The 209995-nt window shown below is 72.6% G+C and carries 187 protein-coding genes, 2 tRNA genes and 1 riboswitch; of the genes, 105 read left to right on the forward strand and 84 right to left on the reverse strand.

Annotated elements, in window-relative coordinates:
* Positions 1–511: 511 nt before the first annotated feature.
* From ACFV46_RS14155 to fxsT, 4 genes are read left to right on the forward strand one after another with little or no spacing between them, the layout of a single operon-like run.
* On the forward strand, positions 512–2650 hold the full coding sequence (locus ACFV46_RS14155; protein ID WP_385498335.1) for an FxsB family cyclophane-forming radical SAM/SPASM peptide maturase: 2139 nt from the start codon (positions 512–514) through the stop codon (positions 2648–2650).
* On the forward strand, positions 2647–3480 hold the full coding sequence (locus tag ACFV46_RS14160; protein WP_385498336.1) for an aminoglycoside N(3)-acetyltransferase: 834 nt from the start codon (positions 2647–2649) through the stop codon (positions 3478–3480). Before ACFV46_RS14155 ends, ACFV46_RS14160 begins: the two co-directional genes overlap by 4 nt.
* A 58-nt stretch (positions 3481–3538) precedes the next feature.
* The gene (locus tag ACFV46_RS14165) at positions 3539–4831 is read left to right on the forward strand and encodes a TIR-like protein FxsC (RefSeq protein ID WP_385498337.1); all 1293 of its coding nucleotides are present in this window, start codon (positions 3539–3541) and stop codon (positions 4829–4831) included.
* Positions 4818–8882 (forward strand): FxSxx-COOH system tetratricopeptide repeat protein, encoded by a 4065-nt coding sequence (gene fxsT, locus ACFV46_RS14170; RefSeq protein WP_385498338.1) that lies wholly within the window; start codon positions 4818–4820, stop codon positions 8880–8882. The genes ACFV46_RS14165 and fxsT overlap by 14 nt, the downstream gene beginning before the upstream one ends.
* A 12-nt stretch (positions 8883–8894) precedes the next feature.
* Here fxsT and ACFV46_RS14175 read toward each other — a convergent pair whose 3' ends face one another.
* The 6 genes from ACFV46_RS14175 to ACFV46_RS14200 all read right to left on the reverse strand — a co-directional run bounded on the left by ACFV46_RS14175 (position 8895) and on the right by ACFV46_RS14200 (position 17024).
* Positions 8895–9788 carry an alpha/beta hydrolase gene (locus ACFV46_RS14175; RefSeq protein WP_361924948.1) on the reverse strand — a complete coding sequence of 298 codons (894 nt, stop codon included), beginning with the start codon at positions 9786–9788 and terminating at the stop codon, positions 8895–8897.
* Positions 9789–9911: 123 nt separating this feature from the next.
* Positions 9912–12851 (reverse strand): glycoside hydrolase family 2 TIM barrel-domain containing protein, encoded by a 2940-nt coding sequence (locus ACFV46_RS14180; RefSeq protein WP_385498339.1) that lies wholly within the window; start codon positions 12849–12851, stop codon positions 9912–9914.
* Complete coding sequence (locus ACFV46_RS14185; protein ID WP_361924952.1) at positions 12848–13687, reverse strand: carbohydrate ABC transporter permease; 840 nt, start codon at positions 13685–13687, stop codon at positions 12848–12850. Before ACFV46_RS14185 ends, ACFV46_RS14180 begins: the two co-directional genes overlap by 4 nt.
* Before the next feature lie 12 nt (positions 13688–13699).
* The gene (locus ACFV46_RS14190; protein ID WP_376728663.1) at positions 13700–14659 is read right to left on the reverse strand and encodes a carbohydrate ABC transporter permease; all 960 of its coding nucleotides are present in this window, start codon (positions 14657–14659) and stop codon (positions 13700–13702) included.
* Complete coding sequence (locus ACFV46_RS14195) at positions 14659–15945, reverse strand: ABC transporter substrate-binding protein (RefSeq protein ID WP_385498340.1); 1287 nt, start codon at positions 15943–15945, stop codon at positions 14659–14661. Before ACFV46_RS14195 ends, ACFV46_RS14190 begins: the two co-directional genes overlap by 1 nt.
* A 59-nt stretch (positions 15946–16004) precedes the next feature.
* Positions 16005–17024, reverse strand: coding sequence for a carbohydrate kinase family protein (locus ACFV46_RS14200; protein WP_385498342.1), 1020 nt, complete (start codon positions 17022–17024; stop codon positions 16005–16007).
* A 148-nt stretch (positions 17025–17172) separates the two neighbouring features.
* Between ACFV46_RS14200 and ACFV46_RS14205 the strand changes: the two genes are divergently transcribed.
* Genes ACFV46_RS14205 through ACFV46_RS14215 form a run of 3 tightly spaced genes read left to right on the forward strand, consistent with a single transcriptional unit; the run spans position 17173 to position 22355 of the window.
* Positions 17173–17937 carry a DeoR/GlpR family DNA-binding transcription regulator gene (locus ACFV46_RS14205; protein ID WP_361924960.1) on the forward strand — a complete coding sequence of 255 codons (765 nt, stop codon included), beginning with the start codon at positions 17173–17175 and terminating at the stop codon, positions 17935–17937.
* A complete protein-coding gene (locus tag ACFV46_RS14210; RefSeq protein WP_361924962.1) occupies positions 17934–19274 on the forward strand; it encodes a 6-phospho-beta-glucosidase in 1341 nt (446 codons plus the stop codon). Before ACFV46_RS14205 ends, ACFV46_RS14210 begins: the two co-directional genes overlap by 4 nt.
* Positions 19275–19307: 33 nt before the next feature.
* Positions 19308–22355: an alpha-mannosidase gene (locus ACFV46_RS14215; RefSeq protein ID WP_385498343.1), complete on the forward strand. Its 3048-nt coding sequence runs from the start codon at positions 19308–19310 to the stop codon at positions 22353–22355.
* A 235-nt stretch (positions 22356–22590) separates the two neighbouring features.
* On the opposite strand, the gene ACFV46_RS14220 is transcribed toward ACFV46_RS14215, so the two are convergent.
* A complete protein-coding gene (locus tag ACFV46_RS14220) occupies positions 22591–24279 on the reverse strand; it encodes a carbohydrate binding domain-containing protein (RefSeq protein ID WP_385498344.1) in 1689 nt (562 codons plus the stop codon).
* 201 nt (positions 24280–24480) lie between these two features.
* The gene (locus ACFV46_RS14225) at positions 24481–25608 is read right to left on the reverse strand and encodes an ATP-grasp domain-containing protein (protein ID WP_361924968.1); all 1128 of its coding nucleotides are present in this window, start codon (positions 25606–25608) and stop codon (positions 24481–24483) included.
* Positions 25609–25882: 274 nt separating this feature from the next.
* Between ACFV46_RS14225 and ACFV46_RS14230 the strand changes: the two genes are divergently transcribed.
* Positions 25883–26047: a hypothetical protein gene (locus ACFV46_RS14230; RefSeq protein WP_385498345.1), complete on the forward strand. Its 165-nt coding sequence runs from the start codon at positions 25883–25885 to the stop codon at positions 26045–26047.
* Positions 26044–26718: a 4'-phosphopantetheinyl transferase gene (locus ACFV46_RS14235; protein WP_376728669.1), complete on the forward strand. Its 675-nt coding sequence runs from the start codon at positions 26044–26046 to the stop codon at positions 26716–26718. The genes ACFV46_RS14230 and ACFV46_RS14235 overlap by 4 nt, the downstream gene beginning before the upstream one ends.
* 18 nt (positions 26719–26736) lie before the next feature.
* On the opposite strand, the gene ACFV46_RS14240 is transcribed toward ACFV46_RS14235, so the two are convergent.
* The 3 genes from ACFV46_RS14240 to ACFV46_RS14250 all read right to left on the reverse strand — a co-directional run bounded on the left by ACFV46_RS14240 (position 26737) and on the right by ACFV46_RS14250 (position 28310).
* Complete coding sequence (locus ACFV46_RS14240; protein WP_062665447.1) at positions 26737–26967, reverse strand: hypothetical protein; 231 nt, start codon at positions 26965–26967, stop codon at positions 26737–26739.
* A 129-nt stretch (positions 26968–27096) separates the two neighbouring features.
* The gene (locus ACFV46_RS14245) at positions 27097–27621 is read right to left on the reverse strand and encodes a toxin-antitoxin system, toxin component (protein WP_361924972.1); all 525 of its coding nucleotides are present in this window, start codon (positions 27619–27621) and stop codon (positions 27097–27099) included.
* A 38-nt stretch (positions 27622–27659) separates the two neighbouring features.
* Positions 27660–28310 (reverse strand): helix-turn-helix transcriptional regulator, encoded by a 651-nt coding sequence (locus tag ACFV46_RS14250; protein ID WP_361924974.1) that lies wholly within the window; start codon positions 28308–28310, stop codon positions 27660–27662.
* Between the two features lie 223 nt (positions 28311–28533).
* Here ACFV46_RS14250 and ACFV46_RS14255 point away from each other — a divergent pair, with 223 nt between their 5' ends.
* From ACFV46_RS14255 to ACFV46_RS14315, 13 genes are all read left to right on the forward strand, one after another.
* On the forward strand, positions 28534–29196 hold the full coding sequence (locus ACFV46_RS14255; protein ID WP_361924976.1) for a hypothetical protein: 663 nt from the start codon (positions 28534–28536) through the stop codon (positions 29194–29196).
* Positions 29197–29330: 134 nt separating this feature from the next.
* Positions 29331–30482, forward strand: a complete 1152-nt coding sequence (locus ACFV46_RS14260) for an NAD(P)/FAD-dependent oxidoreductase (RefSeq protein WP_385498347.1) — start codon at positions 29331–29333, stop codon at positions 30480–30482.
* The gene (locus ACFV46_RS14265; RefSeq protein ID WP_385498348.1) at positions 30479–30781 is read left to right on the forward strand and encodes a (2Fe-2S)-binding protein; all 303 of its coding nucleotides are present in this window, start codon (positions 30479–30481) and stop codon (positions 30779–30781) included. Before ACFV46_RS14260 ends, ACFV46_RS14265 begins: the two co-directional genes overlap by 4 nt.
* Positions 30774–32222, forward strand: a complete 1449-nt coding sequence (locus ACFV46_RS14270) for an NAD(P)/FAD-dependent oxidoreductase (RefSeq protein WP_385498349.1) — start codon at positions 30774–30776, stop codon at positions 32220–32222. Before ACFV46_RS14265 ends, ACFV46_RS14270 begins: the two co-directional genes overlap by 8 nt.
* Positions 32219–33115, forward strand: a complete 897-nt coding sequence (locus ACFV46_RS14275) for a dihydrodipicolinate synthase family protein (RefSeq protein ID WP_376728673.1) — start codon at positions 32219–32221, stop codon at positions 33113–33115. The genes ACFV46_RS14270 and ACFV46_RS14275 overlap by 4 nt, the downstream gene beginning before the upstream one ends.
* 6 nt (positions 33116–33121) lie before the next feature.
* Entirely contained in the window at positions 33122–34123 is a 1002-nt protein-coding gene (locus tag ACFV46_RS14280; RefSeq protein ID WP_376728674.1) for a proline racemase family protein, read from the forward strand.
* Between the two features lie 62 nt (positions 34124–34185).
* On the forward strand, positions 34186–34890 hold the full coding sequence (locus ACFV46_RS14285; RefSeq protein WP_361924988.1) for a GntR family transcriptional regulator: 705 nt from the start codon (positions 34186–34188) through the stop codon (positions 34888–34890).
* Between the two features lie 44 nt (positions 34891–34934).
* Positions 34935–35933: a LacI family DNA-binding transcriptional regulator gene (locus tag ACFV46_RS14290; RefSeq protein WP_192806269.1), complete on the forward strand. Its 999-nt coding sequence runs from the start codon at positions 34935–34937 to the stop codon at positions 35931–35933.
* A 143-nt stretch (positions 35934–36076) separates the two neighbouring features.
* On the forward strand, positions 36077–37426 hold the full coding sequence (locus tag ACFV46_RS14295; protein WP_361924990.1) for an extracellular solute-binding protein: 1350 nt from the start codon (positions 36077–36079) through the stop codon (positions 37424–37426).
* A 6-nt stretch (positions 37427–37432) separates the two neighbouring features.
* The gene (locus ACFV46_RS14300) at positions 37433–38389 is read left to right on the forward strand and encodes a carbohydrate ABC transporter permease (protein WP_385498351.1); all 957 of its coding nucleotides are present in this window, start codon (positions 37433–37435) and stop codon (positions 38387–38389) included.
* Positions 38386–39246, forward strand: coding sequence for a carbohydrate ABC transporter permease (locus ACFV46_RS14305; protein ID WP_376728677.1), 861 nt, complete (start codon positions 38386–38388; stop codon positions 39244–39246). The genes ACFV46_RS14300 and ACFV46_RS14305 overlap by 4 nt, the downstream gene beginning before the upstream one ends.
* A gap of 43 nt (positions 39247–39289) precedes the next feature.
* On the forward strand, positions 39290–40891 hold the full coding sequence (locus ACFV46_RS14310; RefSeq protein ID WP_385498352.1) for a glycoside hydrolase family 13 protein: 1602 nt from the start codon (positions 39290–39292) through the stop codon (positions 40889–40891).
* Positions 40892–40937: 46 nt separating this feature from the next.
* On the forward strand, positions 40938–43115 hold the full coding sequence (locus ACFV46_RS14315) for a discoidin domain-containing protein (protein WP_385498354.1): 2178 nt from the start codon (positions 40938–40940) through the stop codon (positions 43113–43115).
* Here the strand turns inward: ACFV46_RS14315 and ACFV46_RS14320 are convergent.
* From ACFV46_RS14320 to ACFV46_RS14350, 7 genes are all read right to left on the reverse strand, one after another.
* Complete coding sequence (locus tag ACFV46_RS14320; protein ID WP_385498355.1) at positions 43084–43908, reverse strand: ABC transporter ATP-binding protein; 825 nt, start codon at positions 43906–43908, stop codon at positions 43084–43086. The two genes, ACFV46_RS14315 and ACFV46_RS14320, sit on opposite strands and share 32 nt — an antisense overlap.
* 20 nt (positions 43909–43928) lie before the next feature.
* Positions 43929–44708 (reverse strand): ABC transporter permease, encoded by a 780-nt coding sequence (locus ACFV46_RS14325; RefSeq protein WP_385498356.1) that lies wholly within the window; start codon positions 44706–44708, stop codon positions 43929–43931.
* Complete coding sequence (locus ACFV46_RS14330) at positions 44705–45478, reverse strand: ABC transporter permease (RefSeq protein WP_376728682.1); 774 nt, start codon at positions 45476–45478, stop codon at positions 44705–44707. Before ACFV46_RS14330 ends, ACFV46_RS14325 begins: the two co-directional genes overlap by 4 nt.
* Before the next feature lie 13 nt (positions 45479–45491).
* Positions 45492–46460 carry an ABC transporter substrate-binding protein gene (locus ACFV46_RS14335; RefSeq protein ID WP_385498357.1) on the reverse strand — a complete coding sequence of 323 codons (969 nt, stop codon included), beginning with the start codon at positions 46458–46460 and terminating at the stop codon, positions 45492–45494.
* Between the two features lie 162 nt (positions 46461–46622).
* On the reverse strand, positions 46623–47561 hold the full coding sequence (locus ACFV46_RS14340) for a PDR/VanB family oxidoreductase (RefSeq protein ID WP_385498358.1): 939 nt from the start codon (positions 47559–47561) through the stop codon (positions 46623–46625).
* Positions 47558–47728, reverse strand: coding sequence for a hypothetical protein (locus ACFV46_RS14345; RefSeq protein ID WP_361925010.1), 171 nt, complete (start codon positions 47726–47728; stop codon positions 47558–47560). The genes ACFV46_RS14340 and ACFV46_RS14345 overlap by 4 nt, the downstream gene beginning before the upstream one ends.
* Positions 47725–48795, reverse strand: coding sequence for a Rieske 2Fe-2S domain-containing protein (locus tag ACFV46_RS14350; RefSeq protein ID WP_385498360.1), 1071 nt, complete (start codon positions 48793–48795; stop codon positions 47725–47727). The genes ACFV46_RS14345 and ACFV46_RS14350 overlap by 4 nt, the downstream gene beginning before the upstream one ends.
* Positions 48796–49105: 310 nt before the next feature.
* On the opposite strand from ACFV46_RS14350, the gene ACFV46_RS14355 reads away from it, so the two are divergent.
* Entirely contained in the window at positions 49106–50515 is a 1410-nt protein-coding gene (locus tag ACFV46_RS14355; RefSeq protein ID WP_385498362.1) for a DEAD/DEAH box helicase, read from the forward strand.
* Between the two features lie 253 nt (positions 50516–50768).
* On the forward strand, positions 50769–52820 hold the full coding sequence (locus ACFV46_RS14360; RefSeq protein WP_385498363.1) for a phosphocholine-specific phospholipase C: 2052 nt from the start codon (positions 50769–50771) through the stop codon (positions 52818–52820).
* An 11-nt stretch (positions 52821–52831) separates the two neighbouring features.
* Here ACFV46_RS14360 and ACFV46_RS14365 read toward each other — a convergent pair whose 3' ends face one another.
* Entirely contained in the window at positions 52832–53788 is a 957-nt protein-coding gene (locus ACFV46_RS14365) for a hypothetical protein (protein ID WP_361925018.1), read from the reverse strand.
* A complete protein-coding gene (locus tag ACFV46_RS14370; RefSeq protein WP_376728689.1) occupies positions 53785–54603 on the reverse strand; it encodes a phosphatase PAP2 family protein in 819 nt (272 codons plus the stop codon). The genes ACFV46_RS14365 and ACFV46_RS14370 overlap by 4 nt, the downstream gene beginning before the upstream one ends.
* Positions 54604–54836: 233 nt before the next feature.
* Here ACFV46_RS14370 and ACFV46_RS14375 point away from each other — a divergent pair, with 233 nt between their 5' ends.
* Positions 54837–55451: a TetR/AcrR family transcriptional regulator C-terminal ligand-binding domain-containing protein gene (locus ACFV46_RS14375; RefSeq protein WP_385498364.1), complete on the forward strand. Its 615-nt coding sequence runs from the start codon at positions 54837–54839 to the stop codon at positions 55449–55451.
* A gap of 147 nt (positions 55452–55598) precedes the next feature.
* On the opposite strand, the gene ACFV46_RS14380 is transcribed toward ACFV46_RS14375, so the two are convergent.
* Positions 55599–56552, reverse strand: a complete 954-nt coding sequence (locus tag ACFV46_RS14380; protein ID WP_361925022.1) for a DUF2510 domain-containing protein — start codon at positions 56550–56552, stop codon at positions 55599–55601.
* 353 nt (positions 56553–56905) lie between these two features.
* Here ACFV46_RS14380 and ACFV46_RS14385 point away from each other — a divergent pair, with 353 nt between their 5' ends.
* Positions 56906–59575 carry an ATP-binding protein gene (locus ACFV46_RS14385; protein ID WP_385498367.1) on the forward strand — a complete coding sequence of 890 codons (2670 nt, stop codon included), beginning with the start codon at positions 56906–56908 and terminating at the stop codon, positions 59573–59575.
* A gap of 7 nt (positions 59576–59582) precedes the next feature.
* On the opposite strand, the gene ACFV46_RS14390 is transcribed toward ACFV46_RS14385, so the two are convergent.
* The 7 genes from ACFV46_RS14390 to ACFV46_RS14420 are packed head-to-tail and all read right to left on the reverse strand — an operon-like array spanning position 59583 to position 65665.
* Positions 59583–60374: an SDR family NAD(P)-dependent oxidoreductase gene (locus ACFV46_RS14390; protein WP_385498368.1), complete on the reverse strand. Its 792-nt coding sequence runs from the start codon at positions 60372–60374 to the stop codon at positions 59583–59585.
* Between the two features lie 45 nt (positions 60375–60419).
* The gene (gene pcaD / locus ACFV46_RS14395; RefSeq protein ID WP_385498369.1) at positions 60420–61553 is read right to left on the reverse strand and encodes a 3-oxoadipate enol-lactonase; all 1134 of its coding nucleotides are present in this window, start codon (positions 61551–61553) and stop codon (positions 60420–60422) included.
* Positions 61550–62848, reverse strand: a complete 1299-nt coding sequence (gene pcaB, locus ACFV46_RS14400) for a 3-carboxy-cis,cis-muconate cycloisomerase (RefSeq protein ID WP_385498371.1) — start codon at positions 62846–62848, stop codon at positions 61550–61552. Before pcaB ends, pcaD begins: the two co-directional genes overlap by 4 nt.
* Positions 62845–63450: a protocatechuate 3,4-dioxygenase subunit alpha gene (gene pcaG, locus ACFV46_RS14405; RefSeq protein ID WP_385498373.1), complete on the reverse strand. Its 606-nt coding sequence runs from the start codon at positions 63448–63450 to the stop codon at positions 62845–62847. The genes pcaB and pcaG overlap by 4 nt, the downstream gene beginning before the upstream one ends.
* Before the next feature lie 3 nt (positions 63451–63453).
* Complete coding sequence (pcaH, locus tag ACFV46_RS14410; RefSeq protein ID WP_385498374.1) at positions 63454–64227, reverse strand: protocatechuate 3,4-dioxygenase subunit beta; 774 nt, start codon at positions 64225–64227, stop codon at positions 63454–63456.
* Positions 64224–64883 carry a CoA transferase subunit B gene (locus ACFV46_RS14415; protein WP_361925035.1) on the reverse strand — a complete coding sequence of 220 codons (660 nt, stop codon included), beginning with the start codon at positions 64881–64883 and terminating at the stop codon, positions 64224–64226. The genes pcaH and ACFV46_RS14415 overlap by 4 nt, the downstream gene beginning before the upstream one ends.
* A complete protein-coding gene (locus tag ACFV46_RS14420) occupies positions 64883–65665 on the reverse strand; it encodes a CoA transferase subunit A (RefSeq protein ID WP_385498375.1) in 783 nt (260 codons plus the stop codon). Before ACFV46_RS14420 ends, ACFV46_RS14415 begins: the two co-directional genes overlap by 1 nt.
* 221 nt (positions 65666–65886) lie before the next feature.
* On the opposite strand from ACFV46_RS14420, the gene ACFV46_RS14425 reads away from it, so the two are divergent.
* Positions 65887–66351, forward strand: a complete 465-nt coding sequence (locus tag ACFV46_RS14425; protein WP_361341619.1) for a MarR family transcriptional regulator — start codon at positions 65887–65889, stop codon at positions 66349–66351.
* A 34-nt stretch (positions 66352–66385) separates the two neighbouring features.
* On the opposite strand, the gene ACFV46_RS14430 is transcribed toward ACFV46_RS14425, so the two are convergent.
* Positions 66386–67351, reverse strand: a complete 966-nt coding sequence (locus ACFV46_RS14430; RefSeq protein ID WP_385498377.1) for a DUF3048 domain-containing protein — start codon at positions 67349–67351, stop codon at positions 66386–66388.
* Positions 67352–67530: 179 nt separating this feature from the next.
* On the opposite strand from ACFV46_RS14430, the gene ACFV46_RS14435 reads away from it, so the two are divergent.
* Positions 67531–68721 (forward strand): zinc-dependent alcohol dehydrogenase, encoded by a 1191-nt coding sequence (locus ACFV46_RS14435; RefSeq protein ID WP_361925041.1) that lies wholly within the window; start codon positions 67531–67533, stop codon positions 68719–68721.
* A 22-nt stretch (positions 68722–68743) separates the two neighbouring features.
* Here ACFV46_RS14435 and ACFV46_RS14440 read toward each other — a convergent pair whose 3' ends face one another.
* Positions 68744–69814, reverse strand: coding sequence for an ATP-dependent DNA ligase (locus ACFV46_RS14440; RefSeq protein WP_385498378.1), 1071 nt, complete (start codon positions 69812–69814; stop codon positions 68744–68746).
* Between the two features lie 74 nt (positions 69815–69888).
* Here ACFV46_RS14440 and ligD point away from each other — a divergent pair, with 74 nt between their 5' ends.
* Positions 69889–70938, forward strand: coding sequence for a non-homologous end-joining DNA ligase (gene ligD / locus ACFV46_RS14445; RefSeq protein WP_385498380.1), 1050 nt, complete (start codon positions 69889–69891; stop codon positions 70936–70938).
* On the opposite strand, the gene ACFV46_RS14450 is transcribed toward ligD, so the two are convergent.
* Entirely contained in the window at positions 70925–73123 is a 2199-nt protein-coding gene (locus tag ACFV46_RS14450) for an OmpL47-type beta-barrel domain-containing protein (protein ID WP_385498382.1), read from the reverse strand. The two genes, ligD and ACFV46_RS14450, sit on opposite strands and share 14 nt — an antisense overlap.
* Positions 73120–75597: a ThuA domain-containing protein gene (locus ACFV46_RS14455; protein ID WP_385498384.1), complete on the reverse strand. Its 2478-nt coding sequence runs from the start codon at positions 75595–75597 to the stop codon at positions 73120–73122. The genes ACFV46_RS14450 and ACFV46_RS14455 overlap by 4 nt, the downstream gene beginning before the upstream one ends.
* 178 nt (positions 75598–75775) lie before the next feature.
* On the opposite strand from ACFV46_RS14455, the gene ACFV46_RS14460 reads away from it, so the two are divergent.
* Both ACFV46_RS14460 and ACFV46_RS14465 read left to right on the forward strand, forming a co-directional pair.
* Positions 75776–76744, forward strand: a complete 969-nt coding sequence (locus ACFV46_RS14460) for a multicopper oxidase domain-containing protein (RefSeq protein WP_385498386.1) — start codon at positions 75776–75778, stop codon at positions 76742–76744.
* A gap of 95 nt (positions 76745–76839) precedes the next feature.
* A complete protein-coding gene (locus ACFV46_RS14465; protein ID WP_376728704.1) occupies positions 76840–77877 on the forward strand; it encodes a LacI family DNA-binding transcriptional regulator in 1038 nt (345 codons plus the stop codon).
* 4 nt (positions 77878–77881) lie between these two features.
* Here ACFV46_RS14465 and ACFV46_RS14470 read toward each other — a convergent pair whose 3' ends face one another.
* A complete protein-coding gene (locus ACFV46_RS14470; protein WP_385498388.1) occupies positions 77882–78673 on the reverse strand; it encodes a VOC family protein in 792 nt (263 codons plus the stop codon).
* Positions 78674–78900: 227 nt separating this feature from the next.
* On the opposite strand from ACFV46_RS14470, the gene ACFV46_RS14475 reads away from it, so the two are divergent.
* Positions 78901–79170 carry a WhiB family transcriptional regulator gene (locus tag ACFV46_RS14475; RefSeq protein ID WP_376728706.1) on the forward strand — a complete coding sequence of 90 codons (270 nt, stop codon included), beginning with the start codon at positions 78901–78903 and terminating at the stop codon, positions 79168–79170.
* 18 nt (positions 79171–79188) lie between these two features.
* On the opposite strand, the gene ACFV46_RS14480 is transcribed toward ACFV46_RS14475, so the two are convergent.
* From ACFV46_RS14480 to ACFV46_RS14495, 4 genes are all read right to left on the reverse strand, one after another.
* Entirely contained in the window at positions 79189–80163 is a 975-nt protein-coding gene (locus ACFV46_RS14480) for an acyl-ACP desaturase (RefSeq protein ID WP_361925057.1), read from the reverse strand.
* Positions 80164–80379: 216 nt separating this feature from the next.
* Positions 80380–81156, reverse strand: a complete 777-nt coding sequence (gene ddaH / locus ACFV46_RS14485) for a dimethylargininase (protein ID WP_385498389.1) — start codon at positions 81154–81156, stop codon at positions 80380–80382.
* A 131-nt stretch (positions 81157–81287) separates the two neighbouring features.
* Entirely contained in the window at positions 81288–82913 is a 1626-nt protein-coding gene (locus tag ACFV46_RS14490; RefSeq protein WP_376728709.1) for an ABC-F family ATP-binding cassette domain-containing protein, read from the reverse strand.
* Positions 82914–83230: 317 nt separating this feature from the next.
* Positions 83231–83647 carry an SsgA family sporulation/cell division regulator gene (locus tag ACFV46_RS14495; RefSeq protein WP_151786867.1) on the reverse strand — a complete coding sequence of 139 codons (417 nt, stop codon included), beginning with the start codon at positions 83645–83647 and terminating at the stop codon, positions 83231–83233.
* A 222-nt stretch (positions 83648–83869) separates the two neighbouring features.
* Between ACFV46_RS14495 and ACFV46_RS14500 the strand changes: the two genes are divergently transcribed.
* The 4 genes from ACFV46_RS14500 (at position 83870) to mmpA (ending at position 86461) form a co-directional block, all read left to right on the forward strand.
* Positions 83870–84985, forward strand: a complete 1116-nt coding sequence (locus tag ACFV46_RS14500; RefSeq protein ID WP_361925063.1) for an oxidoreductase — start codon at positions 83870–83872, stop codon at positions 84983–84985.
* 47 nt (positions 84986–85032) lie between these two features.
* A complete protein-coding gene (locus tag ACFV46_RS14505) occupies positions 85033–85356 on the forward strand; it encodes a plasmid stabilization protein (protein ID WP_361925065.1) in 324 nt (107 codons plus the stop codon).
* 188 nt (positions 85357–85544) lie between these two features.
* Positions 85545–86240, forward strand: a complete 696-nt coding sequence (locus ACFV46_RS14510; protein WP_385498390.1) for an endonuclease V — start codon at positions 85545–85547, stop codon at positions 86238–86240.
* A 74-nt stretch (positions 86241–86314) separates the two neighbouring features.
* Positions 86315–86461, forward strand: coding sequence for a morphogenic membrane protein MmpA (gene mmpA, locus ACFV46_RS14515; protein ID WP_361925069.1), 147 nt, complete (start codon positions 86315–86317; stop codon positions 86459–86461).
* A gap of 10 nt (positions 86462–86471) precedes the next feature.
* Here the strand turns inward: mmpA and ACFV46_RS14520 are convergent, their stop codons facing one another.
* On the reverse strand, positions 86472–87650 hold the full coding sequence (locus ACFV46_RS14520; RefSeq protein WP_385498392.1) for a saccharopine dehydrogenase family protein: 1179 nt from the start codon (positions 87648–87650) through the stop codon (positions 86472–86474).
* A gap of 91 nt (positions 87651–87741) precedes the next feature.
* Here ACFV46_RS14520 and ACFV46_RS14525 point away from each other — a divergent pair, with 91 nt between their 5' ends.
* The 5 genes from ACFV46_RS14525 to ACFV46_RS14545 all read left to right on the forward strand — a co-directional run bounded on the left by ACFV46_RS14525 (position 87742) and on the right by ACFV46_RS14545 (position 94005).
* Complete coding sequence (locus ACFV46_RS14525; RefSeq protein ID WP_385498395.1) at positions 87742–88122, forward strand: MmcQ/YjbR family DNA-binding protein; 381 nt, start codon at positions 87742–87744, stop codon at positions 88120–88122.
* Positions 88123–88251: 129 nt separating this feature from the next.
* A complete protein-coding gene (locus ACFV46_RS14530) occupies positions 88252–89400 on the forward strand; it encodes a CaiB/BaiF CoA-transferase family protein (protein WP_361925075.1) in 1149 nt (382 codons plus the stop codon).
* Positions 89397–90539, forward strand: coding sequence for an acyl-CoA dehydrogenase family protein (locus ACFV46_RS14535; RefSeq protein WP_376728713.1), 1143 nt, complete (start codon positions 89397–89399; stop codon positions 90537–90539). Before ACFV46_RS14530 ends, ACFV46_RS14535 begins: the two co-directional genes overlap by 4 nt.
* Before the next feature lie 25 nt (positions 90540–90564).
* Positions 90565–91779: an acetyl-CoA C-acetyltransferase gene (locus tag ACFV46_RS14540; RefSeq protein WP_385498396.1), complete on the forward strand. Its 1215-nt coding sequence runs from the start codon at positions 90565–90567 to the stop codon at positions 91777–91779.
* A 45-nt stretch (positions 91780–91824) separates the two neighbouring features.
* Positions 91825–94005 (forward strand): 3-hydroxyacyl-CoA dehydrogenase NAD-binding domain-containing protein, encoded by a 2181-nt coding sequence (locus ACFV46_RS14545; RefSeq protein WP_385498397.1) that lies wholly within the window; start codon positions 91825–91827, stop codon positions 94003–94005.
* A gap of 49 nt (positions 94006–94054) precedes the next feature.
* On the opposite strand, the gene ACFV46_RS14550 is transcribed toward ACFV46_RS14545, so the two are convergent.
* Positions 94055–94810 carry a MerR family transcriptional regulator gene (locus tag ACFV46_RS14550; RefSeq protein WP_361925083.1) on the reverse strand — a complete coding sequence of 252 codons (756 nt, stop codon included), beginning with the start codon at positions 94808–94810 and terminating at the stop codon, positions 94055–94057.
* A 218-nt stretch (positions 94811–95028) separates the two neighbouring features.
* Here ACFV46_RS14550 and ACFV46_RS14555 point away from each other — a divergent pair, with 218 nt between their 5' ends.
* The 4 genes from ACFV46_RS14555 (at position 95029) to ACFV46_RS14570 (ending at position 99803) form a co-directional block, all read left to right on the forward strand.
* Positions 95029–96483, forward strand: coding sequence for an amino acid permease (locus ACFV46_RS14555; protein WP_385498398.1), 1455 nt, complete (start codon positions 95029–95031; stop codon positions 96481–96483).
* A gap of 35 nt (positions 96484–96518) precedes the next feature.
* Entirely contained in the window at positions 96519–97463 is a 945-nt protein-coding gene (locus ACFV46_RS14560; RefSeq protein ID WP_385498399.1) for a PfkB family carbohydrate kinase, read from the forward strand.
* A 126-nt stretch (positions 97464–97589) separates the two neighbouring features.
* Entirely contained in the window at positions 97590–98081 is a 492-nt protein-coding gene (locus tag ACFV46_RS14565; protein WP_385498401.1) for a MarR family winged helix-turn-helix transcriptional regulator, read from the forward strand.
* Positions 98082–98231: 150 nt separating this feature from the next.
* A complete protein-coding gene (locus ACFV46_RS14570) occupies positions 98232–99803 on the forward strand; it encodes an MDR family MFS transporter (protein ID WP_385498403.1) in 1572 nt (523 codons plus the stop codon).
* An 80-nt stretch (positions 99804–99883) separates the two neighbouring features.
* Here the strand turns inward: ACFV46_RS14570 and ACFV46_RS14575 are convergent, their stop codons facing one another.
* Positions 99884–101377: a M1 family metallopeptidase gene (locus ACFV46_RS14575; RefSeq protein ID WP_385498404.1), complete on the reverse strand. Its 1494-nt coding sequence runs from the start codon at positions 101375–101377 to the stop codon at positions 99884–99886.
* Positions 101378–101584: 207 nt separating this feature from the next.
* Between ACFV46_RS14575 and ACFV46_RS14580 the strand changes: the two genes are divergently transcribed.
* The 5 genes from ACFV46_RS14580 to ACFV46_RS14600 all read left to right on the forward strand — a co-directional run bounded on the left by ACFV46_RS14580 (position 101585) and on the right by ACFV46_RS14600 (position 109518).
* Positions 101585–103546 (forward strand): Xaa-Pro dipeptidyl-peptidase, encoded by a 1962-nt coding sequence (locus tag ACFV46_RS14580; RefSeq protein WP_385498405.1) that lies wholly within the window; start codon positions 101585–101587, stop codon positions 103544–103546.
* On the forward strand, positions 103543–104802 hold the full coding sequence (locus ACFV46_RS14585) for a M14 family metallocarboxypeptidase (RefSeq protein WP_385498407.1): 1260 nt from the start codon (positions 103543–103545) through the stop codon (positions 104800–104802). Before ACFV46_RS14580 ends, ACFV46_RS14585 begins: the two co-directional genes overlap by 4 nt.
* Positions 104803–104890: 88 nt before the next feature.
* A complete protein-coding gene (locus tag ACFV46_RS14590; protein ID WP_361925097.1) occupies positions 104891–106597 on the forward strand; it encodes a BCCT family transporter in 1707 nt (568 codons plus the stop codon).
* Between the two features lie 198 nt (positions 106598–106795).
* Complete coding sequence (locus ACFV46_RS14595; protein WP_385498409.1) at positions 106796–107818, forward strand: oxidoreductase; 1023 nt, start codon at positions 106796–106798, stop codon at positions 107816–107818.
* 59 nt (positions 107819–107877) lie between these two features.
* The gene (locus ACFV46_RS14600) at positions 107878–109518 is read left to right on the forward strand and encodes an ABC-F family ATP-binding cassette domain-containing protein (protein ID WP_385498411.1); all 1641 of its coding nucleotides are present in this window, start codon (positions 107878–107880) and stop codon (positions 109516–109518) included.
* Between the two features lie 48 nt (positions 109519–109566).
* Here ACFV46_RS14600 and ACFV46_RS14605 read toward each other — a convergent pair whose 3' ends face one another.
* From ACFV46_RS14605 to ACFV46_RS14615, 3 genes are all read right to left on the reverse strand, one after another.
* Entirely contained in the window at positions 109567–111945 is a 2379-nt protein-coding gene (locus ACFV46_RS14605; RefSeq protein WP_385498412.1) for a Tex family protein, read from the reverse strand.
* 101 nt (positions 111946–112046) lie between these two features.
* Positions 112047–112178, reverse strand: a complete 132-nt coding sequence (locus ACFV46_RS14610; protein WP_361925365.1) for an LPFR motif small protein — start codon at positions 112176–112178, stop codon at positions 112047–112049.
* A 115-nt stretch (positions 112179–112293) separates the two neighbouring features.
* Positions 112294–113163 (reverse strand): hypothetical protein, encoded by an 870-nt coding sequence (locus ACFV46_RS14615; RefSeq protein ID WP_385498413.1) that lies wholly within the window; start codon positions 113161–113163, stop codon positions 112294–112296.
* A gap of 113 nt (positions 113164–113276) precedes the next feature.
* Here ACFV46_RS14615 and ACFV46_RS14620 point away from each other — a divergent pair, with 113 nt between their 5' ends.
* Both ACFV46_RS14620 and ACFV46_RS14625 read left to right on the forward strand, forming a co-directional pair.
* Entirely contained in the window at positions 113277–114236 is a 960-nt protein-coding gene (locus ACFV46_RS14620; protein WP_385498414.1) for a GlxA family transcriptional regulator, read from the forward strand.
* A 25-nt stretch (positions 114237–114261) separates the two neighbouring features.
* Positions 114262–114897, forward strand: coding sequence for a DJ-1/PfpI family protein (locus tag ACFV46_RS14625; protein WP_385498417.1), 636 nt, complete (start codon positions 114262–114264; stop codon positions 114895–114897).
* Here the strand turns inward: ACFV46_RS14625 and ACFV46_RS14630 are convergent.
* Positions 114884–115639, reverse strand: a complete 756-nt coding sequence (locus tag ACFV46_RS14630; protein ID WP_385498418.1) for an enoyl-CoA hydratase/isomerase family protein — start codon at positions 115637–115639, stop codon at positions 114884–114886. The genes ACFV46_RS14625 and ACFV46_RS14630 overlap by 14 nt on opposite strands.
* A 280-nt stretch (positions 115640–115919) precedes the next feature.
* On the opposite strand from ACFV46_RS14630, the gene ACFV46_RS14635 reads away from it, so the two are divergent.
* Positions 115920–116435, forward strand: a complete 516-nt coding sequence (locus tag ACFV46_RS14635; protein WP_361925367.1) for an ATP-binding protein — start codon at positions 115920–115922, stop codon at positions 116433–116435.
* Positions 116436–116454: 19 nt separating this feature from the next.
* Here ACFV46_RS14635 and idi read toward each other — a convergent pair whose 3' ends face one another.
* The 3 genes from idi to galE (ACFV46_RS14650) form a co-directional block, all read right to left on the reverse strand.
* Positions 116455–117048 (reverse strand): isopentenyl-diphosphate Delta-isomerase, encoded by a 594-nt coding sequence (gene idi / locus ACFV46_RS14640; protein ID WP_361925113.1) that lies wholly within the window; start codon positions 117046–117048, stop codon positions 116455–116457.
* 127 nt (positions 117049–117175) lie between these two features.
* On the reverse strand, positions 117176–118111 hold the full coding sequence (locus tag ACFV46_RS14645; protein WP_361925115.1) for a cation diffusion facilitator family transporter: 936 nt from the start codon (positions 118109–118111) through the stop codon (positions 117176–117178).
* A gap of 164 nt (positions 118112–118275) precedes the next feature.
* On the reverse strand, positions 118276–119247 hold the full coding sequence (gene galE, locus ACFV46_RS14650; protein WP_385498419.1) for a UDP-glucose 4-epimerase GalE: 972 nt from the start codon (positions 119245–119247) through the stop codon (positions 118276–118278).
* A gap of 281 nt (positions 119248–119528) precedes the next feature.
* Here galE (ACFV46_RS14650) and ACFV46_RS14655 point away from each other — a divergent pair, with 281 nt between their 5' ends.
* The 20 genes from ACFV46_RS14655 (at position 119529) to ACFV46_RS14750 (ending at position 140733) form a co-directional block, all read left to right on the forward strand.
* The gene (locus tag ACFV46_RS14655) at positions 119529–121382 is read left to right on the forward strand and encodes a DUF5941 domain-containing protein (RefSeq protein WP_385498422.1); all 1854 of its coding nucleotides are present in this window, start codon (positions 119529–119531) and stop codon (positions 121380–121382) included.
* Positions 121379–122131, forward strand: a complete 753-nt coding sequence (locus tag ACFV46_RS14660) for a phosphocholine cytidylyltransferase family protein (protein ID WP_361925121.1) — start codon at positions 121379–121381, stop codon at positions 122129–122131. Before ACFV46_RS14655 ends, ACFV46_RS14660 begins: the two co-directional genes overlap by 4 nt.
* Entirely contained in the window at positions 122119–123180 is a 1062-nt protein-coding gene (locus ACFV46_RS14665) for an iron-containing alcohol dehydrogenase family protein (protein ID WP_151786898.1), read from the forward strand. The genes ACFV46_RS14660 and ACFV46_RS14665 overlap by 13 nt, the downstream gene beginning before the upstream one ends.
* Positions 123158–123937, forward strand: coding sequence for a CDP-alcohol phosphatidyltransferase family protein (locus tag ACFV46_RS14670; RefSeq protein ID WP_079034025.1), 780 nt, complete (start codon positions 123158–123160; stop codon positions 123935–123937). Before ACFV46_RS14665 ends, ACFV46_RS14670 begins: the two co-directional genes overlap by 23 nt.
* A gap of 5 nt (positions 123938–123942) precedes the next feature.
* A complete protein-coding gene (locus ACFV46_RS14675) occupies positions 123943–124815 on the forward strand; it encodes a glycosyltransferase family 2 protein (RefSeq protein WP_283288070.1) in 873 nt (290 codons plus the stop codon).
* A gap of 99 nt (positions 124816–124914) precedes the next feature.
* Positions 124915–125844: an ABC transporter permease gene (locus ACFV46_RS14680; protein ID WP_361925125.1), complete on the forward strand. Its 930-nt coding sequence runs from the start codon at positions 124915–124917 to the stop codon at positions 125842–125844.
* Entirely contained in the window at positions 125837–126616 is a 780-nt protein-coding gene (locus ACFV46_RS14685; protein ID WP_151786901.1) for an ABC transporter ATP-binding protein, read from the forward strand. The genes ACFV46_RS14680 and ACFV46_RS14685 overlap by 8 nt, the downstream gene beginning before the upstream one ends.
* A 385-nt stretch (positions 126617–127001) precedes the next feature.
* On the forward strand, positions 127002–127901 hold the full coding sequence (gene hpnC / locus ACFV46_RS14690) for a squalene synthase HpnC (RefSeq protein ID WP_385498424.1): 900 nt from the start codon (positions 127002–127004) through the stop codon (positions 127899–127901).
* A complete protein-coding gene (gene hpnD, locus ACFV46_RS14695) occupies positions 127898–128848 on the forward strand; it encodes a presqualene diphosphate synthase HpnD (protein ID WP_376728732.1) in 951 nt (316 codons plus the stop codon). Before hpnC ends, hpnD begins: the two co-directional genes overlap by 4 nt.
* On the forward strand, positions 128848–128967 hold the full coding sequence (locus tag ACFV46_RS14700; protein WP_361925132.1) for a DUF6380 family protein: 120 nt from the start codon (positions 128848–128850) through the stop codon (positions 128965–128967). Before hpnD ends, ACFV46_RS14700 begins: the two co-directional genes overlap by 1 nt.
* Positions 128964–130391, forward strand: coding sequence for a hydroxysqualene dehydroxylase HpnE (gene hpnE / locus ACFV46_RS14705; RefSeq protein WP_376728733.1), 1428 nt, complete (start codon positions 128964–128966; stop codon positions 130389–130391). The genes ACFV46_RS14700 and hpnE overlap by 4 nt, the downstream gene beginning before the upstream one ends.
* Positions 130392–130462: 71 nt before the next feature.
* Positions 130463–131527 (forward strand): polyprenyl synthetase family protein, encoded by a 1065-nt coding sequence (locus tag ACFV46_RS14710; protein ID WP_361925369.1) that lies wholly within the window; start codon positions 130463–130465, stop codon positions 131525–131527.
* A gap of 143 nt (positions 131528–131670) precedes the next feature.
* Positions 131671–133692: a squalene--hopene cyclase gene (gene shc / locus ACFV46_RS14715; protein ID WP_376728734.1), complete on the forward strand. Its 2022-nt coding sequence runs from the start codon at positions 131671–131673 to the stop codon at positions 133690–133692.
* On the forward strand, positions 133689–134330 hold the full coding sequence (locus ACFV46_RS14720; protein WP_361925138.1) for a 1-hydroxy-2-methyl-2-butenyl 4-diphosphate reductase: 642 nt from the start codon (positions 133689–133691) through the stop codon (positions 134328–134330). Before shc ends, ACFV46_RS14720 begins: the two co-directional genes overlap by 4 nt.
* A gap of 5 nt (positions 134331–134335) precedes the next feature.
* Positions 134336–135358 carry an adenosyl-hopene transferase HpnH gene (gene hpnH / locus ACFV46_RS14725; RefSeq protein WP_055619147.1) on the forward strand — a complete coding sequence of 341 codons (1023 nt, stop codon included), beginning with the start codon at positions 134336–134338 and terminating at the stop codon, positions 135356–135358.
* A gap of 4 nt (positions 135359–135362) precedes the next feature.
* Positions 135363–136538, forward strand: a complete 1176-nt coding sequence (ispG, locus tag ACFV46_RS14730) for a flavodoxin-dependent (E)-4-hydroxy-3-methylbut-2-enyl-diphosphate synthase (RefSeq protein ID WP_361925142.1) — start codon at positions 135363–135365, stop codon at positions 136536–136538.
* A gap of 31 nt (positions 136539–136569) precedes the next feature.
* Positions 136570–138525 (forward strand): 1-deoxy-D-xylulose-5-phosphate synthase, encoded by a 1956-nt coding sequence (dxs, locus tag ACFV46_RS14735; RefSeq protein ID WP_385498427.1) that lies wholly within the window; start codon positions 136570–136572, stop codon positions 138523–138525.
* Positions 138522–139907: an aspartate aminotransferase family protein gene (locus ACFV46_RS14740; protein WP_376728737.1), complete on the forward strand. Its 1386-nt coding sequence runs from the start codon at positions 138522–138524 to the stop codon at positions 139905–139907. Before dxs ends, ACFV46_RS14740 begins: the two co-directional genes overlap by 4 nt.
* Before the next feature lie 74 nt (positions 139908–139981).
* Positions 139982–140614, forward strand: a complete 633-nt coding sequence (locus tag ACFV46_RS14745; protein WP_385498429.1) for a helix-turn-helix domain-containing protein — start codon at positions 139982–139984, stop codon at positions 140612–140614.
* Positions 140611–140733, forward strand: a complete 123-nt coding sequence (locus tag ACFV46_RS14750; RefSeq protein ID WP_151786912.1) for a DUF6126 family protein — start codon at positions 140611–140613, stop codon at positions 140731–140733. Before ACFV46_RS14745 ends, ACFV46_RS14750 begins: the two co-directional genes overlap by 4 nt.
* Before the next feature lie 15 nt (positions 140734–140748).
* Here the strand turns inward: ACFV46_RS14750 and ACFV46_RS14755 are convergent, their stop codons facing one another.
* Positions 140749–141546, reverse strand: coding sequence for a tyrosine-protein phosphatase (locus tag ACFV46_RS14755; RefSeq protein WP_361925150.1), 798 nt, complete (start codon positions 141544–141546; stop codon positions 140749–140751).
* A 465-nt stretch (positions 141547–142011) separates the two neighbouring features.
* Positions 142012–142205, forward strand: a riboswitch (cyclic di-AMP (ydaO/yuaA leader).
* Positions 142206–142209: 4 nt separating this feature from the next.
* Between ACFV46_RS14755 and ACFV46_RS14760 the strand changes: the two genes are divergently transcribed.
* Both ACFV46_RS14760 and ACFV46_RS14765 read left to right on the forward strand, forming a co-directional pair.
* Positions 142210–143115, forward strand: a complete 906-nt coding sequence (locus ACFV46_RS14760; protein WP_385498430.1) for a peptidoglycan DD-metalloendopeptidase family protein — start codon at positions 142210–142212, stop codon at positions 143113–143115.
* Positions 143116–143407: 292 nt separating this feature from the next.
* Positions 143408–144193, forward strand: coding sequence for an SGNH/GDSL hydrolase family protein (locus ACFV46_RS14765; RefSeq protein WP_361925371.1), 786 nt, complete (start codon positions 143408–143410; stop codon positions 144191–144193).
* Between the two features lie 63 nt (positions 144194–144256).
* Here ACFV46_RS14765 and ACFV46_RS14770 read toward each other — a convergent pair whose 3' ends face one another.
* Together ACFV46_RS14770 and ACFV46_RS14775 are read right to left on the reverse strand one after the other, a co-directional pair.
* On the reverse strand, positions 144257–144856 hold the full coding sequence (locus tag ACFV46_RS14770; RefSeq protein ID WP_376728772.1) for a TetR/AcrR family transcriptional regulator: 600 nt from the start codon (positions 144854–144856) through the stop codon (positions 144257–144259).
* Between the two features lie 91 nt (positions 144857–144947).
* Entirely contained in the window at positions 144948–146126 is a 1179-nt protein-coding gene (locus tag ACFV46_RS14775) for a Glu/Leu/Phe/Val dehydrogenase dimerization domain-containing protein (RefSeq protein WP_385498432.1), read from the reverse strand.
* 276 nt (positions 146127–146402) lie between these two features.
* Here ACFV46_RS14775 and ACFV46_RS14780 point away from each other — a divergent pair, with 276 nt between their 5' ends.
* A complete protein-coding gene (locus ACFV46_RS14780) occupies positions 146403–147590 on the forward strand; it encodes an MBL fold metallo-hydrolase (protein ID WP_385498433.1) in 1188 nt (395 codons plus the stop codon).
* A gap of 42 nt (positions 147591–147632) precedes the next feature.
* On the opposite strand, the gene ACFV46_RS14785 is transcribed toward ACFV46_RS14780, so the two are convergent.
* The 3 genes from ACFV46_RS14785 to ACFV46_RS14795 form a co-directional block, all read right to left on the reverse strand.
* On the reverse strand, positions 147633–148748 hold the full coding sequence (locus ACFV46_RS14785; RefSeq protein WP_385498434.1) for an ABC transporter permease: 1116 nt from the start codon (positions 148746–148748) through the stop codon (positions 147633–147635).
* A 286-nt stretch (positions 148749–149034) separates the two neighbouring features.
* A complete protein-coding gene (locus tag ACFV46_RS14790; RefSeq protein WP_376728743.1) occupies positions 149035–149715 on the reverse strand; it encodes a YoaK family protein in 681 nt (226 codons plus the stop codon).
* A 3-nt stretch (positions 149716–149718) separates the two neighbouring features.
* Positions 149719–150096: a cupin domain-containing protein gene (locus ACFV46_RS14795; RefSeq protein WP_385498437.1), complete on the reverse strand. Its 378-nt coding sequence runs from the start codon at positions 150094–150096 to the stop codon at positions 149719–149721.
* A gap of 896 nt (positions 150097–150992) precedes the next feature.
* Here ACFV46_RS14795 and ACFV46_RS14800 point away from each other — a divergent pair.
* From ACFV46_RS14800 to ACFV46_RS14820, 5 genes are all read left to right on the forward strand, one after another.
* Entirely contained in the window at positions 150993–153257 is a 2265-nt protein-coding gene (locus ACFV46_RS14800; RefSeq protein ID WP_385498438.1) for an ATP-binding protein, read from the forward strand.
* A 92-nt stretch (positions 153258–153349) separates the two neighbouring features.
* Positions 153350–153784, forward strand: coding sequence for a roadblock/LC7 domain-containing protein (locus tag ACFV46_RS14805; protein ID WP_062668835.1), 435 nt, complete (start codon positions 153350–153352; stop codon positions 153782–153784).
* Between the two features lie 2 nt (positions 153785–153786).
* On the forward strand, positions 153787–154158 hold the full coding sequence (locus ACFV46_RS14810) for a DUF742 domain-containing protein (RefSeq protein ID WP_055619132.1): 372 nt from the start codon (positions 153787–153789) through the stop codon (positions 154156–154158).
* Complete coding sequence (locus ACFV46_RS14815) at positions 154136–154735, forward strand: ATP/GTP-binding protein (protein WP_385498439.1); 600 nt, start codon at positions 154136–154138, stop codon at positions 154733–154735. The genes ACFV46_RS14810 and ACFV46_RS14815 overlap by 23 nt, the downstream gene beginning before the upstream one ends.
* 61 nt (positions 154736–154796) lie before the next feature.
* Positions 154797–155375 (forward strand): GAF domain-containing protein, encoded by a 579-nt coding sequence (locus ACFV46_RS14820; RefSeq protein WP_385498440.1) that lies wholly within the window; start codon positions 154797–154799, stop codon positions 155373–155375.
* 32 nt (positions 155376–155407) lie between these two features.
* On the opposite strand, the gene ACFV46_RS14825 is transcribed toward ACFV46_RS14820, so the two are convergent.
* Positions 155408–156037, reverse strand: a complete 630-nt coding sequence (locus ACFV46_RS14825) for a GPP34 family phosphoprotein (RefSeq protein ID WP_361925172.1) — start codon at positions 156035–156037, stop codon at positions 155408–155410.
* Positions 156038–156211: 174 nt separating this feature from the next.
* Complete coding sequence (locus tag ACFV46_RS14830) at positions 156212–156502, reverse strand: muconolactone Delta-isomerase family protein (RefSeq protein ID WP_361925174.1); 291 nt, start codon at positions 156500–156502, stop codon at positions 156212–156214.
* A 115-nt stretch (positions 156503–156617) separates the two neighbouring features.
* Here ACFV46_RS14830 and ACFV46_RS14835 point away from each other — a divergent pair, with 115 nt between their 5' ends.
* From ACFV46_RS14835 to ACFV46_RS14885, 11 genes are all read left to right on the forward strand, one after another.
* Entirely contained in the window at positions 156618–157565 is a 948-nt protein-coding gene (locus ACFV46_RS14835) for a LysR family transcriptional regulator (protein WP_361925176.1), read from the forward strand.
* A 134-nt stretch (positions 157566–157699) separates the two neighbouring features.
* Entirely contained in the window at positions 157700–158413 is a 714-nt protein-coding gene (locus ACFV46_RS14840) for an SDR family NAD(P)-dependent oxidoreductase (protein ID WP_385498441.1), read from the forward strand.
* Positions 158414–158446: 33 nt separating this feature from the next.
* On the forward strand, positions 158447–158815 hold the full coding sequence (locus ACFV46_RS14845; protein WP_361925180.1) for an SgcJ/EcaC family oxidoreductase: 369 nt from the start codon (positions 158447–158449) through the stop codon (positions 158813–158815).
* A 166-nt stretch (positions 158816–158981) separates the two neighbouring features.
* Entirely contained in the window at positions 158982–160010 is a 1029-nt protein-coding gene (gene tdh / locus ACFV46_RS14850) for an L-threonine 3-dehydrogenase (RefSeq protein ID WP_385498443.1), read from the forward strand.
* Between the two features lie 50 nt (positions 160011–160060).
* The gene (locus ACFV46_RS14855; protein ID WP_361925184.1) at positions 160061–161254 is read left to right on the forward strand and encodes a glycine C-acetyltransferase; all 1194 of its coding nucleotides are present in this window, start codon (positions 160061–160063) and stop codon (positions 161252–161254) included.
* Positions 161255–161357: 103 nt separating this feature from the next.
* Positions 161358–162257 (forward strand): LysR family transcriptional regulator, encoded by a 900-nt coding sequence (locus ACFV46_RS14860; RefSeq protein ID WP_151786929.1) that lies wholly within the window; start codon positions 161358–161360, stop codon positions 162255–162257.
* Positions 162258–162303: 46 nt separating this feature from the next.
* Complete coding sequence (locus ACFV46_RS14865) at positions 162304–162888, forward strand: helix-turn-helix domain-containing protein (protein WP_385498445.1); 585 nt, start codon at positions 162304–162306, stop codon at positions 162886–162888.
* Positions 162885–163418, forward strand: a complete 534-nt coding sequence (locus ACFV46_RS14870; protein WP_385498446.1) for a GNAT family N-acetyltransferase — start codon at positions 162885–162887, stop codon at positions 163416–163418. The genes ACFV46_RS14865 and ACFV46_RS14870 overlap by 4 nt, the downstream gene beginning before the upstream one ends.
* Before the next feature lie 30 nt (positions 163419–163448).
* Complete coding sequence (locus ACFV46_RS14875; RefSeq protein ID WP_376728749.1) at positions 163449–163808, forward strand: MmcQ/YjbR family DNA-binding protein; 360 nt, start codon at positions 163449–163451, stop codon at positions 163806–163808.
* Positions 163809–163921: 113 nt separating this feature from the next.
* Complete coding sequence (locus ACFV46_RS14880) at positions 163922–165247, forward strand: MFS transporter (RefSeq protein ID WP_376728750.1); 1326 nt, start codon at positions 163922–163924, stop codon at positions 165245–165247.
* An 81-nt stretch (positions 165248–165328) separates the two neighbouring features.
* Positions 165329–165402: transfer RNA gene (locus ACFV46_RS14885), tRNA-Pro, on the forward strand.
* Positions 165403–165474: 72 nt separating this feature from the next.
* Here the strand turns inward: ACFV46_RS14885 and ACFV46_RS14890 are convergent.
* A complete protein-coding gene (locus tag ACFV46_RS14890) occupies positions 165475–167700 on the reverse strand; it encodes an RICIN domain-containing protein (protein WP_385498449.1) in 2226 nt (741 codons plus the stop codon).
* A 185-nt stretch (positions 167701–167885) separates the two neighbouring features.
* Positions 167886–168593: a TetR/AcrR family transcriptional regulator gene (locus ACFV46_RS14895; RefSeq protein ID WP_385498450.1), complete on the reverse strand. Its 708-nt coding sequence runs from the start codon at positions 168591–168593 to the stop codon at positions 167886–167888.
* Positions 168594–168751: 158 nt separating this feature from the next.
* On the opposite strand from ACFV46_RS14895, the gene ACFV46_RS14900 reads away from it, so the two are divergent.
* Complete coding sequence (locus ACFV46_RS14900; RefSeq protein ID WP_361925198.1) at positions 168752–170530, forward strand: glycoside hydrolase family 15 protein; 1779 nt, start codon at positions 168752–168754, stop codon at positions 170528–170530.
* On the opposite strand, the gene galE (ACFV46_RS14905) is transcribed toward ACFV46_RS14900, so the two are convergent.
* From galE (ACFV46_RS14905) to ACFV46_RS14940, 8 genes are all read right to left on the reverse strand, one after another.
* Positions 170469–171551, reverse strand: coding sequence for a UDP-glucose 4-epimerase GalE (gene galE / locus ACFV46_RS14905; RefSeq protein WP_385498451.1), 1083 nt, complete (start codon positions 171549–171551; stop codon positions 170469–170471). The genes ACFV46_RS14900 and galE (ACFV46_RS14905) overlap by 62 nt on opposite strands.
* A gap of 101 nt (positions 171552–171652) precedes the next feature.
* A complete protein-coding gene (locus ACFV46_RS14910) occupies positions 171653–172180 on the reverse strand; it encodes an NUDIX hydrolase family protein (protein WP_062668852.1) in 528 nt (175 codons plus the stop codon).
* 16 nt (positions 172181–172196) lie between these two features.
* Positions 172197–173381, reverse strand: a complete 1185-nt coding sequence (locus tag ACFV46_RS14915; protein ID WP_376728753.1) for an amidohydrolase family protein — start codon at positions 173379–173381, stop codon at positions 172197–172199.
* A 1-nt stretch (position 173382) separates the two neighbouring features.
* A complete protein-coding gene (locus ACFV46_RS14920) occupies positions 173383–174786 on the reverse strand; it encodes a glutamine synthetase (protein ID WP_385498453.1) in 1404 nt (467 codons plus the stop codon).
* Positions 174787–174835: 49 nt separating this feature from the next.
* Positions 174836–175645: an SAM-dependent methyltransferase gene (locus ACFV46_RS14925; RefSeq protein ID WP_385498455.1), complete on the reverse strand. Its 810-nt coding sequence runs from the start codon at positions 175643–175645 to the stop codon at positions 174836–174838.
* Between the two features lie 133 nt (positions 175646–175778).
* On the reverse strand, positions 175779–176660 hold the full coding sequence (locus ACFV46_RS14930) for a PT domain-containing protein (protein ID WP_385498457.1): 882 nt from the start codon (positions 176658–176660) through the stop codon (positions 175779–175781).
* Positions 176661–176765: 105 nt separating this feature from the next.
* A complete protein-coding gene (locus ACFV46_RS14935) occupies positions 176766–177098 on the reverse strand; it encodes a DUF3140 domain-containing protein (protein ID WP_385498458.1) in 333 nt (110 codons plus the stop codon).
* A gap of 28 nt (positions 177099–177126) precedes the next feature.
* The gene (locus ACFV46_RS14940; RefSeq protein WP_385498460.1) at positions 177127–177609 is read right to left on the reverse strand and encodes a Dps family protein; all 483 of its coding nucleotides are present in this window, start codon (positions 177607–177609) and stop codon (positions 177127–177129) included.
* 267 nt (positions 177610–177876) lie between these two features.
* Between ACFV46_RS14940 and ACFV46_RS14945 the strand changes: the two genes are divergently transcribed.
* Both ACFV46_RS14945 and ACFV46_RS14950 read left to right on the forward strand, forming a co-directional pair.
* A complete protein-coding gene (locus tag ACFV46_RS14945) occupies positions 177877–179064 on the forward strand; it encodes a thiolase family protein (RefSeq protein WP_361925213.1) in 1188 nt (395 codons plus the stop codon).
* A gap of 90 nt (positions 179065–179154) precedes the next feature.
* Positions 179155–179928 (forward strand): sulfite exporter TauE/SafE family protein, encoded by a 774-nt coding sequence (locus ACFV46_RS14950; protein ID WP_151786944.1) that lies wholly within the window; start codon positions 179155–179157, stop codon positions 179926–179928.
* A gap of 37 nt (positions 179929–179965) precedes the next feature.
* Here ACFV46_RS14950 and ACFV46_RS14955 read toward each other — a convergent pair whose 3' ends face one another.
* The gene (locus ACFV46_RS14955) at positions 179966–181405 is read right to left on the reverse strand and encodes a hypothetical protein (protein ID WP_385498488.1); all 1440 of its coding nucleotides are present in this window, start codon (positions 181403–181405) and stop codon (positions 179966–179968) included.
* Positions 181406–181624: 219 nt separating this feature from the next.
* Here ACFV46_RS14955 and ACFV46_RS14960 point away from each other — a divergent pair, with 219 nt between their 5' ends.
* Positions 181625–182380 (forward strand): cobalt-precorrin-6A reductase, encoded by a 756-nt coding sequence (locus ACFV46_RS14960; protein WP_385498461.1) that lies wholly within the window; start codon positions 181625–181627, stop codon positions 182378–182380.
* Positions 182381–182383: 3 nt separating this feature from the next.
* Here ACFV46_RS14960 and ACFV46_RS14965 read toward each other — a convergent pair whose 3' ends face one another.
* From ACFV46_RS14965 to ACFV46_RS14975, 3 genes are all read right to left on the reverse strand, one after another.
* Positions 182384–182800: a hypothetical protein gene (locus tag ACFV46_RS14965; protein WP_385498463.1), complete on the reverse strand. Its 417-nt coding sequence runs from the start codon at positions 182798–182800 to the stop codon at positions 182384–182386.
* Positions 182801–182869: 69 nt separating this feature from the next.
* The gene (gene cobF / locus ACFV46_RS14970) at positions 182870–183643 is read right to left on the reverse strand and encodes a precorrin-6A synthase (deacetylating) (protein WP_385498465.1); all 774 of its coding nucleotides are present in this window, start codon (positions 183641–183643) and stop codon (positions 182870–182872) included.
* A gap of 97 nt (positions 183644–183740) precedes the next feature.
* Positions 183741–184265: a DUF309 domain-containing protein gene (locus ACFV46_RS14975; RefSeq protein ID WP_385498467.1), complete on the reverse strand. Its 525-nt coding sequence runs from the start codon at positions 184263–184265 to the stop codon at positions 183741–183743.
* A 115-nt stretch (positions 184266–184380) separates the two neighbouring features.
* Between ACFV46_RS14975 and ACFV46_RS14980 the strand changes: the two genes are divergently transcribed.
* From ACFV46_RS14980 to ACFV46_RS14990, 3 genes are all read left to right on the forward strand, one after another.
* Positions 184381–184454 (forward strand) — tRNA-Pro (locus ACFV46_RS14980).
* A 147-nt stretch (positions 184455–184601) separates the two neighbouring features.
* The gene (locus ACFV46_RS14985; protein WP_361925227.1) at positions 184602–185915 is read left to right on the forward strand and encodes an MFS transporter; all 1314 of its coding nucleotides are present in this window, start codon (positions 184602–184604) and stop codon (positions 185913–185915) included.
* A 71-nt stretch (positions 185916–185986) separates the two neighbouring features.
* On the forward strand, positions 185987–186649 hold the full coding sequence (locus ACFV46_RS14990; protein ID WP_361925229.1) for an NUDIX domain-containing protein: 663 nt from the start codon (positions 185987–185989) through the stop codon (positions 186647–186649).
* A gap of 27 nt (positions 186650–186676) precedes the next feature.
* On the opposite strand, the gene ACFV46_RS14995 is transcribed toward ACFV46_RS14990, so the two are convergent.
* The 8 genes from ACFV46_RS14995 to ACFV46_RS15030 all read right to left on the reverse strand — a co-directional run bounded on the left by ACFV46_RS14995 (position 186677) and on the right by ACFV46_RS15030 (position 195696).
* Positions 186677–188044 (reverse strand): xylan 1,4-beta-xylosidase, encoded by a 1368-nt coding sequence (locus tag ACFV46_RS14995; RefSeq protein WP_385498468.1) that lies wholly within the window; start codon positions 188042–188044, stop codon positions 186677–186679.
* Positions 188045–188064: 20 nt separating this feature from the next.
* Positions 188065–188871: a polysaccharide deacetylase family protein gene (locus ACFV46_RS15000; RefSeq protein ID WP_361925233.1), complete on the reverse strand. Its 807-nt coding sequence runs from the start codon at positions 188869–188871 to the stop codon at positions 188065–188067.
* Positions 188868–189998: a GNAT family N-acetyltransferase gene (locus ACFV46_RS15005; RefSeq protein WP_361925235.1), complete on the reverse strand. Its 1131-nt coding sequence runs from the start codon at positions 189996–189998 to the stop codon at positions 188868–188870. Before ACFV46_RS15005 ends, ACFV46_RS15000 begins: the two co-directional genes overlap by 4 nt.
* 11 nt (positions 189999–190009) lie before the next feature.
* Positions 190010–191074: a glycosyltransferase family 2 protein gene (locus ACFV46_RS15010; protein ID WP_361925237.1), complete on the reverse strand. Its 1065-nt coding sequence runs from the start codon at positions 191072–191074 to the stop codon at positions 190010–190012.
* 1 nt (position 191075) lies between these two features.
* Positions 191076–192512 carry a lipopolysaccharide biosynthesis protein gene (locus ACFV46_RS15015; RefSeq protein WP_385498471.1) on the reverse strand — a complete coding sequence of 479 codons (1437 nt, stop codon included), beginning with the start codon at positions 192510–192512 and terminating at the stop codon, positions 191076–191078.
* Between the two features lie 14 nt (positions 192513–192526).
* Entirely contained in the window at positions 192527–192940 is a 414-nt protein-coding gene (locus tag ACFV46_RS15020) for a hypothetical protein (protein WP_385498472.1), read from the reverse strand.
* Positions 192937–194631, reverse strand: coding sequence for a glycosyltransferase (locus tag ACFV46_RS15025; protein ID WP_385498473.1), 1695 nt, complete (start codon positions 194629–194631; stop codon positions 192937–192939). Before ACFV46_RS15025 ends, ACFV46_RS15020 begins: the two co-directional genes overlap by 4 nt.
* 207 nt (positions 194632–194838) lie before the next feature.
* Complete coding sequence (locus ACFV46_RS15030; protein WP_385498474.1) at positions 194839–195696, reverse strand: glycosyltransferase family 2 protein; 858 nt, start codon at positions 195694–195696, stop codon at positions 194839–194841.
* A gap of 217 nt (positions 195697–195913) precedes the next feature.
* Here ACFV46_RS15030 and ACFV46_RS15035 point away from each other — a divergent pair, with 217 nt between their 5' ends.
* A complete protein-coding gene (locus tag ACFV46_RS15035) occupies positions 195914–196717 on the forward strand; it encodes a DUF427 domain-containing protein (protein WP_385498476.1) in 804 nt (267 codons plus the stop codon).
* Here ACFV46_RS15035 and ACFV46_RS15040 read toward each other — a convergent pair.
* The 6 genes from ACFV46_RS15040 to iolC all read right to left on the reverse strand — a co-directional run bounded on the left by ACFV46_RS15040 (position 196707) and on the right by iolC (position 203764).
* Positions 196707–197492 carry a GntR family transcriptional regulator gene (locus ACFV46_RS15040; protein WP_361925249.1) on the reverse strand — a complete coding sequence of 262 codons (786 nt, stop codon included), beginning with the start codon at positions 197490–197492 and terminating at the stop codon, positions 196707–196709. The two genes, ACFV46_RS15035 and ACFV46_RS15040, sit on opposite strands and share 11 nt — an antisense overlap.
* A 22-nt stretch (positions 197493–197514) precedes the next feature.
* A complete protein-coding gene (locus ACFV46_RS15045) occupies positions 197515–199008 on the reverse strand; it encodes a CoA-acylating methylmalonate-semialdehyde dehydrogenase (protein ID WP_361925251.1) in 1494 nt (497 codons plus the stop codon).
* Between the two features lie 48 nt (positions 199009–199056).
* Complete coding sequence (iolD, locus tag ACFV46_RS15050; protein ID WP_385498478.1) at positions 199057–200931, reverse strand: 3D-(3,5/4)-trihydroxycyclohexane-1,2-dione acylhydrolase (decyclizing); 1875 nt, start codon at positions 200929–200931, stop codon at positions 199057–199059.
* An 8-nt stretch (positions 200932–200939) separates the two neighbouring features.
* Positions 200940–201827: a 5-deoxy-glucuronate isomerase gene (iolB, locus tag ACFV46_RS15055; protein WP_385498491.1), complete on the reverse strand. Its 888-nt coding sequence runs from the start codon at positions 201825–201827 to the stop codon at positions 200940–200942.
* 64 nt (positions 201828–201891) lie between these two features.
* Positions 201892–202770, reverse strand: a complete 879-nt coding sequence (locus tag ACFV46_RS15060; protein ID WP_376728764.1) for a deoxyribose-phosphate aldolase — start codon at positions 202768–202770, stop codon at positions 201892–201894.
* 34 nt (positions 202771–202804) lie between these two features.
* Positions 202805–203764 (reverse strand): 5-dehydro-2-deoxygluconokinase, encoded by a 960-nt coding sequence (gene iolC, locus ACFV46_RS15065; RefSeq protein WP_385498479.1) that lies wholly within the window; start codon positions 203762–203764, stop codon positions 202805–202807.
* A gap of 296 nt (positions 203765–204060) precedes the next feature.
* Here iolC and ACFV46_RS15070 point away from each other — a divergent pair, with 296 nt between their 5' ends.
* Genes ACFV46_RS15070 through ACFV46_RS15090 form a run of 5 tightly spaced genes read left to right on the forward strand, consistent with a single transcriptional unit; the run spans position 204061 to position 209060 of the window.
* Positions 204061–205077: a sugar ABC transporter substrate-binding protein gene (locus ACFV46_RS15070; protein WP_361925259.1), complete on the forward strand. Its 1017-nt coding sequence runs from the start codon at positions 204061–204063 to the stop codon at positions 205075–205077.
* The gene (locus ACFV46_RS15075) at positions 205077–206156 is read left to right on the forward strand and encodes an ABC transporter permease (RefSeq protein WP_361925261.1); all 1080 of its coding nucleotides are present in this window, start codon (positions 205077–205079) and stop codon (positions 206154–206156) included. The genes ACFV46_RS15070 and ACFV46_RS15075 overlap by 1 nt, the downstream gene beginning before the upstream one ends.
* 5 nt (positions 206157–206161) lie before the next feature.
* On the forward strand, positions 206162–207070 hold the full coding sequence (locus ACFV46_RS15080; protein WP_385498480.1) for an ATP-binding cassette domain-containing protein: 909 nt from the start codon (positions 206162–206164) through the stop codon (positions 207068–207070).
* 1 nt (position 207071) lies between these two features.
* Positions 207072–207974: a sugar phosphate isomerase/epimerase gene (locus ACFV46_RS15085; RefSeq protein ID WP_361925265.1), complete on the forward strand. Its 903-nt coding sequence runs from the start codon at positions 207072–207074 to the stop codon at positions 207972–207974.
* Between the two features lie 24 nt (positions 207975–207998).
* On the forward strand, positions 207999–209060 hold the full coding sequence (locus tag ACFV46_RS15090; RefSeq protein ID WP_385498482.1) for a Gfo/Idh/MocA family protein: 1062 nt from the start codon (positions 207999–208001) through the stop codon (positions 209058–209060).
* Here ACFV46_RS15090 and ACFV46_RS15095 read toward each other — a convergent pair.
* Positions 209037–209995, reverse strand: a 959-nt coding sequence (locus ACFV46_RS15095) for a Gfo/Idh/MocA family protein (RefSeq protein ID WP_385498484.1), incomplete at its 5' end; no start/stop codon positions are given. The two genes, ACFV46_RS15090 and ACFV46_RS15095, sit on opposite strands and share 24 nt — an antisense overlap.

The raw sequence follows: 209995 nt of genomic DNA on the forward strand, positions 1-209995 counted from the left end.
GACTGACTGTCCCAAAACCCGGCCCACGGACCCGCGCCGCCGCTAAGCTGGCAGCGGGTGAAGACGGTTCCGGGCGGAGGACGATCGACGGGAAGGCGCGATCGAGACCGGGGGCCGAGCGGGCGACGAGGGTCACAGGTCCGTGCGCTTCAACAGCTGGGGCACTCGATTACCCCGAAACGGTACCGATATCCCTCCAACGGAGGCATGATTTTCGGATCGGCGGGTACATATGCGCCCGCCGCTGTACCGTGCAGACAGAGTGCCCCGACACTCACTTCACCCTACCCTTCTGATCAGGGAATACCGTGACCACTCGCACCAGAGCCACTGTCGGCAGCGAGCCGCGGCCATCGGCCGCCGACGCTCGGACCACCGCGCCGCATCTCGACGCTCCGCACGACCCGAGGAGCGTCCGCGGCGTACGTCGAGCACGCGCGGCCACGCCGGCACGCAAGGGGTCAGGGGTCACCTTCCAGTCGTCCATCTGAGGACAACCACCCATACCGTCATGACCGGTCCGACCGTCCCGCTGGGGCAGCTCGTACTGAAAGTGCACAGCAGATGCGACCTCGCCTGCCGGCACTGCTACATCTACGAGCACGCAGACCAGAGCTGGAGCTCCCGGCCCAAGGTGATCTCACCGGAGACGATCTCCTGGACCGCCCTCCGGCTGGCCGAGCATGCCAAGAAGCACCGACTCGCCTCCGTCCAGGTCATCCTGCACGGGGGCGAGCCGCTGCTCGCGGGCCCCGCCCGCTTACGGGCCGTCTGTGAGGCACTGACCGGCGCACTCGACGGGATCTGCGACCTCGACCTGCGCATCCACACCAACGCCGTCCAGCTGAACCGGCGCCACCTCGAGCTGTTCCTGGAGTACGGCGTCCGGGTCGGCGTCTCCCTCGACGGCGACCGCGCCGCCAACGACCGCCACCGGCTCTACGCCGACGGACGCAGCAGCCACGACAAGGTCCTGCGGGCGCTCGCCCTGCTCGACCAGGACCGGTACCGCCACCTCTACGCCGGCATCCTGTGCACCGTCGACGTCCGCAACGACCCCGGCGCCGTGTACGACGCGCTCGCCGCCCTGCGCCCCCCGCGCATCGACTTCCTCCTGCCCCACGCGACCTGGGACGAGCCGCCCCCACGCCCCGGCGGCGAGGGCACCACCCCGTACGCCGACTGGCTGCTCACCGTGCATGAGCGGTGGACCCGGGCCGGCAGACCGATGCCGGTGCGGCTGTTCGACTCGGTGGTCAGCACCCTCGGCGGCGGACCCGGCCTCACCGAGGCGATGGGGCTGGACGCCGCCGACGTCGTCGTGGTCGAGACCGACGGCACCTACGAACAGGCCGACTCGCTCAAGACCGCCTACGACGGAGCGCCGGCCACCGGCAAGGACGTCTTCCGGCACACCCTCGACGAGGTGGCCCTCCACCCGGGCATCAGCGCCCGGCAGCACGGTCTGGACGACCTGTCCGCACAGTGCAGGGAGTGCCCCGTGGTGCGCTCCTGCGGCGGCGGCCTGTTCGCCCACCGCTACCGGTCCGACGGCACAGGCTTCCAGAACCCGTCCGTGTTCTGCGCCGATCTCGAACAGCTGATCCGGACGATCGACGCGCGCACCGGCGCCGGCGCGACCCGCCCGATCGACGGCTTCGACGCCCTCGCCGACAGCAGTGACGACGCCGCCGGCGTACGGGAGTTGGACCGGGCACGACGGGACGTCACCCGGAGCCTGCTCACCGCCGTCCACGAGGAGATCGGTGCCGACGCCGGCCCCCTCTGGACGGAGCCCTGGCGGCTCGCCGTCGACCTGGGGCGGCGGGACGGTGCGGTGACCGAGGCGCTGCTGTCCCACCCGTACACCCGCGGCTGGGCCGTGCGCTGCCTCGCCGGGGATGCGTCGCCCGCCTACCTGGCCTCCCTCGTCGCGGCCGCGAGCCTGACCGCCCGGCCCGCCGAGGCCGTCCGGGTGCCCGTCCACGACGGCGTGGCGCACCTCCCCGGCCTCGGCACCCTCACTACTCAACGCGAGGTTCAGAGCGTCGAGTTGACAAGCGCGGACCTGGCCGGACCCGGTTGGGAGCCGCTGCGGCGCATCCGCGCCGACGGGCTGGACGTGGCCCTGGACGACACCGACCCTCATCGTGACTGCTACGGCATCCCCGTCGAGGGCCCGCTCACCGATCCGCGGACCGAGGAGTCGTGGCGCCATGTGCTGCCGCAGGCCTGGGCGTTGATCCGCAAGGCCCTGCCGATGGTCGCCGCCGGCATCGAGCGGAGCGTGCGCGTGATCACCCCGCTCGCCGTCCCGCACGACCCGGAACGCTACGTGCCCGGCGGTGGCATCGGTGCCCTCGGCGTCCATCTGCACCCCGGCCCGGAGGCGGTGGCCGTCGAGATCGTGCGCGGCTTCCGGCTCGGTGTGCTGGACGCCCTCCTCGACGTGTGCGACCTCTACGACGAGACGGACACCCGCACCGGCGAGCTGCTCGGCGACACCTTCGCGCGCGCCGCCACCGACGTGCTGCGGGACGACGCGGAGCAGGCAGGCCGCACCCGGCACCAGTGGGAGCTGCTGGCACGGGCGGGTTCACTCACACCGCTCGGCCGACGGTTCGTCGACGGGGTCGGGCGCGGCCTGTGACCGCCTCCTCGCTCGCCAGGGATCTGGTGGACCTGGGCCTGCGGCCCGGGACCACCGTCCTGGCCCACGCCTCCCTGCGCAGGGTGGGCGCGGCGGACGAGGACCTGCTGACCGCGCTGCTGGACGTCCTCGGCCCCCGAGGCACCCTCGTCGTACCGGCGTTCACCGCCGGCAACTCCGACTCCTCCCCGGCGTACCGGGACCGCGTGCGCGGACTGAACGCCGATCAGATCCGGTCGCTCCGGTCACGGATGCCTCCGTTCGACCCCGCGAGCACTCCGTCCGAGGGCGTCGGGCGGCTCGCCGAGGCCGTGCGGCGGTCCGGGGGAGCGGTGCGCAGCACGCACCCGCAGACCTCGTTCGCCGCCCTGGGCGCGCGGGCCCGGGAACTGCTCGCCGGGCACGCGGAGGACTGCCACCTGGGCGAGCGCTCGCCGCTGCGGAGCCTGTACGAGGCGGGCGCCCACGTGCTGCTCCTCGGGGTCGGCTTCGAGGTGTGCAGCGCCTTCCACCTCGCCGAGTACCGCGTCCCCGACCCGCCCCGCCGGACGTACCGCTGTGTGGTCCTGCGCGACGGTGCACGCCGCTGGATCGCCTACGAGGACGTCGCTCTGGACGACGGCGACTTCGGGGTGCTCGGCGCCGACTTCGAGAAGGGCGACGCGGCCCGGCCCGATCCCGTGGTGCGCGGCGGCCGTGTCGGCGAGTCCCACGCCCGGCTGTTCCCGCTCGCACCGGCCGTCGACTTCGCCGCCGTCTGGCTGGCCGGAAATCGATCCCGTCGCGTTCCCACGGACCCGTCACAAAACGGCGCGGTGTTCCTACACTGAGTGTCCACCCCCGCGGGGCCGGGGGAGGGGGACGGGATCGGGGGATCGCGTGGTGCCGATGGAACGACCGGGGGATGCCACCGCCCCCTATTTCTTCCTCAGTTACGCCCGTATGCCGCAGGACGGCTCCGGTTCGGCCAACCCCGATCTGTGGGTCCACCGTCTCTACGACGAACTCTGCGAGCACATCCAGAACATGACGGACCACCGGGGCGCCCCCGGATTCATGGACGGCACGATGCGGGTGGGCCAGATCTGGCCGCAGGAACTGTGCGACTCGCTCGCCCGCTGCCGGGTGTTCGTGCCGCTGTACTCGCCGCGGTACTTCATCAGCACGTGGTGCGGCAGGGAGTGGGCCGCCTTCGGCAGCCGGCCCGCCCGGCACCGCGCGGCCGGACAGCCGGGCGTCCCCAGCGCCGTGGTGCCCGCCCTGTGGTCGCCGGTGCCCGACCACCGGCTGCCCGACGCCGTCAAGGACGTGCAGTACGTCCACCCCGAACTCGGCCAGAGGTACCGCACGTTCGGGCTGTACGGGCTGGCCAAGCTGAGGGCCTTCCGCAACGACTACGAGAAAGCCGTCCTGCATCTGGCCCGCCGCATCGTCGACATCGGCGAGAGCATCGTCGTCGACCACGCCGAACGCATCGAACTCGGCGGAGGGCCGGACGCGTTCGCGGCCACCCCCGCCACCACCTCGACCACCGGCCGCACGCTGCGCATCAGCGTGGCCGCCCCCACCCGCGACCGGCTGCCCGAAGGCCGCAGCCCCGACTGCTACGGCGACTCGGCCGTCGACTGGACGCCCTACCGCCCGGCGTCGGAGCAGCCCCTCGCGCAGGTCGCCGCGGGCATCGCGGAAGGACTCGCGTTCCGGCCCGACATACGCGAGTTCGACCACACCGCGGGGCCGGCCGAGGGACCCGAGGTCGTGCTCCTCGACCGCTGGGTGCTCCGCGACCCCGAACGCCGCGCCGCCCTCGCCGCGTTCGACGCCTCCGACCTGCCGCCGACCGGTCTGGTCGTGCCGTGGAACGAGCACGACCCCGACAGCGACGACGCCGAGCACGAACTCGGCATGGAGGCCGAGGCCACCCTGCCCCGCCGTATCAAGCTGGGCCGGCAGGTGTGCAGACCCGCCGTCCGGGGCGTCCCGGACCAGCATGCCTTCGCCGCCGTGCTGCCCGACGTCGTGCACTGGGTGGAGGGCGAGTACCGCAAGCGGGCCCAGGCCCGGCCGCCGGCCGGACAGGGCACCGAGCGATTCCGGCTGTGCGGCAAGGACCACGCGGACAGCCGACCCCAGGGACACCGCCGGACCGCCGAGGAGGAAGACCGCGATGAGCAGCCTTGACGAACAGGACGGCCGTTCCGGCCGCATCGTCACGTTCTACTCGTACAAAGGCGGCACCGGACGGACGATGGCCCTCGCCAACGTGGCGTGGATCCTGGCCGCCAACGGCAAACGCGTCCTCGCCGTGGACTGGGACCTGGAGGCGCCGGGCCTGCACCGCTTCTTCCACCCGTTCCTCGACCCGGCCACCGTCGGCGCCACCACCGGCGTCATCGACATGCTCAAGGACTACGCCTGGGCCGCCACCGACGACACCGACCCCGGTGGCGCCGACAACCGGCCGCCGGACTGGCACCTGGACTACGCCCGCATCCAGCGTCACGCCGTCTCCCTGGACTGGTCGTTCCCCGAGCCCGGCACCCTCGACCTGGTGTCGGCGGGGCGCCAGGACCGCGACTACTCGGGGCTCGTCAGCACCTTCGACTGGGACCATTTCTACGACGAGCTCGGCGGTGGCCTGTTCTTCGACGCGCTGCGCGAGGACATGCGCCACAACTACGACTACGTCCTCGTCGACAGCCGCACCGGGCTCTCCGACATCGCCGACATCTGCACCGCCCACCTGCCCGACGTACTCGTCGACTGCTTCACCCTCAGCGACCAGAGCATCGACGGCGCGGCCGCCGTCGCCCACGACATCCGCGACCGGTTCCGCAGCCGCCGTATCCGCATCCTGCCCGTCCCCATGCGCATCGACGAGGGCGAGAAGGAGAAGGCGGACGCCGGCCGCGCCCTGGCCCGCGCCAAGTTCGACGGGTTCCCCTCCGGCCTGACCGAGGACGGACTCACCGACTACTGGGGGTCGGTGGAGGTGCCGTACCGGCCGTACTACGCCTACGAGGAGACGCTGGCCACCTTCGGCGACGAGACCGGCAACGCCACCTCGCTGCTGTCCGCGTTCGAGCGGCTCACCGGGGAGATCAGCGGCCAGGCCGTGGTCGCCCTGCCCCGGATGCCGAAGGAACTGCGCGAGACCGTCACCGCGAAGTTCACCCGGCCCCGGCTCACCCTCCCCGTCGACCTCCACCTCAGCTATGTGTCCGAGGACCGGATGTGGGCCGACTGGATCACCTCCCAGCTGTCCCGCGCCGGGTTCAAGGTGTCCCGCCGGTACGTCGGCAGCGAGGGGGACGGCGCCGAGAAGCCCGCCGACCGGACCGTCTTCGTGCTCTCCCCGGCGTTCCAGCGCTCGGCGCGGGCCCGGCAGGTGTGGGACGCGGCCACCGCCGGCGACCTCGCGGGCCGCCGCCAGGTGGTCGCCGTCCGCGTCGGCGACCTGCGGCCCGCCCCCACGTTCGGCGAGCGGCCCGCCATCGACCTCGTGCGCACCAGCGAGAAGGCCGCCGCGTCCGCGCTGCTGAGGGCCCTCGGCAAGCCGCCCCTGCCCGCCGAGCTGACCGACGAGGTGGCGCTCCGGGACGCCCGCTTCCCGGACACCGTGCCGAAGTTCTGGAACGTCTCCCCGCGCAACGCGTCCTTCACCGGCCGCAGCGCGCTGCTGGAGAGGCTTCGCGACGGGCTCGGCAGCAGCACCTCGGGAGGCGCTCCGGCGCCGTACGCCCTCTACGGGCTGGGCGGTGTCGGCAAGACGCAGATCGCGCTGGAGTACGTGCACCGCTTCGCCGCCGACTACGACCTGGTGTGGTGGATCCCCTCCGAGCAGAACGAACTGGTCGTCTCCTCCCTCACCGACCTCGCCCGCCGGCTGGGCCTGCGCGTCGGTGAGGACGCCGCCCAGGCCGCCCTCGAGGTCTGCGACCATCTGCGCCAGTCCTCGGCGCTGCGCTGGCTGCTCGTCTTCGACAACGCCGACGAACCCCAGGAGGTCAGCCGGCACTTCCCCGGCGGCAGCGGCCACGTCCTGGTCACCTCCCGCAACCAGACCTGGCTGCACTTCGGCGAGGCCCTGGAGATCGACCCGTTCCTGCGCGAGGAGAGCGTCGAGCACCTGCTGCGCCGGGCCGCCGACCTCACCACCGAGGAGGCCGACCGGGTGGCCGCGGCCGTCGGCGACCTGCCGCTCGCGCTCGACCAGGCCGGCGCCTGGCTGGCCGAGACCGGCACCCCCGTCGACACCTACCTCGCCGAACTCGAGCACCAGGCGGCCAGAGTGCTGTCCCTCAGCCAGCCCGCGAACTACCCGGAGCCGGTCGGCGCCACCTGGAACGTGTCCATCGAGCGGCTCAAGGAGCGCTCCCCGGCGGCCGTACGCCTGCTCCAGCTGTGCGCCTTCTTCGCGGCCGAACCCATCTCCATGGAGCTGCTGTACGGCGACGAGATGACCAGCGTCCTGTCCGAGCTGGACCCCTCCCTCCAGGAGAAGATGGTGCTCGGCCGGGTGATCCGCGAGATCGGGCGGTTCGCCCTCGCCAAGGTGGACCGGGCGACCGAGTCGATCCAGGTGCACCGGCTGGTGCAGGCGGTGATCCGCTCCCAGCTCACCGCCCGGGAGCAGGAGGACGCCCAGCACGTCGTGCACCGCATCCTGGCGGGCGCCCGGCCGTCCGGCGAGGAACCCATCGACGACCCGAAGAACCAGCCCACCTTCGCCGCGATCTGGCCGCACCTGGAGGCGTCCGAGGCGAGCACCTGCGACGAGCCGAAGACCCGCCAGCTCCTCATCGACCGGGTGCGCTACCTGTGGAAGCGCGGCGACCTCAACGCGGCGCAGTCCTTCGCGGGCTCGCTGCGCACCCTGTGGGAGCAGCAACTGGCCGACAGCCGGGCCAGGATCGCCGGCCTTGAGGCGCGCCACAACGGAGGACCGGCATCCGGGGCGGGCCGCTCCGTCGACCTCCGTGCCCCGCGCACGCTGGCCGAGGAGCGGCGGTACGCGGCGGAACTCCACACCCAGCTGCTCCACCTGCGTTTCCACGTCGCCAACGTCCTGCGCTCCCTGGGCAAGTACGTCGAGGCCGAGGAACTGGGCTCCGACACCCTGACCCAGCAGCGCGCCCTGCTGCTGCCAGGACACCCGCACATCCTGATGACGGCCAGCGGCCTCGCCACCGACCTCGGCAGCATCGGCCGGTTCGAGGAAGCCCTGGAGCTGGCGACCGAGGCGTACGACGGCTTCAAGGAGAACTTCGGCGAGGACCACCCGCGTACCCTCGCGGCCAACAACAACCGCGCGGTGTGCCTGCGGCTGCTCGGCCGTTACACCGAGGCGCGGGACGTCGACCAGGAGATCTACGACCTGCGGCGCAACGACCTCGGCGCCGCGCACCCCCACACGCTGATCAGCATCACCAACCTGGGGCGCGACCTGCGCGAGACCGGCCAGTACGAGCCGTCCATCTCCCTGCTGCGCAGCAGTTTCGAGGCGTACCGGCAGCTGTTCGGCGACCTGCACCCGGAGACCCTGCGCAGCGCCAAGAGCCTCGCCGTGTCGTTGCGCAAGGCGGGGCGGGTGGACGAGGCGCGGGCGCTGACCCAGCAGACACGGGAGCAGTACCGGTTGCGGGACACCCCCGCGACCACGCCCGACGTGCTGGACTGCACCCTGAACTACGCCACCGACCTGTACGCCACCGGGGCGCGCGACGAGGCGCTCTCGCTGGCCCTGGACATCGTGCGCCAGTACCGCACGGCACCCGGCGAGCGGCATCCCGCGACACTCGCCGCCGTCAACAACCTCGGGATCTTCCTGCGGGGTTCCGGTGAGGTGAGCCGGGCTCGGGCGCTGCTGGAGAAGAACCTCGCCACCCTCAGGGAGGTCCTCGGCGACCGGCACCCGCACACACTGGCCTGCGCCGTGAACCTCGCGAACGTGCTGGCGGAGCTGAACGAGCTGAGCGCGACGGAGGAGTTGGAGCGGATGGCGGTGACGGGCTTCCAGCCGACGCTCGGCGACCAGCACCCGGACACCGTCGTGTCCCGCGCCAACCTGGGCGTGACCTTACGGGCCCTGCACCGGGAGCCGGAGGCCGACCAGCTCCGCAAGAGCAGCCTCGAGGAGTTCGGCCGGCTGCTCGGCGAGAACCATCCCCACACGGTCAGCGTCCGGGAGGGCAAGCGCATCCACCGGGACCTGGAGCCGCCGGCCGTGTGACCGGCGGCGTCGTCAGACGGGGTCGGCGGCCAGCCGGGAGCGTCCGCCGACCAGCCAGGTGAACACGTCGGGCAGGACCCGCAGGGACGCGAAGTGCGCCTCCTCCGGATGCAGGACGGCCCGTCCTCCGGGGATGCGCTCGGCCAGCCACCGGGTGTGGCTGGCCGGGGAGAAACCGTCCCGTTCGCCGTGCCACAGCAGCACCGGCACGGTGATGTCCGCCGGGGAGAAGCCCCAGGGCGCGCAGAAGGACAGGGCGTCGTCCACCCAGCCGTCCGCGGAGACGCTGAGAGCCTCCTGGTAGTTGCGCAGCAGCATGGCGCGGATCCCCGCGTCGGAGATCACCCGCAGATCCGACTCGGTGAGCTCCCAGCGGAGTTGTGCCAGGAGCTTGCGGGGATCGGACCGGATGTCGGCGGACCGTTTGCGCAGGCTGTCCGCCAGCTCGTCGGGCCCGTCCTCGGCCTTGGAGTACTCGTTGACGTTGGAGGCGGTCATGCCCGCGAACCAGTCGAGGCCGTCCGCGTCCCGTGGGGCGAGGCTGACCAGGACGGCGGCGCGGGTCACCCGCTCCGGCAGCAGGGCCGCGCAGGCCAGGGCGTGCGGGCCGCCGCCGGAGCGGCCGACCACCGCGAAGCGCTCCACGCCCAGGGCGTCCGCGATGGCGGCGACGTCCTGCGAGACATGCGCGACCCGGCGGCCCGGGAGCCGGTCCGAAGGGCCGTAGCCGGGCCGGTCGTAGGTGATGAGCCGGACCCGCTGGTGGTAGAGCAGCATCGGCCGGGGCGCCGGCCCGAGCCGGCTGCCGGGTGTGCCGTGCAGCAGGAACACGGGCGAGCCGCCGGGATCTCCGCTGATCTCGACGGCTAATCGTCTCCCGTCCCCCGTGTGCACCTCTCTGAGCATGCGCGGCCCCCTCTCGACGCCCCCGCCCGCTGCGGCATGCCGTGTGGTCGTGCATCGGCCATTCCCCATCGTGCCCCAGATCATCCTGGTGCGCGGGTGTTTCCGGCCCGCCGCGAACGGCTCTCAGACCACCCCCAGCGTCCAGCTCCACCGGTGCACCCCGGGCGCCACGAGGTACCCGGGTGACGTGTCGGGCCCGCAGGACGCCGTCCCCAGGCCGCGGTGGGACGCGTCGACGTGGACCACGCAGCCGGGGCGCGGGGCCAGTTCGGCGTGGTGGCGGGCGGTGGTGAGGTCCTCGGCGCGGAAGCGGGTCACCGACACCTGGCGCGGCTCGTCCAGTGTGACCCGCAGAGCGCTTCCACCCCGTCCCGACAGGGTGAAGCGGCGGACCCCGTGCCGGCCGCCGCTCTCCTGCGGGCGCAGGTACGGCGTGAACAACTCGTCCACCAGGCGGGTGTGATGGCCGACCGGGGCTCCGGCCGCCCGGTCGGGGTAGGACTCCCACGGCCCCTGCCCGAACCAGTCCATACGGTCCAGACCGGCGACCGTCTCGAAGACCGTGCCGACCCTCGCCACGTCGTCGAACTCCGGCGGCAGCTCGACCTCTTCGTCGATCCGCACCCCGCCCTCGACGGACGTCAGCACCTGCCGGTGCCGTACGACGGCGGCCCCTGCCGTGCAGACGGCCTCCACCGTGGTCCGGCCGTGCTCCTCGCGGACGGACACGACCGTGCGGACCAGCGCGTCGAGGCCCAGGTCGCGCCAGCGGCGGGCCATACCGCCGATCTCGTCGTTGTCGGTGGGCGCCCGCCACAGGGTGAGCGTGGGGGCCGCCGTCAGCAGGGGGTGGAGGAGCAGGCCCTCGCCGTCCAGCCGTACCGCGCCGCCGCTCACCGGGGGCACCGGCACCGGAGCCGGGCCGCGCAGGCGCACCTGAGGTACGCACAGTTCCGTGCCGGACGGCGCCCAGGGCTGGTCCTCGGCCACCGTCACCCGCAGCGTCAGCCACGCCTCGCCGCCCTCGCGCGGCACCTCGAAGGGCAGTGGTACGGCGGCCGTTCCGCCGGGGCGCAGAGCGGGCAGGTCCGCCGGGGCCCGTAGCGTCGTGCCGTCGGCCAGATCCAGGCGCCACTCGCCCGTCAGCCAGTCCAGGCTCCGGAAGTGCTGGTGGTTGGCGAGGACCACACCCCCGGGCTCCAGACCCTCGATGCGTACCGGCGCCGCGATCTCGCGATGCTCGTACAGGGCCGGCTTGGGGGCCCGGTCCGGGAACACCACGCCGTCCGCGATGAACGCCCCGTCGTGGACGCGCTCGCCGAAGTCGCCGCCGTACGCCCAGCGGTGACCGGGCGGGGCGACGCCGTCGCCCCGGAGGGCGGGGCCGGTGCGTCCGGCCGGTCGTCCGTCGCTCACGCGCTGCAGGATGCCGTGGTCCCAGAACTCCCAGACGAATCCGCCCTGAAGCCCCGGCGTCGCCTCCACGGCCGCCCAGAAGTCGGCGAGCGTGCCGTTGCTGTTGCCCATCGCGTGCGAGTACTCGCACTGGATGAGCGGCCGGGTCTGCCGTCCCGAGAGGGCGTGCGCCACGCACTCCTCGATCGGCGCGTACATCGGGCAGGCGATGTCCGAGGCGTCGTCCGTCGCCGCCCAGTCGAGCTTCGCGGCCCCCTCGTACTGGAGCGGGCGCGTCGGGTCGTGGCGGCGGACCCAGCCGGCCGCCGCGTCGTGATGGGCGCCGTAGTCGGACTCGTTGCCCAGCGACCAGACGATCACCGACGGGTGGTTCTTGTCGCGCAGCACCATGCGCGCGACCCGGTCGACGAAGGCGTTGAGATAGCGCGGGTCGTCGGCGATCTCGTGGGCGTGGTCGTGGGACTCGATGTCGGCCTCGTCGACGACGTAGAAGCCGAGTTCGTCGGCCAGGTCGTACAGCGCGGGGTCGTTCGGGTAGTGGGCGGTGCGGATCGCGTTGAAGCCGAAACGCTTGAGGAGGACCAGGTCGGCGCGCAGGTCCTCGGGGGTCACGGTCCGGCCCGTCAGGGGGTGGAAGTCGTGCCGGTTCACACCCCGGACGAAGATCCGCTCCCCGTTGACCAGCAGGTCCCGGCCCACGATCTCGACGTCCCGGAAGCCGACGCGGTGCCGGGAGGTGTCGGCGACCGTGCCGTCGGCGCGGTGCAGCCGGACGGTCAGGGCGTACAGCTCGGGCGTCTCCGCGGTCCAGGCGCGCACCCCGGGGACGGTGGTCCCCAGCCGGGCCTCGCCGAGGAAGCCGGAGACCCGCTCGTCCTCGGCGTTGGCCGCGTCGAACGCGGCGTCCTGGGCGAGCGGCACACCGTCCAGCTCTCCGGTCAGGTACCAGCCCTCGGGCAGCGGGCCGCGCGCGTTTCGTACCCGGCAGTCGACGCGCAGCTCGCCGCCGCGCCGGGCGCGCACGGTCACGTCGGCCAGGTGCAGCGGGTCCGTGGCGTACAGCAGGACGGAGCGGGTGAGGCCCCCGTGCCACCACTGGTCCTGGTCCTCGATGTGGGAGGCGTCGGACCACTTGACGACGGTCAGCCGGACGGTGGCCCGCCCGCCGGCCCGGACCACCTCGGTCAGGTCGAACTCGGCGGCCAGGTGGGAGTCCTTGGAGACGCCCACGGGACGGCCGTCGACATGGACCAGCAGGACGCTCTCGGCCGCCCCGACCTGGAGCACGATCCGGCGTCCGGCCCAGCCTGCGGGCACGTCCACCTCCCGTTCGTACACGCCGGTCGGGTTGGCGGCGGGGGAGTGCGGCGGGATGTCCGGGAACGGCATCGTGACGTTGGTGTACTGCGGCAGGTCGCCGCTGTCCTGGAGGGTCCAGGCGCCGGGGACGTACGCCTGTGTCCAGGCACCGCCGACCGGCGCGTGGGGAGCCGGCAGCAACTGGAAGCGCCAGTCGCCGTCCAAGGGGATGGCTCCGGAGCGCCGGTCGACGGCGTTCATGGGGAGGCGGTTCCAGGAGGTCAGCTCGGGCGCCTCCCAGGGGCGCAGCGCGATCAGAGGGTCAGGAGAGCCGGGCGAGTAGGTCATCCGCGGACGGCTCCCTTGGCGAGGTCGCCGATGATCTGCCGGGCGCCGATGGCGAAGACGATCAGCAGGGGGATCAGGGCGAGGACCGCGCCGGTCATCACCATGCCGTAGTCGGTGGTGCCGTGCGTGCCGTTGAGCTGGGACAGCGCGACCTGGAGGGTGACGTTGTCGGGGTTGGTCAGGGCGATCAGCGGCCAGGCGTAGTCGTTCCACTGGCCCATGAAGGTGAAGATGCCGAGGAAGGCGAGCCCGGGGCGGACGACCGGGAGCGCGACGTGCCAGTACTGGCGCAGGAAGTTCGCGCCGTCCAGGCGGGAGGCGTCGAGCAGTTCGTCGTGGATGGCGCTGCGCATGTACTGGCGCATCCAGAAGATGCCGAAGGCGTTGGCGGCGGCCGGCACGATCAGCGAGGTCATCGAGCCGATCCAGCCGATCTTCGCCATGATCACGAACTGCGGGATCGCGGCCATCTGGGCCGGGACCATGAAGATCAGCATGAGCAGCGCGAACAGCGCGTTCCGGCCGGGGAAGGCGAACTTCGCGAACACGAAGGCCGCGAGCGAGTCGAGGAACAGCACCAGGAACGTCACGGCCGTCGCGACCAGCAGCGAGTTCGCCATCGACCCGAAGAAGTCGACCGTGTCGAACAGGTGGCGCACGTTCTCCGTGAAGTGCGAGCCGGGCAGCAGCTTCGGCGGGTAGGAGAAGATCTCCGACGAGGTGTGCGTCGACATGATCACGGCCCAGTAGAACGGGAAGGCCGAGAGGAGCACACCGATGATCAGGGAGGCGTGCAGCGCGATGCCCCGGCGTCCGGAGCCCTTGATGGATGCCATGTCGCGGCCTTCCTACTGTTCGCCCCGGCGCTGCACCAGGCGCCAGTTGATGAGGGAGAAGAGGACGACGACCAGGAAGATGCCCCACGCCACGGCGGCGCCGTACCCGAAGTCGTTGTTGTCGAAGGTCTGCTGGAAGAAGTAGAGGACCATCGTCCGGCCGGCGTGGTCCGGGCCGCCCGAGAACGTGGACTCGTTGGCGGTGGTCTGGAGCAGGACCTGTGGTTCGGAGAAGCTCTGCAGTCCGGTGACCGTCGAGACGACGAGCACGAACAGCAGCGTGGGCCGCAGCAGCGGCAGTGTGATCCGGAAGAAGGTCTGCACGGGACCGGCGCCGTCGATCCGGGCCGCCTCGTACAGGTCGCCGGGGATGGTCTGGAGTCCGGCGAGGAAGATGATCGCGTTGTAGCCGGTCCACTGCCAGGTCATCAGGGTGGCGATGGCGACCTTGATGCCCCACGGGGTGTTCAGCCAGGCCACCTGGTCGAGGCCGACCGCCTGCAGCAGGGCGTTCACCAGGCCGAAGTTGGTGGAGAACACCGAGCCGAAGACGATGGCGATCGCGACGACGGACGTGACGTTCGGCAGGAAGTACGCGAACCGGTAGGCGTTCTTGAAGCGGACCGCCGAGTTGAGCATCACGGCCGTCACCATCGCCAGGAAGATCATGGGGAAGGTGGCCAGCGCCCAGATGATCAGGGTGTTCCCGATGGACTGCCAGAAGTCGGCGTCCGTGAACAGGTACTGATACTGCGTCAGCCCCGCCCACTCCATCGAGCCGAGCCCGTCCCAGCGGTGGAACGAGAGATAGAGCGAGAAGCCGACGGGGATCAGGCCGAAGGCGAGGAAGAGCAGATAGAACGGGGAGATCGCGGCGTACAGGTGCCAGTGCCTGCGCCACCCCGCGCGGGGCGGGGCCGTGGCGGGCCGTACCCGGTCCACGGCCGGCGGGGTCTGTTCGGCGACGGCCATCAGAACGCCACCCCCAGGTGCTTGGCGATGCGCCGGCACTTGCCCATGGCGTCCTCCCAGGCTTTCGCGGGGTCCTTGCCGAGGACGCCGACGTTCTTGATCTCGTCCCGGATCGGCTGCCCGAGCGCGATGTCGTAGGGGCTGTTGAAGGCGACGGGGATCTTCTCCGCGGCGGGCCCGAAGACGTCCATGGTGATCTGGCCGCCGAAGAACGGGTCCGGCTCACGCAGCTTCGGCAGCGCGTACGACGCCGGGGTCGACGGGAAGAGACCGGCGTCGACGAACCCCTGCGCCTGGTTGCGGGCGTCGAGCATCCAGCTGATGATCTCGAACGCCCGCTCGGGCTCCCGGCACGCCTTCGTGATCGCCAGGAAGGAGCCGCCGACGTTGGAGGGACCGCCCGGGCAGTCCGCCACCCGCCACCGCCCCTTCGTCTTCGGGTAGGCGAGCTTGAGGTCGCCCGCGGCCCAGGAGGCGTTGAGCTGGCTGGGCAGCTTGCCCTTCTCGGTGGCCGAGATGGAGTCGGGGGTGCCGGCCACGATGTCCGAGACGATGCCGCGCCGCTTGGCCTCCACGGCCCGCTCCCAGCATGCGCGGACATGCGGCCCGTCGCCGATGAACCGCCGGTCCTCGTCGACGAACCGGGTGGTGCCCTGCCCGATGGACATCTCGAAGACGCTGACGACGTCGGTGAGGATGTACGTGCCGGGCAGCCGCTTCCTCAGCCGCTCGCCCGCCGCGAAGAACTTCTCCCAGGTGTCCAGCTCCCGCGAGACGTCGGCGGGCTCGTGGGGCAGTCCCGCCTTCTCGTAGACGGCGGGCTGGTAGTAGTGCACGACCGGGCCGACGTCGATCGGCAGGCCGACGACGCTGCCGTCCGGGGCGACGGCCTGCTGCCACTTCCAGTCCAGATAGCGGCTCTTGAGCTTCTCCGCGCCGAGTGTGCGCAGGTCGACGAACTGGTCGGCGTTCGGAAGGTAGGACGCCATGTCCTCGCCCCGGAGCCCGGCGATGTCCGGGACATGGGCCCGGCCGGCCAGCGTGGTGATGAGCTTGGAGCGGTAGTAGCCGCCGATCTGGATGGCGTCGAGGTCGACGGACCCGCCGTAGCGCGCCTTGGCGTTCTTCACGACCGTGTCGCTCAGGCCGCCGCTCCAGTACCACAGCACCATGTTCCGGCCGGTGGAGCCGGTCGGGACGGCACAGCCGGACGCCAGGCCGCCCAGCGCGGTGGCGGCCGTACCGGCCAGGCCCGCGCGCAGCAGGCCTCTTCGTGAGAGCCGCACAGCTCCCACCGCCTTTCGGATCTGTTCGGGACTTCGCGGGGAGGGGGTGTGGGGGTGGGTCAGTGCCGCGGTGCGGGCGGGGTGACGGGCGGGTACACGACGGGCGGCCCCGGATCGGCCGGGAGCCGGTCCGCGAGGAAGCCGTACGCCCGTCGCACACCGGGGTCGGTCAGGGAGCGCCACCAGCGGTCGACGCCGTACCAGCCGGGGGCGGCGAGCGCCCCGCCGGGGTGCGCGACCGAGAGTCCGGCCGCGAGGACCGCGAACCGCAGGCGCTCCTCGAGCGGCCAGCCGCCGAGCGAGGCGGCGACGAAGCTCGCCCCGAAGACGTCCCCGGCACCCGTCGGGTCGAGGACATCGATGTCGAGGGCGGGTACCTCGGCGTACTCGCCGGTCGTCTGGTCCACGGCCAGCACGCCCCGGCCGCCGCGGGTCACCACGGCGACCGGCACCAGCTCGGCGAGGGCGCGCAGTGCCTCGGACGCGCTGCCGGTGCGGGTGTAGGCCATGGCCTCGGCCTCGTTGGGGAGGAAGGCGTGGCACAGGGCGAGCTGGTCGAGCAGATCGCGGGGCCACCGCCCCGTGGCGTCCCAGCCGACGTCGGCGTACACCTGGGTGCCGTTCGCGGCTGCCTTGGCGAGCCAGGCGCGGGGCTCCGGCTCCAGGTGCACGAGGGCCGTGCGCGCCGGGGGCGGGTCGGCCATCAGTACGTCCTGGCTGTACGGGGGCTCCTGGCCGTGGGTGACCAGGGCGCGGTCGCGGCCGTAGGCCAGGGAGACGGTGACCGGGGTGGGCCAGCCGCCGGCCGTGCGGGACAGCGAGAGGTCGATGCCCTCCTGGCCGGCGAGGACGTCCCGGCAGTACGCGCCGTACAGGTCGTCGCCGAGGACGGTGGCGAGCGAGGTGCGCAGGCCGAAGCGGGCGGCGGCGACCGCGAGGTTGGCGATGCCGCCGGGGCCGCAGCCCATGCCGTCCGTCCAGATCTCCTCGCCGGGGGTGGGCGGTCCGCCCAGCCCGGTGAGGACGAGGTCGTAGAAGAGCAGCCCGGTCAGCAGCACATCGGGCCGGTCGTCGTCCACGGGTGCGTCCTCTCGCTCGGGTCCCGCCGGAGATCGTCAGAACTCTTCACTTCGGTGACCGGAATCGTGCGCCGCTCGACGGGATTGGTCAATACCCGAGCAGAAATGAGCATGGCGATGATTGAAGATGACGAGTACTGTTCACGGCGTGCTGGCAGAACGACGACACCAACTCATCCTGCGGGCCCTGCGCTCCGGCGGGCCCGCGGCCGTCACCGACCTCTCCGAGCAGCTGGGCGTGAGCCCCGCCACGATCAGGCGCGACCTGGTCAAGCTGGAGGAGGACGGACTCCTCACCCGGGTGCACGGCGGCGCCGTGGCCGACGAGGGCGACCAGCCCTTCGCCGAGGTCGCCGAGGTACGGGTGCCCGAGAAGGACGTCATAGCGGCGCACGCCGCCGCGATGGTCGAGGACGGCCAGTCGGTGCTGCTGGACATCGGCACCACGGCCTTCCGGCTGGCCCGGCAGCTGCACGGCCGCCGGCTCACCGTGATCACCAGCAACCTGGTGGTCTACGAGGAACTGGCCGACGACGAGGGCATCGAACTGGTGCTGCTCGGCGGCATGGTGCGCCGCGAGTACCGCTCCCTGGTCGGCTTCCTCACCGAGGACAACCTGCGCCAGCTGCACGCCGACTGGGTCTTCCTCGGCACCAGTGGAGTGCGGCCCGGCGGGCAGGTGATGGACACGACGGTCGTCGAGGTACCGGTGAAACGGGCCATGATCAAGGCCGGCGCCAAGGTCGTCCTGCTCGCGGACGCGGCGAAGTTCCCCGGCCACGGCATGGCCAAGGTGTGCGGTCCCGAGGACCTGGACGTGGTGGTGACGAACGCGCCGGTCGACACGGCGACGCGGACCTCCTTGGAGGAGGCCGGCGTCGAGGTCGTCGTGGCGGGAAAGGTGCAGACGTGAGGCTGACGATTCTGGGCGGCGGAGGTTTCCGCGTACCGCTCGTGTACGGCGCGCTCCTGACGGACCACGCCGAGGGCCGGGTGACCCGGGTCGTGCTGCACGACCTGGACGCCGGCCGGCTCGACGCCGTGACCCGGGTGCTCGCCGAGCAGGCCGCCGGGGTGCCCGACGCCCCCGAGGTCACCGCCACCACCGACCTCGACGAGGCCCTGCGCGGCGCCGACTTCGTGTTCTCCGCGATCCGCGTCGGCGGCCTCCAGGGCCGGGCCGACGACGAACGGGTCGCGCTGGCCGAGGGCGTCCTCGGCCAGGAGACGGTCGGCGCGGGCGGCATCGCCTACGGTCTGCGCACGGTGCCCGTCGCCGAGGACATCGCCCGCCGCGTCGCCAGGCTCGCCCCCGACGCCTGGGTCATCAACTTCACCAATCCCGCCGGACTGGTCACCGAGGCCATGTCCCGCCACCTCGGCGACCGCGTCATCGGCATCTGCGACTCGCCGGTCGGCCTCGGCCGCCGTATCGCCCGCGTGCTCGGCGTGAAGAACCCCGGCGAGGCGTGGATCGACTACGTCGGCCTCAACCACCTCGGCTGGGTGCGCGGTCTGCGCGTCGCCGGCCGGGACGAACTCCCGCGGCTGCTCGCCGACCCCGAACTGCTCGGCTCCTTCGAGGAGGGCAAGCTGTTCGGCACCGACTGGCTGCGCTCCCTCGGCGCCATCCCCAACGAGTACCTGCACTACTACTACTTCAACCGGGAGGCCGTGCGCGCCTACCAGGAGGCCGAGCGGACCCGCGGCGCCTTCCTGCGCGACCAGCAGGCCGGCTTCTACGACCGGATGCGCGACCCGGACGCCCCCGCCCTGGAGATCTGGGACCGCACCCGCGCCGAGCGCGAGGCCACCTACATGTCCGAGAACCGGGAGACCGCCGGCGCGGGCGAGCGCGACGCCGACGACCTGTCCGGTGGCTACGAGAAGGTGGCGCTCGCGCTGATGCGGGCCATCGCCCGCGACGAACGCACCACCCTGATCCTCAACGTCCGCAACCGGCACACCCTGTCGGTGCTCGACACCGACGCCGTCATCGAGGTGCCCTGCCTGGTCGACGCCAACGGCGCCCACCCGGTCGCCGTCGCCCCGCTGCCCGACCACGCCACCGGCCTCGTCTGCTCGGTCAAGGCCGTCGAACGCGAGGTGCTGGCCGCCGCCGAGTCCGGCTCGCGCACCACCGCCGTCAAGGCGTTCGCGCTGCATCCGCTGGTCGACTCGGTCGGCGTGGCCCGCCGGCTGGTCGAGGGCTACACCTCCGTCCACCCCGGTCTCGCCTACCTCACCTGACACCCCCCGTTCTCTGCCTTCCTGGAGACCCCGATGCACGACGAACGCCGCCGGATCGAGGAGCGCGTCGAGCGCGTCCACACCCAGCGCGTCAAGCCCGCGATCTACGCCGCCACCGTTCCGTTCGAGGTCGAGGCCTGGCAGGCCCCGGGCGAGCCGGTCCCCTTCGAGGAGGCGGCCGCCGCCCCCTACACGCCCTTCACGACCGGCACCCCGTGGGGCCCGCCGTGGGGCACCACCTGGTTCCGGATGCGCGGCCGGGTGCCCGCCGAGTGGGCCGGGCGGCGCGTCGAGGCGGTCATCGACCTCGGCTTCGTCGGCGACTGGCCCGGCAACCAGGCCGAGGGCCTCGTGCACCTCGCCGACGGCCGTCCCCTGAAGGCCGTCAACCCGCTCAACCAGTACGTGCCCATCGGCAACCCCGTGGCGGGCGGCGAGGACGTGCACTACCTGGTGGAGGCCGCCTCCAACCCGGACATCCTGGCCGACGGCTTCGCCCGCCCCACCCCGCTCGGCGACGTCCTCACCGCCGGCGACCGGCCCCTCTACACCTTCCGGCGCGCCGACCTCGCCGTCCTGGACGAGCAGGTCTGGCACCTCGACCTCGACCTCGCGGTGCTGCGTGAACTCATGGTGCACCTCGGCGAGCACGAGCCGCGCCGGCACGAGATCCTGCACGCCCTCGACCGCGCCATGGACACCCTCGACCTGGACGACGTCTCCGGCAGCGCCCCCGCCGTCCGCGAGGTGCTCGCGCCGGTCCTCGCCAAGCCCGCCCACGCCAGCGCGCACACCATCTCCGGTGTCGGGCACGCGCACATCGACTCCGCCTGGCTCTGGCCCATCCGCGAAACGAAGCGCAAGACGTCCCGCACCTTCTCCAACGTCACGTCCCTGGCCGACGAGTACGAGGAGTTCGTCTTCGCCTGCTCACAGGCCCAGCAGTACGAGTGGGTGCGCGACCACTACCCGCAGGTGTGGGCCCGTGTCCAGGAGTCCGTGAAGAAGGGCCAGTGGGCTCCGGTCGGCGGCATGTGGGTCGAGGCCGACGGCAACCTGCCCGGCGGCGAGGCCCTGGCCCGCCAGCTGATCCACGGCAAGCGGTTCTTCATCGAGCACTTCGGCGTCGAGACCAAGGGCGTCTGGCTGCCGGACTCCTTCGGCTACACCGCCGCCTACCCGCAACTCGCCAGACTCGCCGGCAACGAGTGGTTCCTGACCCAGAAGATCTCCTGGAACCAGACCAACAAGTTCCCCCACCACACCTTCTGGTGGGAGGGCATCGACGGCACCCGCATCTTCACGCACTTCCCGCCCGTCGACACCTACAACGCCTGCTTCAGCGGCGAGGAGATGGACCGCGCCGTCCGCAACTACCAGGAGAAGGGCGGCGGTACACGCTCCCTCGCCCCGTTCGGCTGGGGCGACGGCGGTGGCGGCCCCACCCGCGAGATCATGGAGCGCGCCCGCCGGCTCGCCGACCTGGAGGGCTCGCCCAAGGTCGTCGTCGAGCACCCCGACGCGTTCTTCGCCAAGGCACGCGCCGAGTACGAGGACGCCCCCGTCTGGAACGGCGAGCTCTACCTGGAGCTGCACCGCGCCACCTACACCTCCCAGGCCCGCACCAAGCAGGGCAACCGGCGCAGCGAACACCTGCTGCGCGAGGCCGAGTTGTGGGCGACGACAGCCGCGCTCCACGCGCCGGGCTACGCCTATCCGTACGAGAGGCTGGACCGGCTCTGGAAGACGGTCCTGCTGCACCAGTTCCACGACATCCTGCCGGGCTCCTCGATCGCCTGGGTGCACCGCGAGGCCGAGGCCGAGTACGCCCGGGTCGCCCGGGAGCTGGAGGAGCTGACCGCCGAGGCGGTGGCCGCGCTCGGCGGCGGGGGCCCCCGCGTCTTCAACACCAGCCCGTTCGACCGCACCGAGGTCGTCCGCACCCCGGACGGCACGCCCGCGTACGTCACCGTCCCCGCGAACGGCAGCGCCCCCCTCGCGGCCGCGGAGCCCGAGGCTCCCGTCACCGTCTCCGGGCGCGTCCTCGACAACGGCCTGGTCCGCGTCGAGCTCGCCGAGGACGGCACTCTGGCCTCGGTGTTCGACCTGCGGGCGAACCGCGAGGTGCTCGCCGGCGCCGGCAACCTGCTGCGCCTGCACACCGACCTGCCCAACTACTGGGACGCCTGGGACATCGACAAGCACTACCGCAACCGCTACCGGGAACTGCGCGCGACCGAGTCGGTCACCGTCGTCGAGGACGGCCCGCTCGTCGGCGCGGTCCGGGTCACCCGCGCCTTCGGCAAGGGCTCCACGATCATCCAGACGATCAGGCTGCGGGCCGGCAGCCCCCGGATCGACTTCGCCACCGAGATCGACTGGCACGAGGCCGAGAAGATCCTCAAGGCGGGCTTCCCGGTGGACATCCGGGCCCCGCACTCCTCCGCCGAGATCCAGTTCGGGCACGTCCAGCGCCCCACCCACACCAACACCACCTGGGAGGCGGCCCGGTTCGAGGTCTCCGGGCACCGCTGGGTGCACCTCGCCGAGCCCGGTTACGGCGTCGCCGTCGTCAACGACTCCACGTACGGCCACGACGTGACCCGCACGGTCCGCGAGGACGGCGGCACGACGACCCGGGTCAGCCTCAGCCTGGTCCGTGCCCCGCGCATCCCCGACCCCGAGGCCGACCAGGGCACCCACCGGCTCACCTACGCGCTGCTGCCCGGCGCGAGCATCGAGGACGCCGTCGCCGAGGGCTACGCCCTCAACCTGCCGCTGCGGGTGGCCGACGCCGCGGGCGCGCCCGAGCCCGTCGTGTCCGTCGACGGCGAGGGGGTGACGGTCGAGGCGGTCAAACTGGCCGACGACCGCTCCGGCGACGTCGTCGTACGCCTCTACGAGTCCCGGGGCGGACGGGCGCGGGCCGTGCTGCGCACCGGATTCCCGCTGGCCGGTGCCGAGATCACCGACCTGCTGGAACGGCCGCTGGAACCGGTCGCCGCGGACGGCGGGGTGCCGGTCTCGCTGCGCCCCTTCCAGGTGCTGACCCTGCGTCTGCGGCGCGCCGAAGGGAGCTGAGAACGCACCTTCGGGCCGGCCGGCCGCCACCCCCGTGACAGCGCCGGCCGACCCGAAGCCCCCGTGCTCCCCCCGTAGGTCCCCCGTGATCCCCCCGTGGTTCCCCCGTACGGACCCCCGTTCGCCTTGCTCAATGGCATGAGCGCGCGGGGGGCCGTCTGATACACCCACGCCGGAAGTTTTTTTCTCCGGCGTGGGTGATCCGCGCGGGCGTTCGGCCGCGCGACGGTTGGACTCAGCCGGTGAAGCCGGCTGTGATCGACGTGAACTGCCAGGTGTTCTGGCTGATGCCGGAGCAGTTGCTCGTCACCCCGCCGCCCGCGCAGGGCCGGTCGCGGTTGACCGACCAGAAGGCGAGCCGGGCGATGTGCTTGGCGTTCGCCCAGTCGCGGATCTGGGTCCAGGTCCCGGGCGAGGTCAGCTCCTGCTGGTCGGACAGCCCGTTCATGCCGGAGATCCCGAGGTGCGCGTAGGCGGTGGCGTCGTCCCAGCCGAACGTGGACCTCAGTTTGGTCTTCAGCCCCTCGGCCGCGTTCACGGTGCTGCCGTACATGTCGGCGCCGCCGCCGAAGTCGAACGGCATGATCGTGAAGACGTCGATGCCCGCGTTCAGCGCCTTGGCCTGCTCGATCAGCCGGTTGCCCCAGTAGTTCGGCCCGGTGGTGGAGGTGCCGAAGGTGATGATCGTCCGCAGACCCGGGTTGTTCGCCTTGACGATCTTCAGGGCGTTCAGGATCCGGTCCTGCACGGTGGCGTTCTCGAACTCGTCGGTGTTCTCGATGTCGACGTCGATCGCCTTCAGCCCGTAGGCGTCGATGACCTTCTGGTAGGCGCCCGCCAGCGCCTCGGCGGTCGAGCAGTTCGGTCCGAGCTTGTTGCCGCTCCAGCCGCCGATCGACGGGACGACGTCACCGCCGGCGGCCCGGATGGAGTTGATGACGCTCTGGTCGTTGCCGCCGGTCAGCGCCCGCTGCCCGTCCCAGGCCGCGTTGCAGCCGCCGGAGGACAGGATGAACGCCAGCGTGTACCACTTGATCCCGGTCGCGCTCATCACCGAGGTCGCGCTCGGCGGATCGCCCCAGCCGAGGTACAGATAGGGCGCGGCCTGCTTGAACCCGGTGCCGCCCCCACCGCCCGCGTCGGTCGTGACCGAGACGGAGTTGGAGGCCGCGGAGACGTTCCCGGCCGCGTCCCGCGCCTTCACCGTGAACGTGTAGGCGGTGCTGGGCGACAGGCCGCCGACCGTGGCGCTCGTCCCGGAGACGCTCAGCACCTGGGTCGTGCCGCGGAAGACGTCGTAGCCGGTCACGCCGACGTTGTCGGTCGAGGCGTTCCAGGCCAGCGACACGCTCGTGGAGGACGTGCCGGTAGAGCGCAGGTTGCCGGGGGCGCTCGGCGCCTGCCCGTCCGAGCCGCCACCACCACCGGGCCCGTCGAGGCTGATGTCGTCGGCCTGGTAGGTGCCCTGCCCGTACCAGCCGTGCACGTACACCGTGGCACTGGTCTGCGAGGCGCCGGTCGTGAAGGTGAGCGACAGCTTGGCGTACGCCGAGGGCGACGAGGTCCAGGTGGAGGCACCGCCGTCCACGCCGAGGTAGACGTAGGAGCCGCGCACCCAGCCGCTGAGGGAGTACGTCGTGTTCGGCTGGACGGCGACGCTCTGCGAGCAGCGGGCGTTGTCGCTCGCGCTCGCCGCCCCGGCCAGCGCCCTGGAGCCGCCGTGCACGGGTGAGGAGACGACGGAGCCGAGGTTGCCGGTGCAGGACCACGGGGAGAGTCCGCCCGACTCGAAGCCGGGGTTGGCGAGGACGTTGGCCGCGTGAGCGGTGCCGGGCAGGGCGACGGCCCCGGCGACCGCGAGGGCCGCCGTGCCGACGAGGGCGAGGACACGGCGTCTGAGCCGTGCGAGAGGTCGGTTGCGCACGTCATCTCCCTGGGAGTGGTGGGGTGTTCGGGAGTGCACAGATGCTGAGAGGTGCGCTGACCAAGTTGGTATGGACCAATTCTCCTGTCAAGGACTGCCGCAGGGATTGGTCCATACCGCTGGTGTTCATGCCGCCGGCGTTCCCACCGCCGGTGTCTTCCTGTCTGTCGCGAGTGCGGCCACCGGGTCCCGCCCGGTGTTCTACAGGGGCAGGGCCGCCCCGGTCCCGACCGAGCCGGGCTGCGCCGGCGCGGGCACCGCCGGAAGCAGGGGCGCCTCCGCCTCGGCGCGCTGCTGCGGGAGCGACACCGGGCGCAGCGGACGCGGACCCGCGACCACCGTGTAGTCCTGCCCCAGGAACGGCGGGGTGACGACGCCCGGGTCGTCGCCGAGCGCCAGCCGCACGGCGAGCCAGGGCACGTTCACGCCGCACAGCGACAGCTGGTGCAGACCGCCCGCCGGGCGGGTGTTGACGTCCATCAGGACCGGGGTGTCGCCGAACATCCGGAACTGGATGTTGGACAGGTGGTGCAGCCCGAAGCCCTCCGCGACCAGCCGCGCCGGCTCCAGCCACTGCTCCTGGAGCGTGAACCCGCGCCGGCGTCCGTTCTTGACGCGGCCGATCGCCAGCCGCACCCGGTTGTCCGGACCGGTGAGGCAGTCCACCGACACCTCCGGCTGCTCCAGGCGCGGCATCACCAGCCAGTCCACCGGCTCCTCGGTCCGCCGCAGCGCGTCCAGGACCAGGTCGAGCTGGACGTAGGGCGTCGGGAAGCCGCTGAGATGCGTCAGCGAGAACGGGGAGCGGGTGATCATCCGGAAGCCGACCCCGCCCGCACCGGACGCGGGCTTGAAGCACGCCCGGTGACCGCCCGCCTCCAACTCCTCGACTGCGGCGAGCAGTTCGTCCGCGTCACGGACCCGGAACCACGGTGGCACCGGCACGCCCACCGCCTGCACGGCCTCGTACGCGACCACCTTGTCCTGGAAGACGGCCACGGCCTCGGGCGGCGGCGCGAGCAGCGCCGTGCCGGCCGCCTCGAACTCCGCGCGGTGCGCGACGATCGCCGCCTGGTGCAGCCGGGGCACGAAGACGTCGATCCCACGGCGCCGGCACTGCGCGAGGGCGTACTCCACGTATCCGGCGGGGGACAGGCCCTCGGGTTCCAGCTCCGCGGTGTCGGCGGCGGCCAGCACGGGGGAGTCGGCGTCCCCGTGCGTCGCATGGATCTCCACCGCCCGGTCGCTGGGATTTCTGCGGAGCTGATCCATGAAGAACACGTTCTCCGCGTACGTGCGGTTGAGCCAGACGCGTACGCGAGAGACCATGCAGGGCCGTCCTTTCGGGGGTTCGCGGGCACGGCGAAGCGGCCCGTGCCCGGGCAGGGGAGGTTGGAGGTACACCGAACCGCCCCTGGCAAAGGGGTTCGAGGCGGTGGTGTCGGGGCGATCATACGACTTTCAAAGGGTGCCGCGTGCAACGTACGTGTTACGGATTTCCCCGCCCCGCACACATGCGCCGGCGGGCCGCACGGCCCGCCCTTGTGGCGGGTGCACGCCCTGTGTTCTCGTGGTGTCCTTCGGGTGATCGGGAGGGGCGAGGGTGACGTCGACGGCCGCGCGGACCGGGCGGCTGCCGGCCGTCAGCGACCCGCACATCGGGTACGACGAGAACCGCGCCCTCTGGGAGGTCATGCGCCCCGGCTCCGGCGACGACTGGCTGCGGCGCGTGCTGCCCCGCCAGGACACGCAGGAGACGGCCCGTTGATCGAGGACCTGCTGACACCGGCCACCGTGAGCGTCGAGGCGTACGGCGACGAGGAGCACCCGCCGCTCTTCCCCGAGGAGGAGGCGGTCGTGGCCCGGGCCGTGCTCAAGCGCCGTCGCGAGTTCGCCGCCGTACGCGCCTGCGCGCGCCGCGCGATGGAGAAGCTCGGGGTGCCCCCGCGTGCCGTGCTGCCCGGGGAACGCGGCGCCCCCGGCTGGCCGCCCGGCCTGATCGGCAGCATGACGCACTGCGACGGGTACGCCGCGGCCGCGCTGGCCCGCGCCGGCGACCTCGCGTCGCTCGGCATCGACGCCGAGACCCACCAGCCGCTTCCGGACGGGGTGCTGGACGCCGTCGCGCTGCCCGCCGAGGCGGAGCGGCTGCGGCTGCTGTCGGCCACGCACCCCTCGGTGCACTTCGACCGGCTCCTGTTCAGCGCCAAGGAGTCCGTCTACAAGGCGTGGTTCCCCCTCACCGGGAAGTGGCTGGACTTCTCCGAGGCCGACATCGACATCCTCGCCGGTGCCGGCGATCCGCGCGACGGCCGGTTCACCGCCCGGCTGCTCGTGCCCGGCCCGCTGGTCGGCGGGCGCCGGCTCGACCGGTTCGAGGGGCGCTGGACGGTCGGGCGGGGGCTGGTGGCGACCGCGGTGAGCGTCCCGCACACCTGAGCCCCCGCGCGGGCGGCGTCAGGGCTCGGCCGGGCACCAGGTGCGCAGCAGATGGAAGAACTCCTCCTCGTGGCCCGTCAGTCCCGCGTCGGCCAGGGCCTGCTCGGCCTCGGCGAGGACGGCGGGCGGCACGACGGGTGGCCGGCCCGGTCCGGAGGCACCGTCGAACGCGGCTCGCACGGTGTGCAGGAGCCGCAGGTAGGCCTGGACGGCGGTGCGCTCGCGGTCGGTCAGTACGGCGGTGGGCATCGGTCGGCTCTCCCCGGGTCGGTGTCGTCGCGCCCCGCACGGCGGGGCGCCACCCACCAGCTTGCCGTCCGCCACTGACAACGGGTCCGGGCCGGCCGTCCGTTCGCCCGGTCGGCGCAGGTCAGGGGGTCACTTCTGCGGACCCAGGTAGCCGAGCGACGCCTCGATGCGGCCCGCGAGATGGTCGCGCCGGCCCCGCGCCGAGGAATCCGCCAGCCAGGCGCGGCACTTGCTGGCCAGCAGCAGGCCGAAGCTCTCGGCCTCCTTCTCCTCCGCCTGGTCGAAGTGGTTGCGGGCGGCGACCTTCAAAACCGCCGAGCGCAGATCCGCCTCGCTGCCGAGCATCCGGGCTGCCACGGAGGCGCCCTCGATGCTGTGGCTGCAGTGGCCGGCCTTCATGTGCCACAGCTCGTGGCCGAGGATCACCAGCTGGTGGTCGGGCGCGGTGCGCTCCTCGATCACCACGAGGTCCTGGTCGGCCATGTCGAGCCACAGCCCGCTCGCGGTGCCCGGCGGGAAGGCGGCCGTACGGAAGTGGACGGGACGGCCCCGGCGTCTGCCCATCGCGTCGCACAGCGCGCCGTACAGCGTCTCGGGCGCCGCGGGTGCGGGAAGCGTCAGCTCCGCGACCAACTCGCCGCACAGGCGGCGCATTTCCCTACCGATGCCCAATGGTCTCCCGTTCCTCCCGGTCACGACTCGGGCCGCTTGACGCTCTCCAGGAGCATGTCCAGCCACTCGGCGACCTTGTCGCGGTGCTGGTCGGTGGGGAGCTGGGCGGCCCGCCAGGCGATGCCGCGCACACCGTGGTCCTGTAGGAGCCGCTCCAGCGGATCCTCGGCGGTCTGGGACGCCTCGCGCTCCGCGAGTCTCTGCAGCAGGTCCTGCTCGGTGCGCTGGAGCGCGCCGGCCAGCGCCTCGGGGTCCTCGGCGGTCAGGAAGCCGGCGTGCACCCGGAAGAAGCGCTGGAGGGCGTCGCAGTGCTCCATGGTGGGCCGCCGGTCGCCGTTGATGAGCGCGCCCGCCTGCTGACGGGACATGCCGGCGCCGTCGGCGATCTCCTGCTGGGTGTACCTGCGGCCGTTCGGTTTCAGGCGGGTGCGGCGCAGGAGGTCGAGCCGCTGGAGGAAACGCGCCTGGACATCCGGCTCGCCCGCGGGCCGGCCGCTCAGCAGGGCCTTGACCACGGACTCCGGGACACCGGAGGCGACGGAGAGCCGGCCGGTGTCGAACACCTCCGTGTGCGGCACGTCGAGCCGGTCGGCGAGCGCGGTGACGCGGGCGACGACGGCGGGCAGCGCGGCCGTCACCGTGGCGCCAGGGCCCTCAAAGCCATCCGTCACCGACAGATCTCCTACGTCTCTCACAGGCTTCTCACAACCTGTTGCCGTGAACTCGACGAAGATTACCGGGTGGTTCGAACGCGCATCCAGGTTCCGCCACAACTGTGGCCAATTTCAGCCGTCAACAGGCACGGAATGCCACGATAGTTGACATGGCTCGGGCGCGGGCACCAGGATCGGTGCGCCGCGTGAAGGCCGCATAGGCAAGAGGGGTGACCTCCCGATGGCATATCAGGCAGGTGGGCAGCGGTCCGTACCGCGGCCCGTCCCCGACCGGCCCGAGGCCCAGGCGTACCTGAGGGACTACGCCGTCCTCGTGGAGGCCGTGCCCTTCCCGTCCGTCGTCGTCGACCACCGCTGGGACGTCGTCCTGGCGAACACCGCTTTCGCGTCACTTTTCAGCGCCGTGGGCCCGCACCCCACCGCGATGCCGCACGACAACCTTCTGCGGTTCGTCCTCTTCCACCCGGACGCCGCCGCCGTCCTCGGCGACCACGAGTCGAGCTGGTGCCTGCCGATGCTGGCCCACCTCGCCGACGCCCTGGAGCGGCACGGCCACGACCACGCGCTCCAGGCCGTCCGGCGGGACATCGCCCAGGACCCCCTCATGGAGGCCGCCTACCGGCAGGGCCTGCCGCACTGGATCCGCGCGGTGGGGGAGCGGGCCGTCGAGGAGGACGGCGCGGTGCGCCCGCTCCACCACCCCGACCCGCGCTGGGGCGCCACCGAGTGCCGGGTGGTCGACGAGACGCCCGCGACCCTGGGGGAGCTGGGGTACACCCGGCTGACGCTGGTGCTGCGCGAGGCGCGCCGCGAGCGGGGCAGGGCGCGCGGGGCGCGTCGTGACGCCTCGTATCTACGCGTGGTGCGTCCGCCCGAGGACTGAACGGGGCACCGTCGGCGTTCAGGTCGCCGACGGCGCCCCGTCAGCACACCCGCCCCGGGGGCGGTTCCCCGCTTGCTCCTCCACGCTGCTTCCGCACTGTTCCGTCCCGCAGTGGTGTGTGACATAGTACTGGCGTGAGCGAGGGACTGACCTGCGACGTCGTGGTCGTGGGAGCCGGGATCACGGGCGCGGCCTGCGCCCTGTACGCCGCACGGGCCGGACTCGACGTGATCCTCGTCGACCGCGGCCCGGTCGCCGGCGGCACCACGGGCGCCGGCGAGGGCAACATCCTCGTCTCCGACAAGGAACCGGGACCCGAGCTGGCCCTCGCACTGCTCTCCGCGCGTCTGTGGCGGGCGCTCGCCGACGAGTTCGGCCCGGCCGTCGAGTACGAGCCGAAGGGCGGCCTCGTCGTGGCGTCCTCCCCGGACGGACTCGCCGCCCTGGAGCGGTTCGCCGCCGCGCAGCGCGCCGCCGGGGTCACCGCCGAACCCGTCACCGGCACCCGCCTGCACGACCTCGAACCCGATCTGGCCCCCGGTCTCCCGGGGGGCGTCCACTACGCGCAGGACAGCCAGGTCATGCCCGCTCTGGCCGCCGCCGTCCTGGCCCGCGCCGCCAAGGCCCGCCTGCTGACCGGCGTCAGCGTCACCGGCGTCCTGCTCACCCGCGCCGGCGCGGTCCGCGGGGTCCGTACCGACCGGGGCGACCTGCACGCCCCGGCCGTCGTCAACGCGGCCGGCACCTGGGGCGGCGACCTCGCCGCGCTCGCGGGCGTGCACCTCCCCGTCCGGCCCCGGCGCGGCTTCGTCCTCGTCACCGAACCCCTGCCGCGCCGGATCCGGCACAAGGTGTACGCCGCCGACTACGTGGCCGACGTGGCCAGCGACTCGGCCGCGCTGCAGACCTCCCCGGTCGTCGAGGGCACGGCCGCGGGCCCCGTGCTGATCGGCGCGAGCCGGGAACGCGTCGGCTTCGACCGGACGTTCTCGCTGCCCGTCGTGCGGGCCCTGGCCGCCGGCGCCACCCGGCTCTTCCCGTTCCTGCGGGACGTCCACGCGATGCGCGCCTACCTCGGCTTCCGCCCCTACACCCCCGACCACCTGCCCGCCGTCGGCCCCGACCCGCGCGTCCCCGGACTGCTCCACGCCTGCGGTCACGAGGGCGCCGGCATCGGACTGGCCCCCGCCACCGGTCACCTCCTCGCCCAGGCCCTGACCGGGCGGACCCCCGATCTCGACCTGACGCCGTTCCGCCCCGACCGCTTCCCCGAGGAGGCCGTGTGAGAACCCCTCTGGACCTCGCCGACGCCCACCCGGGCCCCGCCTTCACGGTGACCCTCGACGGACGGGAGATCCAGGCGCTGCCCGGGCACACCGTCGCCGCCGCCCTCTGGACGGCCGGCGTCACCTCCTGGCGCACCACCCGCGCCGGGGGCCGCCCGCGCGGGGTGTTCTGCGGCATCGGCGTCTGCTTCGACTGCCTGGTCACCGTCAACGACCGCCCCAACCAGCGAGCCTGCCTGGTGCCGTTGCGCCCCGGCGACGCGATCCGCACCCAGGACGGGACGGGCCACGATGCCTGACCGCGCCCCCTCACTCCCGGCCCCGCACCTCGCCGTGGTCGGCGCCGGTCCCGCCGGGCTCGGCGCGGCCCTCGCCGCCGCCGCACGGGGCGTACGGGTCACGCTGCTGGACGCGGCCCCGCAGGCCGGCGGCCAGTTCCACCGGCGGCCCGCCGAAGCGCTCGGTGCCCGCCGGCCCCAGGCGCTGCACCACGCGTGGCGCACGGCGGAGCGACTCAGGAAGGGCCTGGAGGCCCACGTGCGGGCGGGCCGGATACGGCACCTGACGGAGCATCATGTCTGGGGCGTCGAACCCGGGCCCGGCACCGGTTTCACCGTGCACGCCCTGCGCGGACCGGAACAGCGCGAGCCCGCCGAGGTGTGCGCCGACGCCCTCGTCCTCGCCACCGGCGGCTACGAGAAGGTTCTGCCCTTCCCCGGCTGGACCCTCCCCGGGGTCGTCACCGCGGGCGGCGCCCAGGCCATGCTCAAGGGCACCCTGGCCGTGTCCGGCCGCACCGCCGTCGTCGCCGGCACCGGCCCGCTGCTGCTCCCGGTCGCGGCCGGGCTCGCCGCGGCCGGCGTCACCGTGGCCGCCCTCGTGGAGTCCGCCGGCCCGAAGGCCCTCCTGCGGCACGCGCCCGTCTGGGCGGCCCACCCGGCCAAGCTCGCCGAAGGCGCCGGATACGCGGCCGCGTTGCTGCGCCACCGCGTGCCGGTCCTCACCCGGCACACCGTCGTCGAGGCGCACGGCACCGGCCGGCTGGAGGCCGTCACCGTCGCCGCCCTCGACGCCGGCGGACGCGTCCGGCCCGGCACCGCGCGCCGCGTCCCCTGCGCGACCCTCGCCGTCGGCCACGGCATGCTGCCGCAGACCGACCTCGCCGGCACCCTCGGCTGCCGCCTGGACGGCCTCGCCGTACACGTCGACGCCGAACAGCGCACGGACGTGCCCGGCGTCTGGGCCGCGGGCGAGGCCACCGGCATCGGCGGCGCCCACCTCTCCCTCGCCGAAGGGCACATCGCGGGCCGCTCCGCCGCGGCCCGGCTGCACGGCACACAGCCCGACCCCGCCGGCTGGGCGCGGGCGGCCCGCGCACGGGACCGGCTGCGGGCCTTCGCCGCCGCGCTGGACACCGTGTACCCGCCGCCCGCGCACTGGACCGAGCAGGTCACCGCCGACACGACCGTCTGCCGCTGCGAGGAGGTCACCGCCGGCGCCGTCCGCGAGGCCGTCACGGACCTCGGCGCGGGCGACATCCGCACGGTGAAGCTGCTGACGCGGGCCGGGATGGGCTGGTGCCAGGGCCGGATGTGCGCCCCGGCCGTCGCCGGACTCACCGGCCGCGCCCTCACCCCGTCCCCCCGGCCGTTCGCCCGCCCCGTCCCCCTCGGGGTGCTCGCACGGCGGCCGGACGACCGCGATGACACGGCACACCCCACTGGGAGGGAATCCGGATGACCGCCACCGAGCACCGCCCCTGGCACGGCGTCCTCGTCGCCACCGCGCTGCCGCTCGACGACGACCTGCGCGTCGACCACGGCCGCTACGCCGAGCACTGCGCCTGGCTCGTCGAGAACGGCTGCGACGGCGTCGTCCCCAACGGCTCGCTGGGGGAGTACCAGGTGCTGACCCCCGAGGAACGCGCGAAGGTCGTCGAGACGGCGGTGAAGGCCGTGGGCGGCGCACGCGTGATGCCCGGTGTCGCCGCGTACGGCTCGGCCGAGGCCCGGCGCTGGGCCGAGCAGGCCAGGGACGCGGGCTGCGCGTCGGTGATGCTGCTGCCGCCCAACGCGTACCGCGCCGACGAGCGTTCGGTGCTCGCGCACTACGCCGAGGTCGCGAAGGCGGGCGTACCCGTCGTCGCGTACAACAACCCCATCGACACCAAGGTCGACCTGGTGCCCGAACTGCTGGCCCGGCTGCACGGCGAGGGGTACGTCCAGGCGGTCAAGGAGTTCTCCGGCGACGTCCGCCGCGCCTACCGCCTCGCCGAACTCGCCCCGGAACTCGACCTGCTGACCGGCGCGGACGACGTCCTGCTGGAGCTGGCCCTGGCCGGCGCCAAGGGCTGGGTCGCCGGATACCCGAACGCGCTGCCGCGCGCCTGCGTCGAGCTGTACCGGGCCGCCACCGCCGGCGACATCGCCACGGCCCGCGAGCTGTACGGCCGGCTGCACCCGCTGCTGCGCTGGGACTCGCAGGTCGAGTTCGTCCAGGCCATCAAGCTGTCCATGGACGTCGTGGGCCGCTACGGCGGACCCGTGCGCCCACCGCGCGTCCCACTGCTGCCCGGGCAGGAGGCCGCCGTGCGGGCGGCCACGGAAAAGGCCGTCGCGGCCGGATCGGCGTAAGGGACCATGCGCAGCAAACTCGTCCTGCACGCCGTCGACTCGCACACCGAGGGCATGCCCACCCGGGTCGTCACCGGCGGTGTCGGCCCGGTGCCGGGCGCCACCATGAACGAGCGGCGGCTGTACTTCCGCGAGCACCGCGACCACGTCAAGCGGCTGCTGATGAACGAGCCGCGGGGGCACGCCGCCATGAGCGGGGCGATCCTCCAGCCGCCCACCCGCCCCGACTGCGACTGGGGTGTGATCTACATCGAGGTGTCGGGCTATCTGCCGATGTGCGGGCACGGCACGATCGGCGTGGCGACCGTGCTCGTGGAGACCGGCATGGTCGAGGTGGTCGAGCCGGTCACCACGATCCGTCTGGACACCCCCGCCGGTGTCGTGGTCGCCGAGGTGGCCGTCGAGGACGGCGCCGCCAAGGAGGTCACCCTGCACAACGTGCCGTCCTTCACCGTCGCCCTCGACCGCCGGGTCACCCTCGCCGACGGACGGACGGTGACCTACGACCTGGCGTACGGCGGCAACTTCTACGCGATCCTGCCGCTGGAGCGGTTCGGGCTGCCCTTCGACCGGTCCCGCAAGGACGACATCCTCGCCGCCGGGCTGTCCCTGATGGAGGCGGTCAACGCCGAGGACGAGCCCGTCCACCCCGAGGACCCGTCCATCCGAGGCTGCCACCACGTCCATCTGATCGCCCCCGGCTCGACCGCCCGGCACTCCCGGCACGCGATGGCCATCCACCCGGGCTGGTTCGACCGCTCGCCGTGCGGGACGGGCACCAGCGCGCGCATGGCGCAGCTGCACGCGCGCGGTGAACTGCCGCTGCACACCGAGTTCGTGAACGAGTCGTTCATCGGCACCCGCTTCACCGGCCGCCTCCTCGGCACCACGCGGGTCGGCGGCCACACCGCCGTCCTGCCCAGCTTCACGGGCCGCGCGTGGATCACCGGCACCGCCCAGTACCTCCTCGACCCCACCGACCCGTTCCCGGAGGGGTTCGTGCTGTGACCGGGGGATAATGCCCGGTACCGCGTGACATTGCACAGCGGCACGACCCGAGGAGACACCGCATGGCCGCCCAGCGCACCGGCGCCCCGTCCACCGCCGCCGCCCCGGCGCTGCCCTCCCTGGGCGGCCGCAGGAGCAGCTACCGGGAGCGGGTCGCGGACGCCCTGCGGGCCGCGCTGATCGCCGGGGAGCTGCGGCCCGGCGAGGTGTACTCGGCGCCCGGACTCGCCGCCCGCTTCGGCGTCTCGGCGACCCCGGTGCGCGAGGCCATGCTCGACCTGGCCAAGGAGGGGCTGGTCGACACCGTGCCCAACAAGGGGTTCCGGGTCACCGCCGTGTCCGAGAGGCAGCTCGACGAGTACACGCACATCCGCGCGCTCGTCGAGATCCCGACGGTCGTCGGGCTGGCCGCGACCGCCGACGCGGTGTCCCTGGAGGCGCTGCGGCCCGCCGCCCGGGAGATCGTCCGGGCGGCGGCCGCCGGCGACCTCATCGCCTATGTGGAGGCCGACACGCGCTTCCACCTCGGCCTGCTCGCCCTCGCCGGGAACGCCCACCTCGTCGAGGTCGTCCGGGACCTGCGAGGGCGCTCCCGGCTGTACGGGCTGACCGCGCTGGTCGAGGCCGGGCGGCTGACGGCCTCGGCCGAGGAGCACCTGGAACTGCTCGACGCGCTGCTCGAGCGGGACGAGCGGGCGGTGCGGGAGGTCATGACCCGGCACCTGGGCCACGTCCGCGGCCTGTGGGCGGCACGCGACGCCGACTGACGCGTACGCAAGCAGTTTGCAATTCTTGCGCTATTCTTGCGCTCATGACGCGACGACTTGCTGAAGTGGCGAAGAAGGTCGGGGTCAGCGAGGCCACGGTCAGCCGGGTGCTCAACGACAAGCCCGGTGTCTCCGAGGCCACCCGGCAGGCGGTCCTCTCCGCCCTGGACGTGCTCGGCTACGAGCGGCCCACCCAGCTGCGCGGCGAACGCGCGCGTCTGGTCGGCCTGGTGCTGCCCGAGCTGCAGAACCCGATCTTCCCGGCGTTCGCCGAGGTGATCGGCGGGGCGCTGGCCCAGCTCGGGCTGACCCCCGTGCTGTGCACGCAGACCAAGGGCGGGGTCTCCGAGGCCGACTACGTCACGCTGCTGCTGCAGCAGCAGGTCTCCGGGGTGGTCTTCGCCGGTGGCCTCTACGCGCAGGCGGACGCCCCGCACGACCACTACCGGCAGCTCGCCGACCGCAACATCCCGGTGGTGCTCGTCAACGCGGCCATCGAGCACCTGGGCTTCCCGGCCGTCTCCTGCGACGACGCGGTGGCCGTTGAGCAGGCGTGGCGGCATCTGGCCTCCCTGGGCCACGAGCGGATCGGGCTGGTGCTGGGCCCGGGCGACCACGTGCCCTCGGCGCGCAAGCTGACGGCGGCCCGGGAGATCGCCGCCGAGCTGCCCGACGAGCACGTGGCGCGGGCGATCTTCTCGATCGAGGGCGGGCACGCGGCCGCCTCCCGGCTGATCGACCGGGGCGTCACCGGCATCATCTGCGCGAGCGACCCGCTGGCCCTCGGCGCCGTACGGGCCGCCCGCCGCAAGGGACTCGACGTCCCGTCGGAGATCTCCGTCGTCGGCTACGACGACTCGGCGTTCATGAACTGCACCGAGCCGCCGCTCACCACCGTCCGCCAGCCGATCGAGGCCATGGGCCGGGCGGCCGTCGAGCTGCTGAACGCCCAGATCGCGGGCACCCCCGTCCCCGCGGAGGAACTGCTCTTCGAGCCCGAGCTGGTGGTGCGCGGCTCCACGGCGCAGGCGCCCCGCCGCTGACCCGAGCCCCCTCGCGAAAGAGCCGTCACCACCAACCATCCCGCTGTTCAAAAATTGCAAATCTCGCGCGACATCTTGCGCTCGGATGTCGTCGGTGCTTGAGTGTGCGGCGCCCACCGCTCCATGCCCAGAGGGGTCCACCGATGAGAAGCACCGGGTTCCGCCGTACCTTTGCCGCGCTGAGCGTCTGTTCGCTCGCCCTCGCCGCGTCCGCCTGCGGTTCGGGCGACGACGACTCGGCGAGCGGCAAGACCCGCATCACGGTCAACTGCATGCCGCCCAAGAGCGCCAAGGTCGACCGCCAGTTCTTCGAGCAGGACGTCGCCGACTTCGAGCGGCGCAACCCGGACATCGACGTCGTGCCCCACGACGCGTTCCCCTGCCAGGACCCGAAGACGTTCGACGCCAAGCTCGCCGGCGGGCAGATGGAGGACGTCTTCTACACGTACTTCACCGACGCCCGCCACGTCGTCGACATCGATCAGGCGGCCGACATCACGCCGTACGTCAAGGAACTGAAGAGCTACGACACCATCCAGCAGCAGCTGCGCGACATCTACACCGTCGACGGCAAGGTCTACGGCGTCCCGCGCACCGGCTACTCGATGGGCCTGATCTACAACAAGGCGCTCTTCGAGAAGGCCGGCCTCGACCCCGACAAGCCCCCGGCCACCTGGGACGAGGTCCGCACCGCCGCCAAGAAGATCGCCGGCCTCGGTGGCGGCACCGTCGGCTACGCCGACTACAGCGCCCAGAACCAGGGCGGCTGGCACTTCACCGCCGAGCTGTACTCCCAGGGCGGCGACGTCGTCAGCCCCGACGGCGAGAAGGCCACCGTCGACTCGCCCGAGGGCCGCGCCGTCCTGCAGACCCTCCACGACATGCGGTGGAAGGACGACTCGATGGGCAGCAAGCAGCTGCTCGTCATCAACGACGTCCAGCAGATGATGGGTTCGGGCAAGCTCGGCATGTACCTGGCCGCCCCCGACAACATCCCGATCCTCGTCAAGGAGAAGGGCGGGAACTACAAGGACCTCGCCCTCGCCCCCATGCCCGGTGGCAAGGGCACCCTGATCGGCGGCGACGGCTACATGTTCAACAAGAAGGCAAGCCCCGAGCAGATCCGCGCCGGCCTGAAGTGGCTCGACCACATGTTCCTCACCCCCGGAGACGGCTTCCTCGGCGACTACGCCCGCGCCAAGAAGAACGACGCCCCCGTGGGCCTGCCCGAACCCCGCCTGTTCACCGGCGCCGCCGACGCCAAGGACCAGGAGGTGAAGAAGGCCAACGCCAACGTCCCGGTGGAGAACTACCAGCCGTTCCTCGACGGCAACCAGAGCCTCGACATGAAGATCGAGCCGCCGAGCGCCCAGCAGATCTACTCTGTCCTCGACGGGGTCGTCTCCGCCGTCCTCACCAAGGAGGACGCCGACATCGACCAGCTCCTGAAGGACGCGTCCGGCAAGATCGACGGAATCCTGGACCGGGGCTGACCCACCATGACCGACACGGCTCAGCGACGGACCGTCGCGAAGGTCGCGGTACACGCCGTGCAGGCGCCGCCCCCGGCAGGGGACCGGAGGCGGCGCCGCCTCGCCGACCAGGCCCGCGCCTACGGCTTCCTCGTCGGCGGCCTCGTCTGCTTCGCCCTGTTCTCCTGGTACCCGGCGATCCGCGCGGTCGTGATCGCCTTCCAGAAGTACACGCCGGGCGGCGAGCCCGAGTGGGTCGGCACCGCCAACTTCACCCGCGTCTTCAAGGACCCGGAGTTCACGGCGGCCTGGCGCAACACGCTCACCTTCACCCTGCTCGCCCTGCTCATCGGCTTCGCGATCCCCTTCGTGCTCGCCCTGGTCCTCAACGAACTCCGGCACGCCAAGGCGTTCTTCCGGGTCGTCGTCTACCTGCCGGTGATGATCCCGCCGGTGGTCAGCGCCCTGCTGTGGAAGTGGTTCTACGACCCGGGCACCGGACTCGCCAACGAGGCGCTGCGCCTCCTGCACCTGCCGACCTCGAACTGGTCCAACGGCGCCGACACCGCGCTGGTCTCCCTCGTCATCGTCGCGACCTGGGCCAACATGGGCGGCACCGTGCTCATCTACCTCGCGGCGCTCCAGTCCATCCCCGGCGAGCTGTACGAGGCGGCCGAGCTGGACGGCGCGAACCTGCTGCAACGCGTCCGGCACGTCACGGTCCCGCAGACCAGGTTCGTGATCCTGATGCTGATGCTCCTTCAGATCATCGCCACCATGCAGGTGTTCACCGAACCCTTCGTGATCACCGGCGGCGGCCCGGAGAACGCCACGGTCACCGTCCTCTACCTGATCTACAAGTACGCCTTCCTCTACAACGACTTCGGCGGCGCCTGCGCCCTGAGCGTGATGCTCCTCGTGCTCCTCGGCGCCTTCTCCGCCGTGTACCTGCGACTGACCCGCACCGAAGGGGAGAGCGCATGAGCACCCGGACCCTCCTCTCGCCGGCCGCCCTGGCCCGGCCGCGCGGCAAGGCCGTCTACTGGACCGTGTTCACCGGCACCGTCCTGCTGTTCGTGATCGCCTTCCTCTTCCCCGTCTACTGGATGGTCACGGGCGCGATGAAGTCCGCGGACGAGGTCGCCAGGACCCCGCCCACCCTGGTCCCGGACCACTGGCACGTCAGCGGGTACACCGACGCCTGGGACCTGATGCAGTTGCCCGAACACCTGTGGAACACCGTCGTCCAGGCCACCGGCGCCTGGCTGTGCCAGCTGGTGTTCTGCACGGCCGCCGCCTACGCGCTGTCCAAGCTGCGGCCCGCCTTCGGCAAGGTGATCCTCGGCGGCATCCTCGCCACCCTCATGGTCCCCGCCCAGGCACTGGTCGTCCCGAAGTACCTGACCGTGGCCGACCTCGGGCTGCTCAACGACCCTGTGGCGATCTGGCTGCCGGCCGTCGCCAACGCCTTCAACCTCTACCTGCTCAAGCGGTTCTTCGACCAGCTGCCGCGCGAGGTGCTGGAGGCCGCCGAGATGGACGGCGCCGGCCGGCTGCGCACCCTGTGGTCGATCGTGCTGCCGATGTCCCGGCCGGTCCTCGGCGTGGTGTCGATCTTCGCCCTGGTCGCCGTCTGGCAGGACTTCCTCTGGCCGCTGATGGTGTTCTCCGACACCGACAAGCAGCCCATCAGCGTCGCGCTCGTCCAGCTGTCGCAGAACATCCCGCTGACCGTGCTCATCGCCGCGATGGTCATCGCGAGCATCCCCATGGTCGCGATGTTCCTCGCCTTCCAGCGGCACATCATCGCGGGGATCGGCGCGGGCGGCACCAAGGGCTGACGCCCCCGGACGCCTTTCCCCTCCCGACAGAAAGGGCCACACCGTGGCACAGTCCCGTCCTGCCGCCGCATCGTGGTGGCGCTCCGCCGTCATCTACCAGGTCTACGTCCGCAGCTTCGCGGACGGCGACGGCGACGGCACCGGCGACCTCGCGGGCGTCCGCGCCAGGCTGCCGTACCTCGCCGAACTCGGCGTGGACGCCCTGTGGTTCACCCCCTGGTACGTCTCCCCGCTGAAGGACGGCGGCTACGACGTCGCCGACTACCGGGCCATCGACCCGGCCTTCGGCACCCTCGCCGAGGCGGAGAAGCTGATCGCGGAGGCCGGTGAGCTCGGCATCCGCACGATCGTCGACATCGTGCCCAATCACGTCTCCGACCAGCACCCCTGGTTCCGCGCCGCCCGCGAGGCCGGACCCGGCAGCCCCGAGCGCGAACTGTTCCACTTCCGGCCCGGACGCGGCCCCGACGGCTCCCTCCCGCCCAACGACTGGCCGTCGGAGTTCGTCGGCTCGACCGACCCCGTCTGGACGAGGCTGCCCGACGGCGAGTGGTACCTGCACCTGTTCACCCCCGAACAGCCCGATCTCAACTGGGCCCACCCGGCCGTCCGCCAGGAACACGAGGACATCCTGCGCTTCTGGTTCGAGCGGGGCGTGGCCGGCGTCCGCATCGACTCCGCCGCCCTGCTCGCCAAGGACCCCGCCCTGCCCGACCTCGCCTCCGCCCCCGACCCGCACCCCTACGTCGACCGCGACGAGCTCCACGACATCTACCGCTCCTGGCGGGCCGTCGCCGACGAGTACGACGGCGTCTTCGTCGGCGAGGTCTGGCTGCCCGATCCCGAGCGGTTCGCCCGCTATCTGCGCCCCGACGAACTGCACACCGCCTTCAACTTCTCGTTCCTGTCCTGCCCGTGGGACGCGGAGCGGCTGCGCACGTCGATCGACACCACCCTCGCCGAGCACGCCCCGGTCGGCGCCCCCGCCACCTGGGTGCTGTGCAACCACGACGTCACCCGCACGGTCACCCGGTACGGCCGCGCCGACACCGGCTTCGACTTCGCCACCAAGGCGTTCGGCACCCCCACCGACCTCGCCCTCGGCACCCGCCGCGCCCGCGCCGCCGCGCTGCTCTCGCTGGCCCTGCCCGGTTCCGTCTACCTCTACCAGGGCGAGGAACTGGGCCTGCCCGAGGCGGACATCCCGCTCGACCGCATCGAGGACCCGATGCACGTCCGCTCCGGCGGCACCGACCCGGGCCGCGACGGCTGCCGCGTCCCGCTGCCCTGGTCGGCCGGGGAGCCGTACGCCGGCTTCGGCGCCCGGATGGAGCCCTGGCTGCCGCAGCCCGAGGGGTGGGCCGCGTACGCCGCGGACCGGCAGGCCGCCGACCCCGGCTCCCTGCTCACCCTGTACCGCCGGGCCATCGCCCTGCGCCCGGAGTTCGGCGACGGGCCGCTGACCTGGCTTCCGTCGCCCGACGGTGTGCTCGCCTTCACCCGGGCCCCCGGCACCCTCTGCGTGGTCAACCTGTCGGGCACTCCCGCCGACCTGCCCCGGCACTCCGAAGTCCTGCTCGCCAGCGGTCCGTTGGCCGCCGACGGCCGGCTGCCCCAGGACACCGCGGTCTGGCTGCGCGCCTGAGACCGCCTCCCGCTGTCCCGCCATCCCCCCACGAAGGGATCAGCCCATGCACCCCACCCGCACGAGTGTCAGGCTCATACCCGCCGCGGTGGCCGTCGCGCTCGCCGCCGGACTGGTCACCGCCACCGCCCCCGCCGCCCACGCGGCGGCCGGGGCCGACCTCCCGTTCACCTCCGTGGAGGCCGAGTCCGCCGCCACGACCGGCACCACGATCGGGCCGGACCTCACCCAGGGCACGCTCGCCTCCGAGGCCTCCGGGCGCCGGGCCGTCCGCCTCGGCGCCGGCCAACGCGTCGAGTTCACCGTCCCGCGCGCGGCCAACGCCGTGAACGTCGCCTACAGCGTCCCCGACGGCCAGTCCGGCACGCTGGACGTCTACGTCAACGGCCAGAAGCTTTCCCGCACCCTGCCGGTCACGTCGAAGTACGCGTACGTCGACACCGGCTGGATCACCGGCTCGAAGACGCACCACTTCTACGACAACGCGCGGCTGCTGCTCGGCCGGGACGTGCAGGCCGGCGACAAGGTGGCCTTCCAGGCCACCGGCGTCCAGGTGACCGTCGACGTCGCCGACTTCGAGCAGGTCGCCGGCGCGGCGGGACAGCCCACCGGATCCGTCTCCGTCGTCTCCAAGGGGGCCGACCCCACCGGGCAGGGCGACTCCACGCAGGCGTTCCGGGACGCCATCGCCGCCGCCCAGGGCGGGGTCGTGTGGATCCCACCGGGGGAGTACCGGCTGACCTCGTCGCTCAGCGGCGTGCAGAACGTCACCCTCCAGGGCGCCGGGCACTGGCACTCGGTCGTGCGCTCCTCCCGGTTCATCGACCAGACCGCATCCTCGGGCAACGTGCACATCAAGAACTTCGCCGTGATCGGCGAGGTCACCGAACGTGTCGACTCCAACCCCGACAACTTCGTCAACGGCTCGCTCGGGCCGAACAGCTCCGTCTCGGGGATGTGGCTCCAGCACCTCAAGGTCGGCCTCTGGCTGACCGGCACCAACGACAACCTCGTCGTGGAGAACAACCGCTTCCTCGACATGACCGCGGACGGCCTCAACCTCAACGGCAACGCCCGCGGGGTGAAGGTCCGGAACAACTTCCTGCGCAACCAGGGCGACGACGCCCTCGCCATGTGGTCGCTGAACGCGCCGGACGTCGGCAGCAGCTTCGAGAACAACACCATCACCCAGCCGAACCTGGCCAACGGCATCGCGATCTACGGCGGCACCGACATCACGGTCCGCGGCAACCTGATCTCCGACACGAACGCGCTCGGCAGCGGCATCGCCATCTCCAACCAGAAGTTCCTCGACCCGTTCCACCCGCTGTCCGGCACCATCACCGTCGACGGAAACACCCTCGTCCGCACCGGCGCGATGAACCCCAACTGGGGCCACCCGATGGGCGCCCTGCGGGTCGACTCCTACGACAGCGCCGTCGACGCCCAGGTGCGGATCACGAACACCACCGTCACCGACAGCCCGTACAGCGCCTTCGAGTTCGTCTCGGGCGGCGGCCGGGGTCTCGCGGCGCGGAACATCACCGTCGACGGGGCGACCGTCCGGAACACCGGCACGGTCGTCGTCCAGGCCGAGACGCCGGGCGCCGCCACCTTCCGGAACGTGACGGCGACGAACACGGGCGCCGCCGGTGTCTACAACTGCCCCTACCCGGCCGGCTCCGGCACCTTCGCCCTCACCGACGGGGGCGGCAACTCCGGCTGGAGCAGCACCTGGCCGGACTGCTCCACCTGGCCGCGACCCGGCCAGGGCAACCCCGACCCGGACCCCGGCCAGACCGGCAACCTCGCCAAGGGCCGCCCCGCCACCGCCACCGGCTCGCAGGACGTCTACACGCCCGGCAAGGCCGTCGACGGTGACACCGCCAGCTACTGGGAGTCCACCAACCACGCCTTCCCGCAGGCCCTCACCGTCGACCTCGGCTCGGCCCGCACGGTCCGCCGGCTGGTGCTGAAGCTGCCCGCGGCCACGGCCTGGGAGGCCCGCACCCAGACCGTCACCGTCCTGGGCAGCACCGACGGCTCGGCGTACTCCACGGTCGTCGGCGCCACCGGCTACCGGTTCGACCCGGCCACCGGCAACACGGTCACCGTCTCCCTGCCCGCCGGCACCACCCTGCGCCATCTGCGGCTGTCCGTGAGCGCCAACACCGGGTGGCCGGCCGCCCAGTTCAGCGAGGTGGAGGCGTACTCGACTTCGTGAGCACGTCCGGGACCTCCGGCACGTCCCCGCGCTTCGCCGCCTGGATCTGCTCGTACACACGGGTGCGCAGGACGGCGAAGCGCGGGTCCACACGGGTGCGCGCCTGGTCGCGCTCCGCCGGCAGACCGACCGTGAGCTGCTCACGGACGACCGTCGGCGACGCGGACAGCACGATCACCCGCTCCCCGAGATAGACGGCCTCGTCGATGTCATGGGTGACGAAGAGGATCGTGATGCCGCGCTCCCGCCACAGCCCCCGCACCAGGTCCTCCAGATCGGCCCTGGTCTGCGCGTCCACGGCCGCGAACGGCTCGTCCATCAGCAGCACCCGCGGCTCGTACGCCAGCGCCCGGGCGATCGCGACCCGCTGCTGCATCCCGCCCGACAACTGCCACGGGTAGGCGCCGGCCGCGTCCGCGAGGCCCACCGACTCCAGGGCGTCGCGTACCAGCGCCCGGCGCCTCGCCTTCCCCAGATCCTTCTTCTGCCGCAACGGCAGTTCGACGTTCTCACCGACCCGCATCCACGGGAACAGGCTGCGGCCGTACTCCTGGAAGACGAACGCCATCGCGGGCGGCGGCCCGTCGACCCGCCGCCCCTCCAGCAGCACCTCGCCGCCGGTCGGCGCCAGCAGCCCGGCCACACATTTCAGCAGGGTGGTCTTGCCGCAGCCCGACGGGCCGACGAGACAGACCAGTTCGCCCGGGCCGACGGTGAAGGTCAGCTCGCGGACCGCCTCCACCCGCCGTCCCGAGCCCTCGTAGACCTTCCGCAGACCCCGTACGTCCAGCATGGAACGCCCTTTCTGAAGGTTCACGGCGACCGCCGGGCCGAGGCGCGCAGACCGTGGTACCAGCCGAGCACCCGCCGCTCGACCAGCCGGAAGAGGACGGACAGCACGACGCCCAGCATCCCGAGGAGGAGGATGCCGGTCCACATGTCGGGGATCGCGAAACCCCGCTGGAACTGGACGGTGGTGAAGCCGAGCCCGTTGCTGGCGGCGAACATCTCGCTGATCACCATGAGGATGATGCCGATCGACAGCGCCTGGCGCAGACCGGCGACGATCTGCGGGCTCGCGGAGGGCAGCACCAGGCTCCGCAGCCGGGCCACCCCCGAGATCCCGTACGACCGGGCCGCCTCCGCCATGACCGGGTCCACCGCGCGGACGCCCTCCACGGTGTTCAGCAGCACCGGCCAGACGCAGCCGCTCGCGATCACCGCGACCTTCATCGTGTCGCCGATCCCCGCGAACAGCATGATCACCGGCACCAGCACGGGCGGCGGTATCGCGCGCAGGAACTCCAGGACCGGTTCGCACACCGCGCGCACCCGCCGATGGGAGCCGATCAGCGTGCCGAGCGCCACCCCGGCGACGGCCGCCAGTGCGTAACCGGCCGCCAGCCGCCACACGCTGGGCAGCACGTCGCCGCGCAGCCGGTCCGCCGTCCAGACGTCCGGGAACGCCGCCAGGATCGTCCGCAGTGGCGGCCAGTACACGTCCGTGCTGCCCGCCGACGCCACCCACCAGACGGTGATCAGCACGGCGGGCAGCGCGCACGCCAGGACGAGCCGCAGCAGCACCCGTCTCACACCGCCACCTCCCCGCGCACCGACTGATGCCAGGCCAGCGCGCGGCGCTCCACCGCACGCGCCCCCACGTTGATGACGAGCCCGAGCAGACCCGTCACCACGATGAGCGCGTACATCTCGGGCACCGCCTGCGAGGTCTGCGCCACCCCGATGCGCTGCCCGAGACCCGGCGCCCCGATGACGAGTTCGGCGGTGACGGCGAGGATCAGCGCGACCGCCGCCGCGAGCCGCACACCCGTCATCACATAGGGCAGCGCGGTCGGCCACAGCACGTACCGGATCCGCGCCCAGGTGCCCAGCCCGTACGACCGCGCCGTCTCCTCGGCGACCGGGTCGACGTCCTGGACGCCGTACAGGACCTGGATGAGCACCTGCCAGAAGGACGCGTAGACGACGAGCAGGAGCACCGAACGCAGTTCGGAGCCGTAGAGCAGCACCGCGAGCGGGATGAGGGCGACGGAGGGGATGGGCCGCAGGAACTCGACGGTGGAGGCGGTGGCCTGCCGCAGATACGGCACGACCGACAGGACGACGCCGGCCACGATCCCCGCGCAGGACGCGAGCGCGAGGCCCAGCGCCCAGCCGGTGAGCGTGTCGCCGAGCGCGGTCCAGAACGCGGGGTCGGCGGCCTCGTCCCCGAGCGCGACGGCGATCCGGCCGGCCGGCGGCAGATACTCCTCGTCCACCAGGCCGAGTCGCGGCACCGCCTCCGCCAGGGCCAGGAAGCCGGCGAGCCCCGCCACGCCGAGCGCGGCGTTCGTCTCCCTCACCGGACCACGTCCTTCACGGCAGCAGTTCGTCGAGGTCCGGCGGGTTCTTGAAGAGGCCGTCGGACCGGCCGAGCTTCATCAGGGTCTCGATGGACGCCCGGTCGGGCTCGGCCGGCCACTTCGGCAGGGTGACCTTGGCCAGCACGTCCGCCGGGATCTTCGTGTACGTCGTGATGATCTCGCGCGCCTCGTCCGGGTGGGCGTCGGCATAGGCAAGGGACCGTGCGGTCGCCTTCTGGAACTTCTTCACGATCCCGGGATTGCGCTCCGCGTACCGCGCCGACGTGAAGTACAGCGCGACGGTGAGGTCGGGTGCCACGTCGACCAGCGGGGAGGCGATCTCGACGCCGTCCTGGTTCCTGATCGTGGCCGTCGCCGGCTCCACCACCATGGCGGCGTCGATCTGCCCCTTGTCCAGGGCGGCCGGCATCTGGTCGAAGGGCAGCTCGACGAACTCCACCTCGTCGGGGTCGCCGCCCGCGTCGCGCACCGAGGCGCGCACGGCCGTCTCGTTGATGTTCTTCAGCGTGTTGATGGCGACCTTCCTGCCCTCCAGCTCCTTCGGGGACTTCAGCGGGCTGCCCTTCTTGACCATCAGGGCACCGAAGTCCTCGCCCTCCTTGCCGGTGGAGGCGATGCCGTTGGCGACGGCCCGCACGGGAACGCCGTTGGACTGCGCGACCATCAGCGACGTCACATTGCTGAACCCGAACTGGAACTGACCGCTCGCCACCCCCGGCACGATCGCCGCGCCGCCCTGGGCCGTGGTGAACTCCAGGCGTAAGCCCTGCTTCTCGAAGAAGCCCTTCTTCTGACCGAGGTACAGCGGGGCGACATCGACGATGGGGATGAGTCCGACCTTCACGGTGGTGACCTCGCCGGACGATCCGCCATTCTTCGACGGTTCGTCACCGGACGAGCCACAGGCCGTCGCGACGAGCAGCAGGGCGCCGGTGGCGAGACCGGCGGACAGACGACGCATGGCTCCTCCTGTGCAGACAACGGTGCGACGGTGTTCCGACAGGTTGTGCGCACCGCGCACAGTAGTGCGCGACCTCGCCCAGCGGGAAGGTAGAAGATTCCACCATCATGACGGCGTACATGTCAGAGGCCGATTCCGAACGCCCTTGCGTGGTACGTCGGTTCACAGATCGAGGAGTAGCCGCGGGCCCCGGCACCGGGACACACAGATCATCATCGTCTCGCCGCTCGCCTGTTCCGCGGCGGTCAACACGGAGTCCCGGTGGTCGGGCGTGCCGTCGAGGACGTCGGTCTCGCAGGTGCCGCAGGTGCCCTCGGTGCAGGAGTACAGCACCTCGACACCCGCGGCCCGCACGGCGTCCAGCACGGAGACGCCCGGCCCGACCGTGACCGTCAGCCCGCTGCGGGCCAGCTCGACCACGAACTCCCCTTCCTCCTTCCGGAGTTGCTCCTTCGGCTGGAAACGCTCGACGCGCAGGGCGCTCGGCGGGCAGCGTTCCTCGACGGCGTCCAGCAGGGGACCGGGACCGCAGCAGTAGACCAGTGTGCCTTCGGGGAGCCCGTCCAGCACCGGGCCGAGGTCGAGCAGCCCGCACTCGTCCTCCGGCACCAGGGTGACTCGCCCGCCGTACGCGGCCAACTCCGCGGTGAACGCCATGGACCGGCGTGTGCGGCCGCCGTACAGCAGGCCCCAGTCGGCGCCCGCCGCCTCGGCCGCGGCCAGCATGGGCAGGATCGGGGTGATCCCGATGCCGCCCGCGACGAACCGGTAGGCGCGGGCGGGTTCCAGCCGGAAGTGGTTGCGCGGACCGCGTACGCGCACCGTGGCGCCGGGTCGCAGCCGCTCGTGCACATGGGCGGACCCGCCGCGCCCGGCGGGCTCCCGCAGGACGCCGATCCGCCAGCGGGTCCGGTCCGCCGGGTCGCCGCACAGCGAGTACTGCCGCTCCAGCCCCGACCCGAGCAGCAGATCGACGTGGGCGCCGGGCTCCCAGACGGGCAGCGGCTCGCCCAGCGGATGGCGCAGGAGGAGGGCGCGCACCCCGTCCGCCGCGAACGCCGTTCGCTCGACGACGAGTTCGGCCTCGTACGCCTCCGTCACGAGTCGTCCTCCGGCAGCCGGTGCCCCTGCGGGTGGGCGAGCATCCACTCCCACATCCGCACCGGGTCCTCGGCCCGGTGCTCCCGGCCGCAGTGACAGGTGCCGTGCAGCAGGTCGGTGCCCGGCACCCAGTCGACGCGGTACACCTCCCCGGTACCCCCACTCACCGGACCCTCTCCTCGGGCTTGGCCCCCTCCTCGACCAGCCGGGCGAGGATGCGGCGCGCGGCCAGACCGCCGGTGTCGATGTTGATGCTGAGCTCCTGGTAGCCGTGCCGCTCGGTGCCGAGGGTGCGCTGGAGCAGGTTGAGGGCGTCGACGTCCTGCATCACCACGGTGTGGTTGCTGGCGCGCAGGAACGCGGTGACCTCCTCGTCGTCGGTCGCCCAGTCCCGGGACACCGCCCAGAAGTCGTACACCGTGCCGTCCCCGGAGGGTGTGATGGCGTAGGTGACCTCGGTGTGGAAGGCGTCCGGGTCGCTGCCGTCCGGCCGGGGCAGCACACCGACCGGGGCGACCCGGCTGTGCAGCACATACAGACAGGGCGCCTGGTACTCGATGTCCTGCCAGCGGGTGATGCGGCCCTCGATCCCGGTCGAACGGGCGTAGAACGGGGGGCACTCGGCGTCGTCCATGTGCCGGCTCACCCGCACGACGCCCGCGCCCTCGTCCACCTCGGTGGTGATCGGCGTCTCGGCGACCTCGGGGGTGCCGATGTACCCGCCGTGCAGATACGTCTCGTGGGAGAGGTCGAGGAGGTTGTCGACCAGCAGGCCGTAGTCGCAGTCGATGGGCTCCATCCCGCGCACGGTGACCCAGCCCGGCGCGTCGAGGTGCCGGGCGCGCGGGATGCCGGCCGGGTCGGCCAGTTCCGGGTCGCCGATCCACACCCAGATCAGCGAGTCCTGCTCGACCACGGGGTACGAGGCGACGCGCGCGGTGCGCGGCACGCGCCTCTGCCCCGGCACGTACACGCACGTCCCGGTCGTGTCGTACGTGAACCCGTGGTACCCGCACACGATCCGGTCCCCGTCGAGCCGCGTCGGCGCCTCGGACAGCGGATACCGGCGGTGCACACACCGGTCGTGCAGCACGACCGGCGTCCCCTCGTCCTCGGTGCGGTAGAGCACGAGCGTCTCCCCGCAAACACTGCGCCCGAGCAACTCCCGCCCCACTTCGTGGCTGTAGGCGGCGACGTACCACTGGTTCCTGGCGAACGCGGTCATGTGCGGCATGGCAGCGGCTCCCGTCCGTGGGTGATGACGGCATCATCCGGACGGGCTCGCCGGCGTCGCAATACTTCTTCCGCCTCACGGAAGCAGCTGGGGGAGCTCCCGGTTCAGAGCCGATGCGCGTGCGAACTCGCCCAGCACCTGCGCGGGGCATGGTGGCGCGGCCATGGACGGTTCGGGCGGACGGTGGGCTCCGTGCTAGCGTGGAGCGTTTGCAGCGTCGCTGTGTCGGTGCCCGGTGCGGGGTCCCTGGCCGGAGGCGCCGTCCCCGCCGCGCCTTCCTCGGTACGGTCCCTTTGGAGGAAGGCCTTCCATGAGCGAGTCAGCACGTGTCGATGCCCCGCAGCACGAGGTGCCGGGCGGCACCGCGGCTCTGCCCCCGGCGGCGTCCTTCGCGGAGCTGGGGCTGCCGGCGGGGATGCTGCGGGTGCTCGCCGAGCACGAGGTGACCGTGCCCTTCCCCATCCAGGCGGCGGCCCTGCCCCACGCCCTCGCGGGACGGGATGTACTCGGCCGGGGCCGCACCGGTTCCGGCAAGACACTCGCCTTCGGCCTGGGGATGCTCGCCCGGACCGCCGGGCGGCGCGCACGGCCCAAGGAGCCGCTGGCACTCGTTCTGGTGCCCACCAGGGAGCTCGCGCAGCAGGTCGCCGAGGTGCTCACCCCGTACGCCGGGGCGCTGCGACTGCGGCTCACGACCGTGGTGGGCGGAGTGTCCCTCGGACGGCAGGCCGCCGCGCTGCGGGACGGCGCCGAGATCGTCGTCGCCACGCCCGGCCGGCTGCACGACCTCGTCGACCGGAAGGCCTGCCGGCTCGGACAGGTGCGCATCACGGTCCTGGACGAGGCCGACCAGATGTGCGACCTGGGGTTCCTGCCGCAGGTCACGGAGATCCTTGACCAGGTGCGTCCCGACGGGCAGCGCATGCTGTTCTCCGCCACCCTGGACCGTGACGTCGACCAACTGGTGCGGGACCACCTGCGCGACCCCGCCATCCACTCCGTGGACCCCTCGTCCAGCGCGGTCTCGACGATCGAGCACCACGTCCTCGTCGTGCACGGTCCCGACCGGTACGCAGTGACCACGGAGATCGCCGCCCGGGACGGCCGCGTCCTGCTGTTCCTCGACACCAGGCACGGCGTCGACCAGCTCACGCGGCATCTGCGCGCCAGCGGCGTGGCGGCCGCCGCCCTGCACAGCGGCAAGGCCCAGCCACAGCGCACCAGGACCCTGGCCCAGTTCAAGAGCGGGCAGGTCACCGCGCTGGTGGCGACAAACGTCGCCGCACGCGGCCTGCACGTCGACGACCTCGACCTCGTGGTCAACGTCGACCCGGCCACCGACCCGAAGGACTACCTGCACCGCGCGGGCCGAACGGCCCGGGCAGGCCGCTCCGGCACCGTCGTGACGCTCGTCATGTCGGGACAGCGTCGCGAGACGAGCCAGGTCATGGCAGCTGCCGGCGTCGCACCGGCAGTCACCAAAGTGCGGTCCGGCGAGGCGGAGCTCAGCCGGATCACCGGCGCCAAGGCCCCCTCCGGACAGCCTCTCGACGGCGGGGCGGCCGTGCCGCGCCCCAAGAACCACAACGTCCCGTTCCGTGGCCTGGGCAGCACCAAGGACGCGAAGGGCGGCTCCGGCGGCAGGCCGTCCCGCAAGAGCAGCGAGGCGCGCAAGCTCGCGGAGGCCCGCCAGGCGGCACGGGTGCGGCGCGGCGGCTGAGTTCGGTCTTCCCGGACGGCGCTCGGCGTCCAGGTGTCGTGGCGACATCGTCGGGAAGGGGCCCCGCAGGGGCGACAGGGCTTCCGCCTCACGGGAGCGGACCGGAAGGAGCCGCCGTACCTCGTGTACCCGTGACCTTCACACGCGTGCCATCGCACCCTTCCCCGCCGTTCGGTGCCCCTGGAACACTCCTGTCGCGCGCGTTGTCACCGACCGGTCGATCACCCTCACGATGGGAAGAGGTCTTCCACCCATGCCCGAAGTCAACCGGCGCCGATTCCTCCAGATCGCGGGTGCCACCACCGCGTTCAGCGCTCTGTCGAGCAGCATCCAGCGGGCCGCCGCGCTCCCGGCGCACCATCGCACGGGCTCCCTGGAGGACGTCGAGCACATCGTCGTCCTCATGCAGGAGAACCGTTCCTTCGACCACTACTTCGGCACCCTGCGCGGCGTCCGAGGCTTCGGCGATCCCCGCCCGGTCCTGCGGGACGACGGCAAGCCCGTCTGGCACCAGTCGGACGGCGTCAAGGACGTCCTGCCGTTCCGCCCGGACGCCGACGACCTCGGCATGCGGTTCCTGGAGGGCCTGCCGCACGGCTGGGCCGACGGGCACCAGGCGTACAACGGCGGCAAGTACGACCGGTGGGTCCCCGCCAAGGGCACGACGACGATGGCGTACCTGAGCCGCGAGGACATCCCCTTCCACTACGCCCTCGCCGACGCGTTCACCGTCTGCGACGCCTACCACTGCTCGTTCATCGGCTCGACCGACCCCAACCGCTACTACCTGTGGAGCGGTCACACGGGCAACGACGGCACCGGCGGCGGCCCGGTCCTCGGCAACGACGAACTCGGCTACGGCTGGACGACGTACCCCGAGCGCCTGGAGCGGGCCGGGGTCTCCTGGAAGGTCTATCAGGACATCGGTGACGGCCTCGACGCCGCCGGCTCCTGGGGCTGGATCAACGACGCCTACCGCGGCAACTACGGCGACAACTCCCTGCTGTACTTCACCAAGTACCGCGAGGCCCGGCCCGGCGACCCCTGGCACGACAAGGCCCGTACGGGCACGGACGCCAAGGCCGGCGACGGCTACTTCGACCGGCTGCGCGCCGACGTCCAGGCCGGCACGCTGCCGCAGATCTCCTGGATCGCCGCCCCCGAGGCGTTCTCCGAGCACTCCAACTGGCCCTCGAACTACGGCGCCTGGTACATCGCGCGGGTCCTGGACGCCCTCACCTCGAACCCGGAGGTCTGGTCGAGAACGGCCCTGTTCATCACCTACGACGAGAACGACGGCTTCTTCGACCACGTCGTGCCGCCGCTGCCCCCGCAGGACGCCTCCCGGGGCGGGTCCACGGTCGACGTCTCCCTCGACGTGTACCCGGGCGACGCCACGCGGACGGCCGGGCCCTACGGCCTCGGCCCGCGTGTGCCGATGCTGGTCGTCTCGCCGTGGAGCAAGGGCGGCTACGTCTGCTCCGAGACGTTCGACCACACCTCGATCCTGCGGTTCATGGAGCGCCGCTTCGGCGTCGAGGAGCCCCAGATCTCACCGTGGCGGCGGGCCGTCTGCGGCGATCTCACCTCGGCGTTCGACTTCTCCCGCAAGGACAGCCGGCCCGCCGGGCTGCCGGGGACGGACGCCTACGAGCCGCCGGACCGGCAGCGGCACCCGGACTACCGCCCGACGCCTCCGGCCGAGGCGGGCATGCCCCGGCAGGAGCGCGGGCTGCGGCCCACCCGCCCGCTGAAGTACGCCCCGCACGTGGACGGCCACGTCGACACGGCGGCCGGCACGTTCACGCTCACGTTCGCCTCCGGCGCCCGGGCGGGCGGCGCCTTCCACGTCACCTCCGGCAACCGCACCGACGGTCCGTGGACGTACACCACCGAGGCCGGCAAGCGCATCACCGGCACCTGGGACTCGGCGGCCTCGAACGGCTCGTACGACCTGACCGTGCACGGCCCGGCCGGGTTCTTCCGCGCCTTCCGGGGCGCGAACGCGGTGGCCGGTCCCGAGGTCACCGCCCGGCACCGGGGCGAGGGCGTCGAGCTGACCTTCACCAGCGCGGGCAGGTCGAGCGCCCGGCTGCGGATCGCCGACGGGTACGGCGGCCGTACCGTCACGGTGACCGTCCGGCCCGGCGCCACCGTGCGCCGCACCTTCGGACTCGCGGCGAGCCGCCGCTGGTACGACCTGACCGTCACGGCCGAGGGCGACCACGCGTTCCTGCGACGCCTCGCCGGGCACGTCGAGAACGGCCGGCCGGGGGTGAGCGACCCGGCGACGCTCACCGCGTAGCCGGGTCCGGTTCACAGGGGGGTGAGGTGTCCCGGATCGGGTTGCCGGGGCACGACCACGCGCTCGGGGGCCGCCTGCTCGCGTTCCAGGGCCAGGACGGCGGCCACCGGGTGCGCCTCGTCAGCCGGTTCCGGCGCGGGCGCGGCCGGTGCGGGGGTGGCGCGGGTGAGGAGTACCACACCCCAGGACGCCAGGCCGGCTCCCGCCAGCGCTGCCAGCACACCCGCCGGGCCGCCCCGCAGCCGTTCGCCGAGCAGGACCAGGCCGATCACGGCCGCCGCGAGCGGGTTCGCCAGGGTGACCACCGCGAGCGGGGCGCCGAGGCCGCCCCGGTAGGCGGTCTGCGACAGCAGCAGCCCGCCTGCCGCGAGCGACGCCACCAGCACGGCCACCCCGGTGACCTGGAGGCTGAGCAGCGGGGCGGAGTGGTCCGTGGCGGCCACCGTGACCGTCTGGGTGAGGGCCGAGGCGACTCCGGAGGTGAAGCCGGACGCGGTCGCGTGCCGCAGGCCCGGGCGGGCACCCGGCCACGCCAGCAGACCGGTCAGGGCCACGGTCACCGCCGCGACGCCGATCGCCTCGGAGGTGCTCAGCACGTCGTCGGGCGCGGACCCGGACGCCGTCACGAGGATCGCGGCGAGACCGGTCAGCGTCAGCGCCGTACCACGCCACTCGACGGCGCCGACCCTGCGGCCCGCCAGACGCGCGCCCAGCGGCACCGCGGCCACCAGTGTGAGCGCGCCGAGCGGCTGCACCACCGTCAGCGGCCCGTACTTCAGGGCGATGACGTGCAGGAGCGCGCCGGTGGCGTTGAGCAGCACCGTCCCCCACCAGGCGGCCGAGCCCAGCAGCCGCACCAGGCCGGAGCCGGCGCTGCGGGAGGCCAGGCGCTCCTGGGCGACGGCGGCGGTGGCGTAGGCGACGGCGGAGACGAGGGACAGCGCGACGGCGAGCGCGGTGGCGGTCATCGTCCCGCTCCCACGAGGACGGCGTCCCGGCCGGCGGCCTCGCCCCGGCGAGGTGCCGGCAGGAGCCGTCCGGCGCCCCGGCCGGCCGTGGTGGCCGTGCGGCCGGGGCGGGGGAGCAGGGCGAGCGCGAGCCCCAGCAGGGCCGTCGCCGCGAGTGCGTCGAGCCAGTAGTGGTTGGCGGTGCCCACGATGACCAGCAGGGTCAGCGCGGGGTGCAGCAGCCACAGCGGGCGCCAGCGCGAGCGGGTGACCGCGATCAGGCCGAGCGCCACCATCAGGGCCCAGCCGAAGTGCAGCGAGGGCATCGCCGCGAACTGGTTGGAGAGGTGGTCGGCCTGTGGCGGGCCGTACACGGACGGGCCGTAGAGGCGGGCGGTGTCCAGCAGCCCGGTCGCGGCGAGCATGCGCGGCGGGGCGAGCGGGAACGCCAGGTGCAGCAGCAGGGCGGCGCCGGTGACGGCCGTCAGGACCCGGCGGGCCCAGACGTAGTGCGCCGGGCGCCGCAGGTACAGCCAGACCAGGAAGGCCAGGGTGGCCGGGAAGTGGACGGTCGCGTAGTAGGTGTTGGCCACCCGCACGAGGGTGTCGCCGTGCAGCAGGAGGTGCTGCACCGCGCCCTCGCCGGGCAGGTGGACGGCGCGTTCCAGGTCCCACAGCCGGTCCGCGTTGCGGAACGCCTCGACGGTGTGGCCGGTCGCCAGTCGGCGCCCGGTCTTGTAGACGAGGAAGAACCCCGCCACGAGCAGGAGTTCGCGGATCAGGGGTGGCCGCGGTGGCGCGGCCTCCTGCTGGGAAGGCTCGGTGCGGGCATTCATCCCCCGGCCCCTTCGCTGACGTAGGTGGTGCTGGCTGAGCTGTCGGGCTGGGGACTGCTCCGGCTCGGCACACTCATCGATACGTGCTCGTTCCGAAACGGGCCTGTACCGATACGCCACTGTACCGATACGCCCGCGTTCCGGTACAGTGGCGTTTCGATAGATGTGCGACACACTGGAGGGCGGGCCCCTCCGACGGTGGGCGCCGCACCCGGGAGCGAGGAGACGAGCAGATGACGTCGCAGGCCGCGGACGGACCGGACACGGTCGCCGCCTCGCGCCGCTCCAAGCTCACGCGCGAACGTGAGCAGGAGTTCTTCGACGCCGTCCTCGACCAGATCCGCGCCTGCGGCTACGACTCCGTCACGATGGAGGGCGTCGCCGCCAGCACCCGGTGCAGCAAGGCCACGCTCTACCGGCAGTGGCGGACCAAGCCGCAGTTCGTCGCGGCCGCCCTGCGGGCCAGCCGGCGGACCCGCTTCGACGGGATCGACACCGGCGCCCTCGCCGACGACCTGAGGGAGGCCGCCCGCGCGGCGGGCGCCTGGTCGGCCAAGGACACCCGGCTGCTGCAGGCCCTCGGCCACGCCGTCACCCAGGACCCGGAGCTGAGGACGGCGCTGCGCGAGGCGCTCATCGACCCCGAGATCGACGCGCTCAAGCAGATCCTGCGGCGCGGGGTCGAGCGGGGAGAGGTGCCCGCCGACCATCCGGCGCTCGACTACATCCCCGCCCAGATCTTCGGCGTGCTGCGGGCCCGTCCCGTGCTGGAGGGCAAGGACGCCGACCCCGAGTACATCGTCCGGTTCGTGGAAGCCGCCGTGCTGCCCACGCTCGGACTCACCTGAGACCCAGGCCGCCGTCCGCGGGATGACTGGACGGCGACCTGCAGCGCCGCACCGTGGGGACGGGGGCGGCGCGCACCACCCGGCCGGGTGGGGTGCCCCTTGAGCGGAGGGGCCGCCCCACCCGGCCGTGTCACGTTCCGCCCGCGCTCACACGTCCTGGCCGGGGCCACCGCCCTTGGAGACCTCGATGCCCTTCGCGATCTCGTCCAGGACGCCCTGGCCCTGGTCGACGTCCACTCCGAGCCGGACGACCACGATCTCCTTGCCGCCGGAGGCGGGCGACGGGAAGGCGAGCGACTCGACGTAGCCGTCCGAGCCCTCGCTGGTGACCGCCTGCCAGCGGACCAGATAGCCCTTGCGCCCGGCCACGGTCACCGCCTCGGACGCCAGCACCTTGTGCGAGGTGATCTTCCCGTAGCCCTTGCCGTACGACTCCTCCGCGTTCGCCGCGATGTCCGCCTTGGCGACCTCCTCGGGGGTGTCGCCCGCGGTGCGCAGCACGAGCGCCGGAGCCGAGTAGGCGCCGCCCTTCATACAGGTCTCGGACTTCTGCGCCGGGCACGGATAGGTGTCCTTCGAGGCCACCTGCGCGCCCGCCCGGACCTGCTGCCCGTACCAGCCGTCCGGCACGGGGAGGCTGATCCCGTTCAGCGGGTCGGTGACCGAGCCGCTCTCCACCTTCGGCGGCTCGGACCCCTCCGGGCCCTCCGACGGCCCGCCCGAGTCCCCGCCGGGACCGCCGGGCAGGTCCGGGCGGTCCTCCCGGTCCTGCCGGGAGCCCGCGGCCGTGCCGCCCGGGCCGTCCTCGGCCGTCAGCGCGTACACGCCGACGCCGATGCACGCGAGGACCACCGCCGCCACGCCGGCGGCTATCCCGGTGCGCAGTCCGCGCCGGCCGCCGGGCCGCACCTGGCCGGGATAGCCCGGGTGGACGGGGTACGCCGGATACGCCCCGCCGGCCGGCGGGCCCGCCGGGGCGCCGGTCCCCGTGGGGCGGACCTGATCGGTCCACGCGCTGCCGTCCCACCAGCGCTCGGTGGGCGGGCCGTCACTGTGCCGGCCTGGGTCGGGGTACCAGCCGGGAGGAGTCACCTGCGTCATGGGCCCACCGTATGAGGTGCGGGTGAAAGCCGGATGAGAGGGCCGGGCCCGGAGCCGCGCCCCGGCCGCGGGACCGGTGCGCGAGCGGCGTCGGCCGGTCGGAGGACCGACCCGGGAGCCACCGGGCCGGCTGCGGCGCGCGCGACCCGACGAAACCCCCGACTGCCCACTCCTGGCCGGAATTTGACTGTCATTCAGTCGACAAGCGCCATGTCGCGGACCCTTTCCGTCGCCCGCCCGCAGCGCCCGTCACCCGTCGCGGCAACAGGTGCCCCGAGCGCTCTCCATTCCGTCCGCCGGAGGGCTACGCTCGGGGACGGTACGTCGTCCGGGCGACTTGGGGAGGTAGCGGGATGACGGAGGTACGGCCCACGCGGGCCGCCTCGGCCTCCCTCTGGGAGCGCGACGAGGAGGTCGCCGCCATCGGGCGGGCCCTGGACCGGCTGTGCGCGGACGAGACCACCGCGGGCAGCCTGCTGGTGCTCCGCGCCGAGGCGGGACTCGGCAAGACCGCCCTGCTGGCCGAAACACGCCGTATCGCCGAGGCCCGCGGCTGCACCGTCTGGTCGGCCCGAGGCGGCGAGACCCTCAGCTCCGTCCCCTTCAACGTCGTACGGCAGTTGCTTCAGCCGGCGCTCCTGTCGCTGATGCCGGAGGAGGCCCGCGAGTACCTCGGCGACTGGTACGACATCGCCGGCCCCGCCCTCGGCATAACGGACCCCGGTGAGCGCCAGGCCGACCCGCAGGGCGTGTGCGACGGACTGGTCGCCGCCGTCCGCCGGCTCGCCCGGCGCGAATGGCCGCTGGTGCTGCTGATCGACGACGCCCACTGGGCCGACCAGGAGACCCTGCGCTGGCTCGCCGCCTTCAGCGAACGCCTCGACGAGCAGAACGTCCTGGTCGTCGTGGCCCGCCGCCCCGGCGAGGTCAGCGGCGACAGCGCCCGCCACCTCGAGGCCGTCGCCGCCGCCGGCACCTCCGTCGCCACCCTCAGCGCCCTCACCCCCGAAGCCACCGCCGGACTCACCCGCGCCACCCTCGGCCCCCACGCCGACGCTCCGTTCTGCCGCGAGGTCTGGGCCGTCACCGGCGGCAACCCGTACGAGACCGTCGAACTCCTCGCCAAGGTCCAGGAGAACGAGTTCGAGCCGACCGAGGCGACGGCCGGCGAACTGCGCGCCCTGAACCGCGCCGCGCGCGGCGGCGGTCTCGTCGCCCGCCTGGAGACCCTCGGCATCGAGGCCACCCGGTTCGCCTGGGCCGCCGCCATCCTCGGCACCGGGATCACCGTCGACCTGGTGGCCGAGCTGGCCACGATGAGCGTCGACGACGCCGACCGCTGCGCGGAACTCCTGTGCGGCGCCCGTATCCTCACCGAACCCGACCCGGCCGGGATGCCGCCCGACGACGGCGAGTTCCAGTTCGTCCACCCGCTGATCGCCACCGCCGTCTACAACTCCATCCCGGACGCCCTGCGCACCGCCATGCACGGCATCGCCGCCCGTGTCGTCACCGACAACGGCCGGGGCGCCGCCGTGGCCGCCCGGCACCTCCTGGAGGTCCACCCCGACGGCGACGAGGAACTCGTCGAGCAACTGCGCGAGGCCGCCCGCGAGCACCTGGCCGTCGGCGCCCCCGACGCGGCCCGCCGCTGCCTGGAGCGCGCCCTGGTGGAGCCGCCCCGGCCCGAGATCCACGCCCATGTGCTGCACGAACTGGGCTGCGCCACCCTGCTGACCGCGCCCGCCGTCACCATCGACCACCTCCAGCGGGCCCTCGCCCTGCCCGGCCTCGACGGCGACGACCGCGTCGACGCCGTCTACCGCCTGTCGCAGGCCCTGCTCCACAACGACCAGCTGGAGGAGGCCGTCCGCACCGTCGAGGCGGAGGCCGCCCGGCAGAGCGGCCCCGCCCGGCTGCGGCTGCAGGCCGTGCAGTTCATGTGGGAGGGCATCCACGGCGAGACCGCCTCACCCGGGCGCTCCGCGCGCCTCGCCGAGCTGGCCGCCACCTGCACCGGCCGGGACAACTCCGAACGCGCCCTGCTCATCCTGCGCGGCTTCGACGCCATGGCCCGCGGCGAGAACGCCGAGGAGGTCGCCGAGCTCTGCGACCGCGCCCTCGTCAACGGCCGCCTGGCCCCCGGCCTCGGCTGGACCGACCCCGAGTGGGGCCTGGAACTGCCGATGATGCTGGCCAGCGCCTACGCCTTCACCGACCGCCTCGACCGTGCCGAGACCCTCTACAACGAGGCTCTGCGCGCCTACGACTCGGTCGGCTGGAGCGGCGGGCATCTCGCCCTGGCCCACGCCTACGTCGGTCTCGGGCTGCGCAGGCGCGGCCGGCTCCAGGAGGCGGAGGAGTCGCTGCGCCAGTCGCTGGCGCTCGCCGAACGCGTCGGCCGGCGGCTGCCGCTGCACTGGTCCGCGACCTGCAACCTCGTCGACACGCTGCTCGCGCGCGGGCATGTCGCGGAGGCCTGGGAGATCGCCGAGCAGTACGGCTTCGCCCCGCCCTACCCGTCCACCATCGTCCTGCCCGACCCGCGCGCGGTCCGCGGCCGGCTGCTGCTCGCCGTCGGCCGGACCAAGGAGGGCGTCAACGAACTCGAGGCCGCCGAGAAGGCGGCCGCCGTCCGCGGCCACCACAACCCCGTCCTCGTCCCCTGGGCCGTGGATCTCGCCCGCGTCCTCGCCAACGAGGACCCCGCGCGGGCCGCGCGGCTGGCCGCCGAGGTCCGCCGGCACGCCGAACGCCTGGGCACCGACACCGCGATCGGTGAGGCCCTGCGCTGCGCGGCCGCGCTGGAGACCGGGCAGCGAGCCGTCCGCCTCGCCGAGCAGGCCGTCACCTATCTGGAGGCGTCACCCTGCCAGTACGAGCACGCCGCCGCCCGCGTCGAGTACGGCCTGGCCGCCCGGTCCGCCGCCGAGCTGCGGCGCGGACTGACCCTGGCCCGCTCGTGCGGCGCGGACGGCCTGGTGCGCCAGGCCGAGACGGCACTGGCCACCGGCCTGGTCTGAGCCCCGGTCACAGCCGCAGCAGCTGCTCGGTTACGGCGGTCAGCCGCTCACGGGTGGCGGGGTCGTAGGCGGCCGGGTGGGCCCGCGCGGGCGACGTCCCCTCGAAGTAGCCGCCCGAGCCCAGGTCCCGGGTGGCGAGCGCCAGGACGCCGGGGGCGCCGTCGGCGACCGTGTGCAGGGGGGTGAGGCCGCTGTCGCGGACCATCGCCGTGTCCATGTGCGTCGCCGGGTGCACCACGTTCACCTGGACGCCCGTGCCGGCCAGCTCCCCGGCGAGGACGAACGTATGGACCGCCAGCGCGAACTTGCTGCGGCAGTACGCCGCCACGCCCTCGTAGCCGCGGGTCATCTCGGGGTCAGCCGGATCCAGCGGCTCCTGGCCCGCCGAGCCGACATTCACGATCCGGGCCGGCGCGTTGGCGCGCAGCACCGGCAGCAGGGCGCGGGTCAGCGCCACCGGTGCCAGATAGTTCACGGCGAGCCGCAGTTCGTGCCCGTCGGCGCTCAGCTCCCGGCGGGTGCGGTCCGGCCCGCCGCCGATCGCCGCGTTGTTGATCAGGACGTCCAGCTCGGGGTGGTCGCCCGCGACGTGCGCCGCCAGCTCCCGTACCTGGCCGAGCGAGGCCAGGTCGGCCACGTACCCCTCGGCCTCCCCGTCGGCCCGCAGCTCCTCGACGAGGCGTTCCGTGCGGTCGGCGTCCCGTCCGTGGGCGAGCACCCGGTGCCCGGCCCGGACCAGTTCGACGGCGAGGTGGCGGCCGAGCCCCGAGGTGGCGCCGGTGAGCAGCAGCGTGGACATGCCCTCACCGTAGGCACACGGGACGGCTCGTGCGCGCCGCCCGGGTCACCCGGCGGTGCCGGAGTCCGCGTCGGACTTCTCGGTGAGCACCCGCTGGGCCACGGCGAACGCGGCGTTCGCGGCGGGCACCCCGCAGTACACGGCCGTCTGGAGCAGTACGGCCCCGATCTCGTCCGGCGTGAGCCCGTTGCGCCGGGCGGCCCGGACGTGCATCGCCAGCTCGTCGAGATGCCCGTGCGCGACCAGCGCCGTCAGGGTGATCAGGCTGCGTTCGCGCCGGCCGAGCGTCGGGTCGGCCCAGACCTCCCCCCACGCGTAGCGCGTGATGAAGTCCTGGAAGCGGGCGGTGAACGCGTCCTGGCGGGCCTGCGCCCGGTCCACATGCGCGTCGCCCAGGACCTCGCGGCGCACCGCCATGCCCCGCGGGCCGTCGCCGCCGAGGTGGGCCCGCAGCGCCGTGAGCACCGCCTCCGGGCGCTCCGCCGGGGCCAGGTGCGAGGCGCCCGGGATCTCGACGAGCGCCGCCCCCGGCACGGCGTCCGCGATCTCCCGCAGATGGGCGGGCGGTGTCACCGGGTCCAGGCGCCCCGCGACCAGCAGGGTGGGCGCGGTGACGCGGGCCAGCTGGTCCCGCAGGTCGAACGCGGCCAGCGCGTCGCAGCACGCGGCGTAGGCGGCGGGGTCCGCCTCCCGGTGGTCGTGGACGAGCCGGGGCACGGTGAACCCGGGGGTGAACCAGCGGGCGTCCGCATGGTCGGCGAGCCCGGCCAGACCCTCCCGCCTTACCAGCGCGGCCCGCTCCTTCCACGGCTGTGCGCCGCCGAAGTGCGCCGACGCGCAGAGCACGGCCAGCGAGTCGACCCGCCGGGGGTGGTGGACGGCGAGGTGCATCCCGACGGCGGCGCCGAGCGAGACACCCGCGTACGCGAACCGCTCCACGCCGAGGGAGTCGGCGAGCGCGAGCACCAGGCCCGCCAGATCACCGACCGTCGCCCCGGCGTCGATCAGACCGGCCGGTGAGCGGCCGTGCCCGGGCAGGTCCCAGCGGACCACCCGGTGGGTGGCGGACAGCTCGGGCGCCACCGCGTCCCACAGCGCGTACGACGTGCCGAGCGAGGGGCCGAGCAGCAGCGGGGGCGCGGAGGCGGGGCCTTCGGCGCGATGGTGGAGAAGGGTCAACGTCGCTCCAGTGCACGGTCGGTGAGGGCTCCCGCGGAGCCGGTGTAGTGCGTCGGGTCGAGGTCGGCGCCGGCCAGCTCGGGCGCCTCGGCGAGCGGGCGCCCCTCGGCGGCCAGCCGGGTCAGCAGCTCCTTCGCGCGGACGCGGCCCAGCTGCGCGGCCAGTTCGGCGGACAGCCGCTCCGAGACGACCGCGCCACCGGTGAGGTCCAGATGCGCGCGCATCGCGTCCGGGCGCACCCGCAGCCCCTCCGCCAGCTCGGCGGCGTCGCGGGCGGCACCGCCCACCAGGCGCAGCAGATCCCGCAGCGGCTCCCACTCCGCGTGCCAGGCACCGGCCGGCCGTTCGTCCTCGGCGGCCAGCGACCCGTACAGGGTGGCGGCGAGCTGCGGGGCGCGCCGGGCGGCGGCGACGATCAGGGTGGACCGGACGGGGTTGGACTTGTGCGGCATGGCGGAGGAACCGCCGCCGCCGCCCTCGGCGACCTCGGCGATCTCGGTGCGCGACAGGGTCAGCACGTCGACGGCGGCCTTCCCGAGCGCCCCCGCCGTGAACGCGAGGCAGCCCGCGAGGTCGGCGACGGGCGTGCGCAGGGTGTGCCACGGCAACTCAGGCGCACACAAGCCCAGTTCACGGGCGTACGCCGCGGGCAGGGCGGTCGGGTCGCTCGCCCCGTACGCCCCGAACGCCGCCAGCGTCCCCGCCGCGCCCCCGAGTTGGGCGGGCAGCGCGTCCCGTACGGCCGTCGTCCGGTCCCGTGCGTCCAGGACCAGCGCCCGCCAGCCGGCCGCCTTCAGCCCGAACGTCGTCGGGACGGCGTGCTGGGTGAGGGTGCGCCCCGGCAGCACGGTGTCGCGGTGTTCGGCGGCGAGCCGGGCGAACGCCCGCCCGGTGCGCTCCAGATCGGCGAGGACCGGGCCGAGCGCGCGCACGGCCACCAGCATCATCGCGGTGTCCATGATGTCCTGGCTGGTGGCGCCCCGGTGCACGCAGGGGCCGTGTTCCTCGCCGACGGCCCGGGTCAGCGCGCCGGCCAGGGGGATGACCGGGTTGCCGCCCGCGCGGGCCTCCTCGGCGAGCGCCCGCGCGTCGAAGCGGTCCGCGACCGCCGCGCCGGTCACCGCCCGGGCGGCCGCCTCCGGGGCGAGGCCCAGGGCCGCCTGGGCGCGGGTGAGGGCGGCCTCCGCGTCCAGCAGGGCCTGCAGGACCGCCTCGTCGCCGGTCGCGCGGGCCGCGTCCGAGCCCGTCCAGCCCGGGGCGAGCAGTCCGCTGTCACCGGATGCCGCAGAAGTCACTGGTACTCCAGGAAGACCGTCTCGCCTTCGCCCTGAAGGCGGATGTCGAAACGGTACGTGGCACGGCCCTCGTCCCGCGCGACCAGCGTGGCGCGTCGCTCCCCGTCCAGCCGCGCGAGCAGCGGGTCGGCGGCGTGCGCGGCCGTGTCCTCCGGCAGATAGATCCGGGTGAACAGGTGCACCAGGAGCCCGCGCGCGAACACGCAGACGCTCAGGTACGGGGCGCCGCGCCCGCGGGCGCCGGGGCGCAGGGTGCGCGCGAACCAGTGCCCGTCCGCGTCGGTCCCCGCCCGGCCCCAGCCGGTGAACTCCACGCCGTTGCGGCCCAGATGCCCGCCACCCGCCGGGTCGCGCCGCATCGAGCCGTCGACGGCGGGGACGTTCCCTTCGGGGTCGGCGCCCCACACCTCGAGGAAGGCGTCGGGCACCGGCGCGCCCGCGCCGTCCAGGACGTACCCGTGCACGGTGATCGTGTCCGGGTGCCCGAGGGGCGCGATCTCCTCGCCGCCGCGGAACGGCAGCGCGTAGCCGTAGAAGGGGCCGACCGTGTGGGAGGGGGTGGGCGGCACGCCGCCCGTTCCGTTCGTGCCGTTCGCCGTCACGGCTCAGCGCCCCTCTTCCCGCCAGGTGGCGTGCGGTCCGTCCAGCACGATGTCCCAGCGGTAGCCCAGCGAGAACTCCGGCACGGACAAGTCGTGGTCGTAGGTGGCGACGAGCCGCTGCCGGGCGGCGTCGTCGGTCACGGACTGGATGATCGGGTCGTACGGGAACAGCGGATCGGCCGGGAAGTACATCTGCGTGACCAGGCGCTGGGTGAAGGCCGTGCCGAACATCGAGAAGTGGATGTGGGCGGGCCGCCAGGCGTTGAGGTGGTTGCGCCACGGGTAGGGGCCCGGCTGGATGGTCGTGAAGTGGTACCGGCCGTCGGCATCCGTGAGGGTACGGCCCACACCCGTGAAGTGGGGGTCCAGCGGGGCGTCGTGCTGCTCGCGCCGATGGGCGTACCGGCCGGCCGCGTTGGCCTGCCAGATCTCGATGAGCTGGCCGCGCACGGGGCGTCCGGCGCGGTCCAGGAGCCGCCCGGAGACGGTGATCCGCTCGCCGAGGGGCTCACCGGTGTGCTGCCGGGTGAGGTCGTTGTCGATCTCGGTGACGTCCCGCTCGCCGAAGGCGGGGGAGTGCAGCTCGACCAGCTCCGGGTCCTCGCTCACGTCGACGGCGACCGGCGGCCGCTTCGGGTGGCGCAGCAGGGACGACCGGTACGGCGCGTAGTCCCGGCGCGGATGGTGCTCGGCGGGCGCCCCGTCCGCGATCCGCCTCCGGTACGCGGCGCGCTCGGCCGCGATCTCCTGGTCGATGTCGTGCTGGGTGAGGGTCATGGGGTGGTTCCTCGGTGGTCGTCGGCGTCCGTGAGCAGCCCGGCGCCGGTGCGCGCGGCGATCTCCCCGGTGCTCACGCCGGGCGCGGTCTCGACGAGCCGCAGCCCGTCCGGTGTCACGTCGAGGACGCCGAGGTCGGTGACGATCCGGTCCACGCACGCCCTTCCGGTGAGCGGCAGCGTGCACTCCCGCAGGATCTTCGGGGAGCCGTCCTTGGCGGTGTGGGTCATCACCACGATGACCGTGCGGGCCCCGTGGACCAGGTCCATCGCCCCCCCGATCCCGGTGATCATGGTGCCGGGGACGGCCCAGTTCGCCAGGTCGCCGCGCTCCGACACCTGCATGGCGCCCAGCACGGCCACGTCGATGTGGCCGCCCCGGATCATCGAGAACGACAGCGCCGAGTCGAAGAAGGAGGCGCCCGGCAGGACGGTCACGGTCTCCTTCCCGGCGTTGATCAGATCGGGGTCGACCTGGTCCTCGGCCGGGTAGGGGCCCGTGCCGAGGATGCCGTTCTCGGACTCCAGGACCACTTCGACGTCCGGCGGCAGATGGTTCGGGATCAGCGTGGGCAGCCCGATGCCCAGGTTGACGTACTGTCCGTCGCGCAGCTCGCGGGCGGCGCGCGCGGCCATCTCCTCCCGGGTCCACGCCATCAGCCGTCCTCCGTCCCGCGCGCCCGGGGCGACGAGACCGTACGCCGCTCGACGCCCTTGTCCGCCGCCTGCTGCGGGGTGAGCGCCACGACCCGCCGCACGAAGATCCCCGGCAGATGCACCGCGTCCGGGTCGATGCCACCGGGCTCGACCAGCTCCTCGACCTCGGCGATCGTGATCCGTCCGGCCATCGCGGCCAGCGGGTTGAAGTTCCGCGCGGCCTTGGCGAACACCAGATTGCCGTGCCGGTCGCCGCGGGCGGCCCGCACCAGCGCGAAGTCGGTGCGGATGCCGCGCTCCAGCACGTACTCGGTGCCGTCGAACTCGCGCACCTCCTTCGGTGGCGAGGCGAGCGCGACCCCGCCGGAACCGTCGTAGCGCCAGGGCAGTCCGCCGTCGGCGACCTGGGTCCCGACGCCCGCCGGGGTGTAGAAGGCGGGGATGCCGGCGCCCCCGGCGCGCAGCCGCTCGGCCAGCGTGCCCTGCGGGATCATCTCCACCTCGAGCTCCCCGGACAGGTACTGCCGGGCGAACTCCTTGTTCGCGCCGATGTAGGAACCGGTGACCCGGGCGATCCGCCCGGCCGACAGCAGGACCGCCAGCCCGGACTCCCTCGCGCCGCAGTTGTTGGAGACGACCGCGAGTGAGGACACCCCGCGCTCGTACAGGGCCTGGATCAGCACGTTCGGCACACCGCTCAGGCCGAAGCCCCCCACCGCGAGCGACGCCCCGTGGCCCACGTCGGCCACCGCCTCCAGGGCCGTGGCGACCACCTTGTCCATCCGGGATGCCTCATCTCTTCCGAGATCTCCGTCGAGCGTCGCGCCGAGTAGTCAGGGCACTGAGCATCTGTGCGAGGTGTGCCTCACGCTGCCACCGGGGGAGCGGGCACGTCAATACCCCGTCGTTGCGCCGATCACGGGAGGTTCCGCGGTGGCGACGACCATGCCGGCATCCGCTATCGTTCAGTGCACCGACGAAAAAAGTCACCCAGGGAGCGCGCATGGCCGCCGTGGACCTCGGCACCCACCCCGGGCATCTGGCCCGGCGGCTCCAGCAGGCGCACCACCTCCTGTGGAACACGATGGTGTCCGAGGAGATCACCTCGCCCCAGTTCGCCGTCCTCAACACCCTCGTCGCCGAGCCGGGCCTCGACCAGCGGACGGTGGGCGAGCGCGTCGGGCTCGACCGGTCCACCATCGCCGAGGTGATCACCCGGCTCGGGCGCCGCGGCCTGCTCGACAAGGTGCGCGACCCGCAGGACGGGCGCCGCTCCCTGCTGCGCCTCACCGACGACGGGCTGCGCACGCACAAGCGGCTGACCGTGCGCACGGCGCGGATGAACCAGGTCTTCCTCGCCCCGCTCTCAGGCGAGGAGCAGACGCTGTTCCTCGACCTGATCCGGCGGGTCGCGGACGCGGCGGAAGGACTGCGCAACCCCGGGGAACCGCTCGCCCGGCAGCCCTGAGACGCCTGGACGCCGGACACGGGCCGGAGCGCCCTCAGGACGCCTTCGTGAACAGCACCCACACCTGGCCCCGCCGGAAGGACATGGGCGTGCCGTCCTTCGTGGTGAACGTCGTGCCGTCCGTGGCCTTCGGGCGCTTCCACCGCACGTCGTAGGCGCGCCCGTCGCGCAGCACCCGCGCCTTCCCCTCGCCGACCGTCTCCGTGAACGGCGTGTTGTTGCCGAGGAAGTCGCGGAACGCGGACCGGCGCACCTTCACCTCCTGCACGACGACCGTGGGCGCCGCCATCCTGCCTCCGTCCGTCGTCACGGCGGGCTCGCCGTCCATGGCGACCAGCCAGCGCTCCTTGTCCGGGGACCAGGTGAAGGTGTACCGGGCGGCCGGATACCGCACGGTCTGCGAGGCGGTCTCCCGGCCGCCCTCGGGAGCGGCGCCGAAGCGGAAACCGGTGGTGAGGGCGTCCGCGCCCGGTGCGGAGGGCAGCAGCCGGCCGGGCCGCAGATACAGGTTGTGCGGGGCGGGCCGGTCCGGGTCGCGGACGTAGGCGTCGGACGCCGTGCCGGGTGGCCTCGCCCGCACCGACGCCTTGTCGATCAGCGGCAGGAGCTTGCTCTGCGCCCCGGAGAACGCGAGCGTCGGCCGGTCGAACTGCGCAAGGAGCTCCAGATCGCTCTCGCGGGCGCTGCGCACCGGTCCGACGGTCTCCGGCAGCCGTGTCGCGTACACCGCCATCAGCCGGCTCAGGCCGCCCTCGACCTGCTCGACGTACACGACGTCCGCGGCGTCCAGCCCGGTCTGCGGGCGGGCGCCGGGGACGTTGTCGATCTTCACCGCCAGGACCGACGCCCGGCCGGCGCTCGCGTCCGGGGACGCCGTACGGCCCCGGCCGTCGTCCTGCCCGGACGTGCAGCCCGCCGCGAGGGAGGCCGTCAGGGCGGCGGCCAGCAGCGCCGCCACGCCCGTGGCGCGCCCGCCGCGCACCCGTCGCCGTCTGCCCACCGTCGTCACCCGTGCCCACCCACCGTCGATGTCACCTGTTCCGCGCTTATCGGTTCATAGGACCTATACCCGATCGGACCCGTGCTCGATCAGAGGTCGCCGTCCGGTTCGGCGAAGGGGCCAGGGGTACCCGGGCGACACGTGTGAACGCGGACAGGCGACGGAGGGAGCGCGGGGCGATGAGGGCAGTGACCTGGCAGGGAAAGCGGGACGTGCGCGTGGAGAACGTGCCCGATCCCAGGATCGAGGAACCCACCGACGCGATCATCCGCGTCACCTCGTCCGGACTGTGCGGCTCCGACCTGCATCTCTACGAGGTGCTGACACCGTTCATGACACCCGGCGACATCCTCGGGCACGAACCGATGGGCATCGTCGAGGAGGTCGGGGCCGGAGTGCCGGACCTCCAGGCGGGTGACCGGGTCGTGGTGCCGTTCCAGATCGCCTGCGGCGACTGCTGGATGTGCCTGACCGGCCTGCCGACCCAGTGCGAGACCACCCAGGTCAGCAGCGAGGGCATGGGCGCGGCCCTGTTCGGCTACACCCGGCTGTACGGGGCGGTGCCGGGAGCCCAGGCCGAGTACCTGCGCGTCCCGCAGGCCCAGTTCGGGCCCATCAAGATCCCGGAGGGACCCGCCGACGACCGGTTCGTCTACCTCTCCGACGTACTGCCGACCGCCTGGCAGGCGGTCAAGTACGCGGGTGTCCCGAAGGGCGGGAGCGTCGCGGTCCTCGGCCTCGGCCCCATCGGCGACATGGCCTGCCGGGTCGCGCAGCTCCAGGGCGCCGGCCAGGTGTTCGGCGTCGACCTGGTGCCCGAACGGCTGAAGAGGGTCCGCGAGCGGGGCGTCGAGACGTACGACCTGCGCAGCTTCGACGACGAGAAGGAACTCGTCGCCGCCATCCGCGACGCCACCGACGGCCGGGGACCCGACGCCGTGATCGACGCGGTCGGCACCGAGGCGCACGGCAGCGCCGTCGCCAAGCTGGCGCAGTCGGCCGCCGCGGTCATGCCGCGCAAGATCAGCGGCCCGTTCGCCGAGCGCTTCAGCGTCGACCGGCTGGCCGCCCTGTACACCGCGATCGAGCTGGTCCGGCGCGGCGGCACGATCTCGCTGTCCGGCGTGTACGGCGGCATGGCCGACCCGATGCCGATGCTCACCCTGTTCGACAAGCAGATCCAGCTGCGGATGGGCCAGGCCAACGTGCGCCGCTGGACCGACGAGATCCTGCCGTACCTCACGGACGAGGACCCGCTCGGCGTCGACGAGTTCGCCACCCACCGGGTGCCGCTCAGCGACGCCCCGCACGCCTACGAGATGTTCCAGCGCAAGCAGGAGGGCGCGATCAAGGTGCTGATGAAGCCCTGACCATCGCGAGGCGGGCGCCCGGTCACGCCGGGGGCGCGAAGATCTCCGCGAGGTCGTAGCGCACCGGCTCCTCCAGCTGCGCGTACGTGCAGCTCTCGGGGGTGCGGTCCGGGCGCCAGCGGCGGAAGCGGGCCGTGTGCCGGAACCGGGCGCCGTTCTCCATGTGGTCGTAGGCCACCTCGACCACCCGCTCCGGCCGCAGCGGCACCCAGGACAGGTCCTTCTTGCCCGACCAGCGGCTCGGCGCCCCCGGCAGCCGGGCCGACTCGTGGGCCGCCTCCTCGGCCCAGGCGGCCCACGGGTGCCCGGACACGTCGTCCATGCGCAGCGGCTCCAGCTCGTCGATCAGCTCGGCCCGCCGCTTCATCGAGAACGCCGCCGACACCCCGACGTGCTGGAGGGTGCCCCGGTCGTCGTACAGGCCCAGCAGCAGCGAGCCGACGACCGGGCCGCTCTTGTGCAGCCGGTACCCCGCGACGACGACGTCCGCCGTCCGCTCGTGCTTGATCTTGAACATCGCCCGTTCGTCCGGGAGGTAGCGCAGCGCGAGCGGCTTGGCGACCACGCCGTCCAGACCGGCCCCCTCGTACTGCTCGAACCAGCCCTGGGCCGTCTCGACGTCGGTCGTCGCCGGTGCCACGTGCACCGGTGCCGTCACCCCGGACAGCGCCGACGTCAGCAGCGCCCGGCGATCCGTCAGCGGTGCCCGCATCAGCGACTCGTCCCCCAGCGCCAGCAGGTCGAACGCGACGAACGACGCCGGGGTCCGCTCGGCCAGGGTGCGCACCCGCGAGTCCGCCGGGTGGATGCGCTCGGTGAGGGCGTCGAAGTCCAGCCGTCCCTCCCGGGCGATCACGATCTCCCCGTCCACCACGCACCGCCCCGGCAGGCGCTCCTTCAGCGCCGCCACCAGCTCGGGAAAGTACCTGGTCAGCGACTTGGTGGTACGGCTGGCCAGCTCGACCTCGTCCCCGTCGCGGAACACGATCGCCCGGAACCCGTCCCACTTCGCCTCGTACTGCATGCCCGGCGGGATCCTCGCCACCGACTTGGCGAGCATCGGCTTCACGGGCGGCATCACCGGCAGGTCCATGGTCCGATTCTGCGGGGCGCCGGCCGGACCCGCCCGATGTGCGGGGCGTCCGTGCGACGCCTACCGTGGCGGCCATGGGCGACGCGGTGGAACTTCAGGCGGGCGGACGGACCGTACGGCTGTCCAGCCCGGACAAGGTCTTCTTCCCGGAGCGCGGCTTCACCAAGCTGGACCTCGCCCGGTACTACGCCGCCGTCGGCCCCGGCATCCTGCGCGCCCTGCGCGACCGGCCCACCACCCTGGAGCGCTACCCCGACGGGGTGACCGGCGAGTGGTTCTACCAGAAGCGGGCCCCCAAGAACATGCCCGACTGGATCCCCACCGCCCACATCACCTTCCCCAGCGGCCGCAGCGCCGACGAGATGTGCCCCACCGAGGAGGCGGCCGTCGTCTGGGCCGCCCAGTACGGCACGCTCACCTTCCACCCCTGGCCGGTCCGCCGCGACGACGTCGACCACCCCGACGAACTGCGCATCGACCTCGACCCGCAGCCCGGCACCGACTACGACGACGCGGTGCGCGCCGCCCATGAACTGCGGGCCGTGCTCGACGAGTTCGGGGGTCTGCGCGGCTGGCCCAAGACGTCCGGCGGGCGCGGGCTGCACGTCTTCGTGCCGATCGAGCCGCGCTGGACCTTCACCCAGGTCCGGCGGGCCGCCATCGCCGTCGGACGGGAGATGGAACGCCGGATGCCGGAGCAGGTCACGATCAAGTGGTGGAAGGAGGAGCGGGGCGAGCGCATCTTCATCGACTACAACCAGACCGCCCGGGACCGCACCATCGCCTCCGCCTACTCCGTGCGGGCCCGGCCGCACGCCCCCGTCTCGGCGCCGCTGCGCTGGGAGGAGGTGGGCACCGCCCACCCGCGGGACTTCGACATCGCCACCATGCCGGCGCGCTTCGCCGAACTCGGCGACGTGCACGCCGACATGGACGACCACCGCTTCTCACTGGACGCGCTGCTGGACCTCGCGAACAAGGACGAGCGCGACCACGGGCTCGGCGATCTGCCGTACCCGCCCGAGTATCCGAAGATGCCGGGGGAGCCCAAGCGGGTACAGCCGAGCCGGGCCAGGAAGGCGGCGCCCCACGAGGAGACGCCGCCGGAGCCTACAGCTCCTTGATCCGGACGTCCCGGTACGAGACGACGTCCGTCGTGCTGTGCACCTGGAGCCCGATGTAGCCGGAGGCGAACCGCCGCCCGTCCGTGCCCGGGTCGTCCGAGCGCGGCGGTTCGAAGACCTGGCCGCCGGTGTTCTCGAACTCGTTGATCAGCACGCCGTTGCGGAAGACCGAGTAGTGCTGGTCGACCACCCGGATCTCGTAGTCGTTCCACGTGCCCTTCTGGGTGACGCCGGCACCGGCGAGCCCCACCCGGTCGAAGCCGTACACCGAACCGGTCTTGTACATGTCGCCGGTGGGCGAGTCGAACACCTGGATCTCGTGCCCGTACTTGATGGCCGCCCACTCCGGCCGTGGCTCCTCGGGGTGGTCGTGGATCCACGGGAAGCGCACGAACACACCGGAGTTGGCGTTGCCCGTACCCGGCGCGTCGTCCCGCCACTGGAGCTTCAGCGAGAAGTCCCCGTACTTGCGCTCCGGGAACCACAGCATCCCCAGGCCGGACCGGGCGGTGCCGCTGGTGATCGACCCGTCGCCGTTCGGCGCGAACGAACCGCCGCCCACCTGCTGCCACTTGGCGAACGACTCCGGGCTGCCGTCGAGGATCGTGCGGTACCCCTCGGTCTGGCCCGGCTCACCGATCCCGGACTGCCGGGCCGCCTTGCGGATCGCCTTGTACTCGCGCTGGTCGACGACGCCTTCCTTGAGGAGCTTGTCCAGGACCGACGTCACGTGCTTGACGAACAGCGCGTGCGACGTCCACTCCTTCTCGTCCTCGATCAGCTCGTTGATCCGGCACCGGCTGTTGGTGAGCCGGTTCGGCACGCCCGAGTCGACCGTGCCCACGATCACCGTCAGCCGCTCGTCGAACTCCGGGCAGTTGGGCGCCGGGACCTGGCCGGAGACCACCGTGAAGGTGACCGTGCGGGCGGCGGAGGTGTTGCCCGCCTTGTCGGTCGCCCGGTAGGCCAGCGTGTGGGTGCCCGCCCGGTCGACGACGACCGGCGCGGTGTACGCCAGATACGGACCGGCGTCGATCGAGTACTCGATCCGGTTGACGCCCGAGCCGTGGTGCTCGTCGGTCGCCGTGACGGTCACCTTGGCGTTGCCGACGTACGCACCGGACGAGTTCTTCGTGCCCTCGACCGTCACGCCCGTCACCGGTGCCGTGGTGTCGTCCTCGGGCGCCGGCACGACCGTGAAGCGCACGTCCTTGGCGGGCGCCACGTTGCCCGCCTTGTCGGTGGCCCGGTAGCGCACGGTGTGGCCGCCCGCCTCGTGCACCATCACCGGCGCGGTGTACGGCTGCCAGGCGCCGTCGCCGAGCGCGTACTCGACGCCGTTGACACCGGAACCCGTGTCGGACGCGGAGACCGTGACGGTCGCCATGCCGATGTACGCCCCGTCGGCGTCCTTCTCGCCGCTGACCGTCGCCGACGTCTCGGGCGGGGTGGTGTCGTCGGACTGCGGCGCCACCACGGTGAACGTGACGCTCTTCTCCGCCGAGACATTGCCCGCCTTGTCCAGCGCCCGGTAGCGGACCGTGTGGTCGCCGACCTGGTCGACCACGACCGGCGCGGTGTAGGGCTGCCAGGCGCCGTCGCCGAGCGCGTACTCGACGCGGTCGACGCCGGAGCCGCCCTCCTCGTCGGTGGCGTGGACGGCCACGCTCGCCGAACCGACGTACTGGCCCTGCGCGTTCTGCGTGCCGCTGACGTGGGCCGACGCCTGCGGGGCCGTCGTGTCCTCGCCGGTGCCCTCGGTGACGATCAGGACGCCCTGCATCTGCCCGTGGCCGGGGATCGTGCAGTGGTAGCGGTAGCGGCCGGGGGTGAGCGTGACCTCCGCCGTGTGCCGGCCGCCCTGGTCGTCGTTCGGGTTGGCCAGGATGTTGAGCTGCACGTCGTCGTTGAACTCGACGTCCGAGGTGTCGAAGGTCAGCGTGTGCGGCATCCCGGTGGTGTTGCCGGTCGCCGCGCTGTTCTCGAACACGATCGTCGCCGGGCCCGCCACGGCCGTCGTGGGCGCCGAGGCGTACTTCGTGATGTCGTCGCCCGCCGTCCAGGTGAGGACCTGGGCGGCGGCCGCCTCCGCCGTCCGCGGCTGTCCGGTCGCGGGCAGCGCCTGGAGCCCCAGCACCACCAGCAGCGCGGCGAGCAGGGCCGCCCATGCTCTTCGTCGTGTCACTGCGTCCCCCTCGCGAGTCGGTCGGCGGCCGGGGTGGGCCCGCCGCCCGTGTAGGTGACCCGCCACAGGGCCGACCTGCCGTCGGAGGTGAAGAAGCCGCGGCCGTAGTCGAGCACGTACAGCGCGCCGTCCGGACCGAACTTCCAGTCCATGAGGTTCTTGATGCCGTCGTTGCCGATCGGCACGATCTTCTTCAGCGACTCCGAGTGGACCGGCAGACCGCCGTCCCCATGGGTCTTCGGGTCGGTGATCACCGCGTTGCGCGGCTGGTCGGCGTCGTAGAAGTCGCCGACGAACCACTTGCCGTCCCAGTACGCGGGCCACTTCGTCGCGCTGGTGCTCTCCGCGTCGTACCGGTACACCGGCCCGTTCATCGCGGCCTGCCCGCCGCCCTTCAGCCACGGCAGCGCGTAGGTGGCCTCCTCCTGCTTGTACGACGGCACGCCGTTCGCGTCGCGCGGGAAGTCCGGGGCGCCGCCCTGCGGGGAGTACCAGATGTTGTTGCCGGTCACCGGCGGCAGGTTGACCAGGCCGTCGTTGTTCGGCGACTCGTTCTTCGGGTGGTCGCAGTCGTACCAGCCCAGCGGCTTGCTCGGGTCGGGCAGATTGCGGTCCCGGTAGGGCTGCTTGTTGCCCATGCAGTACGGCCAGCCCCGGTTGCTCGCCTTGGTGATGACGGCGAACGTGTCGTACTTCGCCGGACCCCAGGTCGTCGACGGGGCACCGGCGTCCGGGCCCACCCAGCCCGCGTAGAGCACGTCGGTCCGCTTGTCGACGGAGATGCGCGCCGGGTTGCGGACGCCCATCACATAGATCTCGCCGCGGGTCTTGCCGCCGCCCTCGGCGGTCTCCTCGCCGGTGAAGAGGTTCCCCTCCGGCAGGGTGTAGGTGCCGTCCGGCTCCGGGTGGATGCGCAGGATCTTGCCGTTGAGGTTGTTGGTGTTGCCGGCGGTGCGGCGCGCGTCGGCGAACGACACGCCCTTGTAGTTGGGCTGGGGGTTGTTGCCCGAGTAACCGTCGCTGAACCCGCTGGAGTTGTTGTCACCGGTCGCGATGTACAGGTTGCCCTTGGAGTCCCAGGCCATCCCGCCGCCCGCGTGGCAGCAGCTGTGGATCTGCACGGGCCACTTCAGCAGCACCTTCTCGCTGCCGAGGTCCAGCTTGTTCGTCGCCAGGTCGAGCGTGAAGCGGGAGACGCGCCGCTCGGCCATCCGCTTGTCCCGGTCGATCCGCGAGTGCGGCGTGTAGTGCAGATACACCCAGCCGTTGTCCTCGAAGCGCGGATCGAGCTCGATGCCGAGGAGCCCCTCCTCGACCTTGGTCAGCTCGTCCCCGCCGCCCTTGTTGCCGAAGACGGTCAGCGCACCCGCGAGGGTGACCTTCTTCGTCCTCGGGTCGTAGACGTGGATCTCGCCCTTGCCCTTGCCGACGTCCGGGTTGTTCCAGTCCGTGATCACGGGCTGCGAGGAGTCGGCGCCGCCGCGGCCGATGTAGAGCACCCGGCCGTCGGGAGCCGTGACCAGGCCGTGCGGCTCGCCGATCTGGTCGTTCTGCCCCGGCTGGTTGGGCTGGGTGAGCCGCTCCGCCTTGTAGTTGCCGGTGATGGTGGCCTTGCAGTCGGCCTGCACCAGCCGCGTCGTCCACAGCAGGGCGCCGCGCAGATGGGAGCGGAAGTCCGTCTCGTCGTAGGAGGAGACCGTGCCGCCCATCCCGGTGTAGAAGGACCGGCCGCCGTCGTAGTCACGGCACCAGCTCACCGGGTGGTCCCAGCCGTTGGCGCCCGCTCCGGGCCGGTACGACGACTCGCGCACCCGGGCGACCGTGTGCACCTCGCCGGACGGGTTCTTCACCCAGTTCAGCCACTTGTCCGGGCGCTTCCACTGCAGCGGCAGCTCCTGGGTGGCCGGATGCCGCCGGTCGCCCACCTCGACGACCGCGCGCTGCGCGTCCGCCGGGCTCGCGCTCGCGGGACGCGCCCCGATCAGGCCGGTGAACCAGTCCGAGTACGGCTCGGCGCGCGCCGCGTCATGGATGCCGACGAAACCGCCGCCCGCCTCCATGTACGCCTCGAGACCCGCCTCCTGCTCGGGGTCGAGGACGTCACCGCCGCCGGTGAGGAACACGATCGCGTTGAAGCGGCTCAACCTGGTCTCGTTGGTGAAGACCGAGGCGTCCTTCGTCGCCGTGACCGCGAAGCGCTGCTCGGTGGGTCCCGACAGGCCGATCCTCTCGATGGCCTCGATGCCGGCGTTCACGAGGGGCGACTCCTCGCCGGCCGCCGCGGACCCGTGGAAGATGAGCACCCGCACATTCGCGCCGCCCGGTGGCGACTTGATGGACATCGTTGTCAGGGGCGGATCCGGCGCAGGGCGCGCGGTCGCCGCCGGTGCGGACATCAGTCCGGCGGCCACGACCCCCGCGGCCACACCGGCCACCCAGGTACGTCTTCTCGTGCTCAACCCTCGTAAGTGCATGGGCACCTCCACGGTCACAGCGACAGCGACTAGGAAGTTAGACCCCTTTGAACAACTCGCCAATACCTATGACCGGACTCGGACGAACTTTGTCCTGAGTGTGGATAAACCCGGGGGCGGCCGGTACCGTCGCTGCGGTTCACTCCCGTGAATTCCGTAGCGCCGTGGGGAGTTCGGCATGGACAGACGCAGTTTCAACCGACGTGTACTGCTCGGCGGCGCGACCGTCGCGACATCGTTGTCCCTGGCGTCCGTACCCGAGGCGGTGGGCGCGGCCGCCCCGGCACGGACCGCCCCGGCCGGGGGTGAGGTCCGCCATCTCAAGCTCTACATCGAGAAACTGGCCGACGGACAGCTCGGCTACGGCTTCGAGAAGGGCAAGGCGACGATCCCCGGCCCGCTGATCGAGCTCAACGAGGGCGACACCGCCCACATCGAGGTCGAGAACACCTTGGACGTCCCGGCGAGTCTGCACGTCCACGGCCTCGACTACGAGATCACCAGCGACGGCACCAAGCTCAACAGGAGCGACGTCGAGCCCGGCGGCACCCGCACCTACACCTGGCGCACCCACGCCCCGGGCCGCCGCGCGGACGGCACCTGGCGGGCGGGCAGCGCGGGCTACTGGCACTACCACGACCACGTCGTCGGCACCGAACACGGCACGGGCGGCATCCGCAAGGGCCTGTACGGGCCGGTCGTCGTCCGGCGCAAGGGCGACGTCCTGCCGGACGCGACGCACACGATCGTCTTCAACGACATGCTCATCAACAACAAGCCGGCGCACAGCGGCCCGGACTTCGAGGCCACGGTGGGCGACCGCGTCGAGTTCGTGATGATCACGCACGGCGAGTACTACCACACCTTCCATCTGCACGGGCACCGCTGGGCCGACAACCGCACCGGCCTGCTGACCGGCCCGGACGACCCCAGTCAGGTGATCGACAACAAGATCGTCGGCCCGGCGGACTCGTTCGGCTTCCAGGTGATCGCGGGCGAAGGCGTCGGCGCGGGCGCCTGGATGTACCACTGCCATGTCCAGAGCCACTCCGACATGGGCATGGTCGGGCTGTTCCTGGTCAGGAAGAAGGACGGGACGATCCCCGGCTACGAGCCGCACGAGCCGCACGAGCCGCACGAGCACTGAGCGGGCCCGCCGGGACGGGCGGTTACGAGAGCGCTCTCACAAACGGCCCGGGCCATGGCTATCCTGATCGGCAACCGCCGACGAGGAGCCGTGAAGTGACCGAAACCGCCCCGCGCCCCACGCTGGAGGCCGTGGCCGCCCGGGCCGGAGTCTCACGGGCCACCGTGTCCCGGGTGGTCAACGGCGGGGACGGCGTGCGTGAACGCCTCGTCGAACGGGTCCGCAAGGCGGTCGACGAACTCGGCTACGTCCCCAACCAGGCCGCGCGCAGCCTGGTGACCCGCCGGCACGACGCCGTCGCGGTCATCGTCGCCGAACCGGAGACCCGCGTCTTCGCCGACCCGTTCTTCGCGCTCCAGCTGCGCGGCATCAGCAAGGAGCTGACCGCCCACGACAACCAGCTCGTGCTGCTGCTCACCGAGGGGCGCGACGACCACGCCCGCGTCGCCCGCTACCTCGCCGGAGGGCATGTCGACGGGGCGCTCGTCTTCTCCCTGCACCTCGACGACCCGCTGCCCGGGCTGATCCAGCGCGCCGGGGTGCCGACCGTGTTCGGCGGCCGGCCCGGCTGGAGCGGCGAGACCCGGGGCGTCGTCTACGTCGACGTCGACAACCGGGGAGGCGCGCGCGACGCCGTACGGCATCTCGCCGGTCTCGGCCGCACCCGGATCGCGCACATCGCGGGCGCCCTCGACCAGACGTCCGCGGTGGACCGGCTGGACGGGTACCGGGACGTCATGGTCGACGCCGACCCCGGGCTCATCGCCGAGGGTGACTTCACCCCCGCCGGCGGCGAGCGCGCGATGCGGGAACTGCTGGAGCGCCGCCCGGACGTCGACGCCGTGTTCGCCGCCAACGACCTGACCGCGGCGGGCGCGCTGCGGGTGCTGCGGGAGGCCGGCCGGCGGGTCCCCGAGGACGTGGCCGTGATCGGGTTCGACGACATGCTGCCGGTCGCCGAACAGACCGACCCGGCGCTCACCACGGTCCGTCAGGACATAGAGGAGATGGGACGCCTGATGGCCCGGCTGCTGCTGCGCGAGCTCGACCGGCGTCCCGCCGACGAGCCCGTCGCCCCGGCCCCGTCCAGCGTGGTCCTGCCGACCACCCTGATCCGGCGCGCCTCCGCCTGAGCGGTCAGCTCCCGCGCTGTGCGCTTTTGATCACCGCGAACCGGGCGCCGTAGGGGTCGGTCAGCTTGGCGATCCGGCCGACGTCCGGGAGGTCCGTGGCCGGCATCCGCACGGTGCCGCCCCCTTCCCGCGCCTTCTCGACGGCCGCGTCGGTGTCGGCGACCTCGAAGTACGGCAGCCAGTACGACGGGGCCTGCGCCTCCGCCGGATCGTCGCCCTTGTCGACCACCCCGCCGAACATGGCGTCCTCGCCCTGCCCGCCCGGGCTGAGGGTCGTGTAGGTGCCGCCGTAGAAGTCCAGGGCGAAGGTCTCCATGCCGAGCGCGGCGTTGTAGAAGCCGGCCGCCGCCGGCACGTCCGTCGTGTACAGCTCCAGCCAGCGCAGGGACCCCGGCTCCTGTACGACGTCGAGGCCCTGGTTCGCGCCGGGCTGCCAGATGCCGAAGGGCACCCCCGACTTGTCGGCGAGGAGCGCCATGCGGCCCTGGTCCAGCACGTCCATCGGCCGCATCAGCACCGAGCCGTGCGCGTCCTCGGCCGCCTTCGCGGTGGCGTCCGCGTCCGGGGTCCGGAAGTACACCGTCCAGGAGGGCGGCCCCTGCTCCTCGGAGGTCTGCATCCCGCCCGCCGCCGTCCTGCCGTCGAGCTGGAAGAAGCCGTATCCGCCGGTCTCCGGTCCGCCCGGCTGGAACCGCCAGCCGAACAGGCCGCCGTAGAAGGCGCCGGCACCGTCGAGGTCGGGGGTGCCGAGGTCGACCCAGTTCGGCGCTCCGGTGACATAACGGGTGGTGAGCATCATCGCCCTCCTCGGAAGGGTCCCGGTCTCTGCACCGCAGAGTCTTCCACCGCGCCGGGGCGGGCGCCGCCGGAACGCCGCCGTCTGCCGGGGCGGCCGTCCGCTTCAGCGCGCCGCCGTGCGCCGGGCCGCGGGGGGCGGCACCATCGAGGCGGCCCCGGGCCCCGCGAGGCGGCGTTGATCCGGCGTTGATCGAACGTTTTTCGCCGCCGGGCACGATCCTGCCCATGCACATCGACACGATCACAGCGGTCACGCCGATCACCCCGGCCGACCTGGCCTGGCAGGAAGAGGCGCTGTGCGCACAGACCGGGGCGGACTTCTTCTTCCCCGAGCCGGGCAGCTCCGTCCGGGAGGCGAAGCGGATCTGCGGGCTGTGCCCGATCCGCTCCGCCTGCCTGGAGTACGCGCTCGACCACGACGAGCGCTTCGGCGTCTGGGGCGGCCTGTCCGAGAAGGAGCGCCTGGAGATCAGGCGCTCCTCCCGGCGGGCCTGAGCCCGTCGCGCGGCCGGGTCAGCCGGCGGCGCGGGCCGCCATACGGGCCTTGCGGGCCGCGAGCTTCTCGTCGAACTTCGCCGCCTCGGCGTCCAGGCCGCCCATGAACAGGCCCAGCTCCTCCTGCGCCTGCTTCCCCTCCGGGCCGAGGCCGTCGATCTCCATGATCTTCAGGAAGCGCAGCACCGGCTGGATCACGTCGTCGTGGTGGATGCGCAGGTTGTAGACCTCGCCGATGGCCATCTGGGCGGCGGCGCGCTCGAAGCCGGGGATGCCGTGGCCGGGCATGCGGAAGTTCACGACGACGTCGCGGACGGCCTGCATGGTGAGGTCGGGCGCCAGTTCGAAGGCGGCCTTCAGCAGGTTCCGGTAGAAGACCATGTGCAGGTTCTCGTCGGTCGCGATGCGCGCCAGCATGCGGTCGCAGACCGGGTCGCCGGACTGGTGACCGGTGTTGCGGTGCGAGATGCGGGTGGCCAGCTCCTGGAAGGCCACGTAGGCGACCGAGTGGAGCATCGAGTGCCGGTTGTCCGACTCGAAGCCCTCGCTCATGTGGGCCATGCGGAACTGCTCCAGCTTGTCCGGGTCCACCGCGCGCGAGGTCAGCAGGTAGTCGCGCATCACGATGCCGTGCCGGCCCTCCTCGGCGGTCCAGCGGTGCACCCAGGTTCCCCAGGCGCCGTCGCGGCCGAAGAGCGAGGCGATCTCATGGTGGTAGCTGGGGAGGTTGTCCTCGGTCAGCAGGTTCACCACCAGCGCGATCCGGCCGATCTCGGTGACCTTGGACTGCTCCTTGTCCCAGGCCTCGCCGTCCTCGAACAGGCCGGGGAAGTTGCGGCCGTCCGTCCACGGCACGTACTCGTGCGGCATCCAGTCCTTGGCGATCCCCAGATGCCGGTTGAGCTCCTTCTCGACCACTTCCTCCAGGGCGTACAGCAGGCGGGCGTCGGTCCAGACGGCGGGGCTGCCGAGGTGCGGGGAAGTGATCGTCACAGGAACTCCAGGGGGACGGGCTGCAATGCGGGGGGCCGGCGAGCGGTGCCGGCAACCTACGGAATCGTAGGCTACGAACCCGTAGGTTACGAAGCCGTAGGTTAAGAACGCCGTAAAGGCCGCTGATCAGCGGCTGTTCCGCCGGGACTGCGCCGATATGCGTCCGGCCCCGGGACACGCAGGTCCCGGGGCCGGACGAGTGATGTGCTCAGCCGGTCAGGCGTACAGCTCCCGCATCCGCACCGAGAGGCATGTCACACAGCCCTCCAGCTTCTCGAACTCGCTGATGTCGACGACGACCGGCTCATGGCCGAGATCGGCGAGCATCTCCGCCGTCTTCGGGGCGCTCGCGGCGATCAGCAGCCGGTCCCCGCCGAGCAGCACCACATGCGACCCGGACTCCTCCGGCACCGGCATAAAGCGCGGGAACAGCGAGGGGACGTCGAGCTGCGGGATACGGCCCAGGATCGTCCCGTCGGGCAGGGCGGTGATGGCCGACTTAAGATGCAGCACCTTGCTGACCGGTACGGCGATCACCCGCGCCCCGAGCGGCTCGAACGCGGCCCGCAACTGCTGCACGCCGGCCGCGTTGGTCCGGCCGCCCCGGCCGACGTAGATCGTGTCGCCGACCTTCAGGACGTCGCCGCCGTCCAGCGTGCCCGGCTCCCAGATCCAGTTCACCGAGCAGCCCAGCGAGGCGACGGCCTCCTCGACGCCCTCCGTCTCGGGCCGCCGGGACTCGGCGCCGGGCCGGGTGATCAGGGCGACGTTGCGGTACATCACGACCGTGTCCTCGACGAACACCGCGTCGGGGCAGTCGTCGGCCGGGTCCACCTCGACGGTCTCCCAGTCGTGCGCGCGCAGGGCCTCCGCGTACGCCTCCCACTGCTCGAGCGCGAGGTCGACGTCGACCTCCGCCCGCTCGACATGCGTGACCAGCCCCTCGGCGAGACGCGGGCCGGGGCGGCGGATGAGGGCCTTCTTGCTGGGCACGACGGGATCTTTCGGATCGGTGGCAGGTTCCGGCACCCATGATGCAGGGGGTGCCGGACGGCCATCATGCAGGGGTTACCCGTCCGTAGGAAACCCCCGCGTCCACGGCGTGGCCGCTGATGGCGGTGGCGTCAGGCGGGATACCCGACTGTCTCCGGCGTGACTTCCCTCAGTTCTCCCTCCTCGATCATGAGCCAGCGCGTGATGCCGATGGACTCCAGGAACGGCAGGTCGTGGCTGGCCACGATCAGCGCCCCCTCGTAGGACTCCAGCGCCGAGGTGAGCTGGCGCACGCTCGCCATGTCCAGGTTGTTCGTCGGCTCGTCCAGCATCAGCAGCTGCGGCGCGGGCTCGGCCAGCATCAGCGCGGCCAGGGCCGCCCGGAACCGCTCGCCGCCCGAGAGCGTCGCCGCGAGCTGGTCGGCGCGGGCGCCCCGGAACAGGAAGCGGGCCAGCTGCGCCCGGATCCGGTTGTTGCCGGCACCCGGCGCGAACCGGGCGACGTTCGCGACGACGGACGCCTCGCCGTCGAGGACGTCGAGGCGCTGCGGCAGGAAGCGCAGCGGCACATGGGCCGTCACCTCGCCCGCCACGGGCGGCAGTTCGCCCGCGATGGTCCGCAGCAGCGTCGTCTTGCCCGAGCCGTTGCGCCCGACCAGCGCGATCCGCTCCGGGCCGTGCACATCGAGACCGCCGGGCACCCGTGCCCCGTAGCTCACCTCCAGCTCCCGCAGCGAGAGCACACTGCGGCCCGGGGGGACGGCCGTGTACGGCAGGTCGACGCGGATCTCGTCGTCGTCCCGCACGGCGTCCACCGCGTCGTCCAGGCGCTCCCTGGCCTCGGCGAGCTTCTCCTCGTGCATGATGCGGTGCTTGCCCGCGGACTCCTGCGCCGCCCGCTTGCGCGCCCCCATGACGATCTTCGGCTCGCGCTTGTTGTCCCACATCTTCTGGCCGTACCGCTTGCGGCGGGCCAGCTTGACCTGGGCGTCGATCAGTTCGCGCTTCTGCTTCTTCAGGTCGGCCTCGGCGACCCGTACCATGCGCTCGGCCGCCTCCTGCTCGGTGGCGAGGGCGACCTCGTAGGCCGAGTAGTTGCCGCCGTACCAGCTGATGGTGCCGGAGCGCAGATCGGCGATCTGGTCGACCAGGTCGAGGAGTTCACGGTCGTGGCTGACCACCACCATCACCCCCGGCCAGGACTCGACGGCCGCGTACAGCCGTCGGCGGGCGTACAGGTCGAGGTTGTTGGTGGGCTCGTCGAGGAGCAGGACGTCCGGCCGGCGCAGCAGCAGCGCGGCCAGCCGCAGCAGCACCGACTCGCCGCCCGACACCTCGCCGATCGTGCGGTCCAACGCGACGTGTCCGAGCCCGAGTTCGCCGAGGGTGGCGAGGGCGCGCTCCTCCACGTCCCAGTCGTCGCCGACGGTCTCGAAGTGCTCCTCGGCCACGTCGCCCGCCTCGATGGCGTGCAGCGCGGTCCGTTTCGCGTCGATGCCGAGCGCCTGGTCGACGCGGAGAGCGGTGTCCAGCGTGACGTTCTGCGGCAGGTACCCGATCTCGCCGGCGACGCGCACGGCGCCGTCGGACGGGGCGAGTTCACCGGCGACGAGCTTCAAAAGTGTTGATTTTCCCGATCCGTTGACGCCGACGAGACCGGTCCTGCCGGGACCGAACGCGACGTCCAGGCCCTCGAAGACGGAGGAGCCGTCGGGCCAGGAGAATGACAGGGAGGTACAGCTGATGGATGTTGACATGAGGGGGCGCCTCCGCGGTTGCTCGGACGAACAGGGGCAAACGCGTATCGAGACACCGGCGACCTACGGGCGGTGAGAGGCCCTGGGCATGAGAAAAGCCCTGCTCCGTGGAGACGGCTGGGACGGCTCGGACGCCGAGGTCGCACGCGGCGTGCACACACGTGTGGTGTGACGCGGTGTCTCAGGACCTCAGACGAGCAACGTCCTTCTCCAATCGGCGGCAACAGGACGCTTTACACCGTAGGAGGGGCTGCGGACGGTGTCAACGCCATTAGGAGGCGCGGTGCGGGGCCCCACGGGGGCCCGGCGGCGGGACGTCAGCAGGCGTCCCGCATCAGCTCCGCCAGATCGCGGTCCATGTCGAGCTGGAGGTGCTCCAGGCCGAGGGGGACCAGTTCGCTCGTGGAGCGCAGGAACCGGCGCACCTCGCCCGAGCGGATGTGCACCACCGCGGTGCCCTCCGGGGCGTGGAACTCCAGCACCGTACGGTCGTACCCGTACGGGCGCACCCGGACGTCGCCGTCGCCCTGGGGTTCCTCCAGGCCGGCCAGCAGCAGGTCGCGGCTGAAGGTCCAGCAGACCTCCACGCCCTCCAGGGTGGCCGGGGCCGGGAAGGTCATCCGGACGGCGAACGGGTCACGCCGGTCGTAGTGGAGGGTCGCGGGGATGCGCTGCATCCGCGGCGCGGCGGCGACGAGGCGGGCCTCGACGGGCTGCTCGATGACGGTGGACAACGCCTTGCTCCCTTGTGACGGCGGGACAGAGTTCCGGGCGGGCGGGACGGGCACTTCCAGAGACGACGGAATCAGCCATTCCGTGCACTCCGAGGTCGAGTGACCTCTGTCACCGCCTTCATGCACCCGCGTGCCGCCTTCGCCCTCCTGTGCCCGGAAGGTCGTCCGTGCCCGATGAGGCCCTATGGACGCCGGGGTGACGGTGGACTAGCTTCGCGCGCCATGAAACGTTCGGGGAGCACGCGACGGAGGGGACGGACCTCCTGGGGGCCGGCCGCGCTGGTGGTCTGCGGGGCGGTCCTGGCCGCGCTGACGGCCGCGCCCGCCCAGGCGGGGGAGCCGCACGGCCGGAAACCGCACCCGGCACCGCACTGGGTGCTGAAGGACAGCGGCGCGCCCGAGGTGCGCTTCCGGGGACTGTCGGCCGTCAACCGCGGCACGGCCTGGCTGGCGGGCACCGCGGGCACCGTGCTGCGCACCACCGACGGCGGGGCGAGCTGGCGGGACGTGTCGCCGCCGGGCGCCGGGGAGCTGCAGTTCCGGGACGTGGAGGCGTTCGACGCGCGGCGGGCCGTGGCGCTGGCCATCGGCGAGGGCGAGGCGTCCCGGGTGTACCGCACCGACGACGGCGGCCGAACCTGGACGGAGACCTTCCGGAACACCGACGTACGGGCCTTCTACGACTGCATGGCCTTCTTCGACCACCGGCACGGCCTGGCCATGAGCGACCCGGTCGACGGCCGGTTCCGCATCCTGTCCACGCAGGACGGCGGCCGCTCCTGGACCGTGCTGCCGGACACCGGGATGCCGCCCGCGCTCGACGGCGAGGCCGGGTTCGCGGCGAGCGGGCAGTGCCTGGTCACGGCCGGCGCCAGGGACGTCTGGCTGGCGACCGGCGGGGCGGCACACGCGCGCGTGCTGCACTCCGCCGACCGGGGACTGACCTGGACGGCCTCCGACGCGCCGGTCCCGGCCGGCGACCCGGCCCGCGGGGTCTTCGCGCTGGCCTTCCACGACCGGCAGCACGGCCTCGCGGTCGGCGGCGACTACCGCCCCGACCAGCCCTCGCCGCGGGCCGCGGCCCGCACCGGCGACGGCGGACGGCACTGGAGCGGCGCGGGCACGCCCCCGCCCGCCTACCGCTCCGGCGTCGCCTGGCTGCCGCACAGCCGCATTGCCGCCCTCGCGGTCGGCCCCACGGGGACGGACCTGACCACCGACGGCGGACGCACCTGGCGGACGGTCGACACCGGCTCCTACGACACGGTGGACTGCACGCCCGACGGGGGCTGCTGGGCCGCGGGCGAACAGGGCCGGGTCGCACGTCTGGAGAGATGAGGCGAAAACGGGGTACCCGGGAACCGGACGGCGAGAGGAGTGACCCCATGCCAGCCGGTTCCAGCCCGAAGCGGGAACGCCAGTACGAGCACATCAAGAAGAGCGCCGAGGACCGGGGCGAGAGCACCTCACGCGCCGAGGAGATCGCGGCGCGGACGGTGAACAAGGAGCGCGCCCGGTCCGGCGAGTCCCGGACGGCCAGCCGCACCTCGACCCAGGACAAGTCCTCGGGTCAGCGGGGCGGCGAGCGGTCGGGCAAGGGGCCGCAGGGCCCTACCCGGGACCAGCTGTACGAGGAGGCGAAGAAGCGCAACATCCACGGGCGTTCGGACATGAACAAGAGCCAGCTCAAGCAGGCACTGGGCAAGTGACCCTGCGCGCGGCGTCCCACGGGACCGCGCGTGTCCGGGGACCGTCGACCTGGCGACGGACCCGGTGACGAGGGCGAATGCACGCCACGCGACGAACCGTTCGCCCGCCCCCCGACCGGCCCCCGTGACGGCCAAGGAGCCTCCGCCGTCACGGGGGTCCTCGCGTGCCTCGTACGCTCTGACCCACCATGACGAGCGTGAGAGTGCCCGCGGGCTGGCCCGCGACCGAGGAAGAGGCCCGTGCCGTCCAGGACGAGCTGCGGCGCCGGGTGGTGCGCGACGAACCGGGCCCGGCGCCCGGGACCGGGCACGTCACCGGCGTCGACGTGGCCTACGACGACGAACGCGACGTGGTGGCGGCCGCGGCCGTGGTCCTCGACGCGGCGACCCTGGAGGTCGTCGCCGAGTCCACCGCCGTCGGCCGGATCTCCTTCCCGTACGTCCCCGGGCTGCTCGCCTTCCGCGAGATCCCGACCGTGCTGGCGGCCCTGGACGCCCTGGCGTGCCCGCCCGGCCTCGTCGTCTGCGACGGCTACGGCCTCGCCCACCCCCGCCGCTTCGGCCTCGCCAGCCACCTCGGCGTCCTCACCGGCCTGCCCACGATCGGCGTCGCCAAGAACCCGTTCACCTTCGCCTACGACACCCCCGCCGCCCCGCGCGGCTCGGCCTCGCCGCTGCTGGCCGGCGACGAGGAGGTGGGCCGCGCCCTGCGCACCCAGGACGGCGTCAAGCCGGTCTTCGTCTCCGTCGGCCACCGCACGACCCTCGACACGGCCTGCGCCCACACCCTCGCCCTGACCCCCACCTACCGCCTCCCGGAAACAACCCGCCACGCGGACAGCCTGTGCCGCCGCGCCCTGAAGGAGGCGACGGCCTCCGCGTAGGACAGCCGTTGAGTACGGCGTCTGAGTACCCGTACGGATGTGGCCCTCCCAGGGCGCCCGGCAGGGTGGCGGGCATGACCACTCACCGTGCAGCGAAACCGTCGGCCGATCCCGGGCGTCCTGTCGAGCGGGCCGTGACGGCCGCGCTCGTCGTGGGGGTGCTGGCGGGACTCGGATGGATCGCCGGGATGATCTACACGCTGTTGCAGTGGCCTCTGTGAGGACACCGGGTCAGCGGGTGGCGGCCACCCGGAACGTGATGCCGGCCGTGCGCAGGCGCTCGGTCAGCGCGTCGCCCATCGCGACCGCCGTCGTGACCTGGCCGGCCGTCTCCGGCAGCTCGTCGAAGGCCAGGCAGAGCGCCGACTCCGCGAACATCTTCGCCGTCTCGCCGTAGCCCGGGTCGCCCCCGGACACCTCCGTGAACACGCGCCGCCCGCCGCCCTCGCCGACGAACCGCACCGAGAACCAGCTCCTCGCCCGCTTCTCCGGGCCGGGCCCCTCGCCCGGCTTGAGCCGGTCCGACAGCCAGCGCCTGGCCGGCGGCAGTTGGGCCGCCGTGAACAGGGCGCCCATCGCCGCGACCCCGCCCACCGCGACGGGCAGCCGCCGTACGGCCGCGTAGTGGCGGTAGCGGAAGTCGGGGCCGTACCGCTCCAGCGCCCGCGCGGACCGCTTCACGATCTGCGGGTCGATCGTCGGCAGCGGCAGCGCCCACGCGCCGACCTCCCCGGCGAACCGCGGCACCCCCGTCGGCGCCAGCGCCCGGCGGCCCATGAGCCGCGGCTCGTGCCGGGCCCGGTCCCGGGCGGCGGCGATCATCTGCCGGCCGCGCGCGAACTGGCCGAGCGCCGAGGCGAACGTGCCGCCCGAGAAGGCGGCGTCGGCCGTCACGTACGCGTCGACCGTCAGCGGCACCCCCTCCGGCAGCTGCCGCACGGTGAAGTACGCCCCCAGGTCGTGCGGGACCGAGTCGAAACCGCAGGCGTGCACCAGCCGGGCGCCCGTCTCCCGCGCGCGGGCGTCGTGCCGTACGTACGTCAGGTCCACGAACTCCGGCTCGCCGCACAGGTCGACGTAGTCGGCGCCGGTGTCCGCGCAGGCCGCCACCAGGTCCTCGCCGTACCGCACGTACGGCCCGACCGTCGAGGCCACCACGCGCGCCTGCTCGGGGAGCCGGCGCACCGACGCCGGGTCGGCGACGTCCGCCTCCAGCACGCCGGGCCCCGACCCCTCGGGCAGCGACGCGCGCAGCGCCTCCAGCTTCGCCTTGTCGCGCCCGGCGACGGCCCACCGCAGGCCCTCGGGCGCGTGGGTGGCGAGGTACTGCGCCGTCAGCACCCCCACGAACCCGGTCGCCCCGAAGAGCACGACGTCGTACGGACGGTCCGACCTGTTCAGCCTGCTCATGACACCCCTCGTTCCGCACCACGCGCCGTTGTCGGTGGCCGAGGCTAGCGTGAGGTGCGCGGAGCCCGACGACGAGCCCGGAGGTGAGGCGGTGGCCGTGCCCAGGACTGCCCTGAAGAAGTGGGAAAAAGTGCGCGAGTTCGCCCTCGGTCTGCCGGGGGCGGCAGAGGAGTTCCCCTGGGGGGACACCGTCGCGAAGGTCAACAAGAAGGTGTTCGTCTTCCTGGGCGCCCCCGACAGCGGCCACCCGCCGGGGGTGACGGTGAAGCTGACGGACGAGGCGGTCCACGCGCACGCCCTCACCTGCCCGGGCGCCGAGCCCGCCGGATACGGACTGGGCCGTTCGGGCTGGGTGCGCGTCCCGCTGGAGCCGGAGGGCGCCCCGGCGGCCGGACTGCTGTGCGAGTGGGTGGAGGAAAGCTATCGCGCCATCGCCCCGAAACTGCTGATCGGGGAGCTGGACGCGCGCTGAGGCCGCCGGACGGGTTCGCCGCCGCGGCTTCCGGCGGGTAACTTCCTAAGCGCTTGCTCTTGTGTCCATCGGTGCGCCTTCTTAGCATCGCTGGTGTTACAGCAGTTGTGTCACACACCTGGGGGCAGGATGGCGACGACGCCAGGACAGGGCCCGCTCACCGGCGTGCGCGTGGTCGAGCTGGCCGGCATCGGGCCCGGCCCGTTCGCCGCCATGCTCCTCGCCGACCTGGGCGCCGACGTCGTGCGCGTCGACCGGCCCGGCGGCCCGGGCCTCGCGATCGACCCCGCCTACGACATCACCAACCGCAACAAGCGCTCGGTGATCGTCGACCTCAAGGCCCCCGACGGCGCCGCCCGGGTCCTCGACCTGGCCGCCCGCGCCGACGTCCTCGTCGAGGGCTACCGCCCCGGCGTGGCGGAGCGCCTCGGCGTCGGACCGGACGCCTGCCACGCCCGCAACCCCCGGCTGGTCTACGGCCGGATGACGGGCTGGGGCCAGGACGGCCCGCTCGCCGACCGCGCCGGCCACGACATCGCGTACATCGCGCGCACCGGCACCCTCGGCATGATCGGCACCCCCGGCGAACCGCCCGCCGTCCCCGCCAACCTGCTCGGCGACTACGCGGGCGGCTCCCTCTACCTGGTCGTCGGAGTCCTCGCCGCCCTGCACCACGCCCGCGCGACCGGCGAGGGACAGGTCGTCGACGCCGCCATCGTCGACGGCACCGCCCACCTCTCGACGATGATCCACGGCATGCTCGCCGCCGGCGGCTGGCAGGACCGGCGCGGCGCCAACCTCCTCGACGGCGGCTGCCCCTACTACGGCACCTACGAGACCGCCGACGGCCGGTACATGGCCGTCGGCGCCCTGGAACCGCGCTTCTACGACGAGTTCGTCACCCTGCTCGGCCTGCCGGAGCACACCGGCGCCCGCACGGACATCGGCCGCTGGAGCGAGCTGCGCGAGGCCGTCGCCGCCCGCTTCAGGACCCGTACCCGCGACGAGTGGACGGCCGTCTTCGACGGCACCGACGCCTGCGTCGCCCCCGTCCTGACCCTCGGCGAGGCCCCGCACGACCCGCACCTCGCCGCCCGCGGCACGTTCACCGACCACGGCGGCCTCACCCAGCCGGCCCCGGCGCCCCGGTTCTCGGCCACCCCCACCGCCGTACGCACCGGACCCGCGCGGCCCGGCGCCGGCACCGCGGACGTGGCCCGCGACTGGGACGTGCCCGGCCTGCCCGCCCACCCCGACCCCACGAAGGGCCTCGCATGAAGCGGCAGATCTTCGCCCCCGAGCACGACGCGTTCCGGGAGACCGTGCGCGCCTTCCTCGCCAGGGAGGTGCTGCCGTACTACGAGCAGTGGGAGAAGGACGGCATCGTCTCCCGCGACGCCTGGCGCGCGGCCGGCAAGCAGGGCCTGCTCGGCTTCGCCGTGCCCGAGGAGTACGGAGGCGGCGGCACCCCCGACTTCCGCTACAGCGCCGTCCTCGCCGAGGAGTTCACCCGCGCCGGCACCCCGGGCCTCGCCCTCGGCCTGCACAACGACATCATCGGCCCCTATCTGACCGGCCTCGCCACCGACGAGCAGAAGCGCCGCTGGCTGCCCGGCTTCTGCGACGGCACGCTCATCACCGCCATCGCCATGACCGAGCCCGGTGCCGGCTCCGACCTCCAGGGCATCCGCACCCACGCCGAGGACCGCGGCGACCACTGGGTCCTCAACGGCTCCAAGACGTTCATCTCCAACGGCCTCCTCGCCGACCTCGTGATCGTCGTGGCGAGGACCACCCCGGAGGGCGGCGCGCGCGGGCTGTCGCTGCTCGTCGTGGAACGCGGCATGGAGGGCTTCGAGCGCGGCCGCAACCTCGACAAGATCGGCCAGAAGGCCCAGGACACCGCCGAGCTGTTCTTCCACGACGTGCGCGTCCCCAAGGAGAACCTGCTCGGCGAGCTCGACGGCGCGTTCGTGCACCTGATGACGAACCTCGCGCAGGAACGCCTCAGCATCGCCGTCGCCGCGATCGCCGCCGCCGAGCACCTGCTGGAGATCACCACCGCGTACGTCAAGGAGCGCGAGGCGTTCGGCCGCCCCCTGGCGACCAAGCAGCACATCCGCTTCGAGGTGGCCGAGATGGCCACCGAGTGCGCGGTCACCCGCACCTTCCTGGACCGCTGCATAGCGGACCACGACCGCGGCGAGCTCGACGCCGTCCACGCCTCGATGGCCAAGTGGTGGGCGACCGAACTCCAAAAGCGCGTCGCCGACCGCTGTCTGCAACTGCACGGCGGGTACGGCTACATGAGCGAACACCCGGTGGCACGGGCCTTCACGGACGGCCGCATCCAGACCATCTACGGCGGGACGACCGAGATCATGAAGGAGATCATCGGCCGTTCCCTGCTGGGCTGACCCTCACCCCGAAAGGCTTCCCCCTGTGAGCACCGAAGCGTATGTGTACGACGCGATCCGCACCCCCCGGGGCCGCGGCAAGGCGAACGGAGCCCTGCACGGCACCAAGCCCATCGACCTGGTCGTCGGCCTCATCCACGAGATCCGCGACCGCTTCCCCGGCCTGGACCCGGCTGCCGTCGACGACATCGTGCTCGGCGTCGTCGGCCCCGTCGGCGACCAGGGCTCCGACATCGCCCGGATCGCCGCGATCGCGGCCGGCCTGCCCGACACGGTGGCGGGCGTCCAGGAGAACCGCTTCTGCGCCTCCGGCCTGGAAGCCGTCAACCTGGCCGCGATGAAGGTCCGGTCCGGCTGGGAGGACCTGGTCCTCGCGGGCGGCGTCGAGTCCATGTCCCGGGTGCCGATGGCCTCGGACGGCGGCGCCTGGTTCAACGACCCGATGACCAACCTCGACGTCAACTTCGTGCCCCAGGGCATCGGCGCCGACCTCATCGCCACCATCGAGGGCTTCACCCGCCGCGACGTCGACGAGTACGCCGCCCTCTCCCAGGAGCGCGCGGCGACGGCCTGGAAGGAGGGCCGCTTCGACCGGTCCGTCGTCCCGGTCAAGGACCGCAACGGCCTCGTCGTCCTCGACCACGACGAGCACATGCGGCCCGGTACCACCGCCGACTCCCTCGGCAAGCTCAAGCCGTCCTTCGCGGACATCGGTGACCTCGGCGGCTTCGACGCCGTCGCGCTGCAGAAGTACCACTGGGTCGAGAAGATCGACCACGTCCACCACGCCGGCAACTCCTCCGGCATCGTGGACGGCGCCTCCCTCGTCGCCGTCGGCAGCAAGGAGGTCGGCGAGCGCTACGGCCTCACCCCGCGCGCGCGGATCGTCTCCGCCGCCGTCTCCGGGTCCGAGCCCACCATCATGCTCACCGGCCCGGCGCCCGCGACCCGCAAGGCGCTCGCCAAGGCCGGCCTGACCATCGACGACATCGACCTCGTCGAGATCAACGAGGCGTTCGCCGCGGTCGTCCTGCGCTTCGTGAAGGACATGGGCCTGTCACTCGACAAGGTCAACGTCAACGGCGGCGCGATCGCCCTCGGCCACCCGCTCGGCGCGACCGGCGCCATGATCCTCGGCTCGCTCGTCGACGAACTCGAGCGCCAGGACAAGCGGTACGGCCTCGCCACGCTCTGCGTCGGCGGCGGCATGGGCATCGCCACCATCGTCGAGCGCGTCTGACCCCCTCCCGACGGATACGACGGATCACACGGAGAGCACTCCCACATGAGCACTGAATCCACCACCATCCGCTGGGAACAGGACCGCGACGGCGTCGTCACCCTCGTCCTGGACGACCCCAACCAGTCGGCCAACACCATGAACCAGGCGTTCCGCGACTCGCTCGCCGTGGTCACGGACCGCCTCGAGGCCGAGAAGGACACCATCCGCGGTGTCATCATCACCTCCGCCAAGAAGACCTTCTTCGCGGGTGGCGACCTGCGCGACCTCATCCAGGTCACCCCGGAGACCGCCCAGCAGCTCTTCGAGGGCGGCATGGCGATCAAGCGCCGGCTGCGCCGCATCGAGACCCTCGGCAAGCCGGTCGTCGCCGCCCTCAACGGCGCGGCCCTCGGCGGCGGCTACGAGATCGCCCTCGCCTGCCACCACCGGATCGCGCTCGACGCGCCCGGCTCCAAGGTCGGCTGCCCCGAGGTCACCCTCGGCCTGCTGCCCGGTGGAGGCGGCGTCGTCCGCACCGTCCGCATGCTCGGCATCGCCGACGCCCTGCTGAAGGTCCTCCTCCAGGGCACCCAGTACAGCCCGCAGCGCGCCCTGGAGAACGGCCTCGTCGACGACGTGGCCGGCACCCACGAGGAACTGCTCGCCAAGGCCCGCGCCTACATCGACGCCCACCCCGAGTCCCAGCAGCCCTGGGACCGGCCCGGCTACCGCATCCCCGGCGGCACCCCCGCGAATCCCAAGTTCGCGGCGAACCTGCCCGCCTTCCCCGCCAACCTGCGCAAGCAGACCGGCGGCGCGCCCTACCCGGCGCCCCGCAACATCCTCGCGGCGGCCGTCGAGGGCGCCCAGGTCGACTTCGAGACCGCGCAGGTCATCGAGGCGCGCTACTTCGTGGAGCTGGCCGCCGGCCAGACCTCCAAGAACATGATCCAGGCGTTCTTCTTCGACCTCCAGGCCGTCAACTCCGGCGCCAACCGGCCCAAGGGCGTCGAGCCGCGCCAGGTCCGCAAGGTCGCCGTCCTCGGCGCCGGGATGATGGGCGCGGGCATCGCCTACTCCTGCGCCCGCGCCGGCATCGAGGTCGTCCTGAAGGACGTGTCCCTGGAAGCCGCCCTCAAGGGCAAGGGCTACTCGGAGACGCTCTGCGCCAAGGCCGTCTCCCGGGGCCGTACGACGCGGGAGAAGGCCGACGCCCTGCTCGCCCGCATCACGCCGACGGCCGACCCGCAGGACGTGGCCGGCTGCGACGCGGTCATCGAGGCCGTCTTCGAGAACCCCGAGCTCAAGCACAAGGTGTTCCAGGAGATCCAGAACATCGTCGAGCCGGACGCGCTGCTGTGCTCCAACACCTCGACGCTGCCGATCACCGCCCTCGCCGAGGGCGTGGAGCGCCAGGCCGACTTCATCGGGCTGCACTTCTTCTCACCCGTCGACAAGATGCCGCTCGTCGAGATCATCAAGGGCGAGCGGACGGGGGAGGAGGCGCTCGCGCGCGCCTTCGACCTGGTCCGGCAGATCAACAAGACGCCGATCGTCGTCAACGACTCCCGCGGCTTCTTCACCTCCCGGGTCATCGGCCAGTTCATCAACGAGGGCGTGGCCATGGTCGGCGAGGGCGTCGAGCCCGCGTCGGTCGAGCAGGCGGCGGCGCAGGCCGGCTACCCCGCCAAGGTCCTCTCCCTGATGGACGAGCTGACCCTGACGCTCCCGCGCAAGATCCGCAACGAGTCCAAGCGGGCCGTCGAGGAGGCGGGCGGCACCTGGACGCCGCACCCCGCCGAGGCCGTCATCGACCGCATGGTCGACGAGTTCGACCGCCCCGGCCGCAGCGGCGGCGCCGGCTTCTACGAGTACGGCGAGGACGGCAAGCGGGCCGGTCTGTGGCCGGGCCTGCGCGAGCACTTCACCCGCGAGGACGCGCGGATCCCGTTCCGGGACATGCAGGAGCGCATGCTGTTCTCCGAGGCGCTGGACACCGTGCGGCTGCTGGAGGAGGGCGTATTGACGTCCGTCGCCGACGCCAACATCGGCTCCATCCTGGGCATCGGCTTCCCCGGCTGGACGGGCGGCGTCCTGCAGTACATCAACGGCTACGAGGGCGGCGTGGCCGGCTTCACGGCCCGCGCCCGCGAGCTGGCGGCGGCGTACGGCGAGCGGTTCACGCCGCCGGCGCTGCTGGTGGAGAAGGCGGAGAAGGGGGAGACGTTCACCGACGGCCGGTGACGCGTCGCCCCGCCGGCACGGGTCCCCGGACACCGGGGACCCGTGCCGGTCAGGCACCTCCGTCCGCCTGTGCGTCCTCGTCCGCCGCCCCGGCGCCGTCCGCGCCCGCGTCACCGCCCAGCCACTGCCGCAGCTCCTCGCGCAGCGACCGCTGGAAGGCCGTCAGCAGCGCCTGCACCACCATCGGCTGCATCGACGCCGACAGCGACTTCACGTCCTGGGCGGCCCGCTGCTCGACCTCCTGGCGGAACAGCCGCGACAGCTCCCGCGCCGCCTCGCGCGCGTGCTCGATGAGGACCGTGCGCGAGGCGAGGATCGCCTCCGGCGACAGCGGCACGTCCAGCAGCCGCACACCGAGCCGCAGCAGCCCCAGGTCGACGCGGTAGGTGCCGCCGTCGCCGTCCGCGACCACCCCCATCGCGGCCAGCCGCGCCACGTCGCCGTCGTCCAGCGGGCGCCCCGCCCGCCGCTCCAGCTCGGCGCGCGGGACCGTCTCCACGCTCTCCGGTGCCCAGGAGGCGACGACGGCCCGGTGCACGGCCAGGTCGTGCGCGTCCAGATCCGGCGGGAGCTGCTGGAGGTACCGCTCGATGGCCGCCAGCGTCATGCCCTGGTGCTGCAGCTCCTCGATGAGCGCCAGCCGGGCCAGATGCTCGCGCCCGTAGTGCCCCACCCGGCGCGGACCGAGCACGGGGGGCGGCAGCAGGCCCTTGGTGCCGTAGAACCGCACCGTGCGGACCGTCGTCCCCGCCCGCGCGGCCAGCTCGTCGATCGTGAGGGTCGTCTCCCCGGTGCCGGTCGTCATGTGCAGCAGTATCGCTGTCGCACCAATGCTGTGACACCTTCCGCGACGCACCGGGCCGCCCCGAGTGCGCGTCACGCTCTGTGACACACGCCACCGTGTGATCGGTTCGCGAACGGGAAGGCGCCCCCTCGGTCCGCGCCCGCCCCGGTGCCCGGGCCGCTCGTACGTCCGGAACCCGAGTGAGGTCTGCTCGGGCGCACCAGAGAGTGGATCCTCCCGTGAGCAAGGACGCCGTGAACACGGCAGTGGCCGCGACCCCCGAAGCCGCGGTCCAGACGCCCGCGGACGCGGGCGACGCCGGTTACAGCAAGGACCTCAAGGCCCGTCACGTCAACATGATCGCCATCGGCGGGGCCATCGGCACCGGCCTCTTCCTCGGCGCGGGCGGACGCCTGCACAGCGCGGGTCCCGCACTCGCCCTCGCCTACCTCGTCTGCGGCGTCTTCGCCTTCTTCGTGGTCCGTGCCCTCGGCGAACTCGTCCTGTACCGCCCCTCGTCCGGCTCCTTCGTGTCGTACGCGCGCGAGTTCCTCGGCGAGAAGGGCGCCTATGTCGCCGGCTGGATGTACTTCCTGAACTGGTCGACGACCGGGATCGCCGACATCACCGCCATCGCGCTCTACACGCACTACTGGAGCCTGTTCACCGACATCCCGCAGTGGCTGCTCGCCCTGGCCGCCCTGGCGGTCGTGCTGGCCGTGAACCTGATCTCGGTGAAGATCTTCGGTGAGATGGAGTTCTGGTTCGCGATCGTCAAGGTCGCCACCCTCGTCGGCTTCATGCTCATCGGCGTCTTCCTGCTCGCCACCCGGCACGAGGTCGGCGGCACCACCCCGGGTCTGAGCGTGATCACCGACAACGGCGGCCTCCTCCCGCACGGGGCGATGCCCGTCGTCCTGGTGATGCAGGGCGTGATCTTCGCGTACGCCGCCCTGGAGCTGGTCGGGGTCGCCGCGGGCGAGACCGCGGAACCCGAGAAGGTCGTCCCGCGCGCGGTGAACTCGATCATGTGGCGGGTCGGGCTGTTCTACTGCGGCTCCGTGCTCCTGCTCGCGCTCCTGCTGCCCGGCTCGGTGTACTCGGGCGACGAGAGCCCCTTCGTCACCGTGCTGTCGAAGATCGGCGTCCCGGCGGCGGGCGACGTGATGAACCTCGTCGTCCTGACGGCGGCGATGTCCTCGCTCAACTCGGGCCTGTACTCCACGGGCCGCATCCTGCGCTCCATGGCGACGGCGGGCTCGGCCCCGAAGTTCACCGCCCGCATGAACCGCAGCCAGGTCCCGTACGGCGGCATCCTGCTGACCTGCGCCGTCTGTGTGCTCGGCGTCGGCCTCAACTACCTGGTGCCGAGCAAGGCGTTCGAGATCGTGCTCAACGTGGCGTCCCTGGGCATCATCTCCACCTGGGTGATCATCATGGTCTGCCACCTGGTCTTCGTCCGCCGGGCCCGCGCGGGCCTGCTGAGCCGCCCGGGCTTCCGGCTCCCCGGCAGCCCGGTCACCGAGATCGCCACCATCGCCTTCCTGCTGGCCTGCCTCGGCCTGATGGCCAACGATCCCGAGGTCGGCCGCAAGACGCTCCTCCTCGTCCCCCTCATCGCGGCGGCACTGGTCACCGGCTGGTTCGCGGTCCGCCGCCGGGTGACCGCGTCCCAGGCGGATATCGCTCCGTAGGAGTCACTGTCGCCGGCGGCCGCTACGGTGGCGTCATGTCGGAGATCACGAACGTTCCGGGTGACGCCACCGCTCCCGCCGGCCGCGCCATCGATGTGCTCGTGCTGGGCGGGGCGGGTGTCGACACCATCGTGCGGGTGCCGGAGCTGCCGCTCCCGTACGCCGACAGCTACATGATCGACAGCGGCATCCGGACCCGGGCCGGCCAGACCGGGGACTTCGTGGCCGTCGCCCTGACCGCCCTCGGCCTGCGCACCCACCACCTCGACTTCCTCGGCGACGACCCCGAGGGCGACCTCGTGCGCGCCCTGCACCGGGACAAGGGCATCCCCCTCACCGCCGTCCCGCAGCCCGCCGGCACCAGGCGCGCCGTCAACCTCGTCGGCCCGGACGGCCGGCGGCTGTCCCTGTACGACACGACCCGGGCGCACCCCGACGATCGGTTCCCCGAGGACACGCTGCGGGCCCTCGCCGGCGCGAGCCGCCACGCGCACGTGTCCCTCACCCAGCCCTGCGCCGAAGCCCTGCCCGTCCTGCGCGAGACCGGCGTCACGCTCTCCACCGACCTGCACGACTGGGACGGGGAGAACCCGTACCACGAGCCGTTCGCGTACGGCGCCGACGTGGTGTTCCTCTCCGCGGCCGCGCTGCGCGACCCGGAGCGCACCCTGCGCCGGATCGCCGGGCGGGGGAGGGCCGAGGTCGTCGTCGCCACGGCCGGGGACAAGGGCGCGTACGTCCTCGCCGACGACGAACTGACGCACCTGCCCGCAGTGCCGCCACCCGCTCCGGTCGTGGACTCCAACGGCGCGGGCGACGCCTTCGCCGCCGCGTTCCTGCACGCCTGGCTGAACCGCGAGACACCGCTGCGCAGCGCCCTGTTCGGCACGATCGCCGGAGCCCACGCCTGCACGGTGCCGGCGACGGAGGCTACGGCGATCGGCCTGGACGAGCTGCGCGGGCGCGCCGCCGTCCTCTAGCGGGCGGTCCGCCCACACCCGCGGTCTCGCAACGCCGTTCGGATGGCTATATAGTTGCTCCGGGCAATCAACGGCGGCGGGCACGGCTTCGCCGGCACAGGCGCCGATCCGAGCGGGCGGGGAGCGATGAGGGAACAGCGGCACGATGCGGCCATCGCCCATGTGCTGAAGCAGCTCACCGCGATCGCCGTCATCCGGCGGCAGCTGGGACGCCGGCTTCCGCAGGGATCCCGCAACGCCGTCGTCGTCCTGGCCGCCCTGACCCGCACCGGCGAGGTCCGGCCGTCCGAACTGGCCGAGCACCTGGACTGCGACCTCTCCGTGGTGAGCCGGAAGGTGGCCCACCTGGAGCAGCGGGGTCTTGTCTCCCGCCGGGCCAACCCGGAGGACCGCCGGTCCAGCCTCATCGGCGTCACCGCGGAGGGCCGCGCCGAGGTGGACCGGCTCGTCGACATCCACACCGACCTGATCGCCGAGGCCACCGAGGACTGGACCGCGCGGGAACTGGCGGACCTCACCACGCTGCTCGACCGCCTGCGCGGCGGTCTCGCCCGCCGTCTGCACGGCGCCGAGGTGCCCGACCGGGAGCCGGACCCCGCACAGCCGGCCTCGGCCTGATCCACCACCGCCCCGCCGGCACCACCGCCCGACAGCACCACCACCGTCCCGCACCGCGCGGGACGGCCCGAACCCGTCTTCCAGGGGAACTTCCACGTGGCACAGCAAGAAAGCACAGAGAGCACCGCGGCGAGAACCGACGGCGCTCCCATGACGCACCGGCAGATCATGGAGGCACTCTCCGGCCTGCTGCTCGGCCTGTTCGTCGCCATCCTGTCGAGCACGGTCGTCTCCAACGCCCTGCCCCGCATCATCAGCGACCTCGACGGCGGCCAGTCCGCCTACACCTGGGTGGTCACCAGCACCCTCCTGGCCACCACCGTCTCCACCCCCATCTGGGGCAAGCTCGCCGACCTCACCAGCAAGAAGCTGCTCGTCCAGCTCTCCCTGCTGATCTTCATCGTCGGTTCCGCGGCGGCCGGCCTCTCGCAGAACACGGGCACGCTCATCGCGTTCCGTGTCGTCCAGGGCCTCGGCGCGGGCGGCCTGACCGCTCTGGCCCAGGTGATCCTCGCGTCGATCATTCCGCCCCGGGAGCGCGGCCGCTACAACGGCTACCTCGGCGCGGTCATGGCGGTGGGCACCATCGGCGGCCCGCTCCTCGGCGGCGTCATCGTGGACACCTCCTGGCTGGGCTGGCGCTGGTGCTTCTACGTCGGCGTGCCCTTCGCGGTCGCCGCGCTCATCGTGCTGCAGCGCACCCTGCGGCTGCCGCTGATCACCCGGGACGTCAAGGTGGACTACCTCGGCGCCACCCTCGTGGCCGCCTCGGTCTCCCTGCTGCTGATCTGGGTCTCCCTCGCCGGCGACTCGTTCGCCTGGTGGTCCGGTCCGACCGTCGCCATGGTGCTCGGGGCCCTCGCGCTGGCCGTGGTCTTCGTGTTCGTGGAACTGCGCGCCACGGAACCGATCATCCCCATGCACTTCTTCCGCAACCCGACGCTGACCCTCTCGGTGGTCGCGAGCCTCGCGGTCGGCACCGCCATGTTCGGCGGCACCGTGTTCCTCAGCCAGTACTTCCAGATAGCCCGCGGCGACTCGCCCACCATGGCCGGCGTGATGACGCTGCCCATGATCATCGGGCTGGTCGTCTCGTCCACCGTGATCGGCCGCGTCATCACGAAGTCCGGGAAATGGAAGCGCTACCTGGTCGTCGGCGGCATCCTCCTCATCGTCGGGCTCGCCCTCATGGGCACCGTGCGCGCGGACACCGAGTACGGCCTGCTGGGCGCGTACATGTTCCTCATCGGCTGCGGTGTCGGCATGACGATGCAGAACCTCGTGCTCGCCGTGCAGAACACCGTCCCGCTGCACGAACTCGGCGCCGCCAGCTCCGTCGTCGCCTTCTTCCGGACGCTCGGCGGCGCCGTCGGAGTGTCGGCACTCGGCGCCGTCCTCGCCTCCAAGGTCGGCACCTACACCGCGTCGGGCATCGCGGAACTCGGCATCCAGGCCTCCGGCGACGGCTCCCTGCCCGACATCCACACCCTTCCGGCGCCGCTGGCGGCCGTCGTCGAGGACGCCTACGGTCACGCCACCGGCGACATCTTCCTCATCGCCGCGCCCATCGCCCTGGTCGCGCTGATCGCCATCGTCTTCCTCCGCGAGATCCCCCTGCGCACGGCCGTGGACGACACGGCGGGGGGCGGCGACAACCCGGCCGTCCCCGAGGACGACAACACCCCGGGCCGCGAGGGAGCGGAAGCCGGCGCGGTCCGCTGAGCCCCCACGGCACCCACCGGAACGCCGCCGGAGCCCGATGGGCCCCGGCGGCGGACGCGTTCCCCTCGGTGGGGTGATGCTCAGTGCGCGTGCACGCCGTTCGTCGCGGCGATCTTCTTCCAGGACTTCGGCCGGTCCGGGGTCGTCGTCGCCGAGGCGACCGACGCGGCCCGCGCCACCGACGCGGACGGCTTCGACGGCTGGAACAGCCAGGTGTCGAACAGCGCCGCGAGCGGCTGCCCGGACACCTCCTCCGCGTACCGGCGGAAGTCCGCCACCGACGCGTTCCCGTAGGCGTACTTCGCCGTCCAGCCCTTGAGGATGGTGAAGAACGCGTCGTCCCCGATCGCGTCCCGCAGCGCCTGCAGGGCCAGCGCGCCCCGGTCGTACACCGCGGCGTGGAACTGGTTCTCCGGACCCGGGTCACCGGGCCTGACCGTCCAGAACGGGTCGTCGGCAGGCCGCGAGGCGTACGTGTAGGCGGCGAGCTCCCGCGTCGTCCCCTCGCCCTCGTGCTCCGACCACAGCCACTGCGCGTACCGTGCGAAGCCCTCGTTGATCCAGATGTCCTTCCAGCCCTTCACGGACACCGAGTCGCCGTACCACTGGTGGGCCAGCTCGTGGACGACGACGCTGGTGTTCGAGCCGTTCGCGAACTGCCGGGGGCTGTAGAACGGCCGGGTCTGCGTCTCCAGCGCGTACCCGGTGCCGGTGTTCGGCACATAGCCGCCGAGCGCGCCGAACGGATACGGCCCGAAGTACTCGCCGAGCCAGTCGGCGATCTCACCGGTCCGCTCGACGCTGGCCCGCGCGGCGCCGTAGTTCGGGCCCAGGTCCTTGCTGTACGCGTTGACGATCGGGATGCCGCTGTCGCTGGTCCCCGTCGTCACGTCGAACCGGCCGAGCGCGAGCGTGGCGAGATACGTCGCCTGCGGCTTGTCGGACCGCCAGTTGTAGCGGGTCCAGCCCAGCCGCGAACTCGTCGACTGCAACGTGCCGTTGGAGATGGCCTGGGTGCCGTCCGGGACCTGCACCGAGACGTCGTAGGTCGCCTTGTCCAGCGGGTGGTCGTTACTCGGGAACCACCACCAGGCGGCCTCGGGCTCGTTCGCGGCGACCCCGCCGTCCGGGGTGCGGTGCCAGCTGGTGAAGCCGTACGCCTGCTTCGTGGACGGCACGCCCCGGTAGCGCACGACGATCGTGAGGTCCGTGCCCTTGTCCAGCGGCTTCCTGGGCGTGATCTCCAGTTCGTGCTCCCCGGAGGTGGCGAACGCCGCCGTCGCGCCGTTGACGCGGACCTCCCCGACGTCCAGCAGGAAGTCCAGGTTCAGCCGCGACAGGTCCCGCGTGGTCCGCGCGAGCAGGGTCGCGGTGCCTTCCAGCTCGTCCGTGGCCGGCCGGTACGTCAGCCGCAGGTCGTAGTGGGAGACGTCGTATCCGCCGTTGCCGTAGGCCGGGTAGTAGGGGTCGCCGATGCCCGGGGCACCGGGGGCGTGGCTCGCCGCCGAGGCCGGGATCACCAGCATCAGGGAGGCGGCCGCCAGGGCACCCGGCGCGAGGATTCTGCGGTGCACGAAAGCTCCAAGTCGTAGGGGACCGAAGTCTGTCGGGAGCCTATTCACCCCCGGTGCATCCGGTGTGTCCATGACCACCGCTGTCACACGATCGCCATTCGGCCGACACGTACCGCGCCGCCCCGGGGGCGGTTCTCGGCCACCGCCGCCTCACATGGCGTCAGCCGCCCTCTTCTGCGCGGGAGTTGACCGATGTACCGTCCGCGCATGCCGAACCGTACGCGCACGACGATCTGGAGAACGCTCGCGACGGCGGCCACAGCCGCCCTCCTGGCCACGTTCCTGGCGCCCACCTCGGCGCAGTCGGCCCCGCGCGAGAGCCGCCCCGTCCACTCCTACGAGAACGCCGTCCGCGAGGCCGTCTGGGTGGACACCGGACTCGACGGCGACGGCGACGGCCGGCACGACCGGGTCGCCGTCGACATCGTCCGGCCCCGCGAACCGGCCGCTCAGGGCCGCACGGTGCCCGTCATCATGGACGCCAGCCCGTACTACTCCTGCTGCGGGCGCGGCAACGAGAGCCAGAAGAAGACGTACGACGCGGACGGCCACCTCGTGGGGATGCCGCTGTTCTACGACAACTACTTCGTGCCGCGCGGCTACGCCGTCGTCGGCGTCGACCTCGCCGGCACCAACCGCTCCGACGGCTGCGTCGACGTCGGCGGCCGCTCCGACGTCCTCTCCGCGAAGGCCGTCGTCGACTGGCTGAACGGCCGCGCCACCGCGTACACGACCCGTACCGGCACCACCCGCGCCAAGGCGACGTGGAGCAACGGCCGCACCGGCATGATCGGCAAGAGCTGGGACGGCACCATCGCCAACGGCGTCGCCGCCACCGGCGTCAAGGGTCTGAGGACCATCGTCCCGATCAGCGCGATCTCCTCCTGGTACGACTACTACTTCCAGCAGGGCGCCCCGCTGTACGACTCCGGCCCGGACTGGCTCTCCGACCACGTCGACAGCCCCGACGCCCGCGCCAAGTGCGCCGCCGTCCAGCAGAGGCTCGTCGACGGGGCGCCGCGCACCGGCGACTGGACGCCCCTGTGGACCGAGCGCGACTACGTCGAGGACGCGCGCAAGGTGCGGGCCAGCGTCTTCGCCGTCCATGGCACACAGGACCTCAACGTCCGGATGAAGCACCTCGGCCAGTGGTGGGACGCCCTCGCGAAGAACGGCGTCGAGCGCAAGATCTGGCTCTCGCAGACCGGCCACGTCGACCCCTTCGACTTCCGCCGCGCCGCGTGGGTGAAGACCCTGCACCGCTGGTTCGACCACGAACTCCTCGGCTACGACAACGGCATCGACCGTGAGCCGATGGCCGACATCGAACGCCACCCCGACCAGTGGGTCACCTCCGCGGTCTGGCCGCCGCGCGGCACCGCCACCGCCACCCTGCGCCCCGCCCACGGCGACCGGGCCGGCGTCGGCACCCTCGGCCTGCGCAAGGACCGCGGCACCGAGACGTTCACGGACGACCCGCGCCGCGGCGAGACCGACTGGGCCGCGACCATCGACACCCCCACCGCCGACAAGGCGGGCTTCGTCACCGGCCCGCTCACCCGCGACCTGCGCCTGTCCGGTTCCTCGAAGGTCACCGTCACCGCGACCCCGACCACCACCACGGCCCATCTGTCCGCCGTCCTCGTCGACCTCGGCCCCGACACGATCCGGGACTACGCGGCGGGCGGCGAGGGCATCACCACGCGCACCGACCGCGACTGCTGGGGCGCGAGCACCGCCGGCGACAGCGCCTGCTACCTGCGGACGGCCGCCGACACCGCCGACGTCCAGCACACCGTCGTCAGCCGCGGCTGGGCCGACCTCGGCACCCACGCGTCCGCCCACCACGGCCGGCCGCTCACCCCGGGCAAGGCGTACACGCTCACCCTCGACCTGGCCGCCACCGACCACGTCGTCCCCGCCGGGCACCGGCTCGCCCTGATCGTCGCGGGCACCGACAAGGACCTGATCGACCCGCCGTCGACCCGGCCCACCCTCACCCTCGACCTGTCCCGCACCGAGGCCCGCGTCCCGCTCGTCGGAGGTACGGCCGCGTTCGCGCGGGCCACGGCCGGCTCGCCGTCCGCCGCCCCGCCCGTCGCCCAACGCCTCGACGGCGTCACGGGCGTGCCCCGATCGGCCGGGCGGGTCCCGGAGGGGGGCCGGTGACCCGCGTCCGGGCGCTCGTCCTGACCGGAGCCGCCCTCGCCGCCTGCCTGGTGGCGGGACCCGCGCACGCCACACCGTCCCCGCCCCGCACCGGCTTCGAGACGTCCGGCGGAGCCCGCTGGACGACCCAGCCGGAGGAGCAGGCCCTGCTGGCCACCGTCGACGGGGCGAGCGACCGGGTCTCCGTCACCCGGATCGGCACCACCGGGGAGGGCCGCCCGCTCCAGCTCGTCCGGATCGGCGCACACCGGGCCGCGCTCCGGGTGCTGCTGGTGTGCAGCCAGCACGGTGACGAACCGTCGGGCCGCGAGGCCTGTCTGTCCACCGTCCGCGACCTCGCCTACACCCAGGACCCGGCCACCCGCCGGTTCCTGGAGCGCACCACCGTGCTGGTCGTGCCCACCGCCAACCCCGACGGCCGGGCCGCGGACACCCGCGGCAACGCCGACGGCGTCGACGTCAACCGCGACCATCTCGCCCTCGCGACGGCCGAGGGCCGCGCCATGGCCGCCGTCGTCCGCGACGAACGGCCCGACATCGTCTACGACCTGCACGAGTACGGCGCCACCCCGCCGTACTACGAAAAGGACCTGTTCGACCTGTGGCCGCGCAACCTCAACACGGACGGAGCCGTCCACGACGCGGCCCGGACGCTGTCCGAGGCGTACGTCCGCCCCGCCGCCGCCCGCGCCGGGCACTCCACGGGCACGTACGGCATCTGGACCGACCCCGTGACCGGCGAGCCCGTCCGTCAGGTCGCCGGGGACGGCCAGGAGCGCATCCTGCGGAACATGACCGGCGTCAAGCACGCGGTGGGCCTGCTCATCGAGAGCCGGGTCGACGCCCTCACCGACGCCGAGCGGGCCGACCCGGCGCTCAACCACCGGCGCCGGGTGCGCTCCCAGCTCGCCGCGCTCGGCGGGCTGTTCCGGTTCGGCGACGAGCAGCGCGGGCGGATCGAGCGGGCCACCGGCGCCGCCCGCCTCGCCGGATGGAAGGACAGCGGCCCGGTGTACCTGGGCGGCGCCGACAACGACCCGCCCGAACCGGCCGAGGTGATCGCGGACCCGCCCTGCGGCTACCGGCTCACCCCCGCCCAGTACGCGCGGGTGCGGGACGAACTGGCGCTGCACGGGGTGCGCACCCGGGGCACCCATGTGCCGCTGCGCCAGCCGCTGCGCGCCCTCGTCCCACTGCTCCTGGACGCCCGCGCGCCGTACCACCTCACGGAGGGTGAACCCGACACCGGCTGCTGAACGGGCTGCTCGTGGCGGAATCTGTGGTAGGTCCTGGAAAACACGTGGTGACCGGCGTATCCACCGTTTCCAGGGGAAGGTGCCGCAGATGACTGACGATCTGAAGCAGAGAGGCGGTGACGGTCCGGAAGCGCCCGGGGGCGCTTCCGCCCGCCGTACCGACCGAGTGGTGTTCGGAGTCACCGCGGCCATCACCCTGGCCTTCGTGATCTGGGGCTGGGCGGCCACCGACTCCCTGGAGAGCGCGTCCTCGACGCTCCTCGACGGCCTGATCCACAACGGCGGCTGGGCGTTCATGCTGGCCGCCTCCGGGTTCGTGGTGTTCGCGCTCTGGCTCGCCATCAGCCGGTACGGCCGTATCCACCTCGGCGCCGAGGGCGAGGAGCCCGAGTTCAAGACGGTGTCCTGGGTCGCCATGATGTTCAGCGCCGGCATGGGCATCGGCCTGATGTTCTACGGCGTCAGCGAACCCCTCGCGCACTACACGACACCGCCCCCCGGCACGGACCCCGCCAACTCCGGTGAACGCATGGAGACGGCGATGGCCACCACCCTCTTCCACTGGACGCTGCACCCGTGGGCGATCTACGCGGTGGTCGGACTCGGCATCGCCTACAGCACGTTCCGCAAGCGCCGCCGCCAGACGATCAGCGCGGTCTTCACCCCGCTGATCGGGGAGCGGCACGCGAACGGCACGGTGGGGCGGGTCATCGACATCCTCGCGATCATCGCGACCGTCTTCGGCTCCGCCGCCTCCCTCGGCCTCGGCGCCCTGCAGATCGGCTCCGGCTTCCAGGAGCTGGACTGGATGGACGACGTGAGCACCGGGCTGCTCGTCGCGATCATCGCGGTGCTGACGCTGGCCTTCGTCGCCTCGGCCGTCTCCGGGATCGAGCGGGGCATCCAGTGGCTGTCGAACATCAACATGGTGCTCGCCCTGATCCTCGCGGTGTTCGTGTTCATCGCGGGCCCGACGATCATCGTCCTCGACCTGATCCCGACCTCGGTCTTCTCCTACCTGGGCGACCTGCCCCAGCTGGCCGGCCGCACCGAGGCCAGCGGCGGCGAGGGCGTCGCCGCGTGGCTCGGCAGCTGGACGGTCTTCTACTGGGCGTGGTGGATCTCCTGGACGCCGTTCGTCGGCATGTTCATCGCGCGCATCAGCCGCGGGCGCACCATCCGGCAGTTCGTCGGCGGGGTCATCCTCGTGCCCAGCACGGTCAGCCTGATCTGGTTCGCGATCTTCGGCGGTTCGGCTATGAAGGTGAAGGAGGGCGGCGGGCTCGCCGGGAAGGACACCCCCGAGGGGCAGCTCTTCGGACTGCTCCAGGAGTTCCCCATCGCCACGGTCACCAGCCTGCTCGTGATGATCCTCGTCGGCATCTTCTTCGTGTCCGGCGCCGACGCGGCGTCCATCGTGATGGGCACGCTCTCCCAGAAGGGCGCCCTCGAACCGGGCCGGTTCGTCGTCGTGTTCTGGGGTGTGGTCACCGGTGCGGTCGCGGCCATCATGCTGCTCGTCGGCAGCGGTCAGGGCGACGCCCTGACCGGGCTTCAGAACCTCACCATCCTCGCCGCGGCGCCCTTCGTCCTGGTGATGATCGGCGCCTGTGTGGCCCTCATGCGCGATCTGCGCCAGGACCCGGTCATCGTGCGCGGCGAGATCGGCTCCGAGGCCGTCGACCTCGCCGTCATCGAGGGACACAAGCGCTACGACGGGGACTTCGAGATCAAGGTCGGCCCGGGCCCCGGCACCGAGACCTCCGGCGATCCGCTGGGCCACGACCACGGCTAGGGCCTCTCGTTCGGATCGGGCTCGCAAGCTCTGGCAAAGACCCCAGGGGCGCACCGACGTGGGGGAGGCGGGCGGACCGCCTCCCTCGCGCCCCGGCCCACCCCCGCACGCCCGCGCGTGCGTTCGCCCCCCGAACCGGACGTAGCGGAATATGTCATGCCGCGCTCATACCGGTCCCGCTCTGGGGATACTCACAGCATGTCTGCCGCGTACGCGACCTTCGGCCTGGCACCGGCGATGCGTGCCGGCGGCGTCCTGGCCAACGGTGACTACCAGGTGCACCGGGACTTCGTGGACTTCATCGTCGACGGCCGCCCGCTGCTGTTCCAGCTCTCCGACCTCGACGCCGTCTCCCCGCTCGCCTCCGACGTCCCGCCCGCCATCTTCACCGCCCAGGTCCGCAGCCTGCTCCTGGAGGCCGACGCCCCGCTGCCCGGCGGACGGTACGTCGTCTACGGCTGCCCCGACTGCGCCGACCTGGCCTGCGGAGCCGTCACCGCGGCCATCACCCGCGACGGCGACGACTACATCTGGCGGGACTTCGCCTGGCAGACCGACGAACACGCCGACCTGGAGCTCAACGGCTACCACGGCATAGGCCCGTTCCGCTTCGAGGGCGCCGGGTACCGCGCCGCACTCCACTCCCTGCTGCGGGACACCGCCGAGGCACCGCGCCGCCGGGTCCTCCTCATCGGCGCCCGGGTCGCCGTCCTCGCCCGGCTCGCCGCCGCGCTGCGCACCATCGGCGTCGGCGCCGACATCACCGACGACGTCAGCGGCGTACCCGCCGACGAACTGCGCGCCTACGGCGCCGTCGCCTTCGGGCGCGGGGCCGGCGAGGACCAGCGCGCCGCCGTACGCGGGGCGTTCACGGACGCCGGCGTCGACGTCGTGTACGTCGACGGCCTCGCGCCGATCGTGCCGCTGCTGGTCGCGCAGATCGAACACGCCCTGGACCGCAGCCCCGTCGACCGGCGCCGGCTGACCCGGCTGGTCGCCGCCGGCGGGGAGGCCGGCGTCGAGGTCACCTCCCCGTGCCGGGTCCGGCTCACCGCCTACCGCCTCGACCGGCTGTACCGCACCCACACCCACGAGGTCTTCGACGGCGTCCTGGAGCCGGGGCGCCACCGCATCCCGCTGGACGCCAGGGCCGTCAAGGGCGAGGCGTTCGTGGTGGCCCGGACCTCCGGCAGCGTGCTGGTGGAGCCGATGGCCCGCTGACGCCAGGGCCGGGACATCTCGGGCGACCCCCGCCGGCGGGGCCGTTAGGATCGCTCCTCGTGACCGCCACCCTCGTCGCCAAGAACCTCGCCGCCGGCCACGGCGACCGCACCCTGTTCAGCGGGCTCGATCTCGTCGTGGCACCCGGCGACGTGATCGGCCTGGTCGGCGCCAACGGCGCGGGCAAGTCCACGCTGCTGCGCCTGCTCGCCGGGCTCGCCGCGCCCGACGAGGGCGAACTGCGCCTGTCCCCGCCGGCCGCCACCGTCGGCCACCTCCCGCAGGAACCGGAGCGCCGGCCCGGCGAGACCGTCCGGCGGTTCCTGGCCCGCCGTACCGGGGTCGCCGAGGCCCAGCGCGTGATGGACGAGGCGACGCAGGCCCTCGTCGACGGGGCGCCCGGCGCCGACGACGCGTACGCGAGCGCCCTGGAGCGCTGGCTGGGCCTGGGCGGCGCCGACCTCGACGAGCGGGCCGACGAGGTCGCCGACGCGCTCGGTCTCGCCGTGGACCTGGAGCAGCCGATGACGTCCCTGTCCGGCGGCCAGGCGGCCCGCGCCGGACTGGCCTCGCTGCTGCTCTCCCGCTACGACGTCTTCCTGCTCGACGAGCCCACCAACGACCTGGACCTCGACGGCCTGGAGCGGCTGGAACGCTTCGTCACCGGCCTGCGCGCCGGCACGGTCGTCGTCAGTCACGACCGGGAGTTCCTCGCCCGCACGGTCACCAAGGTCCTCGAACTCGACCTGGCGCAACGGCAGATCAAGCTCTACGGCGGCGGCTACGACGCCTACCTGGAGGAGCGCGAGGTGGCCCGCCGGCACGCCCGCGACGACTACGAGGAGTACGCCGACAAAAAGGCCGCCCTCCACGAGCGCGCCCAGACCCAGCGGTCCTGGATGGACAAGGGCGTGAAGAACGCCCGGCGCAAGGCGGGCAACGACAACGACAAGATCGGCCGCAAGTTCCGCAGCGAGGCCAGCGAGAAGCAAGCCGCGAAGGCCCGGCAGACCCAGCGCATGATCGAGCGCCTGGAGGTCGTCGAGGAACCGCGCAAGGAGTGGGAACTGCGCATGGAGATCGCGTCGGCGCCCCGCTCCGGCGCGGTGGTCGCGACCCTGCGCGACGCCGAGGTCCGCCGCGGCCCCTTCACCCTGGGCCCGGTGTCTTTGCAGGTCGACTGGGCGGACCGGGTGGCCGTCACCGGCGCCAACGGCGCCGGCAAGTCCACCCTGCTGGCCGCCCTCCTGGGCCGGATCCCGCTGGACGCCGGTCAGGCCCACCTCGGCGCGGGCGTCCTGATCGGCGAGGTCGACCAGGCACGCCGGCTGTTCCACGGCGACGAGTCGCTGCTGGACGCCTTCCGCGCGGCCGTCCCCGACACCGAACCGGTCGAGGTGCGCACCCTGCTGGCCAAGTTCGGCCTGAAGTCGGAGCACGTCCTGCGCCCGGCGGTCACCCTCTCCCCGGGGGAGCGCACCCGCGCCGCCCTCGCCCTGCTCCAGGGCCGGGGCGTCAACCTCCTGGTCCTGGACGAGCCCACCAACCACCTCGACCTGCCCGCCATCGAGCAGCTGGAGTCGGCCCTGGACGCCTACGAGGGCACCCTGCTGCTGGTCACCCACGACCGGCGCATGCTCGACGCGGTCCACGTCACCCGCCGCCTGGAGGTCGCCGACGGCAAGGTGACGGAACGCTGAACGGCCCGGGGTGGGCGGGGGCGCCCCGCCCACCCCGTCAGGCACCGGTCAGCGCTTGCCGTTCTTCCCGTCGAGCAGGCCCGCCTTGCGCAGGGCGTCCGCCATCGCGCTGTTCGCCGGGGGAGGTGCCTGGCGGGAGGCGCCGCCCTGGCCGCCCCGGCCGCCGGCGCCCTGACGCTGCCGCTGCTGCGGCGGACGTCCGCCGCGCTGGCGCCGCTCGCCGCCGCTCTGCCGGTCCTGCGGGGCGGCCTCGTCGTCCAGCCGGAGCGTCAGCGAGATCCGCTTGCGCGGAATGTCCACGTCGAGGACCTTCACCTTGACGATGTCGCCGGGCTTCACCACGTCCCGCGGGTCCTTCACGAACGTCTTCGACAGCGCGGAGACATGCGCGAGACCGTCCTGGTGGACGCCGATGTCGATGAACGCCCCGAACGCCGCCACGTTCGTGACGACCCCCTCCAGGACCATCCCCGAGGACAGGTCGGAGATCTTCTCGACGCCCTCCTTGAAGGTCGCCGTCCGGAAGGCCGGGCGCGGGTCGCGGCCGGGCTTCTCCAGCTCCTTGAGGATGTCCGTGACCGTGGGCAGACCGAACGTCTCGTCCACGAAGTCGTCGGGCCGCAGCGAGCGCAGCACGCCCGTGTTGCCGATCAGCGCGGCCACGTCCTGGCCCGACGTCTTCACGATCCGCCGCACGACCGGGTACGCCTCGGGGTGGACGCTCGACGCGTCCAGCGGGTCGTCGCCGCCGCGGATGCGCAGGAAGCCCGCGCACTGCTCGTAGGCCTTCGGACCGAGCCGCGCCACCTTCTTCAGCTGCGCGCGGGAGGTGAAGGGGCCGTTCGCGTCCCGGTGGGACACGATGTTCTCCGCGAGACCCGAGGTGATGCCGGAGACGCGCGCGAGGAGCGGCGCCGACGCGGTGTTGACGTCCACGCCCACGCCGTTCACACAGTCCTCGACGACCGCGTCCAGCGAGCGCGACAGCTTCACCTCGGACAGGTCGTGCTGGTACTGGCCGACGCCGATCGACTTCGGGTCGATCTTCACCAGCTCGGCCAGCGGGTCCTGCAGCCGGCGGGCGATCGACACCGCGCCGCGCAGCGACACGTCCATGTCGGGCAGCTCCTGCGAGGCGAAGGCGGACGCCGAGTACACGGAGGCGCCGGCCTCGGACACCATCACCTTGGTGAGCTTCAGCTCGGGGTGGCGGGTGATCAGTTCACCGGCGAGCTTGTCGGTCTCGCGGGACGCCGTGCCGTTGCCGATGGCGACGAGCTCGACCGCGTGCTCCTTCGCCAGCCGGGCCAGCTTGGCGATGGCCTCGTCCCAGCGGTTGGCCGGGACGTGCGGGTGGATGACGTCGGTGGCGACGACCTTGCCGGTGGCGTCCACGACGGCGACCTTGACGCCGGTACGGAAGCCGGGGTCGAGGCCCAGCGTCGCCCGGGTGCCGGCCGGGGCGGCCAGCAGCAGGTCGCGGAGGTTGGCGGCGAACACCCCGACGGCCTCGTCCTCGGCGGCCGTGCGCAGCCGCAGCCGCAGGTCGATGCCGAGGTGGACGAGAACGCGGGTGCGCCACGCCCAGCGGACCGTGTCCAGCAGCCACTTGTCGGCCGGACGCCCGAGATCGGCGATCTGGAAGCGGTGCGCGATCATCCCCTCGTACGAGGACGGGCCGTCGGTCGGCTCCTCCGGCTCCAGGACGAGGTCGAGGACCTCCTCCTTCTCACCGCGGAGCATCGCCAGGATCCGGTGCGAGGGCAGCTCGGTGAACGGCTCGGCGAAGTCGAAGTAGTCGGCGAACTTGGCGCCCGCCTCCTCCTTGCCCTCGCGCACCTTGGCGGCCAGGCGCCCGCGCGTCCACATGCGCTCGCGCAGCTCGCCGATCAGGTCGGCGTCCTCGGAGAAGCGCTCCGTCAGGATGGCCCGGGCGCCGTCCAGGGCGGCCTGCGGATCGGCGACGCCCTTGTCGGCGTCGACGAACGCGGAGGCGGCGGCCAGCGGCTCGACCGTCGGGTCGCCGAGCAGGCCCTCCGCCAGCGGCTCGAGACCGGCCTCCCGGGCGATCTGCGCCTTGGTGCGGCGCTTGGGCTTGAACGGCAGGTAGATGTCCTCGAGCCGGGCCTTGGTCTCGGCGGCGCGGATGCGCGCCTCCAGCTCCTCGGTCAGCTTGCCCTGCTCCCGCACCGAGTCGAGGATCGCGGTCCGCCGCTCCTCCAGCTCGCGCAGATAGCGCAGCCGCTCGTCGATCGTGCGCAGCTGCGCGTCGTCGAGCAGCTCGGTCGCCTCCTTGCGGTAGCGGGCGATGAAAGGCACCGTCGAACCGCCGTCGAGCAGCTCCACGGCAGCCTTCACCTGCCGCTCCCGTACGCCGAGCTCCGCGGCGATCCTGCCTTCGATGGACCCTACGAGGGGTGTCGTCACGATCCCGTCCCGCCTTCTGACTGAGGTTGCGCGGCAATTGTGGCAGGTGGCGCCGACAACCGGGGATCAGGGCGGGTCCCGGGCCCGTCGTGGCGGGTGGGTCAGGCGCGGCGGCCGTGGGCGCTGCTCGACGCTCCGCCGAACAGCCGGGCGACCGCCCGGAACGGGAGCGTCACCACGGTGGCGATGGCGCCGCCGATCTGGCGCAAGACATCTGCGATGGCACGGAACACGTCGTTCACCTCTCCTCGGCGGCCGCCGGTCGGCCGTCGAGGTCACGGGTACCGCGCCCGGCGCACCTCATGCCCGCCGACGCCGTGCGCGGGGTCCCGGGTGCTCCCCGTGCGCTCAGCCCTTGCCGAACAGGTCCGCCGGGAACGCCCCGGCCGTGGCCGCCGTCCGCGCGAACCCCGCGCCCAGCTCGGTCAGCCGGGCCACGCCCTCCGCCCCGAGACGCCGGTACGGCGCCTGGTCGAGGCGGTCGGTCTCGGCCTCGATCTCCTGGCGCAGGGCGACCCCCTGGGGCGTCAGCTCGCCGTCCTCGTCCAGCAGCCCGCGCTCGCGCAGCCGGCCGCAGGCGGCGTCCCAGTCCTCCTGGGACCAGCCCCGTGTCGCGAACACCCACCTCGGGGTCATGCCCTTGCCGGTCGCGGTGTGGGTGACCACCGCCTCCAGGCCGTCCAGTTCCGCCGACATCAGCACGGCCAGATGTCCGTCGCCCCGGTGCTCGCGCAGCAGCGTCGTCGCGTGGAAGTACGCGAGGTGCGGCTGCTCGGGCACGGGCAGGTCCGCGTACGCCGAGTACAGCGGCCGGGCGCTGCGGGAGCACCCCTCGGTGGCGCGCAGCGCGAGCCGGGCCGCCTCGGTCATCTCCGCGGACGCCACCGCCTCCTCGCCGAGCAGCCGGCGCAGCGCCCGGTCCACCGCCCGCGCGCGGGCCGCGAGGACGGCCTCGGGCGAGGCGACCGACCAGACGGCGGGGACGTGCCGGGCCACCGCCTCGTGCTTGTAGTTGTAGAACGCCGCCGTCACCGCGCCCGCGCCGACCGGGCCCATCGCGGCCGCCCGCACCGCGAAGTTGACGGCCTTGGGGTGCGTGATCCCGAGCGCGCCCAGCTCCTCGCCCGTCTCGGGCGCGAAGTACAGCGTCGCGTGGAGGGAGTTGAGCATGTTCTGACAGCGTCGGCCGGCACGCGGCTCCAGGGCGGCAGTAGTCATGGCCCGAGGTTACCAACCGCTTGGTACGTCGCCAGGGGTGCGCGTCGGCCAGGGCAGGAAAGGTGGGGTGCCCGTCATTGCGGCCGTCCGCCGATGCCCGAAGAATCGAAGGCATGGCCCAGCGAACCGTTCTCTTCGTGCTCTTCGACGGCGTCCTGAGCCTGGACGTCAGCGGTCCGCTGGAGGTCTTCGCCGCGGCCGAGACCTACCGTCCGGGCACCTACCGCATCCGTACGGCCTCCCTGGACGGCGGCCCCGTCCGCACCTCCGGCGGCCTGACCCTCGTACCGGACCGGGCGCTCGGCGACCGGCTCGGCGCGCACACCCTCGTCGTCCCCGGCGGCCAGGGCACACGTGACCCTGACCCCGCCCTCATCGCCTGGCTGCGTGCCCACGCCCGCGACGCCGAACGCCTGGTCTCCGTCTGCACCGGCTCCCTGCTGCTGGCGGGTGCCGGGCTCCTGGACGGGCGCCGCGCCACGACCCACTGGGCGTACTGCGGCAAGCTCGCCCGCGACCACCCGGAGGTCGCCGTCGAGCCCGACCCCATCTACGTGCGCGACGGACAGGTGTCCACCTCCGCCGGCGTCACCTCGGGCATCGACCTCGCGCTCGCCCTGGTCGAGGAGGACCTCGGCCGGGACATCGCCCTCGGGATCGCCCGCCACCTCGTCGTCTTCCTGCGCAGGCCCGGCAACCAGGCCCAGTTCAGCGTCCAGCTCACCGCCCAGACCGCGCGGCGCGAGCCGCTGCGGGAGGTGCAGCGCTGGATCACCGAGCACCCCGAGGCCGACCTCTCGGTCGAGGCGCTCGCCGCCCGCGCCAGCCTCTCCCCGCGCCACTTCGCCCGCGCCTTCCAGCACGAGACCGGCACGACCCCCGGCCGCTACGTCGACCGGGTCCGCCTCGAACACGCCCGCCGCCTGCTGGAGGACACCACCGACGGCGTCGAGGAGATCTCCCGGGCCGGCGGCTACGGCACCCCCGAGGCCATGCGCCGCGCCTTCGTGCGGACCCTCGGGGTGTCCCCGGCCGAGTACCGCCTCCGCTTCCGCCCCGCGCCCACGCCCTGACCCCGCCCGCCCCGAAAGGAACGTCATGCAGATCGCCATGGTCCTGTACGACCGCTTCACCGCCCTCGACGTCGTGGGCCCCTACGAGGCGCTGAGCCGTGTCCCGGACGCGCGCGTCGACTTCGTCGCCGAGCGGCCCGGACCGGTCCACGCCGACACCGGCTTCCTCACGCTGACCGCCGGCAAGGCCCTGTCCGACGTGCCGCACCCGGACGTCGTCGTGGTGCCCGGCGGCCCCGGCACCTTCACCGAGATCGAGAACGAGACCTTCCTGGACTGGCTCAGGGCCGCCGACGCCACGACCGCCTGGACGACCTCGGTCTGCTCCGGCTCCCTGCTCCTGGCCGCAGCCGGGCTGCTGCGGGACCGCCGTGCCGCCTCGCACTGGCTGACCCTGGACTTCCTGCCGCAGTACGGCGCCGAACCCACCGCGGACCGGGTGGTCACGGACGGCAAGTACGTCACCGCCGCCGGAGTCTCCGCCGGGATCGACATGGCCCTCACCCTGGTGGGCCGGATCGCCGGCGACGAGCACGCCCAGGCCGTCCAGCTCCTGACCGAGTACGACCCGCAGCCGCCCTACGACGCGGGCTCGCCCGCCAAGGCGCCCGCCCACCTCGTCGAGGAGTTCCGCACCGACAGCCGGTTCACCCTCGTGTAGACACCGTCCAGGTGAAGCGCGGCTGCCTGCGCTCCAGGAAGGCGGCGACCCCCTCCGCGGTGTCGCCGCTCTCGCGCGCCCGCTCCGCCCAGTGACCGTCGCGGCCGGTGCGGCCGTTCGCGAACTCCTTGGCGGCGGCCTGGGTCAGCTGCGACCGCGACGCCAGGATCCGGGTGAACTCCGCGACCCGCTTGTCCAGTTCCCCCTCGGGCAGCACCTCGTCCACCAGGCCCGTGCGCAGCGCCCGTTCCGCGTCGATCAACTCGCCGGAGAACAGCAGGTACTTGGCGGTGGCCGGACCGACCAGCGACACCAGCCGCCGGGTGGAGGACGCGGGGTAGACGATCCCGAGCTTCGCCGGGGTCACCCCGAACAGTGCGCCCTCCCGCGCGAACCGCAGATCGCACGCCGCCGCCAGCTGGGCCCCGCCGCCCACGCAGTGCCCCCGGATCGCCGCCAGCGTCGGCTTCGGGAAGGCCGCCAGGGCCTCCTCGGCGGCCACGGCCAGCTCCTGCGCCTCCCGCGGGGACCCCTGGAGCGTCGAGATGTCGGCGCCCGCGCAGAAGGTCCCGCCCTCGCCGGTCAGCACCAGCGCCCGGACGGCCGGGTCGGCGGCCAGCGTGTCGAGCAGCGGGGGCAGCGCCCGCCACATCGCGGCCGTCATCGCGTTGCGCTTGGCCGGATGGTGGACGACGACGGTGGCGACCGCGTCGGCGACGCGGTGCAGCAGCTGGGGCTCCATGCGGCGGATGCTATCCGCCGGTGCGGGGCCGCCCTCCGCGGCGGGTCCTCCGCCGGGCGGATCGTCCGGAGCCGGCACGCACCCAAACCCGTACAACCCGAATAGTTCGCCAAGTCGGCATCCGCCGGTTCAACAGTGGTCTCACAACTGACCGTGTCATACGCCAACGGTCATAAACGCTCGATATCTGCTGACTTCTGTTCAGTTCTCCGGTCGGGCCCGGTGCGTTCCCAACACTCGACGTGTGGTGACAATCGAGCGCAAGGGTGGCGACCGGACGATGGAGAACCACGGGCGCGGGTCCGGCCCGCGCCCAGCGGGCGGCGCGGAGGACTCCCTCGATCCGCGGCCGCCGGACCCACTGCCGTACGAGGGCGTCTGGCGGTTCACCGCCCCCGCCGTGGAGGCGTCCGTCCCGCAGGCACGGCACGCCGTGCGGGACCTCCTGTACCGCCAGGGCGTACCGGTCCCGGACGACCTGGTCCAGGGGCTGCTGCTGATCGTCTCGGAGCTGGTGACGAACGCCGTACGGCACGCGGCGCTGCTGTCACCGATGCTCGCCGTGGAGGTCGCCGTCGGCGCGGAGTGGCTGCGGGTGTCCGTCGAGGACAACCACCCCTACCGGCCGACCGCCCTGGAGGCCGATTACGGGCAGACGGGCGGCCGGGGGCTGCTCCTGGTCCGCGAGATCACCCGGGAGGCGGGCGGCGTGTGCGACGTCGAGCACACGGCGAGCGGCGGCAAGGTGATCTGGGCCGCCGTCCCGCTGGAACCGGTCCGGGACCCGTACCTCTGACCCGGGCCCCGGCGGGCCGTCACCAGCCGGCCGACGGGCCCGTCAGCTCGCGGACGGCGGGACGGGCCGCGTCCAGCACGGTCATGAACCAGGACGAGAACGGGTCCTTCGCGTGCCGATCGGCCAGCTCGGCCGCCGTCACGAACGCGGTCCCGCCGACCTCCTCCGGGTCCGGCCGCACCGCGGCCTGCACCAGGCCGACGAAGAGGTGGTTGTACTCCTGCTCCACCAGGCCCGAGTCGGGGTCCGGGTGGTTGTAGCGGACCGTGCCGGCCTCGGCCATCAGCGAGGGTGAGACGCCCAGCTCCTCGTACGTGCGCCGGGCCGCGGCCGCGAAGGGGGCCTCCCCGGGGTAGGGGTGGCCGCAGCAGGTGTTGGACCAGACACCGGGGGAGTGGTACTTGCCGAGCGCCCGCTGCTGGAGCAGCAGCCGGCCCTGCTCGTCGAAGAGGAACACGGAGAACGCGCGATGCAGCTGCCCGGGCGGCTGATGGGCGGCGAGCTTCTCCGCGGTGCCGATCGTCACACCGTTCTCGTCGACCAGTTCCAGCAGAATCGCGTCAGCGTCGCCCTTCGACGGACTCTGCGTCGAGGTGGCAGGTGTGATCGGCATACCCATCCTTCACATCGGTGTTGCGCCCCAAGTGTGCCGTACGAATCCGGCACTCCCGGCAAGTGATCGTGCCCGGCGCGGCGGGTGGGGAACCGCCCGCGGGGGACCGCACGCCTGTTCCGCCCGGTCAGTGACAGAGCCGGGACTCGTGCTGCGCGTGACCCGCCGGCTCCAGCTGGAAGGTGCAGTGCTCCACGTCGAAGTGGTCGCCGAGGCACCCCTGGAGCTCGTGCAGCACCTTCTCGTGACCGATGGCGTTCAGGACGTCGGAGCGCACCACCACATGGGCGGAGAGCACCGGCATCCCCGAGGTGATCGTCCACGCGTGCAGGTCGTGGACGTCCTCGACGCCGTCCACGGCGAGGATGTGCGCCCGCACCGCGTTCATGTCGACGTCCTTCGGCGCCGACTCCAGCAGGACGTCGAGGGTCTCGCGCAGCAGCTTCAGGGTGCGCGGCACGATCATCACGCCGATGACCAGCGAGGCGATCGGGTCGGCGGCCTGCCAGCCGGTGCCGAGGATCACGGCGGCCGAGATGATCACCGTCAGCGAGCCGAGGGTGTCCGCCGCCACCTCCAGGAACGCGCCGCGCACGTTCAGGCTCTCCTTCTGGCCCCGCATCAGCAGGGACAGCGAGATCAGGTTGGCGACCAGGCCGATCGCGCCGAACACGACCATCAGGCCGCCCTCGGTGTCCGCCGGCGTGAAGAACCGCTGGACGGCCTCGTACAGGACGTAGCCGCCGACGCCGAGCAGCAGCAGACAGTTGGCCAGGGCGGCGAGGATCTCCGCGCGGGCGTAGCCGAAGGTGCGGGTCGTGCTCGCCGGCCGGTTCGCGAAGTGGATCGCGAACAGGGCCATGCCGAGGCCCACCGCGTCCGTGGCCATGTGCGCCGCGTCCGCGACCAGGGCCAGCGAGTCCGCGGCCACACCGCCGACGATCTGCACCACCATGACCGCGAGCGTGATCCCCAGCGCGATCCGCAGCCGCCCCCGGTAGGCGGCGGCCGCCGTACCGGCCGGGGGCCCGTGCGCGTGCCCGTGATCGTGCCCAGCCCCCATGGGAAGCCGCCCTTCTGGTCGTACGACGATCGCAACCGCCCGTCCGGGATGACAGTCAACTACGGGCAGGGGGTATCCGGCAACGCGGCGTTGAATACCGTTGTCATATGCTGTGACCTGCGGAAACGTTCCGCAGGTCAGCGCCGCGCCCCGTCCCGTGCGGCTCAGCCGCCGTGGTGGAGCCGCCAGCCGGCCCACGCCGACTCGACCATCTCGCGTACCCCGCGCCGGGCCGTCCACCCGAGCTCCCGGGCGGCCAGTTCGGCCGAGGCGACCGCGCGCGGCGCGTCCCCGGGCCGGCGCCCCTCCACCACGGGAGGCCGCCGGTCGCCGGTCACCTCACCGATCACCTCGATCAGCTCGCGCACGGAGACCCCCGTCCCGCTGCCGATGTTCAGTGTGAGGTCGCCGCCCGCGTCCGCCGAGGACAGGTGCCGGGCCGCCGCGAGATGCGCCTCGGCGAGGTCGGCGACATGGATGTAGTCACGGACACAGGTGCCGTCCGGCGTCGGATAGTCGTCGCCGAAGATCCGCGGCGCCTCGTCGCGGGTGAGCCGGTCGAAGACCATGGGCACGATGTTGAACACGCCGGTGTCGGCGAGCTCCGGCGCGGCGGCTCCCGCCACGTTGAAGTAGCGCAGGCACACCGTCGCGATGCCGTGCGCCTGCCCCGCCGCCCGCACCAGCCACTCCCCGGCGAGCTTGGTCTCGCCGTACGGGTTCACCGGGGCGCACGGGGTCCGCTCCGTGATGAGGTCCACGTCCGGGTTGCCGTACACGGCGGCGGACGACGAGAACAGCAGCCGCCGGATCCCGGCCTGCGCGACCGCGTCCAGGAGCGTCGCGAGACCGCCCACGTTCTCCCGGTAGTAGCGGGTGGGCTGCGCCACCGACTCCGCGACCTGCTTGCGGGCCGCGAGATGCACCACACCGGTCACCCCGTGCTCGGCGAAGACCCGCTCGAGCAGGTCGCCGTCCAGGGACGAGCCGCGCACCAGCGGCACCTCGGCCGGCAGCCGCGCCGGGTACCCGGCCGAGAGGTCGTCCAGGGCGACGACCCGCTCCCCGGCGTCCGTCATGGCCCGCGCCACATGTGCTCCGATGTAGCCGGCCCCGCCTGTGATCAGCCATGTCATGGTCGTCCACCCTATGCCGACCCACCGTGGCCTCCCGCAATGTCCCCGGTGCCCCGGTCTGTACCCGGCGGGTTTGTGGGCGGCCCCCGCGATCCCCGATGATGATCGCCGGGCGGCACCGGGCGAACCATGCCGATCGTCACGCCGAACAGCCGGTGAACGTCGGCTTCCCGTCATCCGATAGCCTCTGCCGACACGCCGCCCGGCCGCCACCGGCAAGGGGCGCCGCCACCATGCACATGACCGGCGCGAGCACGCCGGCACCCAGGGAGTGAGTTCGGTTGCCGACCGCCATCCTCACCGGTCAGCCGGTCCCCGGATCGTCGATCGAGGGCGATCTGCGGTCCCTCGGCTACGACGTCCGGACCGCCTCGGACCCGGCCGACGCCGAGACCCTTCTCGCCCAGGTCCCCGGTGACCAGCGCGTCGCCCTGGTCGACGCCCGCTTCGTCGGCCATCTGCACGCCCTGCGGCTCGGCCTGACCGACCCCCGCTTCCCGCTCGCCGCGATCCCCGGCGCCGTCACCGCCCAGCCCGCGGGCCGGCAGGCGCTCACCCGCGCCGTGGCCCGCGAGACCTCCGCCGGCGGCGGAACCGGCGATGGGGGTGCCCCCGCGCGAGCGCAGTCGAGCGTGGGGGACGTCGACAGCCTCGCCGACCGTGTCGCCACCGCCCTCGACGGCGAGGGCACCGACGTGCACCGCCCCGAGCTCGGCAGCCTCGTCGCCGCCGTCCCGGCCGACCCGCAGGCCCGCAACGAGGCGCGGCAGTCCGTCGCCTCCGTCGACGACGAGGCCATACGCCTGAAGTCGGCCGTGAAGGCCCGCGACGGCTTCTTCACGACCTTCTGCATCAGCCCCTACTCGCGCTACCTCGCGCGCTGGTGCGCCCGGCGCGGCCTGACCCCCAACCAGGTCACCACCGCGTCCCTGATCACCGCGCTGATAGCGGCGGGCTGCGCGGCGACCGGCACCCGCGGCGGGTTCGTCGCGGCCGGCCTGCTGCTGATCTTCTCGTTCGTGCTCGACTGCACCGACGGGCAGCTCGCCCGCTACTCGCTGCAGTACTCCACGCTCGGCGCCTGGCTCGACGCCACCTTCGACCGGGCCAAGGAGTACGCCTACTACGCCGGTCTCGCCCTCGGCGCGGCCCGCGGCGGCGACGACGTGTGGGCGCTCGCCCTCGGCGCGATGATCCTGCAGACCTGCCGGCACGTCGTGGACTTCTCCTTCAACGAGGCGAACCACGACGCCACCGCCAACACCAGCCCCACCGCCGCCCTCTCCGACAAGCTCGACAGCGTCGGCTGGACGGTGTGGGTACGCCGCATGATCGTGCTGCCGATCGGCGAGCGCTGGGCGATGATCGCCGTGCTGACGGCGGTCACGACTCCGCGCATCACCTTCTACGCCCTGCTCGTCGGGTGCGCGTTCGCCGCCACGTACACCACGGCCGGCCGGGTCCTGCGCTCGCTGACCCGCAAGGCCCGCCGCACCGACCGGGCCGCCCAGGCGCTCGCCGACCTCGCCGACTCGGGGGAGCGCGGCCTCGGCTTCGCCGCCGCGCTGAAGAAGCCCGCCCGGCGCCTGCCCGGCTTCGCCCTCCCGGCCGTCGCCCTCCTCGGCGGGGTCCTGGTCGTCGCCGTGTCCGCCGCGACCGGACTCGGCACGCCCTGGCCGGCGCTCGCCGCGCTCGTCTACGCCGTGACCTCCGGCATCGCCGTCGCCCGCCCCCTCAAGGGCGCCCTCGACTGGCTGATCCCCCCGGTCTTCCGGGCCGCCGAGTACTGCACCGTCCTCGTGCTCGCCGCCAAGGCGGACGTGAACGGAGCCCTTCCCGCGGCTTTCGGCCTGGTGGCGGCCGTCGCCTACCATCACTACGACACGGTGTACCGCATCCGCGGTGGCGCCGGCGCGCCCCCGGCCTGGCTGGTGCGCACCATCGGGGGGCACGAAGGACGGACCCTGCTCGTCACCCTCCTCGCCGCGGTGCTCACCGCGTCGCAGTTCACGGTCGCGCTCACGGCTCTCGCCGTGGCCGTGGCCCTGGTGGTGCTCGTCGAGAGCATCCGCTTCTGGGTGACCGCCCACAAGGGCGGCGCACCCGCCGTACACGATGAAGGAGAACCCGCATGATCGGCCTCGTGCTGGCGGCCGGCGCCGGACGGCGTCTGCGCCCCTACACCGACAGCCTCCCCAAGGCTCTGGTGCCGGTGGGCCCCGCGGGCATAGAGGGCGAACCGACGGTTCTCGACCTCACCCTCGCCAACTTCGCCGAGATCGGCCTCACCGAGGTCGCGATCATCGTCGGCTACCGCAAGGAGGCCGTGTACGAGCGCAAGGCGGCGCTGGAGGCGAAGTACGGCCTCAAGCTCACCCTCATCGACAACGACAAGGCCGAGGAGTGGAACAACGCCTACTCCCTGTGGTGCGGCCGTGACGCCCTGAAAGACGGCGTGATCCTCGCCAACGGCGACACCGTGCACCCGGTCTCCGTGGAGAGGACGCTGCTCGCCGCCCGTGGCGAGGGCAAGAAGATCATCCTCGCCCTGGACACCGTGAAGTCCCTGGCCGACGAGGAGATGAAGGTCGTCGTCGACCCCGCCAAGGGCATGACGAAGATCACCAAGCTGATGGACCCCGCCGAGGCCACCGGCGAGTACATCGGCGTCACCCTCATCGAGGGCGACGCCGCCCCCGAGCTGGCCGACGCCCTGAAGACGGTCTGGGAGACCGACCCGCAGCAGTTCTACGAGCACGGCTACCAGGAGCTCGTGAACCGCGGCTTCCGGATCGATGTGGCGCCGATCGGCGACGTCAAGTGGGTGGAGATCGACAACCACGACGACCTCGCCCGTGGACGGGAGATCGCGTGCCAGTACTGACCCGGCTCATCCCCTCGCCGGTCGTCGTGGACATCCGCCCGGGTGCCCTCGACGACCTGGCCTGTGTCCTCGCCGACGAGCGCATCTCCCACTCCGGCAAGCTCGCCGTCGCCGTCAGCAACGGCTCCGGCGCCCGGCTGCGGGAGCGGCTCGCCCCCGCGCTGCCCGGCGCCTCCTGGTACGAGGTCGGCGGCGGCACCCTGGACGACGCGGTCCGGCTGGCCGGCGACATAAAGGCCGGCCACTACGACGCCGTCGTCGGGCTCGGCGGCGGCAAGATCATCGACTGCGCCAAGTTCGCCGCGGCCCGCGTGGGCCTGCCCCTGGTCGCCGTCCCGACGAACCTCGCGCACGACGGACTGTGCTCGCCGGTCGCCACGCTCGACAACGACGCCGGCCGCGGCTCCTACGGCGTGCCGAACCCGATCGCGGTCGTCATCGACCTCGACGTCATCCACGAGGCCCCGGCCCGCTTCGTGCGCGCCGGCATCGGGGACGCGATCTCCAACATCTCGGCCATCGCCGACTGGGAGCTCGCCCACCGCGTCAAGGGCGAGAAGATCGACGGCCTCGCCGCCGCGATCGCCCGCCAGGCCGGCGAGGCCGTCCTGCGGCACCCCGGCGGCATAGGGGACACCGGCTTCCTCCAGGTGCTGGCCGAGGCGCTGGTCCTCAGCGGTATCGCCATGTCGGTGTCGGGCGACTCCCGTCCCTCCTCCGGCGCGTGCCACGAGATCAACCACGCCTTCGACCTGCTGTTCCCGAAGCGCGCCGCCGCCCATGGCGAGCAGTGCGGACTGGGCGCGGCCTTCGCCATGTACCTGCGCGGGGCGCACGACGAGTCGGCCTTCATGGCCGAGGTGCTGCGCCGGCACGGCCTGCCCGTGCTGCCGAGCGAGATCGGGTTCACGGACGACGAGTTCGTCCGCGCCGTGGAGTTCGCTCCGCAGACCCGGCCCGGCCGGTACACGATCCTCGAACACCTCGACCTGACAACCGACCAGATCAAGGACGTCTACGCCGACTATGTCAAGGCCATCGGTAGCTGAACTACGCCCCGTCGTCCACCCCGCGGGGGTGAAGGACCGGCGCAGCGGTGAGCACTGGATGGGACGCCTCTACATGCGCGAGGTGTCCCTGCGGGTCGACCGCTACCTGGTGAACACCAGGGTCACGCCCAACCAGCTCACGTACCTGATGACCGTCTTCGGTGTCCTCGCGGCCCCGGCACTCCTCGTGCCGGGGATCGCGGGCGCCGTGCTGGGCGTCGTGTGCGTCCAGATGTACCTGCTGCTCGACTGCGTCGACGGCGAGATCGCGCGCTGGCGCAAGCAGTACTCGCTCAGCGGCGTCTACCTCGACCGGGTCGGCGCCTACCTCACCGACGCCGCCGTGCTCACCGGCTTCGGTCTGCGCGCCGCCGACCTGTGGGGCAGCGGCCGTATCGACTGGCTGTGGGCCTTCCTCGGCACGCTGGCCGCGCTCGGCGCCATCCTGATCAAGGCCGAGACCGACCTCGTCGGCGTCGCCCGCCACCAGACCGGCAAGGAGCCGGTCAAGGAGGCCGCCGCCGAGATGCGCTCCTCGGGCATGGCGCTGGCCCGCCGGGCCGCCGCCGCCCTGAAGTTCCACCGCCTGATCCTCGGCATCGAGGCGTCGCTGCTCATCCTGGTCCTCGCGATCGCCGACCAGGTCCGCGGCGACCTGTTCTTCTCCCGTCTCGGCGTCGCGGTGCTCGCCGGCATCGCCCTCGTGCAGACCCTGCTGCACCTGGTGTCCATCCTCGCCTCGAGCAGGCTGAAGTGAGCGCCATGAAGGTCGGCGCGGTCGTCATCACCATGGGCAACCGCCCCGAGGAGCTGCGCGCCCTGCTCGACTCGGTCGCCAAGCAGGACGGCGACGCGGTCCAGGTCGTCGTGGTCGGCAACGGCTCACCCGTCCCGGACGTCCCCGAGGGCGTCCGCACGATCGAGCTGCCCGAGAACCTCGGCATCCCCGGTGGCCGCAACGTCGGCATCGAGGCGTTCGGACCGAGCGGCCGGGACGTCGACGTCCTGCTCTTCCTCGACGACGACGGCCTGCTGGCCCGCCACGACACCGCCGAGCTGTGCCGCCAGGCCTTCGAGGCCGACCCGAGGCTCGGCATCATCAGCTTCCGCATCGCCGACCCCGAGACCGGGGTCACCCAGCGCCGCCACGTCCCGCGGCTGCGCGCCTCCGACCCGATGCGCTCCTCCCGGGTCACCACCTTCCTGGGCGGCGCCAACGCCGTGCGCACCCAGGTCCTCGCGGAGGTCGGCGGCCTGCCGGACGCATTCTTCTACGCGCACGAGGAAACCGATCTGGCATGGCGGGCCCTCGACGCGGGCTGGATGATCGACTACCGGTCCGACATGGTGCTGTACCACCCCACGACCGCGCCCTCCCGGCACGCGGTCTACCACCGCATGGTCGCCCGCAACCGGGTCTGGCTCGCCCGCCGCAACCTGCCCGCGCCGCTGGTCCCCGTCTATCTCGGGGTGTGGCTGCTGCTCACCCTTCTCCGGCGCCCCTCGGGGCCCGCGCTGAAGGCATGGTTCGGGGGATTCCGGGAAGGATGGACGACTTCGTGCGGTCCCCGGCGTCCCATGAAGTGGCGTACGGTGTGGCGGCTGACCCGACTGGGCCGGCCCCCTGTCATCTGACAGGCTCGGCCCTGAGGAGCACCGGCCCGCACCCCGGCCGCAGGTACATGCCAGACCCGCACAGGGGGCTGCGCATCTCGATGACGAAAGTTTCGACTGGTGAGTGAGACAACGCACGACGGCCCGGTCGCGGTGAGCGCGCCGCCGTCGCCCGACGAGGGACTCACGGCGGCCGAGCTGGCCGCCAAGTACGGGCTGTCCGTAAGCGGCGCCCGCCCCTCGCTGTTCGAGTACGTCCGCCAGCTCTGGGACCGGCGGCACTTCATCCTCGCGTTCTCGCGGGCGAAGCTGACCGCCCAGTACAGCCAGGCCAAGCTCGGGCAGCTCTGGCAGGTGGCCACCCCGCTGCTGAACGCCGCCGTGTACTTCCTCATCTTCGGTCTGATCCTGCAGGCCGACCGGGGCATGTCCCGCGACGTCTACGTGCCGTTCCTGGTCACGGGCGTCTTCGTGTTCACCTTCACCCAGAGCTCGGTGATGGCCGGGGTCCGCGCGATCTCCGGCAACCTCGGGCTGGTGCGCGCCCTGCACTTCCCGCGCGCCTCGCTGCCCATCTCCTTCGCGCTCCAGCAGCTCCAGCAGCTGCTGTTCTCGATGGTCGTGCTGTTCGTCGTGGCGGTGGCCTTCGGCAGCTATCCGTCGCCGTCCTGGCTGCTGATCGTGCCGGTGCTGGTGCTGCAGTTCTTCTTCAACACGGGCCTTGCGATGATCATGGCCAGGGCCGGCGCCAAGACCCCGGACCTCGCCCAGCTGATGCCGTTCGTGATGCGCACCTGGATGTACGCGTCCGGCGTGATGTTCTCCATCCCGATCATGCTGGAGGGCAAGCCGGAGTGGATCGCCACGGTCCTGCAGTGGAACCCGGCCGCGATCTACATGGACCTCATGCGCTTCGCCCTCATCGACGGCTACGGCTCCTCCAACCTGCCGGACCACGTCTGGATGGTCGCTCTCGGCTGGGCCGTGCTGTTCGCCGCCGGCGGCTTCGTGTACTTCTGGAAGGCGGAGGAGAGGTACGGCCGTGGCTGACCAGAACGCCGGGGAGCGCGTCCCCACCGTCATCGCCGACGAGCTGCACATCGTGTACCGCGTCAACGGCGCCAAGTCCGGCAAGGGCAGCGCCACCGCCGCCCTGAGCCGCATCCTCAAGCGTGGCGAGGAGCGCGGGGTGCGCAAGGTGCACGCCGTGCGCGGCGTCTCCTTCGTCGCCTACCGGGGCGAGGCCATCGGCCTCATCGGCTCCAACGGCTCCGGCAAGTCCACGCTGCTGCGGGCCATCGCCGGGCTGCTCCCTGCTGAGAAGGGCAAGGTCTACACCGACGGGCAGCCCTCGCTGCTCGGGGTGAACGCCGCCCTGATGAACGACCTCACCGGCGAGCGGAACGTCATATTGGGCGGGCTCGCCATGGGCATGACCCGCGAGCAGATCAAGGCGCGCTACCAGGACATCGTCGACTTCTCCGGCATCAACGAGAAGGGCGACTTCATCACCCTCCCGATGCGCACCTACTCGTCCGGCATGGCAGCCCGGCTGCGGTTCTCCATCGCCGCCGCCAAGGACCACGACGTCCTCATGATCGACGAGGCGCTGGCCACCGGCGACCGCAAGTTCCAGAAGCGCTCCGAAAACCGCATCCGCGAGCTGCGCAAGGAGGCCGGCACGGTCTTCCTCGTCAGCCACAACAACAAGTCGATCCGCGACACCTGCAACCGCGTCCTGTGGCTGGAACGCGGCGAGCTCCGGATGGACGGTCCGACGGACGAGGTCCTCAAGGAGTACGAGAAGTTCACGGGCAAGTAGTCCACACCGTGGTGGGCCGTGCGGCCCAGAACGCTTCGCCGGGCCCCGCCGGAACTGCTCCGGCGGGGCCCCGCGTCTGCAAAGGAAACGTCAACTCCGCCTGGTGCCAGGAATCTTGGCGCCAATCGGTGTGTTCTTGTGATGTGCAGGACACCCCCAGGAGCCGTGCAGCGTTGTACAACGTAAGCTGTACCGGTACCGAAACACGCAAGTGGGGCGATAAGGCGTGATGCCCGCCTCCGGGCCCCGGCACGGCGGCCCGGGCGGCGTGTCCGAAATAGTGCGCATCGGGTCTGCGGTGTAGAACGGGAGATGTGACGGCAATGGCTACGGAAACTCCCCAGCTCCACGCAGCGTGCGCCGTCTTCGCGCCGGGCAGTCGACGATGACGGGAGCCGACGCGCTCACCGCCGATCCGGAGCGCACCACCCTCGACAAGGCCGCCGCGGAGAACTTCCCCGTGGCGCCGTTCTTCCTGCCCAGAGCCTGGCGCACCGACCTCATGGCCGTCTACGGCTTCGCCCGCCTCGTCGACGACATCGGCGACGGCGACCTCGCCCCCGGCGGCGCCGACGCACGCCTGCTCGGCGTGTCCGGCGCCGACGCCGACGACCGTCTCGTCCTGCTCGACGCCTTCGAGGCCGACCTGCGCCGCGTCTTCGACGGCACCCCGCGCCACCCCCTGCTGCGCCGCCTCCAGCCGACGGTCCGCCGCCGCTCGCTGACGCCCGAGCCCTTCCTCGGCCTGATCGCCGCCAACCGCCAGGACCAGCTCGTCGGCCGGTACGAGACCTACGACGACCTCCTTGCCTACTGCGAACTGTCCGCCAACCCCGTCGGCCGGCTCGTCCTCGCCGTCACGGGGACCGGCACGCCCGAGCGGATCCGCCGCTCCGACGCGGTGTGCACCGCGCTCCAGATCGTCGAGCACCTCCAGGACGTCGCCGAGGACCTCGGACGTGACCGGATCTATCTGCCCGCCGAGGACATGAAGCGTTTCCACGTCGACGAAAACGACCTGGCGGCGAAAACAGCAGGCGCATCGGTGCGCGCACTGGTTGCATACGAAGCCGAACGCGCCCGGAACCTCCTGAATGAAGGCACGCCTCTCGTGGGTAGCGTCCACGGCAGGCTCAAGCTGCTGCTGGCGGGTTTCGTGGCGGGGGGAAGGGCGGCCGTCGAAGCGATCGCCGCCGCCGAATACGACGTACTCACAGGCCCGCCCAAGGCCGGCAAGCTCCGGCTGCTGCGCGAGGTGGGCGGGACCCTGCGAGGAGAGGGGTGATCCGGACCGTGGAGTCTGCACCACACGTGTCCGCACCGGTACTCGCCGCCTACAGCTACTGCGAGACCGTCACCGGACGGCAGGCCCGGAACTTCGCCTACGGCATCCGGCTGCTGCCCACGCCCAAGCGCCGGGCGATGTCGGCGCTGTACGCGTTCTCGCGCCGGGTCGACGACATCGGCGACGGCGCCCTGCCCGGCGACGTCAAGACCGCCCGGCTCGAGGACACCCGCAAGGTGCTCACCCGGATCCGCGAGGGCGGGATCGACGAGGACGACACCGATCCCGTCGCCGTCGCGCTCGCGCACGCCGCCGCCACCTTCCCGATCCCGCTCGGCGGCCTCGACGAGCTGATCGACGGCGTGCTGATGGACGTGCGGGGCGAGACGTACGAGACCTGGGACGACCTCAAGGTGTACTGCCGCTGCGTGGCGGGCGCCATCGGCCGTCTCTCGCTCGGCGTCTTCGGCACCGAACCGCACGCGCGCGGCGCCGAACGCGCTCCCGAGTACGCCGACACCCTGGGCCTGGCCCTGCAGCTCACCAACATCCTGCGCGACGTCCGCGAGGACGGCGAGGGCGGCCGTACCTATCTGCCCTCGGACGACCTGGCGAAGTTCGGCTGCTCGGCCGGCTTCCACGGGCCGACACCGCCGGAGGGCTCCGACTTCGCCGGCCTCGTGCACTTCGAGGTGCGCCGGGCCCGCGCCCTGTTCGCCGAGGGCTACCGGCTGCTCCCCATGCTCGACCGGCGCAGCGGCGCCTGCGTCGCCGCCATGGCCGGCATCTACCGCCGTCTCCTGGACCGCATCGAACGCGACCCGGAGGCCGTCCTGCGCGGCCGCGTCTCCCTGCCCGGCCGGGAGAAGGCCTACGTCGCCGTCCGCGGCCTGTCCGGCCTCGACACCCGGCACGTGACCCGGCGAGCCGTCAGGAGGCGTGCCTGATGGACCTGGGCGGAAAACGGCGGGCAACCCTCCGCGGCCGTACCGCGTCCCTGACGACGACCGGCCGAACGGCGTCCGGATGCCGGCACGGCGGTCGCACGGGGGAGGGCGCGCGATGACCGACGGCACACGGTCCGACGGGCCGCTCTCCGGCGCGCCGGACCGCTCCGGGCGGGACGCCGTCGTCATCGGCGGCGGGCTCGCCGGCGTCACCGCCGCGCTCGCGCTCGCCGACGCCGGAGTGCGCGTCACCCTGCTGGAGGGCCGGCCCCGGCTCGGCGGCCTCGCCTTCTCCTTCCGGCGCGGCGACCTGACCGTCGACAACGGACAGCACGTCTACCTGCGCTGCTGCACCGCCTACCGCTGGTTCCTCGACCGGATCGACGGGGCGGCGCTCGCCCCCCTGCAGGAACGTCTCGACGTGCCCGTCGTCGACCTCGGCAAGCCCGAGGGCCGGCGGCTCGGCCGGCTGCGGCGCGACCCGCTGCCCGTCCCCCTGCACCTCGGCCGCAGCCTCGCCGCCTATCCGCACCTGTCGCTCGCCGAACGGGCCAGGGTCGGACGCGCCGCGCTCGCGCTCAAGGGCCTCGACCCGGCCGACCCGGCCCTCGACGACCAGGACTTCGGCGGCTGGCTCGCCGCGCACGGCCAGTCCCCGCGCGCCGTCGAGGCCCTGTGGGACCTGGTCGGCGTCGCCACCCTCAACGCCGTCGCGGGCGACGCCTCGCTCGGGCTCGCCGCCATGGTGTTCAAGACCGGCCTGCTGTCCGAACCGGGCGCCGCCGACATCGGCTGGTCCCGCGTCCCGCTGGGCGACCTGCACGACGGACTGGCCCGCAAGGCCCTCGACTCCGCGGGTGTCCGCACCGAACTGCGCACCCGCGCCGGCGCCCTCTCCCGCGACGCCGGCGGACGCTGGAGCGTCCAGGTGCCCGGCGAGACGCTCACCGCCGACGCCGTCGTGCTCGCCGTGCCCCAGCGCGAGGCCCACGCCCTGCTGCCCGACGGCGCCCTCGACGACCCCGGCCGGCTGCTGCGCATCGGCACCGCGCCGATCCTCAACGTCCACGTCGTCTACGACCGCAAGGTGCTCGCCGCCCCCTTCCTGACGGCCCTCGGCACCCCGCTGCAGTGGGTCTTCGACCGCACCGAGGCCGCCGGACTCACCGACGGCCAGTACCTCGCCGTGTCCCAGTCGGCCGCGCAGGACGAGATCGACGCACCCGTGGCCACCCTCCGCGAGCGGTACCTGCCCGAGCTGGAGCGGCTGCTGCCGCGCGCCCGGGGCGCCCGCGTGCAGGATTTCTTCGTCACCCGCGAGCGCACCGCGACGTTCGCCCCGACCCCCGGCGTCGGACGGCTGCGGCCCGGCGCGCGTACCAAGGCACCCGGCCTGTACCTGGCCGGAGCGTGGACCGCCACCGGGTGGCCCGCGACCATGGAGAGTGCGGTCCGCAGCGGCGTCGGCGCGGCCGAGGCCGCCCTCGGCGCCCTCGGCAGGCCCCGCCCCGGCCATCTCTTCGCCATCGAGGAGGCGGCCTGATGCTGAACGAGCACGCGGCGGCAGGCCCCCGCACCCCCGGTACCGCTACAAGAGGAGAGACCGTGCCCACTGTGCCCCCGGCCGAGAAGGCCGCTCGAGAGACCGCGGTCGACGTGACCGCGCTCCTGGAGCGCGGGAGGACCCTGGCCACACCGGTACTGCGGACGGCGATCGACCGCCTGGCCGCTCCCATGGACACCGTCTCCGCCTACCACTTCGGCTGGATCGACGCCCACGGCAACCCCACGGCCGGCGACGGCGGCAAGGCCGTACGCCCCGCCCTCGCGGTGCTCTCCGCCGAGGTCACCGGAGCCGCCCCCGAGGCCGGCATCCCCGGCGCCGTCGCCGTGGAACTGGTCCACAACTTCTCCCTGCTGCACGACGACCTGATGGACGGCGACGAGCAGCGCCGGCACCGCGACACCGTCTGGAAGGTCCACGGCCCCGCCCAGGCCATCCTCGTCGGAGACGCGCTGTTCGCCCTCGCCTACGACGTCCTGCTCGAACGCGGCACCGCCGAGGCCGGCCGCGCCGCCCGCCGGCTCACCACCGCCACCCGCGCCCTGATCGACGGTCAGGCGCAGGACATCTCCTACGAGCACCGCGACCGCGTCAGCGTCGAGGAGTGCCTGGAGATGGAGGGCAACAAGACCGGCGCCCTGCTGGCCTGCGCCTCCTCCATCGGCGCGGTGCTCGGCGGCGCGGACGAGCGGGCCGCCGACACCCTGGAGAGGTACGGCTACCACCTCGGTCTCGCCTTCCAGGCCGTCGACGACCTCCTCGGCATCTGGGGCGACCCGGACGCCACCGGCAAGCAGACCTGGAGCGATCTGCGCCAGCGCAAGAAGTCCCTGCCGGTCGTCGCCGCGCTCGCGGCGGGCGGCAGCGCCTCCGAGCGGCTCGGCGAGATCCTCGCCGCCGACGCCAAGAGCAGCGACTTCGAGAACTTCTCCGAGGAGGAGTTCGCGGCCCGCGCCGCCCTCATCGAGGAGGCGGGCGGCCGCGAGTGGACGGCCGAGGAGGCACGCCGCCAGCACACCATCGCCGTCGAGGCCCTCGACGCCGTCGACATGCCCGAGCGCGTGCGGGCGCAGTTCACGGCGCTCGCGGACTTCGTCGTCGTCCGCAAGAGATGAACACCCTCGGGGGAAGAGAGATGATCGGTATCGGTCGAATAGTCCTCGCGTAGTCGCCGGCCGGTGGCGCTGGACGCAGCGCCCCGGCCGACGGCGGACCCACAGCAGACGCACCGCTTGCAGCACTGCACGAAGGGGAAGCCATGACAGCGACGACCGACGGAAGCACCGGGGCGGCCCTGCCGCCCCGGGCCGCCGCGGCCAGTGACATCCACAGCGAGACCCCCCTGGCGGCCGGGGCGCACGAGGCCGCCGAACGCGCCGTCCGGCGCGCCACCGACGTCCTCCTGGCCCGCCAGGACCCCGAGGGCTGGTGGAAGGGCGACCTGGAGACCAACGTCACCATGGACGCCGAGGACCTGCTGCTGCGTCAGTTCCTCGGCATCCGGGACGAGGAGACCACCCGGGCCGCCGCCCTCTTCATCCGCGGCGAGCAGCGCGACGACGGCACCTGGGCCACCTTCTACGGCGGGCCGGGCGAACTGTCCACCACCATCGAGGCCTACGTCGCCCTGCGGCTGGCCGGCGACGCCCCCGACGCACCGCACATGGCGAAGGCCTCCGCCTGGATCCGGGCCCGGGGCGGCATCGCCGAGGCCCGGGTGTTCACCCGCATCTGGCTGGCCCTGTTCGGCTGGTGGAAGTGGGAGGACCTGCCCGAACTCCCGCCGGAACTCATCTACTTCCCGACCTGGGTGCCGCTCAACATCTACGACTTCGGCTGCTGGGCCCGGCAGACCATCGTCCCGCTGACGATCGTCTCCGCGAAGCGCCCGGTGCGCCCCGCGCCCTTCCCGCTCGACGAGCTGCACACCGACCCGGCGAACCCCAACCCGCCCAAGCCCCTCGCCCCGGTGGCGAGTTGGGACGGCGCCTTCCAGCGGCTGGACAAGGCCCTGCACAAGCTGCGCAAGGTCGCCCCACGCAGACTCCGCAGAGCGGCCATGAACACCGCCGCCCGCTGGATCATCGAGCGGCAGGAGAACGACGGCTGCTGGGGCGGCATCCAGCCCCCGGCGGTCTACTCGATCATCGCGCTGCACCTGCTCGGCTACGACCTGAAGCACCCGGTGATGCGCGAGGGGCTGGCGTCCCTGGACCGCTTCGCCGTGTGGCGCGAGGACGGCGCCCGGATGATCGAGGCGTGCCAGTCACCGGTCTGGGACACCTGTCTGGCCACCATCGCGCTGGTGGACGCGGGCGTGCCCGCCGACCACCCGCAACTCGTCAAGGCCGCCGACTGGATGCTCGGCGAGGAGATCGTCCGGCCCGGCGACTGGGCGGTCCGGCGCCCCCAACTGCCGCCCGGCGGCTGGGCGTTCGAGTTCCACAACGACAACTACCCCGACATCGACGACACCGCCGAGGTGGTCCTCGCGCTGCGCCGGGTCCGCCACCACGACCCCGAGCGCATGGAACGCGCGATCGGCCGCGGGGTGCGCTGGAACCTCGGCATGCAGTCCCGCAACGGGGCGTGGGGCGCCTTCGACGTCGACAACACCAGCCCCTTCCCCAACCGGCTGCCGTTCTGCGACTTCGGGGAGGTCATCGACCCGCCGTCGGCGGACGTCACCGCGCACGTCGTCGAGATGCTCGCCGTCGAGGGGCTCGCCCACGACCCGCGCACCCGGCGTGGCATCGCGTGGCTCCTCGCCGAACAGGAGCCCGACGGCTCGTGGTTCGGGCGCTGGGGCGTCAACTACCTCTACGGCACCGGGTCCGTCGTCCCGGCCCTGGCGGCCGCGGGCTTCCCCGGCTCCCATCCGGCGATCCGCCGGGCCGTCGCCTGGCTGGAGTCCGTCCAGAACGACGACGGCGGCTGGGGCGAGGACCTGCGCTCCTACAAGTACGCCAAGGAGTGGAGCGGCAAGGGCGCCTCGACCGCCTCGCAGACGGCCTGGGCGCTGATGGCGCTCCTCGCGGCGGGCGAGAAGGACTCCAAGGCCGTGGAACGCGGCGTCGAGTGGCTGGCCGCCACCCAGCGGCCGGACGGCACCTGGGACGAGCCGTACTTCACCGGCACCGGCTTCCCCTGGGACTTCTCGATCAACTACCACCTCTACCGGCAGGTCTTCCCGCTGACCGCACTGGGCCGGTACCTGTACGGGGAACCCTTCGCCGGCAAGGCGACCGCCCCCGCTGCCGACGCCGAGGGGAGCGGATGAACCCACAGCCCGCCCCGGCCCCGCTGCTGATCGCCTGCGCGCTCGGCATCGAGCAGATCGCCCTGCGCACCGGCGACCGGGGCGGGGCCGGCGGGCCGGTCACCGTGCTGCGCACCGGCATGGGCCCCCGTTCGGCCGAGCGCTCGGTGACGCGTCTGCTGGCCGATCCGGCGCTGGCGGAGGCCGCCGTCCTCGCCACCGGCTTCTGCGCGGGCCTCGCCCCCGGGATGCACCCCGGCGACCTCGTGGTCGCCGAGGAGACCCGCGATCCGGCGGGAACCGTTCCGTGCACGGGGACCGACCTACTGGTCAAAGCACTCATGCGGTCCGTCCCGGGCCGCACCGTCCACACCGGACCGCTCACCGGCTCGGACCATGTGGTCCGCGGTCAGGAACGGTCCGATCTGCTCACGACCGGCGCGATCGCGGTCGACATGGAATCCGCGGCCACGCTCCTGAGCGCCGTACGCACGGGCGAGCGCCCGGTTGCGGCCGTCCGGGTGGTCGTGGACGCTCCAGAACATGAACTCGTCCGGATCGGCACATTGCGCGGTGGAATATCGGCCTTCCGCGTTCTTCGTTCCGTTCTGCCTGCTTTCTATGAATGGCACCGTTCCTTGCTGCTCCCCAGGAGGTGAGCCAGATGGCCATGCCGCTGCGCCAGTCCATCAAGGTCGCTACTTACTTGGCTGAACAGAAGCTCCGCAGGCGTGACAAGTTCCCGCTCATCGTCGAGCTGGAACCCCTGTTCGCCTGCAACCTCAAATGCGAGGGCTGCGGCAAGATCCAGCACCCGGCGGGGGTCCTGAAGCAGCGCATGCCCGTGGCGCAGGCCGTGGGCGCGGTTCTGGAGTCCGGGGCGCCGATGGTGTCCATCGCCGGTGGCGAGCCGCTGATGCATCCGCAGATCGACGAGATCGTGCGGCAGCTCGTGGCCAAGCGCAAGTACGTCTTCCTGTGCACCAACGCCATGCTGCTGCGCAAGAAGATGGACAAGTTCACGCCGTCGCCGTACTTCGCGTTCGCCGTGCACATCGACGGCCTGCGGGAGCGCCACGACGAGTCCGTGGCGAAGGAGGGCGTCTTCGACGAGGCCGTCGAGGCGATCAAGGAGGCCAAGCGGCGCGGCTTCCGGGTCACCACCAACTCGACGTTCTTCAACACCGACACCCCGCAGACCATCATCGAGGTGCTCAACTTCCTCAACGACGACCTCCAGGTCGACGAGATGATGATCTCGCCCGCCTACGCCTACGAGAAGGCGCCGGACCAGGAGCACTTCCTCGGCGTCGAGCAGACCCGCGAGCTGTTCAAGAAGGCCTTCGCCGGCGGCAACCGCCGCAAGTGGCGGCTGAACCACTCGCCGCTGTTCCTCGACTTCCTCGAGGGCAAGGTGGACTTCCCCTGCACGGCCTGGGCGATCCCGAACTACTCCCTCTTCGGCTGGCAGCGCCCCTGCTACCTGATGAGCGACGGCTACGTCCCGACGTACCGGGAGCTGATCGAGGACACCGACTGGGACAAGTACGGCCGGGGCAAGGACCCGCGCTGCGCCAACTGCATGGCGCACTGCGGCTACGAACCCACCGCCGTCCTCGCCACCATGGGCTCGCTCAAGGAGTCGCTGCGCGCCATGCGTGAGACCGTCTCCGGAAACCGGGAGTGACCCCATGACCGCCATCTCCTTGGGCGTCCCCGAGGTACCGGTCCGGCCGGTCGCCGTGCGACGTGCGTCCCGGCGGATCCAGGTCGGCCCGGTGGCGGTCGGCGGCGGCGCCCCGGTGTCGGTGCAGTCGATGACGACGACGCGTACGTCCGACATCGGTGCGACGTTGCAGCAGATCGCGGAGTTGACGGCGTCGGGCTGCCAGATCGTGCGGGTGGCGTGTCCGACGCAGGATGACGCGGACGCGCTGGCGACGATCGCGCGGAAGTCGCAGATCCCGGTGATCGCGGACATCCACTTCCAGCCGAAGTACGTGTTCGCGGCGATCGAGGCGGGCTGTGCGGCGGTCCGGGTGAACCCGGGCAACATCAAGCAGTTCGACGACAAGGTCAAGGAGATCGCGCGGGCCGCGAAGGACCACGGCACGCCGATCCGGATCGGTGTGAACGCGGGGTCGCTGGACCGGCGTCTGCTGCAGAAGTACGGCAAGGCGACGCCGGAGGCGCTGGTGGAGTCGGCGCTGTGGGAGGCGTCGCTCTTCGAGGAGCACGACTTCCGGGACATCAAGATCTCCGTGAAGCACAACGACCCGGTGATCATGATCGAGGCGTACAAGCAGCTCGCCGCCCAGTGCGACTACCCGCTGCACCTCGGCGTGACCGAGGCCGGCCCCGCCTTCCAGGGCACCATCAAGTCCGCGGTCGCCTTCGGCGCGCTCCTCTCCCAGGGCATCGGCGACACCATCCGGGTGTCGTTGAGCGCTCCGCCCGCGGAGGAGGTCAAGGTCGGCATCCAGATCCTGCAGTCGCTCGGGCTGCGGGAACGGCGGCTGGAGATCGTCTCCTGCCCGTCCTGCGGCCGGGCGCAGGTGGACGTCTACAAGCTGGCCGAGGAGGTCACCGCGGGCCTGGACGGCATGGAGGTGCCGCTGCGGGTGGCGGTCATGGGGTGTGTCGTCAACGGCCCCGGCGAGGCCCGCGAGGCCGACCTGGGCGTCGCCTCCGGCAACGGCAAGGGCCAGATCTTCGTCAAGGGCGAGGTCATCAAGACCGTCCCCGAGTCGAAGATCGTCGAGACCCTCATCGAGGAGGCGATGAAGATCGCCGAGCAGATGGAACAGGACGGGGCCGCATCGGGCGTCCCCACCGGCACGGGGAAACCGGCAGTGACGGTGAGTTGAAGCACGGCACGGACCGAGAGGGGGCCCGAGCATGACGATTCTGGAGAGCATCCGGGGACCACGTGACCTGAAGGCGCTGTCCGAGGCGGAACTCGGTGAACTGTCCGACGAGATCAGGGAGTTCCTGGTGCACGCGGTCGCCAGGACCGGCGGGCACCTCGGGCCCAACCTGGGGGTGGTGGAGCTGTCCGTCGCGCTCCACCGGGTCTTCGAGTCGCCGGTCGACCGCATCGTCTGGGACACCGGCCATCAGAGCTATGTGCACAAGCTGCTGACGGGGCGTCAGGACTTCTCCAAGCTGCGGGGCAAGGGGGGCCTGTCGGGCTACCCCTCCCGCGAGGAGTCCGAGCACGACATCGTGGAGAACAGCCACGCCTCCACCGCCCTCGGCTGGGCCGACGGGCTCGCCAAGGCCCGCCAGGTGCAGCGGGAGAAGGGGCACGTCGTCGCGGTCATCGGCGACGGGGCGCTGACCGGCGGCATGGCCTGGGAGGCGCTGAACAACATCGCGGCCGCCAAGGACCGGCCGCTGATCATCGTCGTCAACGACAACGAGCGCTCGTACGCCCCGACCATCGGCGGCCTCGCCAACCACCTGGCGACCCTGCGCACCACCGACAGCTACGAGAAGATCCTGGCCTGGGGCAAGGACGTCCTGCTGCGCACCCCGCTGGTCGGCCACACGGTCTACGAGTCCCTGCACGGCGCGAAGAAGGGCTTCAAGGACGCCTTCGCACCCCAGGGCATGTTCGAGGACCTGGGACTGAAGTACGTCGGCCCCATCGACGGGCACGACATCGGGGCCGTCGAGTCGGCGCTGCGGCGCGCCAAGCGCTTCCACGGCCCGGTGCTGGTGCACTGCCTCACGGAGAAGGGGCGCGGCTACGAACCCGCCCTCGCCCACGAGGAGGACCACTTCCACACCGTCGGCGTGATGGACCCGCTGACCTGCGAACCGCTCGCGCCGTCGGGCGGGCCGTCCTGGACGTCGGTGTTCGGCGACGAGATCGTACGGATCGGCGAGGAGCGCGAGGACGTCGTCGCGATCACGGCGGCCATGCTGCACCCGGTCGGCCTCGGCAGGTTCGCGGAGCGGTTCCCGGACCGGGTCTGGGACGTCGGGATCGCCGAGCAGCACGCGGCCGTCTCGGCGGCCGGCCTCGCCACGGGCGGACTGCACCCGGTCGTCGCCGTCTACGCCACCTTCCTCAACCGCGCCTTCGACCAGCTGCTGATGGACGTCGCGCTGCACCGCTGCGGGGTGACCTTCGTCCTGGACCGGGCCGGTGTCACCGGCGTCGACGGCCCCTCGCACAACGGCATGTGGGACATGTCGATCCTCCAGGTCGTCCCCGGCCTGAGGATCGCCGCGCCCCGGGACGCCGACCAGCTGAGGGCGCAGCTGCGGGAGGCCGTGGCCGTGGACGACGCCCCGACGCTGGTGCGCTTCCCGAAGGAGTCGGTCGGACCCTCGATCCCGGCCGTCGACCGGGTGGGCGGGCTCGACGTCCTGCACCGCGGCGGACCGGACCAGGACGTCCTCCTCGTCGCCGTCGGTGTGATGGCCCCCGTGTGCCTCCAGGCCGCCGAACTGCTCGAGGCGCGCGGCATCGGCTGCACCGTCGTCGACCCCCGCTGGGTCAAGCCCGTCGACCCGGCGCTCGCGCCGCTGGCCGCCCAGCACCGGCTGGTGGCCGTGGTCGAGGACAACAGCCGCTCGGCCGGGGTGGGCGGTGCCGTGGCGCTCGCGCTCGGCGACGCCGACGTGGACGTGCCGGTGCGGCGGTTCGGCATCCCGGAGCAGTTCCTCGCGCACGCCAAGCGGGGTGAGGTGCTGGCCGACATCGGCCTCACGCCCGTCGAGGTCGCCGGCCGGATCAGCGCGAGCCTCGCCCTGAAGGAGGCCGCGGGCGGTTCGTCCGACCCGTCCGACGGCGGCCGTCCCGCAGGCCGCCCCGTCGCGTCAGTCAAGGAGAAGGCTGAATGACCACCGAGTTCGACCTCGGCAGACTCCTCGCCGAGCGCGGAGCCGAGCGCTACGAGCTGCACACCCGGTACCTCAACCACCAGCTCCCGCGCATGCTGCACACCATCGGCTTCGACAAGGTGTACGAGCGTGCCGAGGGCGCCTACTTCTGGGACGCCGACGGCGACGACTACCTCGACATGCTCGCCGGGTTCGGGGTGATGGGCCTGGGCCGCCATCACCCCGTCGTCCGCAAGGCGCTGCACGACGTGCTGGACGCCCAGCTCGCCGACCTCACCCGCTTCGACTGCCAGCCGCTGCCCGGGCTGCTGGCGGAGAAGCTGCTCGCCCACAGCCCCCACCTGGACCGGGTGTTCTTCGGCAACAGCGGCACGGAGGCGGTGGAGACCGCGCTGAAGTTCGCGCGGTTCGTCACCGGCCGCCCCAGGGTGCTGTACTGCGACCACGCCTTCCACGGGCTGACCACCGGCTCCCTGTCCGTCAACGGCGAGTCCGCCTTCCGGGACGGCTTCGCGCCGCTGCTGCCCGACACGGCCGTCCCGCTCGGCGACCTCGACGCCCTGGCGCGGGAGCTGGGGAAGGGCGACGTGGCCGCGCTGATCGTCGAACCGATCCAGGGCAAGGGCGTGCACGAGGCCCCGCCCGGCTATCTGCGGGCCGCCCAGGAGCTGCTGCACCGGCACAAGGCGCTGCTCATCGCGGACGAGGTGCAGACCGGCCTCGGCCGCACCGGTGACTTCTACGCCTACCAGCACGAGGAGGGCGTCGAACCGGACCTGGTGTGCGTCGCCAAGGCGCTGTCCGGCGGCTATGTGCCGGTCGGCGCCACGATCGGCAAGGACTGGATCTTCAAGAAGGTCTACTCGTCCATGGACCGGGTGCTCGTCCACTCGGCGAGCTTCGGCTCCAACGCGCAGGCCATGGCGGCCGGGCTGGCTGTGCTGTCCGTCATGGAGGACGAGCAGATCGTCGCGGGCGTCCGGGCCACCGGCGAGCTGCTGAAGTCGAGGCTGGCCGCCCTCACCGACAAGTACGAACTGCTCGCCGACGTGCGCGGACGCGGCCTGATGATCGGCATCGAGTTCGGCCGCCCCGACTCGCTCAGACTGCGCAGCCGCTGGACGATGCTCCAGACCGCGCGCAAGGGCCTGTTCGCCCAGATGGTGGTCGTGCCGCTGCTGCGCCGGCACCGCATCCTCACCCAGGTCTCCGGGGACCACCTGGAGGTCATCAAGCTGATCCCGCCGCTGATCATCGGCGAACGCGAGGTGGACCGGTTCGTCGACGCCTTCACGGACGTCATGGACGACGCCCACAGCGGCGGAGGTCTCATGTGGGACTTCGGCAAGACGCTGATCAAGCAGGCGGTCGCCAACAGGTGAGTGCGGCTCCGCACCGGCTTTGCCTCTGAGGCAATAAATTTGCCCCGGAGGCAAGCCTGCGGCTGAATGGGAGCATGAGCTCTCCCGAGAACCCGCCCGGTGACGGGGCGGCCGGGCCGGCCGAGTCCCTGCCGGCCGTCGCGCCGCAACTGCGGGCCCTGCGCCGCCGGGCGGCCCTCACCCTGGAGGGCGCCGCCCGCGCCGCCGGGCTGTCGGCCGCCCATCTCTCCCGGCTGGAGACCGGCCAGCGGCAGCCGTCGCTGCCGATGCTGCTGGCACTCGCCCGCGTCTACGGTACGACGGTCGGCGAGCTGCTCGGCGAGAGGGTCCCGGACCGGGATGCCGTCGTACGCGCCGCCGACATGGAACCCACCGCCGCCGGCGGCTGGACGTACTGGCAGGCCGGAGTCTCCGGCCGCGGGATGCAGGCCCTCCGCGTCCATGTGCCGTACGGCTCGCAGGGAGACATCGTGCGCGTGCACCCCGGCGAGGAGTGGCTCCACGTCCTCAAGGGACGGCTGCGGCTGCGCCTCGGGGACACCACGCACCGGCTCGCCCCCGGGGACAGCGCGCACTTCGACTCGCTGACCCCGCACCGGCTCGCCGCCGAGGACGACGGCGGTGTCGAGCTCCTGTTCGTCCACACCCTGTTGCAGAGCCCCACGGCCACCCTGTGCCTGGGCCCCACCCCTGGAGTGACGCCATGACCGACATGGAGGAGAAGTTCCCCCGCGCCCTGTGGGTGCGCCTCATCATCTACATCGCGGTGGGGCACGTCTTCGCCGCCTTCATCTACTTCCTCTTCGAGGCCGGCGGCGGGAAGTAGGCGCGCCCCGCGCCCTCAGTCGAGCAGCCGCCCCCGCAGACGCTCCCGCGCCTCGGGGGTGAGCCGCAGGCCCTGCTCCAGGTAGGTGTCGACGTCGCCCCAGGTCTCGTCGATCGTGTCGAAGGCGGCCTGCAGATACTCCGCGCGCGCGTCGAAGAGGGGGCTCAGCAGCTCCATGACCTCCGGCGAGTAGGCCGAGGGGGCGTCGCTGCCGCGCCGCACCTTGTAGCGGCGGTGCTTCTCGTTGGACTTCAGGTAGTCGGCGACGATCGCCTCCCGCTCGACGCCGACGGCGAGCAGGGTCACCGCGATCGACAGGCCGGCGCGGTCCTTGCCGGCCGCGCAGTGCATCAGCGCCGGAACGCTGTCCTCCACCAGGGAGCGCAGCACCTGGGCGTGCTCACCGGTGCGCTCCGTGACGATGGAGCGGTAGGAGGCGATCATCCGGGCCGCGCCCTTGCCGTCCGCCAGGATCTCCCGCAGCTGGTCGAGATCGCCGTCGCGGACCATCTTCCAGAACTCCGCGCCGTCCGCCGGGTCGGACAGCGGCAGGTTCACATTGCGGACGCCCGGCAGCTCGACGTCCGGGCCCTCCAGCCTCTGGTCCGCCGCGTTGCGGAAGTCGAAGATCGTGTGCAGTCCCAGCGAGCCGAGGAAGGCGGCGTCCTCGGCGGTGGCGTGGGCGAGGTGGCCGCTGCGGAACAGCACGCCGTGCCGCACCCGTCGTCCGTCCACGGTGGGCAGGCCGCCCACGTCGCGGAAGTTGCGCACACCGGCCAGCTCGGGCTCGGTCGACGGGATCTGCTGCGTCACGGGGGCTCCTCCCGGTCGGCCCCGCCGGCGCGGCTCGGCGGTGAGGCCGGCGAGGTGCGCCTCCGACGATACGACATGGCTGTCTGCGCCAATCACTTGTCCACAGGCGACAGCTCGGGAGTAATAGCCTGAAACGGACGAAGTAGTCGTATGTCGGTATTGCCCATGCCGGAAAATCGCCCGCGTCACATCTGGGCTTTCTGTCCGAATTGATGCCTTCACTCCAACTCGCTCCGTAATAAGGAAAGCTGGAGCAGCGTCACGTGAGGAGCGTCATACCGGTGACGGTGCGTCGCCCGTCATGTTCACGTAATCGGCCTTCCTTTCATGGGGATTCGAGGATGGCGGCCCCTTCGAAATGCACGCAGGGTGACCGGTGAATCCCGTAAGGGATCAAGCCGAACGCATTCGGGCGGAACCCCTCACTTGTTCCCATGCGTCCTTCTCGCTTACGTTCGCCACCAATCCGGACGGACGCCGAATCCTGCCGCCGACCGGAATCCGCGCACACTCACCCGTACACGGCAGGAGCGGGGGACCCACAGGTACGTCGCCTGTTCCGGTCCCGGAACAGGCTCGGGGTCAAGTCGCGTCCCGACGCGGCCGGGCATCTCCAGCCCGCACCCGACAGCTCACCTCGCAGGCGCCGGAGAGGAATTCGCCATGCCCGCGAAGGGTAAGCATCGCCGTCCCAAGTCCCTGCGTCTCACCCGCACGATCGCCGTCGCCGGAACCGGTGGCGCCGCTCTCGCGCTGCCGCTGATCGGGGCCACCGGCGCCCACGCCGCGACCGGCCAGTCCGCCCCGGACAAGACGGTCCAGTCCGTCCAGGCCGCCGCCGAGAAGGCCCCGGCGCAGAAGACCTCCACCCAGACGCGCACCTACGAGGTGAAGCGCGGCGACTACCTGGCGAAGATCGCCGACGAGCAGGACGTCCGCGGCGGCTGGAAGAAGCTGTACGCCGACAACCGCCAGGCCGTCGGCGCCGACCCGTCGCTCATCCACCCGGGTCTGAAGCTCTCGATCGGCAAGAAGGCCGCGACCGCCGCGCCCAAGGCGTCGGCTCCGTCCACCGCGCCGTCCAAGCCGTCCGCGAAGCCCGCCGCGCCGAAGAAGGCCGCGACGGCCGCCCAGAGCGCGGACGCGACGAGCACCGTCAACGGCTTCACCGCCCCGGTGTCCACCGCCGCCGTCGGCACCTCGTACAAGGTGGCGGGCAGCATGTGGTCCAGCGGCTACCACACCGGCGTGGACTTCTCCGCCGCCACCGGCACCCCCCTGAAGGCGGTCGGCGCCGGCACCGTCGTCTCCGCCGGCTGGGGCGGCGCCTACGGCAACCAGGTCGTCATCCGGCTCGCCGACGGCTACTACGCCCAGTACGCCCACCTGTCCTCGCTGTCCGTCTCCAGCGGCCAGACGGTGACCGCGGGCCAGCAGATCGGCCTCTCCGGCGCGACCGGCAACGTCACCGGCCCGCACCTGCACTTCGAGATCCGCACGACGCCCGACTACGGCTCGGACGTGGACCCGGTGGCCTACCTCCGCTCCAAGGGCGTCGCCATCGGCTGACCGCCCCACCGCACGGCGCGCACCTCCCTGACACGCATGCGCACCACCTGCCTGACACGCAGCCGAAGGCCGGACCCTGATCCCCGGGTCCGGCCTTCGGTGTGTCCTGAGCTCCACGCGCGGCGTTTCGGCGGTCAACGCCCCCGCGAGGAGCGGTATTCCGGGTTTGGTGAAGGCTTTGGCAGTGGCTTATCTCACCGCTCGTCAACCCTTTCCTACGGTCGCGTAGGTCACATCGGAAGGTGAATCATGTCCCGACGTGGCAGACGATTCGAAGAGTGACAGCAGAAGAGTGATCGGGTCGTACGTCGCGGTGGGGGACAGCTTCACCGAGGGCGTCGGCGACCCCGGCCCCGACGGGGCGTTCGTCGGCTGGGCCGACCGGTTCGCGGTCCTTCTGGCCGACCGGCGTCCCGAGGGCGACTTCCGGTACACGAACCTCGCCGTGCGCGGCAGACTGCTCGACCAGATCGTGGCGGAACAGGTCCCCAAGGTCGTCGAACTCGCCCCGGACCTGGTGTCGTTCTGCGCGGGTGGCAACGACATCCTGCGGCCCGGCACCGACCCCGACGAGGTGGCCGAACGGTTCGAACGGGCCGTCGCCCGGCTCGCCTCGGCGGCGGGCACGGTCATGGTGACGACGGGCTTCGACACCCGTGGCGTGCCCGTGCTGAAGCACCTGCGCGGCAAGATCGCCACCTACAACGGGCACGTCCGCGCCATCGCCGACCGCTACGGCTGCCCGGTGCTCGACCTGTGGTCCCTGAAGACCGTCCAGGACCGTCGGGCCTGGGACAGCGACCGGCTCCACCTCTCTCCCGAGGGGCACACGCGCGTGGCGCTGCGCGCGGGCCAGGTCCTCGGCCTTGAGGTCCCGGCCGACCCGGACCAGCCCTGGCCGCCGCTCCCGCCCCGCGGGACGCTGGAGATCCGGCGCGACGACGTCCAGTGGGCGCGCGAGTACCTGGTCCCGTGGATCGGGCGGCGCCTGCGCGGGGAGTCGTCGGGCGACCATGTGATCGCCAAGGGCGCGCTCTCGGCGTACGACATCAAGATGCGCATCGAGTCGGTGGCCTGAGCCCGGCGGCCCGGCCGGGGGACGGCGGGGCCGCCCGGGACCGTTCCGGTCGCGGGCGGCCGCTCACCGTGCCGAGGCGGTCAACGCCGTCCGCTCCAGGCCCAGCTCCCGGGCCAGCGCCTCGTCCACCCACTCCTGGGCCCGCGCGCGGGACAGCGACCCGGGATACGACGTCAGCTGGACGGCGAGACCGTCGAGGAGGGCGGTCAGGCGCAGCGCGGCGGCCGCCGGGTCCGGGCAGCTGAACTCGCCCGCGGCCACGCCCTCCTCGAGGACCCCGGCGAGGGCGCTCTTCCACTGCCGGTCGAGCTCGCGCGTGACCTCCCGCAGGGCCGGTTCGCGCAACGCGGCCGCCCAGCCCTCGATCCACAGCCGCCAGCCCTTGGCGTGACCGGTCGGCGCGTACCAGCGCACGGCCGCTCGCAGCCGCCGTACCGCCGTCGTCCGGCGGCCCAGAATCCCGCGCAGCCGCGTCAGGTCGCCCTCGGCTGCGTGCGCGAACGCGGCCGCGACCAGCTTCTCCTTGGTGTCGAAGTGGTAGAGCACCAGCGCGTTGCTCACCCCGAGCGCCGAGGCGACGTCGGCGATCCTGACCGCCGCCACACCCCGCGCCTCTATCTGCTCCACGGCGGCCCGCAGCAGGTCCGCCCGCCGCTCCGCCACGCTCAACCGCACTCTCGCCCTCGCCACGCCGTCACCCTACGGCTCGGGCCGCCCCGTCCTCGGCGCGGCCGCCCGGGGACGCGGCTCCCCGTCAGCGGTGCCAGCCGAACCGTTCGGTGATCACGGGGAGCCGGTCGGCCGCGAGGGCGTGCGCGGCGGCCCGCGGTGTCGTGCCGTCGGCCTCCGCGCGGGCCAGCGTGCGGTCGGTCAGCGCCCGCATCGCACGCCGCGTGTGGGCGAACGCCTCGTCGGCGTCCGGGCCGATGTCCCCGAACAGCGTCCACCACCACCAGGCGTTGGTGGCCGAGTTGACGACGACGTCCGGCAGCACGGTGACCCCCCGCGCGGTCAGCAGCAGCTCCGCCTCCGGACGCACGGGCATGTTCGCCGCCTCGGCGATCCAGCGGGCGCTGATCCGGTCCTGGTTGGCGGTGTCCACCGCGTACGACACCGCCGCCGGCACCAGGACCTCCGCCTCGGTCGACAGCCAGGCGTCGCCCGGCAGTTCACGGTCGCCGGGGCGCAACGCCGCGCGGTCCACCGTGCCGTGGCCGTCCCGCGCCGCCAGCAGCGCCTCCACGTCCAGCCCGGCCGGGTTGGCGACGGTCCCCTTGATGTCGGCGACGGCCACCACGGTCAGCCCCGCGCGCGCGAGGAACCGCGCGGTGGCCCCGCCCATCGTGCCCAGGCCCTGCAGGGCGACCCGGGTCCGCCAGCGCGGCACCCCGGCCCGGTCCAGCGCGGTGAGCACCGACTCGGCCACGCCGCAGCCGCCCACCAGCTCGTCGAGCCCGATGCCGTCGACGTCCACCGCGAACGCCTCGGCCAGCCGGCGGCGGGCGGCGGCCTCGTCGTCCAGCAGCGGGTACACCGCCTGCACGGACGACACCAGCCCCGCCTCCCGGGCCGCCCGGTCGACGACGTCCTGGCTGAGCCCCAGGTCCTCGCCCGTGGTCCACAGCGTCTCGACGTACGGCCGCATCGCGCGCAGGTAGCGCACCAGCAGCCCGTACGCCTGCGGGTCGCGGGGATCGCAGTCGATGCCGCCCTTGGCGCCGCCCAGCGGGACGTACCGGGCGTCCGGGTCGTAGTGCAGGGCCTCCTTGAGGGTCATGCCCGCGGCCAGCCCGGCGATCTCCTCCAGCGTGCAGCCCGGCCGCATCCGCAGTCCGCCGCTGGAAACGCCCCGCACCAGCCGGTCCACCACCAGGAAGCCCTGGCGGCCCGTGACGTGGTCGGTCCAGGTGAGGGACAGGAAGGGCGAGGTCATGCGAACTCCGGGATCGGCGGCGGTCTGCGCGGTCGTCCGCGAGATGACGGAGGCGCCCGGGCGGCCGGGAGAGCCGCATAGCTCCTGAACGACGGGTCAGTATCACGACGAAGGCAAGGACATGTCAACGCATGCGGTGCGTTTCGCCGCCGGACCCCGGGAACGAACGCCGCCGACCCGGCGTTCGGGAGGACAGGGGCTGTCAGCCGTGATCGCGGGGGACCGTCGGCATGGCCGCCCATAATGGAAGCCTCACCGACTCCACCTGGAGGTACCGTGGCCGGTTCCCGATTCCCGAGCGCCGGGCTGAGCGTCCTGCGGCCCACGGCCTTCGGCGTGGACCCCGGCGGTGAGCGCATGGCGCGCATCCGCAGATCGCCGCACTTCCGCGACGGCGTGTTCCAGAACCCCGGCGGGACGGCCCGGACCAGACCCTCCGGCTCGATGCTGGAGTTCGCGAAGGTCTTCTTCGACAAGGACACCCGGCCGCTGCGCACACCCAACGGCACCGTGCCGGTGCACCCCACCACCTACGCCGACCTCGCCAAGCCCCCCGCCACGGGACTGCGCCTGACCTGGATGGGGCACTCCAGCATCCTCGCCGAGATCGACGGGCACCGCGTGCTGTTCGACCCCGTGTGGGGCGAGCGCTGCTCGCCGTTCCCGTTCGCGGGGCCCAGGCGGCTGCATCCCGCGCCCCTCCCGCTCGCCGCGCTCGGCCCGGTCGACGTCGTCGTCATCTCGCACGACCACTACGACCACCTCGACCTCCCCACGATCAAGGCGCTGGCCGGCACCGACACCCTCTTCGCCGTCCCGCTCGGCGTCGGCGCGCACCTCGAGCACTGGGGCGTCCCCGCCGACCGGCTCCGCGAACTGGACTGGCACGAGACGACGGAGATCGGCGGTCTCACCCTCACCGCCACCCCCGCCCGCCACTTCTGCGGCCGCGGGCTGCGCAACACCCAGCACACGCTCTGGGCGTCCTGGGTCGTCGCCTCGCGGGATCACCGGATCTACCACAGCGGCGACACCGGCTACTTCGACGGCTTCCGGGACATCGGCGCCGCGCACGGGCCCTTCGACGCCACGATGATCCAGGTCGGCGCCTACTCCGACTTCTGGCCGGACATCCACATGACGCCCGCCGAGGGCGTCCGCAGCCACCTCGATCTGCAGGGGGGCGCCCCCGGCGGGGTGCTCCTGCCCATCCACTGGGGCACCTTCAACCTCGCGCCGCACCCGTGGGCGGAGCCGGGGGAGTGGATGCGGGACGCCGCCGGGGACGCGGGCCAGGCGGTGGCCTTCCCCCAGCCCGGTCAGCCCTTCGAACCGGCGGGGGAGCTGCCCGTCGAGCCGTGGTGGCGCACGGTGTCGGGGCCGGTCCCGCGCACCTGGCAGCCCTCCCGGGCCGGCGAGGTCGGGACGGCCAAGGACCATCTCGACCTCGCCGGGGAGCGCTGACGGCGGCGGCCGGTGCCCCGGCGGACGGGGCTCGGCCGTCCGTCAGGTCCCGGCCCCGGCCGCCCCGGTGGCGGGCCTCCCGAGGGCGCCGGTGCCCCTGGGCTTGCGCCGGAGCGCGGCGACGAGCGCGCTGACCAGGACGCCGCCCACCGCCCAGGCGGACAGGACCCACCAGGCCGTGGCGGTGTCGTGCCCGCCGAAGTACGAGTAGTTGCGGATCAGTGTCACCGAGGCGCCGTTGGGGAGGGCCGGCCCGAGGTCCCGCCAGAAGGGCGGCAGCAGCGCCGACGGATAGACACCGCCCGCGCTCGGGTTGCCGAGCACCACGAAGATCAGCACCGACAGAGCGATGCCCGCGGGCCCCAGGAGGACTTGGAAGGCCATCCCGGTCGCCGCCGCGGCGAAGGTGGTGAGGGCGGCGATCCCCCAGATCGCGCCGAAGTGCCCGGGCAGCGCGTCGAAGACCAGATCGACGATGATCGCACCGCCGAGCCCCGACAGGACCGACAGCCCGGCCAGCGCGCCGAGCCGGATGAGCATCCGATGGGACGTGGCCGGCCTGGCCCCGTACGACGCCGACAGCGCGGCGGAGCCCAGATAGCCGCCCACCACCATGCCGACCGCCAGATAGAAGCTGGCCAGCCCTCGTCCGTCCGCCTCGTTCGGTGGACGCAGATCGGTGATCCGCACCGGACGCGCCGGGTCCGCCTTCTGGAACACGGTCTGCAGCGCCTGCACGCTCGACGGGCCGGCCGCGGACGCCACCAGCAGCTGGTTGGCGGGGGCCGCCGGGGTGACCAGGAGAGCGGCGTCCACCTGACGCTCCAGCACCTTCGTCCGTGCCTGCGCCGCGGTGTCGGCGGGCCGGCCCGCGAGCGGCTGCCCGGGGATGCTGTTCAACTTGTCGATCACCTGTGACTGCGCCGCCGGCGGTGCCACCACGGCCAGGCTGAGCTTGTGCGGCTTGGGCGAGTGGAAGGCACCGATGTAGGAGACGACGAAGGCCAACTCCAGGATGAGCACGCCGAGGAGGAGGATCCCGGCGCGGGGCGTGATGGCCTCCCTCAGCTCGCGCAGGAACCGTGCGACGGGCGAGGCCGCGGGAGGAGTCCCGGGCGGCTGTCCGGTCGGCTCCGGGGTGTCGTCTGTGGCGGCCATGGCAACTCCTGAGAACTAGTGGTGAAGCAGCGCTTCGCGACCAGGTGGGGGAGGGTCAGGCCGGTTGTCCCCCCCCCAGCTGGACGCCAGACACTGCACAGGGCCCGCGACCAGCGTCGCCAGACGACCACCCACAGCAGGGCCGTGCCGGACTCCGCGCCGGCCGTGACGTTGGTGACCAGGTTGCCGGGGTCGACGGAGGCGATGGCCGCGACGAAGGCCGGGCCGGGCAGCCGCACGGACGAGCGGCGCGACCGCTGCGGCGAGGGCGTGAGGCGGGCGGTCGTCACGGTGCGGGACTCCCTGCCCTGGGGAGCGCGAGGACCGCGACGGCGGTGCCGACCGCCGCCACGGCGGGACCGAGGCGGGCGTCGATCTCCATGGCCCCGGAGGCCGTCAGGGCGCCCAGGACCAGCATCACCACCACGGCCACGCGGACGCCCGCGTGCCGGGTGCTGCCGTCGGCGGCGTCCTGCGCCAGGCTGGTCAGGGTGCCGGTGACGAAGGTCGTGGTCACCCCCGCGCCGTGCGCCGACCGTTTGGCGGCGGCGGTCTGGGCGCCCACCGCCGCCGCGGACGCCGCGAGCATCAGCAGCCGGAGCGTGGTGCCCGGGGTCGAGTGGACCGACCGGAGGATCAGCACCAGGAGGTCGAGGGCGACCACCGCCACCAGCACGGCCCTGATGCGGCTCCACCGCGCGGTGGGGTGCCTCGGAGTCGCCCTGGAGGCCAGGTACACCGCGATCAGGAACGCTCCCAGCGCGGTGGCCGCCCCCGAGACCAGGGCCCCGTAACCCGGCCGGCTCGTCAGGCCCGACAGGACGAGGCTGCCCGTCATGTTGGCGGTGAACACACCGCCGAGCTGCGCGAACGCGAACGCGTCACCGGCTCCTGTGGCGAAGGACAGGAGCACGGCCACGACGGACAGACGCGCCGGTGTCGGCGCCGCCGATGAGGTCGCCCGCACCGGTCAGGCTTCCCTGGCCGGCGGGGCCGGGTTCTTCCGCGCGACGATCAGGGGCTCGGCGGTGGTGAACGGGAAGTCCGGCAGGCTGCCCTCGTCCACGCCGAGGGTGGATGCCATCACCTCCCGGGAGAACGCGGTGGCCGTCGTCCGGTAGCCGATGTCACCCGGCGTCGGCTGATCGAAGAAGATCAGAAAGCGGAACGCGTCGTCGCCGAACACCTCGATGTGGTGCGGAGAGGCGCGCGGCACGAAATAGACGTCCGCCTGCTTGAGTTCGTACTCGTCCAGGGTGACGTCGGGATCGAGGATGCGCATCCGGGCCCGCCCCTGGGCCACGTGTCCCGTCTCCGCGGTCACGGGATGCCAGTGCGCGTCACGCATGGTGAACGGTGCTGCCGAGATCGCTCTCGAGTGGGGGACTTTCATCGAGGGGGACCCAATGCGGTGACGCCGAGGTCATGCCGATCACCCTTTCGAGACGTCTTCCCTCCAAGCTGGCACGAGTTATTGAAATATGCACCTTGGGCAACTCGGGTCTGTGGTCCAGGGGATGATCCGCGCACACGCGGGCTGCCGGATCGCGGGATTTCATCGGCGGGTGAAATGCGGTCGCCGAGTTGTGGCAAAACCCCTCGGGGGAGCACGTTCTTGGCGGAGCGTCAGGTACCCCCATGGCATGTGTGCGTGTTGATCGGCATGACGGCGGTGCAGCGCCTCATCCGGCGCCGGAGGGGAGCCGCGCGGGTTGGGCGCCTCACCAACTCCGGTAGGTCTGGATTCTCTTCAGCAGTGCGCGCCCGGCGCTCGGGTGTGGTGGAGGGCGCGCGAATCACCGAGTGCGCCGCTACGGTCGGTGACGCTCTGGGGGGCGCGCGGTGGGGCGCGGTGGGCGTTCGGCGCTTCGGCGGAGGTCGGTGCGGTGTGCGGGCATGGCTCCGGCGAGGGAAGGGGGTCGCGTCGGGCGCCGGGCGCGCTTGTTGGCGGCGACCACTTCTGACCAGCTCTGATCGTTCGATGCCGCTTTCCGGACGCGTGCCGTGACCGGTTATCGGTCTGTCGTACGAGCCCTCATACCAGAGCGGGACGCCGTCTGCGGGAGTTTGTCAACTGCCCACCGCACTTGATGCGGAGGCGACTACTGTGAGTGTCCGTCGGGCGACACGCAGCCGAGCCCCCTCGGTTCCGTCGACCGGCACCGAGAAGGCGCACAGCCCCGGGCCCACGCAGACCGCGTGCACCCCCCAGGCCCCGACCGACGGACCAGTACGAGGACCCCGATGTCTCAACTCCGCGCCCCGGCCACACGCGCTGACCGCCGTGAGGGCGGGAGGCACGGGCGCCCCGCCGCCCGTCCCGCGCCCGCGCTGCCCGAGACCCAGATACGGCCCCAACTGCTGCGCCTGGCCGTCCTGCCACCCGTGGCCGTGTCCCTCAGCGCCAGCGCCGCGGTGCTGTTCGTCGTGCGCTCCACCGGAGCACGGCCGACCCCGGTCCTGTGGGTCGTCCTGGCCGGCGCGCTCTCGGTGACCCTCGCGGGCATCGTGATCGCCGCCGTCGCCGCCGACCGCGCGGCCCGGACCGTGAGCCGGCGCGTCGGCGCCCTGCGCCGCGCCAGCGCCCGCGGCGAGGCTGAACTGCGCTCCCTCGTCGAGGCGTTGCGGCGCGGCGACGGCCCGCCGAAACGCACGCCACGCAACGGACCGCCCGACGACGCCGACGACTTCGACCTCCTCGCCGCCGACCTGGCCCGCGCCCACGACGGAGCGATCCACGCCGTCGTGCAGGCCTCCCAGCTGTCCAGCCAGGCCGGCAGCGAACAGAAGCTGGAGGTCTTCGTCAACCTCGCCCGGCGCCTCCAGTCGCTCGTGCACCGGGAGATCTCCATCCTCGACGAGCTCGAGAACGAGATGGAGGACCCGGACCTCCTCAAGGGCCTCTTCCACGTCGACCACCTCGCCACCCGCATCCGGCGGCACGCCGAGAACCTCGCCGTGCTCGGCGGCGCCGTCTCCCGGCGGCAGTGGAGCAACCCCGTCCCGATGACCGAGGTGCTGCGCTCGGCCATCGCCGAGGTCGAGCAGTACTCCCGGGTCAAACTGGTGCCGCCGATCGACGGCACCCTGCGCGGCCACGCCGTCGCCGACGTCATCCACCTGCTCGCCGAACTGGTCGAGAACGCCACGGTGTTCTCCGCCCCGCACACCCAAGTGCTGCTGCGGGCCAACCTCGTGACGTCCGGACTGGCCGTCGAGGTCGAGGACCGCGGGCTCGGCATGCCCGTCGGCGAACAGGCCCGGATGAACGCCCTGCTCGCCGACCCCGACCAGGTCAACGTCGCCAGCCTCCTGTCGGACGGGCGCATCGGCCTCTTCGTCGTCTCGCAACTCGCCAAGCGGCACGGCATCCATGTACGTCTGCAGACCAACATCTACGGCGGCGTCCAGGCCGTCCTCGTGGTCCCGCAGGGGCTGCTGGGAGCGGAGCCGGGCACCCCCGCCGGCGCGCCCCGGGGCCAGGAACCCCGGACGACGGAGACACCGGGGGGCCGGCCCGCCGGTCCCTCCGCACCCCCGCCGCTACCGTCGCAGCCGGCCGCACGGCAGACGGCGCCAAGGCCACCGCAGCACCGGCGGCCCGACCCGGAAACCCCCGCGGACGGCACACGGGGCGCGGCCCAGCCCGACGGGACGGCGCCGCGCCAGGCGCGCCCGCGGACCGGCACGCGCGGCACCGTCCCGGCACCGGCCAAGGGCGACGGACCGCCGCTGCCCGTGCGCGGCGCCCACCAGGGGCGGGCCAACCCGGCGGAGGCGGTGCCCGGCATCAGCGCCGACGACCGCCGCCAGCTCGCCGAGAACAGCGTCGGACCGCTGACACCGCGCACCGGCGCCGTCCGCGGCACCATGGGCAAACCCCAACTGCCCCGGCGCCGCGCCCAGGAGCACATCGCGCCGCAACTGCGGGACGGCCCGGTGGCCCGCCAGGAGTCCGACCAGGTCGCCGGGCACGACCCGGGACTGATGGCGGCCTTCCAGCGCGGCATCGGACTCGCCGAGACCCAACAGCACATGGAGTCGACGCACACGTCCGCCGCCCACATGGACACAAGCCACCATCTGCCCGTAGCCCACATGGGTTCAGGACACACAGCGGGACACACCGCCCTGCCCCCCATGGCGGCCGCGCACGGTCAGGCCGGCCCCAGCGACCCGTCCCCCTCCGTACGCCTGACCCCGGCCTCGCTGGAAGCGCCGCACACAGACGTCCCCCACATGACCGGCGGACCGTCCATGGAGGAGACACCCATGGACGCGTCACGCACCGAGACGTCCCCCAGGGACACGCCCCTCCTGGGCGCCTCCTCCCTGGACATCGAGCCCATGGGCGTCCCACCCATGGGTACCGCCTCGCCCATGGGCCCACCCTCCATGGGCGTCGGCACGTCACCCACCGGCCCGGCCCCGACGGCCGACGCCGACCCCGGACAGCCGTCCGGTACCGACCAGCCCACTTGGCCCGACGGGAGCGCACCGGCCGGATGACCACGTCCCTGACCCACCCGCCGTCCGCCCGGATTCCCACCCCCGCACCCAGCGCTCCCGCAGACCTTCGTACCTCAAGGAGTCGATCCATCATGGCGAGCGAAGCGCCGACCGCCCATGTGTCCGACCTCGACTGGCTGATGAGCGGCCTCGTGCAGCGCGTGCCGCACACCTCCAGCGCGGTCCTCCTGTCCTGCGACGGACTCGTGAAATCGGTCCACGGGCTCGACCCGGACAGCGCCGACCACATGGCGGCCCTCGCCTCCGGCCTGTACTCGCTCGGCCGCAGCGCCGGCGTCCGCTTCGGGGACGGCGGCGACGTGCGCCAGGTCGTCGTCGAACTCGACTCCGCCCTGCTGTTCGTCACCACGGCCGGCTCCGGCACCTGCCTCGCCGTCCTGGCCGGCCGGGAGGCCGACGCGGCCGTGCTGGGCTACGAGATGGCGATGCTCGTCAAGAGCGTCCGCCCGTACCTGGTCACCGCACCCCGGCAGCACGCCGTCGACCCCTCGGCGCTGAGGCCTTGAACGTGACGGCGGCCGGCGACGGGCCCTGGCTCGACGACGCGGCCGGACGGCTGGTGCGCCCCTTCACGGTCAGCAACGGCCGCACCCGGCCCACCGTCGCGCTCGACCTCATGTCACAGGTCATGGCCACCGGGGCGACCCCCCTCGGCTATCTGGGCCCCGAGCACGAACAGGCCCTCGACCTGTGCCGCGCCCCGGTCTCGATCGCCGAGGTCGCCGCCCACCTGAAGCTGCCGGCGGCGGTCACCAAGGTGCTGCTGTCGGACCTCGTCGACTGCGGGGCGCTCACCACCAAGCCCCCCGAGTTCCACCACAACCCGACAGACCGGGCTCTTCTGGAGGCAGTGCTCGATGGACTACGACGACAGCTCTGATCCGTTCCCCACCGCGTTGAAAATCCTGGTGGCGGGAGGGTTCGGGGTAGGCAAGACCACCTTCGTCGGCGCGGTGAGCGAGATCGCGCCGCTCAGCACAGAGGAGCTGCTCACGACCGTCAGTGCCGCGACCGACAACCTGGACGGCGTCGAGAACAAGGTCGAGACGACGGTCGCCATGGACTTCGGCCGCATCACCCTCGACCCGGAACACGTCCTGTACCTCTTCGGCACCCCCGGGCAGGAGCGCTTCTGGTTCATGTGGGACGAGCTCTCCGAGGGCGCGCTCGGCGCGGTCATCCTCGCCGACACCCGGCGCCTGGAGGACTGCTTCGCCGCCGTGGACTTCTTCGAGCAGCGTGGCCTCGGGTTCATCGTCGCCATCAACGAGTTCGACGGCGGCTTCCGGTACGACCCCGAGGAGGTCCGGGCCGCCATCGACCTCGACCCGCAGATCCCGGTCGTCCGCTGCGACGCCCGGATCTCCAGCTCGGGCGTCCAGACCCTGCTGACCCTGGTCCGGCACCTCCTCGCCCACGCGCCGGCCCACGCACCGAGCCACGGCGCCCACAGGTGACATCCGCACACACCCGCACGGAGCCGCATATGACCCGCGTCCACAGCGACGGAATCCGCCCATGAGCTACGGCCCACCGCACCCGGTCGCCCGCCTGCTGCTCACCCCGGAGGACAAGGAGGCCCCCGCCCGCGCACAGCGGTTGCTCGCCATGGGCCTCGGGGAGCATCCCGACCCTGCCCTGGACGTGTTCGCGGAGCACCTCGCCCAGCTCACCGGGGCGCCGTACGCCATGGTGAACTTCGTGGGGGAGAGCAGGCAGCTCTTCGCCGGGCTGCACGTACGGCCCGCCGTGAGTCTCGCGCGGGCCGGTGACAGCAAGCCGCCACTCGGCCGCTGCCTGGGTCGCGACCATGGGTTCTGCCCCCATGTGGTCGTCCGCCGCAAGGCCCTGGTGCTGGAGGACGTCCGCGACTACCCCCGGTTCGCCGGGAACCCGATCGTCGACGAGTTCGGCGTCCGCTCCTACCTGGGCGCCCCGCTGATCGACTCCACCGGCATGGTGCTCGGCACCGTGTGCGTCGTCGACATGGAGCCGCGGCCCTGGGGGAAGGCCGGTCTGGAGACGATCAAGGCGTCGGCGGTGGACCTGGTGGCCCGGCTGGAGCGACGGCAGGCGGACGGACTGCCCCTGCTGTGAGCCACGCCCGCGCCCGCTCGCTGGATCGCGACCTAGAAACCCCGCCACACATTGTCGAAGGCGGCGTCCTCGATCGCCCGTCGCTGGCGCACGGCCTCCAGCTCCATCACCGCGTTGCCGAGCGCGGCCAGCACGGCCGAGGACGTGTCGTCGGTGAGCGTGTCCGTGTCCGCCGCGCCCTCGCCGGGGTCGGGTGCCGCCGGCTCGGTGCCGATGCCGGCCGCGGCGCCCAGGGCGGCGAGCAGGGGCTCGCGCGACGTCCAGCGCTGCTCGGCCCGCTGCCGGGCCGCCGGGTCGCCGGGCACCGTGCGCGCGGCGCGCAGCGGAAGACGGAAACCCCGCGACTTGGACATGATCCCCGTCTGCTCCACGTCCTCGACGTACGCCGCGGACAGCCCGCGCCCGCGACGCCACAGCCAGTCCTCGACCGACTCGTACGGTTCCTGCCGTATGAGCGCCGCGGCCGCCTCGTCCAGCAGCCGGTCACCCGTGGGGGCCTGCGCGTTCGGGGCGATGCGGTCCCCGGCGAGGGTCAGGGCCCCGGCGTCGAGGAGGTCGAACACCTCGGCCGCCGCCAGCGCCAGGGACAGCTCGCCCTGCTCCACGCGATGGTCCTGCGCCAGGTCCAGGGCGACGATCGCGAGGTCCCGTGCGGTGTTCATGAGCGGCTCCTGGTCGGTCGGTCGGCCGGGATGCGCGGGCGTGCGCCCGCCCACCCGCGGTCGGGTGTCCTGCGTCGATTGTCGCCGGGATCGGGTGACGACGGGACAGCCTGAGGGCGCGGCCTCCTCCGGCCATGGGCCGCCCAGGGCCCGTCCGCAGCACGGCGAGGGCCGTCACCGGCTGCCCGGGTCGTTCGGATGGGGCTCCAGCGGGGTGACGGTCGCCGTCATCCACGGCCACAGCGGGAGCGTGCCGAGCACCTTCGCGCGCAGCTCCTCCTCGTCGGCGGCCCGCCACACGCCGATGCTGCGCCGCTCGCCGACGGGACGCCACAGGCGGGCGAGATGACCGGTGGCGGCCAGTTCGGCGGCCCGGACGGCTTCCGCCGCGCGCCGCCGGTCGACCTCGTCCTGACCGGTGCCGTCGGGGATCGTCGTGATCAGTTCGACCAGGAACTCGCGCATGGCTCTCGTCCTCTCGCAGTGTGGGCCGGCCGTTTCCAGCATGGGCACCTCCTTCCGCCGCCGCCACCACCGGCGTCCTCGCAACTGGGAGGCGCGGCCTCCGAGCCCGCGTAGCATGACCGGCGTGGAGCTGCGTCAGCTGCGGTATTTCATCGCCGTCGCCGAGGAACTGAACTTCGGGCGGGCCGCCGAGCGTCTGCTGATCGCGGGGCCGTCCCTCTCGCAGCAGATCAAGGCGCTCGAACGGGACCTCGGGGTGCGGCTGTTCGACCGGGACCGGCGCTCGGTCTCCCTCACCCCCGCGGGCGCCGCGCTGCTGCCCGCCACCCGCGACCTGCTGGAGCGCGCGGACGAGCTCAAGCGCCGGGCCGGCCGGCTGTCGGGCTCGGAGTCGGTCCGGCTCGGGTACGTCAACTGGCTCCCCGCGGACCTGACCACACGCACCGCCCCGGTCGCCCGCCTGCACATCGACGCGTGGGTGGCGCCCTCGCACACACAGGCGGCCCGCGTGGCGGACGGAAGCCTGGACCTGGCCGTGTGCCGGGTGCCGGCCGAGGACCTCGAACGGCTCGGGCTGCGGGCCCGGCTCCTCGGGGCCGACCGTCTCTACGCCGTCGCCAAGGGCCCGGACATCGGCGATGTGGCGGCCGGCGACATGGACGTCCTCATCGACGACGACCTCACCTCATGGGCGTCGTGGAACGCGTACGCCGAGCGGCTGGCGGAGGACGTCGGGGCCCGCGCGGTGCGCATCTCCGACGGGGCGATCACCGGTCCCGCCTTCTTCGACCACGTACGCCGCTGCACCCGCCCGGTGCTGAACTCGCCGAAGGGGCAGGTCGGCCCGCTGCCGCCCGACCTGGTCCGCCGGGAGGTCGTCGGGCCCAAGGTCTACTGGACGTGGTCCCTGGTGTGGCGGGCGGACGAGGACCGCGCCGGGGTGCTGGGCGTGGTGGACGCCCTGAGCGAAGGCGTCGGGGACCTCGGCGTCCACGCCCCCGACGCCTGGCTGCCGGCCGACGATCCGCACGCGCTCCCCGGCCGGCCTGCGCTGGGAGCCTGAGCCTCCCAGACGGAAGGAAACGGGTCCCGCGCGAGGGCCCCGGAACCTTTGACGCAGCCGTGCACTCGTCCTACCTTCCTATTAGTCGACCGGTCGGCTAGAGATCGGTCATCCATCGGAGAAGGTTCGACATCATGAACGCAGGCATCCAGAAGGTAGCGATCGTCACCGGCGCCTCCCAGGGCATCGGGGCCGCCGTCGTCGAGGGCTACCGCAAGCTCGGGTACGCGGTCGTCGCCACCTCGCGCACCATCGCCCCCTCCGACGACCCCGCCGTCCTGACCGTGCAGGGCGACATCGCCGACCCGGCCACCGCGGAGCGCGTCGTCGTCGCTGCCCTCGAGCGGTTCGGCCGGATCGACACCGTCGTCAACAACGCGGGCATCTTCGTCGCCAAGCCGTTCACGGACTACACCGCCGAGGACTACGCCGCCGTGACCGGGATCAACCTGGACGGCGTCTTCCACCTCACCCAGCGGGCCGTGCCGCATCTGCTGGCCCAGGGCGGCGGGCACATCGTCAGCATCACCACCAGCCTGGTCGACAACGCCGACTCCCGCGTCCCGTCCGTCCTGGCATCCCTGAGCAAGGGCGGCATCCAGGCCGCGACCAAGTCCCTCGCCGTGGAGTACGCGACCCGCGGCATCCGCGTCAACGCCGTCTCGCCCGGCACCATCAAGACGCCGATGCACCCCGAGGAGACGCACGAGTTCCTCTCCGCCCTCCACCCGGTCGGACGGATGGGCGAGATGGGCGACGTCGTCGACGCCGTGCTCTACCTGGAGTCGGCGCCCTTCGTCACCGGCGAGATCCTGCACGTCGACGGCGGTATGAGCGCCGGTCACTGAGCGGACGAGGACATACCGGGAAAGGATGGAGTCATGAGCGGCACCACCGATGACGAGACGGTCCTGCGCGAAGTGCTCGAACGCTGGCGGACGGCCGTGGACGCCCACCGGCCACAGGACGTGGCCGACGTCTTCACCGAGGACGCCATCTTCCAGGGACTGCACCCCTACGGGGTGGGGCGGGACGCCGTGGCCGCGTACTACGCCTCCCAGCCCCTGGGGATGCGGGCCGGCTACCGGATCCTGGAGACCCGGCGGTACGCGGACGACCTGGTTCTCGGGTACCTGGACACCGAGTTCACGTTCACCGACCGCGACCCGGTCGCCGTCAAGCTCGCCGTCCTCGCCCGGCGGCAGGAGGACGGCTGGGCCCTCGCGCACTACCAGGTCTCCCGCCTGTAGCGGGCCCCCGCGAGGGGTGTGAAGAAGAGCTGTGGCGCCGCTTAAGAAATCCTCGATGGACCGGCGCGCCGCGGTGCGGCAGATTGCTACGCGATTCCACCCCTCTTCCCGGGCCCGGGCCTGATCGGCATGCCCCCGTCCGGGACTCACCCTCAGGAGCCGTAGCGTGAAGGCGCTGGTCAAGGAGAAGGCGGAGCCCGGACTCTGGCTCGCGGACGTCCCGGAGCCGTCCATCGGGCCCGGCGACGTGCTGATCAAGGTGCTGCGCACCGGTATCTGCGGCACCGACCTGCACATCCGCTCCTGGGACGGCTGGGCGCAGCAGTCGATCCGCACCCCGCTCGTCGTCGGTCACGAGTTCGTCGGCGAGGTCGTGGAGACCGGCCGGGACGTCGCCGACATCAAGCCCGGCGACCGGGTCAGCGGCGAGGGCCACCTGGTGTGCGGGAAGTGCCGCAACTGCCTGGCCGGCCGCAGGCACCTGTGCCGGGCGACGGTCGGCCTCGGCGTCGGACGCGACGGCGCCTTCGCGGAGTACGTCGCCCTGCCCGCCGCCAACGTGTGGGTGCACCGGGTCCCCGTCGACCTCGACGTGGCCGCGATCTTCGACCCGTTCGGCAACGCCGTGCACACCGCGCTGTCGTTCCCGCTGGTCGGCGAGGACGTCCTGATCACCGGCGCCGGGCCGATCGGCCTGATGGCGGCGGCCGTCGCGCGGCACGCGGGCGCCCGCCACGTCGTCATCACCGACGTCAGCGAGGAGCGGCTGGACCTCGCCCGCAAGATCGGCGTGACCCTGGCACTGAACGTGTCCGACGCGGGTATCGCCGAGGGGCAGCGCGAACTCGGTCTGCGCGAGGGCTTCGACATCGGTCTGGAGATGTCCGGCCGCCCCGAGGCCCTGCGCGACATGATCGCCAACATGACGCACGGCGGCCGGATCGCCATGCTCGGCCTGCCCGCCGAGGAGTTTCCCGTCGACTGGTCCCGGATCGTCACCTCGATGATCACCCTCAAGGGCATCTACGGCCGGGAGATGTTCGAGACGTGGTACGCGATGTCCGTACTGCTCGAAGGCGGCCTCGACCTCGCGCCCGTCATCACCGGCCGCTACGGCTACCGGGACTTCGAGGCGGCGTTCGCCGACGCGGCGAGCGGCCGCGGCGGCAAGGTCATCCTCGACTGGACCGAGTAGTCACCGCGCACCTCACGCGTAAGCCACCTGCACCCCCGGGAGCTTTTCAGATGTTCGACTCCGTGCGCGACGACCTGCGCGCCACCCTCGACGAGATCCGCGCCGCCGGCCTGCACAAGCCGGAGCGGGTGATCGACACCCCGCAGTCCGCGACCGTCAACGTCACCGCGGGCGGCCGCCCCGGCGAGGTCCTCAACTTCTGCGCCAACAACTACCTCGGCCTCGCCGACCACCCCGACGTGGTCGCCGCCGCCCACGAGGCGCTGGACCGCTGGGGCTACGGCATGGCCTCGGTCCGCTTCATCTGCGGCACGCAGGAGGTGCACAAGCAGCTCGAGGCCAGGCTGTCGGCGTTCCTCGGGCAGGAGGACACGATCCTGTACTCCTCCTGCTTCGACGCCAACGGCGGTGTCTTCGAGACCCTGCTCGGCCCGGAGGACGCGGTGATCTCCGACGCCCTCAACCACGCCTCCATCATCGACGGCATCCGCCTGTCCAAGGCCCGCCGCCTCCGCTACGCCAACCGCGACATGGCGGACCTGGAAGCCCAGCTGAAGGACGCGTCCGACGCGCGCCGCCGGCTGATCGTCACCGACGGCGTGTTCTCGATGGACGGCTACGTGGCGCCGCTGCGCGAGATCTGCGACCTCGCCGACCGCTACGACGCCATGGTCATGGTCGACGACTCGCACGCCGTCGGCTTCGTCGGCCCCGGCGGCCGGGGCACCCCCGAGCTGCACGGCGTCATGGACCGCGTCGACATCATCACCGGCACCCTCGGCAAGGCCCTCGGCGGCGCCTCCGGCGGCTATGTGGCGGCCCGCGCCGAGATCGTCGCCCTGCTGCGCCAGCGCTCCCGGCCGTACCTGTTCTCCAACACCCTCGCCCCGGTGATCGCCGCGGCCTCGCTGAAGGTCCTCGACCTGCTGGAGTCGGCGGACGACCTGCGGGTCCGGCTCGCCGAGAACACCGCGCTGTTCCGCCGCCGGATGAGCGAGGAGGGCTTCGAGATCCTCCCCGGCGACCACGCCATCGCGCCCGTGATGATCGGCGACGCGTCCAAGGCCGGCCGGCTCGCGGAGCTGCTGCTGGAGCGCGGCGTCTACGTGATCGGCTTCTCCTACCCGGTCGTGCCCCAGGGACAGGCCCGCATCCGCGTCCAGCTGTCGGCCGCGCACTCGACGGACGACGTGCACCGCGCCGTCGACGCCTTCGTCTCGGCGCGCGCGGAACTGGAGGGCTGAGTTCCGGCGGCCGGTGCGGACCGGACGGCCGGTGTCCGGTCCGTCCTGTCCGCCCGGCCCGGCCCGGCCGGTCCGCGTCCGGCGTCTTGCGATAATCGATCCCATGATCGAAGCGCGGCGGCTCCACATCCTCCGTGCGGTGGCCGACCACCGCACCGTGACGGCGGCGGCCGCCGCGCTCTATCTCACCCCGTCGGCGGTGTCCCAGCAGCTCACGGCCCTGGAGCAGGAGACGGGCCACCGGCTGGTGGAGCGCGGCGCCAAGGGCGTACGGCTCACCCCGGCCGGCGAGATCCTGCTCAGCCACACCAACGCCGTCCTCGCCCAGCTGGAGCGGGCCGAGGCGGAGCTGGCGGCCTACAGCTCGGGCGCGGCCGGCACGGTCACCGTCGCCTCCTTCGCCACCGGCATCGCCCTGGTCGTCGCGCCGGCGGTGGCCCACCTCGCCCGGACGTCCCCCGGCATCCGCCTGCGGGTCCTGGACGCGGAGGGCGACGCCAGCCTGCCGATGCTGCTGGACCGCCAGATCGACGTCGCGGTGGCCGTCGAGTACCGGGGAGCGCCCGCGGACGATCCCCGGCTGGCCCATGTGCCGCTGTACGCGGAGCCCTTCGACGCGGTCGTACCCGTCGGCCACCGGCTGGCCGGCGCCGACGTCGTCCCGCTCGCGGAGCTGGCCAAGGACACCTGGATCGGCCCCTACCCCGGCAACCCCTGCCACGACGTGGTGGTGCTGGCGTGCGAGAGCGCCGGGTTCCAGCCCCGCCTCGACCACTCCTCCGACGACTTCCGCGCGGTCGTCGCCCTCGCCTCGGCCGACGCCGGGGTGGCGCTCGTCCCGCGCTCCGCGCTGCGGGGCATGGACCTCACCGGGGTGGTCGTCCGCCCCGTGGACGGGGTCGCGCCCACCCGCCGGGTCTTCGCCGCCGTACGCCGCGGCGCGGAGGAGCACCCGCTGATCAGCCCGGTCCTCGACGCGCTCGGCGCGGCGGCGCGGGAGTGAGCCTTCCGTAACACCGTCGTCTCATGTGCGGGATAGCGTCCCGGACATGAGACAGACGACGACCGGCGCGGCCGTGGACACGGTCGACACCCGGCTGGCCGCGCGGCTCGCCGAACTGCGGGCCGAGCGCGGCTGGTCCCTGGATGAACTGGCGGACCGCAGCGGGATCAGCCGCTCGACCCTCTCCCGGGCCGAGCGCGCCGAGACCAGCCCCACGGCGGCCCTGCTCAACCGGCTGTGCCATGTGTACGGCCGCACCATGTCCCGCCTCCTCAGCGAGGTCGAGTCGGCCCCGGCCCCGGTGGTGCGGGCGGCCGACCAGCAGGTGTGGCGGGACCACCCCTCCGGCTTCGTACGACGGTCCGTGTCGCCGCCGCACGCCGGACTGCGGGCGGAACTCGTGGAGGGACGGCTCGGCGCGGGCGCCGACATCGCCTACGACCGGCCGCCCGTACCGGGGCTGGAACAGCACCTGTGGGTGCTGGACGGAGTGCTGGAGGTGACCGTGCAGGAGAGCGAGCACCGGCTGGCGGCGGGGGACTGCCTGCGGACCCGCGTGTGGGGGGCCACCCGGTTCCGGTGCCCGGGCCCCGGCGAGGTCCGCTATCTGCTGGCGGTGGTGCTGCCGTGAGCGTGACACGCCTGGACGGCACCCGGCTGCGCGCGTGCGCCCGGGACCTGGCCGCCCTCCTGGTGGACACCGTGGCGGGCGGATCCTCGGTCGGCTTCCTCGCCTCCCTGGACCTCGCCGCCGCCGTGACCTGGTGGACGGGGCGCGCGGACGAGGTGGACGGCGGGCACCTGGCGGTATGGGCGGCTTACGACGGCGAACACCTCGTCGGAACGGTGAGCCTGGCCTTCGCCGACAAGCCCAACAGCCGGCACCGCGCCGAGGTCGTCAAGCTGATGGTGCATCCCCGGGCCCGCGGCCGGGGCCTGGGCCGCACCCTGCTGACGGCCGCCGAGACGGCCGCCGCCGACGCCGGGATCACCCTGCTCCACCTGGACACCGAGACCGGCAGTCCCGCAGAGCGCCTGTACGGCTCGGCCGGCTGGACCCGCGCCGGTGTCATCCCCGACTACGCGACGAGCCCGCAGGGAGAGCCGCGCCCGACGACGATCTACTACAAGCGCCTGGGCGTCCCCGCTCCCACCAGGTGAGTGTCAGTGCGGGCCGCTACGGTTCCGGCTATGCCGGACGCCGAAGACGTACGCCGTATCGCCCTGTCCCTCCCGGACACGACGGAGAAGATCGCCTGGAGCATGCCCACGTTCCGGGTCGCGGGCAAGATGTTCGCCACCCTGCCCGAGGACGAGACCTCCCTCGCCGTGCGCTGCCCCAAGGAGGAGCGCGACGAACTGGTCCTGGCCGAACCGGACAAGTTCTGGATCGCCGGCCACGAGGCCCAGTTCGCCTGGGTGCGGGCCCGGATCGCCGCCCTCGACGACGAGGACGAACTGCGCGCCATCCTCGCCGACTCCTGGCGCCAGGCCGCCCCGACCCGTCTGCTGGACGCCCACCCGGAGCTGGGGCTGCCCGAGGGCGCATGAGATCGCCTGCCGCGTCGCCGCTGCCGCGTGCGATCATCCGGGGCGAGGAGGGAGCCGGGGCGGAGGGGGCCGCGGCTCGCACTCCTCCCGAGGCACGGGGAGGGATCGTGGGGATGCGCGGGACGCCGCCGCGGACACCGCCGGGCGGGGCCCGGGACGGGACGCGGAACCCGTCGCCGGAGGGCGGCTCGGGCAAGGACCGGCCGAGGCCGGTGTGGTCACGCGACTTCGCCCTGTTCTTCGGGGCGCGGGCCGTGGCCCAGCTCGGTGACACCATGCTGCCCGTGGCGCTCGCGGCGGGTCTGCTCCAGCAGGGCTACGGCGCCGGTGCCGTCGGTCTCGCCCTGGCCTCGACGTCCGCCGCGTTCGCCGGGCTGATCGTCTTCGGCGGGGTCGTCGCCGACCGTTTCGACACCCGCCGGCTGATGATCGGCGCCGACCTGGTCCGCGTCTGCACCCAGTCCCTGGCCGCCGCGCTGTTCTTCTCCGGACACGTCGTGCTCTGGCAGATCTGCGCGATCGGCTTCGTCAACGGCGTGGCGGGCGCCGTGTTCCAGCCCGGCGTCGCCGGTACGGTGCCGCGCCTCGCCACCGACGTCCAGGGCGCGAACGGCGCCATCCGTATCGCCGAGGCCGTGGCCCAGCTGGCCGGACCCGCCCTCGCGGGTGTCCTCGTCGGATTCGCCTCGCCCGGCGGGGTGTTCGCCGCCCACGCCGCCACCTACACGGTGAGCGCCGCCTGCCTCCTGCTGCTGCGCCTGCCCCCGAGAGCCCGTTCGGGCGTCGCACGCGCCCTGACCGGTGGCCGCGCCTTCCGGGCCGATCTGGTCGAGGGCTGGCGGGAGTTCAGGTCCCGCACCTGGCTGTGGGGCGTCATCGCCGTGTGGTGCGTCTACATGATCACCGTGTGGGGCCCGACGACGCCGCTGGTCGCGGCCGAGATCGTCCAGCACCACGGGGCCCGCTCCTACGGCCTGGTGAACTCCGCCCTCGGCGCGGGCACCGTGATCGGCGGCCTCCTCGCGCTGCGGCTGCGCCCGCGCCGCATGCTGCGCGCCGGCGCGTTCGGCGTCTTCGCCTTCGCCGCGTTCCCGGTGACGGTCGGCGCCGGTCTGCCCGTCGCGGCCATGGCGGCCGGAGCGGCCGTGGCCGGCGTCGGCATGGCGTTCTGGAGCGTGATGTGGGCGACGAGCGTGCAGACCCAGGTCCCGGCGGACGTCCTCAACCGCATCCACGCCTACGACGTGGCGGGCTCCCTGGCGATGATGCCGGTCGGCCAGTCCCTGGCGGGCCCGGCCGCGGGGGCCTTCGGGTCGGACCACGTACTGCTGGCGGCGGGCGGCATGAGCTTCGTCGTGGCGGCCTCGCTGCTCTGCGTGCGTGCGATACGCGGCCTGGTCCGGGCGGACGCCCCCGCGGCCCCGGTGTCCCGGCCGTAAACGGGTGCGCGACCACCGACCCGAGTGCGGTAGAGTTTCCCTGCACGTTCGGCCCGGGGAAACCCCAGGTCAGCGGGGCACCGGGACGTGGCGCAGCTTGGTAGCGCACTTGACTGGGGGTCAAGGGGTCGCAGGTTCAAATCCTGTCGTCCCGACGGTGCGAAGGGCTTCCACGGGGTCACACCCGCGGAAGCCCTTCTTCGTGTGTCCGGCGGTGAGGTCGCCCTCTACGGATAGCTGGGCAGGTTCGCCACGTTCGTCGCCGCGTTGGACGGGCCGCCCGCGTTGTTGACGACGTGCCGGATGGTGCCGGTGCCGCCGAGGGAGACCGTCACCATGCTGGTGAAGCGCACCCCAGGGCGGTTCGGTGCCTCGATGGCCCGTTCGGCGGTGACGCTCGGGTTCACGTTGAAGAAGCAGTAGCTGCCGAGGCCCCACGCCTGGTGGCTGGTGACGGAGTCGGCGACCTTGTAGGCGGCGTAGCCCTGCGTGGAACCGTTCATCCAGGCCGCCTGGTTGGGCGGGTCGTACGGCATCTCGTTCTGGTAGAAGTACGTCCGGCCGCCGTTGCCGTTCCAGATGGTCTGGTGCTTCTGGTAGTGCTCGACGAACAGGCCGTACGCCGTGACGTCGTCGCCGTTGACGATCAGGCCCGTGTCACCGGTGTTGCTGTTCCAGCCGATGCCGTTGCCGTGGTCGCCGCGCCAGATCCACATGTGGTCGCCGATGACGTCGTCGCTGTTGATCACCAGGCTGGTGGTCGCCTTGCCGACGGCCGCGCCGCCGACCCGGAAGTACACGTCGTGCAGCGAGGTCGGGTCGGCGTCGTGCGACGCGGACGCGTTCGCCGGGCCGACCTCCATGAGCGTGGGCGAGTTGGTGGTGCCCGCGTCGAAGAGGAGGCCCGCGACCTTCACCCCGTCGACGTCGGCGACCTTCATGGCGGTGACGCCGTTGTCCGGGACGAACGTGGCGAGGCCCAGACCGAGGACGACCGTGCCGGGCCGGTTCACCTGGAGGGTCTGGTCGAGGTGGTAGACCCCCGGCGTGACGAGCAGGTTCCTGCCCGCGGCCAGCGCGGCGTTGATCGAGGCGGCACTCGCGCCCGGCTTGACGATGTGGAAGGTGTCGAGCGACAGCGAGGTGCCGGAGGGCGCCCCGTTCGCCCAGCTGGTGCCGGAGGAGCCGGCCCGGACCGCGGGCACGAACACCTTGTAGGCGTTGTCGCCGTCGACGTACAGGAACGGCTTCTCGCGGGTCACCGGGGACTGCGCGACCGTGGTGTACGGCGGTGCCGGGAACGTCGTGTTCGGCACGCCCTGGCTGCCGACGAAGACCATGTTCCAGTTGGAACCGGTCCAGCTGCCGAGCTGGGAGTTGCGGGTCAGCCACTGCTGCTGGCTGCCGGAGTCGACCCGTCCGTCGACCTTGGTGTCGGCGAACAGGCCGCCGCTGGCCCAGCCCCCGTCGTCCAGGGCGATGTCGCCACGCAGGTGCATCCGGCGGTACGGGGCCGCCTGCGACACCGCCCAGCGGTCGCGGCCGCCCGCCGGGTTGACCGACAGGTTCTCGGCGCCGCGCCAGAAGTTCTGGGTGGCGTTCTGCGGCGGGAACCAGTCCGCCTCGGCGTGCACCGCCCCGTTGACGGTGACCGCGTCCGGGGTGAGACCGAGACCCGAGACCTGTGTGTAGAAGCCGACGTTGACGTCGGCGTCGTAGGAGCCCGGCTTGAACAGCACCGCGTGCCGCTGGGTCCCGAACTGGTTGGTCTCCTGCTGCTGGAAGATCGAGTCCAGCTTGCTCTGGATGGCCGAGGCGGACATCGACGGGTCGAACACGGCGACGTTCGGCCCGAGGTCCGGGGCCGCCGTCGACTGGCTCACCGGCACGACCTGGAACCGCTGGGCGGCGCTGCCGTTGCACGTGTACTGCACGAACCGCACGCTGTCCGCGAGCGAGGCCCCCGGGTCGTCCAGGCACTTGCCGCTGTGCCGGTTGACGAACCGGTAGGCGCCGCCGCCCAGGTCGACCGGCAGCCACTGCTGGTTGGCGCCGCCGCCGTACGCCCACAGGTGCACGGGCGCGTTGTCGGCGCTGGAGACGTCGGCGACGTCCACGACCTGATCGGTGGCGTTGCGGTTGCCGATGCGGACGTAACCATCGCCGGTGGCGGTGAGACTCCACTGCTGGGCCGTCGTGTTGTTGCAGGCGTACTGCTGCACGACGGTGCCGTTGGCGGTGGCGGCGGCCCTGGCGTCCAGGCAGCGGCCGCTCGCGGCGTTCATCACGGTGACGAACCCGGTGGGCAGCGCGGCGGCGGCGCTGTCCGCCGCGCTCGCCGGCGTGAGTGCCGAGGCGAGCAGGGAGGCGGCGGCCACGGCGACGAGGGCGGCCGCGCGGGATCTGCGCGGGCGGCGCGGTGCGGGGGGCAGGGGGTCGGGGATTTTGGGCATACGGGTGGCCCTTCGTGGGGGGTGTGCGGGCGGGGCCGCGTTCAGGTCGTGAAGGCTGAACGCGGGATGCGCTGCTCTGGCTGACCCGTGAACCTAAAGGTATGGACCACTTTCGTCAAGGCATGAAGTAAGCAACAGCACAACAGAGTTGACGCGTCACCGGGCAGGGTGCGGGTGGTGCCGACTCACTCGGGGCGCGTGAACCGGTCCACCAGCGCGTCCAGGCCGTCCGTCAGGTCGCGCGGTCCGGCCCGGTCGGCCAGGGCCGGCGCGGTGGCGCGCAGGCGCCGCAGCTCCCGCGGGTCCATGTGGTGAAGACCGAGCCGGAACCCGGACTCCGCCTCCTGCGGGTTGTCCACCATGGCCTGGAGCTCCACCGACACATAGCCGAGCACCCACGCGGTGAAGGCGCGGAAGAGCCGCGCGGAGCCGTCCGTGCCGAACCCGGCCTCCTCGAACAGCCCGAGCACCCGCTCGTGGTGGCGCAGGGTCGCCCGCGGGCGCCGAGCGAGCGGCACCGCCAGCATCCGGGTGGAGAGCAGCGGCACCACCTGCGGGTGGTCCAGGCAGACCTCGTACGTCGCCAGCGCCACCCGCCGCAGTTCGGCCCGCCAGTCACCGGCCGCCTCCCCGGTGGTCAGCCGGTCCTCCAGCTCAGCGTGCAGGGCCTCCACCAGACCGTCGAGCAGGGCGTCCTTGGAGGCGGCGTAGCGGTACAACGCCATCGCCTCGACGTCGAGTTCGGCGCCGAGCCGCCGCATGCTCAGGGCCGACAGGCCCTCCCGGTCGACCAGCCGCAGGGCCGCGCCGAGGACGCGCTCGCGGTTGAGCCGCCCGTAGCGGCCCCGGTCGCTGGCGCGCCGCGCCGGTCCCGGTCCGGGCTCCTTCGCCATCACCGGCCTCCTCGCCGTCGCACCGGGCGACCGTACGGTTACGGGGTAAACGTACGCGAACCGGGCCGACCGGGCCCGGTTGCCGGGTCCGACCCGCCGCGTAACATGTACATATACGTTGTAAACGGGTGACGTAAACCCATGGACGAGTGACCGTCATGAGCGCACCCATCGAGGACTACGCCCTGATCAGCGATCTGGAGACAGCGGCGCTCGTCGGCCTGGACGGCTCCGTCGACTGGCTGTGCCTGCCCCGGTTCGACTCGCCCGCCTCGCTGGCCGCGCTGCTGGGCACCCGGGACAACGGCTCCTGGCGGCTCGCCCCGCCCGGCGCCACCCGCTGCACGCACCGGCGCTACCGGCGCGACACGCTGCTGCTCCAGTCGTGGTGGACGACGCCCACGGGCACCGTGCGGGTCACCGACTTCATGCCGCCCCGCACCCGGCTGCCCTGTGTCGTCCGGCTCGTCGAAGGGATCTCCGGGACCGTCACCCTCCGCAGCGAGCTGCGGCTGCGGTTCCACCAGGGCCGGGTCGTGCCCTGGATCCGTGCCGTCGAGGGCTGCGCGGTGGCGATCGCCGGCCCGGACGCCGTCTGGCTCGGCACCGACCCTCCCGCCGAGCCGTCGGACGCCGGCGACCGCACGGTCCACGACGTCACGGTCACCGCCGGCCGGCGCCTCGCCCTCACCCTCGTCTGGTCGCCGTCCCACCGGCCCGGACCGCCCGAGCCGCTGGCCGTCCCGGCGGAGACGCTGCTCAAGGAGACCGCCGGCTTCTGGCGGCGCTGGACCGCCCAGTGCCGCTACGAAGGCCCCTGGCGGGACGCCGTCGTACGATCCCTGATCACGCTCAAGGCACTCATCTACGCGCCCACCGGCGGTGTCGTCGCCGCCCCCACGACGTCCCTGCCCGGCCGCATCGGCGGCGACCTCAACTGGGACTACCGGTACTGCTGGCTGCGGGACTCCGCCATGACCCTGTCCTGCCTGCTGCGCAACGGCTACCGCGAGGAGGCCACGGCGTGGGTGGACTGGCTGGTACGGGCCGTCGCGGGCGACCCGGCCGACCTGCAGACCGTGTACGGCGTCGGCGGCCAGCGCCTGCTGCCCGAGACCGAGGCGCCCTGGCTGCCCGGCTACGAGGGCTCGCAACCCGTCCGGTTCGGCAACTCCGCCGCCGGGCAGTACCAGTTGGACGTCTACGGCGAGGTCCTCGACGCCCTGTGCCTGTCCCTGCGGGCCGGTATCGACCTGCCCGCCCATGTCTGGAGCCTGGTCGAGGCCCTGATGGGGCATCTGCAGCGGCACTGGCGCGAACCCGACCAGGGACTGTGGGAACTGCGCGGCCCCCGACGCCAGTTCGTTCACTCCAAGGTCATGACCTGGGTGGCCGCCGACCGCGCGCTGCGGATGGGCCGGCTGCTCGGCCGCGACGGCGCCCGCGGACGCTGGCGGGCCCTGCGCGACCAGGTGCACCGCGAGGTCTGCCGCGAGGGCTGGGACCCCGCACGGCACGCCTTCACCCAGTCCTACGGCTCCACCGCCCTGGACGCCTCCGCGCTGCTGATCCCCCGGCTCGGCTTCCTGCCCGCCGCGGACGGGCGGGTGCGCGACACGGTCGACGCCATGCGCGCCCTCGGTCACGGCGGCTTCGTACGGCGCTACACACCCGGCCGGGACGCCGGGCGCGGCTGCGAGGGCACCTTCGTGGCCTGCTCGCTCTGGTACGCCGACGCCCTCGCCGCGACCGGCCGGACCGGCCAGGCCCGCGAGGCGTTCGAGCGGGTCCTCGCCATCCGCAACGACGTCGGGCTGCTCGCCGAGCAGTGGGACCCCGACGCGGGCCGCCAACTCGGCAACGCGCCCCAGGCGTTCAGCCACATCGCCTTGGTGGAGACGGCGTCCGCCCTGTCTCCCCGTACCCGTACGGATTGAGCTGCTGGAACCGCCAGGCGTCCCGGCACATGTCGTTCAGGTCGCGGGTCGGCCGCCAGCCCCAGGCGCGCGTCACCGCGCCCGCGTCCGCGACGAGTTCGGCCACGTCACCGGGGCGGCGGGGCACGACCTCGTACGGCACCCGCCAGCCGGTCGCCCGGGAGAACGCGGCGAGGACCTCCAGGACGGAACGGCCCTCGCCCAGGCCCAGGTTGAACACGTGCATCCCCGGCGCGTCGCCGAGGTGGTCCAGCGCCAGCCGGTACGCGCCGACCGCGTCCATGATGTGCAGGTAGTCGCGGACCGTGGTCCCGTCACGGGTCGGATAGTCGTCGCCGAAGACCCGCAGCGACTCACGCCGGCCGCCGGCCACCCGGGCGAGCGACGGCAGGAGGTTGTCGGGCTCACCGGGCGGGCCGGCGCCCAGCAGACCGCTGGGGTGGGCGCCCGCCGGATTGGCGTACCGCAGGCACAGCACCGTGTAGTCGGGCCGCCGGCGGCACACGTCGGCGAGGATCTGCTCGCACGCCCACTTCGAGGCGGCGTAGGGATTCGCCGGGCGGACCGGCGACGACTCGTCCAGCGGACCGGGGCCGGCCTCGCCGTAGACCGCGCACGAGGAGGAGAAGACCAGGTGGCGCACCCCGTGGTCGTCCATGGCCTGCAGCAGCGACGTCGTCGCGCCCACGTTGCTGTCGTAGTACTCCACGGGCCTGCGCGTCGACGCGCTCACCGAGCGCAGCCCCGCGCAGTGCACCACGGCGTCCACGGTGTGCCGGTCGAAGACGGCCGACAGGGCCCGGCGGTCCCGGACGTCCAGCTCGTACACGGCGCCGACGAACCGGCCTGCGATCCGCTCGAGACGCTGCAGGACGCGCGGGCTGCTGTGCGAGTAGTCGTCGACCACGATCACCTCGTAGCCGTGGTCGAGCAGATCGACGCAGGCGTGGCTGCCGAGGAACCCCGCACCGCCGGTGACGAGGACCGTCGACGGTGTACCCACCGGCTCGCCGCGCGTCATGGGCAGCCGCTCCCGGATCGCTCACAACGCCGTACATTTACGACGTATACCTCCGACTATGCGCCTCGTGCGCGGCAGCGTCAAACGAACCGGGCGCCCCCTCAGACCACGCATCCCACATGCGCCAGCGCCTGCTTCAGCAGCACCCCGTGCCCGCCCGGCATCTCGCTCTGCACCGCCGGCGACAGGGCCTCCTGAGGGCTGAACCAGACCAGGTCGAGGGCGTCCTGCCGGGGCCGGCAGTCGCCGCTGACCGGGACGACGTACGCGAGGGAGACCGCGTGCTGACGCGGGTCGTGGTACGGGGTGATGCCCTGCGTCGGGAAGTACTCGGCCACGGTGAACGGCTGCAGCGAGGTCGGCACCCGGGGCAGCGCCACCGGTCCGAGGTCCTTCTCCAGGTGGCGCAGCAGCGCGTCACGCACCCGCTCGTGGTGCAGCACGCGGCCGGAGACCAGGGTCCGGCTGACCGTTCCGTCGGGTCCGATGCGCAGCAGCAGGCCGATGCTGGTGACCTCGCCGCTGTCGTCGACGCGCACGGGCACCGCCTCGACGTACAGGATCGGCATGCGGGCGCGCGCCTGCTCCAGGTCGTCCGTGGACAGCCAGCCGGGCGTGGTTTCGGTCATGTCAGACATTGCTTGATCATACTTTCCGGGAGTGCGGACGCTCGGTCGTGGTCGGGACGGCGGACGGGTCGGCGGGGGAGAGACCGTACAGGCGGCGGGCGTTGTCGCCGGCCGTCCACGCGGCGATGCGCAGCGCGTCCGGCAGGCTCAGGTCGTCGGTGTCCACCCGCTCCTGGAGCAGTTCCCCGAGACCCCGGCGGTACGCCAGGGCACCCAGGGCGTGGAACTCGGCCAGGCCGTAGGCGTCGGAGCTGTACAGCAGCTTGTGGAACGGGGTGATCTCCAGGGCCTCCTCGAGCACCGCCCGCGCCCGGGCGGGCCCCACATGGTGCAGCGCGAGCCCCACGTCCAGGTACACATGGTCGAAGACGGCCGAGAGGTGGGCGGCCTCGCGCTGGTACGGCCAGCAGTGCAGCAGCAGCACCGGGATCGTGCCCCTGACCCCATGCAGCCAGTCGGTCAGCAGGGCCGGGTTCGCCCGGTGCAGCCGCAGGTCTCCGTCGCCGAACCCGGTGTGCAGTTGCAGGGGGAGGCCGAGGTCGACCGCCGTCCACAGCAGATGCCGGGTCAGCACCGGGTCGGACAGCCGGCCGCCGTCCGTCAGCCACTGCCGGGCCGAGGCGGTGACCAGCGCGTCGGTGGGACGCGCCGGGTCCAGGTCGAAGCCGGTGCGGTACGCGGCCACCGACTTCACGGCGACCACGCCCGGCCGGCGCACGGCCTCCTCGACGGCCGTGCGGAACGCGTCGGCGTACGCGCCGGCCTCCACCCCCGAGGCCGCGACGGACTCGGCGACCGTCTCCAGGCGGACGATCTCGTGCGCGGTCGCCCCGGCCGCCTCGGCGAGCCGGGCGGGCGTGGTGAGCGGCACCGGGGTGTGGCCGGTGTCCACACAGAGCGCCGCCACACCCGCCGCCCGCAGGAACCGCCGGTCCACCTCCCGCACGCCCAGCTCGGCGCGCCGGGCCAGATAGACGTCGGCCGGGGCGTGGCGGGGCAGGTCGAGCAGGGGCGCGCAGTCCCGGCGCACGGCCACCCCGGCCGGGGTGTCGAAGGGGGACCAGCCGGGGCCGGGCTCGCCCTCGGTGAGCAGGGACTCGAAGGCGGCGCGGTCCAGGCCGGAGGTGACCACCCCGTGGCAGTGGTGGTCGACCAGCGACAGCTCCGCGAGCGCCTCGTGGACCGGCCCGGTGCCGCCCATGTCAGTACACCCACCGGTAGGCCGCGGCGACCCCGTCGTCGTCCAGCCCGGCGACCCGTGCGGTCTCGCCCTCCCGGACGGCGATCACGGCGTCGGCGAGGACCGGCCCGAGCGCGGCGCGCAGCATCGCGTCCGCGCGGAACTCCCCGACGGCCTCGTCCAGCGAGACGGGCAGCCTTCGCACCCCGAGCGCCGCCGCTTCCCGGGGGCTCAAGTGCGCGGGATCACCGGTGATCTCCTCGGGCAGCCGCGCGTCCGACGCCATGCCGTCGAGACCGGCGGCGATCAGGCAGCCCAGCGCGAGATAGGGGTTGGCGGCCAGGTCGACCGGCTTGACCTCGATGTTGGCGGTCCGCTCGCGCCCGCCGACCGTGCCGGTCACCAGCCGCAGCCCGGCCTCCCGGGTCTCACGGCCCCACGCCGTGAAGACCCCGGCCCACTGCGAGGGCCGCAACCGCAGATAGCTCGCCGGGCTCGGCGCGGTCACCGCCGTGAGGGCCGGGAGCCGGCGGAGCACACCGGCCGCGAAGGACTCGGCCGCGGGGCGCAGACCGTACCGGCGTGCGCCGCCCGCGTGCAGATTGACGCCGTCGCGCCAGACGGAGAGATGGACATGGCCGCCGTTGCCGACGCCCTGCCCGAGCACCGCGGGCGCGAAGGACACCGCGAGCGCGTGCCGCCGGGCCACCGCGCGGACGGTCTGCCGCACCAGCACGCTGTGGTCGGCCGCGGCGACCGGGTCGAGCGCGGCCACCGAGAGTTCGAACTGCCCGGGCGCGTACTCGGGGTGGAACTGCTCGGCCTCGACGCCCTGCCGGGCCAGCGCCGCCAGCAGTTCCGCCGCGCAGTCGCTCAGCTCCACCTGCCGGGTGGCGCCGTACGCGGGACCCGTGGTCGCGGGCACGAAGGCCCCGTCGGCGCCCGGTGGATGGGCGAAGGCCCACTCGATCTCGATGCCCGCCCGGAACGTCACCCCGTGCCGCTCGGCGGCCTCCCGGACCGTGCGCCGCAGAAACGTGCGGGCGCACGCCGGATGCGGCTCGCCCTCCTGGGTCGCCCGGTCGACCGGCGCCCAGGCCCAGCCGGGCTGTGCGGCGAGCTCCACCAGGGCCGTCAGATCCGGGTGGAGACGCAGATCGCCGTCCGGGGAGCCGAGGACGTCCGTGGTCACGATGGAGTCGTCCGCGAGGAACGTGTCGAACACCGGGGACATCCCGACGCCCCAGGCCGCCGCCGAGGGCAGCTTGGCCGTCGGGACCGTCTTCACCCGGCCGATCCCGGCCGTGTCCACGTACGCCAGCACGACCCCGTGGACACCCCGGCCGGCCAGCTCGCCGCCGAGCGCGGTGGCCCGTTCGACGTCCCCGGGACGCCCTCCCGGGACGGGGTCGGCAAGGGTGGTCATACGGTCTCCTCGACGAGCTCGGCCGCCGGGCGGGCGGTGCGTGGGGGCGTCAGGGCTTCACGGCCACCGCGCCGTACTGGGGCACCGGGGCGGGGGAGCCGTCGGCCCGCCACTGGGCGCAGGAGACCATGCCCGGCTCCAGCATCTCCAGTCCCTCGAAGAAGGCCGCGATGTCCTTGCCGCTGCGGGCCGTGATCGGCGGGGTGGCGTTCTCGTTCCAGAACTTCATCGCCGGGATCTGGCCCTCGCCGCCGAGCTCCGCGTCGAAGGTGGGGTGCGTCAGCACCAGCAGGCTGCCGGAGGGGACGGCGGCCATGACGCGCCGCACGATGTCCCGGGCTTGGTCGTAGTCCAGCACGAAGTTGAGGATGCCCAGCATCATCACGGCGACCGGCTCGCCGAAGTCCAGCGTCCGCGAGGCCCGTTCGACGATGGCGTCCGGGTCGTGCACGTCGGCGTCGATGTAGGCGGTGACGCCGTCCCGGGTGCCGGTCAGCAGGGTCCGGGCGTGCACCAGCACGATCGGGTCGTTGTCGACGTACACGATCCGGGAGTCGGGCGCGACGCGCTGGGCGATCTCGTGGGTGTTGTCGGCCGTCGGCAGCCCGGTGCCGATGTCGAGGAACTGCCGTACGCCGCGCTCCTCGGCCACGAAGCGCACCGCCCGGCCGAGGAAGTCGCGGTCCGCGCGCGCGATGTCACGGATGACCGGGAACATCCCGGCCACGTGCTCGCCCACCTGCTGGTCGACCTCGTAGTTGTCCTTGCCGCCGATCCAGTAGTTCCACACGCGCGCGTTGTGCGCCACACCGGTGTTCAGCCTCGCCGACCCGCCCGACGGGGTGTGGCCATCGCTCACGACTCGTCCTCTCCTCGCACGCACGACCGAAACCGGCCATCACCGCCATTGTGCCGCCCCGTTGATCACGTTGTCCCGGGAATCGGCACAGCCGGTACGGTCGTCGGCGTGCGGGCGGGGCGCCGTCGGCGCGTCAGTCGAACTGGCTGGGCGAGGCCGCGGGGGACTTGCCGGCCAGGACGTCCTGGAGCCGCTGGGTGCCCAGCTTCACGGCCGACACCACCGAGTCGTGCTCGTCGCCGTCGAGACCGCCCGCCGTGACGGTGATCGCGTTGTCGCCCACCCGGACCGCGGCCACGTCCAGGGTCAGCGTCGCCTCCGTGCCGTCGACGGGGCCGCGCACCGAGATCCGCACCCCCTCACGCGCGTCGCCCACCGAGGGCACGTTGGTCTCGGTGACCTGGACGGTCCGCTTCTCGCCGTTCTCGGTCATCGTGAACTGGCCGCACTCCTGCGGCAGTCCGGCCATCCAGTCCAGGGAGTCCTGGACGTTCGTCCGGTCGTACGCGGCGACCTGGTACAGCAGCCGCGAGTCGTCCTGCGTGAAGCCGCGCAGCGCGTCGGCCCCCGACGGCTTGCCCAGCAGATCGTCGTCGAACAGGGAGTCCATCAGCCGCTGGCAGTCGGCCGCGTCGGTCTTGGCGGACAGGAAGTCGGAGACGTCGACCTTGCCGATCAGCAGACCGTCGTGCCAGTTCTCCGCCTCGGTGTCCTTCACCTGCGTCCAGTCGTCCTCGATGTCCGCCGCCGTGATCAGCGCGGTCTCGGCACCGGACTCGGACAGGGTGCCCGACGGCGAGCCGGTGGGCGATCCGGTCGGGGAGCCCGTCGGTGAACCGGTGGGCGATCCCGTCGGTGACTCCGTCTGCTGCCGGGCCGCCGCGGGCGACGCGCTGACGCCGGAGGCCCCGGTCTCCCGGCCCCCCTCCTGGGCGCAGGCGGCGGTGGCGAGCAGGGCGCCCGCCGTCAGGGCCGTGGACAGGACGCGGGCGAGCCGGACGGTACGACGGGTCATCGGGAGTGCCTCCTGGAGAGGGGACGCGTGTCCCGTTCAGCCCATCACCGGCCCCACCGGCCCACCATCGGCCACGGCCCGATCGGGTGACCGGCTCCGGTCGCCTCAGGGCTTCAGCGGGTCGTGCCCGATCGTCATCAGCTCGTGCCGGTGGCGGGTCTGCTCCGGCTCGGGCTCGTTCTCCGGGTCGGCACGCGCGGACACGGTGTCCACCACGTCGTACATGACCCGTACGTCGTCGTCCGTGAGGTCGGTGCGGCGCTTCTGGAGGATCGCGAGGACGTGCTGCCCGGCCGGTGAGCCCGCCCGGTCCGGCAGCGGCTCGGCCGTCTCGCCCGCCTCGCTGACCCGCAGCCAGGCGGCGAGCTCCTGGGAGGTCATGTTCACCACGCGGTGGAAGTCCTCCCACAGTGCGTCGAGTTCGAGGGCGTCGGTCACGGGTTCCCTTTCCTTTCCGTCGTGCGTCTCAGCCGTCGCTCGGCCAGTTCTCGGCGTCGAACATCCAGCGCTCCTTCTCCAGGTCGCTGGTGATGGTGATGAGCAGGTCCTGCGTCACCGGGTCCGGCTCGGCGGTCGCCGCGACGCGCTCGCGCAGCCGCGTCACGGCCGAGCCCAGAGTATCCACGACCAGCTGCACGACCCGGGTGTCGCGCAGCCAGCCCGCCTCCGGGCCGGGCAGCGCGAAGGCCTCGGCGATGGTCCTCGGACGGCCGTCGGGGGCCACCCCGATCGCGGCGCAGCGCTCGGCGACCGTGTCGGCGTGCGTCCGGGCCAGCGTCACCACCTCGTCGAGCTGGAGGTGGATCGAGCGGAAACGCGGGCCGACGATGGCCCAGTGAGCCTGCTTCCCGATCAGTGACAGCCCGAGCAGATCGACGAGCGTGTCCTGGAGGGCGTCGCCCGCGACCTTGCGGGCCGCCTCCGGAAGCGTGCTGGAGACCACGGTCATGTCGAGCCCCTCTCTGGCGTGGTCGAGGGCCGAGAGGAGCGGTGCGGCGCCGTCCGTCACAGCGGTGCCGCGCCACCCCATGCGTGCGCGGGTGCCCAGAGCGAACCGGTGCAAAACGCACGGCGGCCCGCGTCCTGCCCGGTCGCCGCCGTGGTCCCCCGACCCCGGGGCGGCGTATCTTCCCAGCGGGGCGGCACTCGGTCTATAGTCCAAAACTAGCGGTGCTAATTAATGAGCCGACCTATCCGCCCGGTCAGGAGTCCAGTCGTGCGTCCCGTCCACTTCGCGGCCGCCCGCCGCACCCCCATCGGCAAGCTGCGCGGAGCCCTGTCGTCCGTCCGCCCGGACGACCTCGCCGCCGCCGTGATCCGGGGGATCGTCGCCGACGTCCCCGCGCTGGACCCCGCGCGTGTCGACGACGTCTACTGGGGCGCCGCCAACCAGGCCGGCGAGGACAACCGCAACGTGGCCCGGATGGCGGCCCTGCTGGCCGGCCTGCCCGACTCGGTGCCGGGCGCCACCGTGAACCGGCTGTGCGCCTCCGGCCTGGAGGCGGTGACCACGGCCGCCCGCACCATCGCGGCGGGCGAGGCCGACATCGTGCTCGCCGGCGGCTCCGAGTCCATGAGCCGCGCCCCCTTCGTCCTGCCCCGCCCCGACGAGGCGCTGCCCCACCGCATCGAGACCGTCGACACCCGCCTGGGCTGGCGGCTGGTCAACCCGGCCATGAAGGACCTGCACGGCCTGCTGTCCATGGGCGAGACCGCCGAGGAGGTCGCCCGCCGCCACGGCGTCTCCCGCGAACGGCAGGACGAGTTCGCGCTCCGCAGCCACCAGCGGGCCGCCGAGGCCCGCAAGAACGGGCACTTCGACGACGAGATCCTCCCCGTCGAGCGCCCCGACGGCGTGCTCGTCGACAGCGACGAGTGCATCCGCGAGGACACCTCCTACGAGAAGCTGTCCCGGCTCAAGCCCGTCTTCCGCGCCGACGGCACCGTCACCGCGGGCAACGCGTCCCCGATGAACGACGGCGCCGCCGGTCTCCTCCTGGTCAGCGAGGAGGCCCTGAACGACCTCGGCCTGGAGTCCCTGGGCCGTTATGTCGCGGGCGGCTCGGCCGGAGTGCACCCCGACGTCATGGGCATCGGACCGGTCCCCGCCACCCGCAAGGTCCTCGACCGGGCCGGCTGGACCGTCGCCGACCTCCAGGAGGCCGAGTTCAACGAGGCGTTCGCCGCGCAGGCCCTCGCCAGCGTCGACGCCCTCGGCATCGACCCCGACCTGGTCAACGCGAGCGGCGGCGCCATCGCCCTCGGCCATCCGCTGGGCTGCTCCGGCGCCCGCATCCTGACCACCCTCCTGCACCGGATGCGCCGCACGGGCGCCGAGCGCGGCCTCGCCACCATGTGCGTCGGGGTCGGCCAGGGCAGCGCGGTGCTGGTCGAACGGCACTGACGCGCGCCCGGCGCGCACCCGCCGGCGATCTCCCAGCAGACGAGACGGGCCTACCAGGACCTGATGTCCGCACATAGCATCGGTCCCCGCATGGACACGATGACGCTCTGGCACATAACGGGCTGGGAGTTCGCCGCACTCGCCGGCGCGGCCCTCCTGGTCGGCTTCTCCAAGACCGCCGTGAGCGGCGCCAACACGGTCAGTCTGGCGGTCTTCGCCGCCGTACTGCCCGCCCGCGCCTCCACCGGGGTCCTCCTGCCGATCCTGATCGCCGGCGACGTGCTCGCCGTCCTCACCTACCGGCGGCACGCCCACTGGCCCACGCTCTGGCGTCTGTTCCCGGCGGTCGCGGCCGGTGTCGTCCTCGGCACGCTGTTCCTCGTGTGGGCCGACGACGGCGTCGTGCGCACCTCGATCGGCGCGATCCTGCTGATGATGGCCGCCGTGACCGTCCGGCGACGCCGAGCCGCCGAGCGGGAGGACGACCCCGACGCCGTCACCACCCGCTCCGGCCGGCTCAAGGCCCGCTCCTACGGCGTCCTCGGCGGCTTCACCACGATGGTCGCCAACGCGGGCGGCCCCGTGATGTCGATGTACCTGCTGTCGGCCGGCTTCCGCAAGCTCGGCTTCCTCGGCACCTCCGCCTTCTTCTTCCTCATCGTCAACACCTCCAAGCTGCCGTTCAGCGCCGGACTCGGCCTGATCGACGGCGACTCACTGCTGCTCGACGCCGCGCTGGTGCTGTTCGTCGTGCCCGGCGCGCTGCTCGGCACCTGGGCCGTCAGCCGGATCAACCAGCGGCTGTTCGAGCAGCTGGTGATCGCGGCGACCGTCGTGGGCGGGCTGCAACTGCTGCTGCGCTGACGCCCGCCCCGCGCTCGGAGGCGCAGCAGGGCTCAGCTCAGGGGGCGATCCCGACCCCCTCGATCCTGCTCCACGCCCGCTCCTGGGCCGTCGTCATCGCCGGCCACCGCAGACCGCCCGGACGCGGCTCGACCCGCGAGGCGTACGGCGCGGGCCGGAACGCCGGATCGTAGAAGCAGCCCGTGCCGTACGTCCGGTCGAACGCGCCGCACGCCGCCGCCAGGGACCGGGGGGTCGGCCTGCGCCCCGTGCGCACCCAGGTGTCCAGCGCCGTGATGGACGTGGCGTACTCGGCGTCGCTCAGCGCGCTGTGCTCGTGCTCCCGCGTGAACGACTGCACCAGGTACCGGTCCCGTCCGGCGGCCCGCAGCGTGTCCCGGTACGCCGCCTCGTGCTCGACGAACGCCGTGGGGTCGTCGATCGCGTGCATCGTCAGCACCGGCATCCCGACGCGTCCCGTCAGATCGCTGTCGTACGACAGGTCCCGTACGGCCGTCGGGTCGGGGGAGAAGCGTGCGACGCCGGCGTTCAGCGCCTCGTCGTCGTGCGAACCGGAGTAGCGCACCCCCCGGTTCCCGAACGGGTTCCGGCCGCCGAGGCGTTCGTGCACGATGTCGCGGAACGTGAAGGTCGCGAACCGCAGATGGGACTCCAGCGTGCGCTCCGGGATGCCGGTGACCGCGAGGATGTCGTCCAGGTTGCGTTGCTGGAGGGCGGTGCGTTCGCCGGGCGCGGAGGCGTACCCGGTGCACTCCTGGAGCCGCGCGCGCAGCCCGGCCGACGTCATGGTGGAGCCGGCCCGCAGCCCCTGCCACAGCGGGTACTGCGGCTCGCTCGGGCGCGGATGGTTGCCGCAGTAGTACTGGTAGACGACGCGCAGGTCGACCCGGTAGTCATAGCCGCGCGAGCCGCCGCCCAGCACCCCGTTGGTGAGCAGCGCCCCGTCGTACGCCCCGCCCCGGCGGCCGTACGTCTCCACGACCTTCGCCGCGACGTCACCGCCCCACGACTGCCCGTGCACGAACGTGCGCCTGGGCGTGCCGAACGCGCCGACGAACACCCGGCGCGCGCTCTCCGTGTCGGCGGCCGCCATCCGCGTCCCGTACCCGCCCCGCCGGTACGACGAGCCCGCCCAGGCGTACCCCTCCTTCACCATCACCGACCAGCGGCCCAGGTCGTCCAGGCTGCGCGCCGGGTCGGACTCCGCGCCGAGGTCGGGTCCGCCGTGCGCGTGCACCACCAGCGAACCGTTCCAGTCGGTGGGCACCGCGAGCGCGTAGTGGGCGCCGTTCGCGTCCTGGCCGGTGTAGCAGTCGGCCCGCCCGGCGAGTTCGTCCGGGCAGGCGGCGCGCACCGGCCCGGCGGTCTCCCCGCGCGCCTGGGAGGCGCCCGCCAGCAGCCCGGCGGCGAGGGTCCCCGCCAGCACGGCGGCGAGCGCCGTGCGCCGGGCCGCCGTCACCGGGACCGGTCCACGGATCACTGCTTCGGTTCTCGTCCGGTCCACGACGCTGCTCCCTCGCCCTCGTTGTCGTTCCCGACCTCGACCTCGTCCTCGGCCGATGTCTCGTCGAGCCGTGCGCGGCGATGCTAGGGAGCGGGCGGTCGCGGCCACCATGGTCCGGCCGTTGTGTTCATAGTGTTCGTCCGACGTCGGGGCGGCGCAGGGCCCCGGCCGCCCACCTCGTACGCTCGCCCCATGTCCCCCCGCCACATCCTGGTCCTCGGCGGCACCACCGAGGCCCGCGAACTCGCCGCCGCGCTCGCGGCGCGCCCCGGCGTGCGCGTCACCACCTCGCTCGCCGGACGTGTGTCCCGCCCCGGCGCGGTGGCGGGGGACGTACGCGTCGGGGGCTTCGGCGGTGCCGACGGCCTGGCCGCCTGGCTGCGCGCCGAGCACGTGGACACCGTCGTCGACGCCACCCACCCGTTCGCCGCGTCGATCACCGCGAACGCTGCGGGGGCCGCGCGCACCACGGGCGTCCCGGCCGTCGTCCTGCGCCGCCCAGGCTGGCGCCCGGAGCCCGGCGACCGCTGGCACGAGGCCGCCTCGCTCGCCGACGCGGCAGCGCTCCTGCCGGGCCTCGGCCCGCGGGTGCTGCTGACCACCGGCCGCCTGGGCCTGGCCGCCTTCGCGCACCTGGACGGCCTGCGCTTCGTCGTCCGCTGCGTCGAACCGCCCGAGCCGCCCCTGCCCGCGCACACCGAAGTGCTGCTGGCCCGCGGCCCGTTCACCGTGCCCGGTGAGACGGAGTTGCTGCGCGGCCACCGCATCGATGTGCTCGTCACCAAGGACAGCGGCGGCTCGGCGACCGCGCCGAAACTCACGGCCGCCCGCCGCCTCGGCGTCCCCGTGGTGGTCGTACGCCGCCCCGCGCTCCCGGAGGGAGTGGAGGCGGTACCGGACGTGCGGGGCGTCCTGGAACGGCTCGGCCTCGACGGCCGGACCGGGTGACCGTCAGCGGGTCAGCGTCTCGAAGCCGGCCGTGGCGCAGTAGTCCACCGCCCGGCCCTCGGCGGCGGTGTCGCCGCGCAGCGCCGCGACGGTGACGTCGAGCATGCTCGGGGCGTCACCGGCCCCCTCGTACGAGGCGCTGGGCAGCCGCCGCACGGCGGTGACCACCGCGCCCCCGGCCTCCTCGGCGGCGTCGGACGCGGCGCCGTCCTCGGCGGAGTTCCTGACGCGCTGCCAGGCACCCAGCGCCCGGCAGTAGTTCTCCGTCCACGACCGGTCGAACTCGGACCCGCCGTAGTCACCGGAGCCGCCGTGGCCGACGGAGTCGCCGGACGAGCAGCCGCCCATCAGGACGGCGACCGCCACCACCCCCGCGATCATTTCCGCGACCCGTCGCCCGCGCCCCCCGCCGTGCCCCATGACATCCCCTCCCCGAACCGACGACGGGAGAGTATCGATCAAGGGACCGACAGCTCGCGTGGGGAGCCCCTACCGCTCCCGCGGGTTCCTGCGCAGCAGATACGTGTCCATGATCCAGCCCTTGCGCTCCCGGGCCTCCGCCCGCAGCCGCTCGATCTCGGGCGCGGCCTCGGCGATCGGGCCCGAGACCAGGATCTCGTCGGGCGTCCCCAGATAGGCGCCCCAGTAGATGTCGAGGTCCTCGTCGGCGTACTCCCGGAAGCGCTGGTGCGCGTCGAGCATCACCACCACGTCGTCCACGCCGTCCGGGAACCCCTCGGCCAGCCGCCGCCCCGTGGTGATCTGCACCGGCCGCGCGACCCGGTTCAGGCCCGTGCGGTGCCGGGCGGCCAGCGAGGAGACACTGCTGATGCCGGGCACGACGTCGTACGCGAAGGCGACCGCCCCCGAGGCCAGCACCTCCTCCAGGATCGCGAGCGTGCTGTCGTACAGCGCGGGATCGCCCCACACCAGGAAGGCGCCCGTCTCGTCCTCGCTCAGCTCCTCGGCGATCAGCCGCGCGTAGATCCCGGCCCGCGCGCTGCGCCAGTCGCCGACCGCCGGGGAGTACGCGGCACCGCCGGCCGAACGGTCCCGCTCGGGGTCCCGTGCCTCGACGACCCGGTACGTCCCCTCCGGCACATGGGCGTCCAGCAGGTCCCGGCGCAGCCCGGTGAGGTCCGACTTCACCTCGCCCTTGTCGAGGAGGAAGAACACGTCCGTGTCCCGCAGCGCCCTGACCGCCTGGAGCGTCAGCTGCTCGGGATCGCCCGCGCCGATGCCGATCACATGAATGGTTCGCACGCCCCGAGTCTGCCGCACCCCGCCGCCGGCCCCGACACCGCGTCCGGCCGCCCGGCACACCGCTTTCTGCAGCCCGGTACCGCGTCCGCCCCGCCCTCTACGCCGCTCCCCGCAGCCTCGGCGCCCGCTCCCGCGCGTCCACGGGCCGGCCGCCGCGCTCCACGTCGTCCGCGAGTTCCCGCGCCCACGCCGCCAGGGCCGCCGGGTCCATCCCGTACGGCCGCTCCACCCCGGCCCGTGCCACCCACTCCTGCACGGCACCGGCCCCGCGCCGCAGCAGCCGCGCCCCGCCGGTCACGTTCCCGCGGGCCGCGTGCGTGAGCCCCACCGCGAGCTGCGCCAGCCCCCGCCACAGGGCCCGCTCGTCCTCGGGACCCGACTTCCAGGCGTCCTCGAACACCTCGTGCGCGTGGAACGGCTTGCCCGCGTCCAGCAGCCCCTGCGCCTCGGCGACCGTCTCCGCCGGCGTGCGCACGACCCCCTCGGGCTGCCGGGCGACCCCGTCCGCGCCGTACGGCAGCGGCCGTCCCAGCCCGTCCCGGGGCCGTGCGTTGCGTGCCCGGCCCTCGGCGTCCCGATCCCGCGCCGCGGCCTGTCCTCGTTCCGGCGATGTGCTGCCCATGCCCCCGATTGTCCCCCCCCCCGCCCCTCCGACACGGACGCCCGCTTCGGCCCGGGGGACGGAGTGGGGTAAAGTGCTGTCCGCCCGAGCGCGCGGTGTTCCGCGCGGCAGGCACCGGGACGTGGCGCAGCTTGGTAGCGCACTTGACTGGGGGTCAAGGGGTCGCAGGTTCAAATCCTGTCGTCCCGACTCGCGAGAGTCGCAGACAGAGGCCGGTTTCGGAGTCGTCCGGAACCGGCCTTGATCATTCCTGGACCATTCCCGGACCACTTCTCGATCATTCCTGGGGGACACCGTGTCCGGGCAGCCGGAGCAGGCGCCGGAGCGCCGCCGATCATGATCTCGAGACTTCTCGCCGTGCTGCCCGACCTCGCGCCCTGGCGCTCCTCCCGGGACTTCCGCCTGCTGTGGGTGCAGGGCCTGGTCACCTACCTCGGCAGCGTGATGGCGCTGATCGCCCTGCCCCTGCAGATCAAGGAGCTGACCGGCTCACCGCTCGCGGTCGGCGCGATGGGCGCCGTCGAACTCGTGCCTCTGGTCGTGTTCGGCCTGTACGGCGGCGCGCTCGCGGACGCCGTGGACCGCCGCAAGGTCATCGTGCTGACCGAGGCCGGGCTGGGCGTGCTGGCCCTCGTGCTGCTGGCCAACGCGCTGCTGCCGCACCCCATGCTCTGGCCGCTGTACCTGGTCGCCGCCGGAGTGGCGGCACTCGCCGGACTCCAGCGCCCCGCGCTCGACTCACTGCTGGCCAGGATCGTCCCGCACGACCAGCTCGCCGCCGCGGCCGCGCTGAACGCCCTGCGCTGGCAGGCCGGCGCGATCGCCGGACCCGCCCTGGCCGGCCTGGTGGTGGCGTACGCGGGCAACGTCCCGGCGTACACCACGACGGCCGGCTGCTTCCTGGTCTCCGTGCTGATGTGCCGTCTGCTCACGCCGGTGCCGCCGGCCGAGCACGCGGCACGGCCGTCGCTGCGCGGCATCGCCGAAGGGGCGCGGTACGCCTGGTCCCGGCCGGTGCTGCTCGGCACGTACACGGTGGACCTGGCCGCGATGGTGTTCGCCTTCCCCAACACGATCTTCCCCTTCCTCGCCGACGAGCTCGACGCCGAGTGGGCGCTGGGCCTGATGTACTCGGCGGGTGCCGTCGGGTCGCTGCTGCTCAGCCTGACCAGCGGCTGGGTCTCCCGCAGCTCCCGGCACGGCCTGCTCGTGGTCTTCGGCGCCGCCGGCTGGGGAGTGGCCATGGCGGCGGCCGGCTGGACGTCCAACGTCTGGCTGGTCCTGGTGTGCCTGGCCCTCGCGGGAGCGGGCGACATGCTCAGCGGCCTCGGCCGCTCGACCATCTGGAACCAGACCATCCCCGACCGGCTGCGCGGTCGGCTCGCCGGGATCGAGGTCCTCTCGTACAGCGTCGGCCCCCAGCTGGGCCAGGTGCGCGCGGGCGCGATGGCCGGCTGGACCGGCGCGCGCCCGGCGATCTGGAGCGGCGGACTCGCCTGCGTCGCCGCCGTGGGTCTGCTCGCCGCGGCCCTGCCGGCCCTGGTCCGCTACGACGCCCGGACCGACCCGGACGCCCGCCGCCGGGCCGCCGGGACGACCGAGACCGCCGGCACCGAGCCGGGCCAGGAGGGCGCGGACGTCGTCGGGTGACCCGCGCGGGCGCGGCCGGGATGGTGGAATCGCCCCATGACCAACTCGCTCAGCCACCCGGCCGGTGCCCGATGACCGCCGGCATCGACACCCCCGACCGCCGCGGCCGCACCGGGCTCGACCAGGCCGGCCGGGACCTCACCGGCAACCCCCGGGTCCGGGTCCGCGACGTGCAGCTGCTGTCCAGCCACTGGTACGTCGAGCGGACCACCACCTTCGACTTCCGGCACGCCGACGGCACCTGGACCACCCAGCAGCGCGAGACCCACGACCGGGGCAACGGGGCCACCATGCTGCTGTACGACACCGCGCGCGAGACCGTCCTGCTCACCCGCCAGTTCCGCTTCCCCGTCTACGTCAACGGGCACCCCGACGGCATGCTGGTCGAGACCCCGGGCGGACTGCTCGACGAGGACGACGAGCACCCGGAGATCGCCGTGCGCCGCGAGGTCGTCGAGGAGACCGGGCACACCATCGGCGCCGTCCAGCACGTCTTCGACGTCTACATGAGCCCCGGCTCGGTCACCGAACGCGTCAGCTTCTACGCCGCCGAGTACGGCCCGTCGACCCGCACCCACGAGGGCGGGGGCCTGGAGGAGGAGGGCGAGGACATCGAGATCGTCGAACTGCCCTTCCGCCGGGCCCTGGAGATGATCCGGACCGGGGAGATCGCCGACGCCAAGACGATCATGCTGCTGCAATGGGCGGCGCTGGAGGGGCCGTTCGCGAAGTGACCGGTCCTCTCGTCGGGCGGCCGCGTCTCAGCGGCCCGGCGCATCCGGCCGCCGGAGGGCACCGTCCCCTGTGCGGTCGTCGAGCCAGCGCACTTGATAGCTGTCCAGCGTGACGGTCCTCCCGGCGACCGTCACCTCGACGGGCCTGTCCAGAGTGTTCACGACCAGGACCGTGATGTCCGTGGCGAGCGAGCGCACGGCGTGCGCGTCCTCGCCGGTCACCCGTACGGGCCGGTGCTCGGTGCCGGGCGGGAACGTGATGTCGAAGTGCCGGATGAGGGCCATGATCGGCAGTGTCTCCGGGGTGCCCGGCCCGGCCGCGGTGCTGTTCCAGAGACAGGCGGCACAGCGCCCGTCGCGCCGCTGCGGGTTCCAGAAGAACGCCGTCTCGGCACCGCCGGCCGCGATGGCCATCAGCGCGGCCGCCTCGACGGCGAGACGATGCTTCGCGGTCCAGCGTCCGCGCCGGCCGTCCTGCGCGCCTGGCTCCACGTAGTACTCGGCCCACCACAGAGGCAAGGATGTGCGCTGCCGGAGCCACCGGCCCACCTCGGTGAACTTGTCGGTGGCCCGGAACTCGTCGGGCAGTGCCGGACCGCCACGGGGGAAGCTGGAGCCGTCGACGACGACGAAGTCGGCTCCCACCTTGTGCACGTTCCAGTACTCGAAGGCATCGAGAACGCGCCGGTCGACGCTGCCCCATGGGCCGGCGAGCGAGGAAGCGTACCGGGTGTCACCGGACGCGAAGCTGTCCATGTCCAGGTAGGGCCCGCCGACCAGAATCTTCTCGTCGACCTTCTTCAGAGCGCGATGGACCCGGTTGTAGAGCTCCGTGTATGCGACGTGGTCCCAGCGCTGTCTGCGGTCGTCGAAGAAGCCCTTGAACTCGTTCCAGACGATGTAGTGACGCACGTCCGGGTAACGCTCGGCCACCTTCGCGGCGAGGGCGGCGAAGTCGTCGTAGTGGCCGGGGTCGGGTGCGGTCTCGAGTGCCCGGCGGGACCAGTCCGTGCGGCCGGGGGAGCCTCCCTTCATCCAGTCCGGCGCACAGCACAGTGTGATGACGGGCGTGCCGCCGGTCTTCCGGATGAGGGCGATCCGCTCGTCCAGCGACGCGAAGTCGTAGTGACCGGGGGACGGCTCCGGGTTGTCGGCGCCCCAGCCCATGAGGTGCTGGTTCTGCGGCAGGGACCGCGCGGACAACGCCTTTACGGCCGTGCTCACGGTGGACGGGTCCCCGTCGGCGGCGCTGTACTGCGTGTGGGTGATCCCCCAGCCCAGCGATGCCTCGGCGGTCGCTCCCCGGCCGCCGGACCGGCCGCCGCACAGGGACACGACGAGGGCCAGGACGAGGGTCATCGACAGGACGGCGCCGACGCGCCATCCCGCGGCCACCGGCCTCCTCGCCCGCTGACTCACTCCCGCGCACCCGCCCCCGCCGTCCGCCGGACGAGCCGCCGGGTTCCGCGCACCACTGCGTATCCCTTCGTGAGGGTCCGCTCCACGGCGAAGGTCCGGGCGACGGCCCGTCCCTCCACCAGACGGGTGAACTCCTCGAGGCCGGTGCCCCACCCCACGGTCATGCGCCGCAGCGCGAAAGGCCCCTGACCCGGATCGGCCAGCGCGTTGCCCACCGCCAGCGACTGGGTGAAGCCGGCCCCGCGCACGGCCCGCCGCACCCGGCGGTCGGAATAGCCGTACGGATAGGCGAAGGACGTGGGAGAGGAGCCGATCCGGTGCGAGATGATCTCTCTACAGCGCTCCACCTCGTACGACAACCGGTCGTCCGGGAGCTGGTCCAGCTGTGGATGGGTGTGGCTGTGACCACCGATCTCCAGGCCCGCCGCGGCGAGTTCGCCGACCTCGTCCCAGTCGAGCATGGTGTCCAGGGCGGCCTCGTGGATCTCGTGCGGACCCCGCAGCCAGCCGGTGGTGACGAAGACTCCGGCGGGGAATCCATGACGGCGGAGCACCGGAAGGGCATGCCGGTGCACCCCGTGGTAACCGTCGTCGAAGGTGATGAGGACCGGCCGGCGGGGCAGCGCCGGACCGCCACGCCAGGCCTGCGCCAGGCGGGCCGGGGTCACAGGGGTGAAGGCGCGCTCCGCCAGGACGTCCATCTGGCCGGCGAACGCCGCCGGTGTGACGGAGAGCGCGCGGATCGCGGCCGCCGGCGCGTCCGCGACCGCGTGATACATCAGGATCGGAACAGAGCCGGTCATCGGGAGCTCCTCGTCACGGTGGCAGGCCATGTGCGGGCCTTGCCCGCGGTTCTCAGGAGCCGGTCGGCCGGTTGCCGCAGCGCCGGCCGGGCCACGACCGTGTTGCGCAGCGCCCGCGCGGGCGCACGGCGCGCCCGGTGGGCGACGGCGACCGGATGGCGCCGGGTGGCCCAGCCCTCGGACACATGGACTTCCTGTGTCTTGAGGACCTCTTTGTGGTCCCGCTGGCCGCGGCCCAGGTCCAGGTGGGCGAGACCGTCCTCGGCCGCCCCGCGCGCCATGCGCAGATGCAGGACGATGCCGGGGGAGTACTTCGCGAAAGCGGGGTCGTAGGCAGTGAACCAGCAGGAGAGCACATGGGGTGAGCGCAGCCCGAAGTGGGCCGCGGCCGGGCGGTCGCCGACGTACAGGACGGACAGGAGGCCAGCGAACGACTCGGTGCGGGTGCGCGACAACCGGTCGACCAGTTCGGAGATCCACGGGTGCGCGAAGCGGTCACTGCGCCCGGTCCTGCGATACTGCGCGGACTTCCACTCCTTGAGTGTCCGAAGCATCGCCGGATCGCGTTCATCGTGCACATACCGCACGACCTCTCCGGCGGCCCGGCCCAGTTTGCGTTCCAGGGCGAGCCGTACGCGGGTCCCGCGCCCCGACCGCGCGCGCAGTCGCGCGACGTACGCGTCCCAGCCGTCCGACACGTCCATCACCGGCGAGGGGTACGTCTCGGTGACGGACCGCTCGAACGTCTGCTGTCCCTCCGCGAGATGATCGAACTCCCAGATGGCGAGACCACAGCCTTTCAACAACTCCCGGGCGTCACACCGGAACCCCGGCACGTGCACGACCCCCTGGCAGTCCGACAGACCGAGGCCGACGGCGCGGCCGACGCCCGAAAGGGTGCGCTGGTAGGGGAAGTACGCGACGGGCTGTGCCGCGGGGCCGTCCTCGCGTACCACGGCGACGCGTACGTCGCGCCTGCACCGGCCGACGGCCATGGTGAACTCGGGTGCGAGGAAGGGATTCGCCAACTGGGGGTGGCCGTCCGCGAACCCCTTGGACTGCATCGTCGTCCAGGCGGCGTGGTCGTCGGCGGTGAGGTCCTCGGGCCGGTACACAGTGATGTCCATGACTGCTGCCTTCAGGTCGCGGGTTGGCCGGCTCGGGGCCGGTCCTCTGAGCGTGCGAGCGGGGAGTCCGCCTGCGTCGCGGCGGGTGCGTCCACCACCCAGGACGGGGCGTCGCGGTGGTGGGCACGGACGACGCCGACGGCGTATCCCAGGGCCGCGCTCGCCACTCCGGTCACGATCGCCCCCGCCCGGCCGGCACCGCCGCGTCGACCCCGAAGGACGTCGCGCACCCCTCGGGCCACGCCGGCCGGCAGGACGCGGGTGGTGTAGCGGCGCTCCGACTCCAGCCCTTTGCCCATCCCCACATGCCGGGTGACCAGTGCCTTCGACAGGCCCTCGGCGTACGTGCGACGACGGAAGTAGACGAAACGCTCACGGGCCACAGGGACCTTGTGGTGGATGACGGCACGGTCGTCGAGGAGGAGCACGGCCTCGGGCACGGTCTGCGTCAGGCGGATGCACAGCTCGGTCTCCTCGCAGCCGAGGGGGCGCTTGTCCCCGTCGCGTCCGATGCCGATGGCGAAGCCGCCGACCGCGTCGAAGACCGACCGGCGGAACGTGGCGTTGCCGCCCAGCACGTTGCGGACCGGCGCCCGCCCCTTCGGAAGCCCCGTGTAGGCGCACCCCACGACCCAGTCGAACTCGGTGGGGAACCAGTCCGGACGCCGGCCCGACTCCCACGCCGGGACCGTACGGCCCCCCACCGCCATCACGCGCGGGTCGACGTATGCGGAGGCCATGTGCCGCAGCCAGTCCCGGTCCGCCACGGCGTCGTCGTCGAGGAAGGCGACGACCGACCCGCCGGCCGCGGCGATGCCGGTGTTGCGCCCCGCGGACAGCCCTTGAGGGCCCGTGTTGGCGAGGACACGGACCACCGGTTCGCCAGGGCGGGGACGGCTGGCCCCGTCGTACGCGGCGCGCAGCCGCTCCAGCAGCGCGGGGTTGTGGTCGACGACCAGCAGGGTCTCCAGAGCGGGCCGTGACTGGTGCCGCACCGACTCCACGGCGGCGAGGATGTCCTGCCACCGCTCCTCGGTGTACACGCAGATGATCACGGAGATGTCGGTACCGGACACGTCATTTCTCCTTGCTTCTGCTTGCTGGGCCCGTCTCGGTGGCCGCCGGCCGGGACCGCACGGGAGTGGACGGGGACGGCGTGTCGTCCGGCTGCCGGGGCAGCCAACGGGACCGCCGGATCACGAGGTACACGGCCAGCAGGGACAGCGCGGCCAGCCAGGCGACACCGCCACCGGCCAGACCCAGGCGAGGCAGCAGGATCGCCGAGAGGCCCAGGACGAGGACGCACAGGGCCAGCTGCAGACCGACGACGGCCCGCATGTGCCGGCGCATACGGGCTACGTCGACGGCCAGGCTGAAGACGAGATTAGGAAGCGCGGAGAGGGCCAGCAGGCGCAGCAGTACGGTGCCGTGCTCGGCGTACTCGGGTCCGAAGCAACCGAGCAGGACCGGCGCGGCGACGATCATCAGCACGGCGCCCGCGGCCATCAGCAGCGCCGAGTGACGCAGCACCCGCATCGTGTGCCGGGCCAGCCGTGCCGGGTCGTGCGCGGCCTCGACGATCAGGGAGCTCCCCATGTTCGTCGCCAGGAGGTAGGGCACGTAACCGACGATCCAGGCGAGGGAGTAATAGGCGTTCTGCTCCGGACCCAGCGTGTTCAGCACCAGCAGGGGCACCAGGCTGTAGGAGGCCATGCGGAACAGCGATCCGACGTAGTCGGCGGTGGCGTACCCCACGAGGCGGGGCGGGCGTGCCGCCCGCGGAGCCTCCCGTTCGTGCCGGGGCACGGCACGGCGGAGCAGGAAGGAATTGGCCACGAGGAGCGCCACGATCAGAGCGCCGGCCCAGGAGATGAGGATGCCCGCGAAGAGCGTCAGTGCTGCGGCCCCGGCCAGGAGGACGATCTTCACCACGGCGAAGATGACGTTCTCGGTGGCCACCCAGCCGGGATGCCGTACGCCCGTCAGGGCACCGTCCTGCAGGGCGAAGATGGCGTAGGCCGCGGTGTAGGCCACGAAGAACAGGCCGGTCAGCGGGGACAACAGGAAGTCGAGGCCGGGAGTCACGACGGGCACCAGCAGGAGGAACCCCACGGACACCAGCACGCTGCAGGTGACGCTGGCGACGTAGCACGTCAGGATCAGGCGCCGGGTGTGGCGCCCGGCGGACGGGATGAACCGCACCAGGAAGTCGGACAGATTGAGCTGGCCCACGGTGGACAGCAGCGTGGCGGCAGAGACGGTGGCGTAGTTGAGGCCGACGGTCGTGTCGTCGAACCACCGGGTGGCGAGCACCCAGAACACCGCGCCCAGGACGGCGTTGACCAGAGAGCTCATGGCGAGCAGGTGACCGTTGCGCAGCAGAGGCTCGCGCGGCAGCACGGTGGCACATCGGGTGCGGAAGCCGGTGAGGAAGGGGCGCACCGTCGGTTCGGCCACCGTCGGCGCCTCGTCCTCGGCCACCTGACGGCGTCCGCCGAAAGCCTGGGTCGCCATGATGTCTCCGTGCTTCACCGATCGAGACCGGCCGGTGGACGCCGGTGCGCGGACGGATGCCGTGCTGCGGAGGTCCAGCGCTCCGGCAGCCGCGGATCGGGGACCAGCACCATGGCGGAGGTGAGCGCCGCCAAGACGAGCAGCGCCCGCACAGGGCTGAACAGGCCGACGAGGAACAGTGCCTCGGCGACGAGGGCCGACAGGGAGACGCTGACCGCCCCGGCGAGAACGACCTGTGCCAGGACTGCCGTTCGTCCGTCCTCGCGGCGCGGACCGTGACCGGTGCCCCGCAAGGTGGCTGCCAGCCCGGGACAGACGAGAAGGAAGGCCACCGTGGTACCCACTCGCAGCGGAGAGGCCTCGGGCAGCGCGGTCGCGACGAGGGCCACCCATCCGGACAGTGCCACGCACCAGCGCAACCGGGTCATCGGGGACTCCCTTGTGACGGCGGATCGAATCGGTACACGACCGCGTCGGCGTCGCGGAACACCGCGGTGAAGCCGGGCGCCTTCGCCAGGGCGCTCTCCAGCCGCTGCGTGAAGCCCGGGGGCATGGCGCCGTTCAGCCGTACATCCGCGTTCTGCGCGCGGGACAGCAGGATGTACGCGGGCTTGTTCCCCGCTCGCCCCAGCAGCGGTTCGAGCCCGGCCACCGGATCCCTGGCCATGAGCCGCTTCGCCGCCAGGCTCTCTCCGGTGATCTCGGCACGCTCGTGCTGGTCGTAGTGCATCTCCAGCCCCGGTGCCGCGAACGTCACGGAGATGATCAACGAGCCGGGCGGGGTCCGGGTCGTGATGTAACGGGTGGCCGCGACCTCACCGGGGGAGAAGCGGTTCATGGCCTCCTTGCTGTAGTAGCCGAAGGCGAGACCTCCCAGCATGGCCAGCAGCACCACGCACACCAGCGGAGCCCGGAACGAGGGACGGCGGAGAGCGGGGATCAGCAGGGCCGCGATGAGGAAGGCGGCGGCCGGCAGGGCGAACATGTAGGCGCGGAACACCATTTCGCCGCCGTAAGCGTTGACCAGCGCGATCGGGAGGGGCGAGAGCGCGAGCAACGGCATGGGGGTGCGTCGGGCCCGGCGGAGCGCGACGCAGGCCACGGCGGCCAGCAGGAAGACGCCTCCGGAGAGCCCACGGTCGATCCAGGAGACCATGACCTGGCTGGGAGCGGCGTCGGCGAGCCGGTTCAGACCGGACCAGACGTTCGCCTCCGGGCGGGTGACGGCTCTCACGAAGTCGCCGAGGTTCTCGGTCACGTACGGCCTCGCCACCGTCGCGTACCAGGCCAGGTCGAGGGCGACGGCGGCTGCCAGCGCCGGCCGTACCACCCGCCGGTTGGCGCGGGGGAGCGAGAGCAGTGCGAGAGCACTGATCAGCATCAGCGGGGTCAGCTGATGGGAGGTGATGATCGCCGCCTCGAGCAGGAGCAGCAGCGCGAACAGTCCCGGCGGCCAAGTCCCGGAGGTCCGTCGCCCGTGCTTCGGTGCTCGTGATGTGGGCAGGCGACGCAGGATCAGCGCCAGCACGGCCGTGTACAGCAGGAACGTGAAGGCCTGGGGGGCGAAGTAGTCCTGTCCGACCCAGGAGCAGGAGTAGTAGATCCAGACCGCTCCCCAGATCAGCCTCCGGTCGGAGGTGAGCGACCGGTAGATGAGCAGGAGCGGGCCGAGCGTCAGCACGTTGACGAGCACCTGCGACCACAGTGCGTAGGGCAGGGCCGACCCGAGTCCCGAGGTCCTCAGGAGCAGCGCGTTGAACTGGAAGAAGCCGGGCCACTGGTTGTAGATGCCGAGCCCCGCCGCGTCCGGCACCTCGCCGTTGTGCCGCACCATCGCGTCGATGACGGCGACGTGTTTCCACGCCCATGCGTAGCGCAGCTCCGAGTAGAGCAGAGGCGGTGTGGCGTGGATGATCGCGATCAGGAGCAGCGTGTAGGCGGCGTAGCAGCCGTGCGGGGTGCGCCGGTCACCCGCCGCGACGCAGAAGCCCACGACCAGGAGGGCGAGGGCTGCCCAGAACGGGGAGGGAAATACCTGCAGCAGACCCAGGTCTCCCATTCCGTCGAGGCGGACGTCTGCGAGCGCCACCAGCCACAGGGCGAGGGCGGCGGGCAGCACGGCGACCGCCGTGAGGGCACCGGGGCCCGCCCGCCTCCATCCGGAACGCCGGGCCGCCGACGGCGGCGGAGGCGGGGTACGAGTGGCCCGGCGGGCTCCGGCGGCGTCAGGCGGAACGGTGTCCTTGTGCCCTACGGGGGCCGTCGTCCGGAGAGCTGTGAAGCGCTGACGTGTGGTCACCACGGGCTCCGAGGGGCTCGGTGACGGTCAGGGTGCCGTGCTCGGCGGGAAACCGCGTGGCACGGGCGCCGAACGGGCGCTCGGCCGCTCGGAGAGCAGGGTGCGCAACACCCTTCGTCCGTCCGACACCGCGTGCAGGTTGGAGCGGCCGCTGCGGCGCGGCAGCTCCAGACTGGGGACCTCTGCGATCCGCAGCCCCGAGCACAGGGCGTGCGCGATCATCTCCGTCTCGATCTCGAACCCGGTGCTGTGCAGGTCGAGATCCTCGAGGAAGCTGCGGCGGAAGGCGCAGAACCCGTAGCACAGGTCCGTGAGGGAGGCGCCGTACAGATGGTTCACCGCGGTGAGCAGCGCCTGGTTGCCCCAGCGCCGGATCCGGGTGATGTCGAGCGATCCACCGCCGGCGATGAAGCGCGAGCCTTTGACGAAGTCGTAGCCGTGGTCGAGGAAATGCAAAAAGTGCGGGATCTCGCCGGGCAGCATGCTGCCATCGGCATCGATCATGACGATGTAGTCACCGGACGCGGCGAGGAAACCGGTCCGCAGGGCGTTGCCCTTGCCCGGGCCACTCTGATCGACGTGGCGGACGGCGGGGAGACAGTGCCGGGCCATGTGCACCGTCGCGTCGTGGGAGTCGCCGTCGACGAGTATGACCTCGTCCACGCAGTCCGGGATCTGCTCGAAGACCCACGGGATGTTGCGCGCCTCGTTGCGTGCGGGGACGACCAGGCTGACAGTGGCCCTCGGCGGGGGGCGGTCGTCCGCACGGCGCAGGGGATGGGCCGGACGGTCGGTGGTACGCCGGGCCGGAGTGCCCGTGGGCGCGCCGTTGTGGGCAGCAGGGGCCGTGGCGTCGGGTTCGGTGAGACGAGAGGTGTGGTTCATGGTGCCGGTGCTCCGAGACTCGATCCGGCGGTGATGCGAGGGGCGCGGGCGACGCGGTCGCCGTGGAGGAACGCGCCGAACGGCTTACGTTTACGACGTATACGTACATACTCCGCACAAGTCACGTGCCGGGTCAAACGCAGCGACGAGGTTTTGGGCGACTGCTGACCGGCCACGGCGGAGGTACGCTCCGGACAGAGCCGAAGGAGAGTGGGTCATGCCCCTGTTCCCGACCGAGCGGTCCGTGCGGACGACCCCCGAAGGCATCCTCTGGGAGCCCAGCGAGCGCTGGGTCCGCGGCCGCAGGGGCGACGTCACCGTCGTCGACAGCCGGCACCCTCTCCTCGTCTGGGAGCCGGCGCTCCCGGTGCCCTGCTACGCCTTTCCCCGTGAGGAGGTCCGCATGGACCTCCTGCGCCCGGCGAGGAACCCGACGCCGGGCAGACATACCGGATCGCAGGTCTTCTACGACCTCGACGCCGGTGATGGGTCTGTCGAGAACGCGGCGTGGACCTTTCCCGCCGACGACCTGGCCGCGCATGTCGCGTTCGAGTGGTTCCTGCGCGAGCGGAGCGGGCTGGACCACTGGTACGAGGAGGACGAGGAGATCTTCGTCCACCCGCGCGACCCGCACAAACGGGTGGACGCCATGCCCAGCAGCCGCCATGTACGGGTGGAGATCGACGGCACGGTCGTCGCGGACACATCTGCCCCGGTCCTGCTCTTCGAGACCGGGCTCCCGACGCGCTACTACCTGCCCCGCGAGGACGTCCGCCTTGATCTCTTCGAGCCCACCGATCGCAGCACCCGCTGTCCGTACAAGGGCATCGCCGGGTACTGGACCTGGCGTGCCGAAGGCGATGTGCCGGGGAACGTCGTGTGGAGCTACGCCGAGCCGCTGGCGGCGGTCGCCCCCATCAAGGGGCTCCTGGCCTTCTACAACGAGGCCGTGGACATCACGGTGGACGGCCGGCGGCTGCCGCGGCCGGTCACACCCTTCACCGCGGGTCTCAGGCCCTGACCATCAACTGAAAATCGAACGCATACCGCGACGCCCGATAGATGTGCGTCCCGTACTCCACCGCCCGCCCCGTGTCGTCGTACGCCGTGCGCTGCATCGTCAGCAGGGCCGCGCCCTCGCCTTCGTCGAGGCGGGCGGCCTCCTCGGGCGTGGCGCGGCGGGCGCCGACCGTCTGGTGGGCGCTGTGCAGGGTGATGCCGACCGCCCGCATCATCCGGTACAGGCCGGTCGTCTCCAGTCGGGCCGTGTCCAGGTCGAGCAGGTCCGCCGGAAGGTGGTTGCACAGGATCGCCACCGGCTGCCCGTGCGTGCTGCGCAGCCGCTCCAGGACCGTGACCTCGGCGCCCTCGGCGAGGCCGAGCGCGGCGGCCACGTCGGCCGGGGCCGGGACGCGCTCGTTGCGGACCACCCGGGTCGTCGGGCCCTGCCCGGCCGCCTCCAGGTCGTCGTAGAGGCTGCTCAGCTCCAGGGGGCGTTTCACCTGGCTGTGCACCACCTGTGTGCCCACCCCGCGCCGCCGGATCAGCAGCCCCTTGTCGACCAGCGACTGGATGGCCTGCCGGACGGTGGGCCGGGACAGGCCCAGCCGCACCGACAGGTCGACCTCGTTGCCCAGCAGGTCGCCCGGGGCGAGCGCGCCGCGGGTGATCGCCGTCTCCAGCTGCTGCGCGAGCTGGTGGTACAGCGGCACCGGACTGCCCCGGTCCAGGGCGAAGTGCACCGGGTCCAGCGCGGAGACGGATCCGGTACGGGCGGCGCCGCGGGTCCTCGCCATCGGACGAACCTCCCTGTCCGGGTCAGGAGTTGCTGGGGAAACCGAGGTTGATGCCGCCGTCGGACGGGTCCGGCCAGCGCGTGGTGATCACCTTTCCCTGGGTGTAGAAGGCGATCCCGTCGTTGCCGTAGACGTGGTGGTCCCCGAAGAGGCTGTCCTTCCAGCCGCCGAAGGAGTGGTAGCCGACCGGCACCGGGATCGGCACGTTGACGCCGACCATGCCCGCCTTCACCTCGAGCTGGAAGCGGCGGGCGGCGCCGCCGTCCCGGGTGAAGATCGCGGTGCCGTTGCCCCAGCGGGAGTCGTTGATCAGCTTCAGGGCCTCCTCGTACGTCTCCGCACGCACCACGCACAGCACCGGGCCGAAGATCTCGTCCCGGTACGCGTCCGCCGTGAGCGGCACCCGGTCCAGCAGCGAGACACCGAGGAAGAAGCCGTCCTCGTGCCCCTCGACCGTGAGGTCCGTGCCGTCGACCACGACCTCGGCGCCCTGCGCGGCGGCGCCCGCCACGTACGACGCCACCTTGTCGCGGTGCTCCCGGGTGATCAGCGGGCCCATCTCGGACGCCGGGTCGTCACCCGGGCCGACGCGCAGGTTCCGTGCCCGCTCGGCGATCCTGCCGACCAGGTCGTCGCCGATGCCGCCGACCGCGACGACCACCGACACCGCCATGCAGCGCTCGCCCGCCGAGCCGTACGCCGCGTTGATCGCCTGGTCGGCCGCCAGGTCCAGATCGGCGTCGGGCAGCACCAGCATGTGGTTCTTGGCGCCGCCGAGCGCCTGCACGCGCTTGCCGTGCTCGACGGCCTTCAGCTGGATGTACTTCGCGATCGGCGTCGAGCCCACGAACGACACCGCCTCCACGTCGGGGTGCTCCAGGAGCCGGTCCACGGCCACCTTGTCGCCCTGCACGACGTTCAGCACCCCCTCCGGCAGCCCCGCCTCGGAGGCCAGTTCCGCCAGCAGCAGGGACGCCGACGGGTCCTTCTCGCTGGGCTTCAGCACGAAGGTGTTGCCGCACGCGATGGCCAGCGGGAACATCCACATCGGCACCATCGCCGGGAAGTTGAACGGCGTGATGCCGGCGACCACGCCCAGCGGCTGCCGGATCGACGCCACGTCCACCCGGGTCGACACCTGCGTGGACAGCTCGCCCTTCAGCTGCACGGAGATCCCGCAGGCCAGCTCCACGATCTCCAGTCCGCGCGCGACCTCGCCGAGGGCGTCGGAGTGCACCTTGCCGTGCTCGGCGGTGATCAGCCGGGCCAGCTCGTCGCGGTGCGCGTCCAGCAGCTCGCGGTACTTGAAGAGGATCGCGGTGCGCCGGGCCAGCGACGACTGCCCCCAGCTCTCGAACGCCGCCTTCGCCGAGGCGACCGCGGCGTCCACCTCCTCCACGGTCGCGAAGCCGGCCTGCTTCACCTGGGCGCCGGTGGCCGGGTCGTACACGGGGCCGTAGCGGCCGGACGTGCTCTCGACGGGCTTGCCGTCGATCCAGTGGGTCAGGGTCTTCATGGGGATGCGGGGCCTTTCGAGGGGCAGGGGGGTGCGGGGGAGGAGGGCTCAGAGGTGCTGGCGGCGGGCGGTGACCTGCCGGTCGTAGCGTTCGCGGGCCTCGACGGCGGCCTCGCGGCCGGCGACCTCGGCGACGGGGACGTCCCACCACGCCTCGGCGCCCGGCGCCGTCGACCGCGCGGTGTCCGTCTCGACGTACACGCAGGTCGGCCGGTCCGAGGCGCGGGCCGCGGCCAGCGCCTCGCGCAGCTCGCCCACGGTCTTGGCGCGCAGCACCTCCATGCCGAGGCTGGCCGCGTTCGCGGCGAGGTCCACGGGCAGCGGGGCGCCGGTGAAGCTCCCGTCGGCGGCCCGGTAGCGGTAGGCGGTGCCGAACCGCTCGCCGCCGGTCTCGGCGGACAGACCGCCGATGGAGGCGTAGCCGTGGTTCTGGATCAGGACGACGTTGACCGGCAGGCCCTCCTGCACGGCGGTCACGATCTCCGTCGGCATCATCAGATACGTGCCGTCGCCGACCAGCGCCCACACCGGGGTGCCCGGCGCGGCCTGCTGGACGCCAATCGCGGCCGGGATCTCGTAGCCCATGCAGGAGTAGCCGTACTCCAGGTGGTACTGGCGCGGAGAGCGCGCCCGCCACAGCTTGTGCAGGTCGCCGGGGAGCGAACCGGCCGCGTTGATCACCACGTCGTCGTCGCCGACGACCGCGTCCAGCGCGCCCAGCACCTGGGTCTGCGTCGGGACGGCCGTGTCGTCGGCGCGGTAGGCGGCCTCGACCACCGCGTCCCAGCGCTCCCGGCCGGCCCGGTACTCGGCCTCGTACGCGGCGTCCACCCGGTGCCCGGACAGCGCCTCGGTGAGGGCGGTGAGCCCGGACCGCGCGTCGCACACGAGCGTCCGCGCGGACAGCTTGTGCGCGTCGAAGCCGGTGATGTTGACGTTCAGGAAGCGCACGTCCGGGTGCTGGAAGAGCGTGCCGGACGCCGTCGTGAAGTCGGTGTACCGGGTGCCGACGCCGATCACCAGGTCCGCGGTGCGGGCCAGGTCGTCGCTGACCGCGGTGCCGGTGTGCCCGATGGCTCCGAGGTCGGCCGGGTGGTCGAAGCGCAGCGAGCCCTTGCCCGCCTGTGTGGACGCCACCGGGATCCCGGTCGCCTCGACGAACGCCCGGAGCGCGTCCTCGGCCTCGCTGTGGTGCACGCCGCCGCCCGCGACGAGCAGCGGGCGCCGCGCGGAGCGGATCGCCTCGACGGCCGCCGTCAGTTCGGCCGGGTCCGGCGCGGGACGCCGTACGGGCCAGACGCGCTCGGCGAAGAACTCCTCCGGCCAGTCGTACGCCTCCGCCTGCACGTCCTGGGGGAGGGCCAGTGTCACCGCGCCGGTCTCGGCGGGGTCGGCGAGGACCCGCATCGCGTGCAGCGCGGACGGGATCAGCGCCTCGGGGCGGGTGATCCGGTCGAAGTACCGGGAGACCGGGCGCAGCGTGTCGTTGACGGACACGTCCGCCTCCGTCGGGTGCTCCAGTTGCTGGAGCAGCGGGTCCGGGGCGTGCGAGGCGAAGTAGTCGCCGGGCAGCAGCAGGACCGGCAGGCGGTTGATGGTGGCGAGGGCCGCGCCGGTGACCAGGTTGGTGGCGCCGGGGCCGATCGACGTCGTCACCGCCTGCGCGGAGAGCCGGTTGAGCTGGCGGGCGTGGCCGACGGCCGCGTGCACCATGGACTGCTCGTTGCGGCCCTGGTGGAACGGCATGGCCTCCTCGCCCGCCTCCAGCAGCGCCTGGCCCACGCCGGCCACGTTGCCGTGCCCGAAGATGCCCCAGGTGCCGGCGATCAGCCGGTGCCGGGCGCCGTCGCGCTCGGTGTACTGCACGGACAGGAACCGCACCAGCGCCTGGGCGACGGTCAGACGGACGGTGGATGAGCTCATCGGTGACCTCACGGGGACGGGGCGGTGTAGAGGGGCAGACGGGGATCGACGGGCTGGTCCGGCCAGGTGCCGCGGATCCAGGCGTGGTCGGGGTGGTCGCAGATCAGCCAGGCGCGCTCGTCCTCCGGGCCCGCCATGACGTTGAGGTAGTACATGTGGTGGCCGGGCACCGCCATGGACGGCCCGTGCCAGCCGTCGGGGATGAGGACGACGTCGCCGTCGCGCACCTCCGCGAGGACGTCGGTGCCGCGGCCGTGGCCGGACGGCGAGACACGCTGGTAGCCGAGGCCGGGTGTGCCCTCGTGGCCCGCGAACTCGAAGTAGTAGATCTCCTCGAGGACCGACTCCTCGCCAGGCCGGTGCTCGTCGTGCTTGTGCGGCGGGAACGACGACCAGTTGCCGCCCGGCGTGATCACCTCGACGGCGATGAGCTTGTCGCACTCGAAGACCCCGGCCGCCCCGAAGTTGTTCACCTGTCGGGAGGAGTTGCCCGTGCCGCGCAGCTCCACCGGCACCGAGGAGGCCGGTCCGTAGCGGGCCGGCAGCCGCCGGGTGCAGCGCGCCCCGGTCAGCGCGAACCGCCCGCCGCCCGGCGAGGTGACGGCCGCCCGGGCGTCGCGCGGGACGTAGGCGAAGTCGGTGACGGCGCTGAACACGTCGTCGCGGCCGGTGAGCGTGAAGGTGTCGTGGCTGAAGTCGTCGGTGGCCGTCACCGTACAGCCGCCGGCCAGCGGCAGCACGATCCACTCGCTGTCGCCGGTCTCGAAGGTGTGCGTGCCGCCGGGCGCCAGCTCCAGCACCCGCAGGCTGGAGTACCCCCAGCGGGCCGTCTTTGGGGTGACGTCCACGACGTACGGGCCGCCGGGCGCCTTCCCCGCCGGGAGGTGGTACGTCATCGCGTCATCGAGCGTCACAGTCGTTCCTCCGCGTCACAGTCGTTCCTCCGCGTCGCAGTGCGTGTCACAACAGGCCGACGGCCGTGTCCACCGCCGTCTCCACAGTGCCCTCGGCCGGGTAGAGCAGCGAGCGGCCGACGACCATCCCTTGCACCGTCGGCAGCCGCAGCGCCTTGCGCCAGCGCTCGTACGCCCCCTCCTGGTCCCCGCCGACCTCGCCGCCCAGCAGCACCACGGGCAGCGTCGAGGTCTCCAGGACCTCGGCCATACGGTCGGCATCGTCGGTGACCGGCAGCTTCAGCCAGGTGTAGGCGGAGGTGCCGCCGAGGCCGGAGGCGATGGCGATCGAGCGGGTGACGGCCTCGGCGGACAGGTCGTTGCGCACCTTGCCGTCGACGCGCCGGGAGACGAAGGGCTCGACGAACAGCGGCAGCCGGCGCGCGGCCATGGCGTCGACGGCGCGGGCCGAGGACTCCAGGGTGGTCAGGGAGCCGGGGTCGCAGAGGTCGATGCGGACCAGCAGCTTGCCCGCGTCGAACCGCATGCGCTCGATGTCCTCGGCGCGGTGCCCGGTGAAGCGGTCGTCCATCTCGAAGGAGGCGCCGGCGAGGCCGCCCCGGTTCATGGAGCCCATGACGACCTTGCCGTCGAGGACGCCGAGCAGCAGCAGGTCCTCCAGGATGTCCGCGGTGGCCAGCACCCCGTCGACGCCGGGCCGGGACAGCGCGATGCAGAGACGTTCCAGCAGTTCGGCCCGGTTGGCCATGGCGAGGCGCCGGTCGCCCACGCCGAGGGCGCCGCGGGCCGGGTGGTCGGCGGCGACGATCATCAGGCGCCCGCTCGCGCCGATCAGCGGGCGGCGCACCCGCCGGGCGGCGGCCTCCGCGATCGCCTCGGGGTGCCGGGCTCTGACCGCGGTGAGGTCGGGGATGGAGAGACTCAACGAAAGCTCCGTTCAGGGGTGGCTCGGCGGGCGTTCACGACGCCCGGGCGAGGAGGTCCGCGACCTCGGACCCGGTGGGCATGGCGGAGGAGCAGGCGAGGCGGGAGGCGACGAGGGCGCCCGCGGCGTTGGCGTGCCGCATGACCGTCTCCAGGTCCCAGCCGGACAGCAGCCCGTGGACCAGGGAGCCGCCGAAGGCGTCGCCCGCCCCCAGCCCGTTGGCGACCTCGACCGGCACCGGCGGCACCTCGGCCCGGGTGCCGTCGCGGTGGACGGCCAGCACGCCCTTGGGGCCCTGCTTGACGACCGCCAGCTCCACGCCGGCCGCGAGCAGCGCCCGCGCGCACGCCTCGGGCTCGCGGACACCGGTGGCGACCTCGCACTCGTCGAGGTTGCCGACGGCCACCGTGGCATGCCGCAGGGCCTCGGCGTAGTACGGGCGGGCCTGGTCGGGGTCGCGCCAGAACATGGGGCGCCAGTCGAGGTCGAAGACCGTGACGCCGGACCGGGCGCGGTGGGCGAGCGCGGCCAGCGTCGCCGTACGGCTCGGCTCCTCGCTCAGGCCGGTGCCGGTGATCCAGAAGACCCGGGCCGCGGCGATCGCGTCGAGGTCCAGCTCGCCGGTGCGGATCTCCAGGTCGGGTGCCTTGGGCTGCCGGTAGAAGTACAGCGGGAAGTCGTCGGGCGGGAAGATCTCGCAGAACGTCACAGGGGTCGGGTGGGCGGCGACCGGGGTCACCCAGCGGTCGTCCACGCCGAAGTCCTTCAGCGCCTCGTGCAGGTACGCGCCGAACGGGTCGGCGCCGGTGCGCGTGATCACGGCGGTGTCGCGGCCGAGCCGGGCGGCGGCGACGGCGACGTTGGCGGCCGAGCCTCCGAGGAACTTGCCGAATGTCTCCACCCGCTCCAGAGGGAGGCCGGACTGCAGGGGGTAGAGGTCGACTCCTATTCTTCCCATCGTGATCAAGTCGAAGGGCTTGGCTGTCTCGGCCATGCGTGACGCTCCTAGAGCTGGACAGGGGGTGCGGGTCCCGAGGGGCCTGCCGCCTCCCAGGTGTAGGACGCGGAGACCGACGCTGTCAATAGTTTGTACTTACATTCGGACCTGAGCGTGAAATGATGTCTTAACAAAGTATTGACAGCGGGCGCATCTAGGGATTTGATCCCGTCCCAGCGCAACCGTCGTGTTCCACGGCACACTGCCCGGCCCAGGGAAGGCCCGGACCGTGTAACCCGGTGATCACCCTTTCCCCCCGTCGCACACCCGTCGCACAGTGAGGTGCTGGAAAGATGGACCGCTCTTACCCCCGCTCGCGCAAGCTGGCCTCCGTCGTGGCCGTGGCCGCGGCGGCCGCGCTCACCCTCGCAGGCTGCTCCAGCAGCTCCGGCGGCAAGGACGCCGAGGAGGGCGGGGCGAACGCCTCTGCGGGCAAGGCCGACACGCCCCGTATGACGGTCGCCCTGGTGACGCACCAGTCGCCCGGCGACACCTTCTGGGACATCGTCCGCAAGGGCGCCGAGGCGGCCGCCGCCAAGGACAACGTCAAGCTGATCTACTCCGCCGATCCCAACGCCGGCAGCCAGGCCAACCTGGTGCAGAACGCGATCGACCAGAAGGTCGACGGCATCGCGATCACCCTGGCCAAGCCGGACGCCCTCAAGGACGTCGTGGCCAAGGCCAAGGCGCAGAACATCCCCGTCGTCGGCCTGAACTCCGGCGTCAGCGAGTGGCAGAAGCTCGGCCTGACGGAGTTCTTCGGGCAGGACGAGACGGTGGCCGGCGAGGCCCTTGGCAAGCGGCTGAACGAGTCCGGCGCCAAGAAGGCAGTCTGTGTCATCCAGGAGCAGGGCAACATCGGCCTCACGCAGCGCTGCGACGGTGTGAAGAAGACGTTCGAGGGCGACCTGGAGACCCTGAACGTCAATGGCACGGACATGCCGAGCGTGAAGTCCACGATCACCGCCAAACTGAAGACGGACAGCGACATCGACTACGTCGTCGCCCTCGGCGCCCCGTTCGCGCTGACGTCGGTGCAGTCGGTGTCCGAGGCCGGCAGCAAGGCGAAGGTCGCCACCTTCGACCTCAACAAGGACCTGACCAAGTCGATCAGCAAGGGCGACATCGAGTTCGCGGTCGACCAGCAGCCTTACCTCCAGGGGTACCTGGCGATCGACTCCCTGTGGCTGTACAAGAACAACGGCAACTACATGGGCGGCGGCGAGGCCCCGGTGCTGACCGGCCCGGCGTTCGTCGACAAGTCGAACGTCGAGACCATCGACGCGTTCGCCGCGAAGGGCACCCGGTGATGAGCATGACCCGACAGGCTGAGCCGGCGGTGACCACACCGCCGGCCCCCGGCCCGGGCAAGGAGACCGACGGGCGGACCGCCCGGCGCCCGCTGGCGCTGCGTCTGCTGGCCCGGCCCGAGGTGGGCGTCTTCCTCGGCGCCGTCGCGGTGCTGGTCTTCTTCCTCGTCACGGCACCCGCCGTGCGCGACGGCAGCTCGATGGCGAACATCCTGTACCAGTCGTCGACCATCGGGATCATGGCGCTGCCCGTGGCCCTGCTGATGATCGGCGGCGAGTTCGACCTCTCGGCCGGCGTCGCCGTGATCACCTCCGCCCTGACCGCCAGCATGGTCAGCTACCAGCTGACGCTGAACGTCTGGGTCGGTGTGATCGTCGCCCTCGTCGTCTCGCTCGGGGTCGGCCTGTTCAACGGCTGGATGCTGGTCAAGACCGGGCTGCCGAGCTTCCTGGTCACCCTGGGCACCTTCCTGATCCTCCAGGGCGTCAACCTCGCCGTGACCAAGCTGGTCACCGGGAACGTCGCCACGGACGACATCAGCGACATGGACGGCTTCGACCAGGCCAAGGCGCTCTTCGCTTCCTCCTTCGAGGTCGGCGGCGTCAACGTGAAGATCACCGTCATCTGGTGGCTGGTCTTCGCGGCCCTCGCCACCTGGGTGCTGCTGCGCACCAGGTACGGCAACTGGATCTTCGCCGTCGGCGGCAACAAGGACAGCGCGCGGGCCGTCGGCGTCCCCGTGACCTTCACCAAGATCTCGCTGTTCATGCTGGTCGGCTTCGGCGCCTGGTTCGTCGGCATGCACCAGCTGTTCTCGTTCAACACCGTGCAGTCCGGCGAGGGCGTCGGCCAGGAGCTCATCTACATCGCGGCGGCGGTCATCGGCGGCTGCCTGCTCACCGGCGGAGCCGGCTCGGCCATCGGCCCCGTCTTCGGCGCCTTCATGTTCGGCATGGTCCAGCAGGGCATCGTCTACGCCGGCTGGAACCCCGACTGGTTCAAGGCGTTCCTCGGCGTGATGCTCCTCGGCGCCGTCCTCATCAACCAGTGGGTCCAGCGCACGGCGACCAGGAGGTGACCGACATGACCACCGAAGGAACCGGCACCCGGGGTGCCGAGGTGAAGGACCAGGCCCCCGAGGGGGACGCCCCGCTCGTCGAACTGCGCGGCGCGGGCAAGTCCTACGGCAACATCCGCGCCCTGCACGGCGTCGACCTGAAGGTCTTCCCCCGCCAGGTCACCTGCGTCCTCGGCGACAACGGCGCCGGCAAGTCCACCCTCATCAAGATCATCTCGGGGCTGCACCAGCACACCGAGGGCGAGTTCCTCGTCGACGGCACCCCCGTGCGCTTCTCCACCCCGCGCGAGGCCCTCGACAAGGGCATCGCCACCGTCTACCAGGACCTCGCCGTCGTCCCGCTGATGCCGGTCTGGCGCAACTTCTTCCTCGGCTCCGAGATGACCAAGGGCCCCTGGCCCCTGCGCCGCCTCGACATCCAGCGGATGAAGAAGACCGCCGACGTGGAACTGCGCAACATGGGCATCGTCCTGGACGACCTGGAGCAGCCCATCGGCACGCTCTCCGGCGGCCAGCGCCAGTGCGTGGCCATCGCCCGCGCCGTCTACTTCGGCGCCCGCGTCCTCATCCTGGACGAGCCCACCGCCGCCCTCGGCGTCAAGCAGTCCGGTGTGGTGCTGAAGTACATCGCCGCCGCCCGCGACCGCGGCCTCGGCGTCATCTTCATCACCCACAACCCGCACCACGCCTATATGGTCGGCGACCACTTCAGCGTCCTGCGCCTGGGCACCATGGAGCTCAACGCCTCCCGGGACGAGGTGAGCCTCGAGGAGCTCACCAACCACATGGCCGGCGGCACCGAACTCGCCGCGCTCAAGCACGAGCTGTCCCAGGTCCGCGGCGTCGACGTGGAGGAGCTCCCCGAAGCCGACGCCCTCACCGCACCCGTGGCCTCCTCGGAAGGGAAGTCCTGACATGCCCGCAGAGCTGGACCGTATCCGGGTGGGCTCGGCCCCCGACTCCTGGGGCGTCTGGTTCCCCGACGACCCGGCCCAGGTGCCCTGGGACCGCTTCCTCGACGAGGTCGCCGAGGCCGGCTACGACTGGATCGAGCTGGGCCCGTACGGCTACCTGCCCACCGACCCGGCCCGGCTGACCGACGAGATCACCCGGCGCGGCCTCAAGGTCTCCGCGGGCACGATCTTCACCGGCCTGCACCGGGGCCCCGCCGTCTGGGACGCCACCTGGGAGCACGTCAGCGAGGTCGCCTCGCTCACCCAGGCCATGGGCGCCAAGCACCTCGTCGTCATCCCGTCCTTCTGGCGCGACGACAAGACCGCCGAGATCCTGGAGCCCTCCGAGCTCACCGCCGAGCAGTGGGGGCACCTCACCCAGGGCATGGAGCGGCTCGGCCGCGAGGTGCGCGAGCGGTTCGGGCTGGACATCGTCGTGCACCCGCACGCCGACACCCACATCGACACCGAGGCCCACGTCGAGCGCTTCCTCGACTCGACCGACTCCGACCTGGTCAACCTGTGCCTGGACACCGGGCACTACGCCTACTGCGGCGGCGACAGCGTCAAGCTGATCGAGACCTACGGCGAGCGCATCGGCTATCTGCACCTCAAGCAGGTGGACCCGGAGATCCTCGCGGACGTCGTGAAGAACGAGATCCCGTTCGGTCCCGCCGTGGCCCGCGGCGTGATGTGCGAGCCCCCGGCCGGCGTGCCCGAGCTCGGCCCGGTCCTGGAGGCCGCGCAGAAGCTGGACGTCGACCTGTTCGCGATCGTCGAGCAGGACATGTACCCCTGCGAGCCGGACAAGCCCCTGCCCATCGCGGTCCGCACCCGCAGGTTCCTCAGGTCCTGCGGCGCCTGACGCCCCGAGAGGACGCCGAACGCCATGCCCCACCGTCCGGACGACCTGGGCGTCGCCGTCATCGGCACCGGGAGGATGGGCGCCGACCATGTGCGCCGCGTCCAGGAGACCGTCAGCGGGGCCCGCGTGAGCGCCGTGGTGGACGTCGACCGGGAACGCGCCGAGGCCGTCGCGTCCCGGGCCGGCGGCTGCGCCGTGCACACCGACCCGGCCGCCGCGATGGCCTCGCCCGACGTCGACGCCGTGATCGTCGCCTCACCCGGACCCGCTCACGAGGCGGCCCTCATGGCGGCGTTCGACCACGGTCTGCCGGTGCTCTGCGAGAAGCCGCTCACCCCGGACCCGGCCGCCGCGCTGCGGGTCGTCGAGGCCGAGTGCGCGCTCGGCCGGCGCCGGGTCCAGGTCGGCTTCATGCGGCGCTACGACCGCGAGTACCGGGAGCTGAAGGCCCTGCTGGAGACGGGCCGGCTGGGCCGCCCGCTGCTGCTGCACAACCGGCACCGCAACGTGGCGAGTCCGCCCGGCTGGACGTCCGCGATGCTCGTCGAGGACTCCGTGGCGCACGAGATGGACGTGACCCGCTGGCTCCTCGGCCACGAGATCACGTCCGTCACCGTGCTCACCCCGGCCCCGTCCGGTGACGCGCCGGACGGCCTGCGCGACCCGCAGTTCGTCGTCTTCGAGACGGACGGCGGGGCCGTCGTCGACGTCGAGATCTTCGTCAACTGCGGCTTCGGCTACCAGGTGCAGGCCGAGGTCGTCTGCGAACGCGGCACCGCCCGCGTCGGCGACGCCCACGCCCTGGTCACCCAGACCGCCGGCCACTGGGGCGGCACCGTCGCCCAGGACTACCTGGAACGCTTCGCCGACGCCTACGACCGTGAGGTCCAGGCATGGGTCGACGCCACCCGCCGCGACGAGGTCACCGGCCCCAGCGCCTGGGACGGCTACGCCGTGGCCGCGGTGTCGGCGGCGGGCGTACGGGCCCTCGAGAAGGGCGGCCGGGTACCGGTGCACCTCGCGGAGCGGCCCGCGCTGTACGCCCAGGGTCTCTCGTGTGGATCAGACCCGGCGAGCCCGGCCTGATCCGAAGGAGAGACCCTGGCCGAGGGTGGTCCGGGGGCGGGGCGGCAGGCCCGCCGCGCGGTAGCAGGCGTCGACCAGGGTCATCGTCTCCACGGCGTCGTCCGCGTCCAGCGGCAGCGGCGCTCCGTGCCTCAAGCGCGCGGCCAGGGCCTCCAGCTGGTAGGTGTACGACGAGCGGGTGCCGAGGTGTTCCGTGCGCCCGCCGGCGGGCGTGCGGACCACGACCCGGTCGTCCTGGTGCGGCAGCACGAAGTTCGGGGCGAACGCCTCACCCCGGGAACCGACGATCCGGCAGCTCATCTCGAGCGTGCCGTACGCCATGTGGCAGCGGGCCGAGGCATGTGCCCCGCCGGGGAACCGAAGCTCCGCGTCGAGCCATTCGTCGACGCCGGGCGCCCCGGCGCGCTCGCCGGCCCGTGCCGACACCGGGCGGGGCGCGCCGCCCGCCCAGGGGGCGAGCGTCCGCGCCGCGTGCAGGCCGTAGCAGCCGAGGTCCATCAGGGCGCCGCCCGCGAGCGACAGCGACCAGCGGGGGTCGGTGTCGTCCGGGGCCGGGATCGCGACCAGGGTCTCCACCCGCCGCAGCTCGCCGAGTTCCCCGGAGGCGAGCAGCTCGTGCAGCCGCCGGGTGACCGGGTGGAACAGGTAGTGGAACGCCTCCATGAAGACCGTGCCGGAGGCCGCCGCGGCCCGGCGCACCTCGGCCGCCTCCTCCGCGTTGCTCGCCGACGGCTTCTCCGTCAGGACGTGCTTGCCCGCCGCGAGCGCGGCCAGGTTCCACGGGCCGTGCAGCCCGTTGGCGAGCGGGTTGTAGACGACCTCGACCTCCGGATCGGCCAGCAGATCGGCGTACGAGCCGGCCACGCGCTCGACGCCGTGGGCGGCGGCGAACGCCTCGGCGCGGGACCGGTCGCGGGCGGCCACCGCCACGAGGC

The sequence above is a fragment of the Streptomyces sp. NPDC059852 genome, assembly GCF_042731455.1.
Classification (GTDB): domain Bacteria; phylum Actinomycetota; class Actinomycetes; order Streptomycetales; family Streptomycetaceae; genus Streptomyces.

Bases quoted from the DNA above. Each gene is read 5' to 3' on its own strand.
- ACFV46_RS14155 (WP_385498335.1), top strand. From the start codon at position 512: ATGACCGGTCCGACCGTCCCGCTGGGGCAGCTCGTACTGAAAGTGCAC.
- ACFV46_RS14165 (WP_385498337.1), top strand. From the start codon at position 3,539: ATGGAACGACCGGGGGATGCCACCGCCCCCTATTTCTTCCTCAGTTAC.
- fxsT (WP_385498338.1), top strand. From the start codon at position 4,818: ATGAGCAGCCTTGACGAACAGGACGGCCGTTCCGGCCGCATCGTCACG.
- ACFV46_RS14175 (WP_361924948.1), bottom strand. From the start codon at position 9,788: ATGCTCAGAGAGGTGCACACGGGGGACGGGAGACGATTAGCCGTCGAG.
- ACFV46_RS14180 (WP_385498339.1), bottom strand. From the start codon at position 12,851: ATGACCTACTCGCCCGGCTCTCCTGACCCTCTGATCGCGCTGCGCCCC.
- ACFV46_RS14185 (WP_361924952.1), bottom strand. From the start codon at position 13,687: ATGGCATCCATCAAGGGCTCCGGACGCCGGGGCATCGCGCTGCACGCC.
- ACFV46_RS14190 (WP_376728663.1), bottom strand. From the start codon at position 14,659: ATGGCCGTCGCCGAACAGACCCCGCCGGCCGTGGACCGGGTACGGCCC.
- ACFV46_RS14215 (WP_385498343.1), top strand. From the start codon at position 19,308: ATGCACGACGAACGCCGCCGGATCGAGGAGCGCGTCGAGCGCGTCCAC.
- ACFV46_RS14225 (WP_361924968.1), bottom strand. From the start codon at position 25,608: ATGGTCTCTCGCGTACGCGTCTGGCTCAACCGCACGTACGCGGAGAAC.
- ACFV46_RS14240 (WP_062665447.1), bottom strand. From the start codon at position 26,967: ATGCCCACCGCCGTACTGACCGACCGCGAGCGCACCGCCGTCCAGGCC.
- ACFV46_RS14245 (WP_361924972.1), bottom strand. From the start codon at position 27,621: ATGCGCCGCCTGTGCGGCGAGTTGGTCGCGGAGCTGACGCTTCCCGCA.
- ACFV46_RS14255 (WP_361924976.1), top strand. From the start codon at position 28,534: ATGGCATATCAGGCAGGTGGGCAGCGGTCCGTACCGCGGCCCGTCCCC.
- ACFV46_RS14270 (WP_385498349.1), top strand. From the start codon at position 30,774: ATGCCTGACCGCGCCCCCTCACTCCCGGCCCCGCACCTCGCCGTGGTC.
- ACFV46_RS14275 (WP_376728673.1), top strand. From the start codon at position 32,219: ATGACCGCCACCGAGCACCGCCCCTGGCACGGCGTCCTCGTCGCCACC.
- ACFV46_RS14280 (WP_376728674.1), top strand. From the start codon at position 33,122: ATGCGCAGCAAACTCGTCCTGCACGCCGTCGACTCGCACACCGAGGGC.
- ACFV46_RS14285 (WP_361924988.1), top strand. From the start codon at position 34,186: ATGGCCGCCCAGCGCACCGGCGCCCCGTCCACCGCCGCCGCCCCGGCG.
- ACFV46_RS14290 (WP_192806269.1), top strand. From the start codon at position 34,935: ATGACGCGACGACTTGCTGAAGTGGCGAAGAAGGTCGGGGTCAGCGAG.
- ACFV46_RS14295 (WP_361924990.1), top strand. From the start codon at position 36,077: ATGAGAAGCACCGGGTTCCGCCGTACCTTTGCCGCGCTGAGCGTCTGT.
- ACFV46_RS14300 (WP_385498351.1), top strand. From the start codon at position 37,433: ATGACCGACACGGCTCAGCGACGGACCGTCGCGAAGGTCGCGGTACAC.
- ACFV46_RS14305 (WP_376728677.1), top strand. From the start codon at position 38,386: ATGAGCACCCGGACCCTCCTCTCGCCGGCCGCCCTGGCCCGGCCGCGC.
- ACFV46_RS14315 (WP_385498354.1), top strand. From the start codon at position 40,938: ATGCACCCCACCCGCACGAGTGTCAGGCTCATACCCGCCGCGGTGGCC.
- ACFV46_RS14320 (WP_385498355.1), bottom strand. From the start codon at position 43,908: ATGCTGGACGTACGGGGTCTGCGGAAGGTCTACGAGGGCTCGGGACGG.
- ACFV46_RS14335 (WP_385498357.1), bottom strand. From the start codon at position 46,460: ATGCGTCGTCTGTCCGCCGGTCTCGCCACCGGCGCCCTGCTGCTCGTC.
- ACFV46_RS14350 (WP_385498360.1), bottom strand. From the start codon at position 48,795: ATGCCGCACATGACCGCGTTCGCCAGGAACCAGTGGTACGTCGCCGCC.
- ACFV46_RS14355 (WP_385498362.1), top strand. From the start codon at position 49,106: ATGAGCGAGTCAGCACGTGTCGATGCCCCGCAGCACGAGGTGCCGGGC.
- ACFV46_RS14360 (WP_385498363.1), top strand. From the start codon at position 50,769: ATGCCCGAAGTCAACCGGCGCCGATTCCTCCAGATCGCGGGTGCCACC.
- ACFV46_RS14365 (WP_361925018.1), bottom strand. From the start codon at position 53,788: ATGACCGCCACCGCGCTCGCCGTCGCGCTGTCCCTCGTCTCCGCCGTC.
- ACFV46_RS14370 (WP_376728689.1), bottom strand. From the start codon at position 54,603: ATGAATGCCCGCACCGAGCCTTCCCAGCAGGAGGCCGCGCCACCGCGG.
- ACFV46_RS14375 (WP_385498364.1), top strand. From the start codon at position 54,837: ATGACGTCGCAGGCCGCGGACGGACCGGACACGGTCGCCGCCTCGCGC.
- ACFV46_RS14380 (WP_361925022.1), bottom strand. From the start codon at position 56,552: ATGACGCAGGTGACTCCTCCCGGCTGGTACCCCGACCCAGGCCGGCAC.
- ACFV46_RS14385 (WP_385498367.1), top strand. From the start codon at position 56,906: ATGACGGAGGTACGGCCCACGCGGGCCGCCTCGGCCTCCCTCTGGGAG.
- ACFV46_RS14390 (WP_385498368.1), bottom strand. From the start codon at position 60,374: ATGTCCACGCTGCTGCTCACCGGCGCCACCTCGGGGCTCGGCCGCCAC.
- pcaH (WP_385498374.1), bottom strand. From the start codon at position 64,227: ATGACCCTCACCCAGCACGACATCGACCAGGAGATCGCGGCCGAGCGC.
- ACFV46_RS14415 (WP_361925035.1), bottom strand. From the start codon at position 64,883: ATGGCGTGGACCCGGGAGGAGATGGCCGCGCGCGCCGCCCGCGAGCTG.
- ACFV46_RS14420 (WP_385498375.1), bottom strand. From the start codon at position 65,665: ATGGACAAGGTGGTCGCCACGGCCCTGGAGGCGGTGGCCGACGTGGGC.
- ACFV46_RS14425 (WP_361341619.1), top strand. From the start codon at position 65,887: ATGGCCGCCGTGGACCTCGGCACCCACCCCGGGCATCTGGCCCGGCGG.
- ACFV46_RS14435 (WP_361925041.1), top strand. From the start codon at position 67,531: ATGAGGGCAGTGACCTGGCAGGGAAAGCGGGACGTGCGCGTGGAGAAC.
- ACFV46_RS14440 (WP_385498378.1), bottom strand. From the start codon at position 69,814: ATGGACCTGCCGGTGATGCCGCCCGTGAAGCCGATGCTCGCCAAGTCG.
- ligD (WP_385498380.1), top strand. From the start codon at position 69,889: ATGGGCGACGCGGTGGAACTTCAGGCGGGCGGACGGACCGTACGGCTG.
- ACFV46_RS14455 (WP_385498384.1), bottom strand. From the start codon at position 75,597: ATGCACTTACGAGGGTTGAGCACGAGAAGACGTACCTGGGTGGCCGGT.
- ACFV46_RS14460 (WP_385498386.1), top strand. From the start codon at position 75,776: ATGGACAGACGCAGTTTCAACCGACGTGTACTGCTCGGCGGCGCGACC.
- ACFV46_RS14470 (WP_385498388.1), bottom strand. From the start codon at position 78,673: ATGCTCACCACCCGTTATGTCACCGGAGCGCCGAACTGGGTCGACCTC.
- ACFV46_RS14475 (WP_376728706.1), top strand. From the start codon at position 78,901: ATGCACATCGACACGATCACAGCGGTCACGCCGATCACCCCGGCCGAC.
- ACFV46_RS14490 (WP_376728709.1), bottom strand. From the start codon at position 82,913: ATGTCAACATCCATCAGCTGTACCTCCCTGTCATTCTCCTGGCCCGAC.
- ACFV46_RS14500 (WP_361925063.1), top strand. From the start codon at position 83,870: ATGAAACGTTCGGGGAGCACGCGACGGAGGGGACGGACCTCCTGGGGG.
- ACFV46_RS14505 (WP_361925065.1), top strand. From the start codon at position 85,033: ATGCCAGCCGGTTCCAGCCCGAAGCGGGAACGCCAGTACGAGCACATC.
- ACFV46_RS14510 (WP_385498390.1), top strand. From the start codon at position 85,545: ATGACGAGCGTGAGAGTGCCCGCGGGCTGGCCCGCGACCGAGGAAGAG.
- mmpA (WP_361925069.1), top strand. From the start codon at position 86,315: ATGACCACTCACCGTGCAGCGAAACCGTCGGCCGATCCCGGGCGTCCT.
- ACFV46_RS14520 (WP_385498392.1), bottom strand. From the start codon at position 87,650: ATGAGCAGGCTGAACAGGTCGGACCGTCCGTACGACGTCGTGCTCTTC.
- ACFV46_RS14530 (WP_361925075.1), top strand. From the start codon at position 88,252: ATGGCGACGACGCCAGGACAGGGCCCGCTCACCGGCGTGCGCGTGGTC.
- ACFV46_RS14535 (WP_376728713.1), top strand. From the start codon at position 89,397: ATGAAGCGGCAGATCTTCGCCCCCGAGCACGACGCGTTCCGGGAGACC.
- ACFV46_RS14545 (WP_385498397.1), top strand. From the start codon at position 91,825: ATGAGCACTGAATCCACCACCATCCGCTGGGAACAGGACCGCGACGGC.
- ACFV46_RS14550 (WP_361925083.1), bottom strand. From the start codon at position 94,810: ATGACGACCGGCACCGGGGAGACGACCCTCACGATCGACGAGCTGGCC.
- ACFV46_RS14560 (WP_385498399.1), top strand. From the start codon at position 96,519: ATGTCGGAGATCACGAACGTTCCGGGTGACGCCACCGCTCCCGCCGGC.
- ACFV46_RS14565 (WP_385498401.1), top strand. From the start codon at position 97,590: ATGAGGGAACAGCGGCACGATGCGGCCATCGCCCATGTGCTGAAGCAG.
- ACFV46_RS14570 (WP_385498403.1), top strand. From the start codon at position 98,232: ATGACGCACCGGCAGATCATGGAGGCACTCTCCGGCCTGCTGCTCGGC.
- ACFV46_RS14580 (WP_385498405.1), top strand. From the start codon at position 101,585: ATGCCGAACCGTACGCGCACGACGATCTGGAGAACGCTCGCGACGGCG.
- ACFV46_RS14590 (WP_361925097.1), top strand. From the start codon at position 104,891: ATGACTGACGATCTGAAGCAGAGAGGCGGTGACGGTCCGGAAGCGCCC.
- ACFV46_RS14595 (WP_385498409.1), top strand. From the start codon at position 106,796: ATGTCTGCCGCGTACGCGACCTTCGGCCTGGCACCGGCGATGCGTGCC.
- ACFV46_RS14615 (WP_385498413.1), bottom strand. From the start codon at position 113,163: ATGACTACTGCCGCCCTGGAGCCGCGTGCCGGCCGACGCTGTCAGAAC.
- ACFV46_RS14620 (WP_385498414.1), top strand. From the start codon at position 113,277: ATGGCCCAGCGAACCGTTCTCTTCGTGCTCTTCGACGGCGTCCTGAGC.
- ACFV46_RS14625 (WP_385498417.1), top strand. From the start codon at position 114,262: ATGCAGATCGCCATGGTCCTGTACGACCGCTTCACCGCCCTCGACGTC.
- ACFV46_RS14630 (WP_385498418.1), bottom strand. From the start codon at position 115,639: ATGGAGCCCCAGCTGCTGCACCGCGTCGCCGACGCGGTCGCCACCGTC.
- ACFV46_RS14635 (WP_361925367.1), top strand. From the start codon at position 115,920: ATGGAGAACCACGGGCGCGGGTCCGGCCCGCGCCCAGCGGGCGGCGCG.
- idi (WP_361925113.1), bottom strand. From the start codon at position 117,048: ATGCCGATCACACCTGCCACCTCGACGCAGAGTCCGTCGAAGGGCGAC.
- ACFV46_RS14645 (WP_361925115.1), bottom strand. From the start codon at position 118,111: ATGGGGGCTGGGCACGATCACGGGCACGCGCACGGGCCCCCGGCCGGT.
- galE (WP_385498419.1), bottom strand. From the start codon at position 119,247: ATGACATGGCTGATCACAGGCGGGGCCGGCTACATCGGAGCACATGTG.
- ACFV46_RS14660 (WP_361925121.1), top strand. From the start codon at position 121,379: ATGATCGGCCTCGTGCTGGCGGCCGGCGCCGGACGGCGTCTGCGCCCC.
- ACFV46_RS14670 (WP_079034025.1), top strand. From the start codon at position 123,158: ATGTCAAGGCCATCGGTAGCTGAACTACGCCCCGTCGTCCACCCCGCG.
- ACFV46_RS14675 (WP_283288070.1), top strand. From the start codon at position 123,943: ATGAAGGTCGGCGCGGTCGTCATCACCATGGGCAACCGCCCCGAGGAG.
- hpnC (WP_385498424.1), top strand. From the start codon at position 127,002: ATGACGGGAGCCGACGCGCTCACCGCCGATCCGGAGCGCACCACCCTC.
- ACFV46_RS14700 (WP_361925132.1), top strand. From the start codon at position 128,848: ATGGACCTGGGCGGAAAACGGCGGGCAACCCTCCGCGGCCGTACCGCG.
- hpnE (WP_376728733.1), top strand. From the start codon at position 128,964: ATGACCGACGGCACACGGTCCGACGGGCCGCTCTCCGGCGCGCCGGAC.
- shc (WP_376728734.1), top strand. From the start codon at position 131,671: ATGACAGCGACGACCGACGGAAGCACCGGGGCGGCCCTGCCGCCCCGG.
- ACFV46_RS14720 (WP_361925138.1), top strand. From the start codon at position 133,689: ATGAACCCACAGCCCGCCCCGGCCCCGCTGCTGATCGCCTGCGCGCTC.
- hpnH (WP_055619147.1), top strand. From the start codon at position 134,336: ATGGCCATGCCGCTGCGCCAGTCCATCAAGGTCGCTACTTACTTGGCT.
- ispG (WP_361925142.1), top strand. From the start codon at position 135,363: ATGACCGCCATCTCCTTGGGCGTCCCCGAGGTACCGGTCCGGCCGGTC.
- dxs (WP_385498427.1), top strand. From the start codon at position 136,570: ATGACGATTCTGGAGAGCATCCGGGGACCACGTGACCTGAAGGCGCTG.
- ACFV46_RS14740 (WP_376728737.1), top strand. From the start codon at position 138,522: ATGACCACCGAGTTCGACCTCGGCAGACTCCTCGCCGAGCGCGGAGCC.
- ACFV46_RS14745 (WP_385498429.1), top strand. From the start codon at position 139,982: ATGAGCTCTCCCGAGAACCCGCCCGGTGACGGGGCGGCCGGGCCGGCC.
- ACFV46_RS14750 (WP_151786912.1), top strand. From the start codon at position 140,611: ATGACCGACATGGAGGAGAAGTTCCCCCGCGCCCTGTGGGTGCGCCTC.
- ACFV46_RS14760 (WP_385498430.1), top strand. From the start codon at position 142,210: ATGCCCGCGAAGGGTAAGCATCGCCGTCCCAAGTCCCTGCGTCTCACC.
- ACFV46_RS14775 (WP_385498432.1), bottom strand. From the start codon at position 146,126: ATGACCTCGCCCTTCCTGTCCCTCACCTGGACCGACCACGTCACGGGC.
- ACFV46_RS14785 (WP_385498434.1), bottom strand. From the start codon at position 148,748: ATGGCCGCCACAGACGACACCCCGGAGCCGACCGGACAGCCGCCCGGG.
- ACFV46_RS14795 (WP_385498437.1), bottom strand. From the start codon at position 150,096: ATGCGTGACGCGCACTGGCATCCCGTGACCGCGGAGACGGGACACGTG.
- ACFV46_RS14800 (WP_385498438.1), top strand. From the start codon at position 150,993: ATGTCTCAACTCCGCGCCCCGGCCACACGCGCTGACCGCCGTGAGGGC.
- ACFV46_RS14805 (WP_062668835.1), top strand. From the start codon at position 153,350: ATGGCGAGCGAAGCGCCGACCGCCCATGTGTCCGACCTCGACTGGCTG.
- ACFV46_RS14815 (WP_385498439.1), top strand. From the start codon at position 154,136: ATGGACTACGACGACAGCTCTGATCCGTTCCCCACCGCGTTGAAAATC.
- ACFV46_RS14820 (WP_385498440.1), top strand. From the start codon at position 154,797: ATGAGCTACGGCCCACCGCACCCGGTCGCCCGCCTGCTGCTCACCCCG.
- ACFV46_RS14825 (WP_361925172.1), bottom strand. From the start codon at position 156,037: ATGAACACCGCACGGGACCTCGCGATCGTCGCCCTGGACCTGGCGCAG.
- ACFV46_RS14830 (WP_361925174.1), bottom strand. From the start codon at position 156,502: ATGCGCGAGTTCCTGGTCGAACTGATCACGACGATCCCCGACGGCACC.
- ACFV46_RS14835 (WP_361925176.1), top strand. From the start codon at position 156,618: ATGACCGGCGTGGAGCTGCGTCAGCTGCGGTATTTCATCGCCGTCGCC.
- ACFV46_RS14840 (WP_385498441.1), top strand. From the start codon at position 157,700: ATGAACGCAGGCATCCAGAAGGTAGCGATCGTCACCGGCGCCTCCCAG.
- ACFV46_RS14845 (WP_361925180.1), top strand. From the start codon at position 158,447: ATGAGCGGCACCACCGATGACGAGACGGTCCTGCGCGAAGTGCTCGAA.
- ACFV46_RS14855 (WP_361925184.1), top strand. From the start codon at position 160,061: ATGTTCGACTCCGTGCGCGACGACCTGCGCGCCACCCTCGACGAGATC.
- ACFV46_RS14860 (WP_151786929.1), top strand. From the start codon at position 161,358: ATGATCGAAGCGCGGCGGCTCCACATCCTCCGTGCGGTGGCCGACCAC.
- ACFV46_RS14865 (WP_385498445.1), top strand. From the start codon at position 162,304: ATGAGACAGACGACGACCGGCGCGGCCGTGGACACGGTCGACACCCGG.
- ACFV46_RS14875 (WP_376728749.1), top strand. From the start codon at position 163,449: ATGCCGGACGCCGAAGACGTACGCCGTATCGCCCTGTCCCTCCCGGAC.
- ACFV46_RS14880 (WP_376728750.1), top strand. From the start codon at position 163,922: ATGCGCGGGACGCCGCCGCGGACACCGCCGGGCGGGGCCCGGGACGGG.
- ACFV46_RS14890 (WP_385498449.1), bottom strand. From the start codon at position 167,700: ATGCCCAAAATCCCCGACCCCCTGCCCCCCGCACCGCGCCGCCCGCGC.
- ACFV46_RS14895 (WP_385498450.1), bottom strand. From the start codon at position 168,593: ATGGCGAAGGAGCCCGGACCGGGACCGGCGCGGCGCGCCAGCGACCGG.
- ACFV46_RS14900 (WP_361925198.1), top strand. From the start codon at position 168,752: ATGAGCGCACCCATCGAGGACTACGCCCTGATCAGCGATCTGGAGACA.
- galE (WP_385498451.1), bottom strand. From the start codon at position 171,551: ATGACGCGCGGCGAGCCGGTGGGTACACCGTCGACGGTCCTCGTCACC.
- ACFV46_RS14910 (WP_062668852.1), bottom strand. From the start codon at position 172,180: ATGACCGAAACCACGCCCGGCTGGCTGTCCACGGACGACCTGGAGCAG.
- ACFV46_RS14915 (WP_376728753.1), bottom strand. From the start codon at position 173,381: ATGGGCGGCACCGGGCCGGTCCACGAGGCGCTCGCGGAGCTGTCGCTG.
- ACFV46_RS14920 (WP_385498453.1), bottom strand. From the start codon at position 174,786: ATGACCACCCTTGCCGACCCCGTCCCGGGAGGGCGTCCCGGGGACGTC.
- ACFV46_RS14930 (WP_385498457.1), bottom strand. From the start codon at position 176,660: ATGACCCGTCGTACCGTCCGGCTCGCCCGCGTCCTGTCCACGGCCCTG.
- ACFV46_RS14940 (WP_385498460.1), bottom strand. From the start codon at position 177,609: ATGACCGTGGTCTCCAGCACGCTTCCGGAGGCGGCCCGCAAGGTCGCG.
- ACFV46_RS14950 (WP_151786944.1), top strand. From the start codon at position 179,155: ATGGACACGATGACGCTCTGGCACATAACGGGCTGGGAGTTCGCCGCA.
- ACFV46_RS14960 (WP_385498461.1), top strand. From the start codon at position 181,625: ATGTCCCCCCGCCACATCCTGGTCCTCGGCGGCACCACCGAGGCCCGC.
- ACFV46_RS14965 (WP_385498463.1), bottom strand. From the start codon at position 182,800: ATGGGGCACGGCGGGGGGCGCGGGCGACGGGTCGCGGAAATGATCGCG.
- ACFV46_RS14975 (WP_385498467.1), bottom strand. From the start codon at position 184,265: ATGGGCAGCACATCGCCGGAACGAGGACAGGCCGCGGCGCGGGATCGG.
- ACFV46_RS14985 (WP_361925227.1), top strand. From the start codon at position 184,602: ATGATCTCGAGACTTCTCGCCGTGCTGCCCGACCTCGCGCCCTGGCGC.
- ACFV46_RS14990 (WP_361925229.1), top strand. From the start codon at position 185,987: ATGACCGCCGGCATCGACACCCCCGACCGCCGCGGCCGCACCGGGCTC.
- ACFV46_RS15000 (WP_361925233.1), bottom strand. From the start codon at position 188,871: ATGACCGGCTCTGTTCCGATCCTGATGTATCACGCGGTCGCGGACGCG.
- ACFV46_RS15005 (WP_361925235.1), bottom strand. From the start codon at position 189,998: ATGGACATCACTGTGTACCGGCCCGAGGACCTCACCGCCGACGACCAC.
- ACFV46_RS15015 (WP_385498471.1), bottom strand. From the start codon at position 192,512: ATGGCGACCCAGGCTTTCGGCGGACGCCGTCAGGTGGCCGAGGACGAG.
- ACFV46_RS15020 (WP_385498472.1), bottom strand. From the start codon at position 192,940: ATGACCCGGTTGCGCTGGTGCGTGGCACTGTCCGGATGGGTGGCCCTC.
- ACFV46_RS15030 (WP_385498474.1), bottom strand. From the start codon at position 195,696: ATGAACCACACCTCTCGTCTCACCGAACCCGACGCCACGGCCCCTGCT.
- ACFV46_RS15035 (WP_385498476.1), top strand. From the start codon at position 195,914: ATGCCCCTGTTCCCGACCGAGCGGTCCGTGCGGACGACCCCCGAAGGC.
- ACFV46_RS15040 (WP_361925249.1), bottom strand. From the start codon at position 197,492: ATGGCGAGGACCCGCGGCGCCGCCCGTACCGGATCCGTCTCCGCGCTG.
- ACFV46_RS15045 (WP_361925251.1), bottom strand. From the start codon at position 199,008: ATGAAGACCCTGACCCACTGGATCGACGGCAAGCCCGTCGAGAGCACG.
- iolD (WP_385498478.1), bottom strand. From the start codon at position 200,931: ATGAGCTCATCCACCGTCCGTCTGACCGTCGCCCAGGCGCTGGTGCGG.
- iolB (WP_385498491.1), bottom strand. From the start codon at position 201,827: ATGACGTACCACCTCCCGGCGGGGAAGGCGCCCGGCGGCCCGTACGTC.
- iolC (WP_385498479.1), bottom strand. From the start codon at position 203,764: ATGGCCGAGACAGCCAAGCCCTTCGACTTGATCACGATGGGAAGAATA.
- ACFV46_RS15070 (WP_361925259.1), top strand. From the start codon at position 204,061: ATGGACCGCTCTTACCCCCGCTCGCGCAAGCTGGCCTCCGTCGTGGCC.
- ACFV46_RS15075 (WP_361925261.1), top strand. From the start codon at position 205,077: ATGAGCATGACCCGACAGGCTGAGCCGGCGGTGACCACACCGCCGGCC.
- ACFV46_RS15080 (WP_385498480.1), top strand. From the start codon at position 206,162: ATGACCACCGAAGGAACCGGCACCCGGGGTGCCGAGGTGAAGGACCAG.
- ACFV46_RS15085 (WP_361925265.1), top strand. From the start codon at position 207,072: ATGCCCGCAGAGCTGGACCGTATCCGGGTGGGCTCGGCCCCCGACTCC.
- ACFV46_RS15090 (WP_385498482.1), top strand. From the start codon at position 207,999: ATGCCCCACCGTCCGGACGACCTGGGCGTCGCCGTCATCGGCACCGGG.